The organism is Microbulbifer pacificus (genome assembly GCF_002959965.1).
Lineage (GTDB): Bacteria > Pseudomonadota > Gammaproteobacteria > Pseudomonadales > Cellvibrionaceae > Microbulbifer > Microbulbifer pacificus_A.
On the sequence record NZ_PREV01000026.1, the window covers coordinates 1,982,844 to 2,213,529 of the forward strand.

164 protein-coding genes and 3 tRNA genes (2 of these 167 only partly in view) are annotated in these 230,686 nt (G+C 58.5%); 103 read left to right on the forward strand and 64 right to left on the reverse strand.

All coding sequences use genetic code 11. The features are described 5' to 3' along the window. Positions 1-470 carry the end of a uroporphyrinogen decarboxylase gene (gene hemE / locus C3938_RS08870; RefSeq protein WP_105102785.1) on the forward strand. Its footprint begins 610 nt before the window's first position, so 470 of the gene's 1,080 nt are visible here — the last part of the coding sequence; its start codon lies off the left edge, out of view; its stop codon occupies positions 468-470. Between the two features lie 206 nt (positions 471-676). Continuing rightward, on the forward strand, positions 677-2,059 hold the full coding sequence (locus C3938_RS08875) for an HD-GYP domain-containing protein (protein WP_105102786.1): 1,383 nt from the start codon (positions 677-679) through the stop codon (positions 2,057-2,059). An 89-nt stretch (positions 2,060-2,148) separates the two neighbouring features. On the opposite strand, the gene asd is transcribed toward C3938_RS08875, so the two are convergent. From asd to rsgA, 3 genes are all read right to left on the reverse strand, one after another. After that, the gene (asd, locus tag C3938_RS08880; RefSeq protein ID WP_105102787.1) at positions 2,149-3,000 is read right to left on the reverse strand and encodes an archaetidylserine decarboxylase; all 852 of its coding nucleotides are present in this window, start codon (positions 2,998-3,000) and stop codon (positions 2,149-2,151) included. Positions 3,001-3,282: 282 nt separating this feature from the next. Then, complete coding sequence (locus C3938_RS08885) at positions 3,283-4,089, reverse strand: sulfurtransferase (RefSeq protein WP_105102788.1); 807 nt, start codon at positions 4,087-4,089, stop codon at positions 3,283-3,285. 39 nt (positions 4,090-4,128) lie between these two features. Further along, positions 4,129-5,160, reverse strand: coding sequence for a small ribosomal subunit biogenesis GTPase RsgA (gene rsgA, locus C3938_RS08890; RefSeq protein ID WP_105102789.1), 1,032 nt, complete (start codon positions 5,158-5,160; stop codon positions 4,129-4,131). A 187-nt stretch (positions 5,161-5,347) separates the two neighbouring features. Between rsgA and orn the strand changes: the two genes are divergently transcribed. Further along, a complete protein-coding gene (orn, locus tag C3938_RS08895) occupies positions 5,348-5,890 on the forward strand; it encodes an oligoribonuclease (protein WP_267893029.1) in 543 nt (180 codons plus the stop codon). Between the two features lie 418 nt (positions 5,891-6,308). Here the strand turns inward: orn and queG are convergent, their stop codons facing one another. After that, a complete protein-coding gene (gene queG, locus C3938_RS08900) occupies positions 6,309-7,427 on the reverse strand; it encodes a tRNA epoxyqueuosine(34) reductase QueG (protein ID WP_105102790.1) in 1,119 nt (372 codons plus the stop codon). Positions 7,428-7,549: 122 nt separating this feature from the next. Here queG and C3938_RS08905 point away from each other — a divergent pair, with 122 nt between their 5' ends. The 13 genes from C3938_RS08905 to C3938_RS08965 all read left to right on the forward strand — a co-directional run bounded on the left by C3938_RS08905 (position 7,550) and on the right by C3938_RS08965 (position 23,222). Then, a complete protein-coding gene (locus C3938_RS08905; RefSeq protein WP_105102791.1) occupies positions 7,550-9,052 on the forward strand; it encodes an NAD(P)H-hydrate dehydratase in 1,503 nt (500 codons plus the stop codon). Between the two features lie 19 nt (positions 9,053-9,071). Next, positions 9,072-9,569: a tRNA (adenosine(37)-N6)-threonylcarbamoyltransferase complex ATPase subunit type 1 TsaE gene (gene tsaE, locus C3938_RS08910; RefSeq protein ID WP_105102792.1), complete on the forward strand. Its 498-nt coding sequence runs from the start codon at positions 9,072-9,074 to the stop codon at positions 9,567-9,569. 52 nt (positions 9,570-9,621) lie between these two features. Next, positions 9,622-10,944, forward strand: a complete 1,323-nt coding sequence (locus C3938_RS08915) for an N-acetylmuramoyl-L-alanine amidase (protein ID WP_105102793.1) — start codon at positions 9,622-9,624, stop codon at positions 10,942-10,944. Between the two features lie 128 nt (positions 10,945-11,072). Then, positions 11,073-12,965, forward strand: a complete 1,893-nt coding sequence (mutL, locus tag C3938_RS08920) for a DNA mismatch repair endonuclease MutL (RefSeq protein WP_105102794.1) — start codon at positions 11,073-11,075, stop codon at positions 12,963-12,965. Positions 12,966-13,114: 149 nt separating this feature from the next. Beyond that, on the forward strand, positions 13,115-14,077 hold the full coding sequence (gene miaA, locus C3938_RS08925; RefSeq protein ID WP_105102795.1) for a tRNA (adenosine(37)-N6)-dimethylallyltransferase MiaA: 963 nt from the start codon (positions 13,115-13,117) through the stop codon (positions 14,075-14,077). Positions 14,078-14,256: 179 nt separating this feature from the next. After that, positions 14,257-14,538 carry an RNA chaperone Hfq gene (gene hfq, locus C3938_RS08930; protein WP_105102796.1) on the forward strand — a complete coding sequence of 94 codons (282 nt, stop codon included), beginning with the start codon at positions 14,257-14,259 and terminating at the stop codon, positions 14,536-14,538. Between the two features lie 180 nt (positions 14,539-14,718). Next, positions 14,719-16,056, forward strand: a complete 1,338-nt coding sequence (gene hflX, locus C3938_RS08935) for a ribosome rescue GTPase HflX (RefSeq protein ID WP_105102797.1) — start codon at positions 14,719-14,721, stop codon at positions 16,054-16,056. 96 nt (positions 16,057-16,152) lie between these two features. Further along, entirely contained in the window at positions 16,153-17,307 is a 1,155-nt protein-coding gene (gene hflK, locus C3938_RS08940) for an FtsH protease activity modulator HflK (protein ID WP_105102798.1), read from the forward strand. Between the two features lie 12 nt (positions 17,308-17,319). Next, entirely contained in the window at positions 17,320-18,195 is an 876-nt protein-coding gene (gene hflC, locus C3938_RS08945) for a protease modulator HflC (protein ID WP_105102799.1), read from the forward strand. A 215-nt stretch (positions 18,196-18,410) separates the two neighbouring features. Beyond that, positions 18,411-19,601 carry an ATP phosphoribosyltransferase regulatory subunit gene (locus C3938_RS08950; protein WP_105102800.1) on the forward strand — a complete coding sequence of 397 codons (1,191 nt, stop codon included), beginning with the start codon at positions 18,411-18,413 and terminating at the stop codon, positions 19,599-19,601. Positions 19,602-19,707: 106 nt separating this feature from the next. Next, on the forward strand, positions 19,708-21,030 hold the full coding sequence (locus C3938_RS08955) for an adenylosuccinate synthase (protein ID WP_105102801.1): 1,323 nt from the start codon (positions 19,708-19,710) through the stop codon (positions 21,028-21,030). Between the two features lie 163 nt (positions 21,031-21,193). Then, entirely contained in the window at positions 21,194-21,862 is a 669-nt protein-coding gene (gene trhA / locus C3938_RS08960) for a PAQR family membrane homeostasis protein TrhA (RefSeq protein ID WP_105102802.1), read from the forward strand. 133 nt (positions 21,863-21,995) lie between these two features. Next, the gene (locus C3938_RS08965) at positions 21,996-23,222 is read left to right on the forward strand and encodes a lytic murein transglycosylase (RefSeq protein ID WP_105102803.1); all 1,227 of its coding nucleotides are present in this window, start codon (positions 21,996-21,998) and stop codon (positions 23,220-23,222) included. Positions 23,223-23,404: 182 nt separating this feature from the next. Here the strand turns inward: C3938_RS08965 and C3938_RS08970 are convergent, their stop codons facing one another. After that, positions 23,405-24,457 (reverse strand): succinylglutamate desuccinylase/aspartoacylase family protein, encoded by a 1,053-nt coding sequence (locus C3938_RS08970; RefSeq protein WP_418903577.1) that lies wholly within the window; start codon positions 24,455-24,457, stop codon positions 23,405-23,407. Between the two features lie 156 nt (positions 24,458-24,613). Between C3938_RS08970 and C3938_RS08975 the strand changes: the two genes are divergently transcribed. After that, a complete protein-coding gene (locus C3938_RS08975) occupies positions 24,614-25,810 on the forward strand; it encodes a multidrug effflux MFS transporter (RefSeq protein WP_105102804.1) in 1,197 nt (398 codons plus the stop codon). An 80-nt stretch (positions 25,811-25,890) separates the two neighbouring features. Here the strand turns inward: C3938_RS08975 and C3938_RS08980 are convergent, their stop codons facing one another. From C3938_RS08980 to C3938_RS08990, 4 genes are all read right to left on the reverse strand, one after another. Beyond that, a complete protein-coding gene (locus C3938_RS08980) occupies positions 25,891-27,369 on the reverse strand; it encodes a lytic polysaccharide monooxygenase (RefSeq protein ID WP_105102805.1) in 1,479 nt (492 codons plus the stop codon). 155 nt (positions 27,370-27,524) lie between these two features. Continuing rightward, on the reverse strand, positions 27,525-29,393 hold the full coding sequence (locus C3938_RS08985) for a hypothetical protein (RefSeq protein ID WP_158681617.1): 1,869 nt from the start codon (positions 29,391-29,393) through the stop codon (positions 27,525-27,527). Then, entirely contained in the window at positions 29,381-30,796 is a 1,416-nt protein-coding gene (locus C3938_RS17830; RefSeq protein ID WP_158681618.1) for a DUF6531 domain-containing protein, read from the reverse strand. Before C3938_RS17830 ends, C3938_RS08985 begins: the two co-directional genes overlap by 13 nt. Before the next feature lie 193 nt (positions 30,797-30,989). After that, the gene (locus C3938_RS08990) at positions 30,990-31,856 is read right to left on the reverse strand and encodes a Stp1/IreP family PP2C-type Ser/Thr phosphatase (protein WP_105102807.1); all 867 of its coding nucleotides are present in this window, start codon (positions 31,854-31,856) and stop codon (positions 30,990-30,992) included. Positions 31,857-32,062: 206 nt separating this feature from the next. Between C3938_RS08990 and C3938_RS08995 the strand changes: the two genes are divergently transcribed. The 17 genes from C3938_RS08995 (at position 32,063) to tssH (ending at position 55,479) form a co-directional block, all read left to right on the forward strand. Next, positions 32,063-32,887, forward strand: a complete 825-nt coding sequence (locus C3938_RS08995; protein ID WP_233998729.1) for a transposase — start codon at positions 32,063-32,065, stop codon at positions 32,885-32,887. 59 nt (positions 32,888-32,946) lie between these two features. Next, positions 32,947-34,413 carry a type VI secretion system contractile sheath domain-containing protein gene (locus C3938_RS09000; RefSeq protein ID WP_158681619.1) on the forward strand — a complete coding sequence of 489 codons (1,467 nt, stop codon included), beginning with the start codon at positions 32,947-32,949 and terminating at the stop codon, positions 34,411-34,413. Positions 34,414-34,418: 5 nt separating this feature from the next. Continuing rightward, positions 34,419-36,059 (forward strand): type VI secretion system-associated FHA domain protein TagH, encoded by a 1,641-nt coding sequence (gene tagH, locus C3938_RS09005; RefSeq protein ID WP_105102809.1) that lies wholly within the window; start codon positions 34,419-34,421, stop codon positions 36,057-36,059. 51 nt (positions 36,060-36,110) lie between these two features. Beyond that, positions 36,111-36,689 carry a type VI secretion system lipoprotein TssJ gene (gene tssJ / locus C3938_RS09010; protein WP_105103305.1) on the forward strand — a complete coding sequence of 193 codons (579 nt, stop codon included), beginning with the start codon at positions 36,111-36,113 and terminating at the stop codon, positions 36,687-36,689. Between the two features lie 83 nt (positions 36,690-36,772). Then, a complete protein-coding gene (tssK, locus tag C3938_RS09015; protein WP_105102810.1) occupies positions 36,773-38,110 on the forward strand; it encodes a type VI secretion system baseplate subunit TssK in 1,338 nt (445 codons plus the stop codon). A 2-nt stretch (positions 38,111-38,112) separates the two neighbouring features. Further along, the gene (gene icmH, locus C3938_RS09020; RefSeq protein WP_105102811.1) at positions 38,113-38,961 is read left to right on the forward strand and encodes a type IVB secretion system protein IcmH/DotU; all 849 of its coding nucleotides are present in this window, start codon (positions 38,113-38,115) and stop codon (positions 38,959-38,961) included. A 52-nt stretch (positions 38,962-39,013) separates the two neighbouring features. Then, positions 39,014-42,562 (forward strand): type VI secretion system membrane subunit TssM, encoded by a 3,549-nt coding sequence (gene tssM, locus C3938_RS09025; RefSeq protein ID WP_105102812.1) that lies wholly within the window; start codon positions 39,014-39,016, stop codon positions 42,560-42,562. Positions 42,563-42,573: 11 nt separating this feature from the next. Continuing rightward, positions 42,574-43,239, forward strand: a complete 666-nt coding sequence (tagF, locus tag C3938_RS09030) for a type VI secretion system-associated protein TagF (protein WP_105102813.1) — start codon at positions 42,574-42,576, stop codon at positions 43,237-43,239. 302 nt (positions 43,240-43,541) lie between these two features. Next, positions 43,542-44,354 carry a hypothetical protein gene (locus C3938_RS09035; protein ID WP_105102814.1) on the forward strand — a complete coding sequence of 271 codons (813 nt, stop codon included), beginning with the start codon at positions 43,542-43,544 and terminating at the stop codon, positions 44,352-44,354. Positions 44,355-44,415: 61 nt separating this feature from the next. Beyond that, positions 44,416-45,696 carry a type VI secretion system protein TssA gene (gene tssA, locus C3938_RS09040; RefSeq protein WP_105102815.1) on the forward strand — a complete coding sequence of 427 codons (1,281 nt, stop codon included), beginning with the start codon at positions 44,416-44,418 and terminating at the stop codon, positions 45,694-45,696. 47 nt (positions 45,697-45,743) lie between these two features. Next, a complete protein-coding gene (gene tssB, locus C3938_RS09045) occupies positions 45,744-46,262 on the forward strand; it encodes a type VI secretion system contractile sheath small subunit (RefSeq protein WP_105102816.1) in 519 nt (172 codons plus the stop codon). Further along, entirely contained in the window at positions 46,262-47,749 is a 1,488-nt protein-coding gene (tssC, locus tag C3938_RS09050) for a type VI secretion system contractile sheath large subunit (RefSeq protein WP_105102817.1), read from the forward strand. The genes tssB and tssC (C3938_RS09050) overlap by 1 nt, the downstream gene beginning before the upstream one ends. 85 nt (positions 47,750-47,834) lie before the next feature. Further along, positions 47,835-49,352 (forward strand): type VI secretion system contractile sheath large subunit, encoded by a 1,518-nt coding sequence (gene tssC / locus C3938_RS09055; protein ID WP_233998731.1) that lies wholly within the window; start codon positions 47,835-47,837, stop codon positions 49,350-49,352. After that, positions 49,352-49,828 carry a type VI secretion system baseplate subunit TssE gene (tssE, locus tag C3938_RS09060; protein ID WP_105102819.1) on the forward strand — a complete coding sequence of 159 codons (477 nt, stop codon included), beginning with the start codon at positions 49,352-49,354 and terminating at the stop codon, positions 49,826-49,828. The genes tssC (C3938_RS09055) and tssE overlap by 1 nt, the downstream gene beginning before the upstream one ends. Beyond that, positions 49,828-51,657 carry a type VI secretion system baseplate subunit TssF gene (gene tssF / locus C3938_RS09065; protein ID WP_105102820.1) on the forward strand — a complete coding sequence of 610 codons (1,830 nt, stop codon included), beginning with the start codon at positions 49,828-49,830 and terminating at the stop codon, positions 51,655-51,657. Before tssE ends, tssF begins: the two co-directional genes overlap by 1 nt. Continuing rightward, on the forward strand, positions 51,621-52,757 hold the full coding sequence (gene tssG / locus C3938_RS09070; RefSeq protein WP_105102821.1) for a type VI secretion system baseplate subunit TssG: 1,137 nt from the start codon (positions 51,621-51,623) through the stop codon (positions 52,755-52,757). The genes tssF and tssG overlap by 37 nt, the downstream gene beginning before the upstream one ends. 52 nt (positions 52,758-52,809) lie before the next feature. Next, positions 52,810-55,479: a type VI secretion system ATPase TssH gene (gene tssH / locus C3938_RS09075; RefSeq protein ID WP_105102822.1), complete on the forward strand. Its 2,670-nt coding sequence runs from the start codon at positions 52,810-52,812 to the stop codon at positions 55,477-55,479. Positions 55,480-55,519: 40 nt separating this feature from the next. On the opposite strand, the gene C3938_RS09080 is transcribed toward tssH, so the two are convergent. The 4 genes from C3938_RS09080 to C3938_RS09095 form a co-directional block, all read right to left on the reverse strand. Further along, positions 55,520-55,813, reverse strand: a complete 294-nt coding sequence (locus tag C3938_RS09080) for a PAAR domain-containing protein (RefSeq protein WP_105102823.1) — start codon at positions 55,811-55,813, stop codon at positions 55,520-55,522. Positions 55,814-55,815: 2 nt separating this feature from the next. Beyond that, the gene (locus C3938_RS09085; protein ID WP_105102824.1) at positions 55,816-56,424 is read right to left on the reverse strand and encodes a DUF6931 family protein; all 609 of its coding nucleotides are present in this window, start codon (positions 56,422-56,424) and stop codon (positions 55,816-55,818) included. Between the two features lie 12 nt (positions 56,425-56,436). Continuing rightward, positions 56,437-58,314: a type VI secretion system Vgr family protein gene (locus tag C3938_RS09090; protein WP_105102825.1), complete on the reverse strand. Its 1,878-nt coding sequence runs from the start codon at positions 58,312-58,314 to the stop codon at positions 56,437-56,439. 147 nt (positions 58,315-58,461) lie between these two features. After that, complete coding sequence (locus C3938_RS09095) at positions 58,462-58,950, reverse strand: Hcp family type VI secretion system effector (protein ID WP_105102826.1); 489 nt, start codon at positions 58,948-58,950, stop codon at positions 58,462-58,464. 627 nt (positions 58,951-59,577) lie between these two features. On the opposite strand from C3938_RS09095, the gene C3938_RS09100 reads away from it, so the two are divergent. The 3 genes from C3938_RS09100 (at position 59,578) to C3938_RS09110 (ending at position 72,896) form a co-directional block, all read left to right on the forward strand. Continuing rightward, complete coding sequence (locus tag C3938_RS09100) at positions 59,578-62,160, forward strand: protein kinase domain-containing protein (RefSeq protein WP_158681620.1); 2,583 nt, start codon at positions 59,578-59,580, stop codon at positions 62,158-62,160. Positions 62,161-62,256: 96 nt separating this feature from the next. Continuing rightward, entirely contained in the window at positions 62,257-64,236 is a 1,980-nt protein-coding gene (locus tag C3938_RS09105) for a ShlB/FhaC/HecB family hemolysin secretion/activation protein (RefSeq protein ID WP_105102828.1), read from the forward strand. A 71-nt stretch (positions 64,237-64,307) separates the two neighbouring features. Continuing rightward, on the forward strand, positions 64,308-72,896 hold the full coding sequence (locus C3938_RS09110) for a beta strand repeat-containing protein (RefSeq protein ID WP_158681621.1): 8,589 nt from the start codon (positions 64,308-64,310) through the stop codon (positions 72,894-72,896). Between the two features lie 139 nt (positions 72,897-73,035). Here C3938_RS09110 and C3938_RS09115 read toward each other — a convergent pair. Further along, positions 73,036-73,122 (reverse strand) — tRNA-Leu (locus C3938_RS09115). 254 nt (positions 73,123-73,376) lie between these two features. On the opposite strand from C3938_RS09115, the gene ppc reads away from it, so the two are divergent. Beyond that, positions 73,377-76,034 carry a phosphoenolpyruvate carboxylase gene (gene ppc, locus C3938_RS09120; RefSeq protein ID WP_105102830.1) on the forward strand — a complete coding sequence of 886 codons (2,658 nt, stop codon included), beginning with the start codon at positions 73,377-73,379 and terminating at the stop codon, positions 76,032-76,034. Positions 76,035-76,163: 129 nt separating this feature from the next. On the opposite strand, the gene C3938_RS09125 is transcribed toward ppc, so the two are convergent. Further along, positions 76,164-76,250 (reverse strand) — tRNA-Leu (locus tag C3938_RS09125). A gap of 338 nt (positions 76,251-76,588) precedes the next feature. Here C3938_RS09125 and rnr point away from each other — a divergent pair. After that, complete coding sequence (rnr, locus tag C3938_RS09130; RefSeq protein ID WP_105102831.1) at positions 76,589-79,537, forward strand: ribonuclease R; 2,949 nt, start codon at positions 76,589-76,591, stop codon at positions 79,535-79,537. Between the two features lie 3 nt (positions 79,538-79,540). Continuing rightward, the gene (gene rlmB / locus C3938_RS09135; RefSeq protein WP_105102832.1) at positions 79,541-80,296 is read left to right on the forward strand and encodes a 23S rRNA (guanosine(2251)-2'-O)-methyltransferase RlmB; all 756 of its coding nucleotides are present in this window, start codon (positions 79,541-79,543) and stop codon (positions 80,294-80,296) included. Between the two features lie 220 nt (positions 80,297-80,516). On the opposite strand, the gene C3938_RS09140 is transcribed toward rlmB, so the two are convergent. Together C3938_RS09140 and C3938_RS09145 are read right to left on the reverse strand one after the other, a co-directional pair. Beyond that, positions 80,517-81,227 carry a 2OG-Fe(II) oxygenase gene (locus tag C3938_RS09140; protein ID WP_105102833.1) on the reverse strand — a complete coding sequence of 237 codons (711 nt, stop codon included), beginning with the start codon at positions 81,225-81,227 and terminating at the stop codon, positions 80,517-80,519. An 87-nt stretch (positions 81,228-81,314) separates the two neighbouring features. Next, positions 81,315-82,166 (reverse strand): alpha/beta fold hydrolase, encoded by an 852-nt coding sequence (locus C3938_RS09145; RefSeq protein ID WP_158681622.1) that lies wholly within the window; start codon positions 82,164-82,166, stop codon positions 81,315-81,317. Between the two features lie 285 nt (positions 82,167-82,451). On the opposite strand from C3938_RS09145, the gene rpsF reads away from it, so the two are divergent. The 5 genes from rpsF to dnaB all read left to right on the forward strand — a co-directional run bounded on the left by rpsF (position 82,452) and on the right by dnaB (position 86,118). Further along, positions 82,452-82,904 carry a 30S ribosomal protein S6 gene (gene rpsF, locus C3938_RS09150; RefSeq protein WP_105102835.1) on the forward strand — a complete coding sequence of 151 codons (453 nt, stop codon included), beginning with the start codon at positions 82,452-82,454 and terminating at the stop codon, positions 82,902-82,904. 12 nt (positions 82,905-82,916) lie between these two features. After that, complete coding sequence (rpsR, locus tag C3938_RS09155) at positions 82,917-83,147, forward strand: 30S ribosomal protein S18 (protein WP_105102836.1); 231 nt, start codon at positions 82,917-82,919, stop codon at positions 83,145-83,147. A 62-nt stretch (positions 83,148-83,209) separates the two neighbouring features. Further along, positions 83,210-84,034, forward strand: coding sequence for a hypothetical protein (locus C3938_RS09160; RefSeq protein WP_233998733.1), 825 nt, complete (start codon positions 83,210-83,212; stop codon positions 84,032-84,034). 34 nt (positions 84,035-84,068) lie between these two features. Continuing rightward, on the forward strand, positions 84,069-84,515 hold the full coding sequence (rplI, locus tag C3938_RS09165) for a 50S ribosomal protein L9 (RefSeq protein WP_105102838.1): 447 nt from the start codon (positions 84,069-84,071) through the stop codon (positions 84,513-84,515). Between the two features lie 160 nt (positions 84,516-84,675). Next, positions 84,676-86,118, forward strand: coding sequence for a replicative DNA helicase (gene dnaB / locus C3938_RS09170; protein WP_105102839.1), 1,443 nt, complete (start codon positions 84,676-84,678; stop codon positions 86,116-86,118). Positions 86,119-86,333: 215 nt separating this feature from the next. On the opposite strand, the gene C3938_RS09175 is transcribed toward dnaB, so the two are convergent. Beyond that, the gene (locus tag C3938_RS09175) at positions 86,334-86,825 is read right to left on the reverse strand and encodes a L,D-transpeptidase family protein (protein WP_105102840.1); all 492 of its coding nucleotides are present in this window, start codon (positions 86,823-86,825) and stop codon (positions 86,334-86,336) included. Between the two features lie 364 nt (positions 86,826-87,189). Here C3938_RS09175 and bioD point away from each other — a divergent pair, with 364 nt between their 5' ends. The 3 genes from bioD (at position 87,190) to C3938_RS09190 (ending at position 90,189) form a co-directional block, all read left to right on the forward strand. Beyond that, positions 87,190-87,891: a dethiobiotin synthase gene (gene bioD, locus C3938_RS09180; protein ID WP_105102841.1), complete on the forward strand. Its 702-nt coding sequence runs from the start codon at positions 87,190-87,192 to the stop codon at positions 87,889-87,891. Positions 87,892-88,033: 142 nt separating this feature from the next. After that, positions 88,034-89,809 (forward strand): acyl-CoA dehydrogenase C-terminal domain-containing protein, encoded by a 1,776-nt coding sequence (locus tag C3938_RS09185; RefSeq protein WP_105102842.1) that lies wholly within the window; start codon positions 88,034-88,036, stop codon positions 89,807-89,809. 176 nt (positions 89,810-89,985) lie between these two features. Then, positions 89,986-90,189: a DUF3094 family protein gene (locus tag C3938_RS09190; RefSeq protein ID WP_105102843.1), complete on the forward strand. Its 204-nt coding sequence runs from the start codon at positions 89,986-89,988 to the stop codon at positions 90,187-90,189. 20 nt (positions 90,190-90,209) lie between these two features. Here the strand turns inward: C3938_RS09190 and C3938_RS09195 are convergent, their stop codons facing one another. Next, positions 90,210-90,674, reverse strand: coding sequence for an EVE domain-containing protein (locus C3938_RS09195; RefSeq protein WP_105102844.1), 465 nt, complete (start codon positions 90,672-90,674; stop codon positions 90,210-90,212). 145 nt (positions 90,675-90,819) lie between these two features. Here C3938_RS09195 and C3938_RS09200 point away from each other — a divergent pair, with 145 nt between their 5' ends. The 4 genes from C3938_RS09200 to C3938_RS09215 all read left to right on the forward strand — a co-directional run bounded on the left by C3938_RS09200 (position 90,820) and on the right by C3938_RS09215 (position 95,355). Then, positions 90,820-91,908: a sensor histidine kinase gene (locus C3938_RS09200; protein WP_105102845.1), complete on the forward strand. Its 1,089-nt coding sequence runs from the start codon at positions 90,820-90,822 to the stop codon at positions 91,906-91,908. Between the two features lie 80 nt (positions 91,909-91,988). Continuing rightward, a complete protein-coding gene (locus C3938_RS09205) occupies positions 91,989-92,804 on the forward strand; it encodes a LytR/AlgR family response regulator transcription factor (RefSeq protein ID WP_105102846.1) in 816 nt (271 codons plus the stop codon). Positions 92,805-92,870: 66 nt separating this feature from the next. After that, positions 92,871-93,458 carry an HdeD family acid-resistance protein gene (locus tag C3938_RS09210; protein WP_105102847.1) on the forward strand — a complete coding sequence of 196 codons (588 nt, stop codon included), beginning with the start codon at positions 92,871-92,873 and terminating at the stop codon, positions 93,456-93,458. A gap of 97 nt (positions 93,459-93,555) precedes the next feature. Then, entirely contained in the window at positions 93,556-95,355 is a 1,800-nt protein-coding gene (locus C3938_RS09215) for a PLP-dependent aminotransferase family protein (RefSeq protein ID WP_105102848.1), read from the forward strand. 81 nt (positions 95,356-95,436) lie between these two features. On the opposite strand, the gene C3938_RS09220 is transcribed toward C3938_RS09215, so the two are convergent. Then, positions 95,437-96,690: an MFS transporter gene (locus C3938_RS09220; protein WP_105102849.1), complete on the reverse strand. Its 1,254-nt coding sequence runs from the start codon at positions 96,688-96,690 to the stop codon at positions 95,437-95,439. A 242-nt stretch (positions 96,691-96,932) separates the two neighbouring features. Here C3938_RS09220 and C3938_RS09225 point away from each other — a divergent pair, with 242 nt between their 5' ends. The 4 genes from C3938_RS09225 to C3938_RS09240 all read left to right on the forward strand — a co-directional run bounded on the left by C3938_RS09225 (position 96,933) and on the right by C3938_RS09240 (position 104,560). Continuing rightward, on the forward strand, positions 96,933-97,787 hold the full coding sequence (locus tag C3938_RS09225; protein ID WP_105102850.1) for a carbon-nitrogen hydrolase family protein: 855 nt from the start codon (positions 96,933-96,935) through the stop codon (positions 97,785-97,787). A 156-nt stretch (positions 97,788-97,943) separates the two neighbouring features. Beyond that, positions 97,944-100,385 carry a TonB-dependent receptor gene (locus C3938_RS09230; RefSeq protein ID WP_105102851.1) on the forward strand — a complete coding sequence of 814 codons (2,442 nt, stop codon included), beginning with the start codon at positions 97,944-97,946 and terminating at the stop codon, positions 100,383-100,385. A gap of 153 nt (positions 100,386-100,538) precedes the next feature. Then, positions 100,539-102,170 (forward strand): sulfotransferase, encoded by a 1,632-nt coding sequence (locus C3938_RS09235; protein ID WP_105102852.1) that lies wholly within the window; start codon positions 100,539-100,541, stop codon positions 102,168-102,170. 161 nt (positions 102,171-102,331) lie between these two features. Then, positions 102,332-104,560: a hypothetical protein gene (locus tag C3938_RS09240; RefSeq protein WP_105102853.1), complete on the forward strand. Its 2,229-nt coding sequence runs from the start codon at positions 102,332-102,334 to the stop codon at positions 104,558-104,560. A gap of 70 nt (positions 104,561-104,630) precedes the next feature. Here C3938_RS09240 and C3938_RS09245 read toward each other — a convergent pair whose 3' ends face one another. Both C3938_RS09245 and C3938_RS09250 read right to left on the reverse strand, forming a co-directional pair. Further along, complete coding sequence (locus C3938_RS09245) at positions 104,631-107,414, reverse strand: M1 family metallopeptidase (protein ID WP_233998735.1); 2,784 nt, start codon at positions 107,412-107,414, stop codon at positions 104,631-104,633. 284 nt (positions 107,415-107,698) lie between these two features. Continuing rightward, positions 107,699-109,258 carry a CocE/NonD family hydrolase gene (locus C3938_RS09250; RefSeq protein ID WP_105102855.1) on the reverse strand — a complete coding sequence of 520 codons (1,560 nt, stop codon included), beginning with the start codon at positions 109,256-109,258 and terminating at the stop codon, positions 107,699-107,701. A 356-nt stretch (positions 109,259-109,614) separates the two neighbouring features. Between C3938_RS09250 and C3938_RS09255 the strand changes: the two genes are divergently transcribed. Further along, complete coding sequence (locus tag C3938_RS09255) at positions 109,615-111,219, forward strand: hypothetical protein (RefSeq protein ID WP_233998737.1); 1,605 nt, start codon at positions 109,615-109,617, stop codon at positions 111,217-111,219. A 218-nt stretch (positions 111,220-111,437) separates the two neighbouring features. Here C3938_RS09255 and C3938_RS09260 read toward each other — a convergent pair whose 3' ends face one another. Genes C3938_RS09260 through C3938_RS09290 form a run of 7 tightly spaced genes read right to left on the reverse strand, consistent with a single transcriptional unit; the run spans position 111,438 to position 115,911 of the window. Continuing rightward, a complete protein-coding gene (locus tag C3938_RS09260) occupies positions 111,438-111,821 on the reverse strand; it encodes a VOC family protein (RefSeq protein WP_105102856.1) in 384 nt (127 codons plus the stop codon). Then, positions 111,815-112,450 carry a DJ-1/PfpI family protein gene (locus C3938_RS09265; RefSeq protein WP_233998738.1) on the reverse strand — a complete coding sequence of 212 codons (636 nt, stop codon included), beginning with the start codon at positions 112,448-112,450 and terminating at the stop codon, positions 111,815-111,817. Before C3938_RS09265 ends, C3938_RS09260 begins: the two co-directional genes overlap by 7 nt. 42 nt (positions 112,451-112,492) lie before the next feature. Next, positions 112,493-113,056, reverse strand: coding sequence for a sugar O-acetyltransferase (locus tag C3938_RS09270; RefSeq protein WP_105102858.1), 564 nt, complete (start codon positions 113,054-113,056; stop codon positions 112,493-112,495). Positions 113,057-113,059: 3 nt separating this feature from the next. Next, positions 113,060-113,587, reverse strand: coding sequence for a GNAT family N-acetyltransferase (locus tag C3938_RS09275; RefSeq protein WP_233998740.1), 528 nt, complete (start codon positions 113,585-113,587; stop codon positions 113,060-113,062). After that, the gene (locus C3938_RS09280) at positions 113,575-114,159 is read right to left on the reverse strand and encodes an FMN-binding negative transcriptional regulator (RefSeq protein WP_105102859.1); all 585 of its coding nucleotides are present in this window, start codon (positions 114,157-114,159) and stop codon (positions 113,575-113,577) included. The genes C3938_RS09275 and C3938_RS09280 overlap by 13 nt, the downstream gene beginning before the upstream one ends. 3 nt (positions 114,160-114,162) lie before the next feature. Further along, positions 114,163-114,954, reverse strand: coding sequence for a class I SAM-dependent methyltransferase (locus C3938_RS09285; protein ID WP_105102860.1), 792 nt, complete (start codon positions 114,952-114,954; stop codon positions 114,163-114,165). 3 nt (positions 114,955-114,957) lie between these two features. Then, positions 114,958-115,911, reverse strand: a complete 954-nt coding sequence (locus C3938_RS09290) for a LysR family transcriptional regulator (RefSeq protein ID WP_105102861.1) — start codon at positions 115,909-115,911, stop codon at positions 114,958-114,960. A 164-nt stretch (positions 115,912-116,075) separates the two neighbouring features. Between C3938_RS09290 and C3938_RS09295 the strand changes: the two genes are divergently transcribed. From C3938_RS09295 to C3938_RS09315, 5 genes are all read left to right on the forward strand, one after another. Then, positions 116,076-117,521, forward strand: a complete 1,446-nt coding sequence (locus C3938_RS09295; RefSeq protein ID WP_105102862.1) for an NAD-dependent succinate-semialdehyde dehydrogenase — start codon at positions 116,076-116,078, stop codon at positions 117,519-117,521. 234 nt (positions 117,522-117,755) lie between these two features. Further along, positions 117,756-119,069 carry an aspartate aminotransferase family protein gene (locus tag C3938_RS09300; RefSeq protein ID WP_105102863.1) on the forward strand — a complete coding sequence of 438 codons (1,314 nt, stop codon included), beginning with the start codon at positions 117,756-117,758 and terminating at the stop codon, positions 119,067-119,069. A 420-nt stretch (positions 119,070-119,489) separates the two neighbouring features. Then, a complete protein-coding gene (locus C3938_RS09305; RefSeq protein ID WP_105102864.1) occupies positions 119,490-120,344 on the forward strand; it encodes a DUF6515 family protein in 855 nt (284 codons plus the stop codon). Between the two features lie 97 nt (positions 120,345-120,441). After that, a complete protein-coding gene (locus C3938_RS09310; protein ID WP_105102865.1) occupies positions 120,442-122,754 on the forward strand; it encodes a mechanosensitive ion channel domain-containing protein in 2,313 nt (770 codons plus the stop codon). Positions 122,755-122,890: 136 nt separating this feature from the next. After that, the gene (locus C3938_RS09315) at positions 122,891-124,297 is read left to right on the forward strand and encodes a rhomboid family intramembrane serine protease (protein WP_105102866.1); all 1,407 of its coding nucleotides are present in this window, start codon (positions 122,891-122,893) and stop codon (positions 124,295-124,297) included. A gap of 3 nt (positions 124,298-124,300) precedes the next feature. Here C3938_RS09315 and C3938_RS09320 read toward each other — a convergent pair whose 3' ends face one another. Next, the gene (locus tag C3938_RS09320) at positions 124,301-125,734 is read right to left on the reverse strand and encodes a tetratricopeptide repeat protein (RefSeq protein WP_105102867.1); all 1,434 of its coding nucleotides are present in this window, start codon (positions 125,732-125,734) and stop codon (positions 124,301-124,303) included. Between the two features lie 270 nt (positions 125,735-126,004). On the opposite strand from C3938_RS09320, the gene pepB reads away from it, so the two are divergent. From pepB to C3938_RS09335, 3 genes are all read left to right on the forward strand, one after another. Beyond that, positions 126,005-127,294, forward strand: coding sequence for an aminopeptidase PepB (gene pepB, locus C3938_RS09325; protein WP_105102868.1), 1,290 nt, complete (start codon positions 126,005-126,007; stop codon positions 127,292-127,294). A gap of 102 nt (positions 127,295-127,396) precedes the next feature. Further along, on the forward strand, positions 127,397-127,588 hold the full coding sequence (locus C3938_RS09330; RefSeq protein ID WP_199775516.1) for an antitermination protein NusB: 192 nt from the start codon (positions 127,397-127,399) through the stop codon (positions 127,586-127,588). Positions 127,589-127,874: 286 nt separating this feature from the next. Beyond that, on the forward strand, positions 127,875-129,605 hold the full coding sequence (locus tag C3938_RS09335; protein ID WP_105102869.1) for an enoyl-CoA hydratase-related protein: 1,731 nt from the start codon (positions 127,875-127,877) through the stop codon (positions 129,603-129,605). 30 nt (positions 129,606-129,635) lie between these two features. Here C3938_RS09335 and C3938_RS09340 read toward each other — a convergent pair whose 3' ends face one another. Then, positions 129,636-131,159, reverse strand: coding sequence for a UxaA family hydrolase (locus tag C3938_RS09340; protein WP_105102870.1), 1,524 nt, complete (start codon positions 131,157-131,159; stop codon positions 129,636-129,638). A 354-nt stretch (positions 131,160-131,513) separates the two neighbouring features. Between C3938_RS09340 and C3938_RS09345 the strand changes: the two genes are divergently transcribed. From C3938_RS09345 to C3938_RS09380, 8 genes are all read left to right on the forward strand, one after another. Further along, the gene (locus C3938_RS09345; protein WP_233998742.1) at positions 131,514-132,281 is read left to right on the forward strand and encodes a FadR/GntR family transcriptional regulator; all 768 of its coding nucleotides are present in this window, start codon (positions 131,514-131,516) and stop codon (positions 132,279-132,281) included. 256 nt (positions 132,282-132,537) lie between these two features. Continuing rightward, the gene (locus C3938_RS09350) at positions 132,538-133,977 is read left to right on the forward strand and encodes a glycoside hydrolase family 28 protein (RefSeq protein WP_105102871.1); all 1,440 of its coding nucleotides are present in this window, start codon (positions 132,538-132,540) and stop codon (positions 133,975-133,977) included. A gap of 247 nt (positions 133,978-134,224) precedes the next feature. Further along, on the forward strand, positions 134,225-136,876 hold the full coding sequence (locus tag C3938_RS09355; protein WP_105102872.1) for a TonB-dependent receptor: 2,652 nt from the start codon (positions 134,225-134,227) through the stop codon (positions 136,874-136,876). Positions 136,877-137,075: 199 nt separating this feature from the next. Continuing rightward, positions 137,076-139,586 carry a glycoside hydrolase family 88 protein gene (locus C3938_RS09360; RefSeq protein WP_233998744.1) on the forward strand — a complete coding sequence of 837 codons (2,511 nt, stop codon included), beginning with the start codon at positions 137,076-137,078 and terminating at the stop codon, positions 139,584-139,586. Between the two features lie 31 nt (positions 139,587-139,617). Continuing rightward, positions 139,618-140,460 (forward strand): 5-dehydro-4-deoxy-D-glucuronate isomerase, encoded by an 843-nt coding sequence (gene kduI, locus C3938_RS09365; protein WP_105102873.1) that lies wholly within the window; start codon positions 139,618-139,620, stop codon positions 140,458-140,460. Between the two features lie 196 nt (positions 140,461-140,656). Further along, entirely contained in the window at positions 140,657-141,448 is a 792-nt protein-coding gene (locus C3938_RS09370) for a gluconate 5-dehydrogenase (RefSeq protein WP_105103311.1), read from the forward strand. A gap of 232 nt (positions 141,449-141,680) precedes the next feature. Beyond that, positions 141,681-143,063, forward strand: a complete 1,383-nt coding sequence (locus tag C3938_RS09375) for a glycoside hydrolase family 28 protein (RefSeq protein ID WP_233998746.1) — start codon at positions 141,681-141,683, stop codon at positions 143,061-143,063. A gap of 27 nt (positions 143,064-143,090) precedes the next feature. Then, complete coding sequence (locus C3938_RS09380; RefSeq protein WP_105102874.1) at positions 143,091-145,841, forward strand: TonB-dependent receptor; 2,751 nt, start codon at positions 143,091-143,093, stop codon at positions 145,839-145,841. Between the two features lie 294 nt (positions 145,842-146,135). On the opposite strand, the gene C3938_RS09385 is transcribed toward C3938_RS09380, so the two are convergent. Both C3938_RS09385 and uxaC read right to left on the reverse strand, forming a co-directional pair. After that, positions 146,136-147,629, reverse strand: coding sequence for a mannitol dehydrogenase family protein (locus tag C3938_RS09385; RefSeq protein WP_105102875.1), 1,494 nt, complete (start codon positions 147,627-147,629; stop codon positions 146,136-146,138). A gap of 216 nt (positions 147,630-147,845) precedes the next feature. After that, on the reverse strand, positions 147,846-149,261 hold the full coding sequence (uxaC, locus tag C3938_RS09390; RefSeq protein WP_105102876.1) for a glucuronate isomerase: 1,416 nt from the start codon (positions 149,259-149,261) through the stop codon (positions 147,846-147,848). Between the two features lie 486 nt (positions 149,262-149,747). Here uxaC and C3938_RS09395 point away from each other — a divergent pair, with 486 nt between their 5' ends. The 9 genes from C3938_RS09395 to pelA all read left to right on the forward strand — a co-directional run bounded on the left by C3938_RS09395 (position 149,748) and on the right by pelA (position 168,554). Further along, complete coding sequence (locus C3938_RS09395; RefSeq protein WP_105102877.1) at positions 149,748-150,710, forward strand: sugar kinase; 963 nt, start codon at positions 149,748-149,750, stop codon at positions 150,708-150,710. A gap of 408 nt (positions 150,711-151,118) precedes the next feature. After that, positions 151,119-152,111 carry a TRAP transporter substrate-binding protein gene (locus tag C3938_RS09400; RefSeq protein ID WP_105103313.1) on the forward strand — a complete coding sequence of 331 codons (993 nt, stop codon included), beginning with the start codon at positions 151,119-151,121 and terminating at the stop codon, positions 152,109-152,111. Between the two features lie 123 nt (positions 152,112-152,234). Beyond that, the gene (locus tag C3938_RS09405) at positions 152,235-152,801 is read left to right on the forward strand and encodes a TRAP transporter small permease (protein WP_418903581.1); all 567 of its coding nucleotides are present in this window, start codon (positions 152,235-152,237) and stop codon (positions 152,799-152,801) included. A gap of 15 nt (positions 152,802-152,816) precedes the next feature. Continuing rightward, positions 152,817-154,118: a TRAP transporter large permease gene (locus tag C3938_RS09410; protein WP_105102879.1), complete on the forward strand. Its 1,302-nt coding sequence runs from the start codon at positions 152,817-152,819 to the stop codon at positions 154,116-154,118. A 573-nt stretch (positions 154,119-154,691) separates the two neighbouring features. Next, on the forward strand, positions 154,692-158,390 hold the full coding sequence (locus C3938_RS09415) for a carbohydrate-binding protein (protein ID WP_105102880.1): 3,699 nt from the start codon (positions 154,692-154,694) through the stop codon (positions 158,388-158,390). Between the two features lie 466 nt (positions 158,391-158,856). After that, positions 158,857-160,932, forward strand: coding sequence for a CBM35 domain-containing protein (locus C3938_RS09420; protein WP_105102881.1), 2,076 nt, complete (start codon positions 158,857-158,859; stop codon positions 160,930-160,932). Positions 160,933-161,488: 556 nt separating this feature from the next. Then, on the forward strand, positions 161,489-164,014 hold the full coding sequence (locus tag C3938_RS09425) for a fibronectin type III domain-containing protein (RefSeq protein WP_158681623.1): 2,526 nt from the start codon (positions 161,489-161,491) through the stop codon (positions 164,012-164,014). Positions 164,015-164,118: 104 nt separating this feature from the next. Then, entirely contained in the window at positions 164,119-167,112 is a 2,994-nt protein-coding gene (locus C3938_RS09430; RefSeq protein ID WP_105102883.1) for a TonB-dependent receptor, read from the forward strand. 170 nt (positions 167,113-167,282) lie between these two features. Further along, positions 167,283-168,554: a pectate lyase gene (pelA, locus tag C3938_RS09435; protein WP_105102884.1), complete on the forward strand. Its 1,272-nt coding sequence runs from the start codon at positions 167,283-167,285 to the stop codon at positions 168,552-168,554. Between the two features lie 41 nt (positions 168,555-168,595). Here the strand turns inward: pelA and C3938_RS09440 are convergent, their stop codons facing one another. The 8 genes from C3938_RS09440 to tal all read right to left on the reverse strand — a co-directional run bounded on the left by C3938_RS09440 (position 168,596) and on the right by tal (position 177,702). Next, entirely contained in the window at positions 168,596-169,513 is a 918-nt protein-coding gene (locus tag C3938_RS09440) for a pirin family protein (protein WP_105102885.1), read from the reverse strand. Positions 169,514-169,548: 35 nt separating this feature from the next. Continuing rightward, the gene (locus tag C3938_RS09445) at positions 169,549-170,109 is read right to left on the reverse strand and encodes an NADPH-dependent FMN reductase (RefSeq protein WP_105102886.1); all 561 of its coding nucleotides are present in this window, start codon (positions 170,107-170,109) and stop codon (positions 169,549-169,551) included. 67 nt (positions 170,110-170,176) lie between these two features. Further along, positions 170,177-172,000 (reverse strand): IlvD/Edd family dehydratase, encoded by a 1,824-nt coding sequence (locus C3938_RS09450; RefSeq protein ID WP_105102887.1) that lies wholly within the window; start codon positions 171,998-172,000, stop codon positions 170,177-170,179. Between the two features lie 185 nt (positions 172,001-172,185). After that, the gene (locus C3938_RS09455; protein WP_105102888.1) at positions 172,186-172,365 is read right to left on the reverse strand and encodes a hypothetical protein; all 180 of its coding nucleotides are present in this window, start codon (positions 172,363-172,365) and stop codon (positions 172,186-172,188) included. A gap of 257 nt (positions 172,366-172,622) precedes the next feature. Continuing rightward, on the reverse strand, positions 172,623-173,639 hold the full coding sequence (locus tag C3938_RS09460) for a LacI family DNA-binding transcriptional regulator (protein WP_158681624.1): 1,017 nt from the start codon (positions 173,637-173,639) through the stop codon (positions 172,623-172,625). A gap of 245 nt (positions 173,640-173,884) precedes the next feature. After that, positions 173,885-175,219 carry a xylose isomerase gene (gene xylA / locus C3938_RS09465; RefSeq protein ID WP_105102890.1) on the reverse strand — a complete coding sequence of 445 codons (1,335 nt, stop codon included), beginning with the start codon at positions 175,217-175,219 and terminating at the stop codon, positions 173,885-173,887. Positions 175,220-175,233: 14 nt separating this feature from the next. Continuing rightward, complete coding sequence (gene xylB / locus C3938_RS09470; RefSeq protein ID WP_105102891.1) at positions 175,234-176,733, reverse strand: xylulokinase; 1,500 nt, start codon at positions 176,731-176,733, stop codon at positions 175,234-175,236. Further along, on the reverse strand, positions 176,734-177,702 hold the full coding sequence (gene tal, locus C3938_RS09475; protein ID WP_105102892.1) for a transaldolase: 969 nt from the start codon (positions 177,700-177,702) through the stop codon (positions 176,734-176,736). 605 nt (positions 177,703-178,307) lie between these two features. On the opposite strand from tal, the gene C3938_RS09480 reads away from it, so the two are divergent. Both C3938_RS09480 and C3938_RS09485 read left to right on the forward strand, forming a co-directional pair. Continuing rightward, the gene (locus C3938_RS09480) at positions 178,308-180,284 is read left to right on the forward strand and encodes an alkyl/aryl-sulfatase (RefSeq protein WP_105102893.1); all 1,977 of its coding nucleotides are present in this window, start codon (positions 178,308-178,310) and stop codon (positions 180,282-180,284) included. Positions 180,285-180,481: 197 nt separating this feature from the next. Continuing rightward, the gene (locus C3938_RS09485; RefSeq protein ID WP_105102894.1) at positions 180,482-181,435 is read left to right on the forward strand and encodes a lipid A deacylase LpxR family protein; all 954 of its coding nucleotides are present in this window, start codon (positions 180,482-180,484) and stop codon (positions 181,433-181,435) included. 87 nt (positions 181,436-181,522) lie between these two features. Here the strand turns inward: C3938_RS09485 and C3938_RS09490 are convergent, their stop codons facing one another. Continuing rightward, on the reverse strand, positions 181,523-182,533 hold the full coding sequence (locus C3938_RS09490; RefSeq protein WP_105102895.1) for an AraC family transcriptional regulator: 1,011 nt from the start codon (positions 182,531-182,533) through the stop codon (positions 181,523-181,525). Between the two features lie 167 nt (positions 182,534-182,700). Here C3938_RS09490 and C3938_RS09495 point away from each other — a divergent pair, with 167 nt between their 5' ends. The 7 genes from C3938_RS09495 to C3938_RS09525 all read left to right on the forward strand — a co-directional run bounded on the left by C3938_RS09495 (position 182,701) and on the right by C3938_RS09525 (position 188,972). Beyond that, positions 182,701-183,681, forward strand: coding sequence for a quinone oxidoreductase family protein (locus tag C3938_RS09495; RefSeq protein ID WP_105102896.1), 981 nt, complete (start codon positions 182,701-182,703; stop codon positions 183,679-183,681). A 10-nt stretch (positions 183,682-183,691) separates the two neighbouring features. Continuing rightward, a complete protein-coding gene (locus tag C3938_RS09500; RefSeq protein ID WP_105103314.1) occupies positions 183,692-184,540 on the forward strand; it encodes a TauD/TfdA dioxygenase family protein in 849 nt (282 codons plus the stop codon). 41 nt (positions 184,541-184,581) lie between these two features. Then, entirely contained in the window at positions 184,582-185,637 is a 1,056-nt protein-coding gene (locus tag C3938_RS09505; RefSeq protein WP_105102897.1) for a 3-keto-5-aminohexanoate cleavage protein, read from the forward strand. An 80-nt stretch (positions 185,638-185,717) separates the two neighbouring features. Then, entirely contained in the window at positions 185,718-187,001 is a 1,284-nt protein-coding gene (locus tag C3938_RS09510; RefSeq protein WP_105102898.1) for an MFS transporter, read from the forward strand. After that, positions 186,998-187,639, forward strand: coding sequence for a DsbA family oxidoreductase (locus C3938_RS09515; RefSeq protein ID WP_105102899.1), 642 nt, complete (start codon positions 186,998-187,000; stop codon positions 187,637-187,639). Before C3938_RS09510 ends, C3938_RS09515 begins: the two co-directional genes overlap by 4 nt. After that, a complete protein-coding gene (locus C3938_RS09520; protein WP_105102900.1) occupies positions 187,636-187,968 on the forward strand; it encodes a Rieske (2Fe-2S) protein in 333 nt (110 codons plus the stop codon). Before C3938_RS09515 ends, C3938_RS09520 begins: the two co-directional genes overlap by 4 nt. Then, complete coding sequence (locus C3938_RS09525) at positions 187,965-188,972, forward strand: YeiH family protein (RefSeq protein ID WP_105102901.1); 1,008 nt, start codon at positions 187,965-187,967, stop codon at positions 188,970-188,972. The genes C3938_RS09520 and C3938_RS09525 overlap by 4 nt, the downstream gene beginning before the upstream one ends. A gap of 50 nt (positions 188,973-189,022) precedes the next feature. Here C3938_RS09525 and C3938_RS17835 read toward each other — a convergent pair whose 3' ends face one another. Further along, complete coding sequence (locus C3938_RS17835; protein ID WP_158681625.1) at positions 189,023-189,163, reverse strand: hypothetical protein; 141 nt, start codon at positions 189,161-189,163, stop codon at positions 189,023-189,025. Positions 189,164-189,223: 60 nt separating this feature from the next. Here C3938_RS17835 and C3938_RS09530 point away from each other — a divergent pair, with 60 nt between their 5' ends. From C3938_RS09530 to C3938_RS09540, 3 genes are all read left to right on the forward strand, one after another. Further along, complete coding sequence (locus C3938_RS09530; protein ID WP_105102902.1) at positions 189,224-191,587, forward strand: TonB-dependent receptor; 2,364 nt, start codon at positions 189,224-189,226, stop codon at positions 191,585-191,587. 111 nt (positions 191,588-191,698) lie between these two features. Beyond that, a complete protein-coding gene (locus C3938_RS09535; protein ID WP_105102903.1) occupies positions 191,699-192,277 on the forward strand; it encodes an RBBP9/YdeN family alpha/beta hydrolase in 579 nt (192 codons plus the stop codon). Between the two features lie 74 nt (positions 192,278-192,351). Further along, the gene (locus tag C3938_RS09540) at positions 192,352-193,992 is read left to right on the forward strand and encodes a long-chain-fatty-acid--CoA ligase (RefSeq protein ID WP_105102904.1); all 1,641 of its coding nucleotides are present in this window, start codon (positions 192,352-192,354) and stop codon (positions 193,990-193,992) included. A 7-nt stretch (positions 193,993-193,999) separates the two neighbouring features. Here the strand turns inward: C3938_RS09540 and C3938_RS09545 are convergent, their stop codons facing one another. Next, entirely contained in the window at positions 194,000-197,209 is a 3,210-nt protein-coding gene (locus C3938_RS09545) for a DEAD/DEAH box helicase (RefSeq protein WP_158681626.1), read from the reverse strand. A gap of 211 nt (positions 197,210-197,420) precedes the next feature. Here C3938_RS09545 and C3938_RS09550 point away from each other — a divergent pair, with 211 nt between their 5' ends. Both C3938_RS09550 and C3938_RS09555 read left to right on the forward strand, forming a co-directional pair. Next, positions 197,421-198,218: a DUF3298 and DUF4163 domain-containing protein gene (locus C3938_RS09550; RefSeq protein WP_158681627.1), complete on the forward strand. Its 798-nt coding sequence runs from the start codon at positions 197,421-197,423 to the stop codon at positions 198,216-198,218. Between the two features lies 1 nt (position 198,219). Then, positions 198,220-199,437, forward strand: coding sequence for an MFS transporter (locus C3938_RS09555; RefSeq protein WP_105102907.1), 1,218 nt, complete (start codon positions 198,220-198,222; stop codon positions 199,435-199,437). Between the two features lie 14 nt (positions 199,438-199,451). On the opposite strand, the gene C3938_RS09560 is transcribed toward C3938_RS09555, so the two are convergent. The 8 genes from C3938_RS09560 to rpsU form a co-directional block, all read right to left on the reverse strand. Further along, on the reverse strand, positions 199,452-199,805 hold the full coding sequence (locus C3938_RS09560) for a DUF2200 domain-containing protein (RefSeq protein WP_105102908.1): 354 nt from the start codon (positions 199,803-199,805) through the stop codon (positions 199,452-199,454). Positions 199,806-200,383: 578 nt separating this feature from the next. Further along, positions 200,384-200,460, reverse strand: a tRNA-Ile gene (locus tag C3938_RS09565). Between the two features lie 102 nt (positions 200,461-200,562). Next, complete coding sequence (locus C3938_RS09570) at positions 200,563-202,461, reverse strand: autotransporter outer membrane beta-barrel domain-containing protein (RefSeq protein ID WP_105102909.1); 1,899 nt, start codon at positions 202,459-202,461, stop codon at positions 200,563-200,565. 194 nt (positions 202,462-202,655) lie between these two features. Beyond that, complete coding sequence (locus C3938_RS09575) at positions 202,656-203,045, reverse strand: diacylglycerol kinase (RefSeq protein WP_199775518.1); 390 nt, start codon at positions 203,043-203,045, stop codon at positions 202,656-202,658. Between the two features lie 93 nt (positions 203,046-203,138). Beyond that, positions 203,139-205,016, reverse strand: coding sequence for an RNA polymerase sigma factor RpoD (rpoD, locus tag C3938_RS09580; RefSeq protein ID WP_105102911.1), 1,878 nt, complete (start codon positions 205,014-205,016; stop codon positions 203,139-203,141). 212 nt (positions 205,017-205,228) lie between these two features. Further along, entirely contained in the window at positions 205,229-207,229 is a 2,001-nt protein-coding gene (gene dnaG, locus C3938_RS09585; protein ID WP_105102912.1) for a DNA primase, read from the reverse strand. A gap of 21 nt (positions 207,230-207,250) precedes the next feature. Continuing rightward, a complete protein-coding gene (locus C3938_RS09590) occupies positions 207,251-207,694 on the reverse strand; it encodes a GatB/YqeY domain-containing protein (RefSeq protein WP_105102913.1) in 444 nt (147 codons plus the stop codon). Between the two features lie 200 nt (positions 207,695-207,894). Beyond that, positions 207,895-208,110, reverse strand: a complete 216-nt coding sequence (rpsU, locus tag C3938_RS09595; RefSeq protein WP_010133379.1) for a 30S ribosomal protein S21 — start codon at positions 208,108-208,110, stop codon at positions 207,895-207,897. A gap of 442 nt (positions 208,111-208,552) precedes the next feature. On the opposite strand from rpsU, the gene tsaD reads away from it, so the two are divergent. Genes tsaD through folK form a run of 3 tightly spaced genes read left to right on the forward strand, consistent with a single transcriptional unit; the run spans position 208,553 to position 210,472 of the window. After that, positions 208,553-209,593: a tRNA (adenosine(37)-N6)-threonylcarbamoyltransferase complex transferase subunit TsaD gene (gene tsaD / locus C3938_RS09600; RefSeq protein ID WP_105102914.1), complete on the forward strand. Its 1,041-nt coding sequence runs from the start codon at positions 208,553-208,555 to the stop codon at positions 209,591-209,593. An 11-nt stretch (positions 209,594-209,604) separates the two neighbouring features. Then, positions 209,605-209,973 carry a dihydroneopterin aldolase gene (folB, locus tag C3938_RS09605; RefSeq protein WP_105102915.1) on the forward strand — a complete coding sequence of 123 codons (369 nt, stop codon included), beginning with the start codon at positions 209,605-209,607 and terminating at the stop codon, positions 209,971-209,973. Between the two features lies 1 nt (position 209,974). Further along, complete coding sequence (gene folK / locus C3938_RS09610; protein ID WP_105102916.1) at positions 209,975-210,472, forward strand: 2-amino-4-hydroxy-6-hydroxymethyldihydropteridine diphosphokinase; 498 nt, start codon at positions 209,975-209,977, stop codon at positions 210,470-210,472. 162 nt (positions 210,473-210,634) lie between these two features. Here folK and C3938_RS09615 read toward each other — a convergent pair whose 3' ends face one another. After that, positions 210,635-211,744 carry an NADH:flavin oxidoreductase gene (locus C3938_RS09615; RefSeq protein WP_105102917.1) on the reverse strand — a complete coding sequence of 370 codons (1,110 nt, stop codon included), beginning with the start codon at positions 211,742-211,744 and terminating at the stop codon, positions 210,635-210,637. A gap of 126 nt (positions 211,745-211,870) precedes the next feature. Between C3938_RS09615 and C3938_RS09620 the strand changes: the two genes are divergently transcribed. Further along, positions 211,871-212,326 (forward strand): winged helix-turn-helix transcriptional regulator, encoded by a 456-nt coding sequence (locus tag C3938_RS09620; protein ID WP_105103315.1) that lies wholly within the window; start codon positions 211,871-211,873, stop codon positions 212,324-212,326. Positions 212,327-212,344: 18 nt separating this feature from the next. Here C3938_RS09620 and C3938_RS09625 read toward each other — a convergent pair whose 3' ends face one another. From C3938_RS09625 to C3938_RS09635, 3 genes are all read right to left on the reverse strand, one after another. Continuing rightward, on the reverse strand, positions 212,345-212,920 hold the full coding sequence (locus C3938_RS09625) for a phosphoribosyltransferase (RefSeq protein WP_105102918.1): 576 nt from the start codon (positions 212,918-212,920) through the stop codon (positions 212,345-212,347). 23 nt (positions 212,921-212,943) lie between these two features. Further along, positions 212,944-213,669, reverse strand: a complete 726-nt coding sequence (locus tag C3938_RS09630) for a pteridine reductase (protein ID WP_105102919.1) — start codon at positions 213,667-213,669, stop codon at positions 212,944-212,946. Positions 213,670-213,731: 62 nt separating this feature from the next. Then, a complete protein-coding gene (locus C3938_RS09635; protein ID WP_105102920.1) occupies positions 213,732-214,964 on the reverse strand; it encodes a multifunctional CCA addition/repair protein in 1,233 nt (410 codons plus the stop codon). 489 nt (positions 214,965-215,453) lie between these two features. Here C3938_RS09635 and C3938_RS09640 point away from each other — a divergent pair, with 489 nt between their 5' ends. After that, complete coding sequence (locus tag C3938_RS09640) at positions 215,454-216,017, forward strand: response regulator (RefSeq protein ID WP_105102921.1); 564 nt, start codon at positions 215,454-215,456, stop codon at positions 216,015-216,017. Positions 216,018-216,076: 59 nt separating this feature from the next. Here the strand turns inward: C3938_RS09640 and C3938_RS09645 are convergent, their stop codons facing one another. From C3938_RS09645 to C3938_RS09655, 3 genes are all read right to left on the reverse strand, one after another. After that, positions 216,077-217,639 (reverse strand): SpoVR family protein, encoded by a 1,563-nt coding sequence (locus C3938_RS09645; RefSeq protein ID WP_105102922.1) that lies wholly within the window; start codon positions 217,637-217,639, stop codon positions 216,077-216,079. Beyond that, positions 217,639-218,919 (reverse strand): YeaH/YhbH family protein, encoded by a 1,281-nt coding sequence (locus C3938_RS09650; RefSeq protein WP_105102923.1) that lies wholly within the window; start codon positions 218,917-218,919, stop codon positions 217,639-217,641. Before C3938_RS09650 ends, C3938_RS09645 begins: the two co-directional genes overlap by 1 nt. Positions 218,920-219,308: 389 nt before the next feature. Further along, positions 219,309-221,231: a PrkA family serine protein kinase gene (locus tag C3938_RS09655; protein WP_105102924.1), complete on the reverse strand. Its 1,923-nt coding sequence runs from the start codon at positions 221,229-221,231 to the stop codon at positions 219,309-219,311. Between the two features lie 379 nt (positions 221,232-221,610). On the opposite strand from C3938_RS09655, the gene galE reads away from it, so the two are divergent. Further along, on the forward strand, positions 221,611-222,642 hold the full coding sequence (galE, locus tag C3938_RS09660) for a UDP-glucose 4-epimerase GalE (protein ID WP_105102925.1): 1,032 nt from the start codon (positions 221,611-221,613) through the stop codon (positions 222,640-222,642). A 293-nt stretch (positions 222,643-222,935) separates the two neighbouring features. Here galE and C3938_RS09665 read toward each other — a convergent pair whose 3' ends face one another. From C3938_RS09665 to C3938_RS09685, 5 genes are read right to left on the reverse strand one after another with little or no spacing between them, the layout of a single operon-like run. Next, entirely contained in the window at positions 222,936-223,760 is an 825-nt protein-coding gene (locus tag C3938_RS09665; protein WP_105102926.1) for a symmetrical bis(5'-nucleosyl)-tetraphosphatase, read from the reverse strand. A 12-nt stretch (positions 223,761-223,772) separates the two neighbouring features. After that, entirely contained in the window at positions 223,773-224,594 is an 822-nt protein-coding gene (gene rsmA, locus C3938_RS09670; protein WP_105102927.1) for a 16S rRNA (adenine(1518)-N(6)/adenine(1519)-N(6))-dimethyltransferase RsmA, read from the reverse strand. A 36-nt stretch (positions 224,595-224,630) separates the two neighbouring features. Further along, the gene (pdxA, locus tag C3938_RS09675) at positions 224,631-225,632 is read right to left on the reverse strand and encodes a 4-hydroxythreonine-4-phosphate dehydrogenase PdxA (protein ID WP_105102928.1); all 1,002 of its coding nucleotides are present in this window, start codon (positions 225,630-225,632) and stop codon (positions 224,631-224,633) included. Between the two features lie 34 nt (positions 225,633-225,666). Continuing rightward, positions 225,667-227,043, reverse strand: coding sequence for a peptidylprolyl isomerase (locus C3938_RS09680; RefSeq protein ID WP_105102929.1), 1,377 nt, complete (start codon positions 227,041-227,043; stop codon positions 225,667-225,669). After that, complete coding sequence (locus C3938_RS09685; RefSeq protein WP_105102930.1) at positions 227,043-229,670, reverse strand: LPS-assembly protein LptD; 2,628 nt, start codon at positions 229,668-229,670, stop codon at positions 227,043-227,045. The genes C3938_RS09680 and C3938_RS09685 overlap by 1 nt, the downstream gene beginning before the upstream one ends. A gap of 322 nt (positions 229,671-229,992) precedes the next feature. On the opposite strand from C3938_RS09685, the gene C3938_RS09690 reads away from it, so the two are divergent. Further along, positions 229,993-230,686, forward strand: the 5' portion of a protein-coding gene (locus C3938_RS09690; protein ID WP_105102931.1) for an aminoglycoside phosphotransferase family protein. 416 nt of this gene lie beyond the right edge of the window; only the first 694 of its 1,110 coding nucleotides appear in the window; its start codon is at positions 229,993-229,995; the stop codon falls past the right edge of the window.

A 230,686-nucleotide genomic window follows, 5' to 3' on the forward strand; every position in this document is an offset into this window, starting at 1 on the left:
CCGGCGCCCAGGCAGTGCAGATTTTTGATTCCTGGGGTGGGGCACTCAGCCACTCGGCTTACCAGGAGTTTTCCCTGCAATATATGGCCCGCATTCTGCAGGGACTGGTGCGAGAGCACGATGGACGCCGGGTGCCGGTGATTCTGTTCACCAAGGGCGGAGGCCAGTGGCTGGAGCTGATGGCGGACACCGGCGCCGATGCCCTTGGCCTGGACTGGACCACCGATATTGGCCGCGCCCGTGCCCGGGTCGGCGACCGGGTGGCGCTGCAGGGTAACCTGGACCCGGCCATTTTGCTGGCGAACCCGGCACGTATCCGCGAGGAAGTGGCGCAGGTGCTGGCGGGGTTCGGCCGGGGCAGCGGGCATATTTTCAACCTGGGGCACGGCGTCACCCCCCAGGTTGACCCGGCCCATGCCGGCGCCATGTTCGACGCCGTGGCGGAACTTTCTCCCCAGTATCACCGGTAATGGGGTGAAAAGTTGGTGCGTAAGTGCTTGCTGACAGATTTTCCGTGATGTCTGTCACGAATAAACTGTCAACCGGCGAGTAGACTTGTGTGAAAATTCAGCCCCGCTCCGGTTTCGCCGGTGCGGGGTCTTTGGTGTGCCGGTTGCGCCGTTATCGCCGGCGCCCGAGAGCGCAAAACAGAAAACAAAAACGCGGCAGCTGACTAGTGGCAATAGAACAGGCGAAGGTATTCGTTGAAGACCTGCAGCGGGGCATGTTTGTGTCCCGCCTCGATCGCCCGTGGACGCGTACTCCCTTCGCCCTGCAGGGCTTCTATATTCGCGACCTGGAGGAAATCCGCCAGCTGCAGAAATACTGCCGTTATGTCTATGTGGATGTGATCAAAAGCGTAGGTGATGTGGGCGTCAAGCTGCGCAAGATCACCCGCGCTGCTGGTGAGTCGAGCGGCAATCAGCAGGCCGCGTCTGCCAAGGGCGGTTACCACCGGATTCCCGTCGCCATCCATTGCAAGCCTGTGCAGGTGCGCCACAACAGCTATGCGGCGCCCGAGCCCGTGCGCAAAGAGGCCGCCAGGGCCAGGCAGCTGCATGACCGTATCATTCGCGGTATGCACGAGGTTATGGTGCAGTTGAAAGCGGACAGGCCGCTGCCTACCACCCAGGTGAGCCAGACCGTAGGCCTGATGGTAGACAGCGTCTTGCGCAGTCCCGATGCATTTTCGTGGCTGGCACGGGTGCGGGATAAGGACGAGCACACTTACAGTCACTCTGTGCGCGCCTGTGTCTGGGCGGTGGTATTCGGGCGCCACATTGGCCTGCGCCGCGTGGAGCTGGTTCAACTCGGGGTGGCGACCCTGCTGAAAGATGTCGGCAAACTGTTCCTGCCTGACGAAGTGTTGAAAGCGGAAAAACGCAATCCTCGAGCGGAGCTCGAATATCGCAAGTTCGTGGATTACAGCGTGAAGCTGTTGTCCAGTGACCCGAGCATCGATCAGCAGATTCTTAATACCGTGCAGGCCCATAAAGAGCAGTACGATGGCAGCGGTTACCCACGCGGCCTGCGCGGTGGTCAGATCCCGGTGTTGGCACGTCTGTGCGGTATCGTCACCTTCTACGATGAAGCCACCAACCCGCGTGGCGCAGAGTTCCCGGTGCCGCCGTCAAAAGCGGTGTCGCAGCTGTATGAGCTGCGCAACTGTGCCTTTCAGGAGCAGCTGGTGGTGGAATTTATCCAGTCCATTGGTCTGTATCCGACCGGTACCCAGGTAGAGCTTTCTACCGGTGAACTTGCCGTAGTGGTTGAACAGAGTCACCAGCGACGATTAAAGCCGAAGGTGATGGTGGTGACCGACCGCGAGAAAAAACTGCTGGAGAAACCGCGCCTGTTTGATATGGCTGCGGACGATGACCGCAAACAGGCATTGGTGAGCAAGGGTAAAAAGTCTCTGGCGGAGGTGGGGTTGATTACCATCACCCAGGATCTCGATCCCAGCCGGTTTCCGCAGATCGATGTGGCCAAGGTGCGCGATCAGTACCTGTGCGAGCAACGTCTGCCATCGTTTATCGCGCGCTTCCTGCCCGGTCGTTAAGGCCGCCTATCCTGCTTCACTGATCTGCGGCATCTGTCCATGGGGCTGCAGGCGTGTGCCCCGCGCGGATTATGCGGGGCTTGCTGGTATCAGTTCAGATTTCCAAAATGCTCGCCCATTTTCACCGGCGTTTCCGCGGTGAGTTCTTCCAGCCAGTTCACTTTGTCGGCGCCAAACAGCAGTACTACGGTGGAGCCGAGTTTGAAGCGTCCCATTTCTTCACCTTTTTTCAGCGCGATGGGTTTCTGCTCGTCATAGCGGGTGGTGCGGATCTGGCGTTTGAGTGGTGCGACCTGTCCCGCCCATACGGTTTCGATGGCGGCGACGATCATGGCGCCGACGAGGATCATGGCCATGGGGCCGGCGGCGGTATCAAAAATACACACTAGGCGTTCGTTGCGGGCGAACAGGCGAGGGACGTTTTCGGCGGTGGTGGTATTTACTGAGAAGAGTTCGCCGGGGACGTAGATCATGCGTTGCAGTACACCGTCCAGCGGCATGTGGACGCGGTGGTAGTCTTTGGGTGACAGGTAGATGGTTGCGAATTTGCCGCCGGTGAATTGCGCGGCCACTTCGGGGTCGCCACCGACGAGTTCGAGCAGGCTGTAGTCCTGGCCTTTGGCCTGGAAGATGCGGCCGTTGTGGATTTCTCCCAACTGGCTGATGGCGCCGTCGGCGCAGCCTGCGATGGTGTTTTCACCCGCGACAATGGGGCGGGCACCTTCTTTCAATGCGCGGGTGAAGAAGTCGTTGAAGCAGGTGTATGCGGTGTAGTCCTCTTCCAGCGCTTCGCTCATGTCGACTTTATATTTTTCCACAAACCATTTGGTGAACGGGTTTTTGATGCCGCCGATGCGGGTTTCGGCGAGCCAGCCCGCAGCGCGTGAGAGCAGGTGCTGGGGAGTGATGTATTGCAGGAAGATAAACAGTTTCGGGTTCATTGGGTTTGTGTAATCCCGTTGGTTTTTGGTTTGGTGCCAGAGTCTTTTGGTGCTCTGTTGATGTTTGTGTGGCGGTCAGGCACCGGGTACGGGTTTTCAGGACCGAGCTAGGCGCCCCCCTTCAACCCATCCCTGGGCGCTGCGGCGCAAACTTCCTGTTTGCGACGCTCCTGAAAACCCGTACCCGCCACCTGTCCTTCAATTCGAAGGAGTTTACTTCGTTAGCAAGTACGCATCGTCATTCCCGCGCAGGCGGGAATCCAGTAGTCGACGGCACTGAGTCTAGTTTTCGATCGGCGTATCCGGCAAATTGCCCCATTCACTCCACGAACCCGGATAAGCCACGATGGGAAATCCGAGGGATTTCCCCACCAGCCAGGTAAACGCAGAGCGGTGGTGGCTCTGGCAATGGGTAGCGATTTCTGTTTCGCCGTCGATGCCAAGCGCCGCGAGGAATTCTTTTGCATCGGTGCGGATGCGCAGGTCGCGCTGCGGGTCCATCAAGCGGGTCCACTCGCAGTTGATTGCGCCGGGAATGTGGCCGCCGCGCATGGCGACAAGGCGTTCGCCGGTGTACTCACTGGGGGAGCGGGCGTCCCAGATTTGCAGGCTGTTCTGACCGAGGCGCTGCTGGATCTGGTCGGCGTCGATCATCGGGGCGTCGTCGGCGATGCGGATGTCGATTTCGCTGGGGGCCGCAACGGTGTCTTCCGTGGTGAGCGGCAGGTCGGCGTTTTTCCAGGCGATCATGCCGCCGTTCAGGTAGCTGTATTTTTTGTGGCCGATAACTTCGAGGGTCCACAGCAAGCGCCCGGCCCAGCCGCCGCCTTCGTCGTCGCAGGCGACAATGTGGGTGTCGGGGGTGAGGCCAATGGCGCGCATGACTTCGGTGAGGCGCTCGATCGAGGGCAGTTTTCCTGGGGCCGGTGGGGTGCCGGCGAGGAGAGCCTGGAAGGGCAGGCCGGTGGCACCGGGAATGTGGCCTGCGAAATAGTTGGCTGGGGAGCTTAAGTCAACCACGCGGATTTCTTCGTGTTCCAGCAGTGGGATCAGTTGTTCCGGTTCCAGGATCAGGGGTACTTCACTCACGACGTGTTCCTTAATGGGTTTTGCCCTTTCGAGAGGCCCTTATTCGTTTTCCAGGCTGTTGCGCAGGTGCAGATAGCTGTCCATGCGCCGCTGGCTGATGTCGCCGCGTTCCAGTGCTTCCTTGATGGCACAGCCGGGTTCGCCCTGGTGGTTGCAGTCGCGGAAGCGGCAGTAGCCGATAAACGGGCGGAACTCCACGAAGCCTTCCAGCAGTTCCTGTTCGCTCATGTGCCAGATACCGAATTCGCGGATGCCGGGGGAGTCTATCAGATCGCCGCCGCTCGGCAGATGAAACAGTTCCGCGGCGGTGGTGGTGTGGGTGCCTTTGCCGGTGGCTTCCGACAGAGCGCCGGTACGCGCATCGGCGCCCGGCAGCAGACCGTTAATCAGGGACGATTTGCCGACACCGGACTGGCCTACAAACACGCTGGTGCCCTGGGCCAGGGTGGCGAGCAGGCCGTCGAGTCCTTCGCCGGTTTTGGTGGACAGCTTCAGCACTTCATAGCCGAGCCCGGGATAGGGGGCGAGCAGTTGTTCGAGGCTGTCGCGGTTGTTGTCGTCGATCAGGTCGATCTTGTTCAGCAGCAATATCGGGTGAATGCCGGTGGTTTCCGCAGCGACCAGATAGCGGTCGATGGCATTCGCGAAGGGCTCGGGGTAGGGCGCGATGACGATAAGAATCCGGTCGATATTGGCGGCGACGGTTTTCATGTCGCCGTAGCGGTCCGGGCGCTGCAGCTCGGAGTGGCGCGGCAGTCGCGCACCTACTACGCCCAGTCCGCCGGTGGATTCGCCGGTGGCGGGGTTCCAGGCGACTTTGTCGCCGGTGACCAGGGTTTCGATGTTGGCGCGCACATGGCAGCGTTGTCGCAGCTCGGAGTCGGACTCGCTTTCCACCAGCACCTGGCTGCCATAGTTGGCGATCACCAGGCCGGTCTGCTCCGGCCCCAGGTCGCCATCTTCTTCGGCGTGTTCAAAACTCTCATCGCGCCGGCGCGCGCGGGCCTCCCGCTCTTCCTGGATCTTGGCGATGCGCCACTGCTGGCGGCGGTTGAGTTTGCGTTTGCTCATAGATCCAGGTTCAGGGGCCGCGATGGCGGCGCTCGGTTTGTGGAGGGCGGCGGATTATAACTTGCAACACGGGAGGATTGCGGTACCTTGCCTCTTTTGTGCTTGCCACCTTTGTATACTCCGACCCATCCTTCTTCCATCCCATAGATATTCGCCGCCGGGCCCGGCGGCCAGACAGGAGACTATTGTGGATCAGAATAATCTGATCTGGATCGATCTGGAAATGACCGGTCTCGATCCCGAGAAAGAGCGCATCATCGAGATTGCGACGGTGGTGACGGATTCGCGTCTGAATGTGCTGGCGGAGGGGCCGGTGATGGCAATCCACCAGAGCGATGCGCTGTTGGATGCGATGGATGACTGGAATACGGAGCAGCACGGCGGTTCGGGACTGGTGGCGCGGGTAAAGGAATCGCCGTTCAGTGAGCGGGAGGCGGAGCGGGAGACTATCGAGTTTCTGCAGCACTGGGTGCCAGAAGGGGCCTCCCCCATGTGCGGCAATTCTATCGGCCAGGATCGACGCTTTCTGGTGAAGTACATGCCGCTACTGGAGCGGTACTTCCACTACCGGAATCTGGATGTGAGTTCGGTGAAGGAACTTGCTCGGCGCTGGCGGCCCGATGTGTTGGCGGGTGTTAAGAAAACTTCTTCGCACCTGGCGCTGGATGACATTCACGATTCGATCAATGAACTGAAGCACTATCGCGAGCATTTTTTTCGCATGAGCTGAGGTTTTGACCTCTGTTTGTGTTGGTGGCTTGGAAGCTGGGGTGGTGGCGGCCGGGCACCGGGTAAGGGTTTTCAGGACCGCTGCGAGTACATCCATGTACGCTGCGTCGCAAACGTCCCTGTTTGCGACGCTCCTGAAAACCCTTACCCGGCACCCGGCCTTCGCATTGGAGTGCAATACTCTGTAAGCAAAAATCGAAGCACTGAATAGCGACCTAAGCTTACGACGTACAGAGACAAGAATTTAAGGTGGAGTGATGGGGATCTGTTTCCAAAAGCGTCGGCGACAGGGATGTCGCCGACGCAGCGTACAGGGATGTATTGAAGGGGGGCGCCTAGCTCGGTTTTGGAAACAGATACCCGGCGCTTCACCGCCACCGAACCTAAATCAGAGCTCGGAGTGCCCCGGGCTTGGAAGCTTACGATGAAACCCTTTTAATCTTCCGTTTCCTACGCCGCCCACTGCGCAACCGCTCCAAGGCCCACTCAATATGCTCCGCCACCAATGGCGTAGTGGTACCAAGAGAGTCTTCCAAAACCGCAACAATTTCCGGGGAAAAATCAGCATTCCCCAGAGCCACCGCCAGATTCCGTTGCCACCGCTCAAACCCGATCCGCCGAATCGCCGAGCCCTCGGTTTTCCGCAGAAATTCCTCTTCCGTCCAGCGGAACAGATCCACCAGTGCGCCACTGTCCAACCCGTGGCGCGGGTGGAAAGCGGACTCGCCGGTGGGTTTGGCGAACTTGTTCCACGGGCAGATGATCTGACAGTCGTCGCAGCCGAACACCCGGTTGCCCATGGGCTCGCGGAACTCCTCCGGGATCGAACCCTTGTTCTCGATGGTCAGGTAGGAAATGCAGCGGCGCGCGTCCAGGGTGTAGGCGTCCACGAACGCATCCGTCGGGCACACCTTCAGGCACGCCGTGCACTCGCCGCACTGATTGGGTTCTTCGCTCACGTCTACCGGCAGCGGCAGGTTGGTGTAGATCTCGCCGAGAAAAAACCAGCTGCCCGCCTGGCTGTTGATCAGCATGCAGTTCTTGCCGATCCACCCGAGCCCGGCCTTTTCCGCCAGCGCCCGTTCCATCACCGGCGCACTGTCGGTGAAAGCGCGGCCACTCGCGGCGATGTCGCGCTCCTCGCAATAGCGATCGATCTGCTGCGCCAGCTGCGCCAGTCGCTTGCGGATCAGTTTGTGATAATCGCGGCCGTTGGCGTAGCGGGAGACATAAGCCTTGTCCGGGTCCTTCAGAATCTGCACCGGCTGCGTGTCCGGTGGCAGGTAGTCCAGGCGCACGCTGATGACTCTCAGAGTGCCTTCCTCCAGCAGCTCCGGCCGCCAACGCTTGTTACCGTGTGCGCCCATCCACTCCATGTCGCCGTTGTAGCCGGCATCCAGCCACGCCTGCAACCGCTCGCCGTGCTGCTCCAGCCTGCAGTCGGTAATTCCCACCTGCTGGAAACCCAGCTCGCGGCCCCGCAGGCGAATCTGTTCAGCGAGGGCGGCCATGGTCTGTGGGTCTGGTATAGCGCTCATGAAGGGATGGTCACGAAATTGGCAGTGGCCGTGTGCGGCGGTTTGGGGGTGGAGACGGTATAATCGCCGGTATTTTGCCACAGTTTAAAAATTGACCACAGCTGGAATGCAGTAGCCTCTCTATGGACAGTCAGAATCCCTCCCCCTCAACGCCGCAACCACTCTACAGCGCCGAGGCCGTACGGCAGCTGGACAGGCTTGTGATCGGTCAGCAGCAGATCCCCGCTATTGTACTGATGAAGCGTGCCGGCCGCGCGGCGCTTGATTTTCTGCGCAGCCGCTGGCCGGAGGTCGACGCAATTCAGGTGTTCTGCGGTGGTGGCAACAACGGTGGCGATGGCTATGTGATGGCCGGGCTCGCCGCTCAGCGCCAGATTCCTGTGACTGTGTTTGTGGGCATGCCGGCAAACAAACTGAAGGGCGAGGCGCTGGAGGCCTATGGCTTTGCCGAGCGCGAGGGCGCAACGCTGGTGACCCGTCTCGAGGAGCTGCCGGCGGTGGGGAAAAACACCGTATTGGTGGATGCGCTGCTGGGCACCGGCTTTAGTGGTGAGCTGCGCGCGCCGATGGGTGCGGCGATTGCACATATCAACCGTGCGTCGGCACCGGTGCTGGCGGTGGACCTGCCGTCGGGCTTGAATGCCGATAGTGGTTTTGCGGTTGACGCTGTAAACGCGGATGCGACAGTAACGTTTATCGGCCGCAAGGCCGGCCTGTTTCTGGGGCGTGGCCCCGCACTTGCCGGCGAGGTGATTTTCGAGGATCTGGGCGCAGCTTCAGAGGTCTATGCACAGATGCCCGCGCTGCTGACCCGTCAGACCGGCGACAGCCTTGAGCGGCTGCCCGCGCGCGCGGCGGACAGCTACAAGAACCAGTTCGGCCATGTGATGGTGGTCGGTGGCGACCACGGTTTCGGCGGCGCCGCGCTGATGGCTGCCGAAGCGGCCGCGCGTGCCGGCAGTGGCCTGATTTCGCTCGCCACCCGCCCTGAGCACGTAATGGCATCCCTCACCCGTCGCCCGGAGGTGATGGCGCACCCGGTGGTATCCGGGCAGGAACTCGAACCCTTGCTGGAAACCCCGGATGTGATTGCCGTCGGCCCCGGCCTCGGCCGTTCCCCCTGGAGCGAGCAGCTGCTGGCCCGCGCCGGGCGGGCGAACGCGGCGCTGGTGCTGGATGCGGATGCGCTGAATATCCTTGCCGGCGGCCGTGTGCTCGCCGGGATCAGGCGTGACGACTGGGTGCTGACGCCGCATATCGGTGAGGCGGCCCGCCTGTTGGGTGTGAGCAATGCGGAAGTCACCGCAGACCCGATTGCCGCCGCGAAGTTGATTCAGGAAAAATTCAGTGGAGTGGTGGTATTAAAGGGCGCGGGTACGGTGATTGTGCACGCCGACGGTGTGGACGTGATCAACACCGGCAACCCGGGCATGGCCTCCGGCGGTATGGGCGACCTGCTCACCGGCGTGATCGCCGCGCTGATCGGCCAGGGTATGGCCCTGCCGGCAGCGGCCCGTCTCGGGGTGTGGTTGCACGGCGAGGCCGGCAACCGCGCGGCGGCTGACGGCCAGCGTGGGCTTCTCGCCACGGACCTGCTGCCGCATATCCGCGCCCTTGTGGATTGAAAGGGGGCGGATGGAGGTCATGAGTAAGCAGTCTGCGGAAAAAGTGCAGTTCCTCGCCGACGAGTCAGCCACCGTGGCCGCCGGCGAATCTCTCGGTCGCGCCTGTATCGACACCGGTATGGCCGCGGGTCTGGTGATTTTTCTCGGTGGTCAGCTGGGTGCGGGCAAGACCACCCTCAGCCGTGGTGTACTGCGTGCCTTTGGTCACCGCGGTGCGGTAAAGAGCCCCACCTACACGCTGGTGGAGCCCTACGAGTTTGCCGACTTTCGTGTGTATCACTTTGACCTTTATCGTCTGGGGGACGCAGAAGAGCTGGAATATATGGGGGTACGGGATTACTTCGGCCCCGGCAGCCTGAGTCTGGTGGAATGGTCTGAACGCGGAGTGGGGGTGTTGCCCACACCGGACCTGCGGCTCGAGCTGCGGCTGCAGGGCGAGGGTCGCGAACTAAACTTGATTGCAATGAGTGACGCTGGAGCGGCGGTATTGGCCGGCGCGCACTTCGCGAAACACTGAACCGCGCGCTTCATGGAGCGAGGCCGCGCAAGCGAATCGACAGGGCATAATAATGATTGGAGCAGGGTTGCCGGTGCGACTTCCAGGTATTTTATTGGTGTGGGCGCTACTCGTCGCGCTGCCGTCTATTGCCGCAGAGGTGGAGGGGGTGCGTCTGTGGCGTGCGCCAGACCACACCCGGCTGGTTTTTGACCTGGACGGACCCGCCGAGCACAAGCTGTTTACCCTGCAGAACCCCGACCGTGTGGTAATTGATGTGAGCAGCGCAAAACTCGCCGCCACCATCGACAACCTGCCACTGGACGATACGCCCATTTCCGCAGTCCGCTACGCCACCAAGGACAAGCGCGACCTGCGTGTGGTGCTGGATCTGAAACAGCCGGTTAACCCCCGCAGCTTTGCCCTGCGCCGCCACGAAACGCTCCCCGACCGCCTCGTGATCGACCTGCACGACCGCGACAAAGTGGAAGAAAAAACCATCGAGCAGGTGACGGATCAACGGAAGATCCTGATTGCTATCGACGCGGGCCACGGTGGTGAAGACCCCGGCGCGCTCGGCCCCGGCGGTGTGCGGGAAAAAGATGTGGTACTGGCGATATCCCGTGAGCTGCACAAACTCATCGACCGCGAGCCCGGGTTCTCCGCAAAGCTGGTGCGTACCGGTGACTATTACATCCCCCTGCGCGACCGTGTGAAAAAGGGGCGTCAACTGAAAGCGGATCTGTTTGTCTCCATCCACGCCGACGCATTTACCCGCAAGGAAGCCCGCGGTGCCGGGGTTTACGTGGTTTCCTCCCGCGGTGCTACCAGTGAGACGGCGCGTTTTCTTGCCCAGCGGGAAAATGAATCGGATCTGATTGGTGGCGCTGGCAGCCTGAGTCTCAGTGACAAGGACGATACCCTGGCGGGGGTGCTGTTGGATCTGGCGATGACGGCGACCATGAATTCCAGTCTGGATATAGGCAGCAGTGTATTGAATTCCATAGGGAGCTTTACCCATCTGCACAAGAAGAAGGTGGAGCAGGCGAACTTCTCGGTGCTGCGCAACCCGGATGTGCCGTCGATCCTGGTGGAAACCGGATTCATCACCAATCCGGATGAGGCGCGGCGGCTGCGAGATCCGTCGTTCCAAAGACGCATGGCGGAAAAGCTCGGCGAAGGCATCGTCGCCCACTTCAAGTCGCGCCCGCCGGCTGGCAGCTGGCTCGCGTCCAATGGCAGTCGCAATGACCGCAAGCACACGATTGCCCGCGGTGATACCCTGTCGGGCATCGCGGCCCGCTACAACGTTTCCGTGGCGGACCTGAAGAAGGCCAACGGCATGCAGACTTCCATGATTCAGGTGGGGCAGACGTTGACGATTCCTTCTGGCTAGCGTGGAACCGTGCGGGCACTCCGTGGCCTTAAAAGAGCCCGGTGCTCCGGTGCCACAGTATTAAATAGGACCCCGAAAGCTTGGCCTGATTGTGGCTCCGGGGTTAATCGCCAAGTACCAAGACCCCAATGCCCGACAATATCCAGCTTCTTTCTCCAAGACTCGCCAACCAGATCGCCGCCGGTGAAGTGGTCGAGCGCCCCGCATCCGTGATCAAAGAGCTGCTGGAAAACAGCCTCGATGCCGGCGCCTCAAGACTGGAAGTGGATCTGGACGGTGGTGGGATCAAGCGCATCATGGTGCGTGACAACGGCAAGGGCATTGAGAAAGACGATCTGCATCTCGCGCTCGCCCGTCATGCCACGTCGAAAATCCACGCGCTTGAAGACCTCGAGGCGGTCGCTACCCTGGGCTTCCGCGGCGAAGCCCTCGCCAGTATTTCGTCCGTCGCCCGGCTCTCGCTCACCAGCAGCCGGGAAGATACCGGCAAAGGCTGGGTGGTGACTGCGGAAGGGCGGGAGATGGAAACCCAGCTGGCACCGGCGGCGCACCCGCGCGGCACCACCGTGGAAGTGCGGGACCTGTTCTTCAATACCCCCGCGCGCCGGAAATTCCTGCGCACCGAAAAAACCGAGTTCAGCCGCGTCGACGAAACCATCAAGCGCCTCGCGCTCTCCCGTTTCGACGTTTCCATCAGTCTGCGCCACAACGGCAAGGGCGTGCACAATCTGCGCGGCGGTACGACAAGAGCGGAAATGGAGCGAAGGGTCGCCCAGCTTTGCGGACCCGCGTTCATGCAGAATGCCCTGCACATCGATATGGAACGCAGCGGCCTGCGTTTGTGGGGTTGGGTGGCGGAGCCGGCGTTTTCCCGCTCCCAGGCCGACCTGCAGTTTTTCTACGTCAACGGTCGCGCCATCCGCGACCGGGTGGTGAGCCACGCGGTGCGTCGGGCGTTTGCCGACGTGCTGTATCACGGCCGCCATCCCGCGTTTGTGCTGTATCTGGAGCTGGACCCGGCGGCGGTGGACGTAAACGTGCACCCCACCAAGCACGAAGTGCGCTTCCGCGACAGCCGCCTGGTGCACGACTTTCTGTTCGGTTCCCTGCACCGCGCGCTGGCGGATGTCCGCCCCGGAGACAAAGAATCGCAGCGGGAGCAACAGGATACACGGGTGGAACTTTCCGGGATTGCCGCCGGCGAATTTTCCGGTCAGGAGCGGATGGCGCTGACACAGGCGCCCGGTGGCTCGCAGCAAGAGGGATTTGGCCGTTATCCACAGGCGGGGTTTGCCGGGCGCAGTTCACCCGAGCGTATCCAGCAGCAGATGCAGGGCTACGGTGAGCTGCACAAGCCGTACGGTGATGGCGTGCGCGAGGCGCCGGTGTCCGCCAGTTCCTGGTCGCAGCCGCTGCCTGCGGAGTCCGAAAGCGAAACGCCGCCGCTGGGTTTCGCCATCGCCCAATTGCACGGTATCTATATTCTTTCCCAGAACGAACACGGCATGGTGGTGGTGGACATGCACGCGGCCCACGAGCGCATCGTCTACGAAAAGATGAAAACCGCCCACGCCGCCGGCGGCATCCAGGCGCAACCGCTGCTGGTGCCGGTGAGCCTTGCCGTAAGCGAGCGCGAGGCCGACTGTTTTGAGGAGCGCGAGGAAGTGTTTACCTCACTCGGGTTTATGTTGCAGCGCGCCGGCCCGGAAACGCTGATGGTGCGTCAGGTGCCCATCATGTTGCACGGCGCACCGGTGGAACAGCTGGTGCGGGATGTGCTGAGCGATCTGCTGGCGGAGGGGAGTAGCGATCGTATCGGCAACCAGATCAATGAAATTCTCTCCACCATGGCTTGTCACGGCTCCGTGCGCGCGAACCGTAAACTGACCATCCCGGAAATGAACGCTCTGCTGCGGGATATGGAGCGCACCGAGCGCAGTGGCCAGTGCAACCACGGTCGCCCCACCTGGACGCAGGTTAAACTGGCGGACATGGATAAATGGTTTATGCGTGGTCAGTAAAAATCTACTGCGCGGGCTCCTGGCGGCGTCCGGCGGTGCTGGTGCGCCAGCCCGGTAGGCATACACATGTATGACCTATACGCTCCGCCGCCTCTGCCCCGGCGGCCACCACCAGCAACCCGCTCGCTACGATTTTTAGAGGAGTCAGAATGAGTTTGGGTGACACTCGTCCCCGGGCAATCTTTTTGATGGGCCCCACCGCCTCCGGCAAGACCGATCTCGCCATGGCCATCAGTGAGCATCTGCCGGTGGAACTGATCAGCGTGGACTCGGCGCTGGTGTACCGCGGGCTGGATATCGGTTCTGCCAAGCCTGCCCCGGAAGAGCTGGCCCGCTATCCCCATCGTCTGATCGATATCTGCGATCCGGCCGAGAGTTATTCCGCCGGGCGCTTTCGCGAGGATGCGTTGGCGGCGATGGAGGAGATCACCGCGGTGGGAAAAATTCCGCTACTGGTGGGCGGAACCATGCTCTACTTCAAGACTCTATTGCAGGGCATGGCGGAGATGCCAGAGGCTGACCCGGAATTTCGCGCTCAGGTCGAAGCGCGCGCAGCGGCAGAGGGTTGGCCAGCGCTGCACCGGGAACTGGAAAAGGTGGATCCGGCACTCGCGGCCGAGCTGCACCCGAACCATTCAGTGCGCATCGAGCGTGCGTTGGAGGTATACCATCTCACCGGCAAGACCATGACACAGCTGCGTGCCGAGCAGGAGCGCACATCACCTCTCGCGCACTACCGTGTTCAGCAACTGGCGATCCTGCCGCGGGATCGCGCGATGTTGCACCAGCGCATCGCGCTGCGTTTTGAGCGCATGCTGGAAAATGGATTTATCGATGAGGTGAAAGCCCTGCGCGCGCGCGGCGACCTGCACAAGGACCTGCCGGCGATCCGCGCCGTGGGTTACCGCCAGGTGTGGGAATATCTCGACGGCGATACCGATTACGCGCAGATGCGGGAGGCTGGAATCGCCGCTACCCGGCAGCTGGCCAAGCGCCAGCTGACCTGGTTGCGGGGGTGGCCGGATGTGGATTACCTCTATGCACAGGACCCTGGCGGCAAAGTGCGCAAAATCGATGAAATGTTGACAGAGGCCTTGAAATTTCTTGGTTGAGCAGCCATAACGTGAGTGTGTCGGGATATCCGGCCCACATCAGTCAGTTATTCACAGAGCCCTGTTTAGTTATGGCTCTTTTTTATACGCCTCATCACCATGGCCGTCCTTAGTCCGCGGGATTCGCGGGCGCGATCGTGCGTCATCTGGCGATTTATCTTTTGGCAAGGAGAAAAACGATGTCAAAAGGGCACAGCTTACAAGACCCTTACCTGAATGTTTTGCGTAAAGAGCGTATCCCGGTTTCCATCTATCTGGTCAATGGCATCAAGCTGCAGGGCCAGATTGAATCTTTCGACCAGTTTGTAGTACTGCTGAAAAATACCGTAAGCCAGATGGTTTACAAACATGCCATTTCCACCGTAGTACCCTCCCGCGCTGTGCGTGTTCCGCTGATGAATCCGGCGGGCCCGGGCGGTGAAGGCGCTGGCCCGGAAGGTGGCAGCGAGACCTTCGGCTGAAGTTGAACACCGCGGCACACCCGCGCCGGTTACCTTTTCTGATGACGAGAGGTGCCCGGGTCGTGGGCGGCGTGGTGTCTGGCGGAGCAGAGCAATTACCGACAGCGCCCCGGCATGCCCGGGGCGTCTGTTGTTCGGTGCCAGTGACCTGGTGCTTTTTTGAACCCAAGAGAATAATCCTTGTTTTTTGATCGCCCGGAATCCGGTGAACTTGCGGTGCTGGTCCACCTGGAACTTTCCGCCATCGACAGCCCCGATGACCCCCGTGAATTTGAAGAGTTGGCGCTATCCGCCGGTGCCGACCCGGTGGCCTTCATCTTCGGCACCCGCGCCACCCCAGACCCAAAAACCTTCGTCGGCAAAGGCAAGCTGGAAGAAATCAACGAGACGGTGAAAAAGCACGGTGCGGAGCTGGTGCTGTTTGATCACACCCTGTCACCGAGCCAGGAGCGCAATATTGAGCGCGAGCTCCAGTGCAGGGTTCTCGATCGTACCGGGCTGATTCTCGACATCTTTGCCCAGCGTGCCCGTACCCACGAGGGCAAGTTGCAGGTGGAGCTGGCGCAATTGCGCCATATGTCGACCCGCCTGGTGCGGGGCTGGACCCACCTTGAGCGACAGAAGGGTGGTATCGGTCTGCGCGGCCCAGGTGAAACCCAGCTGGAAACCGACCGCCGTCTGTTGCGCGCACGCATCGACGCGATCGAAAAGCGCCTGGACAAGGTGCGCCGCCAGCGTGAGCAGGGGCGCCGTGCGCGCTCTCGCGCAGAGGTCGCCACTGTATCTCTGGTGGGCTACACCAATGCCGGCAAGTCCACCCTGTTCAACCGCGTCAGCGATGCCGACGTGTATGTACGCGACCAGCTGTTTGCCACTCTGGATCCGACCATGCGTCGGGTGGAGCTGCCAAATGTGGGTGCGATGATCCTCGCCGACACCGTGGGGTTCGTCTCTCATCTGCCGCACCGTCTCGTCGAGGCCTTCCGTGCCACGCTGGAAGAAGCCGCGAGTTCCTCACTGTTGCTGCACGTGGTGGATGCCGCGGCGGAAAACCGTCTGCACCTGATCGAGGAAGTGCAGCTGGTGCTGGAGGAAATCGGTGCATCGGAACTGCCGCATCTGATGGTGTACAACAAGATCGATCTGCTGGCGGACATGACACCGCGCATCGATCGCGACGATCAGGGCGTGCCGCGTGCGGTGTGGTTGTCCGCGGCTACCGGTGCCGGATGTGATTTGCTCGTAGAAGCCATTGCCGAACGCCTGGGTAACCAGATGGTGAATGGTGCGCTGGTAATTCCGCCGCAGCATTCCCGTCTGCGCGCACAGCTGTTTGCCAGTAACGCCGTTCAGCGTGAGAGTTACCGCGACAACGGTGACGCCGAGCTGCACGTCATGTTGCCGCGCTCTGAGTTGCAGCGGCTGCTCGCACCCTTCCGCGAGGCGGGCAATCCACCCCAGTGGCTGCCGGAAAATCCCGATGCAGAGCCGAAACCGGAAGACTGGGAAGCCGAATAAATACAGCCGTCGCGCAGAGACACAGTGTCGCGGGGGAAAATGCTAGAATTTCGCGACAGCTAACGATTAATAAATTGATTGAATTGGAGTTGACCAATGGCCTGGAACGAACCGGGTGGTAATAACAAGGACCCCTGGGGTGGTGGCAATCGCAATAATGATGGCCCGCCAGACCTGGATGAGCTGCTGCGCAAGATGCAGCAGAAACTGAACGGCCTGTTTGGGGGCAAACCCACCACCGCCGACGACGGTCGCCCCGGTGGCAGTGGCAGCTTCCCCTGGTCGCTGGTGCTTATCGTGCTCGCTGTGGTTTACGGCCTGTGGGGCTTTTATCAGGTGGATGCGAGCCAGTCCGCAGTGGTGTTGCGTCTCGGCAAGTATCACGAAACGGTAGGCTCAGGTCTGCACTGGAACCCGCCACTGATCGATAACGTCACCAAGGTGAACATGACCGAGGTGCGAACCGAGCGCACCACCGGCCAGATGCTGACGGAAGACGCCAGTATTGTGGACGTGGTACTGCAGGTGCAGTGGCACATCGACGACGCGGAGTCCTTTGTACTGCGTGTGGCCGACCCGCTGAAAAGCCTGCAGGAGGCTACCGACAGCGCGCTGCGCCATGTGGTGGGTTCCCAGACTCTGAACGGTGTCATCTCCCAGAACCGTACCCAGGTTGCCGCCGACACCCAGGTGCGGTTACAGCAGTATCTGGATCTGTACAAAACCGGTATTCGCGTCGACGTGGTGAACCTCACCGACGCCAAGGCGCCGCGTGAAGTGCAGGATGCGTTTGATGACGTCGTGCGTGCGCGCGAAGACGAAGTACGTCTGCAGAACGAGGCTCAGGCCTACGCCAATCAGGTGATCCCGGTGGCCCGCGGTCAGGCCCAACGCATGATCGAAGAGGCGGAGGCCTACAAGTCCCGCGTCGTCGAGAGCGCCCGTGGTGAAGCCGCGCGCTTCGAAAAACTGCTGACGGAATACCAGCGCGCCCCGGATGTGACTCGCGAGCGTATGTACCTGGATACGGTGCAGGATGTAATGAGCAATACCTCCAAGGTGATGGTGGACGTCGAAGGTGGCAATAACATGATGTACCTGCCGCTGGACAAACTGGCTGAAAACAGCGGCAGCGGCGCGAGCACGCGCACTCAGGTTTCCTCCCAGGTGATCGATGAGATTACCCAGAGAGTCATGAATCAGGTGCGTACGGAAGTAAACAGCAATCGCCGCGCCCGTGAAGTCCGCTAAGGGAGAAGTGCCATGAACAACAACAAGTCTCTTTTTGTCATCGCACTGATACTGGTTGGCCTGCTGGTGCTCTCCAGCAGCGCCTTCGTGGTCAAGGAAACCGAAAAAGCGGTACTGCTGCGCTTCGGTGAACTGGTGCGCACCGACTACACCCCCGGCCTGTATTTCAAGGTTCCACTGGTGCACGAGCTGCGCAAGTTCGACGCGCGTATTCAAACCGTCGATTCGCAGCCGGTGCGGATGCTGAACAGTGAAAACAAGTTCATGATGGTGGATTCCTACGCCAAGTTCCGTATCGTCGACGTGGGGCGTTTCTACAAGGCGACCCGCGGTGACGAGCGCAACGCCGTGCGCCTGCTGGCGGAGCAGATCAACAACCGTCTGCGTAACCAGTTTGGTGTGCGTGACCTGCACGAAGTGGTGAGTGGTCAGCGCGACCAGTTGATGGCGGATATCACCAAGAACCTGAATGAGACCGCACAGAAAGATCTGGGGGTGGAAGTGGTTGATGTGCGTGTGAAGCGTATCGATTTGCCGCCGGAGGTCTCCGAGTCCGTGTTCCAGCGGATGCGCACCGGCCGTGAACTGGAAGCTCGCGATCACCGCGCCAAGGGCCAGGAGGCGAGCGAGCGCATCCGCGCCAACGCCGACCGCCAGAAAGTGGTGATCGAATCTGAAGCTTATCGCCAGGCGGAAGAGCTGCGTGGTGCCGGTGATGCCGAGGCTGCGCGGATCTATGCCGACGCCTACAGCAAGAATCCCGAGTTCTATCGCTTCTCCCGCAGCCTGACCGCGTACCGGGAGTCCTTCAAGGACAAGGGTGATATGCTGTTGGTGGAGCCGGACAGCGCGTTTTTCCGCTACCTGAAAGACCCCGCGGGCAAATAAGCACTCCGCCAATCCAGCCGGGACTGGCCACAGGCCCGGCAAATAGTGGTAAAATCCCCAAAACCGGGCCGGCGCCCGGTTTTTTTGTGTCGGCGTGGTGCGCGTCAATCCGCGGACTGCCCGACCACAGAAGCCGCCCGCCGGAATTGAGGTTGTCGCGGTCGCCGAGACCGTACCGTTCCGTTAATTGCCGAATACTGTCGAACGCCCACACCATGACCCAAGCTGAACGCTGGATGCTACCGGATGGCATCGCCGAGATTTTGCCCGCGGATGCCAAGCGGGTGGAAACCCTGCGCAGAAACCTGCTGGATCTCTACCACCGTTGGGGCTATGAGATGATCATTCCGCCGATGGTGGAATTCACCGACTCCCTGCTGATTGGCATGGGGCGGGATGTGGATCTGCGTACCTTCCGCGTCACCGACCAGCTCTCCGGGCGCAGCCTGGGCATTCGCGCGGATATCACGCCGCAGGCGGCGCGTATCGATTCCCACAGTTTTCCCCGCAGCGGCGCGAACCGCCTCTGCTACGCCGGCCAGGTACTCTACACCCGCCCGCGTACCCCCATGGGGCCGCGTGCGCCGATCCAGATCGGCGCTGAGCTCTACGGTGTTGAGAGCCTGCAGGGCGATATCGAAGTCATCAGTCTGATGCTCGAAACCCTCGCGACCGCCGGCATCCGCGAGATCCATCTCGATCTGGGGCACGTGGCGATTTTCCGCAGCCTGGCCGAGGTGGCGAGGCTCGACAGCGACCAGCAGGCTGCACTTATTGCCCTGCTGCAGAGCAAGGCAGTGGCGGATATCGAGCGCTGGGTGGAAGAACATGTGGCCGACGCTCAGGCCGCCACCTGGCTGCGCAGCCTGCCGCGCCTTGCCGGTGGTAGCGAATGTCTGGCGCGTGCGCGCGAACTGTTCGCCGGCGGCCCCGGCGCCCTGGTGAGCGCGCTGGAAGAGTTGCAGCAGGTGGCGGATGCCGTGGCGCGCCGCTACCCGCAGGTAACCCTGTTTTTTGATCTGGGTGAAATGCGTGGCTACGACTACGAGACCGGACTGGTCTTTGCCGCCTACTCCCCGGGCCACGGCCAGGCCCTGGCCAACGGTGGCCGCTACAATGGTATCGGTGCCGTGTTCGGGCGCGACCGCGCGGCCACCGGTTTCAGTACCGATCTGGCGGCCATCAATGCCCTGGGGCACAACGGCGCTGCCGAGGCGGGTGCTATTCTCGCGCCCGCGAGCGACTGTGCGGCGCTGTGGCAGGCGGTAGGTGCCCTGCGCGCCAGTGGCGAGGTTGTGATCAGTGCCATGCCCGGGGAGGGCAGCGATGATACCGAAACCCTCGCGCGCTGTGACCGCGAGCTGGTGCGAGACGGTGACACCTGGGTGGTGAAGCCGCGCTCCTGAACCCTAGACTACCCAGTTGATTCAAGAATTTAGGCCGCACGACGGGCGCGGCCGCTCTTTTCATCCGCCCGTCCATTGTTGAACTGACGACACGAGATTTACGCACATGGGCAAGAATGTAGTGGTGCTGGGCACCCAGTGGGGCGACGAAGGCAAGGGCAAGATTGTTGATCTGCTCACCGAGAAAGTCGCACTGGTAGTCCGCTTTCAGGGCGGTCACAACGCCGGCCACACCCTGGTGATTAACGGTGAAAAGACCGTGCTGCACCTGATTCCCTCCGGCGTACTGCGCCCGGACGTGAGCTGCCTGATCGGCAACGGCGTGGTGCTGTCCCCGGAAGCCCTGCTGAAGGAAATGGGGGACCTGGAAGCCGCCGGCGTGCCGGTGCGCAAGCGCCTGCGCCTGTCTCCCGCCTGCCCGCTGATCCTGCCGGTGCACTCGGCCCTGGACCAGGCGCGCGAGAAAGCCCGCGGTGCCAAAGCCATCGGCACCACCGGTCGCGGCATCGGCCCGGCCTACGAAGACAAGGTGGCACGCCGCGGCCTGCGTCTCGGCGACCTGTGCAACTGGGACAACTTCTGCGCCCAGCTGAAAGAACTGATGGAATACCACAACTTCGCCCTGACCCAGTATTACAAGGTCGATCCGGTCAGCTACGAGGACACCCTCAAGCTGGCGGAAACCTGGCGCGAAGAGCTGGTGCCGATGATCATCGACGTGGCGGATACCCTGCACAAGGCCCGCGAGAACGGCGAGCACATCCTGTTCGAGGGTGCCCAGGGCTCACTGCTGGATATCGACCACGGCACCTACCCCTACGTGACTTCTTCCAATACCACTGCCGGCGGCACTGCCACCGGTTCCGGTTTCGGCCCGCTGTACCTGGACTACGTGCTGGGTATCACCAAGGCCTACACCACCCGCGTAGGCGGCGGTCCGTTCCCCACCGAGCTGGGCTGTGAAGTCGGCAAGCACCTGGGCGAGAAGGGCCACGAGTTTGGCGCCACCACCGGCCGCGCACGCCGTACTGGCTGGTTCGACGCCGTGGCCGTACGCCACGCGATCCGCATCAACAGTATTTCCGGTCTGTGCCTGACCAAGCTGGACGTGTTGGATGGCCTCGAGGAAGTAAAAATCTGTGTCGGCTACCGCAATGCCGCCGGTGAGGAAATCCCGGTACCGTTCGACGCCGCCGGCTGGGAAGGTGTGGAGCCCGTGTACGAAACCATGCCGGGCTGGAGCGAGACCACCTTCGGCGTGCGCCGCGAAGCGGAGCTGCCGCAGACCGCGCGCGATTACATTGCCCGCATCGAGGAGCTGGTAGGTGCGCCCATCGACATCATCTCCACCGGTCCGGACCGTGTGCAGACCATCGTGCGCGAATCCTCCGCCCTGTGTGAAATGGGCATCCACAGTCCCAGCGTCTGATCGATCTCTCTCCAGATCCGGGACCGGCGAAACCCGCCGGTCCCAATCTTTCCTTGCCTGGGCCAGGCGTCTGGCGGTTAAATTCCGATCATGAGACTGCAATTAAACTTGCGGTCACAAAAATCTGCCATACTGGCACTCGTGTCCAGATCGGGAATTCACTATGTCCGCCAGCCTGTCTACCGGTGTCGGCAGCCGTTACAGCTTTGCCGAAGAAATCGCCAACAGTATTACCCACGGTATCGGAGCCCTGCTGGCCATTGCCGGCCTGGGTGTTCTGTGCGGGTTCGCGGCGCTGCGCGGCGACGCCTGGCATATCGTCAGCAGCAGCATCTACGCAGCGACGCTGATCCTGTGTTTCTCCGCCTCGACGCTGTATCACAGCATCACGCATGAAGGTGCCAAGCAGATACTGCGCACCCTCGACCACTCCGCCATCTTCCTGCTGATTGCCGGCACCTACACCCCATTTACCCTGGTGACCCTGCGCGGTCCCTGGGGATGGTCGTTGTTCGGGGTGATCTGGGGGCTGGCGTTACTGGGGCTGATTATTCAGTTCACGCCGCTGAAAAAGCTCCGCGCGCTGTCGATTACCCTGAGTGCGCTGATGGGGTGGGTGGTGATCGCGGCGATCAAACCGCTGATGGATAATCTCGCGCCCGGCGGCCTGTGGCTGCTGGTGCTGGGCGGCCTCTGTTACACCGGTGGAATCGGTTTTTACCTGTGGCGTGGGCTGCGCTTTCACCATGCCATCTGGCACTTGTTTGTGCTGGCGGGCGGTGCGTTGCATTTCTTTGCGGTGCTGTTTTATGTGATTCCGCCGGCGGCGTGATACCCCCGTAAAAATTCTCCGTTGAATAGAGTGTCGGGCCGGTCACAACCAGGGTTACTGGCGTTTATCTTCCCTTTCCGTTGACGGGCTTCCGTTCTACCCTTGTGCGAGCTGTTTTTGCCAAGGAGTTGTCATGCTTCATTCCACCACGGCGTCACCGCGCCGCTTCGGTTTTATTTCATTCCTGATTTCTTTGCTGCTGGTGCTGCCGCTGTTTGCGAGCGCGGCGGCGGACCCGGGGTTTGAAAAGTGGAAACAGGAATTCCGCAAACAGGCGCTGAGTGAGGGAATTTCCGCGGAGACCTTCGATCGCGCCTTCAAGGGTGTCGACTCTCCCGATCAATGGGTGTTGGACAAGGCGGGTTTTCAACCCGAATTCAAAGCGCCGGCGTGGCAGTACTTCGACAACCGTATTACGAAATTTGCGGTAAAGCGCGGACGCGAGAAAAAACAGGAACTGCAGCCCTGGCTGGACAAGATCGAGAAGCAGTTCGGGGTGAACCCGAATATTCTGCTGGCCATCTGGTCGATGGAGTCGAGCTTTGGCGCGATCCTGGACAATAAGAATGTGATGCGCAGTGTGGTGCGCTCACTGGCGACTCTGGCCTACGCGGACCCCAAGCGCAAAAAGTTCGGTACCAGCCAGCTGTTGGCGGCGCTGAAAATTCTGCAGAGCGGTGATATCGACGAGAGTCATCTGACCGGTTCCTGGGCGGGTGCCATGGGGCACACGCAGTTTATTCCCACCAGCTATCAGGCCTATGCGGTGGATATGGATGGCGACGGCAAGCGCGATATCTGGAATTCGGTACCGGACGCACTTGCGACGGCAGCGAGCCTGTTGAGCAAAAATGGCTGGCGCAGCGGGGAAACCTGGGGCTACGAGGTGACCATTCCGGCGAACAAGCTGCCGGCGGGCAAGCTGAAGATTTCGGAGTGGGAGAAGCTCGGGGTGAAACGGGTGCGTGGGCAGGCGTTTCCGCGTGCGGATGATGAGGCGGAGCTGAAGGTGCCGGCGGGGAGGGGGGGGCCTGCGTTTCTGGTGCTGAAGAATTTCTTTGTGATCAAGCGTTACAACAATTCCGATCGCTATGCGTTGGCGGTGGGGATTCTGGCGGATCAGATTGGTGGGGCGGAGCCTCTGACGAAGGATTGGAAACGTCCGTTCACCAAGCTGGATCACGATGAGATCGTTGAGTTGCAGACCAAGCTGAAGGAGAAGGGGTTCTACGACGGCGAGGTCGATGGCAAGGCCGGGGGCGAGACCCGCAAGGCGATTCTCAAGTTTGAGGAGAGCGCCGGGGTTGAGCTTCAGGGTTTCCCCAGCAAGGAAGTGCTGGAGCTTTTGCGCAAGAAATAACGAAGAGCTTTTCTCTGGCCCGCTGGCGGCTAGGCAGCGGGTGAAGCATTTCGAAACCGCTGTGAATACATCCATGTACGCTGCGTCGGCAACATCCCTGTTGCCGACGCTTTCGAAATGCTTCCCCCGCTACCTGTCCTTCACCTCAGGTTTAATCACTTCGTAAGCGAGGTTGCTGGGAGTTAGTAGTTCTCTTCCGGTAACAACGTATCCTGCAGCAATTCCAGATTTTCCAATACCTCGTTCGGCTCATGGAAATACGCCACGTGGTACATCGCCTCGCCTTCCTGCACCAGCGGGATGTTCTGCTTGCCGATGATGATGCCGTCGGCGTCTGCCACTACCTTGTCGAGTTCGTTGCCGTAGAGATCGGCGATGGTGGCGAGGGTTTCTCCTTTGCGCACGTGATCGCCGAGCTGGCGTTTGTGGTTGACGATGCCGCTGTCGCCGGCGCGCAGCCAGCCGCTGCGGCGGGCGACGAAGGGTTCGATGCCGTGTGGGGATTTTCTCGGGGGAAGCATCTGCAGGTGGCGCAGGACGTTGAGCACGCCTTTGACACCGGCGCGGATGCAGAGCTCGTCGAAGCGCAGGGCTTCACCGGCCTCGTACAGCAGGATACGCACGCCGAGGTCGGCGGCGGCCTGGCGCAGGGAGCCGTCGCGCAGGGTGGCGTTGAGGAGTACGGGGACGCCGAAGGCGGCAGCCATGGCGCGGGTCTGCTGGTCGTCGAGATTGGCGCGGATCTGCGGGAGGTTGCTGCGGTGTACGGCGCCGGTATGCAGGTCGATGCCGTAGTCGCATTTGGAGACGATCTGGTCGAGGAATACGTGGGCCATGCGCGCGGCGAGGGAGCCGCGGGCGGAGCCGGGGAAGGAGCGGTTGAGGTCGCGGCGATCGGGGAGATAGCGGGATTGCTGCAGTACGCCGTAGACATTGACTACCGGTACGGCAATAAGGGTGCCGCGCAGGGATTTGAGCGCTTTGCTGTTGATCAGGCGGCTGATGATTTCCACTCCGTTGAGTTCGTCGCCGTGGAGGGCGGCGCACACGAAGATGGTGGGTCCGGATTTTTTTCCGCGCTGTATGTACACCGGGATGGCCATTTCGGTGTCCGTGTATAGACGCACGATGGGCAGTTCGATTTTGCGGGTTTCGCCGCGGGCGACGGGCACGCCGGCGATGGTGATGACGTCGTCCATGGATTTCTTGACGTTGTTCGGGGGCTGTTGGGTCATTGTATAAGTGACTTTCTGTTCGATAGGCGTCGGAATAGTGTAATCGCGGTGAATGCACTGCGCCCGCGTTGCGGACCTGTCATCGGCTGCTGTTACAATCGGGCGACGTTCGGGCGCTGTCAGTCCGGCACCTGTTAACTGGATGATTGGATAGTGATGAAGCCCGAATTATTGAAAATGGCCCTGATTCTCGGGCTGTTGAGTTGCGTTGGTCCCTTTGCCATCGATATGTACCTGCCGGCGATGCCGGCCATGGCGGAGGATTACGGGGTGCCGGCGGCCATGTCCCAGTACACCCTGGTGGCGTTCTTTGTCGCCTTCGGGATCTGCCAGCTGTTCTACGGTCCGGCGGCGGATATGTTCGGGCGCAAACCGCCACTGTATTTCGGGCTGGTGCTGTTTCTGTTCGCCTCCGTAGGGTGTGCACTGGCACCCACGATCGAGTGGTTGATCGCGCTGCGTTTTGTGCAGGGCGTGGGGGCCGCCTCGGTGATGTCGATTCCGCGCGCGATCATCCGCGACCGCTACACCGGCACCGAGGCCACGCGCCTGATGACGACAATTATGCTGGTGGTCTCTGTTTCCCCGATGCTGGCGCCGCTGGTGGGCAGCCTGTTGATGGAGCCCTTCGGTTGGCCTGCGGTGTTTTACGGTGTGGCTCTGGCCACCTTGGCGAGTCTGCTGTTGATCCGTTTTGCACTGCCGGAAACACTGCCGATTGCCGCGCGTACCCCATTGGAAATCGGCGCCATGTTCGATGCTTTCCGGGTGTTGTTGCGGGATGCCTATTTCATGGGAATGACGCTGATCGGCGGCATGGGGATGGCGAGCTTCTTTGCGTTTCTGTCGGTCTCCACCTTCCTGTACACGGATTACTACGGCCTGACGCCCACTCAGTTCAGTCTGGCGTTTGCGTTGAATGCGTTGGGATTCTTCATTGCCAGCCAGTTCGCGGCGAACCTGTGTGAGCGTTTCGGCGGCGTAGCGGTAGTGAAGTGGGCGGTGACGGGCTTCGCCCTCAGCGCGGCGCTGAACCTGCTGTTGAACCTGCTGGGGGTGGACGACTTTGCGATGCTGGTGGGGCTTTTGTTACTGGGCAATGCCTTTCTCGGTCTGGTGGTGCCCACCAGTATGGTGCTGTCCCTGGACGACCACGGTCCCATCGCCGGCACCGCTGCGGCCCTTGGCGGCACTCTGCAGATGATGCTGGGTGCGGCGGCCATCGGCATAGTGAGTGCAGTGTTCGACGGTACACCGCTGATACTGGTGGCGGCGGTCGCTACCTGCGGGGTGGCGGCGGTGTTACTGTTTTTGCTGACACTGCGGCAGTCCCCGGCGCCGGCGATGAGCTGATTTCAGGAACCTGGACCAACAAAAAACCCGGCGCTGCAAAGTGCCGGGTTTTTTCTTTTCGTTTGCTTTCTGTTGGCGAATCAGAGCTTGATCCAGGCATCTCCCCAATTGGCGCCGGTTCCGGGTGCGTAGTGGTAGGGGCTGTTGATGTTGCACCACTGGCCCTCGGGGAAGGGGCGGCACTGGTAGCGGTTGCCGTCACTGCCGAGTACCACGGTTTCGCCCGGCACGTAGCTGCCGATACCCGCCGGGTACACATAGTCGTAATCCCCATTACCGGTGGATTCCGGCGTGTGCGTGATACCTGCGGTAGCGGTAGCGCTGACCTGCCCGTCGTTCACTGCGAGCTCGACGGTGACCGTCTGCGCCTGTGCCGGGGCATCGAGGTTCAGTACCACGTTCGCACCAGTGGTGCCGCTGAGGCTCGCACCGGCACCGCTCAGGATCTGCCAGCTGTAGCTCAGGGGGTCGCCGTCGGGATCGCTGGACTGGCTGGCGGACAGGTTGACCGCGCCGGCACCGGTGACGCTGGTGGGGGAGGCGCTGATAACTGCGCTGGGTGCCTGGTTACCATCGGCGGGCTGGATGTCCACCTCATGACTCAGGTTCAGATTTGCCTGAGTGTACACACGGTTGCCCGAGGCGCTCTGCACCGGTGTGATGGTGTCGCTGGCGGGGTCGAGTACACCGATGCGGGCATACTGGGACTGGGCGTTGACGGCGTTGGCAAACCCGAAGGCCCAGTCCGCGGCGGAGGCGTCCTGATTTACGCTGTAAACGATGCTTTCCAGGTCATTGCCACTGCTGTTAAACAGGCGCAGGGTCACCTGGCTGCCCGCGGATAGGCCGGACTGCGCCTGCAGCGCGCCCTCGTCTGCCCACACGCTGGTGCTGCCGCCACCAAGAACGACATCGGTACAGGTGTAGAAAGCTTCGGTACTGTCGTTGCGCTGCCAGGTGGTGTAGATCACATGCTTGCCGGTGAGTTGGGGCAGCGGGCAGGTGAGGGTATAGCGTTTGTCTGCGCCCACCGGCACATTGCCGAGACGACAGAATTCAAACAGGTCGCCCCACTTCAGCGGTTCGCTGCCGGTGTAGCCCTGCCGGGTGATGTAGAAAATCCAGTCGCGGGTGCTGTGGGGGGCGGTGGCGTAGAAGCGGAAATCGAACGTGCCGTCCGCCTTGGGGGTGATGGGAGTTGCCTGCCAGTCGCTGCGTGCCAGGTTCATGCCGGCGTACTTGCTGCGTCCACCCGCACAGAGCTGACCATCGGGCACCAGGGCCTGGTGGTTACCATCCGCGTTGGCCTGGTTGATCTCGTTCCAGTCGTAAAACGGCTGGGTGCCACCCACCGCCTTGGCCGCGGCGCAGGCAGGGTCTGACGGATTTTCCGGGTTGTTCAGGAAGCAGTTGTAAATGCGGCTCTCCGGCACTTCCATGGTGCCGTGTGCCTGGCTGGTTTGACTGAACGCACTGAGGAACAACAGCGGTGCGACGATGCCAGCGGCGGCCAGTGCGGAGGTCGGCCTGCTTTCCGGATCGGAGGAGGTGAATGTCATGGCGATTTCCTGCTTATTGTTGTTTGTCTTGTCGGTGTGCGCTCGGGCAGCGGCTCATGAAACCGAAAAATGACAACGCTGTCCTGCCCCTGTCATGCTAATGGAAGCCGCGCCCCCGCCAAGGGGAGCGTGCGCCAAAAAGAGGTACGTAAGTGCTAGTTCGTGACGTGTGGTGATGGATTTGTGATGCTTTCGTCGTCGACGGCCGCGGCGCTTTGCGCGCGGTTGCTCGGGGCGTCCCACCCGGGGTCCACGGTACCGGGGTGCGGGTGATGGCTGGCCAGCAATCGGCACTGGCCCGCATCCAGCGGTGCCGATGTGGTCCTGTGATCGGTGTGCCAGTAACTGAAGTCCCGGTAGTACAGCTGTGTCTCGCCGTCGAGGGTGCCGTCGCCGCCGCGAAAGGCGCCGGGGCCGGTATTGCCCTGTGATGGCTTCTGGTTGCGGTTCCAGCGGGGAGGCAGCCCCACAGGGCAGTTATCCAGCAGGGCCAGCAGGCAACCGCGGTCGTCGGCGACATAGAAGTGTCGCTCCTCGCGGATACTTCTGCCTTCTTCCCCACCGGAGTCGTCGGTGCGTGTCAAACGCGCCAGCGGGGTGTTGTCCAGTGGGTGGTACAGGAAGTGGGTCGCGGTTCTGCTCTCGCCGACTCGGGACACTTCACGCCAGAGACCGAGACTGGTCCAGTAGCTGGAAACGCGCCGCTGACGGCGGGAGCGGCGGTGGCTGCTGATTTTCGCCAGTCGGCGCCCGAAAGGATCGTAGCGGAAATAGGTGCTGAAATCGCCGCACTCGGCACTGTGCATTAATCCCCAGCCATCGAACTGGTAGCTGTAATGCCGTGGCCCGTTGGCGCTCGCACGCACCTCGCTCACCAGATTGCCGCGTCGGTCGCAGGCGGTTTCGGTTGACGGCGCCTCGCTGTCACTGCGTGTGAAGATAAGCGCTGGCTGCGTGCCGATGGTGCTGGCGGCGTCCGTTTTCCACCGGCAGTGATCACCGAGCGCAACCTGCTGCAGCAGGCCGCGGACAAAATGTCGCACCAGCTTGTGCTCGCCGAGACTCCATTTCTCGCTGCCGATACTTTCGGTATTTCTTTCGCCAGTCGGGTCATCCGCGTTTTCGGTGGATATGTGTTCCCGCTCGGTGCGCAGTAGCATTTCACCATTCACGTCCACGCCGTAGAGGGCGCCGCCAGCGGCGAAGATGTAGTTGATACTGACTTCGTCGGAACCGGCTCCCCTGAGCCAGCCGCGCGCGTCGTATTCGTAGTGAATGCTGAGACTTTCGCGGCGGTTGTCGATGTTGACGTCGTGGTGCTCGGCTGCAAGGCGGTTGCAGCGGTCGTACTGGAAACGCAGGTGGCAGCCATTGTTGGAAGCCTGCGACAGTCGACCGGCGTCGTCGAAATGAAAGCGGCAGTATTGACCGCTGTTGTTGCGGATTTTTTCCAGCGCACCGTCCGCGCGGTACTCGAGATACCAGTGGTTGTCGCTGTCGCGATATTCGCTCACGCGCCCGTTCGCGTCATACTGCCACTCCCGTTGCCGACAGGCATTGTCGGAAAATTCCCGCAATCGCCCGCAGCGGTCGTAGCGCCAGAGGAAACGGCCACCATCGGTTTCCAGCGCCGACAGGCGCCCGCGAAGATCGTAATTGAGGTACCAGGAACTTCCCCCGGCAAAGCGCAGGTGGCGCACAAGGTTGTGCCCATCGTTCTGCCACTGCAGCAATGGCGCTGCGCCGGCACTTTCACCGATGGCGCAGGCGCGCCCCTGATCGTCGTAGGTTACGAAAAATATGGCACCGGCAATTTCTGCGCGCTTCAGCAGACCTTTTTCATCATAGTGCCAGTGCCTGTCTGGCAGATCCGGCCGGTGGCCGCCGCTACAACCAGTGAACCGGCCCGCGCTGTCGTAGGTGAAGCGGTGGTGGCAATCACCCTGCTGCAGTGCGACAAGCTGGGATTGCGCATCCCACTGCAGTGATGTGATTCCGGACTCGGGGTCCGTCAGTTGCTGCAACTGTCCGCGTTCGTTGTATTCGCACAGCCATTTCTGGCCCGAGGGATCTGTGATGCCTGTGGGTTGCGACTGCTCGCCATAATTGAACGTCCAGCGCGTGGCTTCCGAGGTCTCTCCGCTCGTAACGACAGTGCGCAGGCGCCCTGGCTGTCATAGGCGAAGCGCCGGTGATGACCGTTGCGGGTCTGCCGCAGCAAACGACCGAATTCGTCGTGACGGAACAGGGTGCGCTGGCCGTCCAGATCCTGTCGCAGGCACAGGTTGCGATAGTGGTCGTAGAGAAAACGGGTTTCGTGTTGCGCCTGCTGCTCCTGTATGAGGTTGCCGCGTTCGTCGAACTGCCAGTGAATGTCGTGCTGGTCGGCGCTGCTCAGCGTGCACCGTCGCCGCGATGCCTGCCAGTGAAGTTTCAGTTCGAGGGCATTCTGATGTAGCTGATGGCAGCGACCGATCCGGTCGAAGGAAAAGCGAATCGTGCCTGCAGGCGATGAGAGCGATGTGAGTTGCGCACGTTCATAGTGATAACGTTCGCGCTGGTTGCGGGCCTCTGCGCTGATCAGCTGCCGCTCTTCATCGAAGTCATAATGACAGAGCGGTATATCCTCACCAGCTTGGGTATTGATGATTTTCGTCAACTGCCCGCCGTCAAAAATACATTCCAGTGTGCGGCCCCAGGAGGTAATGATCCGGTGTGGCTGGCCGTTACGGTAATCCACGCTGAGTGTATTGCCGTACGCATCGCGGATTTCACACAGGGGAGCGCTGTGTCCGGTGCCGTCGGCACGAAATATCTTGTCGGTGGTACCGAACCCGCCAATACGAAAGCTGTGCAGGCTCTGGCGCAGCAGGTAAAGGCGTTCGCAGCGGTTGTAGGTGGCGTGTCCGATCGCCGGCAGATCGAACGCGATAATGCGCCCCTCGGCGGTGTGCAGTACGACTTTGCGCTCCGTTTCGCTGGCCGCATCCGGCAACTGCAGCGACTCGCTCAGTGTGTGCCGCCAACCGTTGCCGAGTCCCTGCGGTGTTTCCGAACTCTGGCGATAAAAACGTTGCCAGCGAAACGGGAAAGGGCCGGGCAGTTGAAAGTCGGTCCTGGAAAACGCCAGCTCGCCATTAGCAGCGATAACGTGGTCCGCAACGCGCTGGCACTGGGCAAGCGTCGGCAGCGTATCACCGCGAAAATTGTGCCCGGGATAATTGCAGAACCTGATCGGTATTCCCGGTGGCAAATGCAATTGCGATACCTGTGGTGCCAGCGCCAGTGTGTAGCGCATGGGGGTGATTTGCGGTGGTCGCGGCCACAGTGGATTGAGTATTCCGGCGGGCGCGCCTGTGTGGGGCTTGCGCGCGAGGTTGTCGAGCCAGCGACAGAGGCCGACCGCATCTCCGGGGTTCTCAGGCAAACCTGGTGGAAAAAGCTCTGTGAGAAGCGATGGAATAAAATCGACCAGACGATCCGGTGTCATGTCGTTTACTCATAAAGTTCATAAATGCCGCGTAGCATTCTGTGTTAACACCCCATGTCAACATCCTGGGTCACAGTGCTGTTCATGGCGTGCCGTTGATATCCGTGGTCCTGAAATTTGGAAGTGGCCATCAGCGCTGCATCTTGCGCACGGTAATGTCTTCTTTGTGTTTCGGTTTCAGTGTGATCGGATCTCCGGAAAATTCGGCCGCCGCATCGCTGCGGCTGCAGAATTCAATGATGCCGGCACTGATGTTGTCGCGCCCGCCGCACTGGTTGGCATCTTCGATGAAGTGGTACACACATTCGAGTGCTGGACGATAGGTGGCCAGTACACGTTCGATGACCGGATCATCCAGATATTCCGTAAGGCCGTCGCTGCACAGGAACAAAAGCGCACTTTCTGTCAGCGTCCAGCTGTTCACGGTCGCCTCCACCTGTTCGGCGACACCCAGTGCGCGGGTAATGTGGTTTCTTACCTGGGACGATTGTGCCTGTTCCGGCGTCAGCTGACCCAAGTCGATCATCTCCTGTACCACACTGTGGTCGCGGGTGAGCCGTTGCAGTCCGTATTTGTTCCACAGATATGCGCGGGAATCGCCGATGTGCGCGACGATCAGAAAATCCTGCCAGATGACAACGGTAACCAGCGTTGTACCCATCTGCGAGAACTGGGGACGCGTTTGCTTGGTATCGAGAATTTTTCGGTTGGCGATGCCGATGGCTTCCACCAGTGCCGCGCGCAACATCAATTGTTGCTGATGCGGGGGGCAGGCAAGAAAAGTGGTATTGAGCAATGCGTTCAGTTGGCTTTGCAGTGTGTCGGCGGCAATCGCACTGGCGGTGGCGCCACCACTGTAGCCGCCCATACCGTCGGCAATAACGACGTAGGCAAAGGGGTGATGCGGGTCGCTGTGGCAGCGAATACTGTCTTCATTTTCCTCGCGCACCTGACCGATATCCGTGCGCCCGTTGACAGCCAGCCTGATGGGCTCCATGTCTGTCGCTGCTCCATGCCATGTTCTGAAAAACGAGAGTCCGTTCCGCTCTCGATCGAAATTCCGGTGATTGAATGCGGCAATGTTAACTTGCCAGCGCGGAAGGTTTGAATTTTTTTTGAATCATTTGCAATAATGCCGATCCTTTCCGGTAATGGACTCGCAGTTGGTACAGCTGTACAAATAAAAAAGGATTTTTTGGCAAAATGCCTCGTCTCCCGAGACTGAACCTGATTGATGTTCCCCAGCATATTGTGCAAGTCGGTCACAACAATCTGCCGTGCTTCTTCGACGATGAGGATTATCTTTTTTATCTGGCCAGCCTGCGCAGTGCGGCGGACCAGTATCGGGTTGAAGTTCACGCCTACGTACTGCTGCCAAATATGATTCAGATCATCGCCACCCCCCGGGTTCCCGAGGGTATTCCGTCGATGATGCAATCACTCGGGCGCCGCTATGTGCAGTTTGTCAATCATCGATATCGGCGCTCCGGTACCTTGTGGGCGGGACGTTATAAATCAAGCCTGATCGACTCGGACGCCTACCTGCTTACCTGTTATCGCTATGTGGAGTTGCGCCCACTCTATCTCGGCCTGGCGGATTCGCTCGGCGCCTATGCCTGGTCCAGTTTCAATCATCACGCCAGCAGTGAAGACAGCGATGTAATTACCGATCACAGGCTTTATCTCGAACTTGGCGACACCCCGCGCACGCGCGCCGAGGCCTATCGCAAACTGTTTCGCTATCGCTTTGATCGCCGGTTGCTCGAATATATTGCGGAGACCATCAAGCTGGGTCAGGTGCTGGGGGGCGATGTGTTCAAGGATAAAATTGAACAGATCGCGAATCAGCGCGTGCGTCCGCTGAAGCGCGGCCGGCCTAGAAAAAACGCTCCAGGAAAAAGCACGTCAGAAAACAACACAAAGCAAACGGCGGAAAAGCCGGCGGTCCACCAGCCGGAAAACGAAAAATCCGGCGTCGATCGAAAAGGTGAAAAGGTGTTCGCCAGGGAAATGGAATCAGGAATATGAGTCGGGCAACGATAAATACTGCAGGTTCCATTTTTGGAGCGGGCTCTACGAGTGAAAAGTTGCAAAGTTTGCACGATGGTTCCATTTCGGGTGGCGCCCGTTTGAAGGTCGCCGTCGTCGGTGATTTCAGCGGTCGCACCAGCCGTCAGCAATGCGAGCCGGAAACGATTGCCACCCGGACCGCGTATCGCCTGCGCAAAGACAATTTTGAAGCACTGTTCGAGCGGTTGCAGGTCGGTGTGCAGTTGCCGTTGATGGAAGAGCCTCTCTGGCTTCTGGAATTCGATGACCTGCATCCGGACTACCTGTACCAGCGCGTACCGTTGTTCCGGCAATTTATCGAGCTGGAAAAGCAGTTGCTGACGCCGGCCGAATTCGACCGTGCCGCGGAGGAAATCCGCCAGTGGAGCCCCGAACTTCGCGCACTGGACAGCGCGAGTGGCGCGCCCGCCGGCGACGGCCTCGGCGCGCGCTCGATGCTGGATGCCATTCTCGCCGGCGATGGTTATCGCCACCGGTATCAGGTCAGTGCTCAGGGGCAGATCGATCAGCTGATCAAGGACATCGTCGCGCCCTATGTGCAGGCGAAGCCGGATGCGAATCAGGGTGTTTATCTCGACGCCGTTACCCAGGCCGCATCGGAAGCCATGCGCAAGATCATGCACCACAGCGATTTCCGTCAGCTGGAGGCCAGTTGGCGCAGTCTGCGCCTGCTGCTGCGCAGGCTTGAGGATCACCCCGGGCTGGAACTGCACCTGATCGATATCAGCAAGGCCGAAATCCTGGCGGATCTTGCGCAGGCGGAAAGTGACCTGGAGCAGTCGCAACTGTTCCAGCGTCTGGTGACGCGTGAGGCGGTGGCGGGCAGCGGACCTTACAACCTCATTCTCGGCGATTTTTTTGTGACCGACGAAGAGCGCGACCTGCATATGCTGATCGATCTCGCCACCCTGGCCGAGGCCGCCGGCAGCGCCGTGGTGCTGGGTGGCGACAGTCGACTGGCGGGCTGCACCAGTCTCGCCGGTTCCATGGACCCGGACGACTGGCACTACCCGTTTGCGGAGGATTTTGCCGATAGCTGGCAGGCGCTGCGGGCCTATCCGTCCTGCGAACATATCGCCCTGGCCGCGCCCCGCTTCATGCTGCGGCTGCCCTACGGCGCCGATACCGCCAGTACGGAAACCTTCGCCTTTGAGGAGCTGACCCCGGAGCTGGGCCACCAGTATTACCTGTGGGGCAATGGCGCCTATCTGCTGGCGCTGTCCCTGTGCGCAGAGTTTGTTGCCGCGGGCCGCCCCTGCGGAGTGAATGCCGCGCGTTATGGAGACCTGCCGCTGCACCTGCGTACTCTGCCGCAGGGAAAATGGATGACGCCCTGTGCCGAGGCGCTGATGACCGACCGCGGCGCCGCGCGTTTTCAATCGGCTGGGCTCAGTACCCTGCGCTCGGTACAGGGGCGCGATGAAATCCTGTTGCCGAAACTGCAATCCCTGTGCGGAACCCCGCTCAAAGGGCCCTGGAGCTGAGTGATATGGACCTGCTGCTCTCTGTGGTTGCCGACCCCGACGGCGCCAACATGCTCAAACACACCCGGTTGTTCAAAACGGAGGGCGGCAGTTTTGGCCGCGCCGATAGCAACGACTGGGTATTGCCCGATCCGCAGCGGGTGGTGTCGTCGCGCCACGGCGAGATCATCTTCGCCGACAATCAATATTTTCTGGTGGACCAGAGCACCAATGGCACCTATCTCAATCAGTCCGGCGAGCCGCTGGGCAAGGGAAACCGCAGGCCGCTGAAAGACGGCGACATCATCGCCGCCGGCGACTACCAGCTGAAAGTGAGCATCCGCCAGCCGAAACCGGAGGGGGGGCTGCCCTCGGGGCTCGGCAGCGCGGATTTCCTGGACGCGGCCGACCGCACAACCTTCAGCTCCGCCGCCGCTGCCAAAATGCAGAGCGCGCAGGAGGCGAAGCAACTGGACAGCTGGTTGGAGCCCGCCAGTGGCGAGGACAAAAACCAGACCGGTGAATGGGGATATCTGGTTTCCGGTCAGTCCGCAGACTCCTTTGACAATTTTCTCGGGCAGGAATCCTCCACCGACCCGCTGCAGGCGCTGAACGCGCCATCGGGTACCACCGGCAATGATTTTGACCCCCTGGGTGGCTTTGGTGGCGGACACAAGCCCGCTACGGTCAACTCCTGGGGTGACGATGACGCCTGGTGGAAGGACGGCAGCGTCGACGATCACGCGCCCGCTCACAACCATGCGATGCAGTTCAGCGCGAAGCCCACAGTGTCCGCGCGGCAGCAATCGCCGGCGCCGCAGTCCGAAGTTGCCACCGCATCCGTGTCGCACGCCGAACACAATCCCTTTGCGGAATCCTTTTCCGCCATCGCCGGCGAGCAGGTGCAGGGCGCGCCGGGATTTGATATGCCCGCAGCTACTGCACCGTCATCAGCTCCCGCGGCAACGCCAGCGTCCGCTGGATTTGCCGGGGCGTCCCAGCAATTTGCACCGCTACCCGGCACCTTGCAGGCTCCGCAACCGCAACCGCAACCGCAACCGCAATCTCAATCCGCGGCCCAGTCCTCCGTGCTGACCGCGGTGCTGGCAGAAAAGCTCGGGCTCAAACTGAGCGCGGAACAGTGCCGGCAACTGGAGCAGCAGAGTGCGGAAATCGTCGAGGAAACGGTCTCGCGATTGATCCACCTGCTGCGCGCGCGTACCAGTATCAAGAACGAGCTGCGCGTACAGCGCACCATGATCCAGACCGAGGCCAACAACCCGCTGAAATTCAGCGCCAGCGCGCGCGATGCGCTGAGTGTGATGTTTTCCGGCAACGGCGCCTTCATGGCACCGGTCGAGGCGGTGCGCGACAGCTTCGATGATCTGTCCGATCACCAGGTGGCGGTGCTCGCGGGAATGCGCGCGGGCTACGACGCCATGCTGCGCTTTTTCAATCCCGAACAGGTGGTGCGCCGCAGCGGCAATCAGGGCGGTGTCTTTGCCAGCAAGAGCGCGCGCAACTGGGAAAACTTTGTGGAGATGTACAAGGATCTGGTGAGCGATCCCGACGCCTGCTATCGCAAGCTGTTCGGGGATGAATTTGCATCCACCTATGAAAGCCAGCTTTCGGAGCTGAAAAACGCGCGCCATTTCAGCAAAAGCTGAGTGTGCTGTGAGCCGCCGCCCACTGCGGCGAAAAAAAAACAGGAGAACACTGTGAAATTTCAAAAACTGCTGCAACTGCTGTTGGTATCGGTGCTTGCGATCGCGCTCAGCGCCTGTCAGACCACCCGCCGTACCCTGAATCTTGATACCAGCCTGGCGCTGGATGTAAACATCGCCAGCGATGTAAACCCGGACAGTGACGGGAGGGCGTCACCAGTGGTACTCCGTGTATTCATGCTCGCGGACGACCGCCAGTTTTCCCGCGAGGAGTTTCTCAATCTCTACGAAAACGCCCCGTCGCGCCTCGGCAAGGACCTGATCGACACCGTCATCCTCAAAGAATTTGCCCCCGGCGAGCAGCGGGTGGAACAGTTGGCGCTGACGCCGGAAGTGAAATATATCGGCCTGCTGGCGGAGTTTGTGCAGTACCAGGAGGCCGATGCGCTGATGCTGCTGCCGATTACCGATCACAAAAGAAATGCCTATGCCATCTCACTCGTGGGCACGCGCATGGCGTCGGCGGAGGCGCTGGACATGCGCGGTCGGGCGACGGCCGGGAGCAAGAAAAAAGACGAGGGAACGGTCACGATTTCCAGCGCCGAGTATGAGCGCCTGCGCAAAGCGCAGTAGCCAACTTCACGACTGGCCGGGTTCCACCATTTCTCACACTAAATTCGCAAGGCAATTGCCTGGCGCCGCAACAAGGACAGCGTATGTCGGCGAACAACAAGGTTATCTGGAGTGAGGGCATGTTCCTGCGACCCCAGCACTTCCAGCAGCAGGACCGCTATCTGGAACAGCTGGTGGAGGCGAGGGTTGGCGGTCTCGGTCCCTATACCTGGGGACTTCTGGAGCTCGCGATCGACAGCGAACCACTGGCGATGGGCAAAATTTCACTGTCGCGTGTGAGTGGGATTTTTCCGGATGGAACACCGATGCTGGCGCCGGAACACGAGCAGCTGCCCAACGTGCTGGATGTACCGGTCAATACCCGCGATGAAGTGGTTTACCTGTGCATACCCATGAAACGCCCGGGCAATCAGGAGTCGGTACGGGATCAGGAGGATTTTCCTCAGGCGCGCTACCAGGCCAGTAACTTTGATGCGCGCAACAGCGCGTCCACCTCCGGTGAGGCGGCGAGAATCCAGATTGGAAAATTGCGCACCTGCCTCAAGCTCGGCAGCGATGATCGAAGTGGCTACGCTGCTATTGGCATTGCGCGTATTCGCGAGCGTCAACCGGAAAAACCGGTGGAACTGGATGCAGAATTTATCCCGCCACTGCTGAATGCCGAAGCCTCCTCGGTCCTCAGGGCCTACATCGAAGAAGTCAGGGGGTTGCTGGATCATCGCGGCAGCGCACTCGGCCACCGTCTCAGCGACAGCGGCCGCAGCGGTTCGGCGGAAATTGCCGATTATCTGTTGCTGCAGGTCATCAACCGTTTTGAGCCGCTGCTGAAACAGATTACCGCGCAGCCACGCCTGCACCCGCACAGCCTGTTCCTGGAGTTGCTGCAGCTTGCCGGCGAACTGTCGACGTTTACCTCGGCCAACAAGCGGCCGCCGGAAATTCCCCGCTACGCACACGAAAATCTGCAACAGAGTTACGCCGGGCTTTTCTCTGCGCTGCGCCAGTCGCTGTCCACGGTGCTCGAGCAGACTGCGATACCGATGGAACTGGTTCAGCGCAAGTTTGGAATTTATGTCGCCCCGATTACCGATCCGTCGCTGGTGAAAACCGCAAGTTTTATCATGGCGGCCAAGGCGGATATGCCCGGCGACCTGCTGCGCAGCCGCTTCCCCGGCCAGGCCAAGGTAGCGCCCGTGGAAGCGATCCGCGAACTCATTTCCGCACAGTTGCCGGGGCTGTCCATCCGTGCGCTGCCGGTGGCACCGCGGCAGATTCCCTACCACGCCGGCTTTACCTATTTTGAAATCGAGCGCACCGGGGAGCTGTGGCAGGCGATGCAGCGCTCCGGTGGTTTCGCGGTGCATCTCGGCGCGGAGTTTCCCGGGCTGAACATGGAACTCTGGGCAATCAGGAATAACTGACGATGAGCAACGATGCCTATACGCCACTGAATGCCGGCGACCGCACCATCATGATCCCGACACCGGGCGCCGCCGCGCGCACGCCGCAACCACCGCCCCAGGGTATGCCCGCCGGCGACGGCGCCGCCGACCTGCGTATCCGCAACAGCCTGAACCCGCTGATCTCGGCGGCATCGAAACTGCTGGGTGCAATCGTCAAACTGCGGACCACCATGAACCACAGCAATGTGCCGGACCTGCACAAACGTCTCACGCGGGAAATCCAGAATTTCGAGCGCGAGGCCAAGCAGTTATCACTGGCACCGGAAACCGTGCTCACCGCGCGCTATCTGCTGTGCAGTGTGGTGGATGAAATTGTGCTTTCCACCCCCTGGGGTGCCGCCAGTGGGTGGAGCCAGCATTCGCTGCTGAGCCTGTTTCACAAGGAGACGTTCGGCGGCGAAAAATGCTTCCTGATACTGCAGCGTACTCTGGAGACACCCGGCTCCCACCTGCAGTTGCTGGAATTGTTTTATCTGTGTCTGAGCCTCGGTTTCCAGGGCAAGTACCGGCTGGTGCAGCGCGGTCATGAACAGCTGGAACAGATCCGCGAAAATCTCTATCGCACCATCGAGAGTCATCGCCCGGCGATGGAGCGGGATCTGTCCCCGCGCTGGAAAGGCTGTGTGGAACGCAAAACACGCCTGATCCAGTACATCCCCCTGTGGGTGATCGCGAGCGTGGTGCTCGGGGTACTCGCGGCCACCTTCAGCGGCTACCGCTGGTGGCTGTATCAGAGTGCGACACCGGTGGCGACGGAGATCCGCGCGCTGACGGAAAAAGACCAGGGAATTCTCGCCGCGCCGCGCTGAGCGCGGACATTGATTGCCCCGGCCGCAACCGCGTCGGGATCTGGAGCATTACATGAAACGCTTGGCCAATTTTTTTGCCAGTAAATGGGTACTCGGGCTGATCGGTATTACCGCCCTGTCACTGCTGATTTGGTTCGGTGCCGACTACATCAAATTCGGCAGCGACAACGCCACATTATCCAGTGGTGTGCGGACTACCATCATCGTCTTCCTGTTTGCCATCTGGCTGGTATGGAACCTGAGCCAGTGGCTGGTGGAGCGGCGCCAGAACCAGGCGCTGATCGGAAGTATCGAGAGTATCGAAGCCTCAAAGGAAGAGGAGCAGGACCCGGACCAGGAGCGCAGTCAGGAAGAACTCGCGGCCCTGTCTGAACGCTTTCGCGATGCCATGCAGGTGCTGCGCAAGGCACGCTTCAAGTCCCACAGAGGCAAAGTCTCCCTGTACCAGTTGCCCTGGTACATCATCATCGGCCCGCCCGGTTCCGGGAAAACCACCGCACTGGTCAATTCCGGTCTGGAATTTCCGCTCGCCCAGAGCCACGGCAAGGAAGCGCTCGGCGGCGTCGGCGGCACCCGCAACTGCGACTGGTGGTTTACCAATGACGCGGTGCTGATTGATACCGCCGGCCGCTATACCACCCAGGACAGTCACCGCGTCTACGACAACAGCGCCTGGAGGGCCTTCCTGAACCTGCTGCAACGCTATCGTCGCCGCCGCCCGATTAACGGGGTGCTGGTGGCCATCAGCCTGCAGGACCTGATGGTACAGACCGCGGAGCAGCGGGTGCACCAGGCCAAGACCATTCGCGCACGCATCAATGAACTGCAACAGCAGCTGGGTATCCGCTTCCCGATTTATCTCACCTTTACCAAATGCGATCTGGTAGCGGGTTTCAGCGAGTTCTTCGACAACCTGTCACAGGCGGAGCGCGAACAGGTGTGGGGGGTGAGTTTTCCCGAAGAAGCCAGTGCCGCCGCCGGTGCGCCGATTGACGACTTCGCGCGGGAGTTCCGCGGTCTGATCGAGCGTCTCAACCAGCGTGTGTTGTGGCGGGTGCATCAGGAACGTCATGTGGAGAAACGCGCGCTGCTGCAGGGATTCCCGGCGCGCATGGATGGATTGCTGGCGGTACTGTGTGATTTCGTCAAACAGACCTTCAGCCCCAATCGCTACGACACGGTGCCCATGGTGCGCGGTGTGTATTTCACCAGCGGCACCCAGGAAGGCAGTCCCATCGACCGCATGATGGCCACGGTGAGCGCTGACTTCGGGCTCGAGCGAGACGTGGCACCGAAATTCCAGGGTGTGGGAAAAAGCTATTTCCTGCACCGCCTGCTGAAAGACGTCATTTTTCCCGAGGCGGATCTGGTAGGGGTCAACCGCAAGCTGGAAAATGCCACGCGCTGGCTTCGCGGTGCGATCTATACCACCTCCGCCGTGGTGGTTGTCGGTGCGCTGTTCCTGTGGACCGGCAGCCTTGCGCAGAACAAATTGTATATGGGGGAGGTGCGCGACAATGTCGCGGAATTCGAGCGCGTGCGCACGGAGATCGGCACGCGCAGGCTGACACCGCAGGACAGCCTGCGCATGCTGGATCCGCTGTTTGCCGCATCCCGGGTTTATCAGAAAGAAGAACACCCATGGCTCAATAATCTTGGGCTTTACGATGACCGTGTGGATGCAGCGGCGGATGCACTTTATCGCGAGCAATTGCGGCAGACGTTCCTGCCGGCCCTGTTGCACATGGTGGAAGCCGATCTGTCCCGGCTCGACAGCAATGATCCCGCGCTGACCCACACTCTCAAGACTTACCTGATGTTCTTTACGCCGGACAAGCGCGATCTTGCGGTTCTCTCGGAGTACTTCAGTGCTGGCTGGTCGCGCCAGCTGTCCGGTGAAGCGGCGAAGCAGGCGCAGCTGCTTGCACACATGCAGCGACTGTTTGATGAACCGCTGCCGGAAAATCTGCAGCCGAATGAGCGCGTGGTGGCAAGTGCGCGCCAGCAGTTGCGCCGTATTCCGGTGCCGCAGCGCCTGTATGCACAGATGCAGCGCAGCGAGTTTGGCTCCACTCAAATCGACCTTTACGGTGAAGTGGGTGGTGACACCGCACAGCTGTTTGGTGTCGATCCCGCGGACAGCCGCTTTCATATTCCCTACCTGTACACCAAGGCCGGCTACAAGGACATGGAATTCGGCGCGGACTCGCCAATGCTGGATCAGTTGGCGGAGGAGCGCTGGATTTACGGTGGTGAACTGAGTGGAGAAGACTTCAGCCGCGAGGATCGCGAGAAGCTCGGCGAGGAGGTAAAACGGATTTATCTCAGTGAATACCAGCAGCGCTGGCAGCAGTTCCTGGGTGGATTTTCCATTCGCGGCTTCCAGTCCACGGCACAGGCCCTGGATGTGTTGGCGAAACTTTCCGACCCGGTGTATTCGCCGCTACTGGCCATCACGGAAATTACCGCGGACAACACGGCGCTTACCGCACGGCCGGAACTGCCGGCGGACGCAAGTGGTGTCGCCCTGCCGGTGTCGAGCAACACCCGCCGACTGGGCGCGGCCGCCGTCAGCAGCGCGGCGGGTGCACTGGCGGAACAATTCCAGCCCACCGTGGTGGATCTGCGCTTTGAAGAACTGCAACGCCTGACCCGCAGTGAAAAAGGTCGTCCTGCACGTATTCAGGAGTACCTGACCAGCATCAATCAGGTTCAGGAATATCTCGCGGAAATCGACAGTGGCGTCAATCCGGATGAAGCGGCGTTCGGCAAAGCCAAAGCGCGATTCAATGGTGCCAGTGACGCGATCAAGCAATTGCGGATAAAGGCCGCTAACGCGCCCGCGCCCTTCGACCAATGGTTGGAAGAAGTTGCCGATGGCACCTGGTCACTGGTGATGGCAAAAGCCAAGCGCCACGTGGACAAGGCCTGGCGCGAACAGGTGTACAGCGTATACAGCCGCAGTCTTGCCGATCGCTTCCCGCTGCGTACCGGTGTCGACCTCGATGCCCCGGTGCTGGAGTTCAACAGCTTTTTCAAACCCGGTGGCGTAGAGCAGCAGTTCGTTCAGCAGTACCTGCAACCATTCGTGGATACCCGCAGCTGGAAAGTGAAATCGCTGGAAGGCCAGAGCATCGGAATTTCCTCCGGCGCCCTCACGCAAATGCAGCGGGCCGAACGCATTCGCAAAACCCTGTTCAGTGCAGGGGAGCAAGCGGGTTACCAGTTCCGTATCGAACCGACAAAACTGGATTCCGGTGTGCGCCTGTTTGCATTGGAACTGGGTGGGCAGCGTGTGCCTTACTCTCACGGTCCGCGCACCAGCAGCAAACTGGACTGGAAAGGCGGCGAGTCCAATCGTGTGCGCATCATTTTTGAAGACCTTAACGAAACGGTACACCGCCAGCACTTCGAGGGCGACTGGGCCTGGTATCGTCTGTTGCTCAATTCCGACGTCGAGCGTGGGCGCAGCAGCAATGAGTATCTGGTGACCTTCCGCGAGTCCGGGCGCGAGGCGCAGTTCCGTCTGTCGGCAAGCGGGGTCAACAATCCGTTCGATCAGACCCTGCTGGCAGGCTACCGTTGTCCCCAGGTACTTTGAGCGCAGTGGCCATGATGCAGAAAGGATTATTCGGGAAATTGCCGGGTCACGGTGATTTTGTTCAGAGGGATTTGCCGGGAAGTTTTGTCACCCCCTGGGACGAATGGCTGCAGCGCGCGGTGTACGGTTCGAGAGAATTGGTGGGAGAGCGCTGGCTGGAGTATTACCTGACCAGCCCTATCTGGCGGTTTGCTCTGTCTGCCGGTGTGCTGAATCAGCAGGCTTGGGCGGGAGTGCTGGTGCCGAGTGTCGACAGTGTAGGGCGTTATTTCCCGGTGACCATGGCGGTGCCGCTGCCTGCGGGAAGTAATCTGTTTGATGTGCAGGTGAGGGCCGAGGCGTGGTACAGCGAGCTCTCCGAGCTCGCGATCAATGCATTGCAGAACGCGCTGCTGGCGGACCAGTTGCTGGAACTGTTTCCGCCGTTTCCCGCGCTGGCACAAAAAAACACAGAAGTAGAAAACGATGATTCGCTTGTGAAGGTGTGCGGCGAGCCCAGCATCGCCGGCAGCTATCCGGCACTGCTGGAATATCTGTACCGAGAGCGACACCCTAGCTTCAGTTTGTGGTGGTGTTCAGGTTCTCAGTTTCTTGCACCAAAAACCATGTTGAGCGCAGGCCTTCCCGATCCATCGGAATATGGCTGCATGCTGGGCGCACCGAAATTTCATTGGTGAACGATATCTCGAATTGCCGTTTGCGTTAGTTGGTATTTTTGTACCAATAAAAAACCGGATTTACCTGTAGAGAATTTCAAATCGGTGTTCAATGAGAAATGGATTTCGATAAAATGATGCAGTGATTTTTGCATAACAGGTACGGTCGTGCCGGTTATGTATTGCAGATTGTTGTCGTTGGTTTTTTTGATTTCAGTGATTGCCACAGGTTTGGCGAATATCGGAAGTGATAGAAAACAATCGGCAATTTCAGGGAGGAGGCTTGCGGCGATTATCCGCTGTAAGACATGCGGGGGAATGGAATGTCTGCCAGTACTTATCAGGTGATTTTTACCGGTTCGCTTCGCGATGGCTTCAGCCGCCGTGAAGGAATCAGCCAGTTGGCAAAACGCCTGAGTCTTGATTTTGATCAGATAAAAAAGCTGCTGACGTACTCGCGTCCGGTGGTGAAATGCTGCAAACAGATGATAGAGGGGGAGCGTCTGGTCCAGGCGTTCTGGCAGGCGGGCTGGCGCAGCGAACTGATCTGTGACGGCCATTTGCTGTTTGATGGTGAACAGCATTTTCCCGGTGTGGGTGGACCTGCGGCGGATGAGACGGAGAAGCAGCGGTTGTTTTGTGAAGAGGCGCGCTGCTCAATCGAGGTGCCCGCAGGATGGCAAGCACTTACCGATCTCAACGGTAGTGCCGTGATGCAGTCGGGTAACCTGCGCGAGAATCAGTTTCTGGTGGTGCTTTCCCAGAATCTGCTGGATCTGCCTGCGGCATCCACCATCGGCGCCTACTGTGGCGCACAACTCAAACAGTGTGCGGCGAAGTTGCAAGACAGTGAAATTCTGATACCGGCCACACCGCTGGAAGAGGGTGATTTTCCCGCCTGTTTCGGTGAGATCAGCGCGTATATTGACGGCCTGCCGGTGCAGTACCTCGTGGTGTGTATTGAATGTGATGAGCGGATCTACACGCTGTTTTTGTGGTGTGAAGCCAGAGACTTCGGGCGCTGCAGAAAGGATTTTGATCGCATCGTACTGAGCTTTCGCTCAGAGTTTTTGGCCGCGCCAGCCAATGAAGCAGGACATCGGGTCGCGCGACACGGAACTTTGTCCATGGCCTGACCGGCCGTGTCCAAGAAAAATGAGAGCAGCGTGTGGCTGCCAAACTTGAAAGGGAATTCTCATGGCACTGGCCAATGTCACTGATCTGGGTGCGCTTTTGCAGGATATCGCCGGGGACCTTCCTCAGGGTGAAGATATCCGTTCCGATCGCTCCCCGACGTCCGACTATTACACCATCAAGGATGCCCGCAACAGCGCGCGCGCCGCGGAACGCTCCGCGAGGTTTGACGACAGCGATATCGATCTGCTGGCGCCCTGGCGGGACGTTGCAAAGACCGCCGAAAAAATTCTTAAAGGGAAAAGCAAGGATCTTGAGGTTGCCAGCTGGTATACCGAGGCGCTTATCCGCCTGCATGGCTTTGCCGGCCTGCGCGATGGTTTCCAGCTGATCGAAGGCATGATCGATGGCTACTGGGAAAACCTGTATCCCGAGCCCGATGAAGACGGTCTTGAAACCAAAGTCGCGCCGCTTACCGGGCTCAATGGCGACGGCGTCGACGGCACATTGCTGCTGCCAATCCGCAACGCGGATATAACCCCGGAAGGCGATTTCGGCGGTTTTGCCTTTGTTCACTACCAGCAGGCCCGCGATGCCGACAAACTCTCTGATCCGGATGCAAAGGCCGCGCGCATCGAAACCCTCGGCTACAGCCTGGATGACATCGAGCAATGCGTACAATCCGCAAGTGCGCAGTGGGCGATGGATCTGGTGGAAACCATCGAACAGGCGCTCACCAGCTACAAAGCCATCAATGAGCGTCTGCGCGCAAGCTGCGGCCAGGATGCGCCACCCTATTCGAGCATCACCGGGCTTCTCGATGAAGTGCTTCGCACCACCCGGTTTGTCTACCAATCTCATCTGGAAGCGCTGAGCGCCATTGAAACGGCGGCGGCACAGAGCGATGAATCCGCTTCCGCCCAGGCCGTTGCCAATGGCGCGACGGCAGTGGCCTCCCAGGTCGTCAGTGTTCCCAACGGCGCGATCAACAGCCGTGAAGACGCACTGATATTGCTGGAGAAGGTGGCCAAGTATTTCCGCACTTATGAGCCACACACCCCGCTTGCTCCGGGTCTGGAGCGTCTTGTCGGCTGGGGGCGCATGACCGTCGCCGAGCTGATGACGGAGCTTCTGCCCGATGACACCTCGCGGGCTATCTATTCACAGTTGACCGGTGTGCGCCTCGATGGCTCGGACAGTCAACGTTATGTCGCGCCTCCGGCAACGCAAAGCAGTGCTGCGCCCGCCGGCAATCCTGAAGCGGTAAGCACCGGTGAGGCGCCCGCCTCCGACAGCGGCTGGGGCGCGCAGCCACAATCGGAAACCACAGAATCCGGTTGGTAAAACCAGAGTAATCACCACGATTCCTGAATTGAGGAAAGGAGACCCTGATGTCCGAGAGTATTCACAACAAACTGAAGCGTGTACGCAAACCGCGCGTACACATCACCTACGACGTTGAAACCAACGGTGCCGAAGTCAAGAAGGAGCTGCCGTTTGTCACCGGGGTAATGGGCGATTACTCCGGTGATAACACCGAGAACCGCAAGGCATTAAAAGAGCGCAAGTTCGTACAGATTGATCGCGACAATTTCAACGATGTGATGGCGAAGGTAAATCCGAAACTGGGGCTTCAGGTGGAAAATACCCTGGCCGGTGACGGCAGCAAAATGGCGGTCAATCTCGACTTCAACCACATGGACGATTTCTCGCCCGAGCAGATCGTCGAGCAGGTGGAACCTCTCAAGCAGTTGCTTGAAGCGCGCAGCAAACTGCGCGACCTCCTGAGCAAAGCCGACCGCTCCGAGGAGCTGGAAAAAGTACTGGAAGACATTCTGAAGAGCACGGAAAACGTCAGCGCCATTTCCGAGCAGCTGGGCCTTGGGGAAGACAAGGGAGAGGACGCGTAATGAGCACCGAAGTTGAGAACGTCGCGGAACAGGTCACGGAAGAGCAATCTGTCAGCCTGCTTGAGCAGGCGATTTCCGCGACCAAGCAGACCCAGCGCGAAGAGGCGCAGGACCTGATTGCCAACCTGACGCAGCAGGTACTGAAAGGCACGGTAACCTGGGATCGCAACCTGACCCAGACCATCAGCAAAGCCGTCAAGGCCATCGATCAGGCTATGTCCAGACAACTGGCGGCCATCATGCACGATGAAAAATTCCAGAAGCTGGAAGGCTCCTGGCGTGGCCTCAACCACCTGGTGATGAACAGTGAAACCAGCGCCACCCTGAAAATCCGCATGATGAACATCAGCAAGCGGGAACTCTTCCGGGATCTGGACAAGGCGGTGGAATTCGATCAGAGCCAGACCTTCAAGAAAATCTACGAAGAGGAATTCGGCAGTGCCGGTGGTGAGCCTTTCGGCTGCATGATCGGTGACTTCGAATTTACCAGCCACCCGGAAGACATCGAGCTGCTGAGCAAAATGTCCAACGTCGCGGCGGCGGGTTTCTGCCCGTTTGTCTCCGCCGCCGGCGCCGGCATGTTCGGTTTCAGTGACTTTACCGAGCTTTCCAAGCCGCGTGATCTCGGTGGGATTTTTGAATCCGGTGAGTACATCAAGTGGCGCAGTTTCCGCGACAGCGAAGATTCCCGCTTCGTGACTCTGGTCATGCCGCGCACCCTAGCGCGCACACCGTACGGCGCAAACACCAAGCCGGTGGAGTCTTTCAACTACGAAGAGTTTGACGTGGATGAGTCCGGCATTTCCAAACCCGCCGAGCACGACCAGTACTGCTGGATGAATGCGGCCTATGTCATGGGGACTACCATGACCCGCGCTTTTGCCGAAAACTCCTGGTGCACCGCCATTCGCGGCGCCGAGGGTGGCGGTAAGGTGGAGGGGCTGCCGACTCACCTGTTCAAGAGCGACGACGGCGATCTGGACCAGAAGTGTCCGACGGAAATCGGTATTACCGACCGCCGCGAAGCGGAGCTGAGCGCCCAGGGATTCCTGCCGCTGTGCCACTACAAAAACACGGATTACTCTGTCTTCTTCGGTTCCCAGAGCGCCCAGAAAGCGAAGGTATTTGACAACCCGGATGCGACCGCAAACGCAGCGATTTCCGCGCGCCTGCCCTACCTGATGGCCACATCCCGCATCGCCCATTACCTGAAAGTCATGGCGCGCGACAAGGTGGGGTCGTTTATGGAAGCCGGTGACTGCGAACGCTGGCTGAACAGCTGGATTTCCCAGTACACCAACTCCAACCCCGACGCCAGCCCGGAAATGAAAGCGAAATACCCGCTGGCGGAAGCCAAGGTGGAAGTGAAGGAAATCCCGGGACAACCCGGTTGTTACAGCGCCGTGGCCTATCTGAAGCCGTGGTTGCAAATGGAAGAACTCACTACTTCCATGCGCATGGTTGCCAATATCCCGACCGCGGGATAACGCGTGTGGGGCCGCTCATCGTGGCGGCCCCACGGACTTTTTAACAATAACCATGACCTCTTCCATCGCTCCGGGAGCACCCGTCTTGCCTTCCACATCGCACGCCATATATTCCGGTAAAGTGGAATCGCTGCTGGCTGCCGCATTGTTGCAGGGCAACAGGGATCCGTTGCGCAAGTTTCTCGACGAGCCGGACGATCTGTTTGCGTTCGAATACTGGTTGCGCGAACTGTGTGCCTGCAGGCAACCGGAGCAGTTCAGTGTGCGTCAGTGGCTCAACCGGGTTGTTGCGGAACTCGATGAACTGATCTCGGGGCAGTTGAACAGTATTCTGCACCACCCGCGCTTCCAGCGGCTGGAGGCGAGTTGGCGTGGACTCTCTCTGCTGGTCCACCAGACACCCAGTGCAGACAACATCAAGATCAAATTGTTGGATGTCAGCTGGAAAGACCTGTCCCGTGATATAGAGCGGGCACCGGACTTCGACCAGTCGGGCTTCTTTCATCTTGTGTACAACGAGGAGTTTGGTACCCCGGGCGGCGAACCATTTGGTTTGTTGATTGGTGACTATTACGTTGCGCACCAACCGTTTGAAGGGCATCCCCACGACGACGTCTTCACCCTCCAGGGTATCGCGCACACTGCGGCGGCAGCATTTGCCCCGTTTCTGTGCGCCGCCACGCCGCAGCTGTTCGGCGTGGACAGCTTCGATGATCTCGCCAAACCCATCGATTTTGCCGAAGTCTTCCGCCAGAAACAGTACATCCGCTGGAACAGTCTGCGAGATCTGGAAGACAGCCGCTTTCTCGCCATCACCCTGCCGCAAGTGCTGTTGCGTGAACCGTATGTCACGGGCTTTTCCGCCTTTCGCGGCCTGCGATTCTGTGAAGATGTCAGCGCGACCCACAGCCGCAAGTATCTGTGGGGAAATGCGGTTTTTGCCATGGGCAGTGTGCTGATCCGGGAATTTGACGAGGTGGGCTGGTTTTCACACATTCGCGGCGTCGCGCGTGACCACCTCGGTGGCGGTCTGGTAACCCGCTTGCCCACCGTCGGCTACGGTGTCGACAGTGACGTTGGGCTGATCAAGATGTCCACTTCCATTCTGGTCACCGATTTCGCCGAGCGGGAGCTCAGTGAACTCGGGTTCACCTGCCTGTGCCACTGTTACGATGCACCGTACAGTGCCTTCAACAGTGCGCCCTCGCTGCAGCGGCCAAAGGTCTACTCGTCCAAATCCGCCACCGCCAACGCGCGTATCAGCAGCATGTTGCAACAGATTCTCTGCGCTTCGCGTTTTGCGCATTACATCAAGGTCATGATCCGCGACAAGGTGGGTGCCTATATGAACGCCGCGGACTGTGAACGCCAGCTGCAGCAGTGGATGGATGCCTACACCACCGGGCGCGAGGATCTCTCCTGGGAAATGCTCGCGCGTTATCCGCTGCGCGAGGCGCGCGTGCGGGTGATGAATGAGCCCGGCAAACCCGGGAGCTACCAGAGTGTCATCCATCTGAAAACCCACTACACGGTGGATCACCTGGTGTCTGAGCTGAAACTCACCACCGCGCTGTCGCAGATCGGCGTGGGGACAGTGAGTTAATGAAGGGCGGGGAAAAGCGCCTGCTGGCGCCACTACTGGACAGGCTGCTGGCGTCTTCCGCAGACATGGACCTGCACCGCCCCCATCAGGTCTTGCGTCAGCTGCGCGAGGGGGTGCGGCGGGACCTCGAATATCTGTTCAATACCCGCTATTGCTGCGTGTCGCCACCGGAAGAGCATCACCACCTCGAGAGTTCCAATATCAATTTCGGCTTGCCGGACCTGTCGACCATCAATCTCACTTCCGGAGAGAGTCGCAGGAAGTTTTGCCGGGAAATCGAGCGAACCATCATGAATTTCGAGCCACGCATACGCTCGGTGAAAGTCACTACTCAGCAGAATGTCGATGTGGAATATCCCAGCATCCGCTTTCGGGTGGAAGCCGTACTGCACGTCAATCCCGCCGCGGAGGTCATTGTGTTTGACTCGGCACTCAATCCGGTTACCCAACTGGTCAATGTATCGGAGGTCAGGTAGTGAGTGAAAAGCTGATTGATCTGTATGAGCGGGAACTTGCGTTCGTTCAGCAGACGGCGGGAGAGTTTGCCCGCATGCACCCCGCGGCGGCGTCGCGCCTGCAGCTGGATACCGATACGGTGGACGATCCATTGGTCGGCCGCCTGCTGTCCGGATTCGCCTACATGAACGCGCGGGTCCAGCAGAAGCTGAACGATGACTTTCCGGAACTCACCGACGCGATGCTGGAAACCCTGTACCCGCACTATCTGCGTCCAATTCCGTCCTGTGCCGTCGTGCAATTTGAGCCGGAGCAGGACCTGGACAGCATCGTCAATATTCCGGCAGACACGTTGCTGGAAAGTGAAAGTTTTCAGGGGCAGACCTGCCGCTTTACCAGCCGCTACCCTGTGGACATCTGTCCATTCGCGGTCGAGACCGCAAGTCTCATGCCGCGCCCCTTCATCGCACCCGCCTGCAATGAAGTACAAGGTGCGAATGCAGTGCTCAAGTTATCGCTGAAAGCGTTTAGCGGTGATGTGCGCTTCTCGGATCTGAATCTCTCCACGTTGCGGTTTTTTCTGCGTGGGCAGCCGGGTCATATTTATGATCTCTACGACCTGTTGCTCACGCGCTGCGTCAAAGTGGTTGTCGCCACCGGTGAAGGCGACCCGCACCCGGTGAAACTCGAAGCGGATATACTGCGCCAGGTCGGATTGGCGCCGGACGAGGGATTGCTTCCATACCCGGATACCGCATTCATGGGCTACCGTCTGTTGACGGAATACTTTGCTTTTCCCGAAAAGTTTCACTTTATCGACATCACCGCGCTGAACGATGCGATCAATGAGCATTACGCGGATACCCTGAACCTTTATTTCTACCTTTCAGAATCCCACGACGAACTGGAAAAGCAGTTGGTGCCGGGTATGTTTGCTCTCGGTTGCGCACCGGTGGTGAACCTGTTCTCCCAGAGTGCCGATCCCATACCGCTCACCCATACCCAGTACAGCTACCATGTGGTGCCCGATGTCAGGCGCGCCGACGGCCTTGAGGTGTATTCCGTCGACGACGTCAATGCCACCGCGGCAAGCGGTGAAACGACACGCTACCGGCCCTTCTATGGCATTCAGCACAGCCAGCACAACATGCGCAAAAATGCGTTCTGGTATGTGCGCCGCCGTGATGTCGTGGAGGGAGAGCATCGCAACGAACCGGCGTCGGAAGTGGATATCAGCCTGGTGGATCTGGAGTTCAATCCGCACCGGGTAAATGATCAGACGCTTGATCTGAAAATCACCTGCACCAATCGCAACCTGCCCAAAAAACTGCCCACGGGAAATGCACAGCCGTACCTCACCGTCGTCGACGGAGACGCGCCGGCGAAGCGGATCAGCTGCGTGGTGCCGCCTGGCGCGACACTGCGTCCCCCACGGCGCGAGCGGGGTTACTGGCGACTGATCTCTCATCTCAATCTCAATCATCTGTCCCTCACCGGGAGTGGCGGGTGCGACGTATTGAAGGAAATTTTTCGGCTGTACGACTTCCGTAATTCCGGCAGCACCAGAAACCTGATCGAATCGCTGCTGAAACTGGATGCGCGCCCGATCACCGCGCCAATCCAGGTCGATAGCAGCGTCGTGCTGTGCCGTGGTACCGAAGTCACGATCGAACTGGATTCGATGATGCTCGCAGGTACCAGCCCGCTACTGTACGCCAGTGTGATCGAGCGCTTTCTCGGACTTTATTGCTCGATAAATTCCTTTACCCGATTGATCGCCCGCTTGAGCGGTCGCGATGGAGAGTTGAAGCGATGGCCGCCCCGCGCCGGCGACAAAGCCTTAGTGTAATCCAGCAGCTGCAGGAGGCTCCGTACCGCTTCGAATTTTTTCAGGCGGTGCGCACGCTTGAGCGCTCGGTCCTGTTGAGAGCACCGAGCAGTCACGATGTTGCCGACAAGGTGCAATTCGCGACGGAACCTCTGGCTTGTGGTGCGCCACCGGGCCGTGAGCTGTTGCGATTTCATGCGCAATCTTCGCTGTCATTTGTGGCCGCGGATGTACTCGGGCTGACATCGCGAAATCACGCCACGAAAAATCAGTGGAGCATGGAAATCGGCTTTGGCGGCCTGATCGGTAGCCAGGGTGTGATGCCTTACTACCTGACGGAAGTGGTGCATCGCGAACTGAAAGAAAAGAACGCGGCCCTCAAGGATTTTCTCGATATTTTCCACCATCGGAATATATCCCTGTTCTATCGCGCCTGGCATAAGTACCAGTTGCCGGTAAATTACGAAAGTGCGCGTCTGCGCAATACGCGTGATCTGGACGCATTCAGCCAGGCGCTGGCCTCGATCGCGGGGCTCGGCACCAGCGAAATGCGCTACCGCCTGCCGGTGCCGGACGACGCATTGTATGGCATGGCCGGTCACCTGGGGCGCCAGCAGTGCTCCGCCGCGGCACTCGCCAGTATGATCCGGCAGTATTTCGGCCTACAGGTTTCCATCGAGCAGTTCCAGGGCCGTTGGGACGAGCTGCCGCAGGATGTACTTACGCGACTGCCCGGGCCGGATGCGCCGCTTGGGGTAAACAATCATCTCGGTGTGGATACGATTCTGGGTACCCACTGCTTTCAAGCCCAGAACAAATTTCGCGTGGTTATCGAGCCGATGGCCTACGACGACCACATGACCATCGCGCCGGGCAGTGAAAAGCTGGAAGCGCTCAAATCCTTTGTGCAGCTCTCTGCCGGTATTGAAATGGATTTTGAGATTTCCGTATCGCTGTTTACCGGTCAGGTCGCGCCGGTGCAGCTGGCTGCGGACAATGAATGCGAGCCACTGCTCGGCTGGAATACCCATATGTCCAGTGACCAGCAATACGACGAGCGGGTGGAAATCAACCTGAGCGCGGATCGTGTATCGCCGGATGAAGCACTACCCGTGGCGTGAACCATCGCCGCTTTCCTCTAACGACAGGGAATTCAATAAGGGAACGAATGCCATGATCAATATCGATCTCAAACGACTCGTAGATACCATGACGCCATACATGCGCGACGCGCTGGAAGGCGCGGCGGGTTTGTGCCTGGCCCAGAGTCAGTACAACGTTGAGCTGGAGCACTGGCTGCTTAAACTGCTCGATCAGTCGGATACCGATTTTTACCATCTGCTGGAAAAGCACGATGTGAATCCGTCCAATGTCGCCAGACAACTGGCAACCGCGATCGCACGCTTCAAATCCGGCAGCAGCCGTCCCGCTGCCCTGTCGCCCACGATTGTGGACGCCGCCAAGAACGGCTGGATGCTCGCCTCCATCGACTATGGCCATCGCGCTGTCAGTTCCGGACATCTGCTCGCTGCGCTGCTGCTGGATGAATCATCGCGTCGCCAGCTGCTGGAATCCTGCCCGGAGCTCAAGGGCATCGCACCGGAATCCATTCGCGAAACCGCCCGCGCGATGTTCGGTCACAGTGGCGAGTCTTCCGCATTGAGCGGTGCGGCGGCGAGCGGTTCAGGAAGCGAAAGTGGCGCGGTAGCGGCGGTCGCAAGCAAGGCGCCAGCGCTGGACAAATACACCGTCAACCTCACGGAAAGGGCGGCCAGAGGCGAGATTGATCCGGTACTCGGGCGCGATGAAGAAATTCGCCAATGCATTGATATCCTCACCCGTCGCCGCCAGAACAATCCGATCCTCACCGGCGAGGCCGGCGTCGGCAAAACCGCGGTGGTGGAAGGTTTTGCCCTGCGTATCGTCAGCGGCGATGTGCCGGCACCGTTGCGGGATGTCAGTGTCAGAACTCTGGACCTCGGGCTGTTGCAGGCGGGCGCCAGCGTCAAAGGCGAGTTTGAAAATCGTCTCAAATCCGTGATTGAAGAAGTGCGCGCATCCGCGAAGCCGATCATCCTGTTTATCGACGAAGCGCACACCATGATCGGTGCCGGCGGTAAAGAGGGGCAGGGAGATGCCGCCAACCTGCTCAAGCCCGCGCTGGCGCGGGGAGAACTCCGCACCATCGCGGCTACTACCTGGGCCGAGTACAAAAAATACTTCGAGCGCGACCCGGCACTGACCCGTCGCTTCCAGGTAGTGAAAGTGGAAGAGCCGGATGAACAGAAAGCCATCGACATGATGCGCGGTATTGCGGGCAATCTTGAATCCCACCACCGTGTCCGAATTCTCGATGAAGCGGTGGTGGCATCGGTGAAGCTGTCCCATCGTTATATTCCCGGTCGTCAGCTGCCGGACAAATCCGTAAGCCTGTTGGATACCGCGTGCGCACGCGTGGCGCTGAGCCAGTCTGCCACCCCGGGGGCCATCGAGGACGCCCAGCGAATCATCGACAGCGCCACCAGAACCGTGGAAAAACTGCAGCGGGAAAATGCGGCCAGTGGTGTTCATGAGGAGTATCTGCAGGAACTGCAGGCGCAGAGACTGGAAGCACAGCAGCGCCTGGAACAGCTACAGGAGCAGCAGCGGCAGGAACTGGAACTGATTACCCAGATCCAGGTACTGCGCGAGCAGATCGACGAGGTCTTCACTCGCCAGCAGGGCGATAATGCCGCGGATTCCTCCGAGCTGGGCGATCTGAAACAGCAGTTGCAGCGTCTGGGGAGCGAGCTGCGTGAAATTCAAGGCGACACACCGCTGATGCAGCCCGCGGTGGACGAGCAGTCCATCGCCGCTGTGATTGCCAACTGGACAGGTATTCCTGTCGGCAAAATGGTCAGTGACGAAATCGTCGCGGTGCAGAGTCTGGCCGAACGCCTGAACAAACGGGTGATCGGACAGCCCCATGCACTGGAAGCCGTGGCTCAGGCCATCCGCACGTCGCGCGCGGGACTGACGGATCCGCGCAAACCCGTGGGGGTCTTCCTGTTCTGCGGCACCAGCGGTGTGGGCAAGACCGAAACCGCACTGGCGCTGGCTGATGCACTGTTTGGTGGTGAGCAGAGCATCACGACCATCAACATGTCGGAGTTCAAAGAGGAGCACAAGGTCTCCATGCTGCTCGGCTCCCCTCCCGGCTATTTAGGATACGGTGAGGGCGGTGTACTGACCGAGGCGGCACGCAGGAAACCCTATTCGGTCATCCTGCTGGACGAGATGGAAAAGGCGCATCCGGGCGTACAGGATATTTTCTACAACCTGTTTGACAAGGGCACCATCAAGGACGGCGAAGGTCGGGATATCGACTTCAAGAATACCGTAATCATCATGACGTCCAATGCGGGCGAAGAGGCGATCCGCGCGATCTTCAATCAGGTGGAAGAAAAGCCGGAGCCGGAAGTCCTGCTCGACAACATCCGCCCACACCTGCTACAGAAATTCAAACCGGCATTCCTCGGGCGCGCCAATGTGATTGCCTACTACCCGCTGGACGATGAAAATCTGGTGGAAATCTGCCGGATCAATATGTGCAGAATTGAAAAGCGGGTCAAAGAGCACTACGGGGCAGCGTTCAGCTACGATGAAGACGTGCTGATCAACATTGTCGCCCGCTGCCAGGAGGCCGACACCGGTGCGCGCAATATCGAAGTTATTCTGAACCGTACCCTGCTGCCATCACTGGCCAGTGAATGCCTGGATCGAATGGCCAGGGGAGAGGAAATTGTCAGTGTGCATATTGGCGCGTCGGACGAGGGGGATTTCAGCTATCGGCTGAATGGATGATCACTAGGTACGAATAAATAGCCCTGCATTGCGGGGCTTTTTATCCACCGATCAAAACAGTGGGGCACCCCACAACGATCTTGCCACCGTGTGCGGTGGTATCTCCCATGCGCGCGGCCGGTTTATTGCTGATGAGAACGGTTGTACTACCCATTGCGATGGAATCCGGCGGCCCGACGCAGGTACAGGTGCTGCCAACGGTGGCCGCGGGTAAATTGCCAATCAGAACGGTGGGTCCACCGGGGCTTACAATAGGCCCCCCGACATGGGGTACGGTACCGGTCACCATTGGGCACACATGCAGGTCGGTAATACGGGATGCAGGTTTTCCCATGCTCAACTCCCTACCAATTGACTGTCCGCGGCACGCGGCGTCAATTTGCCATTGCCACCACGGGCCAGGTCCAGACCCTGTTGCAGAAAGCGCAGAAAGGGTTTTTCCGCATTAACGGGATTGGCCAGTACCGCCGCCAGGGTGACACTGCCGGCCACGGCGTGCGCATAGAGGTGGGCGGGCGGCTCGATATTGGGTTCGCCGGGTGCCGCCAGGCTTCCGTGACTCCAGGCTGCGGCCGTAGCGGCCCAGCTGGCGGGTGTTTTGTAGCGGGTTTTTTCACCGTACATTTTGCAGTTCAGACGGCGTTCCTCATTGGGACTTTTCACCCAGCTTTCCGCCGCTAACAGTGCGCCGGTATTATCATCGTCTGCCTGCGGCCCGTGAATATCTCTGGCGCAAAGGCAGGCCCACCACACCGATTCCCTTTTCGGCAGGCCAAGAGCCAGCAATTTGATAGCGTCGGCGAAGAAACCCGCTTCCATCAGCCGGTTTATGCTGATTTCCGGCGCCGTCTCCGGGACCACAAAGCTGCTGGCTTCTTCACTGATGTCTATATACTGCAGCAACTCCGCCGCCGTTGCCGCCTGAACTTTTACCAGATCCGTCATTGCGTACTCTCATCAATTGATTTTGGTCAGTCCGCCTTTCAGCGTCAGTATGCCGCTGGCAGCGACCTCCGCCGTAGCGTCTCCCTTGCAGGAGAGTGTGGTGCCCTTGATGGTAATACCCGACGGCGACAATTTAATACTGTTGCCTGCGACCTTGAGTTCAATGGAAGCATTGGAGCTGATCTTGATGGCATTGGTCACACTGATGGTCTGGCTGCCGCCAATATCCACTTTTTGATTGCCGCTGCCGAGTTTTATTGTCTGATTACCTTTGTTCAGCGTAACGGATTCATCGCCTTCCGCGATGGTAAGTATGCGATTTTTCTTGATTTCCAGCGTCTGGTTGTTGTCAATTTTTCCGGACTGATCGTTGTGGATCAGGAAATTGTGGTCTTTCCCTGCTTCCATATAGACTTCTTCTTCTCCCGCCTTGTCGTCAAACCGGAACTCATTGATTTTGCTTTTTCCGAACTGGGTCTTCCAGCCGCTCTGGGTGGCGGTGTAATTAGGGCCGTTATTATCGCCGTTGTACACCGCACCGGTTACCACCGGTCTTTCCGGGTCACCATTGATATAGCTGATGATGACTTCCTGGCCAACCCGAGGAACAAAGTTTGCGCCCCAATTTTTTCCCGAGAAAGATTGCATCACCCGTACCCAGCAGCTGTTCTGTGATGAGTTCCAGGGGAACTTGACTTTGACCTGGGTGAAAGGATCGTTCGATCCCGAAGATTCGGTGGCTTTGACACTGACGACTTCCGCAACCTGGGGGTACAGTATTTTAATGCTGCCTACAAAAGGATCTGGTCGCGGTGTGATTTTTTCGGGAATGCAGCTAAATGTGTTGCGGAACTCTGAGTCGTCGCTGTTGCTGTCTGTGGCGGTGATGCGTACGGAAGTCAGCAGGTATTTGCCTTTCTCAGACTTGATCGTGTGCTCCAGCTGAAAGCAACCGCCTGCAGCCAGTTGTGGACAGTCACTGCTGCCGTGACCAACATCAAAGCGGCTTTCCTGCGCCTCGGTGGCGCGTTTGGCGAGAGCGCCGTGGTAACTATCACTGAATTTGTGCTGGTGCTCCCCGTCTGCTTCGAAGTGGTTCAACCCATACAGGCCCTGTATATAGCCGTCTACACCGTTGAGCTTGCTGGCGGTTTTTACACTCTTGAGGTTGTCTTTGCCAACGGTATATTCGTTGTAGTCGCGAAACTCGAAGCCGCCGCCGTGATAGTGAAAGTCCCGATGCCAGCTGGACACGGAATTTTTCCTTGGGTTGCTGCCACCTCCGTCGTACTCGATTTTTTCTGAAGCGCAGTCATAAAAATCCTTGTGCTCATCACACAGGACCAATTCGTGGCCGTTGTCGGAGTGCTTGAAGTAATAGGAAATGCCTTCCTGAGCCATCAGACGGGTAACAAACTGGAAGTCGGATTCGTTAAACTGCACGCAGTATTCACGGCTAATATATTCGGCCGTCAGTTTCTGGCTGAACTGGATTTCCTTGCTGTATTTTGCGAACACAGCCGTGATGATGTCCTTGGCGGACTTCTTTTCAAAAATGCGGTTTTCGCCGGAAAGATTTGTGAACCACAATCCAGGCTGGATGACGGCGATATACCGCCGCATGCCTTCCGGGTTGATATCGTGCATGGAGAAGTGTGTTACAAACCCGTCGATGTAGCGCTCCGATTCCGCATAGTGGATGCTTACATTGAATGGCTTGCCGACAATATCGGACTGAGCGATATCGTGATTGTCTGAAAGCAGAGTGATCTGATACCGATACGGTTTGGATATATGTTCTTCGCCGGTTAACGCGGTAGCTATGAAGGCGTCGCTGCCCAGCGGACATTTCACCCGGATCAAGCGCTTTTCTTGATTGATAGAAGACATATCAGACCCATTTCCCTATAGGTGCCGGCTTCCTGAAAGTACGCACCGGTAGTGTACTCCCGACTGCATTTTCAACGTTGGTTTAACGCCAAAGGCCGGAGGCGCAGTGCAAGACTGCGCGCCCGGCCCGATACGGCAATACGGCTGTTAGAGCGGAGTAGCCGTGGTGAGATCGTACCCAACACGCATGTTTTTCGGATTCTTGTTGGTTTTGTCGGCGTGGTTCAGCTCGGCTTCGATTTTCGCAAAGCTCAGGGACAGCGACTCGGAAGGGGCGCCACCGGCGGAAGCGGTCATGCTGTAGGAGGAAACCAGAACGTCCTCCAGTTTGTAGACCGCATATTTTTCAACGGATTTGGCGCCGGTCTGAACTACATGGATTTCAACTTTCACGCCTTCGTCACCGGTAACGGAAGCCTTGAAAAGGCCGCCGGAAGCGGCATCGATACGCTTGGTTACGGTCACTTCGCTGATGCTCGGGCGGGTGGCTTCACGGTTGGCAACAGCGCCGGCTTCCATGGAAACGCCGCGGCCTACACCGAAGTTAAAGCTGTCAACTTCGATCCAGTCTTCGTAGCCTTTCGCGGTGACGTTTCCTGCGGGGGCCTTGTTGTTGAAGTTCATGTAAATAGCCATGTTTAATCCCTCAATATGGTGTGGACTTGATGGTGGTTAATCCCTTACCGCCGCAATCGCAGTAGTTCAGGTGATGCCGTTCTGGCAAGCGAATCGAATTTAAGCAGACGAAGATTGAAAAAAAAACCGGCTAATTTAATTATTTAATCGACTCTGGCACCATTTAAACGGTAGAGGGGATGTTCACAGTTGCATTTTCTGTGTTTCCGCTTGCTCACTCCGACACCAATTAACGGAAATTTTTTTCTGCTGCTAATAGCCATGGAAATTCGACTCTGACACTAATTTTTAACGGCAAATTGGTACTTTTGTTTCAGGTTGCCGTGAAATAATTTTCTAAATGGTACGCGTGTACTTTTGCTGTGTGCAGGTTTTATCGAGTGTAAGAGTGTGTAATGGATTTTGATACTTTTCAGTGTGCACTTTAATTGTTGAGCCAATGTGCGTTGGTTATAATTCGCCGCCTCCAGACTCTGGCGATGGCATTGCCGATGATGATGGATGCACATCCGATTACACATCTGCGGATGTGGACGTGTGGTTTGAAATGCTAGCTGTGGTGTCTTAACGATGCCCTAATCTTGGCGGCGACCGGAAGCGCTGCGTATTTACACCAGGGAGATGGTTGTGAATGACAAAACCCTTATAGTCAAGAAGGCCGGCGAGGCTCTGTCGGCATGTGACGACTCCGATGTAACGGTTTTTGTCGGACACGATCGCACGGGCGCCAATGATCATCCGCCGGTAGGTGCGAACCCGGGGCTGATTCCCCGTGTACCCGGCCTTGAGGCTGATGTATCCGCCGGCCCTGATGCCACCGTAATTGTCGATTCCGTCAGCCCTTCGGGGCAGATGCCCCGGCCCCGCGAGGCCGTCCATTTTGAACCCTCCACGTCTCGCGAAGGTGCCGTAACCAAAACGATCATCAAGGGGCGCTTTGAGCTTGATAAACTCCTCGGTGTTGGCGGCATGGGTGCCGTGTACAAAGCACTGGATCGCCGCAAGCTCGAAGCCAGTGACAGTGATCCGTATGTTGCCATCAAGCTTCTGAACGAAGATTTTCAGAAGCATCCCGACGCGTTTATTTCCCTGCAGCGCGAAGCGCGCAAGTCTCAGACTCTCGCCCACCCCAATATCGTGACCGTATTCGACTTCGACCGTGAAGGCGATCGCGTGTTCATGACCATGGAGTTCCTTGAGGGCGCACCACTCGACAAGCTGTTGCGAGAGCATGCGGACGTGGGTCTGGAGAAGGAGCGCGCAGCGTCCGTATTACGGGATGTATCCCAGGCTCTTATCTACGCACATTCCCATAAGATCGTTCACTCCGATTTCAAACCGGGAAATATATTCGTCACCGGAAAAAAAGGTGCGAAGGTCATTGATTTCGGTATTGCGCGCGCAGTTTCCGAGGGCGGTGTTGCCAGCAAGGCGGGGGAAAAAACCATTTTCGATGCCGGCACCCTGGGAGCCCTGACGCCCGCCTACGCCAGCTTCGAAATGCTGAAGGGTAGTGAGCCCCAACCCTGCGATGATGTCTATGCGCTGGGTTGCGTTGCGTATGAACTGTTCAGCGGGCGTCATCCATTTGGCAAGGTTCCCGCAGATAAGGCGTTTGAGCAGAAGCTCAAACCCAAGCGCATTCGCGCTCTAAGCCGGCGGCAATGGCGGGCACTGGAAGCGGCGCTCGCATTTCAACGGTCACAGAGAACGGCAACCGTAGAACGCTTTGTACAACAATTTTTCGGGAAGACCGGCTGGAAGTGGGCATTTGGCGGTCTGATTGTGGCGATGCTGGTGGCCGGTGGTGTCGGTTACACCCATCTCGAGCAGGAAAATGCCGCGGAACAGCAGCGCGTCAAAGTGGAGTTGGAGAAAAAACTGCAGCGTGAGCTTCTCGAGCGCCGTATAGCGGACAAGCGGGAAGCGATCAATCGCCTGTTGGGCTTGAGTGTACTGACACCCTCGTGGGAGCGTGACCTGCGTGTCGAACTGAAAGAGTACACCGCACTGAACCCGCAGGACACCCGGTTTCCCGCTTCCGTACATCGCCAGGTATCGGAGCTGTTTATTGCTGCGTCTACGGGCCAGTTGACGCTGGGAAATCTTGAACCGGCGGAGGAAATGCTCGGTCGCGCGGCCAGTTGGAACGAAAACGTGGATGGCGCGGACACAATTCGAGCGCAACTGGCACAGGAGCGGGAGGAGCTGCGGCAGCGCCTGGAAGATGAGCGTATCGCCGCGGAGCGCGAAGCCGAGCGTCAACGCCAGGAAGAGATCCGGGCCCAGCAGCGCCTGGCGGCACAGGAAAAGCAACGGCAGATCAATCTGGTACTGGATGATATGGAAGGAGCACTGCGGTGTGACTTTGGTATGCAGATATCCGCCATTGGCGGTGCTCTCCGTCGCCTCGCCAGCGTCGACGGCGCGAAAGCACAGGTTTTGCGACCGGTGATTGCGGAGGAGCTGACATCCTGTTTTGCGGGGCTGGCACAGAAAAATCCCGAGCGTACGGAAGTGTTGGTGAAGGAAGCGCGAACTCTGCTGCCGTCACAATCACAGCTTGCCCAATTTGATATTGATTACTGTGCCCACTTGCGCCCGGGTAGCGGTGCGCGCGGGGATCGCTATACCTGTGCCGATCCGATGGCGTCCGGTGGCAATGGGCCGGAGATGGTTGTCGTCAACGGTGCCGCCGGGCGTCCACTGGCGGTGGGGAAATACGAAATTTCCAATGCTGAATTCACACGTTTCTGCCAGGCAAAAGGCTCGTGTGGGAATGGTGATCTTGAAATCGGCACTCTGCCGGTACACAGCATCAGTCGTACCCAGGCGGAACAGTATATTCAGTGGCTGAGTACCGAGACTGGACGCCACTATCGCCTGCCATCGGAAACCGAATGGTTCGCGGCCGCGAGTGCCAACGGCCAGGAGGAAGTTTCCGATCGAAACTGCTACCTGCGCTACGGCGGTATCGAAAAAGGTCTGGAATTGGTGCCGGTAAACTCAGGAACAGCCAATCCATTCGGAATCGTCAATGCCGTTGGCAATGTACAGGAATGGGTTGTGGGGATAGATCAACAACTGATTGCCGCGGGCGGAAGCCGACAGGATGCGATGAGCCGCTGTCTCGCCACCTCAAAAACACTGCACAGCGGTGATCCGGACGAGGTTACCGGATTCCGGGTCGTGAGAGACCTGATGCGCTGACCGTCGGCGAAACTCTTAATCAGTTTCTGATACGCAAGCGATTTTGACTTTGTGTCGGCGCTCGCGATCGAGCATGGAATATTCCAAGGGGGGAATGTGGTTTTCAAGAACAAGGGATTGTTATGGATCTCGGCATGCAGCGTTTTGCTTGCGCCGGCGCTGGCGAATGCGGATGACGGTGATGGCGGCTTCAGAAGTCGTGTAAAGCAGGCGTTTGAACAGGATGTACCCCATGTAGACGATGCCGATGTGGCCGAGGAGTTCGAGCGGCGCGCAAAAGAGGCTCGGGACCCCAATCTGGATACCGATATCCCGGAAGTGTCGGGGCGCGAAATCGGTCCGCGAATCTCCGTGCGGGGATTCCGCTTCCATCGGTTGGTGGAGTATCCGGAATTTGGTATCGAGCGGGAGGTCATCGAAAAAAAGGCCGAGGAATTGCGTGTTAAATACATGCAGGAAGACAAGGTTGTCGCCGCGGGCTACACCGTTGATAACCTTAAGGAAATCGCGCTGTTGCTGGATGGTATGGGTGCCCGCTATTCACCGGAAAGCCTTGGTCCCAGAGAACTGCGCAAGCTGGTCAATGTGCTCGAGCGTCAGAACGCGCAGCGCGGCTTGAGTTATGTAGACCTTGAAGATATTGCGGCGGAACTTACCCGATTTTACCGCCAGCAGGGGCTGTTTCTCGCCCAGGTGCAGATTCCTGCCCAGGAGGTGAAAGACGGTATCGTTACCTTTTCAGTCCAGGAGGGGATCCTCGGCCAGATATCCGTTCACGACAACAAAGAATATAAAGAAAAGCAGCTGGCCAGCGCCTTCTCCAGCCAACAGGGAAAGCTGGTTAATCACAAGAATATCGAGGAGTCCCTCTACCTTCTGAATGATCTTCCCGCGCTGAATGTGACCGGTTATTTCAGCCCGGGTGACAATCCCGGGGAGACCCGTCTCAACCTGAAGGTACGGGATGAGAACTCCTGGCGACTGGTCACGCGCATGGATAATCACGGGTCTACCTTTACCGGCGACAATCGGATATTCACGTCCGTGGACTGGTTTAACCCACTGGGTATCGGCGATGAGTTGACCGTCGGCTATTTGAAATCGGCGGGTATTGACAGTTTTGATTCCGGGTTTGGTTCCAATCTCGGTCAGTTCAAGTACAGTTTGCCGGTATTTAGCCCTCGGACAAGAATCCAGGTCTCGGCGGATTACAATCGGTTCAAAATCCAGGATGTTGAAGATAAAAAAAATTTCATCAACCTTCTGGATCTGGAAGGCCAAAATGAAAGCTATGCCTTGAGCGTTGACCACAAATTCAAGCGCTCCCGTGATTTCAATATTTCCGGTTCATTCAGTCTTACCGATAAAAAATCGGAACTCACTTCAATTACTCCCATCCTCGATCAATCCAATCATGCATTGGGTGGCGAGTTTGGCGTGTACCTTGATCATCTTTCTGGTGGTGTCGTTCCCATGCTGAATGTGGTCAATGCCAAGGTGCAATATGGCGAACTCGAAAGCTACTCCGGGCAAACGGAGTTAGATACAACGTCCGAGTTTGAAAAATTTGCGGCGGAAACGAGTTCGCTGTTGTTCTTGCCAATGCCATTTGTGGAATCAAAATCCAGGCTTATCGTCAAAAGTCGCTGGCAGTACAGTGAGGATGGTTTGCCGGCGTTTGAACAGTTCTCCCTCGGCGGTGCGAATGGTGTGCGCGCATTTGACGTCCGTGATTTTTCCGCTGACCAGGCTGGTTTGCTCTCTGCGGAATGGTACCCATCCTTCCCCGACGCCATTAATCCGAGAGTTTTTGGGAATCGCCTGAATGATATGTTGCAGGTGGCGCTGATTGCGGACCTTGGTTACGGCGTAGTCAATAACTTTGAGGCCGATCTTGCCAACGACTGGGCGGCATTTTCCGGAGCGGGGTTCCTGTTCAAGTTCAGTTGGAGCGAAAACTGGGCCAGCCAGCTTTCTGTAGCCTGGCCGACCATGTCCCGGTCTTCCATTGATGGCGCCGGGGATGATGCGGATGATCCTACGGTGTATGCGGATTTTTCCTATTTCTTGCAGTAAACACTTTTTTCGCAAACGAATATGGCGGTGCCCAGGGTGCCGTTTCGCAGAAATCGGCAATGAATATGAACATGAAAAAAAGTACTCTGTCCGTTGCGGTCAAGGCAGCCCAGTTGGCATTTGCAGGTCTTTTTACCGTCCACTCTGCCGTGGCAAGCCCGGGAACGTATGATCCAGAAACGGTGATCGGCGAAGTCGCTTTTGATGGCGATTCGACCTTTGAAATAGGTGTTGGTTTTGCAAAGATTGATTGGGATACATTCAATATCGGGCAAGATGAGTATGTGACGTTTCAGTTCGGGAGCGACTACAGCGTGTCGCAGGCCTCCTCGGTGATCGTCAACCGGGTCGTTCAGTCTGGTGGGGTATCCAGGATACTGGGGGATATTAATTCTAACGGCCACGTCGTTCTGATAAATCCCAATGGAATTCTGTTCGGTGAAAATGCTTCGATAAATGTCGAAGCGCTGACCCTTTCCGCGCTCGATGGAGGTATAACCGGTGTCGGCGAAGGGTTTGAATTTTCAGTGCTGGATGGGGCCGCTGGCGATATTGGTGTAATTGATGCTGTCGGCGAGATTAATGCGCCGCGAGGCGTAACCTTTATTGGCAAGAGCGTTAAGAATCACGCCAGTATCAATAGTGGTATTGATAGCAGTCTGGTGGTTGGAAATGTAAATTTTTACTCTGCCGACAAGGCCGTGTTGTCATTGGATGCGAATGGTCTTATCGGTGTGCAGATTGACCAGAATGATTTCATTGAAGAGTTCAATAGCGATTATGCATCTCACGCCATCGAGAATGCAGGAACAATCGTCGCTGCCAATGTGGTGATGGAGGCCAGGGTTGCCGATGGCTTTGCACAGGCGGCGATCAATAATACCGGTACGGTTACTGCAAAAGGTATCAGTACTGACGGTGGAACAATCCGTCTTTCTGCTTCTTCCTATAATGGCGAATCCGTTGCAGCGATAAATCTTGGGGCGGGCAGTAGCCTCATTGCTGAAGTAGCGCCCGATACAAGTGGCGGAGCCGGCACTGTTACCCTGTCTGCCGCGGATGATGTGATAAACGCGGGATCAATCAGTGCCGATCGGGCGGATAGCATTTCTGGTGGTGCAGTCAGTGTTTCTGCGGCCAAGGGATTTTTGAATACCGGGGATGTGCAGGCTGGAAGTTTCAGTCTGGCGGTTGGCAGTTCTGTAACAGACACCGACTCGAGCAGTGTACTCGGTGATATCACCTCGACCGATACGATGGAGGTCACCAACAATGGTGGTATCGCCGTCGTCGACGCCAGTGCGCAGACGTCACGCAGCACCGCTACCCGTATCGACGATGAAATCGTGGTCTATGCCAGGGGCGCGGATGAAGATGCGGATCCTTTGGCAAGTTTCCAGAATGTGAGCAGGCTTGAGCTTGGCGACGATAGTGTTCTGGAAGGTACGGATGGCGAAGATCGCTTCACCCTGACGACGGATGGTGTCAGTTACCTGGCGACAGAAATTGTGGGTGTGGGCCGGATTGATGGACTCAATGGTGAGGATACTCTGGTTGGCAGGGCTCAGGCCAATTGGGAGCTGAGTCGAAATAAGGCGGCGGGCAAGCTGAGTTCAGACGAGTTTGACGGTATAGCACTGGCGTCCCTTGAAGTGCTTGAGGCCAATAACGCCGGTGTTGTTGCATTGTCGGCAAATGAAAACATCGTGCTGATCGATGAAAATACGGTGACCGTGGACGGGTGGAATTACAGATTCTCGGGGCTGACTCATGTCACCGGAGGCGGCGGCACAGACAGCCTGGATGCCAGCGCACTGGTGGATACCTATGTATTCCTGAAAGACGCGGCCGGCAATAGCCAGATCGGCGATACGGGCATGTTGCTCAACGGCTTTTCCAGCATTGCGGCGAGCGAGATTGACGCAACCGCGCTGAAAGACATCGCGCAGGCGGACCTGGACATCAGTGCCGCCAATACCCTGTCGCTGGCCGACGGTGCCTTTGTCCTGAGTGGCGTGAACCGGGTGCGAGGGGACGTGGGCAACCGGATCAGCGGCAGCGGTGGCTGGCGGCTGGAAAATGATGGGGTCAGCAATCGGGGCGTGATGTTTGAAGGCGAGTGGCATGTCGATGCCCTGAACAGTGCGCTTACCGGATCTGCGGCGGTGGAAACCTATACCCTGCAGAGCGATGGCTCACTGGCCGTCAACAGTCTCACCTTCGAGAATTTCAGCAGCGTCGCCGCCGGTGGTGGTGACACCCTGCTGGCCTCCGCGTTTGCCGGTCCGGTAACCCTACGGGGCGTGGACAACAGTGTCTCGGTCAACAGCGTTGTCTACACCGGCCTCGGGAACATTACCGCACATACCCTGAATGCCGCAGCGGCAGGCAGCAGCTTCGCGGTCAGTGGTGCCGGCATCAGCAGCGATCTGATCAGTTTTAGCGGGCTGTCCACCGTCTTTGGTGGCGCGGGCACGGACACCGTGTCCGGAGGCAGTGCCTGGGCGCTGGGATGGGATGCCGGAGAGGCCAAGGCCTACGCCCAGCTCGATGATGGTATCCGCTTCTTTACCATCGACCAGTTCAACACCACCAGCGGTGTGCTGACCGGTGGTATCGGCAACAGTGAGTTCACCCTTAACGGTGGCGCCGTTGCCGGCGATGAAGCCGTGTCGATATACGGTATGACCTTCAACAATCTGGAATCCGTGGCCGCGGGTGCTGGCGGGAAGCTCGACGCGAGCAGTTACGCCAAGGCCATCAGCCTGAATGGCAGCGCGGGGGAGGCCAGTGCCGACAGCCTGGATTTCAGCGGGCTCGCGGAAATCACCGCATCGACGATCAACGGTGCCGATGACGTCGCCGAGGTGTTTGCTATCCAGGCGGATGGCGTACTGGAAGAAACATCCGGCCTGCGGCTCAAAGGCGTGAGCAGTATTGCCGCCGGCAACTCTACCGACACGAGCATTCTGGACATCGTGCGTGAGCGAGAGGGTGAAGACCTTTCGGTGCAGACAACTGCGACCGCCAATCTGAGCGGTATCAACTTCACTGAGGTAGAGATCCTTGAGGCCAACAATGCCGGTCTGCAGGGAACCTCCGCCGGAGAAGCGTACACCCTGATGGCGGTTGGAAGCGTGAGGGTCAGCACCTCGACCTATCAGTATGCCAACCTGAGTCACATCACCGGCGGTGGTGGCACAGACAGCCTGGATGCCAGCGCACTGGTGGATACCTATGTATTCCTGAAAGACGCGGCCGGCAATAGCCAGATCGGCGATACGGGCATGCTGCTTAACGGCTTCTCCAGCATTGCGGCGAGCCAGATCGACGCAACCGCACTGAAAGACATCGCGCAGGCGAACCTGGATATCAGTGCCGCCAATACCCTGTCGCTGGCTGACGGTGCCTTTGTCCTGAGCGGCGTGAGCCGGGTGCGCGGGGACCTGGGCAACCGGATCAGCGGCAGTGGTGGCTGGCGGCTGGAAAATGATGGGGTCAGCAATCGGGGCGTGTTGTTTGAAGGCGACTGGCATGTCGATGCCCTGAACAGTGCGCTTACCGGATCTGCGGCGGTGGAAACCTATACCCTGCAGAGCGATGGCTCACTGGCCGTCAACAGTCTCACCTTCGAGAATTTCAGCAGCGTCGCCGCCGGTGGTGGTGACACCCTGCTGGCCTCCGCGTTTGCCGGTCCGGTATCGCTGTTGGGCGCGAACAACAGTGTCTCGGTCAACAGCGTTGTCTACACCGGCCTCGGGAACGTCACCGCACATACCCTGAATGCCGCAGCGGCAGGCAGCAGCTTCGCGGTCAGTGGTGCCGGTATCAGCAGCGACCTGATCAGTTTTAGCGGGCTGTCCACCGTCATTGGTGGCGCGGGCACGGACACCGTGTCCGGAGGCAGTGCCTGGGCGCTGGGATGGGATGCCGGAGAGGCCAAGGCCTACGCCCAGCTCGATGATGGTATCCGCTTCTTTACCATCGACCAGTTCAACACCACCAGCGGTGTGCTGACCGGTGGTATCGGCAACAGTGAGTTCACCCTTAACGGTGGCGCCGTTGCCGGCGATGAAGCCGTGTCGATATACGGTATGACCTTCAACAATCTGGAATCCGTGGCCGCGGGTGCTGGCGGGAAGCTCGACGCGAGCAGTTACGCCAAGGCCATCAGCCTGAATGGCAGCGCGGGAGAGGCCAGTGCCGACAGCCTGGATTTCAGCGGGCTTTCCGAGATAACGGCCTCCCGGATCCGCGGAAGTTCCCTCGGCGAAGAGTTCACCGTGTTTGCCGACAGGACGATCAGCACCCTGTCGATGATATTGCACGAAGTGTCCGAGGTGTTCGCCATTGAAGGCAGCGACAGCAGGGTGGTTGGTGCAGATGGTGCAAACTGGATACTCGTAGACGTTGATACCGCGACAAATAACGATATCAAATTCCATCAGTTTGGCGATCTGACGGCGACATCTGCCGGTCTCGTCGGCACCGCCGGCAAAGATGAATTTGAATTGCTCGATGTTGACGGCAGCGGCGCCGTTGTTCGCTATGGAGATATCATTTTTGAGGGTCTGACGGGCGTTGAAGGTGGCAATCTCATCGGCACTGAAAGTGATGACCTGGATGCGACCGCCTACAGCGGCTCGCTGAAACTGACAGGAATCGATAATCAACTTTCGATCGCGGACACCGTTGTATTCTCCGGTATTCGCACGGCCAGCTTTGCGAATCTCGTTGGTTCGGTAAATAACGAAGTATTTTTATTGGATGCCGCAGGTAATGTCGATATCGCCAATATCACGATGTCCGGGCTGGTAAATGTGGCCGGCGGTGGCGGTACCGATACTCTGGATGCAGAAAGCGCTGTCTCCTTATTAGAGCCAGGGCATTTTTCCTTCAATGGAGGTCAAATTCTTTTCAGCGGTTTTGCTGATGCATCCGGGGACACGCTGTTTACGGGCAATGGGGACGATGATGTCGAATTCGATGCTGAGGGCAATATCGTCGTAAACGGTAACACCGTGGGTAAGTTCGTCGCTGTCGATACCCAAGCTGGCTCCAATACGATTACCGGTTTTGGCAATCTGGACTGGTTTATTGGTAGTGATGGCAGTGCCGTCAACAATGGCGTCATTTTCTGGGGTGATGCCACATTGTTCACAGCTGGTGGCGCACTTCACGGCACGGATATTGCGGACAGCTTCGTGCTCTATGGAGATGGAGGTGTCGGAATTGGAGCCTTTACTGCTTACGGCATGTCACAGGTCATTGGCGGATTGGGCGATGATTCTCTCGACGCCCTCGCCTATGCAAATGGTCTGATGCTCGCGGATAGTGAAGAAGCGCTTTATGCGGATGGCCTCATTTTCTCCGATTTCGCATCGGCCAGCGCGCGAGTGCTGACCGGGACAGGGAATGCCGATCAGTTTGAAATGAGTGGCGATGGAGTGATCACCGAACTGTCCAACAAGGTCAGGATTAGCGGAGTTACGACGCTCAATGGCGGTGGCGGTGTCGACAGCCTCGCGAGTCTTTTCGCGGGTAATTGGGCACTCGTCGCCGGTGCGAGCGGTGTCGTTCACAGCGGAGTGAACATTTCCGGTATCGCGAATCTGTCCGGAGGAAATGGCGAGCTCAGAGGCCACGATGGCGGACACCAGTTCACGGTCACCGGGACAAACAGCATCGGTGTGGGCGGGTTCGAATTTGACGGAATCACCGCTGTGGCCGGTGGTGCCGGGCTGGATGGCGTTACGCTCGCCGGCCCGGTGACGCTCGCCGGCGTCGATGGCGCCTTTACTGGCGGAAATATCCGGTTTACGGGAGTGGATAGTGCTTTCGCCTCGAGCCTTATCGGCACCAGTGCTTCCGAGCAGTATGTGATTACCGGAGACGGTGCGCTGTCCGTCTACGGCGTTGCGTTCAGTGGCCTCAGCTCGGTATCTGCTGGCGCGGGCTCCGAGGATACGGTGATCTCCCGTGAGGGTCGGGGCTATGTGCTCGCCGCAGACAATCGCGTCGAGCATGAAGGTATCCAGTTCAGCGAGGTAGAGAATTTTGTCGGGCAGGGCGCCAGTCTTGTGGCCAATGGTCAGTCGCTCGCGACGATAACGGGGAGCGGCAGCGTCGCAACTGGCGGCGCTGATTTCAGTGGTATCAGCTTCCTCGCACTACAGGGCGCAGCCACACATTTGCAGGCCCTGAACAGCGTATCCCTGAACGACAGCGGGACGATTGTCACTGGCGGTATCCAGGTCAGCGGGGTCAGTTCCGTTTCCAACACTGGTGCACTGACAGGCAGCGCCGCGGATGAAGAGTTTGAGATCAGTGGAGAGAATGCTCTGAGCGTTACCGGCATGACCTTCACCGATGTGGCTTCTGTGGCTGGTGGTAGCGGTGCCGACAGGGTGAGGGGACTTTCCGGTGAAGAGTGGCAGCTTGGGCGGGTGTCTGGCAGCGTAGCGCAAGCGGGTATTGCGTTTACCGCCGTAGAGCAGGCGCTGGGTGGCAGCGGCGTCCTCCAGGGTGCGGATGTCGATACCCAGTTCGAGCTGGCGGCCGATGGCAGTGTGCAGGCCGGGGGCATCAATTTTGATACGGTAAATACCGTGAATGCCGGTACCGGTATCGATCGCGTGGTGACGTCAACGGGTGCTCGCTGGGTGTTGGGGAGTGCCGATGGTTCGGCAGACGTGGGTGGCGTGAGCTTTGCGGGAATTGACCAGGTTTCCACCCAGTCCGCCATCCTGGATGCCAGCGCCAATGGCGTTGCCGAGCGTTTCGCTCTCGCGGCCGACGCTGCGGAGATTTCCGTACTTGGACTGCAGTTTGACAGTGTTGCTGAAGTCTTTGCTGGCACTGGCGGTGGTGAAGTCGCCAGCGCTACCGACAGCTGGCAACTGGCGAGCGGCGGTCGACTGCTGGCCAACGGTGTGACCTTCAGTGGCATCAATCGCGTGACTGCACAGAATGCACAGTTGGCTGGCACTGCAGATAGTGAGCAATTTGTCCTCGGTGGTACCCCTGGTGAGTTGAGTGTTGCCGGAGTTACCTTCAGCGGCATTGCCGATGTTAGCGGTAATGGCGGCAGTGACTCGCTGTTGGGTACGGCGGCAGATGATGAATTTGTGCTGGTCGGGTCTGGCAGTATCGCTGCCGCCGGTATCGATTTTGTCGGCATCGCCAGTGTCAATGCTGGGGGCGGCGCGGATTCCGTAAGCGGAAATGCACAGCAATGGACGTCGGTTACCCAGGGCGAGGCACTGGTGGATGGTGCTGCACTGGCGGCGATGGACAGTGTTACGGTGTTGTTCGAAAACATCGAGCAGGTCCGGAACACGGGCGTCTATTCAGGGCCTGTATTGGCCAGTGACTATTTCCTGTCCTCACCGACCAGCATGAATGTCGGCGGGGTGAATTTCTCGGGTCTTCAGTCGATCGTTGCCGGCAGTGATGGCGACACTCTTCACGGTGTGGATGCGGAACTGAGCTGGACCCTGGGCAGAACGTCCGGGACCCTGACCGACGGGCAGTCCTCCCTGCTGTTCAGCGGGTTCAAGCAGATCGTTGCCGGTGGCGGTGCCGATACATTCAACCTGAATGGTGGTGCGCTGACCGCGATCGACACCGGTGCTGGCAATGACATTGTCTACATGAGCGGTACTCTGATCGATACGCTGTTGTTGGGCGATGGGGATGACCAGGTGCAGATTCTGGCCAGCAGCCAGCCAGCCCTGCTTTCCGCCGGCGCGGGCAACGACCAGTTGATGATGCAGCTGGCCGGCCAGCAGTGGCGCATCAGCGGTAACGGCGCTGCGCAGAATACCGTGGGCGAGTTTGCCTTTACCGGGTTTGAACAGTTGCATGACACTGCCGGTGGCCTGAATCTGGTCGCCAATCAGCAACTGGGCTTCACCGCGTCGGGCGACAGTGCGGGCGTGGACTTTGGCGCTGCGGGCATGGCACTTGCGTACAATGCCGACGGCGACCTTGTCTTGCTGAGCAGCACCAGCGCCACTATTGGTGGTTCGCTGCGGGCGCTGGGAGCGGATCTCACTCTGGCGGGTGACCTGGATATCGAGTCCGAAATCCAGTCGCTGTCACTGCGTTCGAGTGCCGGCGATATCAATGTGGCAGTACTTGAGAAAGACGATCTTGAGATCGGCCAGATCAATGTGGGGCGGGGCAATGTCTCGCTTGCGAGTACATCGTTTGGCCTGCTGACGGCGGCAAATTTCCGCGATACCCATATTACCGCCGGCAACATCGTGCTGGGCTATGAGCCGCGGGTGTGGGGCAATGTGGGTGAGGTGATCAACCCGCTGCGGATGGATGCAACAGGTACCGTGAATCTCGTGGCGCTCAGCTACTTTGAGCCGGCTTTCCTGGGGCAGCAGCCGGAGTTCATCGCGTCCGGCAGCAAGAATGCTTCCATTGCCAGTGCGCAGACCTCGCAGGGGCTCAAATCCGTGATCCAGAGCCCGGTGGACGATATTGCCCAGCTGGACCCGGGCATTTTCAGTGAGGTGACACCATACAGCCTGGGGATCGACGTTCTGAACCTGCCGGAAGTTCGCTTGCACGGTGGTGAGCTGGTGCCGATGGACGAGAGCGAGGATGAGCGTCGCCGCAAGCAGCCGATGGCCGTGGGCGGCAACTGACCGACAGTGGCCATCGGGTGGTATCCCGGTGGCCATACCGCCTTCAGGCGCAAGTCCTCCGGCAGTAGTGCTGGCTGGTGTTCCACATACTGCGGGCAATAAAAAAGCCGACTCTTTCGAGTCGGCTTTTTTGCGGATATGGTGCCCAGGAGAAGACTTGAACTTCCACGACCGTAAGGCCACTAGCACCTGAAGCTAGCGCGTCTACCAATTCCGCCACCTGGGCAAACCGGCGGTGTCTGCCGCCGAGGCTGCGCACTATAGCCGTTTTCAGCGGCGTGTCAATTATCCGTTGTGACCTGTTTGCGACCCGCTGGACATAGGCCGGTGTCTCTCGAATCGAACAGGGCGGGCCCGGGTGGGTGCGGGAATCACAGTGTTCTGTAGTTTTTTTACAAAAAAGGCTCGTGGAGCATCAATCTCTCCCGTGAAATATGTAAAAATGTCGCGCAAACAAGTTCAGCTGAAGGGAGGTATTTCGTGGATCAGGACCAAAATGCTCCATTGAGAGAGGACGTTCGCCTGCTCGGCGAGGAGCTGGGTAGTGTGTTGCGCACTCAGGCGGGCAGCGCGCTGTATGACACCGTAGAGACCATTCGCCAGGTGGCTGTAGAGAGTCGCGGCCATGGGGAAATGCCTGTAGGAAAACTACGGGAGCTGCTGGATCCGCTGGATGACGAGACGCTGCTGGAGGTGGCGCGCGCTTTCAGCCAGTTTCTCAACCTCGCGAATATTGCCGAACAACGCCACCGCGAGCGCCTGCGCCGCCGTCACGAGCGCTTTCCCGGTGATCCGGATACCGACCGGGGCCTGCGCCAGGTACTGGCGGAATTGAAAAATGCCGATGTGAGCCAGGACCGAATCCGCCAGGTGCTTTCCGAGCTCTCCGTGGAGCTGGTGCTCACCGCGCATCCGACGGAGGTAACCCGTCGCACCCTGATCCGCAAGTACGACCAGATTGCCAACCTGCTCACCGAAATGGATCGTCCGGACACCACTCCGGAAGAGCAGGAGCATCTGCGCCGCCTGCTGCGCGAGCAGATCCTCTCCGCCTGGAGCACCGACGAAATCCGCCGTGAACGCCCGACCCCGGTGGATGAAGCCAAGTGGGGTTTCGCTACCATCGAGCAGTCCCTGTGGCAGGCGGTGCCGCAGGGTATGCGCGATATCGAGGAGGAGCTGGCGCTAGCCGGCATTGAGCCCTTGCCGGCGGACTGGGTGCCGGTGCGCTTTGCTTCCTGGATGGGTGGGGATCGCGATGGCAACCCCAATGTCACTTCAAAAGTGACCCGCCAGGTGTTGACCCTGGCGCGCTGGATGGCCGCGGACCTCTATCTGCGGGATGTGGAGAATCTGCTCGCCGACCTGTCCATGCATCGTGCCAGCGATGAGCTGCTGGCGCACACGGGCCCCAGCCAGGAACCCTACCGGCTGTTACTGCGCGAAGTGCGTGACCGCCTGCGCAACACCCGCGCGCTGATGGAAGCCCGGGTCAACGGCGGACTGGAGCCCGAGGGCGAGATCTACGCCAGCGGTCGCGAACTGTACGGCGAGCTGAGTCTGATCGACCGCTCCCTGCGCGAGGTGGGTCTCGGCGCCATTGCCGACGGCCAGTTGAAAGATACCCTGCGACGCCTCAACTGCTTCGGTATCACCCTGCTGAAGCTGGATGTGCGCCAGGAATCCACCCGCCACGCCAATGTGATCGACGCCATCACCCGTTATCTGGATCTCGGCAGTTACGCGAGCTGGGGCGAGAAGGTAAAGCAGAAGTTTTTGCTGGCGGAACTGGAAAGTCGCCGCCCGCTGGTCAATGGCGCCTTTTACCAAAGCGAATTCTGTACCGACGACGTGCGCGAGGTGCTCGACACCTGCAAGGTGATTGCCGAGCAGGGCCCCGAGGGGCTCGGCGCCTACGTCATTTCCATGGCGAGAACCTCGTCAGACGTGCTCGCGGTGATGCTGCTGCAGAAAATCGCCGGCGTGCGCGAGCCCATGCGTGTGGTGCCGCTGTTTGAGACCCTGGACGATCTCAATAGCGCCTTCGACACCATGAGTGCACTGCTGGAGATTCCGTTCTATCGCGAGCGCGTGAAGGCTGGCCAGGAAGTGATGATTGGCTATTCGGATTCCGCCAAGGACGCGGGGTTCCTCGGTGCGGCGTGGGCGCAGTTCCGTGCGCAGGAAGCGCTTACCGGCATTTTCCGTGAACACGGCATTCCCCTGACCCTGTTCCACGGCCGCGGCGGCTCCATTTCCCGCGGCGGATCGCCCACAAGGATGGCGCTGATGTCCCAGCCCCCTGGTTCGGTGGCCGGACGCATCCGCGTCACCGAGCAGGGCGAGATGATCCGCTTCAAATACGGTCGCCCGTCGGTCGCCGCCTACAATCTTGAACAGTATATGGCCGCAACCCTGGAGGCGACCCTGTTGCCGCCGGCGGAGCCGCGCCCGGAGTGGCGGGCGGAAATGGACCGCCTCACCCAGGCGTCTGTGCGCGCGTACCGCGAAGTGGTGCGCGACGACCCCGCGCTGGTGTCCTACCTGCGCACCGTTACCCCGGAAACCGAACTGAGCCGCCTGGCCCTCGGCAGCCGCCCGGCGCGGCGCAAACCCGGTGGCGGCGTGGAAACCCTGCGCGCCATTCCCTGGGTGTTTGCCTGGACGCAGATGCGCCTGATGCTGCCGGCCTGGCTCGGCACTGGTGCCGCCCTGGAAACCGGCCTGGAAAATGCGCCGGACACCCTGCGCGCCATGAGTGAGCAGTGGCCGTTCTTCCAGACCGTGGTGGACATGCTGGAGATGGTGCTGGCCAAGTCCGACACCCGCGTGGCCCTTTGGTACGAAGAGCGCCTGACGGATGACCCGGAATTGCAGCGTCTCGGTGTGGAGCTGCGCAGCCGCCTAGCGCGCACCGTCGCGGCCCTGAGCCAGCTGACCGGGCGCAGGGATTTGCTGGACAACAATCCGGTGATGCGCTGGTCCATCCGCGTGCGCGACCCCTACACCGATCCTCTACACCTGCTGCAGGCGGAGCTGATGGCGCGCCTGCGCACCCGCGAAGACGATCCCGTGCTGGAAAGTGCGTTGATGGTGACCATTGCGGGGATTGCCGCGGGAATGCGCAATACGGGCTAAGTTTCGTGTTACTGGATAGCCCGGTGGCGGTGTCGCTACCGGGTGCAGCCTTCTCGGAGATGGCGGACGTATCTGGAATTCGGACAATAAAAAAGGCCGACTCTTTCGAGTCGGCCTTTTTTGCGGATATGGTGCCCAGGAGAAGACTTGAACTTCCACGACCGTAAGGCCACTAGCACCTGAAGCTAGCGCGTCTACCAATTCCGCCACCTGGGCAAGTCAACGGTGTGCCCCGTTGAGGACGCGCACTATATTGATTTGCCCCCGGGGTGTCAACGCTTTTTGCGGCATGTTTTGCGACCGATTTTGTGACATTGGAATCCGCATTTCCACGCCACCGCGCCCGGGCAATAAATCCGGTCGGGAATTGGCCGCTAAATCGCTTATACTCGCGGCAATGTGCAACACATCATCGGTGGCCAGAGGCCGCTACTGGCATTCGCCACTCCAAAACCCCATCCAGCAGATGGCTGGATCGGACCGTTGCACCCACTCACACAACTGCGCTGGGCGCCTCCCGGGGCCGTGCAGACCGCGCGGTCAATCGCAGAACAATGGAAGCTGTTTTGAACCAAGACAAACCCGATCCCTCTGTTATCGCTGAAGATCCTCACGCGGATCGCGAGGCAGAAAAGTACGAAAAACCCATTCCCAGCCGCGAATTCCTGCTGGATCTGCTGGAGCAGCAACCCGGTCCGGTATCGTGGGAAGCGGTGGCAGACCTGCTCAGTCTCGACGACGAAGACCGCCGCGAAGGCGTGCGCCGCCGCCTCATCGCCATGAGCCGCGACGGCCAGATTGCCAGCAACCGCTCCGGTGACTTCGGCGTGCTCGACAAAATGAGCCTGGTGCGCGGCCGTGTCATCGGCCACCGCGATGGTTTCGGCTTCGTCTCTCCCGGTGACGGCAGCGATGACCTCTACCTCTCGCACCGCCAGATGCGCAAGGTGTTTGATGGCGACGAAGTGCTGGTGCGCGAGACCCCCGGCGGTTTCCGCGGCAAGCGCGAAGGCGCGGTGGTGCGTGTCATCAAGCACAACACGAAGCAGCTTGCCGGTCGCCTGTACCGGGAGGACGGCGTGTGCTTCGTGCGTCCGGATAACCCGCGCATCAACCTCGACATCATGGTCGCGGAAGGCAAGTGTGGCGAGGCCAAGAGCGGCCAGTACGTGGTGGTGGACATCACCCAGCAACCCGGGCGTGACCACCTGCCCCAGGGGGAGGTGAGTGAGGTGCTCGGCGACCATCTGGCGCCGGGTATGGAGATCGACGTCGCCATCCGCAATTACGGTATCCCCCACACGTGGCCCGCCGCGGTGCTGGCGCAGGTGGAGGGCATCGCCGACGAGGTGCTGGAAGAAGACAAGACGGCGCGCATCGACCTGCGCCAGCTGCCGCTTGTCACCATCGATGGCGAAGACGCGCGCGATTTCGACGACGCGGTGTTCTGCGAAGTACTGCCGGATGGCAACTGGAAGCTGCTGGTGGCCATCGCCGATGTCTCTCACTATGTAGAAGTTGGAACACCGCTGGATGTGGAAGCGCACCAGCGCGGCAATTCGGTGTATTTCCCGGATTTCGTGGTGCCGATGCTGCCGGAGAAACTCTCCAATGGCCTGTGTTCACTGAACCCGGAAGTGGATCGCCTGTGCATGGTGTGCGAGATGCGCATCGACGAGTCCGGCAATATCCTCGGCTACCAGTTCCTTGAAGGTGTGATGCGCAGTCACGCCCGCTTCACCTATACCCAGGTGGGCGAGCTGGTGGCGGAACGGGGTAACCGCGACAGTGGGCTGCGCAAGCAGTTTGCCGCACTCACCCCGCATATCGACAACCTGCACGACCTGTACAAGGCGCTGCGCAGTGCGCGCGATCGGCGCGGCGCCATCGACTTTGAAACTACCGAGACGCGGATCATTTTCGATGCCGCGCGCAAGATCGAGCGGATCGTGCCGGTTACCCGTAACGACGCGCACAAGATGATCGAGGAGTGCATGCTCGCCGCCAACGTGTGTGCGGCGGAGCTGATGGAGCTGGCGGAACTGCCGGCACTGTACCGCGTGCACGACATCCCCAAGCAGGAGCGTTTGGAGAATGTGCGGGAATATCTCGGTGAGCTGGGGCTGCGACTCGAAGGTGGCAGCGAGCCACAACCCAGCGACTATCAAACGCTGCTGCAGGAAGTGGAGGGCCGTCCGGATTTTCACATCATTCAGACCATGTTGCTGCGCTCCATGAACCAGGCGGTGTATCAGCCGGAAAATCGCGGCCACTTCGGTCTCGATTACCGCGCCTATGCCCACTTCACCTCGCCCATCCGCCGTTATCCCGACTTGCTTCTGCATCGGGGTTTGCGCTGGCTGATTCGCAATGGCAGCGCCAATCCTGCCGCAGTGGCGAAAAAGGTACGCCCGGCACCCGGCGCCCACGCGCTCACCCGCGAAGAAATCCTGCCCTACGGCCCGCCCGCCATGGCGGAGCTGGGTGAACACTGCTCGATGACCGAACGCCGCGCCGACGACGCCACCCGTGATGTGGTCAGCTGGCTCAAGTGCGAATACCTGCAGGACCATGTGGGCGAAGTGTTCCGCGGTGTGATCAGCGCGGTGACCGGCTTCGGACTGTTTGTGGAAATTGATGACCTGTATGTTGAGGGCCTGATCCACGTCACCGCCCTGCCCAAGGATTACTACCAGTTCGAGCAGGCGCAGCAGCGTCTTGTGGGTGAGCGCAGTGGTGTGCGTTTCCACCTCGGCGACGGCGTCACCGTGCAGGTGGCGAGGGTGGACCTGGAAGAGCGCAAAGTAGATTTCACCTTCGTTGAGCTGCATCCACGACCCAGTTATCAAAACCCCAAATACCGCAAGCCGAAGGCGGCGAAGAAAGATGTGAAAAAAGGCATGGAGAGTAAAGGCGCAGAAGTGTCGTCCGAAATACCCAGTGGCAAGCCGCATCCCACACCTAAGGCAAAAAAGTCCCACGGTGATGCGGGTGCCGAGTCCACCAGAGTTAGTGGCCGCGCGATGGAAATGGCGGTGGAGTTCCAGCAGGAGCGCAAGCGCAAGGGTAAATCCGATTTCAGTTCCGGTGCTGAAAAAAGCAGCCCCTGGGGTGCCGGTCTGAAGAAGAAAGCCGCCGTTGACGATACCGCGCGCCCGGTGCGCAAGCGCAAGGTGGGTAGTGACGAGGCGGAAGCCATTGCGCCAGCGCGGGAGAAGTCCGTTTGGAAATCATCCACAACGGAGCGGCCCGTGGAGAAAGAAAACGTGTGGGGTGCGTCATCTGAGGGCGCATATACAGCTGGTGATGCTGAGCCCGGCATCGATCAGGCGCATGAGGTCCCGAGAAAGAAACGTGGCCCCAGTAAAACGCCGACGCGCAAGGGCGGCAAGCGGCCCGCGGTCGCTGCTCGCAAGGCGGCACATAAGGCCGCCAAATCCGCGGTAGCGAAAAAGGCCGCGCAGAAAAAATCGGCAAAAAAGAAATCCGGCAAGAAGAAGTAATCAGTGGCACAGCAATTCGTCTACGGCCTGCACGCGGTGCAGGCCCTGTTGAAAAGCGCTCCCCAGCAGGTGCAGGAACTGCTGCTGTTGCGCGGGCGCAAAGATCAGAAACTGCAGAAAATCATCCGCCAGGCGGAACAGAACGAAATCGTTATCCGCTATGTGGATCGCCGCGCGCTGGATGAAAAGGTCGGCGACGATGGCAACCACCAGGGCGCCGTGGCCATCTGTGCCGGCGAAACCAAAGTCTATGACGAGCAGTTTCTGAAAACGCTGTTGCAACAGCTGGCGGACAAGGAGGAAACGCCGTTTCTGTTGATCCTTGATGGCGTCACCGATCCGCACAACCTGGGAGCCTGTCTGCGCTCTGCGGAGGCCGCCGGTGTGCATGCGGTTATCGCGCCCAAAGACAATGCCGCCGGTCTCACTCCTGTGGCAAGGAAGGTGGCCTGTGGTGCTGCGGAGGTACTGCCTTTCGTTCCTGTTACCAATCTTGCGCGCACCATGCAGATGCTGCAGCAGGCGGGTATCTGGATTTTTGGTACCGCCGGTGAGGCGCAACAGGATGTCTATCAGTCAGAACTCACCGGCCCCATCGCCATTGTCATGGGAGCCGAGGGGCCGGGAATGCGCCGCCTTACGCGGGAACACTGCGATCACCTGATCAAGATTCCTATGGCGGGTGAGGTCAGCAGTTTGAATGTATCGGTGGCGACAGGGGTGTGCCTGTTCGAGGCCGTGCGTCAGCGTTCGCGCTGAGGTTTTGATCGGTCAAAGGAAGAAAATGGAGGGGGCGTACCCGCCCCCCCTGCAGAGATATCCCGTTTGTTGTTCTTGGGTCCCTGTTGTTTATTGTTATTGTTTCTGGGTTATTTTCGCGACACTTCTATATGACGCCGGGCGTGACGAACCCCTCAATATAAAATTTCAGAAATCGGTGACTCCGGGTTCGGAGCCGGTCTTGTACAGGGCTGTGGTCTCAACCCGGTAGCTGGCCATAGAGCTGGTGCGCCGGGCGGTACATAACCCAGGACGTGAGGATGTATTTGTCTCCGGATACGGGCACGTTGCCGCGGTGGGTGTGGGTAAAACTGCAGGGCGACAGCAGCAGCCTTCCTGCGCGTGGCTGGATCCTGGTCTTTTGGTAGAAAAATTCGGTCTCCCCTCCCTCCTCGACATCGTTCAGAAACAGCAGCCAGAACAGCACCCTGTGCAGTGATTTCTGTTCCGGGTCGGTGGGGTGGGGAAAGTGTTCGGAATGCCAGTGGTGGTAGCCGCCGCTGTTCTGGCGGTAGTGCTGCATATTGATGCCGTCGAAACGGTAGAAGCTCGCCACCAGCTGTTTCAGCAGGGGCTCGTCGAGACCTTCGATATCCGTGGCCGCCAGCGTGCGCATGCCGGTCCCCGATGCATCGCGAACACTCGCTGATACAGCGCCGGTCAGCATATGTGGGTAACGGCGGCAGTAGCCGGTGAGGGCCTGGTACACCACGCTGTTGATATTGTGGCAGACGTCGCGCCATGCCTCGTGGCCGGACAGATACAGGTCGGAGCTCTCTTTTTTGGCGACATCCACCCCGGAACCCGTGCGGCCAGCGGACTTGTCGGGAGACTGCTGAAAGCGCTGGATGACCTGCGCGCAGTAATCCGCCGGTACGGCGTTGTCGAATTGGACAATCATCGGGTCCATGGTTCTCTCCCCTTACCTCAGGGCCCCTCAGTGAGTTTCTGAGTGCGTTGCTGCTGAAGGTGTGGGACGGACGGGAGCGCCGATGCCTCAATCGGGCCTGGGGGCTCCGGCGGCGTCCATCCAGGACTGCACTATATCCAATACCGGCTCCGGGTTCTTGATCCAGCTGAGGTGCGGGTTGCCGCTGGAGTAGGTGGCGGGAATCTGGCGTACCGCGCCGTCCACCAGTTCCGCGAGACGCCGGGTGGCGTTCAGCGGCGCGAAGGGATCGCGTTCAATACACAGATGCAGCGGTTTGTGTAACAGCTCCACGGTTTTGGGAAGCCGTCCCTCCGGCGTGAAGCGACCGCGGAGAATACCGCTGCCCCAGTCGCGCATCAGGGTCGCGGCTTCGCGCCCGCCAAACTGCAGCTGCTTGCCTGGAAAATAACCGAAAATTCGGGTGCTGGCGTGGGCGATGACCGCGGCGCCCACGACCGATATACGTTTCACGCCCCGCCAGCTGCGGCTGTCCAGGTGCCCGGCGGCCACGCTGACCACCTGGGCGTCACCGGTGAGCCCCGCGCGGGCGGCGAGGGTGAGGGTCTGGCCGCCGATACTGTGGCCGAGAAGGAGTGCCGGTTCCCGCCCGAACGCTTCCCGCACCGCCGCCAGAGCCTGGGGAATCCACGTAAATACCAGGTCGTTATAGCCGTAATCGGCGGTGCGACTCGGCTGCGGCTGGCTCTCCCCGGTGCCGGGCAGCTCGCAGATGGCCGTGTGGTAGCCGCGCGCCGCCAGGCTGTCCAGCAAGCGGGTGTATTTGATGGCGGGAACACCGAGTGCGGGCAGCACCAGCGCGAGAGGATGCTCTCCTCCCAAGCGGCGCATGGTCAGGGGAACGCGGAATTTCCCGAGCTGGAGGTGGTGTACGGTGGTGCTGGGCGTCTCGTTGGTCATGAACTGCGGTACCGGATGCATCTGCTGCCGGGACTATAAGAGGTGGGCCGGCGGTCGCCCATGACCAGAACGCTCCTCGCGGTGATCGGTTCGCACCAGGTGCCGCAGGCTGCGGGTTGCAGGCGCGGATCGCTCAACTTGCAACCAGTTGGGGAGGCGCATAGAATACGCCGCCCGCAACAGGCCCATCGCCGGTCTGGTTGCGTACTCCTTGCCTCACCGGGCAGCCGCTGCAATGAAGGTAGCGGCAAGCCAGGAGGCTGTTTTAACCCGTAAGGAGCAAAAATGCGTCATTACGAAATTGTATTCCTGGTTCACCCGGACCAGAGCGAGCAGGTTGCCGGTATGGTTGAGCGTTACACCGCGACCATCAAGGAAAGCGGTGGCAGCGTTCACCGTCTGGAAGACTGGGGCCGTCGCCGTCTGGCTTACCCGATCAACAAAATCCACAAGGCTCACTACATTCTGATGAATGTCGAGTGTACTGAAGAAGCGCTGGCGGAACTGACCACCAACTTCAAGTACAACGATGCGGTGCTGCGTAACCTGGTGATCCGTGAAGACGAAGCCATCACCGAAGAAAGCCCGATCCTGAAGGCTGAGAAAGAGTCCCGCGAGCGTAAAGCGGCTCGTGCCGAGCGTTCTGAGCGCCGCGAGCGCGCTGAGCGTGACGAAGACGATTCCTCCGACGGCGCTGATGATGATGCGTCCTCCGATGAATCCGAAGACGAAGAGTAAGGGGATAATCTGATGGCACGTTTTTTCCGTCGTCGTAAGTTCTGCCGTTTCACCGCTGAAGGCGTAAAGCGTATCGACTACAAAGATCTCGATACTCTGAAAGCCTACATCTCTGAAACCGGCAAAATCGTACCGAGCCGTATCACTGGCACCAAAGCCAAGTATCAGCGTCAGCTGGCCTCCGCGGTCAAGCGTGCGCGTTACATTGCGCTGCTGCCGTACACGGACAGCCACGAGGCTTAATTGCTTCGTACGTACTGTATTAACAGAGAAGCTATCTAGTGCGCGCCATCGCTGAATTTGCCATGCGATCGCGCGTGCGCGCGGTGATTCTTACCATGGTGGGAATCCCGTTGATCAGTCCCGCGGTGCTCGCGCTGGTGGGATTGCGCCGCGGCAGTGGTGACGGCCTGTTTGTTCTGGCCTGGGCTCTGCTGCCGCTGGTTGCCGCTGCTGGTGCCGGTTACATGACCCCGCTGATGGCGGGGCTGGCCATTACCCACTTTGTGGGCGTATTGGCCGGGGCGCTGGCGCTGCGCGCCACTCGCTCCTGGAGCTGGGCGCTGGTGGCGCTCACCGCTGCTTCGGCGCTCGGCATACTGGTGACCTCACAGGTGGCCGGTGGTGTTGTGGAGAGCCTGTCTCAGGCGATCATCGAGGCCGCGGGCGGGGCGCAGAACTCTGAGGCCCAGCAGCTCAGCAAGGCATTCGCCAGCGAGAGCCAGGCTACCGGGTACCTGAGTTGGGTATCTGTGATCAGCGCCGCACTGGCGCTGATTCTGGGGCGCTGGTGGCAGGCCATGCTGTACAACCCTGGCGGTCTGCGGGAGGAGTTGCACGCACTGCGCATGCCAGTCCCTGTTGCGGGTGCCGGTATGCTGTTGTGGATCTACTGCCTCGTGAATGAACACCTGGTGTTCTGGGGTGCGGTAGCGGCCTTCCCGATGATGGTGGCGGGCATCTGCCTGATCCACTGGCTGGTGGCCCGCAAGGGCTGGGGGCGCGGACCATTGATCGCCATGTACATCACACTGGTGATTGCCGCACTGCCATTGGCCGGGTTCCTGTGTGGACTGGCACTGATCGATAGCTGGATTGATATTCGCGCACGCTCTGGCAATAACCGCTGAGCGGCGCACAAGAACTGAAACTGAGGGTTCCGAGATGGAAGTTATTCTGCTCGACAAAGTAGGCAAACTGGGCAAAGTGGGCGACCGCGTTGAAGTCAAAGCCGGTTTTGGCCGTAACTACCTGCTGCCTACCGGCAAAGCCATTCTGGCCAACGCAGCGAATATCGCTGAGTTCGAAGCCAAGCGCGCTGAGCTGGAAGCTGCGGCCGCGGCCAAACTGGGCTCCGCGGAAGAGCGCGCTGCCAAGCTGGCTGAACTGACCGTTACCATCGCCGCCAACGCTGGCGACGAAGGCAAACTGTTCGGCTCCATCGGCACGCGCGACATCGCCGAAGCGATCACCGCTGCCGGCGTTGAAGTCAGCAAGGCCGAAGTGAAGCTGCCGGAAGGTGCGCTGCGCGAAGTGGGCGAGTTCGATGTTGACGTACAGCTGCACTCCGACGTGATTGCCACCGTCAAGGTTGTTGTAGTCGCCGAATAAGCGATTGCCATGATCCTGTGCGTTCGCCGCTGATGGCAGTGTCCGTTGGCGGTCGAGCCGCGCTACAATCGGGCGCTGGATTCTCTCTGCTGGTTTTAACCGGCCGTGAGGATGCAGCGCCCGATTTGTTTTGTGCTTGGAATAATTGTCTATACCGCCGATGAACGAATACGCCCCGCCCACAGAGGCAACCCAGGATTCCCAGGCCAGTTCCCCGCTACCGCACTCGGTGGAAGCAGAGCAGTCGGTACTCGGCGGCCTGATGCTGGATGCCAGCCGCCTGGATGCGGTGGCGGAGCAGCTGAGTGAGTCGGACTTCTTTGTCGCCAGTCATCGCACTATTTTTGCGGTGATGCTGCAGCTCGCCGGCGGCGAGCAGCCTCTGGATATCGTCACCCTTGCAGAGGGCCTCGCCAGCCGCGACCTGCTGGCGAGCGTGGGCGGCCCGGCCTACCTCGCCGAACTCGCGGAAAACACCCCATCCACGGCCAACATCGTTGCTTACGCCAAGATTGTGCGCGAGCGCTCGATGCTGCGCCAGTTGATCGCCGCCGCGGGTGAGATCAGTCGCACCAGTTTCAATCCCGGTGGCCTGAGTTCTATCGACCTGCTGCAGATGGCAGAGCGCCGGGTCACGGAAATCGCTGAGGGGCGTGCCAAAGAGGGCGGGTTCGTCGGTGTCGATGCGCTGCTGAAAAAGACCGTCGAACGCATCGACGAGCTGTTCAAGTCCGAGGGTGATCTCACCGGCCTCAGTACCGGGCTCACCGAACTGGACCAGCGCACTTCCGGCTGGCAGCCGGGCGAGCTGATCATCCTCGCGGCGCGTCCCTCCATGGGCAAGACCGCGCTGGCGCTGAACTTCGTCGAGGCGGCCATGCTGAGCCAGGAAAAGCCGACGATGGTGTTCAGTATGGAGATGCCGTCGGACAGCCTGGTAATGCGGATGTTGTCTTCCATCGGCAAGATCGATCAGGGCCGTATCCGCAACGGCAAGTTGCAGGAGGAGGACTGGCCGAAGCTGTCGAGCGCGGTGCAGAAGATGAAGGGCAAGGGGCTGTACATCGACGACACACCGGGTCTGTCTCCCAGTGAGGTGCGGGCTCGGGTGAAACGTACGGTGCGGGATCACACCAACAAGCTGATGCAGGCGGACCCGAAGCTGTCGCGTGAGGAGGCGGAGCGCCGGGCGATGCCGGCGATGATTATGGTGGATTACCTGCAGTTGATGCAGGTGAAGGGCAGTACCGAGGGCCGTACCCAGGAGATTTCCGAGATTTCGCGCTCGTTGAAGGGGCTGGCGAAGGAGTACGAGTGCCCGGTGATCGCGCTGTCGCAGCTGAACCGGGGGGTGGAGCAGCGCCCGAACAAGCGGCCGATGAACTCGGATTTGCGGGAATCGGGGGCGATCGAGCAGGATGCGGATGTGATCCTGTTTATCTACCGGGATGAGTATTACAACGAGGACAGCCCGGACAAGGGCATTGCCGAGTTGATTATCGGCAAGCAGCGTAACGGTGAGATCGGTACCTGTCGTGCGGCGTTTGTGGGCAAGTACACGCGGTTTGATGATCTGGCGCCTGAGTACTATCAGGGCGAGTAATTTTAGAGTTCAGTGATTGCTGGTCCTTGAGAGCTCGTGGCGGCACTGCACCGGGTGGGGCTTTTCAGGACCGAGCTAGGCGCCCCCCTGTGAATACATCCCTGTACGCTTCGTCGGCAACGTCCCTGTTGCCGACGATCCTGAAAATCCCCACCCGGCACATTGCCTTCAATTCGGGCCTCCGTGCTCCGTAAGCGACTTAGTTGGCCGCTTACTCAGGGAAAAATCTCAATCGGCGTGCCGGTATCCACCATCGCCCAGATCTCGTCCATTTCCGGATTGGTCACCGCGATACAGCCGTCGGTCCAGTTCATCTTGGTCAGGTATTTTTCGATTCCTTTCCAGTGCGGCTTTTGGCCGTGGATCATAATGGAGCCGCCAGGGTTCTTGCCGAGTTTGGCCGCGCGCGCGCGGTCGGCAGCATTCGGGTAAGAGACCTGAATGGCGCGGTAGTAGGTGCTGTTTTTCTTTTTCCAGTTGAGGGTATAGCGCCCCTCAGGGGTGCGTGAGTCACCCGCGTACTGTTTGTGGCCCACTGGGTTTTTGCCGAAAACCACCTTGTAGCTCTTCACTACCTTGCCGTTGCGCTTAAGTTGCATCAGATGCTTGGACTTGTAGACCACAACTTCGTCAACAGGCTTTATCTTGGCAAGTGCCAGGGTTGGCAACAGCAGCAGGGTAATCAGGCTCAGTTTCAGGTATCGCATGGCTCTCATCGGTAGTGGTGACATTCCGGGGCGTAACAATCAGCATCCGTGCTCTCGCACTTCCACATCCCTGACCAGGCGGGGAGTTCTGGGCGAAATACATCGCCATGGTGGAAAGCAATGTGGTTGCGCGGTGCGACTTGGTGACGCAAAAGCATCATGACAGCGCTGTCCTTGACTGCCAGCCCGGACTAGGTCCGGGAAGTTTATTAGGCAATTATCCTAACCCGGGCCGTATAAAGGCGAAGTGGGTTGTATGAATATCGCTCCGAGTGGTCAATTTATCAGCAAGTAGACGACGTTTAAAGAGGCGTCAAACAAAAAGGCCAACAATTTCAAGACTGAATCGAATGAGGACGTTTCCGTGACCAGTACTTTTTTCGTGACCGGTACCAATACCGAGGTGGGTAAGACCTACGCGACCGCGGCACTGCTGGCGGCCGCGGCGGCGCGAGGGCTCACTACTGCCGCCATCAAGCCGGTGGCCTCCGGCTGTGAGCAGACGGCAGAGGGGTTACGCAACGGCGATGCGCTGACGCTGATGGAGGCGATGACCCAGGATCTGGACTATCAGCAGGTAAATCCGGTGGCGCTGGAGCCCGCGATCGCGCCGCATATCGCCGCCATGGAGGCCGGCAAACGTCTGGATGCATCGCGCCTTGTGGGAGTCTGTCGTGGGGTGATCAGCGGCAAGCCGGATCTGGTTCTGGTTGAGGGGGCTGGTGGCTGGCGGGTGCCGCTGACGCCGGGGACATTCCTCTCCGATCTGCCCAAAGAAATGGAGCTGCCGGTGATTCTCGTGGTCGGGATGGAGCTGGGTTGCATCAACCACGCGCTACTTACGGCGGAAGCGATTCGCCGTGATGGCCTTTCGCTCGCGGGCTGGATCGCGAACTTCGTGCGTGGGCCCGAGTCGCAGATGTCCCGCGCGGACGCGAACCTGATGACGCTGAAAACATTGCTGCCTGCCCCCTGTCTCGGGGTGCTGCCCTTTGACGAATCCGGCGACTACCGCCAGGGCGCGGCCCACCTGAATCTCGACCTGCTGCTATCTTCTCCCAACTGAATCCCGAAATGTGACTGACTTGCAAGCTGGATACCCCGTATCTGGCTTGACTTGTCGGGTACTTGAGCCTAGATTTCAAACAAATGTTTGAAACAAACGATTGATTCAACTCTTCCAATAATTCAACAGGCGAGGCGAGACCATGGCCGAGTACAAGGCGCCACTGCGCGAGATGAATTTCCTGCTGCACGAAGTATTTGAGGCGGACAAACTGTGGGCGCGGTTGCCGGCGTTGGCGGAAACCGCCGACCGCGACACCGCCGATGCAATTCTGGAAGAGATGGCCAAACTGGCCGCCAACACCCTGGACCCGATCAACCGCTCCGGTGATGAAGAGGGGTGCCACTGGAACAACGGGGTGGTAACGACGCCGAAGGGCTTCCCGGAGGCCTACGCCACCTATTGCGAAGGCGGTTGGGGTGCACTGGTGGGCAACCCGGAATTTGGCGGAATGGGCATGCCCAAAACCCTGGGGGCGCAGGTGGAAGAGATGATCTGCGCGGCGAATATCTCCTTCGCCCTGTACCCGGTGCTGACCAACGGCGCCTGCCTCGCGATCGACGCCCACGGCAGCGAGGAACTGAAACAGAAATACCTGCCGAACATGTACGCGGGCATCTGGGCCGGCGCCATGGACCTGACCGAGCCCCACGCCGGTACCGACCTGGGCATCATCCGCACCAAGGCGGAACCGCAGGACGACGGCAGCTACAGCATTACCGGTTCCAAGATCTTCATCACCGGCGGCGACCACGACCTGTCCGAGAACATCATCCACCTGGTGCTGGCAAAACTGCCGGACGCACCGCAGGGCCCGAAAGGCATTTCCCTGTTCCTGGTGCCGAAAATCCTGGTGAATGAAGACGGCAGCCTGGGCGAGCGTAATGCGGTCAACTGTGGTTCTATCGAACACAAGATGGGGATCAAGGCCTCCGCCACCTGCGCGATGAACTTCGACGGCGCCAAGGGTTGGCTGGTGGGGGAAGTGAACAAGGGCCTCGCCGCCATGTTCACCATGATGAACTACGAGCGTTTGGGGGTGGGTATCCAGGGGTTGGGTGCGTCCGAGCGCTCCTACCAAAGTGCCCTAGAATACGCCCGCGACCGCGTGCAGAGCCGCGCGCCGTCCGGTGCAGTACAGCCTGAGAAGGCCGCGGACCCAATTATCGTGCATCCGGACGTGCGCCGTATGCTGCTGACCCAGAAAGCCTATATTGGCGGCGGTCGCGCGCTTTCCACCTACGTGGCCAAGTGGCTGGACATCTCCAAATACGGCGAGGGTGAAGAAAAGCAGCACGCGGAAGCGATGGTGGCACTGCTCACCCCGGTGGCGAAAGCCTTCTTCACCGACAAGGGCCTGGAGTGCACGGTGCTCGGCCAGCAGGTATTCGGCGGCCACGGCTACATCCGCGAGTGGGGCCAGGAGCAGCTGGTGCGGGATGTGCGTATCACCCAGATCTACGAGGGCACCAATGGCATCCAGGCGCTGGACCTGATCGGCCGCAAAACGGTCGCCAACGGTGGTGCCTTCTTCGAGCTGTTCGCTGCTGACGTGCAGGCGTTCATCGATGCCAACAATGACCGTGAAGCACTGGCGGAATTCATTCAGCCTCTCGTCGCTGAGTTGCAGCGCCTGAAGGACGTGACAGCAGCGGTGATCGAGGCGAGCAAGACGGATCCGAATGCCCCGGGTGCGGCATCGGTAGAGTATTTGCACCTGTTCGGCTATGTCGCTTACGCCTATATGTGGGCTCTGGTCGCGAGTGTGGCCATTGGCAAGAGCGACGACTTCTACCGCGGTCAGGTGAAAACGGCGCGCTTCTATTTTGCCCGTCTGCTGCCGCAGACCCAGGCACTGGCCGCCAGTGTGCTGGCCGGCAGCACTACGCTCATGGATATGGACGATACGCTGTTCTGATTCCGCTCATTCAGAATACGAAGAAGCCCCGCACTGCGGGGCTTCTTCGTTTCAGGGGATCGCAAAAATGCGTCGTCTGGGCAGCTTCGCCCATGCGCCTGTCGCAAGGCACTGGCCTCCCGCGACGCACGCCCCTACACTCGGGCCATTCAAGCAGACACTTTTCCGGGGACGCAATGTCAGAACAAGAGCCCGAAATCGCACCGAAAAAACTGTCAGAGGAAGATCAGGCGCGGGTGGATCGTTATCTGCGCAGCGGGTACAACGATGTGGAACGCAAACCTTTCCGCCCCATTCTACTGCTGGTCATCATCGTCGGCGTACTGACGCTACTGTCGCTGCTGAGCCTGTTGATCGCGCAGACCAAAGGGGTGGTGTAAGCGTTATTCAAACGGAACCGTCAGTTTGCACCGCCGAGCTTTGACAAGAGGTTCCACTCCTTGTCCGTCACCGGCTGTATCGACAGCCGTCCCTGCTTTACCAGCACCATCTCCGCCAATGCCGGGTTCTGCTTGATTTCCGCGAGTGGCACCGGCCGTGGAAATTCGCTCTGCCACTGGATATCCACGCAGAACCAGCGCGGGCTTTCGGCGCTCGCTCTGGGGTCGAAATACTTGCTCTCCGGGTTGAACTGGGCCGGGTCCGGATAGGCGGTGCGCGCGATGCGCGCGGTGCCGACTACCGCCGGTACCTTGCAGGCGCTGTGGTAGAACAGGACTCCGTCCCCCTTTTGCACCGCATCCCGCAGGAAGTTGCGCGCCTGATAGTTGCGAATGCCATCCCAGCGACCAATCTGACCGGGCTCCCGTTTCAGGTCAGAAAGGCTGTACTCGTCTGGTTCCGACTTGAATAGCCAGTAGTTCATCTCCGCCTCACTTATGGCCGCTTTCTGCGGCAGTCCGTCCGATTGCTGCGTTTGGAGGTATTTCGTCCACGCTCCGTGTCATTTAGGCTATTTTCCCAGATTGGCGCACTCTCTGCGCGTGTTGGGAGGATTATGGGCGTGGTTTATGGGTGTTAGCGTTTTCAATTGGCTGTCGGCAAAACTGGCCTCTGCGCGCTACCAGTACTGGGCGCTGCAGTGCAGCGGTTGGGGCGGCTATACGCTGTTGACCTTTGTGGGCAGCTTTTTCTGGGTAAAAAACCACTGGCTGCATACCGGTTATATCGCCGTTGCAACCGCGTCTGGTGTATTGCTGACCGAGTTGATGCGCCGGGGCTTCCAGCGTCTGTGGGACAAGCCCCCGGCCACCCGCCTTCTCGGTTCGCTCGGCGTGGTGGCGCTCTCGGCGCTGCTGTGGGCGGCGATCAAATTTGGCGGCTCCCTGTGGCTGTATGGCAAGGAGAGCGATGAGCATCCGGCGGTAGTTGCCATCTACTGGTTTTCCTATTCGTTCCTGATCTATATGACCTGGGCGGCGCTCTACTACGGCATCAAGTACTACCAGGCTTCTCTGCTCCAGCAGGAGAAGGCGTTGAAGGCGGAGTCCATCGCGCACCAGTCGCAATTGAAGATGCTGCGCTACCAGCTGAACCCCCATTTCCTGTTCAATACCCTGAATGCCATTTCCACCCTGATCCTGGACCAGGACGGCAGAACCGCCAACAGTATGGTCACCCGCCTGTCGCAGTTCCTGCGCCACTCGCTGGACAATGATCCGATGCAGCGGGTGACTCTGGCGAAGGAGGTCGAGGCGCTGATGCTGTATCTCGATATTGAAAAGGTGCGCTTCGCCGACCGCCTGCAGGTGAATGTGGATCTCGACGGCGAGGCGCCAAAGGCGCTGGTGCCGAGCCTGCTGCTGCAACCCCTGGTGGAAAATGCCATCAAATACGGTATCTCCCAGCGGGAGTGGGGTGGCGAGATCACCATCAAGGCGCGGGTATTCGCCGGCGAGTTGCTGTTGGAAGTAAGCGACAATGGCCCCGGCGTTCCCGAAGCCGAGCTGGCGAAGCTCGGCACCGGCAGCGGTGTGGGGATCCGCAATACCTGCGAGCGCCTGCGCGCACTGTACGGCGTGGAGCAGAAGACCCGCTTCTGCAATCGCCCGGAGGGCGGCCTCGCGGTACATTTACGTATTCCCTTCGAGCAGGAATAGCGAGAACGGAAACAGGGGGTAGGGAATAATTTCCGGTCCTTGAGCGACAGGGACGTGACAGTTGAGTGGAGTGTGGATCAGTGAGTAGCGACAGTCTGAAAGTTATCATCGTCGACGACGAGCCGTTGGCCCGTCGGGGTCTGCGCCTGCGGCTGGAAAACCTCGGTGGAGTGGACATCGTTGCCGAGTGCGGCAATGGCCGCGAGGCGCGGGAGCAGATCCAGGCGCTGCACCCGGATGTGGCTTTTCTGGATATCCAGATGCCCGGCGTGACCGGTCTCGAACTCGTGCAGCTGCTGCCGAAAGAAGATATGCCGCAGATCGTGTTCGTTACCGCCTACGACCAGTACGCGGTGGAGGCCTTTGAGGTCAGTGCGGTGGACTATGTGCTGAAGCCCATCGAAGAAGACCGCCTGGCGCTCGCCTTGCAGCGGGTACGCGACAAGCTTGGCAGCGAGCACCTGGCCGCCCAGCGCGAAAAATTACTGGAAGCGGTGGCCGATCTCACTCAGGAGACGCCCGAGGCACTGGAACTGAAGCTGGCCGCCGGGGATTTCGGTAACAGCAGCCGCTATCCCGAAAAAATCGCCATCAAGGACTCCGGCAAAATCACCCTGGTTCCCGCGCGGGAGATCGACTGGATCGATGCCGCCGGCGACTATATGTGTGTGCACGCCAATGGCGAAACCCACGTGATGCGTATCACCATGAAGGAACTGGAGCAGCAACTGGACCCAAAAGTGTTCCAGCGTATCCACCGCTCCACCATCGTCAATTTGAAACGCGTGCGGGAAATCTGTGCGCATATTAATGGTGAATACCACCTGGTGTTGAACAATGGCGAGCGCCTGAAGATGAGCCGCAGCTACAAAAACAAGGTACAGCATTTCATCTGATTCGCTATTTGCGCAACTTCACCCTATAACTCCCGATGGTATGGTCTTTATGTATCGGGAGTTATCATGACCAGAGATTCTGTTTCTCTTTCCCATCGCCCGTTGCTGCACGCCCTGGCCGATAACTGGTGGGTCGCATTGGTACGTGGCCTGTTCGCCATACTGTTCGGTGTACTCACCTTTGTCTGGCCCGGTATTTCCCTGTTGAGTCTGGTGATCCTGTTCGGGGTCTATTCATTGATGGATGGTGTCGTCGCCATTTACGGGGCGATTAAGGGGCGCGGTGAGGTGAGTCGCTCGTCGCTGTGGTGGCTGTTGTTCGTGGGCATCACCGGTATTGCCGCGGGGATCGTCACCTTTTTCTACCCGCAGGTGACTGCGCTGGTGCTGGTGATCTTTATCGGTGCCTGGGCGCTGGTGCGGGGCGTTTTTGAAATCATCGGTGCGATTCGTCTGCGCAAGGAAATCGACCATGAATGGCTGCTGATATTTGCCGGCCTGCTGTCGGTGATATTTGGTCTGGTTCTTTTGCTCAAGCCGGGTGCCGGCGCGCTGGCGCTGCTGTGGTTGATCGGCAGCTATGCGATCATTTTTGGCGTGATTCTGGTATGGCTTGCGTTCCGGCTGCGCAAATTGGCACGTAAAACGCATTGATCTGCATGGGCCCCCGGGTCGGAGACCCACGCTTGAATGCCCGGCTTATGCCGGGCAAACTTCATCAGCGCACGATAAAAACGATAAATAAACAATCATGAGCGAAGCACTGATCGTCCTGGATCCCGCTGCGGAAAAGAGCCTGCAGCAACAGATCCGCGAAAAACTTATCCAGGGGATACTGTCTGGCAGTATTCCCGCAGGTCACAAGATGCCCTCGTCGCGCCGCATGGCGGAGCAGCTGGGGGTGGCCCGCAATACCGTAGTCATTGCCTATCAGCAGCTGGTGGATGATGGCTTCCTCGTGACCCGCGAGCGCAGCGGTTTTTATGTGAATGAAACCGTATCCCAGCAGGGCGTGATCAGCCACAGCAGCGGGCTTCCTCACAGCGAGGAGGGCGATCGCCATTTCTGGCGCGACCACTGTAACCCGGTGTCGGTGAACCGGCGCGCGCTGCAGAGTCGTCCGGCCAACTGGCTGCAGTATCCCTACCCCTTTGTCAGCAATGAGTACGACCCACGGCTCTACCCCGGTGCCGAGTGGCGCGAGTGTACCCGCGACATTTTTACCGGTCGCGAAGTGGCCCAGTGGGCCACTCTGGGTAACAACGAAGATGATCGCCACCTGGTGGAACAGATCTGCACCCGCCTGCTTCCGCGGCGCGGTATTTATGTGGACCCGGGGCAGGTGCTGCTGACCAGCGGTATCGAACAGGCCTGCTATCTGCTGGGGGAACTCTTGCTTGGAAATCAGCGTGCAGTCGCACTGGTGAGGCCTGCGGGGGGAGAGGTGGGCGAGATTTTCCGGCGTACCGGGGCCCGGATTCTGCCGCTGAGTCAGGATGCCGATGGACCGTTGCTGGACGATAACCTCAAGCAGGCGGACTGTCTGTATCTGCAACCCAATGTGCACAACCCCACTGCGGTTACCAGCAGCCTGGAGCGCCGGCGGCTTTTACTGAAGCAGGCGCGGGAGCAGGGCGCGGTCATTGTGGAGAACGACTGCGACCACGATTTCTCCTATCACGGTAACCCGTTGCCGCCGCTGAAAAGTATGCAGGGCGGCAGCTCCGTGATTTATCTGTATCAGTTTCCCAGAGTGATTGATCCCGGCATGCAGCTTGCCTTTGTGGTGGCACCGAAGCCGGTGATCCAGCGCCTGCGCGCGCTGCGCTATACCCTGCGGGAACGCGTGCCCGCTCTAAACCAGCGCTTACTAGCCAAATTCGTCGCGGCCGGGCACCTGGATGCGGCGCTGTTCAAGATTACCCAGCAACTGAAAGAGCGTTGGACGGCACTGGGGGAAGCGCTGATGTATCACCTGCCGAAACTCAAGGTGCGACGCGCCAGCTGCGGCACAGCCTGCTGGTTGGAATTGCCGGAGCATATCGACTCGCTGCAGTTACTGGTCAGTGCTGAGCAAAATGGATTGTTGCTGGAAACCGTGAGCGACGGCAGCGCCGTAAGGCTCGGTTTTTCCGCGATTGAGGCGGACAGGATCGAGAGCGGCGTGAAGGTACTGGCGAAACTGATCAACGGTGAATTGCAGGCGGAGGAGGAGACGTTGGCGTCGGCAGCCGGAAGGCGTCTGTCTGCCCCCGAGCTGCAGCAGGAAATGCCCGGAGCGGTATTTCTGGGGACCAACACTCTCGGTGAGTCCTACCGTATTGAGCTCAAGCCCGACGGCACCATGCTGGGCTATTCCCGCAACGATGTGGAGATGGACGAGACGGATATGGGGCGTTGGTGGCTCGATGGCGACCAGTGGGTGCGCCAGTGGCGCAACTGGTCCTACGGGCGCAAGGCGAGTTTCTTCGTGGTGGCCGACGGGCATCGCATCAAGTGGTTCAATGAAGCCGGCAAGCTGATTGATACCGCGATTATTGCCAATGAGTAGAAATCTGCTTCGATAGCTGAGGGGTTCCTGGTTACGGAGTCAATGACTTGGATTCACCGCGAAATACTTGGAATAAAAGCGTTACTGTTGTGCCGTGGCGCGATCCAGGCGCGCCGCGGCGGGAACGGAAATCAAACAGATACACAGCACCAGCGCAGCCAGTACAGTCAACTGCGTGTAACTCCCGCCTCCGGTAATAAAATAACCCGCAAATAGCGGCCCGCAGGCCAGACCCAGCTTGGAAGCAAACCCGCCAAACGCCCCCATCTGTCCCGCACGGTCAAAGCGCGAAGCCATGGTCAGGAAATAGGGTACACAGAAGGCCCAGGTAATACCCGTCAGGATATTGGCGATGATAAAGATTTCATGCACGCCGCTGCAAACAAACATCAGTAGCCCGGCCACCGTCACCGCAAGCGCCAGTGCCAGAGGTTTCGCCAGTGGAAGTTTCTGGCCGGTTACCGCAGCCAGCGCGGCACCACTGATGGCAATCAGATTGGCCCAGAACAGGGTCTGGCTGATAAAGCCGAGGGGCAGCTCGAAGGACTTGCCGAGATCGAAGATAAATGCGAACAGAGCCATGTTGGCGAACTGAAAACAGAACAGCGCAACCAGCGTAACAAGTATCGGGCCCAGCGGCAGTTTGATGTCTGCGTGTTTCTCTGATGCCGCGCGCTCCGATTTATCCGGTAGCGGGTAATCCGCTATCAGCGGCAGCATCAACAGCGTGATCACGCTGAACGTGATCAGTGCATAGAAAGGTACATAGGGACCGTTCTCGACAACCAGGTTTGGCAGGAATCCCATACCGATGGCGCCGCCGGTGTACTGCACCAGCAACACCATGCTGTAGCTGCGCCCGGCAATGCCGCTGCGGGCGATCACCGCAAATCCCAGCCCCACCAGTGCACCGCCGAGCATGCCGTGCACCAGGCGCAGCGGAATCAGCAGATCGAGATTCGCCAATTGTATTGTCAGTACATCCATGCCGATGGAGCAGCACAGAAGTATGGTGGCGGCCAGTTTCCAGCGGGGAATGTGGCGGATCAGCCAGGAGACGGTGAAAGCACCAATCACCGCGCCGATAGTATTGGCAAAGGTGATCTGCCCGGCCTGTTCCGCGCTCAACCCGGCGCCGACCATCAGAGCGTCCACGATCACCGGAAAAATATTGACGTAATACAGGCCCGCAGAAGAAAGGAAGGCGAGAAAGATACTCGCGAGCCAGCCGTTATCCGCGAGAACGACAGCGCGATTGACGGTTTCGGGAATGTTTTCTCCGGATGGCGAAAGTTCTGGGAACTCTATGGCTTCGCTGCTGGAAGGGTTCTGCATAAGTACTCCGGAGTTAGGTACACTGTTGTTATCTCTCTGAACCGGACCAAAGCTAACCTATTACAGCACCGGCGATAGTGCCAGTTCTGCGGTACTTGTGGAGCCACCTCACCCAATCCCCAATAAAATCTTGCCAATCCCTCGGTGGACTCATCGCCAGCGCCAAACTGGACCTATAGCCGCGCCTGGGGCTGGGCCAGTATAGCGCCAGCCGAGAATAAACAAGTAGGACACGGTGAGAGATGAGTACCAAACCCCGCCGCTTTGGAATTGCCGCGCTGCAGTTAAAACTGGACGAGACCGACAACCTGGAGCTTTTGCTGCAGAGGATTCAGCGCACCAAGCTTCGCTATCCCTGGGTCAGGATGGTAGTACTCAGCGAGCTGGCATTGCGCGGGGTCGGCGCCCAGCATGCGCGTGAGCTGCCATCGGCGGAGGAAGACGCCTTTCGCCGTACCGCGCGCGAACTGGGCATCTGGCTGGTGCCGGGCTCCATGTACGAAAAGTGCGGCAGTACCGTGTTCAATACGACACCCGTCATCAATCCCGCCGGCGAAGTGATCGCACGCTACCGCAAAATGTATCCGTTCCTACCCTACGAAAAAGGTGTAACCGGCGGCGATCAGTTTGTGGTGTTCGATGTGGCGGATGTGGGGCGCTTCGGTGTTTCCATCTGCTATGACATGTGGTTTCCCGAGACCACCCGCGCCCTGGTGTGGCTGGGGGCGGAAGTGATCATTCACCCCACCAAGACCGACACCATCGACCGCCGGGATGAACTTTCCATTGTGCGCGCCAGCGCCACCATGAATCAGTGCTATGTCGTCGACGTGAACTCTGCCGGTGCCCAGGGCGTGGGCCGCTCCATCATCGTTGGACCGGAAGGGGAGACGATTCACGAGGCATCTGTGGAGGAAGAAATTATCGTTTTTGAGGTGGATCTGGGAAAAGTTACTCAGGTTCGAGAGCGCGGCATGAAAGGCCTGGGGCAGACGCTGAAGAGTTTCCGCGACGGGCGTGTGCGCTATCCCCAGTACGAAAATGGCGCCATCTCGCCGGCGCTCGAAAGCCTCGGCGAACTCAAAGTGCCCGATTGAACACCAGAGAATTAAATCTGGACCAGTCGTTGTAGACTAACTGGCACTAGGTTGAGGCCAGTGACTGGTTATTAAATTTTACGCAAACACATGCCGGCGCTGTTTGGCCAGCGAATGTCACTGACAATAAGAGAACCAGACCTAGCAGAGGGCATCATGAAGCAACCGATCAAACAGGGGTTTTATAAAACAACACTCGCTACCGCGGTAGCGGCGGTATCCGCAGGCAGCATTATGGTGGTGCCGCAGGTGTATGCGCAGGAGGCGGAGGCGGTAGAAGAAATCATCGTTACTGCGACTCGTCGCGACACTACGGTTCAGGATGTTCCCTACAATATCACCGCGGTATCCGGCGATGCCCTGGAGAAGGCCAATATCAAGGAGGTGTCCGAGTTGATGCGTTCCTTGCCCGGTGTTCAATATATCGACCGCGACTGGCGCTCCGGTGGTGTGGTCAACGGTATCCTGATGCGCGGTGTAAACATTGATGCGGGAACACAGGGGGACGTTCAGTTGAGTGCGGCTCCGTCTGTGGCTACTTATGTGAATAACACACCACTGTTTGTGGGGTTGTCTCTGCGGGATATCGAGCGCGTAGAAGTACTGCGCGGTCCTCAGGGCACTCTGTATGGTTCGGGTGCACTCGGTGGCGCGGTACGCTATATCCAGCGTGCGCCCAAAATGGGTGAGTTCGAAGCCAGTGTATCCGGTTACTACAGCCAAACTGAAGGGTCTGAAGGCTGGAATCATGGGGTGGATGGGATTGTGAATATTCCCATGGGTGAGAAGCTGGCTGCGCGCATGTCTTACGGTACTCTGAACCGCGCGGGCATTATTGATTATGCCAACGCCTATGTGTTGGACGGTAATGGCGTTCCTGCGCTCGCGGATCCGGCGGATGTGGCCAACAGCCCGGCGCTGTATCAGAACATCGAAGACGCGGATGAGGTCAATGTTGATTACGCCCGTGCCAGCCTGCGCTTTGAGCCCAATGATAAATTCTCCGCGCAACTGGATTACTTTACGCAAGCGGGGGATGCCGGAGGTCGTCGTCAGCAGACTGAGAGCATGGACGACTATGAGTTCGGCGGTCTGATTCTGGAGCCGTCCGAACGCGAGCTGGATCTGGTCAGTCTGGAGCTCGAAGTGGACCTCGGTTTTGCCACGCTTACCTCCAGTACATCCGAGTATGACAATGAAACCATTGGGGTAACCGACAATACCGGTTTCTATGCCAATGCCGGATTCGGATTTTACTATGCGGGATCGCCGCGTCCCCTGAGCCGTGCAACCCGTACGTTTGACGACAGCTCATTCGTGCAGGAAGTTCGCCTGGTTTCCAATACCGAAGGCAAGGTGGATTGGATACTCGGTGCCTATTATCAGGATCAGGATCTGGGGATGACTCAGTTATCCGAAACTCCCGGACTGAATGACTGGGTTGAAGCTTCGCTAGCAGAGGGAATCCCCACATATATAGATGAACCTTGGCTCTACGATGTCGGTGCTAATTGGTATTCCTACTGGTGGGGCATGGATACCTCCAGTGATGTCGACTGGCGCTACAGCCGCCAGATGAACTATGTGGAAAAAGCCTTCTTCGGCGAGGTGACCTATCACCTCAGTGATACTTGGCAGGTAACGGCGGGTGCGCGTAAATTCGACGTGGAATCCGATATTGATAGCCGAGCGGAGCTGCCTTTCTGGGGAATGCTCGATGAATTTGATCAGTCCTTCAGTGACTCAGATACGATCTTCAAGCTGAATACTTCGGTGGATATCACCGAAACCGATATGGCCTACGCTACCTGGTCGCAAGGGTATCGCCGTGGCGGTGCCAATGCGGTCTCAACTTCTGGGCCATTCCCGGAAGATCCGGGCCTGCTGAGTTATGGTGCAGATACCGTGGATAACTTTGAGGTCGGTGTGAAAGGTACACTTAACCGTCGTCTGCAGTACAACGCGGCGTTGTTTCGGGTGAACTGGGATAACGTACAGTTGAATACCGCAGGTCCGATCTCCGGTTACTTTGTGGTGGTAAATGGCGAGGAGGCAGTTAGCCAAGGGGTTGAATTGTCTCTCAACGGACAGTTCACTGATACCCTTGATGGTGGCGTGAGCTACACCTACGTGGATGCGGAGCTGACCGAGGACATTCTGTTCCCGGGGCAGGCCACCAGTAGCCGTGAAGCCGGGTCGCGCTTGCCGGGTATTCCGGAACATGCTGTCACCGCGCGCCTCGGTTATCTGCAGGGATTGAACAACGGGCTCTCCTTGTACTATCAGGTCAATGGCTACTACCAGTCTGAAACCGAAAACAGTGCTTCCAGCAACCCCAGAGAGGCTGCTACCTTCGACGGATTTGCACTGCTGAATGCGTCCGTCTCCCTGTCATCGGACGCGTGGAATATGGACCTGTTTGTGAAGAACCTGACCAATGACGAGGGTATTACCGGTGCGCGCACCGGAGCGACCTGGGGGCCGAATCACGCTGGCAGCCAATCCCAGTGGTTTAACTACAACTATGCCAACGATGCTTCCAGCAGTTTTATCACCATGCCGAGAACCCTGGGAATGTCGGCATCATACCGTTTCTAAATTGCGATACTCCTGACTGTTATCGCTTTCCCTTGGCCGGTCAAACTGACCGGCTTTTTTGTTTCTTCTCGCGGATGCAATAGTGGGGAAGACGGGTTCTATCTGGTATGGTCGAAAATAAATATTTGCGAGTGCATTGAACGGAGTGATTCTTTGAACCCGAAACTCGAACATCAGAAGAATTCCTACCAGCTTGCCGCAGATTTATTCCGAGCAAAGAAGTACGACGCCGCATTGGAGTGCCTCGCTGTAGCCAATGACGACCGGAGGTTATCTGTTGCGGAAGAGGTAAAGGTGAGCCGCCTGCGGGCAGACATTTTGGTGGCCAAAGGCGAACTTTCCTCAGCTGTGCAGGCCATTGATATTGCCTTTAATGCCATTCAGCCAGATGATTCGATCTACCTTCCGATCGCGATGCACCGCGCGGCAATACATTTGCGCGCGGGTGATATTGCGGGTGCGGCCGAAATAGACGGCGAGCTGTTCCTGCGTTGTAACGATATACAACTGTTGGCGCAGGCAGGATATATCTTTACGTTGTGCGAGCGACATGAAGAGGCACTGAAACTCTACAAGGCTGCACTTCTTCTGCAGCCAGACGATCCACAGCTTCTATTCAATGCGGCTACGTCCTGCCGCGCGATGGGCTACTTTACGGAAGCTGAATCACTCTACGATCAGGTGGTTGCCCGGAATCCCGCCGATTGGGAGGCGTACAAAAACCGTAGTGACTTGCGTAAGCAAACCACCGAAAGTAACCATATATCTCAACTCAAGAAGCTGGTGTCGATCGATATGTTGCCTCCGCAGGCGAGAGTGCAGCTTAATTTCGCTCTCGCCAAAGAACTGGAGGATTTGAACCGCTTTGATGAGAGTTTTGAATACCTTGAAAAGGGCTGTGCCGCGCGCCGCTCGGGGTTGCACTATGATGTCGAAAAAGATCTCGCGACCATTGACGCCATCATAGGAATATTCAGCAAGCGATACTTTGACCGCACCCCGCGGACGGAGGAGACGTCTCAGAGAATAGGAGACGGTCTGATTTTTGTACTCGGTATGCCCAGAACCGGAACGACACTGGTAGATCGTATGCTGACTTCAGCTCCCGGTGTGATGTCTGTAGGCGAACCGGATACCTTTGCCCGATTTTTGACTGAAGCCGTTTCCCGTTCACATCAAAGTGGGTTCGACAGCAAGTCGACGTTTGTGCGCGCTTCATCCGAAGTTGATTTCCATCAACTTGGGCTACGTTATCAGGGGCAAATGGCGGCGCGAGCCAGAAACATACAAGCGGAGATTGTTGTCGACAAAAACCCCATGAATTTTCTTTATGCAGGTTTGATTCACAAGGCGCTTCCCGGTGCCAAGATTGTGCATCTTTGCAGAAATCCTATGGATACCTGCTATGCAATCTATAAAACACTGTTTAAAACCGCATATCCTTTTTCTTACAGCCAACGGGAGATGGCGCGCTACTATTTGGCCTATCGACAGCTGATGCGGCACTGGCATGACGTGTTGCCGGGAAGTATCTTTGATCTGGAATACGAGGCTCTCGTGGAGAACCCGGAGGAAGAGGCGCAACGACTATTTGCATTCTGCAACCTGCCATGGGAAAGCTCCGTGCTTGAGTTTTACCGCCGTACGGACCGAGGTACCGCTACCGCCAGCGCGGTACAAGTACGTCAACCGGTATATCGCTCATCTATCGAAAAATGGAAAAATTTTAAAATGCAGCTGGAACCGATGAGCGAAATTTTCCGAAATGCCGGAATCTCCTGTTAAGCGTGTCTAAGTGTATGTGTAAGGCCAGGTCGGCGAAGGAACGGTGGGCTGGACCTATTCGAAGTCATAAGCTGGCGCTATGGCGTTTTCAGAAATTGCGCGAACTTATTGAGGTAGCTTTCAAGGATTCATCCCTTCATTACCTCAAGAGCGCGATAATCATGAAAATAATTGCCAGTTTGACGCTGGCAGTGCTGGTGAGTGCCTGTGCGTCCACCGGCCTGCACGCGGAAAACCTCTTTTCGGACAATTTTCAAGACGGTGCCATCGATGGCTGGAGTACCACTGGCAACGTGTATGCCAACGTCTACTACGGGAATTATTCCATCGGTATGCGCGGTCCGGGTGCAAGTGCCAGTTACGGTATTTCTACGGTTGGATATGTAAACGTCAATATATCCCTGGATATCTCCGCATACTCGCTGGAAAGTGGTGACAGCTGTATCGCGGAAGTTTCCAATAACGGCGGTGCCAGTTGGGTAAACGCTATCACCCTGGTTAATGGTCAGGATAACAGCGCGCTGTACACCGCGAACAGCGTGGCCATCGATGCGGATAATAAGAGCAGTCTGATTATTCGCTACCGCAACTCGGTCAACCTCAATAACGACTACTGTTACGGGGACAACATACTGGTGACCGGTGACGTGGATTCCGGCGGTGGCAGTAGTAGTGGGGGCGGTAACGACGATTACTACGATGAGCTCAGTGGCAATGGTAACGTCTCACGCAGTCTGCTCACCTACAACACCCTGATGAATGGTAGTGATCCTGGCTCTCGGATCAATCTCTCCGGTTATGCACTGCCGGCGCAGGCGGCGCATCCGCAGCATGCCTTTGCCGGCACCCTGACGTTGAATGGCGAGGCGAGCGGCGGCAGCTTTGCGGAGGTCAAGGACACCTACAATTACACCGGGGCTGGTGACAACACCCGCAAACATCTGCCGGAATTCGCATTCCAGTTTGTGCAGACTGGCAGCCATATTTTCCCGCTGGAGCGTGGCTCCATCGCCAGCAGTCATCCGAACTGGGAATATGTATTGACCCCAGGGCGCGTGTGGCAGGAAAACGGCGATAACGGTTACAGTCGTGCGGCGATCCCGTTTGCGCTGCAGCAGCGAAACGCCAACTGCATGCACAATGGTGTACTCAGTTTCCTGTTCAAGGACGATGGCTCCATCTCAAAAGTCGCCTACCAGATCAGCAGTGAAACCTGTCTCTATTTCAAGGCGGACTGGTGGGGACTGCTCGGCGCCAGCTACACGCCGCAGACCATTGCCAACCAGAGCCAGTTGATTGCGGACTATCAGGCGGAAGTGGCGGCGCGCATCCCCATCAAGGCGCTGTCGGCATTGAATACGGATTATCCCGGTACGGATTACACTGCCTTCGCCAGCCCCAACAGCACCGATGCCAGTCATGTTACCACCGCGGGCTTCCTGATCGATGGCACCCACTACCGCGGCGACTGTGTTACCCGTTACGGCAATTATCCCTACTGCGAATCTCTGGTAGTTCCGTCGTACTCCAGCGCGAAATCCTTTTTCGCCGGCGTGGCGATGATGCGCCTGGAACAGCAGTATCCCGGAGTGCGCAATAGTATTGTCAGCGGCCATGTGCCCAGCTGCAGCAGCAACGGCAACTGGAGTGATGTGACTCTGAACAATCTGCTGGATATGGCTACGGGCAATTATGGCAGTGCCACCTACATGTCAGATGAGGGGGCTGCGCATACCGATGGACTGTTCCTGGCAGAGAGCCACAGCAGCAAGATCAGTTACAGCTGTGGCCAGTACACGCGCAAGGCATCGCCGGGCAGTCAGTGGGTTTACCACACTTCGGATACCTATATTGCCGGTACGCACATGACCGATTACCTGCGGGGCCAGCAGGGCGGTAGTGCAGACCTGTTTAACGATACCATCGTTGCGGATCTTTGGGCGCCGATCGGGGTGAGCCCCACAGGGCGCTACACCCGCCGGACCTATGATGCGGTGGCGCAGCCATTTGCCGGTTGGGGGCTGATGTGGTTGCCGGACGATGTGGCCAAGATCGCACGCTTCGTCGGTATCGACGACGGCAAAATTGGCGGGCAGCAAATGCTCAATACCACGCAGCTGAACGCCGCGTTGCAACGCAATGCTGCGGATACCGGTACGGTGCCGCTGGCAGATTATCGCTACAACAACGGCTTCTGGGCACACAATGTGGCGGGGAATCTGAGCGGTTGCAGTGGCGCACAGTGGATTCCGTTCCTGTCAGGCTTTGGTGGTATCACCGTGGTGCTGCTGCCGAACGACAGTGTCTATTACTACTTTAGCGACAACGACACCTATTACTGGTTGGAAGCGGTGCAGGAGGCTCATGGTATACGCAGCCTGTGCCAGTAATTCGGCAGGCGAGAAACAAAAAACGGCAACCAATTGGTTGCCGTTTTTGTCTGAGGGCGGAAACCTTGGCTTATTTCAATTCAGAGACGAGTGCCTGCCCCTTCTCTTTCAGCGCCATACACAGGTTGATCCCCTCTTCGGTCTGCGCCAGGGCGCGCTCGTAGCCGGGTACCAGTTTCTGTTGCTGGGTGAACAACAGCTGTACCTGCTGCAGTGAGTTTTTATCGCAGAAACTGGCGGCGAAGCGCGGGGTATCGCGGCGCCACTGCTCGGGAATTTTTTTCACCACACTGCTGAAATTGTCCCTCAGCCACTGCCAGTTGCGATCTCGCAGTGCGGGTTCCGCCAGCGCATTCTGGATCAAGCCGAACGCTTCGCGTGTGCCGAGACCATCACTGAGTGCGAGGTTGTGGATGATGTCCAGTTGTGCGGGATCGGTGACGCGGCCAATGGCGTTGGCACTGGCGCTTTCAAATAGCGGGTCATCCAGTTCGCCGCGCACCTTGATCAGGTGATTGAGAAACTCCTTGCCGGAATCCTGCACCGCGACGGTCAGTGCGGCTTCGTACAGATCGGAGTCCAGGGCGTCGGCGTTACGCATCTGACGGAAGCCGGTAAATTGCTCGGCTTTTTCACGCAGGGCTTTACGCGCGTTTTCATCCTTGCCTTCCAGAGCCATGAATCCGATCAGGCGGCTGTACAACAGTTGGCTGTCGGCATCGCTCCGCTGTTGCAGCGCGGCGAGCTTGTCACTGTAAAGCGCGCTGAGGAAGGCCTGCCAGCTACCCGCGCGGCCGTCGTCCACATAGTGCGTGGCGTACTTGGACAGATTGCCGAGCGGAGCTTCCACTACCTGGCGCTTGTCGGCGTTGGCCGAGCGACGGATAACGTCAGCGAGTACCGCGGGTTTGAGGTTGCCCGCTTCAAACGCGGCGAAGGCGCTGTCGATCAGACTGAGGCGCTCGGTGGGGCTGAGTTGATCGAACTGCGCGAGCAACGCCTGCCAGTACTTTTCTTCCATATTGAAACGGTAGTAGCCGCTGCCATCCACATTGGGCATGACCCATTGCGGGCACCCGCCACCGGAGACGTCAATGGTCTGCTCTCTTTCGGTGAGGAACTCACACTGGCTGACCCCGGTACTGGAGCGCAGACAGAATGGAATGCTCCACTGCTGGCCGACGTCCTGGATCGGCGAGCCCAGCGGCTTGTAGCGCCGTTGTTTAACGTGGATTTTCGCATCGCCTTTGGTGTTGCAGTCAATGGTCAGGTCGAGCTGTGGCACGCCCTTCTGTTCCACAAAAGTGCGGAAGGTATCGGTGAGCTGCGGACTATTGGTTTCCTCGCCGATGACTTTATAGAAGTCCGGTGAGTCGGCCACACCGTCGGCAAAGGTTTCAATGTAGCGGCCGAGCGCGGGGCGGAAGGTGTCTGCACCGAAGTATTCGTCCACCATGTGGATAACGCCGAGGCTCTTCGAGTAGGTGATGGCATCGTAGGCGTTGCGGATGTCGTTGTTGTCGGTAATCGGTTCGCGGATGGCGCGGGTGCTGGCGAGTGAATCCAGTTTCATCGCGCGGATGGCACTCACCGCGGCGTTCAGGTCGTGACCGCCGTCCGGTTCCATGATGGTGAGGGCGAGCGGGGTACCCCAGGTGGCGAAGCCTTCCTTGAGCCACAGGTCATCCCACCAGGGCGGGGTGACCAGGTTGCCGAACCACATGTGGGCGATTTCGTGGGCGTGCACGCCGAGCAGGGCCAGGCGCAGTCCCGGTGCCGGTTCCTCACCCTCTACCAGAATGCGCTCTTCGCGGTAGGTGATGGCGGCGGAGAGTTCGGTGGCGCCGCTCGGCCATTGGGGGGCGGCGACGATGTCGAGTTTTTTGAAGGGATAGGGGCGCTGCAGCTGCTCTTCGAAGATGCGCAGCATCTGCGGGGTGACGTCGAGAATGTACTTCAGGTCGTCGCCGCGGCCTTTGCGCGCGAAGCCGCGCAGGGGCAGTTCCTGTTTGCGGTATTTGTTGGCGGGGATCGCCGGGCGCTCGACCACGTCGAACGGGCCCACCGCCAGTGACAGCAGGTAGGTGGACATGGGGCGGGTCTGGGCGAAGGTGACTTTTTCCAGGCCGCCTTTTACGTCGCTGCGACCGACTTCCGGGGCGTTGCCGATGGCCACATAACCTTTGGGAATGGTGAGGCTGATGTCGTAGGTGGCTTTGAGGCCGGGCTCGTCGAAGCCTGGCAGGAAGCGGCGCGCCTGAATGGATTCGGATTTGGCGAGCGCGTAGGCCTCACCCTGTTCTTCCACCTTGAACAGGCCGGCGAGGTTTTTGTCGAATGGGGCGTTGTACTGGATGCGCAGGGTGAGTTCGCCTGCGGGGACGCCACCGGCGAAGTCGACGCGCACGACACCGCTGTCGAGCATCTGGCGGTAGTGAGCGGCGACGGTCTTGTCTTCGGCTTTCTGTTTGTCGGTATTGCCGGGCAGCAGGGCTTCGATGTGGGTGACGTCGATGTTGTTGCCGTGCATCCAGATGTGGTCGGTGGGGTTGTCGATGTCGATGTCGATTTCCACCTGGCCGTGGAAGCGGTCCTGGCGCGGGTCGAGGGTGAGGTCGAGGCGGTAGGCTTTGGGACGCACGCCTTCGGGGAGTTTGCCGGCGGGGGGCTGTTCTTCACCTTTGGCGGCGGGTTCCAGGTTGGCTTTGGTGGAGTCTTGCAGGGCGCTGTTGCCGGGTTCGTCCGCGGAGGTCTGGTCCTGGGTATTTTTGTTGGCGGTGTCGCAGCCGCCGAGGAGCAGGAATCCGGCCAGCAGGCTGGGCAGAGCCAAGCCGGGCAAAAGTGTGTGTCGCATGTGTGTTCTTTGGGTTGGTTTTCTGGGGAGTCGGAAATTTTCCCTATTGTAGCGGGTTGGGTGGGTTGATCTGGAGCCACGATGGGACGGGTGGGCTCTGGACTGCGGTGGGTTGAACTGCGTGCCACTGGATGGTCCGGTGGCGGCGAAGGGCTGGGGGCGAGTTTTCAGGACCGCTGTGAATACATCCCTGTACGCTCCGTCGGCAACATCCCTGTTGCCGACGGTCCTGAAAACTCGCCCCAGCCCTTGGCCTTCGCATCAAGTGATTCACTTCGTAGCGGTTACAAATGCGGAATCGTCAGCACCGACTGTCGGTTGCTGCGGTACGGCACTTCAATTTCATAGCGTGTGTCTTCTGGCTTCTGGTAGATCGCGCCCTCGGTGTCGATGGCCAGTGTCACCACGTGGCCCGGTGGCACGTCGTAGGAGGTGGTGAAGAGTTCGAGGGAGATCTTCTGGGCCTGGCCGACCTGTGCGTTGTGCAGGGTGATGGGAGCGTGGGTGATGAGGCGGCCCCAGCCGAAGGGATCGGTGTCGTAGAGGTGGATATGCAACTGTACTTCGGGCTTGCTGGGTTTTATCCACATGTCCAGGCGGGGGGTGCCGCGGATTTTGAAGGTGCTCCAGTGCACTGGCGAGTTGTATTCGATGGCGTGGTAGCCGTTGATACCTTTCATGTCGGTGTACACGGGGATACCGAAGCCTTCGAGGGCGTCGGAGATGAGCGGGATGCCGGTGCCGGCCAAAGTGTCGGCGCCGCCGTGGAAGTCGTTGCTCCAGTTCCAGCTGCTATAGGGGCTGGTTTTCATACTGGCGTTGTTGAAGTAGCTGAGCCTCGGGTGCAGGTGGTAGCGGGTGGTTTTGTCGGTTACCGGGAAGTCGGCGAACTGTTCGCGCTGGTTGCTGATGCGCACGGTCATGTCGACCTTGGGTTCGGTGTCGATACCGTTGGCCTCGCCTTTCAGGTAGTGGTCGAACCAGCGGAAGCTGGTGGCCCAGATGTGGCCGTCGTTGCCGCCGAGGGTTTCGCCGACGGCGTGGGTGCCGGGGTTCAGCAGGAGTTTTTTGGGGCCGTCCAGCAGGCTGTAGAGCCGGGTCATGCTGTTGGGTTTGAAGAGGTAGTCGGCAAAGTTGTTGGACATGAGTACGGCAGTGCCGTTGCTGTTCAACTGCTCGACGTAGGCGAGGGCGGAGCGCGGGGCGGCGAAGTCGTAGACGCTGTCGATGTCGGTGCCGTTTCGAAGGTTGTTCCAGATGACGTCTACGGACGGGTCGAGATTGAACGCGGTGACGGTGAGCAGGGTGCCCCACACCAGGTTGACGGTTTCGTTGGGATAGAGCCCCTCGACGATGTCGGACCAGCCGGAGAGTGCGGCAACAGCGTCGATGCGCGGGTCCTGGGCCGCCAGGACCAGGGAGGTGCCGGCGCCGTAGGAAATGCCGGCGGCACCGAGCCTGCCCACAGGGTAGTTGGCCTTTAGCCAATCGATCAGCACTTTGCCGTCGGCAATGGTGGCGGGACCGGTGACGTCGACGGTCCCGCCGGATGCACCGAAGCCGCGGGTGGAGTAACTCATTACCAGATAGCCGTTTTGTGCCAGCTCCTTTGCCTGCAGCAGGTACTGATGCTTGTCCAGTCCCCAGCTGTTGGTGAACAACACGGTGGGATAGCCGCCAGCGGGGGCGGGGGTGTCGGGGATAAACAGGTTGGTATCGATTTCGGTTCCATCAAAGCTGACGATATCGAGATCGGCAACAAAGGTGGGGGCGGCCTGGCTGGTGAAGGGAAATACGGCGCACAGGGCACCGGCCAGCAGTGCCGGCAGGGCGAGTGTCTTCATGGTTTTCTCTCTGTATTTATTTCTTTTATGACATCTTCATCGCGCCGGCCGGGCCTTGGGGCTGGCCGGAGCATCGAGTCTATGAAGATCGGGTGTAGAGAGAACCCGCGACTTCATGTGACTGTGAGGTGGTTATCGGTCAGTGGCGTGCGGCTATACGTAGAACTTTCCGGTCAGTTTGTGACTGTGCGTGACCCGTCAGTTCGTGACCGGCTTATGCTCAGGATGAATTACAGGTTCCCGTTTAAGATTGTTCTTTTTTTAACCAGTAAAAACAGGTATTGTGGCTTTTCGCGCAACACTGATCGAAAAATGCTCAGTTTGCACCAGTGGCGAAAAATCCGGGTGGTCAGAATATGTTTTCACGAATACTCGCATACGTAGTCGTTCTTTCCGGTTCATGGCTGTTCACCAGTAATGCCATGGCGGACAGTCTGGCGAAAGACACCTGGTACGAAATTGACAGCGCTAACTTTCACATCATCACCAACGGTGATCCCGGCTCCGTGCGCCGTCTGGCGGAGGATCTGGAGCGCTACCGCTCAGTGGCCCTGAATCTGCTCGGTGCCACTGATGACGGTGCCAAGCTGACCATCTATGCCGCCGCCGACCGCGAGAGTTACGCGGGGCTTGTGGGCGAGGACCTGTCGGAACTCACCAACGGCCTGTTTGATACCACCGCCGAGGGCAGCTATGCGCTGGTGAATCTGGACGGCCGCACAGGCGAGCGCCAATTGGAGGCGCGGGAGTTCCTGTTTCACGAGTACACCCACTTCCTCAGCTACAACGGCACCACCACGCATTACCCCTACTGGTACAGTGAGGGCTTTGCCGAGTTCATGTCTACCATGACGTTCGGCCCCGGCAATACCTACGAGATCGGCGCGATTCCCGGCGAGCGTGCCATGACCCTGCTGTATACCGCACCCGTGCCGTTGCAGGAGCTGCTGCGCGCGACCGTGTACAACACGCCGGATGAAGAGAAGGGACGTATCTACGCCAGTGGCTGGATGCTGGCGCACTGGATTGTCATGGAGAGTGGCAAGACCGAGGAATTCAAACAGTTCGTCAAGGACTACAACAACGGCGCCGACCCGGTGAAAGCGCTCACCAAGAATCTCGGTATGTCGATTCGACAAATTGAAAAGGCCTACAACGATCAGTTCCAGAGTGGGCGCTTTGACCTCGCCCGCGGCAAGGTTCCGGCCAGCTTCAAGTCGGTGCGCCCGAAACTGAAAGTAATGAGCCCCAAGGAAACGGTCGTCGAGCTGGCGCGCTTCCTGGTCAAGTCGGGTTACAACGCGGAAGGCCTCGAGCAACTGGTGAAATACGCCGAGCGCGAGAACATCTACTCCGCGGAATTGACTGCGGCGCGTGCCGATGCGGCAACCCGCCAGGGTGACTTCAGGCAGGCCGCGCACCTGTTGGCGCAAGTGGCACCGTCGGATCGCAACACCTTCTGGTACCAGAAGGCGCAGGCCTGGTTGTGGCTCAATCGTGAAATCGGCAACCTGGGGGGCGACCGCAACAAGGCCGCACTGAAAAAGGCCCGCGACCAGTTCGTGCACCTGGTAAACAACCAGTCCAGCGAGGCGATGAACTGGTATGGCCTGGCCATCACTATGGAAATGCTCGGCTACCCGAAGAAGCAATACGTGGATATGCTCGAACAGGCGTACCTGCGTGCACCGCGCGAACTGCACATCGCTCAGTGGATGGCGAGAGAGCTGTACGATCGCAAAGACGCCGCCTATTTCGCCCAGGTGGCACAGCCGTTAATGCTGGAGCTCACCAGTGAGGTTGAATACAACGAGATGAAAAACATGCTCGCGGAACTGAAGCCCGAAGCCAGCGGACAGGCGATCGAAAGTGCGAAGAGCCAGAGCCGCGCGCTGGTGAAAGACAAGACAAAGGACAGCAAGAGCGTAATCGGAGGCAGCGCCGCCAAGGCGACGCCCTGACAATGTGTTTCTTCCGCTGAATTGCCGGATCACCTTTAGGGGAGCGTCGCTCCCCTTTTTTATTTGGTACAGAACATCCGGCGAAGCTAGTGGTCTATGGGGAACCTTGTGGAACAGTTCGCCTCGCTAAAGTCTCCAGGTCCGCGTTGAGAAAGCTTGACCTGAATACTTTGGCGGCGCTCCTTTGTTACCGGGCTTTCCACATGGACCACCAGGAATCAGTACTCATACAGTTCCAGTGGCAGCCCATCCGGGTCGCTGAAAAAAGTAAACCGCCTGCCCGTGTATTCATCCTCGCGCACCGGCTCTACCTCCACACCGTGCGCCTCCAGGTATGCCTTCACATCCGCCACGGAATCTACCGCAAACGCCAGGTGCCGCAAGCCCTGTGCCTCCGGATAACTGGGGCGCGCCGGCGCATCGGGGAAGGAAAATAATTCCACCTGACCACCCTCCGGCAATCGCAGATCCAGCTTCCAGGAATTCCGCGGGGCACGGTAGTTTTCCGCGATGATCTCAAGCCCGAGCAGTTCGGTATAGAAGACTTTCGAGCGCTGGTAATCGGAGCAGATGATTGCCGCGTGATGAATGGACTTCAGCATGTGTGTTGATTCTGTGCCGGCGAGGGTTCCTCGTTGGAGTGCCATTCATACTCCATCTGGCGAGCGGTCATTTTTGCCAGTGCGGGTGAGGCAAGTCGGGAAACCAGGTGCAGGCTCATGTCGATACCGGCGGAGATGCCACCGGACGTCACGAACTTGCCCTGATCTACCCAGCGATGATTGCGAATCACCCGGACGTCGGGAAACATGGATGACAATGCCTGTTGATCTTCCCAGTGGGTGGTTGCGTCGAGTCCGGTGAGAACACCGGCCTGGGCCAGGATGAACGCACCGGTACACACCGACGCAACCAGATCGGTGCTCTCGGCGGTGCGGGCAACCCAGTCGATAACGTCAGGTTTGTCGAGCTCGGCGGTGTGTACCCCTCCGACGACGATCAACACATCCAGCTCGGGATGGTCATCAATACCGTAGTGGGGCTCGACCAGGTAGCCCGCTCTGGCGGAAACGGTGCGCTTCTCCTCGGCAAGCAGAAACACATTGAATAACCCGGTGGGATTGCTCAGGCGGCTGGCCGTTGCAAAAACTTCATAGGGACCGGAAAAATCCAGTACCTCAGCATCATCGTAAATATAAATACCGATATTCAACGGTGTACTCCATTGCACAACACTACATTTTCCCGTCGCCGGATGAACGCCACGGCGCTGTCAGGTCTCCACCTCGAGTGTGCGGATAACCCTGGCCGGATTACCCGCCAGCACCACATTGTCCCCATAACTCCTGGTCACCACGGCACCGGAGGCGACCACCACATTATCGCCCAGAGTGACTCCCGGGTTGATCACCGCCATGCCGCCGATCCAGCAGTCGTTACCGATGGTAACCGGCTTTGCGTATTCCCGTCCGCTGCGCCGCTCCTCCGGATCGAGCGGATGTGTCGCGGTATAGATGCCGACCTGGGGCGCCAGCATACAGTTATCCCCGAATCGCACCTCCGCGACATCGAGAATCACACAGCCGAAGTTGGCAAAGAAATTCTCGCCCACATGGATATTTTCGCCGTAGTCACAGTGAAACGGCGATTCAATCTGAATCTGTTGGCCGGCACTGCCGAACAATGCCCGTATCAATCGGTCCCGGCGGGGCCGATCCTGCTGGCTGATGCTGTTCAGTTCCTCGAACAACAGGCGCGCACGCAGGCGCCTCTCAGCAAGCTCCGGATCTGCAGGGTTGTACATTTCACCGGAAAGCATTTTCCGCAGTTCACTCATGGCTCAGTGTTCCGTTTCTGTACGGTAAATCTGCATGCCGCGCGCCAGATAATTAGCCAGCGCGCCCTCGTGATCCAGTGTGCAGGTGTGCACCCAGACACACTTGCAGGGTGACCAGTTCCAGGCTTCTTCCAGCGCGCGGCTCAGTAGGTGACCGCCAAAGCCGCGGCCGATAAAGCGCGGCGCCAGGCCGAAGTACGCGACCTGTATTTCATCGTTGTCGCGCTTGTTCAATTCAAAATAGCCCGCAATGGCGCCGCGGTAATAGGCTGCCCAGGTACGCAGTGAGTCGCGCTCAGCATATTCCCGCCACTCTGCATCGGATAGTTTGAGCATGTCAGTCCACTGCCAGGGCTCGCCGATCAGCTGGTAGAGGTAGCGGTTAAAGCGGAATTCCTTTTCCTCAGCTTCCACCACGGAGAATCCCTCGGGACAGGGTTTGGCATTCAACTGCGCGGGATCCGTCATTTCCAGATAGTAGGTGGTAATGCTCAAGACGTATTCCTCCGCCGGGTCTACTACGGGTTCCACTGCTGGATGGCTTCCGCCATCGCCGTTTCGCCCTCTGCATGCAGGGCATCCACTACCTGCTGGCGATCCTGGGCCGGACGATTCTGGCTCAGCTTGTATTTTCCCTGAATCTCGGTGATTTCAATGTCCACTCCGACGATGGCCCGCAGGAGCTTGGGGGAATACTCCGGTTGCCAGGGTTTGTCAGCGTTGGCTTCGTATTTTTCCGATAACTTGTTTACCAGCGACATCAGGCGTTGCTCATCGGTAAAGGTGCGCGCAATGCCATAGATGTGCACCGCCTGGTAGTTCCAGGTAGGGACGCCGGGAGAGGTGTACCAGCGGGGTGAGATATAGGCGTGCGGACCATTGAAGATCACCAGAACCTGTTCGCCATCAAGGGAGTCCAGTTGTGGATTCTGACGCGCCAGGTGACCTACAAGGACTTCACTGTTTTCGGAGAGCAGGAACGGCAGGTGGCTGGCCTCGGGACGATTGTCAGCCCTCGAAATCAGCTGGCCGAATGCATTTTTTTGAACAAATCGGAGCAGCTCTTGTCGGTCGTTGACAGAAAAGTGTTTTGGAATATACATAATTCAGGATTTTTTCCAGCTTGCGATAAATGCCATCGGTGGGTTGTGGGGTGCGCTGGCCAAGTCTCCGCAATAATTGCCTATATTGGAGCTCAACTCTTCGAAGGTTTGTAGCTCAAGGCCATTGGCAATGGCGGCGTTGAAAATGTCACTCAGTGTATGCTGGAAAAAATAATTGGCGGTGGCATCGTAGTGGGTACCTGAAAAATAATCCAGGCCGCCAGTGTCCATTTGTGCTTCCCGATCAAAGTAAGAGTGGGCTATATAGGAAGGTGTTCCCTCTTCGTACATGTTGAGTACTGGGTGTATTTCTTCCATTAACAACGTACCGCCGGATTTCAAAAAACTGCAGCAGATATTGAAGAATGCAGGTAAGTCTGGCATCCAATTCAATACGCCCACCGTAATGACGGCAAAATCAAAACGGAGGTAATGCCGTTCTGGAGCGTCGTAAATATTACAGTGTTCAAATTCCACGTCGTGATAGTGAGGTGACTTTGCGAGCGTTTTTGCCTGTTCAATAAACTTTCGCGAGCCATCAATGCCCAGACAATAGCCTGCTCCCTTATTCTTGATCGAGAGCAGGTCTTTACCGTTGTTGCAGCAAACCTGAATTACCGATGCTCCTGTCAGCTCCTGTGTGTCTACTAATCGATTAAAGTCGGTTTCGAGCGCGTTGAAACCGGGGTTGGCAGCGCGGTGATGTAAATCCGGATTTCTGTCTCGGTGAATATCTGCAACCTGATCCCAGGATGCGAGGGTTTGTTCGGTATAGCCCCTGGTTTTTTTGTCCATATTTCAATCTCCTTGTGGTTGATCCTGCAGGACCAGCGCAGTAGTGAACAATTGTACGGCTGGCTGCCCAGCGTCACTGCTTTTACAGGTAATTGCATTCTGGATCTGATAACTGAACCGCTCGGGATAGAGGGGGTTCAGCATCCCTTTTTTAACATACTCGTCCGCCAGGTAGGCGGGCAGGAAGCCAATGAATTTCCCCGACAGGATCATCGCGAGTCGCGCCGCCATATGGTTGGCGATGCTCTTGCGGGGGAACAGCCGATACAAATGCGCGGCGCCGGAGAGTACGGCGTGGTCCGGGGCGGCGAGCTCCTGCTGGGTGATGTGTTCTTCATCGGTACCCTGGGTACAGGGGTGTCCGGCGGCGCCATACAGCAGGGATTGGTGGCTGAACAGCGGCTGGTAACTGAGACCCGGGCGGCGGGAGTGCAGCGGGTTGATCCCCACGTCGGCGCGCCCGGCGAGGATTTCCAGCTCCAGTTCGTGAGGCGCGGCCAGCCGGATGTCCAGTTGCAGCTGCGGTGCGCGCTCGCGCAGGCGGGCGATGGTGGCGGGCAGGTCCAGCTGTGGCATGGCGAGCACGTCGTCCGGCAGGATGACCCGCAGCTTGCCGGTGAGCTGCGACTGGATGGCGTTCACCTGGCTTTTGAAGGTGGCCAGGTGGCCGTCCAGTTCCAGAATGGCCTGATACAGCGCCTCTCCCTCCGTGGTCAGTTTGAAGTCGGCGCGGCCGCGGGAGCGCAGGCATAGCTGCATGCCGAGGCGCGTTTCCAGATCCGACAGGTGCACGCTGATGGTGGAGCGGTTGATGTTTAATGCGACCTCCGCGGCCGCCAGACCACCGGCGCGTACAACCTCGCGAAATACCCGCAGCAGGCGCAGGTCCATGTCGCTGAGACGGCCGCTCAGGGGTTGCTTGGGGAGGTTGGCTTTGGGTTTTGAGGGGGGTGGCATGGGGTTCGTTTCCCGAGGAGATTCCCGTTTCAGGTACGTGGGGTCCGTGTGGGTTCAAAGTTTGATAGATCTGAATTTTAGTTGCAAAGGTTTTGCTATTCGCCAGCGGACCGGCAATCCAGAATCCTCAATATATTGATACGACTGTGTTCGGGGGGTATTCGATGGATTTGAACATTAAGCGTTTATTGAAGGCGCAAAACTATATCGATGGGCAGTGGTGCGACGGTGTGGGTAAGTTGGCGGTTACTGACCCGGCCACGGGTGCGCTGTTGGCGGAGGTGGCCGATGGCGCGGCGGCGGACGCGGAACGGGCGGTCGCCGCGGCCCATGCGGCATTCCCGGGGTGGAGCCGCAAGACTGCCGCCGAGCGTGCGGCGGTGTTGAAGCGCTGGTACCGCTTGATCGTGGACAACCGCGAGGATTTGGCGCAGCTGCTGACTCTGGAGCAGGGCAAGCCGCTGGCGGAGGCGCTGGGGGAAATCGACTACGGCGCCTCCTACATAGAGTGGTATGCGGAAGAGTGCCGCCGCGCCTACGGTCAGACGATCCCCACTCACAATCCGGCCATGCGCCTGCACACTATCCGCCAGCCGGTGGGGGTGGTGACCTGTATCACGCCGTGGAACTTCCCCAACGCCATGATCACCCGCAAGGCGGCCCCGGCGCTGGCCGCGGGCTGCACGGTGGTGATCAAGCCGGCGGCGGAGACGCCGCTGTCGGCGCTGGCGTTGTGTGCGTTGGCGGAAGAAGCCGGGCTGCCGGCGGGTACCCTGAACGTGGTGGTGGGTTCTGATTCTGCCGCCATTGGTAAGGTGCTGACCCAGGATTCCAGGGTGGCGAAGTTCACATTCACCGGTTCCACCCAGGTGGGCAAGCTGCTGATGGCGCAGTGTGCGAGTACGGTGAAAAAAATGTCCATGGAGCTCGGCGGCAATGCGCCGTTCATTGTCTTCGACGATGCGGATATCGACGTGGCGGTGGCCGCCTGTATGGCGACAAAAATGCGCAATGCGGGCCAGACTTGTGTGTCGACAAACCGGATTTATGTGCATGAATCGGTGCACGATGAGTTTGTGGATAAGTTGCGTGAGCAGATGGCGGCGCTGCGGCCGGGGCACGGGCTGGAAGAGGGCACTACGTTGGGGCCGCTGATTTTCCGGCGTGCGGTGGACCGGGTGCACGGGTTGGTGGAGGAGGCGGTGGCCAATGGGGCGCGCCTGCTGTTGGGCGGAGATTTTCTGCCACACGGAGAAAATTATTACGCGCCGACGCTGCTTACGGATGTGCACGATGATATGCGTATTGCACGCGAGGAGATTTTCGGGCCGCTGGCGGTGGTGCAGCGGTTCCGCGAGGAAGAGGATGTGATCCGGCGCGCCAATGATACGCTGTTCGGGTTGGCGGCGTATGTGATGAGTGAAAATATTCGCCGGGCGAATCGGGTGGTAGAGGCGCTGGAGTATGGAATGGTAGCCTGTAACGCGGGCGTCTTCTCCACCACTGTGGCCCCGTTTGGCGGCTGCAAGGAATCCGGTATTGGTCGCGAGGGCGGTGTCGAGGGTATGGCGGAATTTTACGAAACCAAATACTGCTGTTATGGCGTTTGATCTGTAGGAGCCTGCTTGCAGGCGAGCCTCCGCGGCTCATTTTTACAAAAGTCCAGTGGCGGCAAAGCACTGCGCTTCCCTTTTCGAAACCGCTGTGAATACATCCCTGTACGCTGCGTCGGCAACTTCCCTGTTGCCGACGCTTTCGAAAAGGGAATCCCAGCACTTTGCCTTCGCAGCAAGCTTTTTACTACGTTAGTTAGAAAGTATTGAATTTTTGCTTTGGAGAAAACCATGTCCGAACTGAAAACCGACGCCTTCTGGATGCCCTTTACCCCAAACCGCACCTACAAGGCGGCGCCGCGTATCGTCGAGCGTGCGGAGGGGATTTACCTGTTTGAGAAATCCGGTCGCAAAATCATCGATGCCACCGCGGGCCTGTGGTGTTCCAATGCCGGCCACTGCCGCCGTGAAATCGCCGAGGCCATTCATCAGCAGGCGTTGAAGCTGGATTACAGCTCGATCTTCAATTTTGGCCACGAGCTGAGTTTTGAGTATTCAGAGCGTCTGGTGCAATACACACCGGATGGATTGAATCGGGTGTTCTTCGGCAACTCCGGTTCGGAGGCGGTGGAGTCGGCGCTGAAGATTGCACTGCAATATCAGCGCGCCCGCGGCAAGGGTACGCGCACGATGTTTATCGGCCGTGAAAAAGGCTATCACGGGGTGAACTTTGGCGGGATTTCCGTGGGTGGTTTGCCGCCGAATTACCAGGCGTTTGGTCAGCCGGTTAAGGCGAATCATATGCGCCACACTCTGGATATCGCGCGCAATGCCTTTTCCAAAGGTCTGCCGGAGCACGGTATCGAGCTGGCGGAGGACCTGGAGCGACTTGTTGCCTTCCACGGCGCGGACCAGATTGCGGCGGTGATCGTGGAGCCATTTTCCGGTGCCGGCGGTGTGGTGCTGCCGCCCAAAGGTTATCTGCAGCGCTTGCGGGAGATTTGCGACAAGCACGATCTGCTGCTGATTTTTGATGAGGTGATTTCCGGTTGGGGGCGCACTGGTTCGCCGTTTGCGTCCCAGGAGTTCGGTGTCATCCCGGACATGATCACTTCCGCCAAGGGCATCACCAATGCGACGGTGCCGCTGGGCGCGGTGTTTGTGAGCGACAGGATTTACAACACGGTGATGGATGCGGCGGCCGAGGGGATGGTGGAGTTTTTCCACGGTTATACCTACTCCGCGCACCCGGTCGCCTGCGCGGCGGGGATGGCGACGCTGGATATCTACGAGCGTGAGGGGCTGCTGACCCGCGCGGCGGGAGATATCGGCAAGTACTGGGAAAATGCGCTGCACAGCCTGGCGGATCTCGACAATGTGGTCGATGTGCGCAATTACGGTCTGGTGGGCGCCATTGAGCTGCGCGCGCCGGACAATCTCAAGGGCAAGTACGGGGCCAAGGCGTCGGCGCTGGCCTGGGATGCGGGAGTGATGGCGCGGGGTATCGGCGATGCGCTGTGCATGTCGCCGCCGCTGATCATCGAGAGCCATGAAATCGACGATATCGTTGGCAAACTGCGCGATGTGATCGCCGGGCTGGGGTAAACGGAACCGGACTCCGTTATCCGTTCACGCCGATGGGAGGTGCTGGAAGGCAGGCGGTGAGTGGATGGGGAGTCTTCCACTTCGAGGCTAGACTTCAGGGGTAGTCGGCTGATTCAGCAGAGTGCGCGGGGCCGTTGCGGTTCGGGCGCCATGCTGTGTTCGCCACTCAGTATGGGAGGGTGGCGCCTCCGGCTACCGTGGCGCGTGCGGCTCCCGCCGCGTCGCTTTGTTGCGGTGGCGGGGGCCGTACGTAGCTGTATTTTCGGCTGCGTTATTTTTGGCTGGCTGTTCCCGGCTTTTTTGGGGGCACGTGATCAGGCCAGTCATGCCGATCGCTGTTTTACAGGTTCAGCAGATTGTGGACCGTCGCTATGGGGGAGGTGCTTTGTGCCGCAGGGCGCGGAATACTGAGGTTCCCCTATGTCCGGACTGTCAGAATTGTTCCCGGGAGCGCGCGCGAGACGTATCCGTGCGCTTCTCTTTTCCTTTTCACTCGTTCCGCTCACATATATCGCCGCTTCCTGTGCGGCCGCCCAGACCGGTACTCAGAACGCTTCTCCGCCGGACCAATCCAGTGGCGCCGCGCGGGAGGATTACTGGCGCGACCCGGATCGCCGGCGCGAACTCCCGGCGGATGCTACGCAGCTGATTCTGAGCGGCAATATCTACTACTATCAGGGCGGTTACTTCTACCGCCGGGAAGACGATGGCTTTCTGCGCGTGGAGCCGCCGCTGGGGGCCGAGTTGTCGTTCCTTCCCCACGGCAGTAATGGATTCGAGATAGACGGCGAGCGCTTCTTTCTGAGTGGCACCGGTACTTTCTACCGCTTCGAACCCCGCCGTCGCACCTATATCGTTACCACGCCGCCTTATGAGTGGCGCCGCTACTACAACGGCGACATCGTGGGTGCCTACGAGGACCGCCTTTACGGTGACCCGGACCTGGATCTGGAGCTGCTGCGGGAGCGCTCGGGTATTCCCCGTGCCTATCCTCCCGGCGCGCTGGACCCGGAAGCGCGCGAGGGCATTCCCGACGTCGAAGCCGATGGCTATCGCGACCCGCGTCGCCGGTCGCCGAGACCTTACGCCAATGTGCGTCCGCCCTACGACTGGAGCAGTGGTGAGCGCTACGACAACCGGGCGCTCGCGGAGGCTGCCTGTCGCCAGAATGCGTCAGATGCGGCGCGCCGCGGCAGTACCCTGGATGACCAGCAATTGAGGATTTACCAGCGGGCGTATCGCGATTGCATTCAGCGTTACGACCTCCGTCGCTGAGATCCGGTATACCTCATCTACACTGAATCCACGGCGGCGCGCCGCTGGTATTCACCCGATTTGAATGGATTACCGATGAACAGGGACTGTTTCGGGCATGGCCGAAGTTAGCGCCTGCCCACTTCACTACCCCCGCCAATCTCGTTCGGCCCCCGCTGCCCGGCAGTGGCCGCTGCGTTTTGCTGTCGCGTTGCTACTGCTGCTGCCGGCAATCGCTTTTGCGCAATTGCCATCCACCAAGCCGAAAGAGTTCTCTCCCGTAGTTCCGGATTTCAATCAACTGGCCGCCGACTGGTGGACCCAGTGGCCCGATGTCACCCAGGAGCAACGCTCACTGTGGTTGAACGACGTAGAAAAGGCCTGGCTGGACTGGAGTAAAGCGATTCCGGAAGACGCGGAACTCGGCGACAAGGTGTCGGCGGTGAAGTTGCGTTTCGCCGGCATCCGCAAAACCTGGGCGAAACGGGACGAACTGAAGAAAGTCGGGGTATTGCCGGAGGTCAAATTTCCGGAAAAGCCCAATGTGCTGCAGTGGGCACAGTCGGATGCCGGCGTGGCGCGGGGCCAGCAGCGGCTCGATGGGCTGCGTCTGGAAAAATCCCAGATGGATGAAAGTGTCGCCCAGTCGCTCAGCCGATTGCGGGAACGGGTTCTGGCCCTGCGCGACAAACACCGCTCCGATACCAAGTACCTCGAAGCGACCGTGGATGTATTTTTTGCGCAGTTGAGTCATCTGCAGACGCTGGAGGAACAGCGGTTATTGCAGGAGCAGCTGACGGCCTGGCAGGAAGAATTGACCATCGCCCGCGCAGAGCTCGAGCGCATGCTCAAGGATTTGCAGTTCAGTGCCGAGGCGGCAAAGAAACTCTCCGCGGCGCGCACTCAGGAAAAATCCAATCTGGAGGATCTGGCGCGGGAGCGCAGTGACTCCCAGAACCTGATTTTTGAAAGTTCCGATGCGGCTGTCACCATGGAACAGCAGCTCCGGATGATGAATTACAGTGTCGAAGCACTGGAAAATCGTCTGCAGGTGCGCAAGCAGGAATTGCTGCTGGCGATGAACAGCGTACTGGATGCAAATGAGGCAGAAGAGCAGAAGCTCTCTCTCAGCAAGGATCTGGTGGGCAACGCGGAAACCATCCGGACCAACCTGATTCGTCAGCTCACGGTGCGCCAGCGCCAGATCGTCGCCTGGGTGGGAGAGGACGCCAAAGCGATGGCGAAGTGGTGGCGGGAGTTCGAGAAGGTCGCCAGCGGCCTCGGCCGCGCCGGTGATCTGATCGACGATGTGAAGCGTTACGAAACCGCTCAGCTGTTTGTCTATCGCCGCCAGCAGGGTTGGTGGAAGACTTTGGGTGAGCGCTTCCTGCACCAGTTTGAGGACCTGCGCACCAGCTGGCGCAATCTTGCCAACTACAAACTGTTCGCCATCAGTGAGCAGCCCATCACCCTGAAGGACATCGCGCAGATGATTCTGGTGATTCTGGCGGCCTGGGGGTGTTCGCGTCTGCTCAACTGGTTCCTGCGGCGCATGGTGCGAAAAAATCGCACCAGCGAGCAGAGTTCCTACACCCTGTGGCGGATTCTGAATTACTGCATTGTCCTTATTACCATCATCATTCTCCTCACCATGGTGGGATTGGACACGTCCAAGCTCACCCTGATTGCCGGTGCCCTGTCGGTGGGGATCGGTTTCGGTATGCAGGCAATATTTTCCAATTTTATTTCCGGCATCATTCTGCTGTTTGAACAGCCGCTCCGGGTGGGGGATCTGGTGGAGCTGGAGTCCGGGGTCTTCGGGCGCATTCGCGACATCAACGTGCGCTCTACCCGCATTACCACCCGCGACAATGTGGATATCCTCGTGCCCAATTCCGAGTTTGTCACCGGGCGCGTCACCAACCACACGCTGGATGACCCGGTGCGGAGGATTCATGTGGCATTTGGTGTGGCCTACGGGACCGACCCGGAGGAGGTGCGTGAGGCGGCCATGGAGGCGGCGGAACGGGTGCCCGTCACATTTACCAACTGGCAGCGCAAAACCGAGGTATGGCTCACCGGTTTCGGTGACAGCTCTCTGGACTTCAAGCTGGTGGTGTGGGTGAACAGCAATGCCGTGTCTTCTCTCGGGGACCTCACTGCCATCTATAACATCGAGCTGCTGCGCGAGTTCAACCAACGCGGTATTGAGATTCCTTTCCCGCAGCGGGACCTGCATGTGCGCAGTTGGGGGCCGGCGCAGACGGCGAATGATACATCGCCAACGGTCTTCAAAACGGAAGATGCGCCGGTGGCCCGACGCGGATCGGCCGGTGCGGAAGACTGGCCGGGAGACGCCGCGGATCACGGCGATGACGCCGGTGCGGGCGACGGCGGTGGCGAGGGGGGAGATGGGCCCGCCGGTCACTGACCGGTCAATGGTCTGTCTATGGCGTTTTTTTCTTTGTTCCCGCCCGGGTTACGGCGTGCGGGGCTAGCCTTCTTGCCCAGTCCCTGTATTCTGAACGGCCAGATTCCTCTCTCCCTATCAAGCCACAGGACCGCCCTTGCTCATTATCCCTATCCAGAACAAACCCGACTGGCGCCGACCGCCGCTGGTGTGTCTGGCGCTGGTGCTCGTCAACCTGCTGGTCTTCGTGCTCTACCAGAGTGGCGACGAATCCCGCTGGCAGGCAGCCGAGGAGTTCTATTTTGCCAGCGACTTGCCCGTACTCGAGGAGGCGCGCTTTTACGAGTATGTGGATGCGGAGCAGCCCGAGTGGCGCACCCAGGCCCAGGGGGCGGGTGAGGAATTTATCTATGAGCAGCTGCTGTGGAGCCGGGAATTCCACAACTGGCTGATGTTGCAGCTGGCTGAGGAAGAGCAGCCGCAATGGCTGCGACAGCGGCAGCAGTTCGCCGAGTTGCGCGACAGCCTGTCGAACTTCGCTTATGGACTGACGCCGGCCAATCCGACCGTGAAAGGCCTGTTTGGGCATATGTTCCTGCACGGTGGCTGGGATCACCTGTTGGGGAATATGGTGTTTCTGCTGTTATTTGGTCTGTCGGTAGAGATCGCCCTCGGCGCCGCCTGGTTTATCGGGCTTTATCTGCTCGGCGGACTTGCCGCCGCCGCCCTGCACATGGGGGTCGAAGCCGGCAGCCTGATGCCGGTGATCGGTGCCTCCGGCGCAGTATCCGCGGTGATGGGTATGTTTGTGGCGGTCTATGGTATCCGCCGGCTGCGTTTCTTCTACACCCTGGGATTCGTCTTCGGTGAGTTCACCGCACCGGCGCTGCTGGTACTGCCATTGTGGTTGGGCAAGGAAGTGTTCGGTTATTTCTTTGGTAGCGACAATATTGCCTACTGGGCCCATTTCGGTGGGCTGGTGGCGGGCTTCGCCTGCACCCTGCTGTTGATCCGCCTGCGCCCGACGCGCGAGATTCAGGTGGAAGAAGATTTGCCGCCCACGCCGGCGCAACTGGCTCTCGCGCGTATCGAATCCCTGCAGAACAGCGGCAAACTGCTGGAGGCCACCCAGGCGGCTACCAGCGCCCAACGTCAACACCCGGGCTCTCTGCCGCTGATCTACAAGGCGATCGAACTCTCCGCGCTGGCACCGGAAAGCGAGGCACACCACCGCGCCTGGCTCGCGCTGTTCGCGCTTGCCAAACAACCGGAGCAGGATTTTGCTCTGGTGGCGCAGGGGGTTGAGGATTATTTGCGGAGAGTAAAGGTTCCGCGGGCGCTGAACGCGGGCGTGTGTCTGCTCATAGCGCAGCGGGCGGCCTCGGAAAAGCGCTGGGACCTGGTGGAAATCCTGTTGCTGCGTCTGCAGCAGAAAGAACATCGCCACCCGCTGATGGCACGTCTCGCCAACGGACTTGTTGAACACTATCGCCGTTGCGGTGACGAGGAGCGGGCGCGGCGCGCGCTGGATTTCGCCCGCAACCTGCAGCCCGCGGCGGTGTGATCGCTACGCCGGCTGCGGGCTTTGCTCCGCAGCCAGGATCGCGGCCAGCTGCCGCACTTCACTCATCACCGCGCTTTTCGGGAATTTTTTCTGCACATACGCCAACAGCTTCAGACTGTTATCGGTACGGTTGAAACCATCCATGTAGATCTTCGCCAATAACAGCAGGGCGCTGTCCAGACGCGTGTAGTCGGGATCTTCCTTGTGCAGATTGTTGATCAGGGCCAGTGCGGGCTTGAACTGGCGCTGGCGGTAGAGCGCCTCGGCGATCTGGTGCCGCAGCAGTGATTTGTCGATCACCGGTGGCTTGCCCTGGGCGCTGGTGGTTGCAAGAAACAATTCCGCCGCCTTGTGGGGCTGGTTCAGGTGAACGAATCGTTCCAGCAAGTGCGGCCCCAATTCCCGCAGCGCCTTTTGGTCATTCATGGCCAGCAGCAGGCGGAAGTAACGTTCATTCAGGGGAATGTCGTCCGGTTGCTGGCGCAGCGCGGAGACCAGTGTCTTGCGCGCCTCTTCACCGCGGCCCTCGCGCAGCAGAATACTCGCATCCGCCAGTGCCTTGAGACGCTCGAACTCGCGTTCCTCCAGAAATTCGGCATCGTCCACCTGGGAAGCAACCCCCAGCTTCTGCTGTCGGGTCAGGCAGATATAGCCCATCATGGCACTGGTGACGATGGAGAAATAACTGGTGACAAAGGCGATCAGCGGCAGCAGCATCCAGGGCGGCAGCTTTTCGGCGACGAATGGCAGCAGGTACGTCGGTGCCGCGGACACCGCGGTGGTAGACAGCCACAACAGCCAGTAGGGCCAGCCGATGATCAGCGTGAACTGCAATAGCTTCAGTGGATTCACCGCCGCGCGCATGCTCTGCTCCAGCGCCAGCACGATCATTGCCGCCGGAGCCAGCAGAGACAGGGCAATGGAATACACCTGCAGCGCACCTTCCCCCAGTCCCGCCAGGAGCATGCCACCACCACCGGCGACCAGGATCATACCGATGACCTTGGCGAATATGGCGGCACTGCGTCCGTCCTGAGCGTCACCGAAGGAGGGGGCCTGCAGCTGGCCGCTGGCGAGCGTTTCGATTACCAGCAGGTTGTAGCGGATGACTACCGCAAGCATCGCCACCAGTACAAAAATGGACAGCCAGCCCAGCCCGGTCATGGCGATCGCCGCTACCGCGCAGATGGCGGAAAATGTCAGCGGGCCTGCAGAGAGCGCATAGCGGAAATAAAACGGGGCCATCTGCCAGAAAGGGCGAGCCTTGTTGCTCGCACCCACGTTGTCCAGGCGCTGGTTACACAGCACACATTTGGGGGTGGACTTGTAATAGTTGTCTACCGATCCCGGTACACAGTCGCCGCAGTATTCCCTGCTGCAGCCGGCGCATTGCCAGATAGCATCCGCGCTGGAGTGGTAGTGACAGGCGTTGCCCATGATACTTTCCCTAGTATTGGCGGGCCCTGGTGTTAACTGGCCCCGGTGTCTGATCTTGTCGTTATTTTCAGCCTTTGAAGTGTATCGGTACACCGGCGCTGCGCGCAAATACACACTTGCAGGCTGCTAGACTGACCCAATATCGTGTTGCTCTCGCGGGAACTCCTGAAAAGCGGCTACGCGTACGCCTGGCGGCGTCCGCTTGCTACATCAGCCAGCGGTTCCCCGATGTTGATGAGCGTAAACAAAATTGATTCAAAAGGTGTATAGATGACAGCAGCGATGCAGGTAAGGCTGGAAACCACGGCAGCGGCGGACCACTGGGGCAAGAATGCCCTGTTGAGCTTCAGCGACAGCGAGGCCCGGATACACGCCACCGAGGCCACCGGCGGAATCCTCGTCGCGACACAGCGCGGCGCCCGCCGCCTCGATGGCATGGGGGTGACGGCGGTGGTCCTCGCCGGCGATCACTGGGATCTGGAGAGTCGCTGGGCGTTCTGGGCCGGCTACTACAACCCGAACCGCAAGAGCACGCTGGATTGGGGTGTCGGCGAAGGTGAAGAACTGAGGGAGCTGGAGGCGCGCAAGGCGGCGAGTCTGTGGGTGCGGGAAATCACCAACGGAACCCCGGAAAATGTTTTCCCCCGCGCGTTGGCCGAGAGTGCCGCGGACATGCTGCAGAAACTGGCTCCCGACGCCGTGAGCTACCGCATTGTCTCCGGCGATGAACTGCTGGAAGAAGGATTCATGGGTATCCACAACGTCGGTCGCGGCAGCGTGCGCGGTGGCGCCATGTTGCAGTTGGACTACAACCCGACGGGAATGGACGATGCCGCGGTGGATATCTGTCTGGTTGGCAAGGGGATCACCTTCGATTCCGGTGGCTACAGCATCAAACCCTCCGCCGGCATGGCACATATGAAATCCGACATGGGGGGGGCGGCGATGGTTTCCGGTGGGCTGGCGCTCGCCATTGCGCGTGGTCTAAAAAAGCGTGTGAAGCTCTATCTGTGCTGCGCGGAAAATCTGATCTCCGGCCACGCCTTCAAGCTCGGTGACATTATTCGCTACAAGAATGGCGTGACCGCAGAAATCCTCAATACGGACGCCGAGGGCCGACTGGTACTCGCGGATGGTCTTATTGCCGCGAGCGAGCAGAACCCGCGCTACATTCTCGATGCAGCGACCCTGACCGGTGCGGCAAAAATGGCGGTTGGGCGGGATTACAATTCCGTGCTGAGTCTGGAAGACGAGATGGCGGAGAAGGTACTGTCTGCGGCCAGATCGGAAAATGAAAAAGCCTGGCGTCTGCCACTGGAGTCGTTCCATTTGGAGCAGATTCCATCCGGTTTTGCGGAAATTGCCAATGTGGGGGTGGATGGCAGTCCCGGTGCTTCCACGGCTGCGGCGTTCCTCGCCCGGTTTGTGCGTGACAACGGGCGCGGCTGGGTGCATATCGATCTCTCCGGCTCTTACCTTCCCGCACCAAATGATCAGTGGGCACAGGGAGCCAAGGGGCACGGTGTTCGCACGATTGCCCGCTTCCTTTTAGAGAGTTAAATGATACTCACCAAGGTGGAGTAGAGGCAGCGGAGTGCCGGCCACTGGTACTCCGCCTGCAGTTCGTATTTTTGAGCGCTATTGGGCTGTGGAGCGTGTTACGTGGAAGAATATCAGGTGATGATTCAGTCGCGGGAATGGTTGGTGGGATGGGGAACGCTCTCTCTGATCAATGCCGGGCTTGCGCAGGGAAAGAATCGCAGCGGGCTTCTCTGGTGGTTGCTGAGTCTGATCCTCGGTCCGCTGGCAACGTTGATCATTGTGTTGCTCAGTAAGGCACCGCATAAAGTGTAAAGCGGAATTATTCGCTTGCGCTGTTCTGTTGCTCAAAGACTCCTCCAGCAGATGCCCCAAATGGGGGCCCGGGTTGCGCCGATAACGTGCATTGCCGGGATGCAGCTTTCTCCGAGAAATTTTGCCGGATTAATTTGGGTAATAGTTCTTGTTGTTGGAAAGTGAACCTTCCAATCGGCGATGAATCTTGCATAGTTAATTTTCCCAAAAATTTGCTTTCGCTCAGAATTGGTTGGTACGAATGTGCTAATTAGTTCTGTGCGGAATCCATTCTCAAGGAAGACCTATGCGAGTTTTATTGCTTTGTAGTGCGTTCAATGGGTTGAGCCAGCGTTTACACAGAGAGCTTGCGCAAATGCGCTGCGAGCTTACGGTGCAGCTGGCAACCGATGAAGCGAGTATCGAGAGAGCCGTCGGCGAGTTTTGTCCGGATCTGATTATCTGTCCTTTCCTCAAGCACCGGGTACCCGAGAGCGTCTGGCGGCGTATACCTTGCCTGATTGTTCACCCGGGTATCGAAGGGGATCGGGGGCCATCTTCTCTCGACTGGGCCATTCAAAACGGGCTGCAGGAGTGGGGGGTTACTCTGCTCCAGGCAAACGAGGAGATGGATGCGGGTGACATCTGGGGAACCCGCACCTTCAAAATTCGCCCTGGGGCCAGCAAGTCCAGCCTTTATCGTCGCGAGGTCAGTGATGACGCGGTTGAGCTGGTGAAATATGCGATTGCGGCAAAAGGTGATCCTCTATTTTCGCCGCGCCCACTCGTTCCCGCATCCGCGCCGGGGAGGTTGCTTCCCGGTATGACCCAGGCGGACCGGCAAATTGACTGGGAGAATGACTCAACGGAAGTGGTGTTGCGAAAAATGCGCGCGGCAGACAGCCTGCCGGGCATCCGGGAAACCATTTCCGGAAAAACGGTGTATCTTTTTGGCGCCGTGGAAGAGCACACATGGCGGGGTTCTCCGGGGCAATTCTTCCTGCAGGCGGATCGCCGCCTGTGCCGTGCCACGGCGGATGGTGCGGTGTGGATATCCCACGCCAAGTTACAGGATGGTTTCAAACTGCCCGCCGGTGATGTCATTCTGCCGTTGCTCGATTATCCCGTTGATACCGTTGACACCACGCCGGAGTACATTCGAGATATTCGGGTAGAGATTATAAATCGCGTCGGCTATCTGTATTTCTCATTCCATGGCGGCGCGATGAGTACCCGGCAATGCCAGGAATTATTATCCGCATATCGACAGCTGCAGGATTCCGACATCGATGTGATTTGCCTGATGGGTGGGGAGGAGTTCTGGAGTAACGGTATTCACCTCAATATCATCGAGGCAGCAGAAGACCCCGCGGAAGAGTCCTGGGCAAATATCAATGCCATTGACGATCTGGTAGAAAGCATTATCACTACAGAGGGGAAACTCACGGTCGCGGCATTGCGTTCCAATGCGGGTGCGGGTGGCGCCATGATGGCCTTGGCCTGTGACGTGGTGGCGATACGCCGTGGTGTCGTAATCAATCCTCACTACAAAACCATGGGCTTGTTTGGTTCCGAGTATTGGACATATCTGCTGCCTGCGCGGGTGGGGGCGCGTAAAGCGAGAGAATACACGGAGAACTGCCTGCCGGTCTTGGCGGAGGAGGCCCTGAGTGACGGCTACGCGGACTATCTGTTAAGCGAAGATCGAGAGGTCTATCGGCGAGAACTGATTGCTCTGTGTGAAGAACTCCGGGTGGAAGGGGGATTCACCCGTAAACTGGCAATGAAATCCGCGCGTCGCGCGCAGGATGAACAGAACAGACCACTTTCCGAGTACCGCAAGGACGAGCTGCAAAAAATGCAGCAGATATTTTTTGACCCCGGTGCGGAATATCACCGCGCGCGAAAAGCGTTTGTTTACAAACAGTGCGCGAAATGTACCCCCGCTTACCTGCAAAAAAAGGTCACGAGCACGACCATTCCGCACGAAGAAAGCGCGGATTTAACTGTCCTGGCTGAAGAGTTGTTGCCCGCATGAAAAAAGGCCGGCGAGTAATGCCGGCCTTTTTTAAACCACCGCCCCGATGTGCCAGGGTAAAAACTCGTTATCACCGTAATCCAGTTTTTCACTGGCACTCTTCTCTCCGGAAGCGATTGCCAGAATATGCTGAAAAACCATTTCGCCGCACTCGGCTACGCTGTAGCGCTTGTCCAGGATGCCGCCGCAGTCGACATCCATATCCTCGCGCATGCGCTCAAATAAATTAGAGTTGCTCGCCAGCTTGATGCTCGGTACTGGTTTGCCACCGAATGCTGAGCCGCGGCCGGTGGTAAAACACACCACATTGGCACCGCTCGCTACCTGTCCGGTAACGGACACCGGGTCGAAGCCGGGACTATCCATGAACACCAAGCCTTTCTTGCGCACCTGCTCAGCGTAAAGGTAAACATCCTGCAGCGCCGTGGTACCGCCCTTTGCCTGAGCACCAAGGGATTTCTCTGCAATCGTGGTCAGACCGCCGGCCTTGTTACCGGGGGAGGGGTTATTGTTCAGCTCCACACCATTCATCGTGGTGTAATGCTCCCACCACTGGATACGGTCAACCAGTTTTTGTGCAACTTCCGGAGATACCGCGCGGCGGGTCAGCAAATGCTCTGCGCCATAAATTTCCGGAGTTTCTGAGTAAATAACAGTACCACCCTGACCCACCAGAATATCCGCAGCAGCACCCAGGCCCGCGTTGGCGGTAATACCCGAGTAGGCATCGCTGCCGCCGCACTGCACAGCCAGGGTCAGTTCGGAAGCGGAGATAGGCTCGCGCTCGCACGCATTGGCCGCGGGTAGCATTGCAGTGAGGCGCTCGATACCCGCCTCAATTGCCGCGCGGGTGCCGCCCATGCCCTGGATGGTCATGACCTGAAAATACTCACCTTCCTGCAGGCCGGTCTCGCGCATCAGGCTGCTAATCTGCATCGCTTCACAGCCGAGACCGATCAACAGAACACCAGCGAAATTGGGATGCACGATATGGCCGTGCAAGGTACGCAAGAGAGTCTGGTAACCCTCGCCGGACGTGGACATGCCGCAACCGCTGTCATGGCCCAGTGCCACAATGCCATCGATATTGGGGAAGTCGCGCAGCTTGCCGCTGTCACGGAAGTGCGCGGCGATTGCACGGGATACCGTAACGGAGCAGTTCACCGTGGAGACAACTGCGAGGTAATTGCGAGTGCCGGCCTTGCCACTGGCGCGGCGGTAACCCATAAAGGTTGCGCGCTCATTTTCCGGTACAAGCCGGGTGGGTACATAGTCTTTGCAGAACTCGTGTACCACCTGATAGTTACCCGCTTCCATGTTGTGCTCGTGCACATGGGTGCCGGGAGCAATGTCCTCCCGCGCAAAGCCGATAACCTGACCGTACTTGATCACCGCTGCGCCCGCGCGAATGGCGCGCACGCAGACCTTGTGCATGGCGGGCACGTCGGTGAGGAGAGGCATCATACTGCCGCTCCAGTTCACCAGGGTGCCAGCGGGCAGCGGGACCCTGCTGATGGCGACGTTATCGTCTGTATGTATATGAATGAGATCCATCTTGTCCTGACTCCGCTATCGGACTCGCGGTCAGTTGTCGTTATGCTTGGTTGCAATCTAACACTATATTGGTAAGGCCGCAATCTGAAGGGTAGTACAATTTGGTAAGACTGTGGAGCCGATTCCCGTGTTGTGGTGGCTAAACCCCTTCTGCTAAACTGCGCCGAAACAATTCCGCAATCTATATATAAGCAGTAAGACCATCGGGTCTGGTCTGCAGGCGGGAAATCCGGATGGGTCAGGCAGGTTTCTGTCAGAGGCGCCAGCTGGGTACCATTGACGTGATATTGATGTGATGAGGGGCTAACTGGAGACCGCCAGTGCCCTTCACGGCAGTACGCAAACGCAAAACAGATGCAGCTACAAGTGCAGGAGATTGGTCTGATGCAGGGTGCCAGACTTTACCAACAAGTGGCCGAAAAGCTGGCCGCCGCCATCGCCGCCGGTGACTACCCGGCCGGTACCCGCTTGCCCGCCGAGCGCAAGCTGGCGGAGCGCTTTGAGGTCAGCCGCCCTACCGTGCGTGAGGCCATCATCGCTCTTGAGCTTGCCGGTTGTGTGGAAGTAAAAGGCGGTTCCGGTGTCTATGTGATCGATTCCGAGGCCAGTGCCTTCTCCGCCGGTGAAAGCGATATCGGCGCATTTGAGATTCTGCAGGCCCGTATGATGTTCGAAGGGGAGGCCGCCGGCCTCGCCGCGCGCGAAATGTCCGAGGCAGAAATCAAAGAACTGGAAGTAATTCTGGAAGAGATGGTGGAGGAGAATGCCTCCGACTCCAACGCCGAAGTGGCCGACGAAAAATTCCACCTCCATATCGCCCGTTGTACCCACAACGATGCAGTGGTGTCTGTATGTGAACACCTGTGGAAGCTGCGCAACAACTCCTCCGTATCCGCCCGCATCCTGGAAAAGGTGCGTCAGGTCGGCTCCAAGCCCCGCATCGAAGAACACCGCCGCATTCTTGACGCGATCAGGAAGCGTGACCCGGAAGGTGCGCGCAATGCCATGCGCGACCACCTGCAGCGTGTGGTGCAGCAGCTGCTGGATGCCACCGAAGCGGAAGCGCTGGAGCAGGCGCGCCGCGAAATGAGTGCCGCCCGCCAGCGCTTTGCGCTGCCCTGATCGTTCTTGCGCTACTCAAGCCTTTAAAGCCGGCCACTGTGCCGGCTTTTTTGTGTCCATTCTCCCCTTTCCCCGGAGGGTCGCGGGTCCGCCTGGTTGTTGCCTATAAAAAATTGGTATGACAGTATTGCCGAAATTTCCACACTGGTCTTGCCAGATTTGCGGGCAGGGCGGTGCGTGCGGGTCATTGCCGCCGGAATCCAGTGCGGCAAAACCCAAGACAATAACCAGTAAACGATAAGCCCGGGAGGTATTTATGACTGGACTCAACCGGCGGGTATTCCTGCAATCCGTACTGGCTGCGGCGATCGTGCCCGCAGCGGTCGGTCTGCCGATGCAGGCGTTGGCCATGAGCCGCCCGCCCCGTGCCCAGTACCACGGCCCCTGGGCACAGGTCCCGAAAATTCTGTCCTCCATCAAGCTCCCGGTTATTCCCGCTCGCGATTTCAACCTCAAGGTTCTTGGTGCGCGTGGGGAAGGTGAGGATGCCAGTGCAATCTTCGCAATGGCGGTCGAAGCCAGTCGCAAAGCCGGCGGGGGCCGTATCGTGGTGCCTGCGGGCATATACCGCACCGGGCCAATCCACATGGTTTCCAACACCGAGCTGCACCTGGAGGAGGGGGCTGAGATCCATTTTATCCCCGAGCCCGAACGCTATTTGCCGGCGGTGAAAACGCGCTGGGAGGGCATGGAGATGATGGGCTATTCCCCTCTGATTTATGCCTATAAGGCCGAAAACATAGCGCTGACAGGAAAAGGCTTGATCGACGGTGGTGCCAATTGCGACACCTGGTGGCCGTGGAAGGGCGAGAACACCAAGTGCGATAACAGCTCCAATGACGGCGAAACCCAGCACATTGCGCGCAGTCGCCTGATGGATGAGGTGGAAGCGGGGGTTCCCGTGATTGAGCGTCAGTACGCCGCGGGCTCCAACCTGCGCCCGCCTCTGGTGCAGTTCTATGAATGTCGCAATGTGCTCATAGAAGGTGTAACGCTGGAAAATTCCCCGTTCTGGGTGATCCATCCGGTGCTGTGCGAGAGTCTCACGGTCCGCAATGTCACCACGCGCAGTCATGGCCCCAATTCCGATGGCTGTGATCCGGAATCCTGCCGCAATGTACTGATCGAGGGGTGCCTGTTTGACAATGGAGACGACTGCATCGCCATTAAGTCCGGGCGCAATGCGGATGGCCGCCGCCTGAACGCGCCCACAGAAAATGTGGTGGTGCGGAACTGCCAGATGCGCGACGGCCATGGCGGCCTGGTGCTCGGCAGTGAGATCTCCGGAGGGGTGCGTAATGTTTTCATGGAGGACTGCGTAATGAGCAGTCCCCACCTGGAGCGTGGGCTTCGCATCAAGACCAATGCCATGCGCGGCGGTGAGATTCACGATATTTACATACGCAATCTCACCATTGGTCAGGTCAAAGATGTCATTGTGATCAACTTCTTCTATGAGGAGGGTGACAAGGGACGCTTTGACCCGAATGTCTACAACATCCAGGTGGAAAATCTGGTGTGTGAGGAGGCCGATCGCGCCTTCCATATCCGCGGTTTCGAGCGCGCCCCCATCCGTGGTCTGCAAATTTCCAACAGCCGCATTGACCAGGCCGCTTCCCTGGGTGTCATCGAGCAGGTTTCCGGCCTGACCGTAAATAATGTCACCATCAATGGTCAGGCCTTCAAACCGAGCTGATCAAGCCTCCCCCGGCGAACTCCCTGTGTACCTGGAAGGTATCCGGTGCGGCGCAAGCCGCACTGGCTCTGAGCCTTTTGGCGCGGTAATCTTCAATTCGACGAGAAAAGACAAAATTACACGGTAAATTGGTCTGCCAAAAGTTGATACTTGGTAGTCCATGTGCGAATATCGGCCTGCACTGATAATAAGCGGTATTACCAAAACAGGTTTTACCAAAATAACGATGAAAGCGGAGATGAGAGTCATGAAGACTTTTGAGCTGAAACCACTCACTCTTGCGATGGCCATGATTGCGGTACCGGCCTTTGCCCAAGAAGCCAATCAATCCTCTGTCGGCGATGCCAGTCTGGAAGAAATCACCGTAACGGCGAGTTACCGTGACAGCCTTGCCAAAGCGCTGGACCAAAAGCGCAATGCGGTGGGTAGTAAAGATGCGATCCTCGCGGAGGATATTGCCGACTTCCCCGACCTCAATCTGGCCGAATCCCTCCAGCGTATTCCCGGTGTAGCCATTACCCGTGACGCCGGTGAGGGCCGCAATATTTCCGTACGTGGTCTCGGCCCTCAGTTCACCCGTGTGCGGATCAACGGTATGGAAGCCATTTCCACGACTGGTGGTGCAGACTCCTCCGGCGGTGCCAATCGCGATCGGCAATTCGACTTCAATACCTTTGCTTCCGAGCTGTTCTCTAACCTGACTGTTCACAAGACCACCTCCGCCGATCTGGATGAGGGCTCCCTGGGGGCAACCGTTGATCTGAATACCGGCAAGCCGCTGGATATGGAACAGAATTTCACCTTTGCCGCCAACGGGCAGCTGGGTTTCAACGACCAGTCTGAAGAATATGATCCGCGGACATCGTTCCTGGTAGCAGGTAAAAATGATGCAGAAACTTTCGGCTGGATGGCGACCTATTCCTACTCTACGCGCAATATTCTGGAGCAGGGCTTCTCTGCCGTACGCTGGACGGACGCAGCAGGTAACGGCGGTAAAGCGCTGCAAAATTGTTCTGCTTGTGCGGATGACGCCGAACTGGCTGCGTTGAATGAAGGCTTTTACCCGCGTATTCCGCGTTACGGAAAATTCACTCACGAGCAGGATCGCCAGGGCTTCACCGGTACCCTGCAATTCCGTCCGACCGATGCCACTGAAATCATGGTGGATTACCTGACCTCGCGTTTCGAAGCCACGCGTCAGGAAGAATATGTGTCCGTCAGCCTCAAGGAGAACGGAAACTGGGACGAAGTTGACGTTATCGACTACACCATGGATGGCAACGGCACCATCAACTCCATGACGGTGAATAATTTTGACGTTCGTGTAGAAAACCGTTTTGACGAACTCAATACCAAGTTTGATCAGTTCTCTATTCGTGCCTCTCACGAGATCAATGACCGTCTGCGTGTAGATGGCATTATCGGTGCGTCCGAATCCAACTACACCAACCCGATGCAGACCACTGCGATCATTGATGCCTACAATGTTCAGGGCGAATTCAGTTACACCGATGCCGGGACCATCGACTTCGGCGGGTTCGACACCACTAACCCGAATAATTACGAACTGGTTCAGCTGCGTCACCGCCCCAATACTGTGGATAACACATTCGAAACGTTTGCGTTCAACGTTGAGTACGATATCAACGATGTATGGAGCGCAAAGGCTGGTGTTTCCCAGAAAAATTTCGAGTTCGCCACCACCGAAGGTCGCGGCGAACCGAAATACAGCGGAATTTCCGCTGCGGACTTTGCCGGTAGTTTGACCACAGTGAATGGTCTCACCTGGTTCTCTCCCGACGTTGCTGACGTCTATGCATTTGCCAAAGACGACGCCTACGCAATCCTAGGTGACAATCCGGCGGCTACCCGTCCTGCAGATAACCGCTCTGTGGCGGAAGACAACCTGGGCTTCTACGTTCAGCTGGGCTGGGATACCGAAATTGCCGGCATGCCGCTGCGCGGTAACGTCGGTGTTCGTCAGGTGACTACCGAAGTTGAATCTACCGGTCTGACCAAGGTCGGGGATAATCTGCTCGAAGTGACCGTAGACAATGAGTACACCAACACTCTGCCGTCCCTCAATCTTGCGATGGATGTGCACGAAGATATGGTGGTGCGTTTTTCTGTGGCTGACGTGATCGCACGCCCGGCACTGGGCGATCTGACCCCGGGTGGTTCCATCGGTGAGTACAACGGTGAAATCAGCTTCGGAAACCCTGGGCTCGAACCAACTCGTGCCCGCGCCTACGATCTTTCCTACGAATGGTACTTCGCGGATGACGCAGTTGTTGCCGCAGCTTACTTCCGCAAAGACATCAAATCGCGGGTAGAACCGGTGACCCTGGAGAACCAGACCTGGGCTTCCACTGGTCTGCCCGCATCCGCACTGAGCGGTGCCGGTACCTACGGTGTTGATGATCTCTGGATCGTGAAAAGTAAAATCAACGGGGAAGGCGGTGAGCTGGATGGCTTTGAGCTTCAGTACCAGCAGGCCTTCCTGGAAAACTTCGGCTTACTGCTCAACTACACCTACGTAGATGCTGAAGTGGTTTACGGCGACGTGGTAAACACCCTGACCGGTTTATCGAAAAACACTTACAACGGTACTGTTTACTACGAAAACGACGCATTCAGCGCACGTGTTTCCCTGTCCAAGCGCGATGACTATCTGACTCGTGTACCCGGTCAGCAAAACAATGACGTGGAAGGAACCGGCGGTACCACCAACGTCGACTTCGTAATGAGCTACAACCTGAACGACAACACCACTCTGAGCCTGGAAGGTATCAACCTGACAGATGAGTCCAACTTCCAGTTTGTTGACTCCGTACAGCGTGTATCTGTCGATCACACCACAGGTCGCCAGTTCTACCTTGGTGCGCAGTACAAGTTCTGATAAAGACCTGACTGTATGATCGGAAAGCCCGGCAAGTTATTTCCGGGCCTTTCGATAACACATTTAGCGTAGTACCCAAACGGCCGAGTGCAGGAATCCACCACGTCTTGTGGACAAGGAAGATTCGAAGTCGCACGCGGCCGTTTTTCGATTGAAAAATCGATTGAACAGAATAAAACCCGAATTCGTGGAGACATCTGTGAACCTGTTTGATATGTCCAAGCGCACCTCGAGTCTCGGCGCGCTCGCCTTTACGCTGACAGCGGCCACGCTTACCGCCTGCGGTGAAAAATCCGCTGAATCCGCTGTGGAAAAGAGTTCTGTGGCTGTCGCTGCAAAGCCCGGTGTTATTGCCACCCTGGAACTTTCCAATCCCTCGGATTTCCCGCGCTTGGACGAAGCGGTTTACCTCAGCTTTTACGAACTGGGACTGAAACAGGGCTTTGCATCGCCGATTGCGGTGTGGAGCCAGACTCAGCAGATTCCCGTGCAAGCCATCGACAAAGATGCGGATGGCAAGAAAGACGGCATCCTGTTCACAGTGGATGTGGCAGTCGATGAAACGATATCGCTGCGTATCGCTGAAGCCGACGCGGCGGGCGAAACCGTGACCAAGCGCACCCAGGCGGAAATATCCCGCAAGGTGGGGGGAGCGTGGAAAGAGCGCGAATATCTTGGTGGACGTTTCGAAAACGTCAGTACCCTTGAGGTACCGAAGGAGCACACTGACCACTCCTGGTATATCCGCTATGAAGGCCCGGGTATCGAGTCCGATCTGGTGGGCTACCGTGTGTATCTCGACTGGCGCAACGGTTTTGACATTTTCGGTAAATCCACCCGGCAACCGGTGCTGCAGCATGTAGGCCAGGATGGATTTGATTCGTACCACCAGCCCGCTGACTGGGGCATGGACATCCTGAAAGTGGGTAGTGCTGTTGGTGTCGGGGGCTACGGCTACTGGGATGGTGAAAAAGTCATTCGTGTGAGTGATGTACAAGACTGGCGCGCCGAGATCACCGAGAACGGTGATCTCTATTCCGCATTCAAAATCGACTACCTCGGCTGGAAACCGGTCGACGGTGTTGAAACCGACCTCGCCGCGCAGTTATCCATGCACGCAGGTAGTCGCCTGGTGGAAGTGAACGCGAAAACCACCAGTGAACTGGACAATATGATCGCCGGTATCGTCAGTCATCCGGGCACAGAGCTGATTGTCGGTGATATGGAGATTACCGGCCACGCCTATACCTACATCGGCACTTACGGCGCTCAGAGCCTTGACGGTGCCAACCTTGGCATGGCGGTCCTTGCCAAACGCAGCGCCATCAAGGACGTCACCAAAGATGAGCACAACCAGGTTGCCATCCTGAAGCCCGCCGACAAGGAAATTCAGTACTACTTTGTCGCCGCCTGGGCGAACGAAGTGGAGAGCCGCCATGGCCCGATTACCAGCAAGGCCAAGTTTGAAACCTACCTCAAGCAGGAGGCGGAAAAACTCACCATGCCGCTACGCCAGCGTCTGACCACGGCGGCGAGTCTTGCAGAAACCCAACAGCCGCTGACCGCGGATGTCGCGCTGGCGTGGAGCAAACGCCTGGCGGACTCCGAGCTCAAGCGCAAAACCCTGGATTATCGCTTTGGCGGTTTCGACCACATCCGCAAGCGCCCTTCCTACTTCGAATACACCACCGGGATGGTGATGCAGGCCTACGACGAGCTGAACCTGGTTGCACCGGAAGCGCGTTATGCCGATGCCATACAGACCGTAATGGGTTCCTTCGTCAATGAAGACGGCAGCATCAACGGCTATGAACAGTCGAAGTACAACATCGACAGTATTCGCGCCGGCACCATGCTGTTGCGCCTGTACGAGCGCAATCGTGATGAGCGCTACAAGAAAGCGGTTGACACCCTGTACGAGCAGTTGGAACACCACCCGCGTACCGGTGCCGGTGCGTTCTGGCACAAGAAAATTTATCCGCATCAGGTGTGGCTCGATGGCGTTTACATGGGTATTCCGTTCCTCGCCCAGTACGAGCAGCTGATGCACGAGAAACCCAACGTGGATGAAGTGCTGGCTGAATTCAAAGTCGTACGTGACAAGCTGCGCGACCCGGATACTGGCCTCTACTACCACGCCTGGGACGAGAAGCGCGAGCAGGTGTGGGCGGACAAGGAAACCGGTCTTTCAGCGTACCACTGGGGGCGCGGTATGGGCTGGCTGGCCATGGCGCTGGTGGATGTGCTGGACTACATCCCGCAGGAATATACTGAACAGCGGCAGTACCTGCTCGACATGATTACTGAAATTGCACCGGTCATTAAAAAGTACCAGGACCCGGCAAGCGGCACCTGGTGGCAGATCATGGACAAGCCCGGAGAGCGCGGCAATTACCTCGAGTCTTCCGCCAGCACCATGTACACCTACTTCTTCGCCAAGGCGCTGAACCAGGGTTACCTGCCAGAGGAACAATATCTGGAAACCGCGAAGCGAGCCTATCAGGGCCTGCTGGATGAATTCGTTCAGGTGCACGCTGACGGCAGCGTCACAATCACCGACATGTGCCAGGTGGCTGGTCTCGGTTATGGTCGTGACGGCAGCTACAAGTACTACATGAGTGAGCCTATCTACGACGACGACCCCAAGGGTACCGCGCCGTTCATTACCTCCGGCGTAGAAATGTACAAGCTGCTGAAGTCCAAATCGTAAGCGGATTTAAAAAGATTTACCGGAAAGAATTATGAACACCGTATTCGACGAACGTTACTCCAGCCATCCGGCAGACTATGTGAACTACGACACCGAGCGCCTGAGAAAAGAATATCTGGTGCCGAACCTGTTTACCGCGGACACCGTTAACCTGACCTATACCCACGTGGATCGCGTGATTGTGGGCGGTGTGATGCCGGTAGCTGGAGAAGTGAAGCTCGAAACCGTGGACGCACTGAAAGCGGATTATTTTCTCGAGCGTCGCGAACTCGGCATCATCAATATTGGTGCGCCGGGCTGTGTAGAAGTTGACGGCACTCTTTATGAAATAGGTACCAAGGAAGCGCTGTACGTGAGCCGCGGCTCCCGCGAGGTGAAATTCAGCAGCAATGTGCAGACCACACCGGCGAAATTCTACATTTTGTCCACCCCTGCACACAGAGAGTTTCCCACCCGCAAAGTGGGGCAGGGCGACGCGCAGGTGATCGAGCTGGGTGCGGCAGAAACCTGCAATAAGCGCACTCTGCGCAAGCTGCTGGTGAATGATGTGCTGGAAACCTGCCAGCTGCAGATGGGTATGACCGAGCTTGCCGAAGGCAGCTGCTGGAACACGATGCCATGCCACACCCACAGCCGTCGTATGGAAGTGTATATGTACTTCAATGTGCCGGAAGGCCAGGCGGTTTGCCACTTCATGGGTCCACCTCAACAGACCCGCACTATCTGGATGGCGAACGAGCAGGCGGTCATCTCGCCGACCTGGTCGCTGCACTCCGGAGTGGGCACCAGCAACTATACCTTTATCTGGGGTATGGCCGGGGAAAACCACGATTACGACGATATGGACAAAGTGCAGCCGAATGAGCTGCGCTGATCCACGGAAGTTATTTATTTACTGTAGGCGCCTGCTTGCAGGGCTAATTTGAGCGGTTAGCGAGCACTGCTCGCTGCTCGGACTAGCGCCAGGCCACGGATGGCCTGGCTGGCGATTGCCCCATGGATGGCTGCTTGGTTTGCACTATGACAGTCGCCTGCAAGCAGGCGCCTACAGAATGAGCTTGGAGTTTGTTATGTCCACTTCCCTGTTTGACCTGAGCGGAAAAGTCGCCCTGGTAACCGGTGCCACCCACGGCCTCGGTATGGCCATGGCCGAAGGCCTGGGAAATGCCGGTGCCAAATTGGTGATTACCGGTCACTCCTCCCAGGAAAAACTCGACAGTGCAGTGGCGACGCTGCGCGAGAAGGGGCTTGATGCCCACGGCTATCTGTTCAATGTCACCGATGAAGCGGTGGTACATGAAATGGTAGAGGTGATCGAACGGGAGCAGGGTCCTATCGGTGTACTGGTAAACAACGCTGGAATCATCCGCCGTGTTCCGCTGTTGGAAATGGATCTGGCCGAGTGGAACCTGGTGCTGCAGACCAACCTGACCGGGGTGATGGTCATGACCCGCCCGGTAGTGAAGCGCATGATCGCGCGCGGTGCCGGCAAGATCATCAATATCTGTTCCATGATGAGCGAACTGGGTCGAGACAGTGTCTCTGCATACGCCGCAGCCAAGGGCGGTCTGAAAATGCTGACCCGCAACATGGCCACTGAATGGGCGCGGCACAATATCCAGGTAAATGGCATTGGCCCGGGTTATTTTGCCACCAGTCAGACCGCGCCGATTCGCGTGGACGGCCACCCGTTCAACGACTTTATCATCGGTCGTACTCCGGCTGGCCGCTGGGGTAACCCGGAAGATCTCCAGGGGGCGGCGGTATTCCTGTCCAGCGACGCGAGTAATTTCGTCAACGGTCAGATTGTCTATGTGGATGGCGGTATCCTCGCCACCATTGGCAAGCCCGGCAACGAATAAACGGCGATAAACAACGCCATGAATGGGTAATGCTTTTGTCAGTGTCCTGCTGACTGCGGTAACTCCTGTTGCCGCTGGAAAACCGACGTGTCCTGCGTCGGTTTTCCAGACTCGATAGATATTCGAAATCTGAAAACTGTTTGATGGGTTTCTTTCCTCTCACATAAGCCGATAAGAGGAAAGGCGCGCGAGTGTGCGTCTGAAAAACAAAATAATTCCCTTCGGAGCAACAATGAACGCGATGATCTATCTGTCCCGAAATCTGCGGGATGTTCTCCTGTGCGCCCTGATTATCAGTGTGTCGGCCGTCGCCAGCGCAAAAAATGCAGATACTGCTGACGATTGGGCGCTTGCGGCTGAAATTATCGCGGATATCCAGTTGCCTGTTATTCCCGCGCGGGATTTTCCTGTTTCCGACTTTAATGTAAACGCCGATAACGTGCGTCCGGCCGTGCTTGCGGCGATTGATGCAGCGGTAAAGGCGGGTGGTGGTCGCGTGGTGATTCCTCGCGGTCAATGGATAAGTAGGGGGCCGATAGAGCTGCGGAGCCGTATTGAGCTACACCTGGAAAAAGACGCGGTATTACAATTTTCTGCGAATGCAGAAGATTATCTTCCCGTGGTGAAAAGCCGCTGGGAGGGGACTGAACTCTACACCTATTCACCGTTGATCTATGCCAGCAATGTAGAAGATGTAGCCATTACCGGAGAGGGCATCATCGACGGCAACGCTGAGAGTAATTTCAAACGCTGGCACCCGAAGCAGGATACTGACATGCAGCGCTTGCGCCGCATGGGTGCTGACGGGGTGCCGGTAGAGCAGAGAATTTTTGGCGAAGGTACGTTCCTGCGGCCGCCACTGGTGCAATTCTTCCACGCCCGGCGTGTGCTGTTACAGGGTTTTACCGCAATCAATTCACCGTTTTGGGTAAATCATCTGGTATACGCCGAACACGCCACCGTTCGCGGCATCCGTGTGGACAGCCACTTTCCCAATAACGATGGTGTGGATATCGAATCCAGCAGCAACGTACTGGTAGAAAACAGCTGGTTTCGCACCGGTGATGATTCTGTCGTGGTGAAGTCCGGTCGCGATCTCGATGGTCGCAGCATCGGCGTCCCCAGTCGGCGTATTGTTGTGCGCAACAATGATATGGGTGGTGAAGATGGCGTTGCACTTGGTAGTGAAATGTCAGGTGGAATTCGCGATGTATTTTTTACCGATAATATCCTGCGTAAAGGCATCTCGGCATTTCGCTTCAAGGCCAACCTGGACCGCGGTGGACTGGTAGAAAATGTTCGCTTGCGCAATCTTACGGTTGAGTCCTTCGACAACCTGTTCTGGTTCCAGCTCAATTATCCCGGTGAACTCGGTGGATTTTTTCCGTCCACTTATCGGGACATCGTGTTCGAAAATATTCAGGTGCAGGAAGTGGGTACTTTCCTTGAGGTACACGCGCCCGAAGCCGCTCCCCTGCGCGACGTATTGTTCAGGGATATTCATGTCGAGAAGGTGGCGACACCACTCGTAATCGAAAATGCGGTCAATCTGAAGTTTGAAGAGGTAAAACTTGGTAGCCAGCGCATAGATGGTGTATTGAGCTGGCGAAAATAATTGACGAGAGAGTAAGGAGCGTTAGTAATGAGCAACTACAAAATAAAACCGCTTGTTCTGGCCATGGCGCTGGCAGCCCCCGCGTTTGCACAGGAAGCCATACAGGATAACGAATCGCAGGATGGTCAGGTTCTGGAAGAGATTGCGGTAACCGGTTTCCGGCAGTCCCTGGAACAGGCACTGGATACCAAGCGTACCAGCGCCAACAACACCGACAGCATTATCGCCGAAGACATCGGAAAAATGCCTGATTTAAACTTGGCCGAATCTCTACAGCGCGTGCCTGGGGTGGCGATTACCCGTGAGGGCGGCGAGGGGCGCAATATCACCGTACGCGGGCTTGGCCCCGGTTTCTCCCGTACCACACTGAATGGTATGGAAGTACCCGCGAGTACCGGGGGACTGGATACCTCTGGTGGAGTAAACCGCAGCCGAGATTTCGACTTCAACGTATTTGCGTCGGAGTTGTTCAACCGCATTACCATTCATAAATCACCGATTGCCTCAGTAGAAGAGGGGGGGCTGGCGTCAACCGTTGAGCTGTCCACCGCGCGTCCATTTGACAAGCCCGGCCAGCACTTCTCCTTCGGTGGCCAGATGATGGTCGACAGTTTCGCCGAGGAAGAGAGCCCGCGTTTTGTCGGTCTTTACAGCAATACCTTCATGGATGACAAACTCGGGGTACTGGTAAGTGCTGCGTACTCCGAGCGCGCCGTGCGTCAGGAGGGTTTCGGCACCGTACGCTGGACCAGTCCATTCGACAACGGCAATCGCAGCTGGGTGGGCACCGATGCCGACGTAGTCATTCATGGCACACCGAACCCTCAGGCGAACTACCCCGATACGGATATCAAGGCGGATGAAAAACTGGACTACATGTGGGCTCCGCGTCTGCCGCGTATGGACTCCTTTAATCGCGACCAGGAACGCCTGGGTCTGACCGGTTCATTCCAGTTCCGCCCCTCGGAAACCATGGAATTCACCCTGGATGTGTTGAACTCCAACCTCAAGGCCGATGTAACTTCCTATAACTATTTCGCGCAGTTCCGCAATAGCTTCAACAGCATCACCCCGTTGGAAGTGACGCTGGATGAAAGCGGTCGCAATATCGTGGCAGGTACGTTCGCCGGTGTGAAACCGCGCTCTGAGAGCCGCGGTCAGTTCAGCGAGACCGACTTCACCCAGGTGGTGTTGTCCGGCAAGTTCGATCTCACCGACAATATCGTTCTGGATGTTATGTACGGCAACGCGGTTTCCAAGCATACCGAAGATCAGCTGCGCTTCAATATCGACGCCAAGGATGCCTCTACGTTCTCCTACTCCTTCCTGGAGAATGGCGACATTGCGGAAATGTCCTATGGCTTCGACATTCTGAACCCAGACAACTACGTATTCTCCGGTCCGACTCTGCGCCGCGATGTGGTTGAGCGTACCAACGATACCTTCCGCGCGGATCTGACCTTCAACGGCGACAGTTCCGTACTGAAAACCGGCTTGATCTGGAACAGTCGTGAGATTGATTCCGAACGCTGGGACCCCACCAAAGGTTCTCTTGCCGATCCGGTTTTGACTGCCGCACTGACCACCCAGCTGGCAAATGAAATCAGTAGCTTTGGCAGTGGCGTGGACTCCCCCTCAGGATTCCCGACCAACTGGCTTGTTAATGACTTCAATGCAACCAAGGAAGCCTACGGCGTAGGCCAGTGGACCCTGAACGACAACGACTCCAGCACTTATAACGTGGTTGAGGAAACCCTTGGGGGGTACGCGGAAGCAACGGTGGATACTCAATTGCTGGGACTGCCACTGACCGTCAACAGCGGCCTGCGTATTGTGGAAACCACTACGGATGTAGATAACCTGCCGGAAGACAGTTACACCGAAATCCTGCCCTCCACCAACCTGGTACTGGAGCTGCAGGAGGATCTGCTGTTGCGTGTGGGACTCGCCCGCAACTTTGCGCGTCCGGGTCTGGGCAGTCTGGCGGCGACCACCGTGACTCCGGTGCGCGGTACCGTAAGTGCCGCCAACCCGGAAGTCGAGCCGATGCGTGCCGACTCCGCGGATTTGAGTATCGAGTGGTACTTCGACGCGGAATCCGTGCTGGCGCTGACCCTGTTCCACAAGCAAATTGACAGTTTCCTCACCAGTGTCACCGTGAACGACCAGAAACTGCCGGCGGAACTTGCTGCGATCGTTGCCGCGCGTCCGGAATACGATCCTTCCAGCCCGTTGTACGACGCGAACGTGGAAGATCCATACAGCAGTGGCTGGGATATCACCACCACAGTGAACGGTGAAGGTGCGACGGTTGATGGCTACGAAATTTCCTATCAGCAACCGCTGAGTTTCCTCCCCGGCTGGGGCAGTAACTTCGGTGTGCTGGCCAACTTTACGCATGTGAAGTCCAATGCGGAGTACGGCAATGGTGTGCGGGGGCCACTGGAAGGGCTGTCTGAAAACAGCTACAACTTCGGCGTCTACTACGAGGTGGATCGCTTTGGCGCTCGCGTAGTGGTTAACGATCGTGACGATTACGTAACCTCTGGTACCGGCGGCGAGGGCAACGCCTCTTTCGCGACCACTGGCCCGACCCGAGTGGATATGTCGGCTTTCTATGACATCAATGACAATATCAAGGTCAGCCTGGAGGCCATCAACCTGACCAATGAGGTCGAGCGCCTGTATACCACCGGTCCGCTGGGTGACCAGGATCTGGTGCGCGAGTACAACAGCACCGGTCGTGAAGTATTGCTGGGTCTGCGGGTTAACTTCTAACCGGCTGTCGTCATCCGAGAATACGGCGACACCGAATACCGTTGTTGGTTATTCTCATATCCGCAATTTTTTGCCGGGCCCTGGCCCGGCTTTTTTATGTGGCTATGTATATATCTCACGCAAAAAAATCCCGCGGTGTTGGCCGCGGGATTGAAGGGGCGTTTCCGCAAAACATCTTCAAATCGAAGAGCGGGAAACGAAACTGGAAAAGACAAACAAAGTTAAAAACTGACAAACTCAAACGGTGCCCAAAAATACAAGGGGCGCATCAAATAAAAAGTCTAGCTAACAACATCAACCGGCAGAGCCGAAATACGCCTGCACGCACACCAGGGTGCCTTTCGCATCCAGTTTGTCCAGCCAGCCGGCCACTGCACTGTGCAGGCGCTCACTGCTGCGCAGGTCGTCACCGAATACCGGAGTGAACGCCAGGAAAGCCGCGGCCAGCTCGGCATTGCCTTGGGGTTTGTACTGGTGGCACAGAGCCTTCAGATCAGCCGCCATCGGGTCGGAAACTTCGATGGCATTGCCGTTTTCATCCACCGCAGACACATAGCGAATCCAGTTCGCCAGCGCGAAGCTCAGTACCTCGACGGGGCCGTCGTTGGCCAATTGGTGGCGCAGGGTGCCCAGCCAGCGCTGCGGAATCTTTTGCGAACCATCCATGGCAATCTGCCATGTGCGGTGGCGCAGCGCGCGGTTTTCAAAGCGCTCAATCAGCTCTGCCTGATAGGCTGCGATATCGAAGTCCGCCGGCACATCGATGGATGTGGCAGCCTCGCTCCTCATGAAGTGCAGTGCCAGCCTGTTGAACGCGGGCTCCGCCATCACATCCGCCACGGTTTCAAAACCGGACAGATAACCGCTGTAGGCCAGCATGGAGTGCGAGCCATTCAGCAGTCGCAGCTTGATCAGTTCGTAGACTTCCACATCGTCCACAAAGGTCGCACCGGCCTTGTCCCATTCGGGGCGACCGCGCAGGAAATTGTCCTCTACCACCCACTGCGAGAAAGGTTCCGCCATCACCGCCGCTTCATCGCGACAGCCGAGAATCGCTTCCAGCTCAGTGCGGTCGTTGTCGGTGGTCGCTGGCACAATGCGGTCCACCATGGTGGCCGGCGTGGTAGTGTTCTCGGAAATCCACGTCGCCAGTTCCTCACTGACCTTTTGCGCATACTGCACCAGCACCTTGCCCAGCAGCTTACCGTTGGACGGCAGGTTGTCGCAGGACAGCACGGTAAAGCCGGCAAGACCGCGCTCCTTGCGCAGCGCCAGCGCACCGACGATATAACCCAGTGCGGACTTCGGCGCTTGCGGGTTCGCCAGATCGTGCACCACATCCGGATGCTGCGGGTTCAGATTGCCGCTCGCCGGATCGTGGCAGTAACCCTTCTCGGTAATGGTCAGGGAAACAATGCGCACGCTTTCCTGGGCCAGCAGCTCCAGCAATTGCTGTGGGTTTTCCGGTCCCACAAGCACATCGCTTACCGCACCCACGATCTGCACCCTGGTGCCGGCGTTGGATTTTTCCACCACAGAATAGAGGCCATTCTGCGGCACCAGCTGATCGCGCACACCCGGTGAACGCAGGCTCGCGCCCACAATGCCCCAACTCTTTTCACCGGCGGCAATACGGCTTTCGGTGTACCAGGCCTGGTGCGCGCGGTGGAAGGCGCCGATGCCCAGATGCACGATGCCGGTGGTGACTTCACTGCGGTCATAGGCCGGCTTGATCACCTCTGCGGGGAGGTTTTCAAGAATGCTGTTGTTGAGTCTTTCTTGGCTCATATTTTTCTACTCTTTTTGAGTAAATTTTTGCTGGTTTACGAAGCAACGAAGGTCAACGTAAAGCCGGAGTGCTGGGTGGGAATTTTTTAAAGCGTCAGCAACATGGATGTTGCTGACGCAGTGTACAGGGATGTATTCACAGCGGTTTCAAAAATCCCCACCCAGTGATCCGGCGCCACTGAAACCAATTCAGAGCGCCAAGCCACCGAGCATGAATCAAAGTTTGTAAGCTTTCTTCGCCAGGTTGTAAGCGAGGTCGGCGGCCAGTTCGAAGGCTTCGTCTTCCTGCAGGCGGTGGTCGCTGACCAGCTGCGCCAGCCACACACAATCCATACGGCGCGCCACGTCGTGACGGGCAGGGATGGACAGGAAGGCACGGGTGTCGTCGTTGAAGCCAACGGTATTGTAGAAACCGGCGGTCTCTGTCACCTGTTCGCGGAAACGGCGCATACCTTCGGGGCTGTCGTGGAACCACCAGCTCGGACCCAGTTTCAGCGCCGGGTAGTGACCCGCCAGCGGTGCCAGTTCGCGGCTGTAACTGGTCTCGTCCAGAGTGAACAGAATGATGGTCAGATCCGGCTCGTTACCCACCGCTTCCAGCAGCGGACGCAGTGCGCGCACGTATTCCGTCGGCGATGGAATATCACAACCTTTGTCGCGACCGAAACGCTCGAACACCACTTGGTTGTGGTTGCGGAAAGAGCCCGGGTGAATCTGCATCACCAGGCCGTCCTCGATGCTCATGCGCGCCATCTCGGTCAGCATCTGGCCGCGGAACAGTTCCGCATCTTCTGCACTGCCGTTGCCCGTACTCACTTTCAGGAACAGTGCCTCGGCTTCTGCCGCAGGCAGGTTCGCGGTGGTTGCCGTGGGGTGACCGTGGTCGGTGGAGGTCGCGCCCATCTTCTTGAAGAATTCGCGACGGTTGCGCAGGGCTGCCAGGTAACCGGACCAGGTGGAAGTGTCTTCTCCGGTGATCTCCGCCAGCTGTGCCAGGTTATCGGTAAAGCCCTCGAAATCCGGATCCAGTACCGGGTCCGGGCGGAAGGCGGTGATCACACGGCCTTTCCAGCCGCTGTCCAGAATCTTCTGGTGGTGACGCAGATCCTCCAGCGGGGACTCGGTGGTGGCGATCACTTCAATATTGAAACGCTCGAACAACGCGCGCGGCAGGAACTCCGGCTTTTTCAATTCGCTGTCGATACGCTCGTAGTACAGCTCGGCAGTCTCGCTGCTCAGTTGCACATCCAGACCGAATACATCGTGGAACACCGTATCCAGCCAGGTGCGCGACGGAGTGCCGCGGAACAGATGGTAGTTGTCCGCCAGCAGTTGCCAGATCTTGCGCGGATCTTGCTCGACTTCGGTGCCGTCCTGAGTGCGGATACCCAGGCGCTCCAGGGCAATACCCTGAGAGTAGAGCATACGGAATACATAGTGATCCGGGCGAATCAACAGGTTGGCGGGGTTGCCGAAGGGCTTGTTTTCCGCGAACCAGGACGGGTCGGTGTGACCGTGGGGGCTGATAATCGGCAGATTTTTGACGCTCTCGTAAAGATTGCGGGCGATATCCCGGCTTGTTTTATCGGCCGGAAACAGACGGTCGGGATGCAGGATTAGAGGGCGTGTCATGTGGATACTTCCAGATTTCGGGTTTGCCATCTAAGGTCGAGCGCTCGGGCTCCGGCCTCATTTATTCTTGTAAGGTTTCATCATCATCGCGAGTATCGGTATCTGCTAGAGCCTGTTAATAACAGGTCCCAAATCCGCTTCACAAAAGAAAGGCCCGGCTCGCCACCCGGCGGGGCCGGAGAGGGAGCGGGCAGTTTGCGCTAAACAAGGGCGGAGGGGGTCCAAACCAGCCCCCGAGCCCGGTGCGCCAGGCGATGGAGAAATCCCCGATACCGGCTCACGGTGTGAATCGGCATCAGTTGTTGCCATGTTGCCAAAAATTGGTTATACCAGTCAACCATTCTGGTAAGGCATTTGTGCGCAATTAATCGATCTCAGACCGTGAGTAGCGTTCCGATGTGGGGTGGACGAATTCGCTTGAGGCGAATCTTACCAAATAGTAATAAAGACTATTAGATAACATTTTCTGTATATTTGGAGCACTGAGTGAAGCTGGCAGCACTGGGAGAAGTCATGGTGGAACTGGCACCGCAAGCGGTGGACCAGGGGAATGGGCAGAAGGCACCGTCCTGTTTTTCACAATCATATGCCGGAGATACCTACAACACCGCCGTGTATATCGCCCGCGGTGGCGTCGACGTCAGTTACGTCACCCTGCTGGGAGAAGATCCCTATAGTGAGGAAGTGCTCACCCGCCTCGCTGCCGAGGGCATCGATACCAGTGCCATCGTGCGTCTGCCGGCCCGTTGTCCGGGGTTGTATATGATCCAGAACACCGCTGACGGCGAGCGCTACTTTACCTACTGGCGCGGAGAGGCGCCGGCGCGCGAACTGTTCGCCGACCCGGCGAGACGCGAGGTGCTGAAGGCGCATCTGAACCAGATGGATTGCCTGTACCTGTCCGGCATCACGCTCGCCATCATGAATCCGGAAGCCCGTCGTGAACTGCTGGCCTTTCTGAGAGAGTACCGTGCCAATGGTGGCCGCGTAGCCTTCGACAGCAACTACCGCCCGCGTCTGTGGGCATCGGCGCAGGCCGCACGGGCAGCGGTGGAGGAGTTCCTGCGGCAAACCGATATGGCGCTGCTGACGTTTGAGGATGAACAGGCTCTGTGGGGCGATGAGCGTCCAGGCAGCTGCCTCAAGCGCAACAGCGAATTCGGTGTGGCGGAACTGGTGATCAAGCGCGGTGCCGAGCCGGTACTGCTGCAGGTCGACGGGACTTTGACTGTTGTCGATGTACCACGGGTATCCTCGATCGTCGACACCACTGGCGCCGGCGACTCATTTAATGCCGGTTATCTGGCCGCGCGCCTGCGGGGAGCCAGCCCGCAGCAGTCTATTGCTGCCGGCAACCGCTGCGCGGCGCGTGTAATCGGCCATCGCGGCGCGATCATTCCGCGTGCGGATTATTTCGCGGCCGCCGCCGTGGCTGAGGCAAGCTGCTGATGACAGGTCCCCGGGGATTTCTGTGGGTGGGTTGCGACTGGTCAGGCGCCGCTGGCCGGACCAGAAGGGAAATAAAGATCAAAAAAGCGCCATTTTGGCGTAAAATACAACGCGGCCTGTAAGGCTGTGGGTGTGTGCTGTTGTGGCGGTGAGCTTCGCTGCCGTTTTGGCGCTCGTATAAATGCAGGGCCGAAGCTGGTTGACCCCGGTCGCGTTGCCCGAGAGATAGTGGTAGGACCGGACCGGTGTTGAAAACCGAAATCACGGATTGCACGCGCTGACCGGTTATTGGTAGCATGGTATGACCAATTTGGTCTGCCAGAAGGGCTGCTATACCTCCCGCTGCGATAACAGCACGGCACACCGAAAAACCTGTACCCGATAAGAAATAAATCGCAGGTCACGATGATGATAACCAGAACAATCTTGCGGCAGTTGAGCGCCGCGGCACTGGCGAGTGCCACCCTGCTGATGGCCAGCTGCGGATTCAAAGAAGAGCAGGTGGCCCTGAAGCTCGCCCACACCCTGGATCAGCAGCACTCAGTGCACCGCGCCATGGTGTTTATGGACAAGCGCCTGCGTGAACTCTCCGGCGATAGCATGCGTATCGATATCTATTCCGGTGGTCAGCTGGGCAGCGAGCGCGAACTGATTGAGCTGCTGCAGATCGGCAGCCTCGCCATGACCAAAGTCTCCGCCAGTCCCATGGAGGGCTTCGTGCCGGAGATGAAAATTTTCAACCTGCCTTACGTGTTCCGCGATTCGAATCATTTCTGGGATGTATTGCAGAGCGATATCGGCAAAAACCTGTTGCTCGCGTGTGAGCGCGCACGTCTGCGCGGCCTGGGTTATCTGGATGCCGGCAGTCGCAGCTTCTACATGAACGACATCGCCGTACAGACACCAAAAGATCTCAACGGTCAGAAAATCCGTGTCCAGAACAGCCAGACGGCCATCAAGATGGTCAACACGCTCGGCGGTGCCGCCACCCCGGTAAGCTGGGGCGAACTCTACACCGCCCTGCAGCAGGGCGTGGTCAACGGAGCCGAGAACAACCCGCCGAGCTTCTACCTCTCCAAACACTACGAAGTGTCCAAGTTCTATACCCTGGACGAGCACACCTATGTACCCGACCTGCTGCTGATCAGCACCGAGGTGTGGAACAAACTCGAACCGCAGCAACAAGCCTGGTTGAACCAGGCGGTGGCAGAGGCCGTGACCTACCAGCGCCAGTTGTGGCAGGAGTCCACGGAAGAATCCCTGGCCGCGGTGAAGGCCGCGGGGGTAGAGGTGATCTATCCGGACAAGCAGCCCTTTATCGATGCGGTGAAGCCGCTGCACGACAGTTACAAAGGCACCGAAGTGGGTGACCTGCTGGAGCAGATCCAGGCGATTAATTAATACGAGTGCGTGCAAGCAGGCTCCTACAGCACAGCATTACAGAACGCAGGTTGGGCAAAGCGCAGCGTGCCCGACAAAAAACATAAAAAGCCCACTGATAAACAAAAGTGGAAGGCAAAGATGATGCAGAAAATTGAACAGGCACTGGCCTTCGTGCTCGGTGCGCTGCTGGCACTGATGGTAGTGGACGTCACCTGGCAGATCCTCACCCGCTTCCTGCCGATGCAGCCGAGTTCCTACACCGAAGAGGTGGCGCGCTATCTGCTGGTGTGGATAGGTATTCTCGGCGGTGCCTACGCGTTCCGCAAAAAATCCCACCTTGGCATCGACCTGCTCACCAATGCATTGCACGGTGCGATGCGCAAAACCGTGCAGATTTTCGTGGTGCTGGTGTGCTTCGCTTTTTCCGCTTCCGCCATGGTCTATGGTGGTGCCAAGCTGATGTTGCTCACCTTCGAGCTGAAGCAGTATTCCGCCGCGCTGAATATCCCCATGGGGTATGTCTACAGTGTGCTGCCGCTGTCCGGCCTGCTGATTTGTCTGTTCTCCCTCGATCAGCTGGTGGAGCTGGTGGCCGCGAAGCAGGAGCTGCCCGCGGAATTCGACTCCGGTGTACACCCCTATACCGAAGATTCGGAAGTCGTGGAAAAACAACAACAAAAGCAGCCTGAAGCTGCCGTTGAAGCCTAAGCGAGGAGAGCCACTGTGGAAGTCGCCGTTATCGTACTGCTGGTCAGTTTCCTGATCCTTCTCGCACTGAACGTACCTATTTCCATCAGTATTGGTGCGGCCACCGTGCTTACCATGCTGTGCACCATCGACTTTGATCCGGCCATGATCACCATGGCCCAGCGTATGGCCAGTGGTATCGACAGCTTCGCGCTGCTCGCCATTCCGTTCTTCATTTTTTCCGGCATGCTGATGGGCAGCGGCGGTATCGCCCGGCGCATCATCGACTTTGCGCGCGTACTGGTGGGTATGTTGCCCGGCGGTCTGGCGTTCGTGAATATCATCAGCTGCACCCTGTTCGGTTCCATCTCCGGTTCTGCGGTGGCGGCCACCTCGGCCATCGGCGGTTTCATGATTCCGTCGATGACCAAAGAGGGTTATGACAAGAACTTCAACACCGCGGTGACCGTGGCTTCCTCCACCACCGGTCTGCTGATTCCGCCGAGCAACATCCTGATCGTGTTCTCGCTGGCGTCCGGCGGTGTGTCCATCGCCGCGCTGTTTATCGCCGGTTACCTGCCGGGCCTGCTGCTGGCGCTGGGGCTGATGATCGTGTGCGGCATCTGGGCCAAGGCCAAGGGTTACCCGGTGGGTGAGAAACCGTCTCTGAAATTCGCTCTGCAGAAAACCCTGGATGCAGTGCCGAGTCTGTTCCTGATCTTTATTGTGATCGGCGGCATCATCAGCGGCTTCTTCACCGCCACCGAGGCCAGTGCGGTGGCGGTGCTCTACTCGCTGCTGCTGTCCTGCGTGGTCTACAAGGAAGTGAAGTGGGGTGAGTTGCCGGCGCTGCTGACCAGGTCTGTGGAAACCACCGCGATCGTGATGTTCCTGATCGCCGCGTCCTCCGCCATGTCCTGGATCATGTCCTACCAGAATATTCCGCAGACCATCAGCCAGGCACTGATCACCATCAGCGACAATCCGCTGCTGATCCTGCTCACCATCAACCTGATTCTGCTGGCTGTGGGTGCGTTTATGGATATGACCCCGGCGGTACTGATCTTTACCCCCATCTTCCTGCCGGTGGTTACCGAGCTCGGAATGTCGCCGCTGCAGTTCGGTATCGTGATGATCCTGAACCTGTGTATCGGCCTGTGTACGCCGCCGGTGGGCAGCGTGCTGTTCGTGGGGGCGAGTATTTCCAAAACATCCATCACAGCGTTGATTCGTCCGCTGATGCCCATGTACCTCATGATGTTTGTGGTACTGGCGCTGGTCACCCTGGTGCCGGCGATCAGCGAGTTTCTGCCGCGGGCGCTGGGATTGATCGAGTAACCCTGCCGGGATACTCACCCGGGGCGGAGGCCCCGAATTGACTGCGGTGTTTCATTGATTTCCTCGCATCATCATCAGGATGGCATTGCCGGGCTGTTTAGCCCGGCTTTTTTTATCCGAAGTTTGAGATTCTGGCGAGATGGCTTGGATATCTATCAATCAGTGGTCATGCAAGATTGGTAAATCCACTTTGCAGATCTCCGCTGCTCGACTTCTTAATTTTTGCGCCTCCTGATATTTTTGGCGCAAAAAACATCGAAAAATGGAGATATTTTTCGTAAAAAGTCACAAAACGGAATGTTGTGCCGGTGTGCCGCGTTTACAAGCCTTCTCTATTTGCCTAACCTCTCTCTGTTCTTTGGTATTGCCAATCATTTAAGTGGTAAAATAATAATGGCAAGCCGAACTCACGGGACGTGTCGCGGTATCCACCTCCCCAAGCGATGATGATTGGTCCTGCTATCCCTCAAGTTGTATCCGGGCATTAGCTTTCAGGTGTCTCCCCCGTGGAGTGCACGCCTGTGGCCTTTCGTCTGAAAAATCTTCTCGATAAAAAAATAAACGGAAGGTCACATGCAATTTGAGCTGAAGAAAACAGTGGTGCTGGGTGCACTGCTGGGTAGCGTGATGGCAGCGGGTGCAGCGGCACAGCCTGTCGGTTACGCGACACTGAACGGAGGTACCACCGGCGGCGCCGGCGGCGATGTGGTGTATGCCTCCACGGGTACCGAAATCCACGCGGCCCTGTGCAATCGCCCATCGAGCGATACCCCGGTCATCATTCACGTGGAAGGTACCATCAACCACGGTAATACCAGCAAAGTCTCTGGTGACAGCTGTAACACCGCCGACGGTGTAATCGAAATCAAGGACGTGAGTAACGTCTCAATCATCGGTGTGGGCAATGGTGCGCTGTTTGATGAACTGGGTATCCACCTGCGCAATTCCTCCAACATCATTCTGCAGAACCTGCACGTACGGAATGTAAAAAAATCCGGCTCTCCGACCTCCAACGGTGGTGATGCCATCGGTATGGAATCCAACGTGTACAACGTGTGGGGCGATCACCTGACCCTGGAGGCGTCCGGTGGTGAGAGTGAAGGTTACGATGCGCTGTTCGATATGAAGGCCACCACCAAGTACGTGACCCTGTCTTACAGTATTCTGCGCAATTCCGGCCGCGGCGGTCTCGTCGGCTCCAGCGACAGCGACGACAACAACGGACCGGTCACCTTCCACCACAATCTGTACGAGAACATCGACTCGCGCACACCACTGCTGCGCCACGCCACAGCGCACGCCTACAACAATCATTACGTGAGCCTGAACAAATCCGGCATGAACCCGCGTATTGGCGGAGTCATGAAGGCGGAAAACAACTACTTCGAAGATTCCAAAGACCCGCTCGGCACGTTCTACACCGACGATATGGGTTACTGGGATGTGAGCGGTAATATTTTCTCCAACGTCACCTGGACCGCGGAGGATTCCGACAACCATCCGGCGGGGCCGAATCCGGTGTCCACCACCACCCTGAATGTGCCCTACAGTTACACGCTGGATGATGCGGGATGTGTGCCGCAGATCATTCTCGCCACCGCTGGCGCCAACAAGGGCCTGCTGACGTCCGATGGCAATTGTCAGTCCTCGTCCAGCTCTTCCAGCAGTTCATCCTCTGGCGGTTCCAGTTCTTCCAGCAGCTCCTCGAGTTCTGGCGGCGCCAGCTCCAGCAGCTCTTCCAGCTCCGGCGGCACGTCGTCCGGTGGTTCCGCGCCCGGCGAACTGGGGGCAAACCTGTCCATCGGTGCCGGCTCCGACGGGTCCAGCAAGGGCAGCGGAAGCTACGGTGATGTACGGGACGGCGACCTGAGCTCTGCCTGGCAACCCTCGTCTGCAAGCGGTGAACGTGTTTCCATCAAGTGGAGCAGTGCCACCAGCTTCAACACCGTCATCATTCGCGAGAGTGGCGATGCGGTGCAGGACTGGCGTCTGGTGAATAACGATACCGGTGCTGAGCTGGCATCCGGCACCGGAATCGGCAGCGCGTTGCAGGTGTATCTGGGTGATGTATCCATGTCCAAGATCAACCTGCAGATCGACAGCGCCAGCAGTGCGCCGTACATCGCTGAATTCGAGGTGTACAACGCGACCGGTGATGTGGGCTCTTCTTCCAGTTCCTCGTCCAGCTCCGGCGGTTCTTCTTCTGGTTCCTCGTCCAGTAGCAGTTCTTCCTCCGGTGGTAATGGCGGTACCGTGTCCACCCTGGTACTGCAGGAAGCGGAAGCCGGTTTCTGTGCCGTGGATGGCGCACTGGAAACCGAGCACGCGGGCTACACCGGTTTCGGCTATGCCAATACCGAAAACACGAGCGGTGCCGGCATCGACTGGTCCGTGGTGGTTCCGGCCGCGGGCACATACACCCTGGAATACCGCTATGCCAACGGCTCCGGTGATCGCCCGGCGAATGTGATGGTGAATGGCGCGAGCGCGGCAGCCGTGGCGATGGGCGTGAGCGGTGGCTGGACCAGCTACACCACCGAATCCGTGACCGTGACCCTGGCGGTGGGCTACAACGAGATCCGACTGCAGGCAACCAGCGGTAACGGTCTCGCCAACATCGACAGCCTCGCGGTGACCGGTTTAGATCCGGCGGCCGGTGACTGTGCCGGTGGCAGCGATGGCGGTTCCTCTTCTGGTGGCAGCAGCTCCTCCAGCAGTTCTTCCTCCAGTGGCGCGGGCAGTTCCAGTTCTTCCAGCAGTTCGTCCTCCGGCGGCTCATCTTCGGGCAGCTCGTCCTCCAGCAGTTCGTCCGGCAGCGGCTCTTCTTCCGGCGGAGCCTTCCCGTCACCGGATGTCAGCAACGCCTGTTACATTCTCGCGACCGATCCTAACGTCAACTGGCGTGACTCCAGCGAGCTGGATACGGACCAGGAAATTGTCGAGTGCCTGTTTAAAACCCTCGGGCGCGCTGTGGGCTACGGTGAAAATGCGCTGGGTGGTTACGATCCCGATGGCAACAGCACGCTGACCGTGATTACCAAAAACGACAGCCAGGGCCGCTCTGTGGAGCAGCAGATTCTGGATGCGGTTACCGGAGACGAGCCCAACTGGATCGTGTTCGATAAGTTCGAGTTTGCGAATGAAACCGAAGTGGCCATGTACCGGAATTTCTGTGGTGACACATCCGTGCAGGCGGCGATCGGTGGCACAGCGGCGCAGTGCGTCGACTATCGCCAGTGGTGCGCCGACAACGGTTACAACGATCACGAGTCCTGCATGGCGGAGTTCTTCAATGATCGCCTGAATGACCAGGATCTGCCGATCCGCAATACCAAGATCGGTTCCCGTAAAACTCTCGACGGTCGCCAGGCCAATGCCTACTTCCGCTTCAACGGTTTTGCCATCGGCGCGGACAGTGCCGGTCAGCCGACCCAGACTTCCGAGCACGTGATCCTGACCCATCTGGACTTCCGCGGCGCAGGCCACACCGAAGATCACGGTCTTGATCCGGACATGATCCGCAACACCGGCGCCTCCCATGAAATCTGGATTCATAAAAACACCTTCGACACTACCGGTGACTCGGCATTTGATGTGAAAGTGGGTGCTTACAACATCACCATGTCGTTCAACAAACTGGTGAATGTGAAGCGCGCAGCGCTGCACGGTTCCAGCGACAGCCGGACCATTAACGCGCAGATCCGTACCACCATGCACCACAATGCGTTTATCACCACCGATGATCACTACAGCAGCCTGGGCAACACTCTGCGCCGGGTGCCGCTGATCCGTCGCGGCACCACACACATGTTCGACAACTTCTTTATGAACTATCGCAAAGACACTCTGAGTGTGCGTGTCGGTGCGAGCGTATTGTGGGAAGACAACATGTTCCTGATGAACAGCATCCATCAGGAAAAAGACGATGTGGTACAGGCGCTGAACGAGCGCGGTGAGGAGCTTGCGCGGGATGTTGACGATGGCAACTTCCGCAGCGAGGGCAGCAAGGTTTGGTTCTCGGACGCGGCGTGCAACCTCGACCCATCGCTGGTGTATGAGATAGCCGACGCATCGGGTTCCGTGGCAGATCTGAAGCAGGACTACTCGCAGTACTCCCGCGACCTGATCGCCGCCGAGCGCCGCCCGGCTGGTCAGGCACTGGCGGATTATGTGGCTGCGACAGCGGGCAAAAGCGGTGAGATTCCGTTCAATTCTCCATTGGGCTACAGCCAGAATTATGTAATTGGACTGGGCGAAGTGGACTGCCAGTAAGATCTGTTACTAACCTGACTTAAGTCATGCGGAAGCCCGTGTATCGGTCGGTACACGGGCTTTTTTATACTCTGGCGAATTAAGCCGGTGACCAAGAACGCCTGTGCGGGAAGCCTGTGGTATGTCGGCACAACGATGTTGTTGTAAATGGTGTCGGAAATCGCGCCTCTCAGATGACGATAACTCGTAAAAGGCTTTACACAAAAAAAGTTTCTGACTAACCTCTTTTTAATATTGGTATTGCCAATTGTGGCTTTCAAAAAGTTGCGCAAAACAATAATGGCAAACCAATATTCAGGCCGCCTGTCCCCTGGCGGCAAACAGCGATGATGATTAGTCCCTATGTTGTTCCCGTTAGCCCTGCATGCCTGCATGAGGGGGCGTATTAGGGCGTTGTTTCCGGGTGTGGTGCCTGTGACTGGTCGTCTGACTTCATCTTCTAATAAACATAAATACGGAAGGTCACATGGAATTCAGACTGAAGAAAACAGCGATGCTGGGTGCATTGCTGGGCACCCTGGTGGGAGGCCTCACGGCCGCAGATGTGTCTGCGCAGGCCACAGGGTTCGCCACGCAGAACGGTGGAACCACCGGCGGTGCTGGCGGCGATGTGGTGTATGCCACCACCGGAACGCAGATTCACCAGGCGCTGTGTAATCGCGCTTCCAGCAGCACGCCGATTATTATTCACGTCGAGGGCACCATCAATCACGGCAATACCAGCAAGGTCTCCGGTAGCAGCTGCAATACCGCCGATGGTGTGATTGAAATAAAAGAAGTGAGCAATGTTTCGCTGATCGGGGTCGGCAACGGCGCGCTGTTCGATCAGGTGGGTATTCACCTGCGCAGCTCTTCCAACATCATTCTGCAGAACCTGCATGTACGGAATGTAAAGAAATCCGGCTCTCCCACATCCAATGGCGGTGATGCCATCGGTATGGAAAGCAATGTCAGCAACGTGTGGGCGGATCACCTGACCCTGGAAGCATCTGGTGGTGAGAGTGAGGGGTACGACGCGCTGTTCGATATGAAAGCGAACACTAAATACGTCACTCTCTCATACAGTATTCTGAAAAACTCCGGGCGCGGCGGCCTGGTCGGCTCCAGTGACAGCGATCTGAACAACGGTCCGGTCACCTTTCACAACAACCTCTATCAGAACATTGATTCGCGCACCCCGCTGCTGCGCGGCGCCACGGCGCATGCATACAACAACCACTACATGAGCCTGAATGAGTCCGGTATGAACCCGCGTATCGGTGGCAAGATACGTGCGGAAAACAACTACTTCGAGGATTCAAAAGACCCGCTCGGCACCTTCTATACCAACGATATGGGGACGTGGCAGGTGAGCGGTAATGTGTGGTCCAACATTCAGTGGACCTCCGAGGGTGACAAAAATCACCCCGCCGGCCCCAATCCGGTCTCCACCACGTCCATCAGCATCCCCTACAGCTACTCTCTGTGTAATGCCAACCTTGTTCCGCAGATTGTTGCCTCTACGGCCGGTGCCAATAAAGGACTGGCGCGGGCAAGCAACTGCTCCACCAGCTCCTCCTCTGGCGGTAGCTCCAGTTCGAGCTCCAGTTCCAGTTCTTCAGGCGGTTCCTCCGGTGGCAGTTCTTCCAGCAGCTCCTCATCCAGCAGTTCGGGCGGCTCCGGCAGTTCCGGCGGTGGCACCCTGGGGCAGAATCTGGCACTCAGCGCCGGTGCAGATGGCAGCAGCAAAGCCAGCGGCTCAAGCTATGGCAATGCCATCGATGGCGACACGTCCAGCTACTGGCAGCCCAGCTCCAGCAGCGGTCAGCGTATTTCCGTCAAGAATCTTACCGGTACCTTCAATACCGTGGTGATTCGCGAAATTGGCAACCGGGTGCAGGCCTGGCGTCTGGTGAACAACGACACCGGAGTGCAACTCGCTTCCGGCACCAGCATCGGCGCGGCGCTGCAGGTGTATCTCGGCAATGTGAGCATGAGCAAAATCAACCTGATGATCGACTCCGCCAGCAGTGCGCCGCAGATTGCCGAGTTCGAGATCTATAACGCGACTGGAGGCAGTGGCAGTTCTTCATCATCCAGCGGGTCCTCCGGTGGATCATCCGGCGGGTCCTCGGGCGGCAGTGCCACCATCACGCTGCAGGAAAATACGGCGGGTTTTTGTGGTGTAGATGGTGCGATTGAGTCCGAGCACAGTGGTTATACCGGTGCGGGATACGCCAACACCGATAACGTCAGTGGTGCGGGCGTGAACTGGTCTGTGGTCGCCCCTGGTGCCGGTAACTACAACCTGCAGTGGCGCTACGCCAATGGTGGCAGTGACCGCCCTGCGGCAGTGCTGGTGAATGGCGGCAACCAGGCCTCCCTCGGTATGGGCGGCACTGGCGCCTGGACCAGTTACAGCAACAGCAGCACCGTCACTGTGTGGCTGAATGCCGGCAGCAACGCCGTCCGGCTGGAAGCAACCGGCAGCAGTGGGCTCGCCAATATCGACAGTGTTGCCATCACCGGATCGTCGCCCGCGGCCGGAAACTGCGGTGGCTGATACCGGGCGAACATGACGAAGCGGCCGGGCTGAGCCAACACCCTTTAGGGTTCGCCCGGTTTTGTTCGCCGGCCCATCCCGTGCCGCTATCCACCCGGCAACACTGAGTTGCCGGGTGGATAAAACGAGCAGTAGTGCAATGGCTCATTTACATCCCGTTGAATGAGTCATTTTCCTCTCCTCACCTCCGCGCCGCTGTTGGTCTGGCCACTTTCCGAGCTTTCGGGCATCGCTCTGGCGCTGGTACCCCCGCAATCTTCATCAGCATCCCTGCAGTTCCATCCCGGAAAACCGCGGATTCGCGCAAAATTTGCGCGATTTTGGCGCCTATTACCCCATGGCCAAGCCAGAGGGAGTCTGTGTGGTAACCAGTTGGTACAAATGGTTGTATATGCCTAACCAATCTGGTTAGATTGCCAAACCAATAAGTATCAAGGCTGAGCCTGGGTGGTAACCGCGCATTCAAAACTGAACAGCGCATCCATCGCGAAGCTATCCGGGCGGAAGACCCGGGCTCATAAGAATAACGATTGAAAATGAGAGAGAAGGGGTGAGTATGAAACCTTTACCTTGGGCGAAATCCGCACTTGCACTGTGCGTCATGGGAACACTGACCGCCTGTGGCGGCGGTGGCAGCAGTTCCTCGGGAGAAGGCGACATCGCAGAACTGCCGGCGCCGCCACCCGTGGTTGTGGTGCCGCCGGAGGAGAGCGGCATCATTAACACCGCGCTGCCGGTTCTGGAAAATTTTGGTGAGTACACCAATTTCGACCAGAGTGATGTGATCGACTTTTTCAGTCCAAATTACAAAGCGTTGGCCACCGCTGACAGTAGCGAATACGTCGACGAACGCCCATCGTTCTACTATCCCACCTGCTGTTTCTTCGATCAGGACAACCCCGACAGCGAAATTACCGTCGACCACGAAACCCGTCTGGGTATCGTCAGTGACAACGGTGATCCGTCCCTGTTGATCAGTAACGCACGTTTTACCATCGGCCAGACCAAGTCCGACATGGCCGACGCATCGAAAAATGACCCGAAAAAAGATTCCACCCCCGGCACCGACGGCGGCAGCGGCTGGGGCGAGCTGGATCTTTCCGAGCCCTACCGCATCTCGTTCTGCGTGTCTTCCGCGAGCGGCTCGGGGTCCATGACCCAGATTTATGTAAACAACAACACGACCGGTGAAGCGAACTCCATTCACGGCGGCGGTGGTGCGGGCTCTCGGATTTTCAACGTGGAAACCGGCAGCCTGGTTCCGGGTAAACGCGTGGAAATTAACGTGCCGGGAGACGTGACCCTGGAGCCGGGTGCAACGCCTGTGGATATCAAATCTCAGGTAGTGGGAACAGAAAATTCCTTTCTGCACTTCCGGGTTTCCAGTGGCGGTACGGCGATTATCGATGATCTGCTGATCGAAAAGCAGTCTGATAATGGTCAGGCGACGTTGCCAGTGTGTACTAAGTTCAAATCCGCCGAGGAACCCGTCGCGCCGAACGCGCCGACAACCTTTGCTACCGACGCGCAGATGGCCGTGAGCTGGAATTCCGTGCTAGGAGCGGCGACTTACGATCTTGCTTATGGCACCAGTGACGATGTGTCCGGGGCCATTATCGTCAATGACCTGACCGACACCAGCACCACACTGACCGAATTGGAAAACGGTACCACCTATTACGTGTGGGTTCGTGGTGTGAATAACATCGGTGCGGGTGCCTGGAGTGAATTTGCAACGGGTACACCGGAAGCCCCGCTAGGCGATAGCTGCAGTCCCACTACTACCGTAAATCCGTCTGTATCCCATGGCATTCTTTGGAGCGTGTACGATGGATGTACACATCCGGGTGAGCTGGGTGCTGTTGTTATCAATGGTAGCGAGCAAACCAACTTCGAATTCTCCGATGAAGAGAAGCCGTGGTTTACCGTCAGTGATGAAGGTGTCATGACCATGGATACCCTCGCCGGAGACTCCAACACCAAACCGGTGGGTGACTTGAGCGGCGTGGTTGCCGATGGGACCTATCCAAAGCATTTCACCTGGATTGCGCGCATCGACAATGCGTATGCGGAAACGCAGGGGGCTCGTGGCTTTGAAGTTGAAACTCATATCGACGAACGCCGTATCAAAGCGATTCTGCGTCCGGACTCCGGCAAGGTTCAACTGGAGAAATTCCTGGCGGCGGAGGAGACCGCGGAAGTTTCCGATGTGGTGTACAGCGATGGCTACCACGTATACCAGTTCAGTTTTACCGTAAATGACCCAACGGCCGAGGCCGATAACATTACTGCGGTGATTTACCGCGACGGTAACGAAATCGGCAGCTTCACTGGCCCTGGTCGCTCCGGTGGTTCCGCCAGTCTGCTGCGTGTGGGTGAAGGCTCCGGAAGTGCATTCCACGCTAACCTCGACTGGCTGGTGTGGAGTGACGACATGGCCGCAGATGTAACAGCTGAAGCGTTGAAGGGAGAGTTGCCTGGCGGCATCGGCGAATTGGGATTCTATGCGGCCGCTGACATTTCCGCGGTCATTGAGGAAAACTTCGAAGGCGCGGGCCTTGTAGAAGACTCTGAATCCGGTGCGGGTAACTTTTTCAGTGCTGACTACAAAGCGCTGAGCGGTGACGCCACCAAACCCATGTACAACGCAACCGGTGGCGGTTCGCGCATATCCGTAGCTGGAGGTCAACTGTCGCTTCACGATGCGCGTTTCACTATCGGTGATGCGATGCACGGTACCGACACCAGCGCAGACGATGCCGCCGGCCGCGGCGACTTCGACTTGAGCAAGCCGTACAAGATCTCGTTCGATGTTGTGGAAAACCCCAACGTTTCGTCCGAGGCCGGAAAATGCCAGGTATATGTGGATAACAACACCTCGGGTTCTGGAAATTCAATCCACGGTGCCAGTTCGAAGATTTTCGAAAGCGTTGCTTCGCAAATGGCCGCTGGTTCTGCGACAGGTACCGTTACCGTTGAGAGTGATGTTGGTACCGCCAGTTCCTTCATACAGCTCCGTTGTGACAGTGGCACGAGAGACAAGCCTGTAGTGATCGATAATTTCTCTATCACCTACCAGTAAGCCTGAGAGAGATCGCCGGTTGAGTAATCAGTCTAGCCGGCGATAAAAATAATCATCGATACGGCTGGATACGATGGCCGAATAAAAACGATGGGAGAGTCACAATGACTTATAAAAAGCAGATTCTCGCCGTGGCGATCGCCATGGCCGCTTCCACGAACCTGATGGCTCAGGAAGCACAGCAGCAGAAAGCAGAAACTACTTCCGACTTCTCCATGGAAGAAGTTACGGTTGAAGGTGTACGCAATGCCGAGCTCAACGCCCGTCAAGCGGAGCGCGACAAAAATATTTTCAGCTCCGTTATTACCCAGGACGATTCCGGTAACTTTGCCGATCAGAACGTCGCGGAATCCTTGCAGCGCCTGCCCGGTATCACCTTGCAAAGCTCTGAAGGTGAAGGCAAGTTCATCAACCTGCGCGGTCTTGGTCCGGGCTTCGTGTCGGTACAGATGAACGGCTCTGAAATGGCCAACAGCGGCGGTGGCCCGGCGGACAGCGAGAGCCGCGGTTTCTCTCTGGACGCATTGCCCGCCGATGTGCTGCAGTCCATCGAGGTACTGAAATCCCTCACTCCGGACATGGACCTGAACTCCATCGGCGGTAGTGTAAACGTCACTACCGTTTCCGCGCTGGATCGCGGTGAGAATACCTTCAAGGTACGCGCCCAGGGGGCGTATCAGGATCAGAGCGGCGAAATGTCGCCCAAACTGACCTTGCAGGGCACCAACATTTTTGCCGATGAAAAGTTGGGCTTCAGTTACTCGCTGTCTTATGAAAACCGCGTGAGCGAAGGGTACGAATCCCGCGCTCACGACAGTTCCCTGCCGCGTTACATTACCCTGGATGGCGCCGACAGCCCGATGCTGATTCCGTTCGAGCTTCAGAACCGGCAGGAAAATGCCGAGCGCGAACGTATCGCCGGCATCTTCGATCTGGAGTATCGCCCCGACGACAACAGTAAGTATTACGCGCGCTACAGCAATACCGTATATACAGATAAAGACACGGCCTTGCGTGAATACTACCGCTGGGGGCAGGCAAGTGATGACGAAGTCGTTTACTACGATGCTGCCAATAACGTATTCGGCTCCGGCGGAATCGACCTTCAGCACCAGTTCTTTATGCAGGAGTCCGAGAGCGACACCAAAGTGTTTGCGCTCGGTGGCGAAAATCTGTTTGGCGATAATTGGACTCTGGACTATGAGCTGACCCACTCCAGTGCCACTCAGGATTCTCCGGACAGCAGCCGTGTGCAGTTCCGCGTGCGCGATATTACCGCGCTCGGTCGCACCGGCGAAGATTTCCTCAACGGTCAGATCGTGCATCCCTCACAGCTGGCCGAACTCGCCGGAATGGAAAGTGTGCCCGGTTCAGGTGGATTCGGACCGTCTGGGTACCAGTACGGCGAGAGCGTTCAACCGTTCATGCTGTACGACAACCTGTTCATGGAAAACAGCTTCCGCGAAGACACGCTCGATCAGGCTATGGCCAATCTGCGTAAAGACTTTGATATTGGCCCGGTCAACTACATCAAGACTGGCTTCAAGATCAAAAATCGCGAGCGCAATCGCGACAAGAACCGTATCAGTGTTCACCCCGGTGACAAGAAAGCGGCGGGTTGTGCAGGCGATCAGGCGTGTATCGACGCGGCAGGGGTTCGTCTCGGCGATGTCGAGACCTTCATGCCGGACAACCCTCTCTTCGACCACGCGTTCATTACTGAGGCCGAGGCCAAGCGCTTGATTGAGCAGACGCGGATCATCGGCGAGAACTACGACCCTGAACAGCGCGAGCTGGACAGTACGCGCAACGACTATCAGTTGTCGGAAGATACCGCCGCGGCCTACATCATGGGTGAATTCCAGGTGACCGATACCGGTACCCTGATTGCCGGTGTGCGCTACGAGAAAACCGATTTCAACTCCACCGGTTACCTCTCTATCCGCAATGATCGCGAAGAGAGTGCCGACCAGCTGGAATCCTTCGACATCGCGGTACCACTGGACGATACCTCGAATTCCTACGATGGCTTTTTCCCCAGCCTCCACTATCGCGATGAGTTACGAGAAGACCTGTTGTTCCGCGCCTCCCTGTGGACCTCCTTCTCCCGTCCGTCTTTCGATGAAGCCCGCGCTTATGCGCAGGTGGTCGACCGGGTGATTTTCTGCAACTACGATCCGGCGGCGAATCTGGCGGTGGAAAATCAATGCAGTGATCAGCCGGCGGATCTGCAGGGTGACATTGCCGAGGCTGACTACACCGATACATACAAGCAGCAGCATCTGACCATGTCCCCGGACAACGTGGTCGAGCTTGGCAACCCGAAACTGGACGCAATGCGTGCGACCAACTTTGATATTTCTCTGGGCTGGTACGCCAGCGATGACCTGTTTATCCAGGGCGCGGCTTTCTATAAGAAGATTGATGACTTCATCGTCAATGTGGCCGGTGCGGATCTGAACCTGGCGGAGCTGCCTTACACCCTGCCAGTGGATCAGGTCACCATGTTCCAGATTCCCGCGGATCTGCAGTTGGCTAACGCCAGTACTTACCTGAATGGTGAAGGCGCGGATGTGTACGGTCTGGAAGTGACGTACAACCAGTATTTCACTCAGGGGTTACTGAACAACTTCTTTATCCAGTCCAACTTCACACTGCTGCATTCCGAAGCCGATGCCGGAGCCAGTGTGCGCGCGGAAAAAATCCGTTTGCCGGAACAGGCGGACGTGACCGTGAACACCACGCTCGGTTGGGAGAACGACTTCTTCTCGGTGCGCTTTATCACCAACTACCGCAGCGAAATCCTGAAGCGCATCGGCTCCTGTACCGAAGCGGATATCGCCGCGGACGCGGCCCTTGGCTACTCGCAAAACTGTGCCGCCTGGTCTGACGTTTATCAGGACGCCGGTGTCACCTACGACATCAAAGCGACCTACGACGTCAGCGATAACGTGAAGCTGTATCTGGATGCGGTGAATATTACCGACGAGAGCAATATCCAGTACTTCGAGGGCAATGAGTTTTCCAGCGGACACATGATGTTCCTGAGAGAGACGTATGGCCCGACATACCAGCTCGGTGTGAACGTTCAGTTCTGAACCTGACTGGATTTCCCCCTTTGCCATTTTTGCCCCGCTCGCGGGGCTTTTTTGGCTTTGGATGCAGAAAAAGACAGCGGTAGGGGTGACCTCGCCGCATAGAACGTACGCCTGTATTTCGGTGCAAGGCCGTTGCGAACAATAAACACAGCCGGTTTAAGAGGTAGACCATGCAGCAGAAATTAATCATTACAGCGGTCGCGGCAGTGCTGTCTGTCATGTTGACCGCCTGCGGCGGCGGAAGCAGTGGTTCCGAAACGAGCCCTCCTGCGTTCAATTCTTCCAGCAGTTCATCCGGTTCATCCTCCGGCGGAAGTTCCAGTTCCTCCAGCAGCTCATCGTCTTCCGGTGGCGGCTCCAGTTCCTCGTCATCCGGTGGCGATGAAGCGGTGGTACTACCGCAGGCCGGCAACCCGATTTACGGTGAGCTGGACAATTACAAGTCGTGGAAAGGTAGCAGCCTGTCCGCTGACCAGAGCCTGGCCGACAATATGATCAGCTGGCAGATGCCGCACGGTGGTTTCTACAAGTTTGGTGTATCCAAGTACGCTACGCCGTGGGATGGCAGCAGTGCCCGCTCCGAGTGGACTGGCGCAGATGGGGTTGAGCTGGGCACCATCGACAACGACGCTACAGTTACCGAGCTGCTGTTTCTCGCCGATGTTTACCAGCGCAGTGGCGACGCCGCGTACCGCGATGCCGCGCGCAAGGCGCTGGAATTTCTGTTGACCATGCAATACGCCAGCGGGGGGTGGCCACAGGTCTATCCCGCGCGCACCGGCACCACCTACTCCAACTATGTGACCTTCAACGACGGCGCCATGGCCCGCGTGCTGATCCTGCTCGACCAGGCCCAGCGGCAGGAAGCGCCGCTGAATGGCGACCTGTTCACCGAGGAGCAGCGCACACGTATGGCGACCGCCATCGACAACGGTGTCGACTTTATTCTCAAGGCGCAAATCGTGCAGGCCGATGCGAAAACCGTCTGGTGCGCCCAGCACGACCCGGAAACCTATGCTCCGCGCCCGGCGCGTTCCTACGAGCTCGAATCCAAGAGCGGCAAGGAGTCCATGCTGGTGGCGGCTTTCCTGATGTCGCGACCGCAGACCCCTGAAGTGGAAGCCGCGGTGCGCGCCGCGCTGGCGTGGTATCGCAGTGAAGCGGTGAAGGTTGCCGACACAGCGTATATCAAGCGATCCAGCGGCAGCAGTGACGACACCTACAATCCCATCCAGACCAAAGCGGGCAGTACCATGTGGTACCGCTTTTATGACCTGGGCCAGGACGTCGGCTTCTTCAGCGGCCGCTCGGTGGCTGAGGGGGGCGCGGGCAAGCAGTACGACATCATGGCGATTGAGCCCGAGCGTCGCTACGGCTATGAATGGGGTGGAAATTACGGCACCCCGCTGATCAACTACGCCGACAGTGTTGGTTATTACTGAGCATCTGGTGGGAAGAGGCCGGTCTCGGAGGCAACCGTGAATCAGCCGCCGGGGTAGGGGATAAATTCCTCGCTATCGCCGGGGACTTTTTCAAAGCGGCCGGCCCGCCAGTCTTCGATTGCCTGGGCGATGCGCTCTTTGCGGCTGGAGACAAAGTTCCAGTCGATAAAGCGCTGGCCCAGGGACTCACCGCCGATAATCGCGATGCGACAGTCTTCGACGGCTTCCACTTCCACCCCTGCTTCCGGGAGGAATACCGCCAGCGCATGTTGTGGGATCCCGGTGTCCCGCGCACGCAGGGCGCCGCTGGCGACGTACACTGCGCGCTCCGGCGAATCCGGTAACGTCAGGCGCTGACCCGCTCGCAGCTGTGCCTCCACATAGATTGTTTCGGCGAAGGTTTTGACCGGTGAGGTACAACCGTAGGCACTGCCCATCATTACCCGCAGCGATACGCCGTCAATTTCCGCGGTGGGAATTTCCGCGGCGGGGTAGTGGTAAAACGCCGGTGGCAGCTCTTCATCGGATGCCGGCAGAGCCAGCCACAGTTGCAGACCGTGCAGGCGGTGGTCTGTGCCGCGTAGCTGCTCCGTCTCCCGCTCCGAGTGCACAATACCGCGCCCGGCCAGCATCAGATTGATGTCGCCGGGGCGGATCGCCTGCAGGCTGCCAAGGGAGTCCCGGTGCAGGATCTCCCCCTCAAACAGGTAGGTGACGGTGGCGATGCCGATATGCGGGTGTGGGCGCACGTCGATGCCTGTGCCCGCGGTAAAATCTGCCGGACCCATATGATCGAAGAATATCCAGGGGCCCACCATTTTCCGCTCGCGGGTGGGCAGCACTCGGCGCACGGAAAAGCCGCCCAGATCTTTGTTTCTGGGTTCAATGATGATGTCGATGGCACCGCAACCGGCGATTACGTCGCATGCCTGTACGGCGTCCTGGGCCAGGTTACTCATGGGTTATTCTCCGGTTGTTGAGAGACTGCGGCAGGTCAGCCCTGCAGCCGCCGGGTCCAATCGCCAAGTGCGGTGACGAGCTTGCCGATAAACAGGCGGGTGTCGTCATCGCCGAGGGTACCATCGTCATCGAATTTTTGGTGGGCGAAGGCGATCATCACCTCAGGCTTATTCACAAAATGCGCATCCAGGTAAATCAGGATGCGGCGCAGATCGTATTGTGCCCGCGCACCGCCGAACGCACTCATACTGGCACTCATTACCGCGACCGGCTTGTCGGCAAAGGGCTGCGGATCAAGACGGGAAAGCCAGTCAATGGCATTTTTCAGAACGCCGGAAACCGAGTAGTTGTATTCCGGCGTGGAGAACAGGATGGCGTCCGCATCCAGTACCTGATTGCCCAGTGTCTGAACCGCTTCCGGCACATGTTTATCGCGCAGGTCCTGATCGTAAAGCGGGATACCGGAGAGGTCGGCGAAGGTAAAGGATGCGCCATCTCCCGCCAGTTCTTCAGCGACACGCAGTGCGGCACTGTTGAACGAGCTTTGACGCAGACTGCCGGAAATGGCGAGGATTTTGATGGGACTGGATGCCATGGCTGCTCCCGCAGAGGATTGAACAAGCAAGCCTCAAAGATAGCAGGTCGACGTCGCGGTGATCGAACTAATGGGAATGACGACCCACCGGGTGTGCATCGAGAACCCGGATGAATTCCTCGTCGGTTTCCATTACCGCGCCGGTACTCAGTGGGCTTACCGTTTTGCGATAAATCTCCTGCCAGGGCGTCTGATTCACCAGCTGGGTGCCCTGCAAGTGTCGGCGGCGCTCTGTCAGCGCTTCGTCGCTCAGCAGCAGATCGACCCGATGGTTGGCGAGGTCCACACGGATGCCGTCGCCCGTCTGCAACAGGGCCAGGCCGCCGCCTGTAACCGATTCCGGGACAATGTGCAGAATCGAGGGGCTGCCGGACGTGCCGCTCTGGCGGCCGTCTCCCATGGTGGGCAGACAGTTGATGCCCCGCTTTACCAGCCGTGCGGGTGGCAGCATGTTCACGACTTCCGCAGAACCCGGGTAGCCCACCGGACCCACGTTGCGGATAACCAGAATACAGTGTTCGTCGATATCCAGCGCCGGATCGTCGATGCGCGCGCGGTAATCCTCCGGTCCCTCGAAGACGATAGCGCGGGCGGTAAAACACAGAGGGTGCCGGGGATCGGACAGATATTTTTCGCGGAACCCGGGGCTGATCACGGATTTTTTCATCAGTGCGGAATCGAAAAAATTACCGCGCATGATGGCGAAACCGGCTTTCTCCATCAGCGGTTTGTCAGTCGGAAAAATCACCTCGCGGTTGCGTACCGGAAACGCCTCGCAATTGTGCGCGAGTGAGTGGCCGGTAACGGTATTCTGGCTACCATCGATCAGGCCATCGCGGATCAGCTGATTTAGCAGAGCCGGTACGCCGCCGGCGCGGTAAAACTCTTCACCGAGATATTTACCGGCAGGCATACAGTTCACCAGCAGCGGAATGTTCTCACCGTACTGCTGCCAGTCGTCCATGGTGAAGTTCACGTCTTTCATGCCCCGTGCCAGCGCTAACAGATGTACCACGGCGTTGGTCGAACCACCGAGCGCGCTGCAGGCTACGACCGCATTGAGGAAAGACCGACGGGTGAGAATATCCGATGGTTTCAGATTCTCAAACGCCATTTCCACGATGCGCCGCCCGGTGTGGTAGCCCATCTGCGCGCGCTCTTTATATGGCGCGGGAATGGCGGCACAGCCGGGCAGGGACATTCCCAGCACTTCTGCAAGGGCATTCATCGAAAGCGCTGTGCCCATGGTGTTGCAATGGCCGACACTGGGGACAGACGCCGCCGAGGCCTCCATAAATCCCGTGTAGTCCAGCTCTCCCTTCGCCAGACGCTCGCGGTTCTGCCAGATGGCAGCACCGGAGCCGACACGTTCCTCCTTGTCCGTGCCACCATCGCAACTTACCGGTCGCCAGCCGTTCAGCATCGGCCCCCCGGAGTAAACAATCGCCGGGATATCCAATTGCAGCGCGGCCATTAATGTAGCCGGTGTGGTTTTGTCACAACCGGTGGTGAGTACCACGGCATCAATCGGATAACCGTGCAAAATTTCGATTAGCCCGAGGGTTGCCAGATTGCGGTCAAGCGCCGCGGTGGGGCGCCGGCCCTGCTCAAAAATGGGGTGCACCGGGAATTCCATCGGAATACCCCCGGCATCGCGGATGCCGTCTTTTACCCGCTGCGCCAGTTCCCGGTGGTGTCGGTTACAGGGGGTTAGATCGCTGCCGGTCTGGGCAATGCCGACGATCGGCCGCCCGGATTGCAGCTCTTCGCGGGTGAGACCGAAATTGAAGTAACGTTCAAGATACAGTGCGGTGTGATCGGCATTCGCCTTGTCGTCGAACCAGTGGGCGCTGCGGAACCGGGGGGTCGATTTTCTGCGGGGATCGGTCATGATGAGTACGGTTTTTTTTTGTTATTGAGGCGATGGCAATTTGTTATTCACACCGGCTATGAGCCAACACCGGTTATACATTTTTGATGTAACGGTACATCTGGTATGTAAGACGGTCGAACAGGGCAAAAACTCCCCATTGCTATGGAGAGTTTTCAGTGGAAAAAACAGATAATGTGAACGACTCAGTTATTTCCGAGTACAAAACAGCGTTCCAGATCCTTTGGGTATCGCAGGCCCAGGTTTGCAGCGCTTTTGCCGGTTTTGGGCTGTAGGTTCTGCTCTTCCTGCTCGTGCTTCTTCTGTGCGGCGAGCAATGCGGGTTTGGAAGAACTGTGGGGCTTTACCGACAAATGCGTATTCATGGTGGCGACCTCGACTACTTATACGCTACTGCTTATATCCTTGCTGCTCTCGGTGCGCGCTGCTCCCGACTGAAATGACCGGGTTCGGCGCGGCTACTAGTTCTAACTGTAGTGTAAAACTCGCTGAATCCGCTGCCGGCGATGATCTTTTAGTGAACTTTTATCGAACTTTGCGCGCAATTCCCGGTCGCCGTAAGATGCTGCGCAATATTTCGTTAGTAAGGTGTTTCTGCGCGGAAAATTTGCCGCGGCGGGGATCAGCCGGGGGCTCTGCCAGTGGACTTGCGTACGATCAGCCTGTGGGGAACGATCTCCGGTGTACTGTCGCCTTCGCCACCGTCGATCACCTGGCAGAGGCGGCGCATACTGCGCTCGCCGATTTCTTCCGCCGGCTGGGCAATGGTGGTCAGCGGGGGATCCGCGATTTCCGCGTAGCGGATATCGTCGAAGCCGATTACGGAAATATCCCGTGGAATTCTCAGGCCGGCACTTTTGATCTCATGCAGGGCACCCAGGGCCATTTCATCGTTGGCACAAAACAGCGCGGTGGGGCGCTGTTCCAGATCCAGCAGGCGCCGGGTGGCGCGACGGGCACCGTCGATGGACTGCTCGCCCTCTACGATCCAGTCATTGGATACCGCCAGTTTCGCTTTGCGCATGGCCTTGCGATAACCCTTCTCGCGATCCCTGGTGAGTAGAGAATCCCGCTTGCCGGTAATAAATCCGATGCGCTGGTGGCCGAGCTGGATCAGGTAGTCGGTACCATCCGCGGCCGCAGCGATGTTGTCTACGCGCACACTGGGGAAGTGACTGAGTTCCGCGCTGACGCTTTCCAGTCCCAGTACCAGTGGTGGGTGCGCGCGCGCGCTGCCGCGGTTGGCAGTGGCTTCTTCAAACGGAGAAATACTGGCTAACAGCAGGATGCCATCCGCCTGTTTGGAGAACACCATGTCGGTGTACTCGTCGAATTCGTGGGAGTTGGACTGGGTATCGCGAATCAGAATACTGTAGCCCTGCTCATCCGCCACCCGCCATACCCCGCGCATGACACCGTCGAGAAACGGGTCGCCAACGGCCGGCAGCACCACCACGATCAGGCTGGTCTTGCCGCGGCGAAAGTTGCGCGCCAGGGCGTTGGGCGCGTAGCCCACGGCGTCGATGGCGGCCTGCACTTTATTGCGGGTTTTTTCCTTCACCTGTTCCGGGCTGTTGAGATAGCGGGAAACTGTGGCGGTAGATACACCGGCGAGCTTGGCGACTTTTTTGATGGACACTGGCGCCCTCTGTTCTGCAATTCTGATGATACCAGTGTGTCCTGGTAGGCGAAGGGCCAGATGGTAGCGCCTGCGTCGCCGGAATGGTATCCGGGGCATAAAAAAGGGCCTGCAATGGCAGGCCCAAACCAGAGTCATCTGACGTTGAGGTGATATCAATCAATCCTGGGTATTGCGGAAAAGCGTAGCGGATGGATGGCAGAAGGTGGCCGCCAGGAACCCGCGCAACCGCTTTATCGCGATACTCAGATGTATTGATTGATCAGGTTCTCATACAGCTCCTGCTTTCCGCTCGCCGGGTGGGGCTCGCCATTTTCGGCAGCCAGGTTGCGCAGGTCTGTAAGGCCAAGTTTACCTTCGGTAAAGGCCTTGCCGTTGCCCTCCGCAAAACTGGCGTAGCGCGCGGCTTTCCAGCTTGCGTAGGGCGATTCGGTGAGAATTCTGTGGGCCACTTCGAGGCCGCGGGCGAAGGTGTCCATACCGCCGATATGGCCGAGGAAGATATCTTCCATATCCACGGATTCACGGCGTACCTTGGCGTCGAAGTTGAGGCCGCCGGCTTTGAAGCCGCCATTTTCCAGAACCACCATCATGCCGTGCACTGCATCGTACAGATCGGTGGGGAACTGATCGGTGTCCCAGCCGTTCTGGTAATCGCCGCGGTTGGCATCGATGGAACCGAGCATGTCGGCATCGGCGCACATCTGCAGTTCATGGGCAAAGGTGTGGCCGGCGAGGGTGGCGTGGTTGGCCTCGATATTAAGTTTGAAATCCTTGTCCAGACCCCAGTGGCGCAGGAAGCCGATCACGGTCTGCGCGTCGAAATCGTACTGGTGTTTGGTGGGTTCCATGGGCTTCGGTTCGATCAGGAAAGTGCCTTTGAAACCGATGGAGCGGCCGTAATCCCGCGCGGCGGTCAGGAAGCGCGCGAGGTTCTCCTGTTCGAGTTTCGTATTGGCGTTCTGCAGGCAGATATAGCCTTCGCGGCCGCCCCAGAATACATAGTTCTCACCACCGAGCGCCACGGTGGCATCCAGTGCGGCCTTCACCTGGGAGGCGGCGTAGCTCAGTACCTTGAAGTCCGGGTTGGTCGCGGCGCCGTTCATATAGCGCGGGTGGGAGAACAGGTTGGCGGTACCCCACAGGAGTTTCATGCCGGACGCATTCTGGCGCTCCGCCGCCAGCTCCACCATTTTTGCCAGGTTGCTCTCATACTCATGGATGCTGCTGCCTTCCGGAGACATATCCACGTCGTGGAAACAGTAGTAGGGCACACCCAGCTTGGTGGTGAATTCAAAGATTGCATCCATACGCTGGCGCGCTGCGCTGAGTTCATCGGCAGCGTCGTCCCAGGCGAACACCTGAGTGTTGCGGCCGAACGGATCGGCACCCTTGCCACAGAAGGTATGCCAGTAGCACACCGCAAAACGCAGGTGTTCTTCCATGGTCTTGCCGCCGATTACTTTATTGGCGTCATAGAATTTAAAGGCCAGCGGGTTGTCGGAACCACGGCCTTCGAAAGGAATCTTGCCGATGCCGGGGAAATATTCTCTATCACCGATAAAAAGATTTCTGCTCATGATCTGCTCCAGAATTATTCGTTGATTTGTACGCTCGGGTACTGCTGGCCGAGCAGTTCGAGGAATTTTTGGTAAAGAGACTGATACGCGGCCGCGGCCGCTGCATCCGGTGTGCAGCCGAGGCGGGTATCCACCGCCAGGTGTTGCCGGGTGAGTTCCAACAGATCAGCGTGTTCATCGCAGGCCCACAGTGCCTGCATGGCGGCGCCGAACGCCGCGCCTTCCTGTTGTATCGGTACTTCCACCGGCAGGTTGAAAATATCTGCAACCATCTGCCGCCAGTGGGCACTCCTGGCGCCGCCTCCGGTCAGGCGAATAGCGCTGAACTGCTGGCCTGCACGGGCGAAGGCATCGAGGCCGCGACGCAGGGTAAACGTCGCCCCTTCCATGGCGGCGCGGTACAGGTTCGCGGGTGTTGTATTGCCGTCGCTCATACCGTGCAGGCTGGCGCGGGCATGGGGCAGGTTGGGGGTGCGCTCTCCGTTGTACAACGGCAGGCTCAGCAGGCCGTCGCTGCCGATCCGTGATTGCGCCAGCAGCGACTCACATTCATCGATGGTTTTTCCCAGCGCCTTGCGGGTGATTTCCGTGGCCACGGTGCAATTCATGGTGCACAAAAGCGGTAGCCAGCCACCGGAGGAAGAGCAGAACGCCGCGAGTTCACCGTCGGGATCCATGGCGGGTGTGTCGCTGTGGGCGAACAGGGTGCCGGAAGTACCGAGGCTAAGTGTCAGCACGCCGGGCGCTATCGAACCGGTACCGAAGGCGGCCATCATGTTGTCGCCGCCACCGGTGGAAACTCTGACCCCCGCCGGCAGCCCGAACTCCCGCGCAGCGTTGGCGCTGAGCGGAATGGTGGCATCGGCTTGCAGCAGCGGTGGCAACAGCGGCAGTAAATCCCGATCCGGATCCAGTGCGCGCAGCATTTCACGGTCGTATTCGCGGCGCAGGATATTCAGATAGCCGGTGCCGGACGCATCGCCGAACTCGGTGAAGATTTTTCCTGTGAGATAAAAGTTCAGATAGTCGTGGGGCAGCAGGATATGTGCGAGTTCCCCGTAGGCCTGTGGGTTGTTTTTCTTCAGCCACAGAACTTTGGAAATGGTATATCCCGGCAGAATCGGGTTGCCCACCGCGTCGATGCAACGTTCAGTGCCGCCGAAGCGAGCGGTAATTTCCTCGCATTCGGCGATGGTGCTGGTATCACACCAGAGCTTCACTGGTGCGATGACGTCGCCATTCTTGTTCAGTGGCACGAATCCGTGCTGCTGGCCGGATACTCCGATGCCGCGTACGCGGCCTTTGATCTCCGTTGGCAGTTCACTCATGCACTGGTGCAGCGCGGCGAGCCACCAGGCTGCCAGCTGTTCGCGGCTGCCGTCGTCACGGCTGATCAGTTCCAGTGGCGCGGCGGAGACGTGCAGAATTTTTTTCTGCTCGGCATCGTAGGCCAGCAGTTTCAGGCTCTGGGTGCCGGCGTCGATGCCCAGGAATACTGTTTGTGACGCGCTCATTTACACCGCCTCGAAATTTCTGGCGCGGGTCTGCAGCTGGCTTTCCAGTGCGCACTGGTCGAGCACGAATTTACGGATACCTTCGCCGAGCTTTTCGTGTGCCATAGCGTCGTCGTTGTGCTGGAAGCGGAAGTCACTTTCTGCCAGGGGGGCGGCGGTATTGCCTGTGTCCGCCGGCGCTGTCAGCGCGCGCGGAAGTTCGCTCTGGTCGGCGGCGAGCTGCGCGAGCAGGTCCGGGCTGATGGTGAGACTGTCGCAGCCGGCGAGCGCCTCGATCTGCCCGGTATTGCGAAAGCTCGCACCCATGACGGTGGTGCGGTAGCCGTGCTCTTTGTAGAAGTGGTAAATACGGCGCACGGATTGCACGCCGGGATCCTGCTCCGGAGTGAAGCCGTTGGCATCGGTATTCTTCAGATGCCAGTCGAGAATGCGACCTACAAACGGAGAAATCAGGGTAACCCCGGCGTCGGCACAGGCGCGGGCCTGGGCGAAGCTGAACAGCAGGGTCAGGTTACAGTGAATTCCCTCGCGCTCAAGAACCTCCGCGGCCTTGATGCCCTCCCAGGTCGAGGCGACCTTGATCAGCACGCGCTCCGGTGCCACGCCTATTTGCGCATACAGCCCCATCAGCCGGCGCGCGCGCTCCAGAGTGGCTGCGGTATCAAAGGACAGCCGTGCATCCACTTCGGTGGAAATACGCCCGGGGACGATCTGCAGGATTTCACGGCCAATGCCAGCGGCCAGGTAGTCACAGCACAGTGCCGTCTGTTCATCGTCGCTGCCACCCTGCGTGGCTGCAAAGGCGATGGCGCGGTCGATCAGCGGCTGGTATTCCGCCTGCTGCGCGGCCTTCAGCAGCAGAGAGGGGTTGGTTGTGGCGTCCAGCGGGGTGAACTGGCGGATCGCGTTGATATCACCGGTGTCTGCCACCACAGCGGTCATCGACCGCAACTGACTGAGCTTGTCCATGAGGTATTGATTTCCCATCTATCGCCTGTTTCCGGGTCGATGCATTCGGCGATGCCCTGCACCCAAAATGTAAACGTTTTCATTTTGGCGTAGTGTGCATGATCCTGGGGAGGAATGCCAGAGTTGGGTTTGAAAGAATTATTCGATGTCTGACGTTTACATCTATTGGGTCACCGCAGCTGATAAAGAATATGTATAGGTAAATTTGATGAGGTCGAAAGGTTTATTTGATTTCAGCTATTGCTGCGTTCTCCTTACCTTTATCCGTGTTTGGAAGCCTCAGTGAAGGAGAAAGCGAATGAAAAGTCTGATTTCAGTTTCCGTTGAGTCCACCGATTTGGAATGTAACTACAGCGACAATTACTACGGAGATCAGGTATGCATTCCGAAGACATAGTGACGACGCTGGTGACCAGGATTCTGCTGTGTGCCCTTGAGTCCCAGTTGCGCAGCCCGCCAGAGAAATCTGCGGGCGGCGATCGGGCTGGCGGGTGACGTGGTCTCGAACCGGCGGGAGATGCTGTGCACTCGCAGCTCCCGCAACTGGCGGCCCACCTGGTATCGGCTAGGCTTTTTGCAGTATTTCGCCATATAAGGTTACCGTCATGCGTTTCATTCCCCGCCCGGAAGTCTTCGCGAGTGTGCTGCTTGGAGCGGCGATCGCTCTGAGTGCTGTTGCTGCAGAAAAACCCAAGCCCGCAAGCGACGCCACAAAGCGTGCGAATGATGCGCTGCTGCAGGAGCTGCCCTTTGCGGATAAAACCGCATTTGAACAGGCACATAAGGGATTCATCGCGCCACTGCCCGGCGCCCTGATCAAAGGTAAACAGGGCAATGTGATATGGAACCCTGACCAATACAGCTTTATCAAGGAAGGTGACGCCGCGCCGGATACGGTTAACCCCAGTCTGTGGCGGCAGTCTCAGCTCATCAATATTTCCGGGCTGTTCGAAGTTACGGATGGCATCTATCAGGTGCGCAACCAGGACCTCTCGAACATGACCATCGTCGAGGGAAAATCCGGTCTCACCATTATGGATCCGCTGATTTCCGCGGAAACTGCCAAGGTCGCATTGGATCTGTACTATCAGCATCGACCGAAAAAGCCGGTGGTAGCGGTGATTTATACCCATAGCCATGTGGACCACTACGGTGGTGTGCGCGGTGTGGTAGACGAAGCGGATGTGAAATCCGGCAAGGTAAAAATATACGCGCCGGTCGGCTTTCTCGATGCCGCGGTTGCCGAGAACGTGATGGCGGGTACGGCCATGAGCCGTCGCGCCAGCTATATGTACGGCAACCTTTTGCCGCCAGATCCCAAGGGCCAGGTTGGTGCCGGCCTCGGTACCACCACCTCCGCCGGTACGGTGACATTGATCCCGCCCACCGACATCATTGAGAAAACAGGCGAAACCCGCACCATTGACGGGTTAACCTACGAATTTCTGTATGCACCCGGCTCTGAAGCGCCCTCGGAAATGCTTTTCTATATAAAAGAGAAAAAGGCATTGAATACCGCCGAGGACTCTACGCATACCTTGCACAACACCTATTCCCTGCGCGGCGCGAAGATTCGCGACCCGCTGGTGTGGTCCAAGTACCTGAACCAGGCATTGGATATGTGGGGCGACGAGGCGCAGGTGATGTTTGCCATACACCACTGGCCGGTATGGGGCAATAAAGAACTGAATACGCATATTGGCCTGCAACGGGATATGTACCGCTATATCAACGATGAGACTCTGCGGCTCGCCAACCAGGGTTACACCATGGTGGAAATCGCGGAGCAGATTCAGTTGCCTGAAGCCATCGACAAACACTTTTCCAACCGCGGCTATTACGGTTCCGTCAATCACGATGTAAAGGCAACCTATGTTCTGTATCTCGGTTGGTTTATCGGCAACCCCGCCACACTGCATGAACTGACGCCGGTCGACGCTTCCAAGCGCTATGTGGAAATGATGGGTGGTGTAGATGCGTTGCTGAAAAAGGCAAAAACCTATTACGACAAGGGAGACTTTCGCTGGGTGGCGCAGGTGGTGAACCACGCGGTATTTGCCGAGCCGGGTAATCAGGCGGCAAAAAACCTGCAGGCGGATGCCCTTGAGCAGCTCGGCTATCAGGCGGAAAGTGGTCCCTGGCGTAACTTCTACCTGACCGGCGCGCAGGAGTTACGCAACGGTGTCGCCAAGCTGCCGACACCCGACACAGCCAGTCCGGACACCGTGCGCGCCATGGATCTGGATCTGTTTTTTGATTACCTGGCCATGCGACTCAATGGCCCCAAAGCCGCGGGAAAACATATCGTCATCAATATGGACTTCACCGACACCGGCGAGAAGTATCTTCTGGAGATGGTTCATGGCGTACTCAACCATACGCCAAAGCGGCAGGCAAAAGGCGCGGATGCGACCTTGCAGTTATCGCGGGATACATTGAACAACATCGTGTTGCAGCAGACCACGATGAAAGATGCTATCGACAGCGGAAAAATAAAGGTGAGTGGCAGCGCGGCAAAGGTAAACGAGTTGATGTCTTATATGGACAATTTTGAATTCTGGTTCAATATCGTTACGCCATAGCTTTTGGGGGGCTGGCATGGGTACATTCCGTGCCAGTGTCTACCGCGTTAGAAGTTTCATCGGATGTAAAGCAGACGTAATTGTCTACGCGAGTTTCTGGAGGAATTCCGGTGCCCACCTAAAATCCATGGGTGAAACAGATAATACGAAATGGAACTTCGTTACTGTGGCCGGGCCGCGCCTGCTGGGTTCGTTGGATGGGCGTATTTGGACTCGCCATCGGTATCACCCCGGCGGTTGCGGGCAGTCTGTCCCTGCAACTGGAAAACGACTCTTTTGATGGCGCCAGCGATGCGGATTACACCCAGGGCCTGCGCTTGTCGTACACGTCGGATTCCGCCCCAGGTTGGATGACCTCGCTCCTTCCCGACCGCTACCGGGAGCGAGAGCTTCGCGCGCAGTATATTCTCGGTCAGGCTATTTTTACCCCCTACGAAATTTTTGAGGCAGAGCTGCTGGAGTACGATCGGCCCTATGCCGGCTGGCTGTACCTGGGGGCGGGGCTACATTCGGTAAACCTGATGCCCGAATCGCGACTGGCGGTCGCCGAACGCTTTGAAGTCACTGTCGGTATAGTCGGCCCATCTTCCGGTGCGGAATCCGCACAGCGTTCATTTCATCGCGTTCTGCAAACCTACGACGTAAACGGTTGGGATAACCAGCTGAAGGACGAAGCGACGCTGATGCTGAGTTATGCGCGCAAGTGGGCGCATATCCAGCCCCTGGGAGAATCCGGGCTGAATGTCGAATTGTCCGGAACCCTCGGTGGCAACCTCGGCAATGTGAATACTCAACTGATGTCGGGAGTTGGCCTGCGTGTTGGCCGCGATCTGTTTTCCAGTGTGGGTGTGAATGCGCTGGCACCTGCCACGGCGGCGCCAGACGGTGGCATGGGAAGTGATGCCGGCTGGTATCTTTTTTCCGATTTCCAGGTGCGTTTTGTAAACCGGGATATCTTCCTCGACGGCAATTCCTTCAAGGAAAGCCACAGTGTGGAGAAAGAACCCTGGGTGGGTGAATGGCGGATGGGTCTGGTATTTTCAACCGGTCCCCTGCACTGGAGTCTCTACCACGCGCGGCGTTCCCAGGAGTTCGTTGACCAGTACGCGGATGTGCAGTTTTCCGGCATTGGGCTCAGTGTATCGTTTTAAGATTTTTTGACTTGGCCGATGCGGACGCACTACTGCATCATAAACCCGTCAGGGGTGAGTCTTCGCCGTGTTCCGCAGTCGATAACTTCAGTTTTTAAAGGCTCCATGCTCAGCGCGCCAGCGTGCGGGTGAGACGCCAAACTGGCTGGAAAACCAGCGAGTAAATGAACTCGCCACGGAATAACCGAGCATATCGGAAATTCGCCCCAGGGAATAATTCGGGTTTTCCATATAGTGAAGCACCAGGTTGCGGCGCACATCGTTGATCAGGTCGGAAAACGAATCACCACTGTCCTCGAGACGGCGCTGCAGTGTGCGCACGTTCATACCTAGAGCCTGGGAAATCTGCTCGATATTGGCATGTCCCATGGGCAGAAAAAGATAAATCGCCTGGCGTACTTCCTGCGCAAACGGTTGCTGTTTGGAGCCGGGCAGCGACGAAATAAAAGTCTCCGCGTATTTCGCCATGGCCGGATCGGCATTGGGGTTGGGGAAATCAAGATCCGCCGCCGGGCACACGATTCCATTGAAATCCGCACCAAATTCAATTTTGCAGTTGAATATGCGCTTGTGCAGTTGAAGGTCGGGCGGTGCACCGTGGGTGAAGTTGACGCTCACCGGGTGCCAGTGGCTGCCGAGCAGCGCGCCGCACAGTCGATACAGCACACCGATGGCAAATTCCGTCGCCTGTCGGGAAGGTCGCGACGCCCCGGTGACCACCTCCTCGCGAATGACCACTACCTTACCGGCATCCTCGATGTGCATGATCAGGGCGTCATTCATCAGATGCCGATACTTCATGGTGGTATGCAGTGCATCGCGCAACGTCTGCAGGTGTGGCAGCAGCAGGCTGATGGCACCAAAATCCGATAACTGGCGCACCTCTGCCAGGCGCAGTCCAAAGCTGGGACAGTGACTTTCGCTGGCTGAAATTTCCAGAAGCTCCACCACCGCGTCCGCGGAAATACGGCTGTCCGTCTGTGCGATCATCGCCGCACTCAAACCCACCTGATGCAGCAGGCGCGCGGGGTTCAGCCCCAGATGCTGAGCCAGTTCTCCATAGTTGTTCAGTACCGCGGCACGAATCTGGCTCGTCATCGGTATTCCCCTATCGCTCTCGTCATTATTCTAGTGTGTCATGAAAAGAAAAGTATATGTCGTTCAGGGTGAAGATGGGGAGGGGGGGAAGGCATACAGTTGGTCTGTGACAGGTAACCGCCGCCTTTTATCGGTGGAACGTGCTGACAGAAACAGGAGAACAAGGCATGGCCAAGGCAGTTCGCTTTTATGAATCCGGAGGCCCGGAAGTGCTGCGACTCGAAGACGTCGAGGTCGGAGAGCCGGGGCCGGGAGAGGTGCGGCTGCGCCATGTGGCCGTGGGCCTGAATTACGCCGATACCTATTTCCGCAACGGCACCTACCCCATTCCGCTGCCCAATGGTATCGGTGTGGAAGCCGCCGGTGTGGTGACGCAGGTGGGCGCAGACGTGACCAATGTGGCGGTGGGTGACCGTGTTACCTACACCGGTTTTATCAATACGCTGGGCGCCTATGCCACCGAGCGTCTGATACCCGCGGCACCACTGATCAAACTGCCGGAAACCATCGGTTTTGAAACCGCTGCGGCGATGACCATGCGAGGGCTTACGTCCGCGTACCTGATGCGCCGCATTCACGACTTCAAGGCCGGCGATACCGTGCTGCTGCACGCCGCCGCGGGTGGTGTGGGCCTGATTGTTTCCCAGTGGGCAAAACTGCTGGGGGTGCGTGTGATCGGCACGGTTTCCTCCGACGCCAAGGCGGAGGTGGCGCTGGCCCACGGATGCGATCATGTGATCAATTACAGCCGTGAGGATGTTGTCAGCAGTGTGCGTGACCTGACTGGAGGTCGTGGTGTCGATGTGGTGTTCGACAGCGTCGGCAAGGACACTTTCATGTCGTCGCTGGATTCGCTCAAACGCCGTGGCCTGATGGTCTGTGTCGGCACGGCGTCCGGCACCATTCCGCCGTTTGATCCGCAATTGCTGGCGATGAAGGGGTCTCTGTATATGACCCGTCCGGCGCTGGCGGATTACATTGCCGATCCCGCGGAAAAGGCGGAACTGGCGGGTGAGTTGTTTGATCACGTGGCCAACGGGCGTATCAAAATTGAAATCCACCAGCACTACGCGTTGCAAGACGCCGTGCAGGCGCACCGTGATCTGGAAGCGCGCAAGACCACCGGCTCTTCGATTTTTGTTATCTGAGGTGCAGACCATGCGAGTAGAACAGCTGACCTGCAGTATCGGCGCCGAGCTATCGGGCGTAAATCTGGCGGATGCCATACACGACGACGCCCTGTTCGACGATATCCGCGCGCTGCTCGTTACGCACAAAGTGCTGTTCCTGCGCGACCAGAATTTTTCCCGTGCGGAGCATGTGGCGTTTGCCGAGCGATTCGGTCCGCTGGAAGACCACCCCGTAGCGGGGTCCGACCCGGAGCACCCGGGGCTGGTGCGTATCTACAAAAGTCCGGAGCAGCCGGCGGACCGCTACGAGAACGCGTGGCACACCGACGCCACCTGGCGTGAAGCGCCGCCGTTTGGTTGCGTGCTGCGGTGTGTCGAATGCCCGCCGGTGGGCGGCGACACCATGTGGGCAAATATGGTGAAAGCCTATGAAATGTTGCCGCACCATGTGAAAGAGCAGATTGCCGATCTGCGTGCGCGCCATTCCATTGAGGCGTCGTTCGGTGCCGCCATGCCGCTGGAAAAGCGCCTTGCGCTGAAAGCACAATTTCCCGATGCGGAGCATCCGGTGGTGCGGACGCATCCGGATACCGGAGAAAAAATTCTGTTCGTCAATGCGTTTACCACGCATTTCACCAACTACCACACACCGCAACGGGTGCGCTTTGGTCAGGATGCCAATCCGGGCGCCGCGGAGCTTCTGCGTTACCTGATCAGCCAGGCATATATCCCGGAATTTCAGGTGCGCTGGCGCTGGCAGCCCAATAGCGTGGCAATCTGGGACAACCGCAGCACCCAGCACTACGCGGTAATGGATTATCCCGCGTGTCATCGCAAGATGGAGCGCGCCGGCATTGTCGGCGACAAGCCCTATTAATTTTTCAATAAAAATAATTCACGACTGATGAGGAAAAGATCATGCAATTTCTAGACGATTCCCTGCACCCGCAAAACCAGGACAAGGTGGTCATCACCGTTGCACCCTATGGTCCCGAGTGGATGCCGGAAGATTTTCCGGAAGATATTCCGGTCACGATGGAAGAGCAGATCCAGAAGGCCGTGGATTGTTATGAAGCTGGTGCAACGGTTCTTCACCTGCACGTGCGCGAACTCGATGGCAAGGGCTCAAAGCGACTGTCCAAATTCAACGAGTTGATCGCCGGTGTCCGCGAAGCGGTGCCGGATATGATCATCCAGGTGGGCGGTTCCATTTCCTTTGCGCCGGAAGATGATGGCCAGCAGGCCAAATGGCTGTCGGACGACACCCGCCATATGCTGGCGGAGCTGACGCCGAAGCCGGATCAGGTAACGGTGGCCATCAACACCGTGCAGATGAACATCACCGAATTGATGGCGGAAGATGAAGTGGCCGGCACCAGTATCTGCGATCCCGCATACTGGGAAGCCTACCGCGAAATGACCGTGCCGGCCGGTCCGGGCTGGGTGGAGGAACACCTGAAGCGCCTGCAGGCGGCGAAAATCCAGCCGCACTTCCAGCTCACCGGCATGCACTCGCTGGAAACCCTGGAGCGCATGGTGCGCCGCGGTGTTTATCGCGGCCCGCTGAACCTGACCTGGGTCGGTATCGGCGGCGGCTTTGACGGCCCCAATCCCTACAATTTCATGGAGTTCATTCGCCGTGCGCCGGATGGTGCCTGCCTGACCCTGGAATCCCTGATGAAGAACGTGTTGCCGATCAACACCGTAGCCATGGCTCTCGGGTTGCACCCGCGCTGTGGTATCGAGGATACCCTGATCGACCAGCACGGCAATCGCATGACGTCGGTGGCGCAAATCCAGCAGCTGGTACGCATCGCCAACGAACTTGGTCGCGAAGTGGCGAATGGCCAGGAAGCCCGTGAAATTTACCGCATCGGTACCTGGTACAAAGACGCCAATGAAACACTGGCCGCGCACGGTATGGCGCCAAACCGTAAACTGGGCCAGAAGAACGTGCCGCTGCGCGCGTTCTGATTCCTGCGCTGGTGGCGCAGGCCACCAGCGATTATTCCGTCCTGGGTAAGTTAATCGCCTGAGTCTGGTGAGGAATCTTTATGGCCCACTATGCGCACGCCGATATTCCGGTGGTGGCGGTTTCCCGCCGCTATGCCTGGATCGTATTCGCGCTCACCTTTGGTCTGCTGATTTCCGACTATATGTCGCGGCAGGTGTTGAACGCGGTGTTTCCCCTGCTCAAAAACGAGTGGCACCTGAGCGATGCACAGCTCGGTTCTCTGTCGGGTATCGTTGCCCTGATGGTGGGGCTGCTGACGGTACCACTGTCGATGCTTGCAGACCGCTGGGGGCGGGTGAAGAGCCTGACCCTGATGGCCCTGTTGTGGAGTGTTGCCACGCTGGCCTGTGGTCTGTCGGAAAGTTTTGAGCAGATGTTCGCCGCACGTTTTTTCGTGGGCATTGGTGAGGCCGCCTATGGCAGTGTCGGCATTGCACTGGTGCTTTCGGTATTTCCTCCGAGTCTGCGCGCCACACTGACCGGTGCGTTTATGGCCGGTGGCATGCTGGGCTCGGTAATGGGAATGGCGCTTGGCGGCGTCCTTGCGGAGCACCTGGGCTGGCGCTGGGCATTTGCCGGGATGGCGATCTTCGGCATTATTCTGGCCTTGATTTATCCGGCACTGATCCGGGAAAAGAAGGTCATGGCACAGACACAGGTGCTGCGAAAACAGCGGCCGTCTCTGCGGGGCGTGATCAACAACAAGTCGGTACTGTGCGCCTACATGGGCAGCGGGCTGCAATTGTTTGTGGCCGCCTCGATGATGGCCTGGATTCCGAGTTTCATGAATCGCTCCTACCACATGGCTGCCGACAAGGCAGGTATCGCCGCTGCAGTCTTCGTACTGATCAGCGGTGCGGGGATGGTGATCTGTGGCATGCTGAGCGACCGATTGTGCCGCCAGCAGCCGGAGCGAAAAATCGTTCTGGCAATAATTTATTGTGTACTGTGCTGCGTATTACTCTGTACCGGCTTCCGGATGACGCCGGGCGTGCCTCAGCTGGTTCTGATTGGTCTGGGCATGTTTCTGGTGGCGGGTACGACCGGTCCCTCCGGCGCTATGGTCGCCAATCTTACCCATGCCGCCATTCACGGTACCGCCTTTGCAACACTCACTCTGGTAAACAACCTGCTGGGACTCGCGCCGGGCCCCTTCGTGACCGGCATACTCGCGGATCGGGTGGAGTTGGCGCAGGCGCTGGCACTGGTACCACTGGTGAGTCTGGCGGCGGCCTTTGTGTTCTATAACGCCAAGCGCCACTATCAGCGGGATATCGCGGGGGTTCACGCGCAAGCGGATGCCCGGGAGGCTATTCCGGCATGAATACGCTGCGTATCGATGTCACCTTCGACTTTATCTGTCCCTGGTGCCTGATCGGAAAGCGGAATCTCGACAAGGCGATCCATGCACTGAAGATTGCTTTGCCGCAGATTGCCGTCGATGTGCGCTGGCATGGTGTGCAGCTGTTGCCGTTCCTGCCGGAGGACGGTGTGCCCTTTGCCGACTTTTATCGCCAGCGCCTCGGCAGTGATGAAGCGGTGCGACGGCGTCAGTCGGAGGTGATGGCCGCGGCCACCCACGCGGGAGTCAATATTGATCTCACGAAAATTCCGCGTATGCCCAACACCAAAAATGCACATCGCCTTTTTGTTTGTGCCCAGCAAGTAGCCTCGAGCCAGGCGCAGATTGAACTCCTGCTTGAGCGTATGTTCGCCGCCTATTTCGTGACGGGCGAAGATCTGGGCGATTGCGCCACACTGCTTGCAATTGCCTCCTCTTGTGGCTTCCCCATCGAATCGCTTGAGGCCGGCTTGCACGACACCGGGGTATTCCGCTCTGTGGCTTCCGTGAACGGTGTACCGCATTTCAGTATCAATCAGTCCCTACAACTGGCAGGTGCACAACCGCCGGAAACCATCTACGCGGTGCTGCTTGAATTTCTCGAGGAAAGCCCGGCGTGAGTGCGGTCCCCGTGGGGCTTGTGGCCCAGTTTCCGCCGGGCAGTCGCTGGCTATTGAATGTGCGTGGACAAGACATCGCGCTGTTCAATGTTGATGGTCAGTTGTATGCCATTGACGATCGCTGTCCCCATGCCGGTTCATCCCTGGTTTCCGGTCGTCTGGATGGGAAAGTCATTCAGTGTCTCGCACACGGTTTACGCTTCGACCTGGCCACCGGTGAATTCCGGCCCGGCAGCAAATTGTGTGTGGCTACCTATCCGGTGTCTGTCGTGCAAGGGCAGATTCTTGTCGACGTTTCAGCGTCCATTCATCGAGAGGCAAAAGAATGATTGCTGCCACCTGGTCCGCGGTTCACACACGCTCGCAGGTGCTCCTGCCCGGTCTTATTGCCAGTGCCATCGTTGCCGCTGCTGCGAGTTTTCTGTCCGAGCACTATGGTGCGCCGGTCATGCTGTTTGCGCTGCTGCTGGGCATGGCCATGAATTTTCTTGCGGCAGAGGGGCCGTGCAAGGCGGGGATTGAATTTACCGCAAGGTCTGTTCTGCGGGTCGGCGTCGCGCTTCTGGGAATGCGTATTACGTTCGATCAGGTAGCCTCGCTCGGCTGGGGGCCTGTGGTGATGGTGATCGCCATTGTCACCATCACCATTTGCGTGTCCATGCTGCTGGCAAAGGCATTTGGCTTTCAGACCTTGTTCGGATTGCTGACGGGAGGGGCCACGGCAATTTGTGGAGCCTCCGCGGCAATGGCACTCTCGGCCGCGCTGCCGGCTCATCCGGCCAAGGAGCGCGCCACCCTGTTTACGGTGGTGGGTGTGTCTGCGCTCTCTACGGTTGCGATGATCGGCTATCCGATGGTGGCCCAGTGGTTAGGCCTGAGTGATGTGGATGCGGGCGTATTCTTTGGTGGCACCATTCACGATGTGGCGCAGGTCGTGGGTGCCGGTTACAGCATTTCTCCGACGGCGGGTGATACCGCGACGATCGTGAAGCTGATGCGAATTGCCATGCTGCTGCCGGTGATTGTGTGCGCGGTGATGATAGCGCGCGCGCGCGGTGCGAAGGAAGGTGGCGAGCGGCCACCGCTGTTGCCGCTGTTTGTAGTCATGTTCGTGGTACTGGCGGCGGTGAACAGCACCGGCTGGATACCGGAGAGCACACAGCAACTGGGCAACGATCTGTCGCGCTGGTGCCTGGTGTTTGCCATCAGCGCACTGGGTATGAAAACCCAGCTGCGCGAACTGGCGAAAGTGGGCTTCAAGCCCATTCTGCTGATGCTTATTGAAACCGTCTTCCTCGCCGCCCTGGTGCTTGCGATTCTCTACTTCTGGTAATACCCGAAGTTAACGTGACGATTTTTTATCTGTCGGTTTTTTATTCATATTTAACCGGCTTTGTCGTGAGATGAAAAATAACTGTCGCTCGATGCGAAGTCGATTTCGCGCTCCTCTTTTAGAGTGACGGTGTGGCCGGATTCCAACCCGGATACCGGCCACCCCAACCGCTGGCGGATTGCTAATACCATTTCCGCATCAGCCAGTCAGGCTTCAGTGAAATAACACTGAGGCAAATTGAGGAGATAATAATGAAATTACACCGCACCAATCCTGATAAAGATAATTCCAACGGACTGGTACAGCCTTCACTTCTGGCGCTTGCCATTAGTCTCGCTGCCTGCCCGGTAGCTGGATGGGCTGAAACGAACGATGAGAGAACGCTGGAAATCGAAGAGGTTATGGTTACCGCGCAGAAGCGTACCGAAAGCCTGCAGGATGTTCCTGTGGCCGTGGACGCGCTGACCGGCGATCAGTTGGCGAAAGCAGGTTTCCGCGATATCGATGATGTAGCCGCACAGATTCCGTCTCTGATCGTCACCAGCAATCTGTCCCCACTCAATGCCACCTTTCGGATTCGCCGTATCGGTAACGAGGGCAATATTCCCACCTTCGAACCTGACACCGCACTGATCATTGACGGCGCGTTCCGTTCGCGCTCCGGCGTTGGTCTGGGTGAATTGGTGGACGTGCAATCCGTAGAAGTTTTGAAAGGCCCACAGAGTACCCTGTACGGAAAAAATGCCAGTGCCGGAGTCATTATCGTCAATACCGAAAGTCCGTCTTCGGAGTTTGAAGGCAAGGCGGAGTATGGTTTTGGCTCAGAGGGATTCAGCCAGATCAAAGGGTATGTGAACGGTGGCATTACCGATACCGTCAATGGCCGTGTAAGTGTATCCAGCACACGTCGCGACCAGATGATCGACAACTTGATCGGCGAGGGCGGCGACAGCCAGGACGGCCAGGCCGTGCGTGTGCAGCTGAATGCGGACCTCACCGATAACCTGTCGTCACGCCTGATTCTCGGTCGCATGGAACGGCACATGAACACCATGCTGGGGGATACCTGGTATAGCCCTACCGTCGTAGCCGTATCCAATGCCATGGCACAGTTTGGCGCGGGTAGTCCGGTAACCAATAACGACCCCGGCGATCGTATTATCGAGCAGGTCGGCACCAATGATTTCGACCAGCAGGTAACCGACGGTGTACTGCATTTCGAGTACACCGGTGACGGATTTGTTTTCAACTCTATTACCGGCTACGAAAATTACACCTCCAGCAACATCATGTACGGCGTTGAACAGCTGCCTGCGGATTTGCTGGTTTTCAACGACATCCAGGACGGCCGCTCCTATTCCCAGGAATTCCGCGTGATGTCAGATAGCAGTGAAAGCTTCGACTGGCTGTTGGGCGCCTTTTACTACAACAACGCATTTACCCGCGGTGATCGCAACGCACCGGAATTTCAACTTCAGTCCGACATCGGCATGCTCGGTAACGTGGTGGGATCCGTGCTTGGCGTTCCCCAACAGTTCCGCCCGGCTCTGTTTGGCAGTGCCGGTGATACCGGTGACGTATTCGCCGAACAGGATACCCAGAGTTACGGCGTTTTTGGAACTCTCGGAAAGTACCTGACGGAAACCGTAAAAGTGGACGCCGGTATACGTTACTCCCTGGACAAAAAAGACGGTGAGGTTGAGCAGCACACCACCACAGCGCTCGGTTGTATCCTCAATAATCTCGCCTGTTCACTGACACCGGATGCCAGCGATTTTTCCGACAGCGACAGCTGGTCGGCGGTAACAGGTAACGTGACCCTGAGCTGGTTTGCCGGTGAAGACACCATGGTGTACAGCACCTATTCGCGGGGCTTCAAGGCCGGTGGTTACAGCCTGCAGTGGGGAAATTTCAGTGAAGAGGCCCGCCCCTTTGAAGAAGAGAATATCGACAACTTCGAACTGGGCTGGAAAACCCAGATGTGGAACAACCGGGCACGGATCAACGGCAGCCTGTTCCATACCGAGTACGACAACTTCCAGAATGCGACGTTTATCGGTCTGGCGTTTGCGGTGAACAATGCCGAGAAAGTGGCGGTGGATGGTATTGAACTCGACACCACCTGGCTGCTCACGGAAAACCTCACCGCGGCGGCCAATGTGGCATACATCGAAGCGCGCTATGACCAGTATACCGGCGGCCAGTGCTACTTTGGCCGCGCGCCGGAAAATGCGCTGGGTCAGTGTGATCTGAGCGGAGAGCTGCTTCCATTTGCCCCCAGGCTGACGGGCAATTTCGGCCTGGAATGGGAGCAGCCGCTTGCCGGTGGTGACCTCTACTCACGCATCGATTATCGCTACACCGACGATGCCAATTACAGCTCGGAGCTGGATCCCCGACACCAGGAACCGGCGTACTGGGTGGGCAACTTCCGCACCGGTTGGCGCAACGACACCTGGGATGTGGCGGCGTGGGTCAAGAATCTGGAAAACGAGACTTACTTCATCCAGAAGACGGCATCACCAATCGCGTCGAAACTCGATGGCGGTGCGTCGTACCAGGCATATACCGGCACGCCGAGAACATTCGGTCTGACGGTAAGTATGAACTTCTGAAGTCGTGTTGAGTAGTCGTTTGTAGTCGGAAATTTACGCTTTGGGGGCTGGATCATTGGTTGTCCACGCCCCTTTTTTTACGCCGTTTTCAAATATTTGATGAGGTAAAAGATGCAGACCGAAGCCACTGTACTGATCATTCCCGGCTTGCGTGATCATGTGGAAGATCACTGGCAGACCATTCTGGCGTCTAAGTTGAATAAAGTTCGCAGCGTACCGCCATTAACGGAAAACAAACTGGATTGCGCGGCGCGTATCGAAAACATACAGCGGGAAATTGACCGCATCGATGGCGACATTATTTTTGTGGCCCACAGTGCCGGTTGCCTGATGGTGGCGCACTGGGCCGCGCGCTATACGCGGGAGATCAAGGGCGCACTGTTGGCGGCGCCACCAGATCTCAGTGCCAGCTGGCCATCCAACTACCCCACGCCGGACTCACTGCGCGCCCATGGTTGGGATCCGTTGCCACGTACCCCGCTACCGTTTCCCAGTATTCTCGCCGCCAGCAGTAACGACTACCTGGCATCTTTCCCGGCGGCTGCGCAGATGGCTGAGGACTGGGGGAGCCGGCTGGTCAATCTTGGGGAGGTCGGTCACCTGAATCCCGCGGCCGGATACGGCCCCTGGGCCATGGCGGAGGTGTATGTCGAAGCACTTGATCGCAGTCTCGTTCCCTGCACGGCATAAATACCTGGAAAGCCTGCGTATAGCACAGAGTAATAACTACAACCAGCAAACAGAAAATGACGAGAGGAATCACTATGCACGGCCAGATGATGAACCTGCCGCTGACCATCACCAACATCATGAAGTTTGCAGACAAGGTGTATGGAAACAGCGAGATTGTTTCCGTCACTGCGGACAATCCCTACCATCGCTATACCTATGCGGACGCCTTCCGCCGCGTGCGCCAGCTCGCCAATGCATTGGCCAGACTCGGAGTAGAGCCGGGCCAATGCGTCGGCACGCTGGCGATGAATGATTATCGCCATCTCGAGTTGTACTACGCGATTTCCTGTTCAGGCATGGTGTGCCACACCATCAATCCGCGCCTGTTTCCCGAGCAGCTGGAATACATCATCAATCACGCGGAAGACCAATATCTGTTTCTGGATGTCATGTTTGTGCCGGTGCTCGAGCGACTGGTGGAGCGTTTGCCCCGGGTAAAGGGCTTTGTGGTGATGACGGATGAAGCGCACATGCCGGCGAGTTCCTGTCTGCCCAACCTGATCTGCTACGAATCTCTGATCGCCGGTGAAGCGGATACATTCGACTGGCCGGAACTGGATGAAAACGAGGCGAGTTCACTGTGTTACACCTCGGGAACCACCGGCAATCCCAAAGGCGTACTGTATTCACATCGCTCCACCGTGCTCCACTGTTACGGATCGGCGCTGGCCGATTCCTTCGGACTTTCCGGGCGCGACGTCGTGATGCCCATTGTGCCGATGTTTCACGTCAATGGCTGGGGACTGGTGTACAGCGGCCCTATGGTCGGCGCCAAGCTGGTCATGCCGGGCGCGAAAATGGGAGATGGTGAAACGCTGTGTACCCTGATCAATGAAGAGAAAGTCACGCTGTCGGCCGGGGTGCCCACCGTATGGCTTGCGCTGCTGGGATATCTGGAAAGATCCGGGCAGCAGGTGCCGAGCCTGCAGCGTATCACCACCGGTGGTGCCGCCTGTCCACAACCCATATTTGACCGGTTTCGCGATCAGTTCGACGTTGAAGTACAGCAGGCCTGGGGCATGACGGAAATGAGCCCGCTGGGAACCTACAACACCTTGAGGCCCCATATGGTTTCATGGAGTGAGCAGGAAAAAACACCGGTGCGGCTGAAGCAGGGGCGGCCGGTTTGCGGGGTGGACATGAAAATTGTCGACGACAACAACCGCGAACTGCCCTGGGATGGCAAAGCGTCCGGTGCGGTGAAAGTGCGGGGGCCGTGGGTGATTCAACGCTACTTCAAGGCCGGTGAGGACGCCTGCGATGCCGAGGGCTGGTTTGAGACTGGTGATGTGGCCACTATTGATGCCGATGGCTACATGCAGATTACCGATCGCACCAAGGATGTCATCAAATCCGGCGGCGAGTGGATTTCTTCCATCGAACTGGAAAATGTCGCCATGACCCACCCGCTGGTGGCTGAGGCCGCTGTCATCGGTGTCTATCACGAAAAATGGACCGAGCGCCCGCTATTGGTGGTGGTGGCGAAAGAAGGGGAATCACCCACCGCTGCGGAACTGCTGGCGCACTTCCAGGGGCGCGTTGCCAGCTGGTGGATTCCCGAAGCGTGCGAGTTTGTAGCGGAAATTCCCCACACGGCCACCGGGAAGGTGAGCAAGAAAGACCTGCGTGTCCGGTTCAGTGATTACGTTTGGCCAAATAAAACGGGCGAATGAAATGCCGCTAGGCTGACAGCAGTGACAGAAGCTCCGCGTGGTCCGCGGGCAGGGCCGCCGAAGACGTTGCATCGAACAGCGCGTCGGCGAGCGCCTGTTTCTGTTGCTGCATCCGTTGAATGCGCTCTTCCACCGTATCCGCCGCCACCAGTTTGTACACAAACACCGGCTTTTCCTGGCCGATGCGGTGGGCGCGATCGGTGGCCTGGTTTTCCACCGCGGGATTCCACCACGGGTCCATGTGGATGACCACATCCGCAGCAGTGAGATTGAGGCCGGCGCCGCCGGCCTTGAGGCTGATCAGGAATACACGCACGTCGCCGTTCTGGAAGCGGTCGATGGCATCCTGGCGTTTGCGGGTCTGCCCGGTGAGTTTTGCGTAGTCGATCCCGAGCGCTGCAAGCTGGTCTTCGATCAGCTTCAGCACTTGGGTGAACTGGGAAAAAATCAGGACACTGCGGCCTTCTTCCAGCAGCAGCGGCAGGCTTTCAGCCAGCCACTCCAGCTTCGCGCTCTCGTTGACATCCGCGGCCTTGTCCAGTTTTACCAGGCGCGGGTCGATGCAGGTCTGACGCAGTTTCAGCAGGGCATCGAGAAATTCGATATGACTCCTGCCCATGCCTTGGCGCGCCACTAAATCGCGAATGCGCTTTTCCAGGCTGATACGCACGCTCTCATACAGAGCGCGCTGTCTGCTGCCGAGCTCCACATACTGGGTGGTTTCAATTTTCGGTGGCAGTTCTGAAACGACTTCTGATTTCGTGCGACGCAGCATAAACGGACGTATCTTGCGCGCCAGTTCCCGTTGTCGATCGTGATCGCCATGATTTTCGATCGGTGTGCGATAGGCCTGTTGAAATGTCTTGCGCCCGCCGAGCAGCCCGGGAAGCGCGAAGTCCATCAGCGACCAGAGTTCCCCGAGATGATTTTCCAGTGGGGTACCGGACAGGCAAAGGCGAGTATCGCTACGGAGTGTGCGCACGCACTCGGCGATTTTGGTGCTGGGGTTTTTGATGGCCTGGGCTTCGTCCAGCACCGTTACACTGAACGGGATATTGCGGTAGTGATCGCTGTCACGCACCAGCAGCGGGTAGGTGGTGATCACGAGGTCGCTGTGTTCGATCTCGTCAAAGTTCGCGGCCCGGTCCGGCCCGTGTATCAGAATGACGTTCAGCTGTGGCGCAAACTGTGCGGCCTCCCGTACCCAGTTACCGGTGAGGCTGGTGGGGGCGACCACCAGCGCGGGTCTGCTCAGCAGCGCGTGCTCCTTCATGTATTGCACCAGTGCGAGTGTCTGCAACGTTTTGCCGAGGCCCATGTCATCGGCGAGAATGCCGCCGAAGCTGTGGCGCTGCAGGAACACCAGCCAACTGAGGCCTTCCCGCTGATAGTGGCGCAGGGTTGCCTTGAGGTGTTTAGGGGTGGGAATGGGCTCCAGTCCGGAAAAATTGTTGAGCTGCTCAACCAGTTTATGGGTGATGGGCGCATGGCGCTCATCGACATTTCCCACGCCGTCAAATTGCGCGGCCTGAAACGCGGGTAGCCGCACTGGGGTGCCGAGCTTTTTCTCCCGCAACAAATCCAGCAACAGGCCGCGAATATTCTGTAAGGGGCCGGTGTCCACACTGACCCAATCGCCATCCACGTTGATGGTCATTTCCCGCGGTGCATTCTGCTCCAGCCAGCGCTCGACCAGATCCACAATAGGCAACTGGCGACCGTTCGCGAGTGCGATATTCAGTCCGAACTCGAACCAGCGATTGTCGCTGTCGGCGAGCTCGATGGTGATGTGGGCACGCTCAACATCAAACTGGTAGCTGGGATCGGTATCGATTATCCAGCCCTGGTCTTCCCACTCGGGAAATTGTTGCGACAGCAACGCATGCCAATGCTCAAAGATTTTTCCCGGCGTGGTGACATCCAGTACCCATATTTCTTCCTGACTTCCCAGAGCTTCGGGAATCAGATACAGCCCCTGGGCGTGAATCCGGTCGCAGCAGTGGTGCTCCGCTTCCAGGTCGCGGACGATGTGGAAGTAGGTGTTGTCCTGCGCGACCGTTTTTTCCGCGCCGTCGAACTGTTTACTGTAGGGCGGGGGCAGGGCGAAGCCGGCGTAATCGAAGTGCAGTTTCAGCGCCGGCAATTTGTAGTGATCGAGATCGCAGCCCACCAGCGTAATGTGCGGGGTAAATTCGCGAATGGTTCGCAGCCTGGGTTCTACGGGTAGTGGCAGGTGCGCCGCGGGAATTATCTGCCGTAACTGTACCGACATCAGTCCGAGATCGGTCTCGGATACCGGTGGCATCTCCAGCAGGTGCGCCAGCTGGCCAGTGGGCAGCGGCGTGACGATATCACCGACCTCGGCCGTATCGGTATTCAGATAAGAGGGTGGGTTGACGGGGATCAGCTTCCACGCCGTGCCGGATTCGATACCCTCCAGCTCCGCGATCAGTTGTCTGCTGTTATTATCGTGCGCCTGCCAGTGCCAGGTGAGTGCCCGCGCGGCGCCGCGTTGAATGGGGGTATCTTCAAAGTAGAAGCGTCCGCTGTAGCACAGGTGGGTGAGTGCCTGCCGTCCCTGCTCACCGATAAGCCCCAACTGCCCGACGGCGTTAATGCGCGGCAGCAGCTGCAGAATGGTAATGTCTTCATCCAGCAGATGACTGGGGCGGCTCCACCCGAGTCGGGTGGTATCCGGTGAAAAATACTTGAGCTGGCTCCAGCTGCCGTCTTTTTTCAGGTAGCCCTTCTTGGTAGCGAGCTGCAGGCGTCCCTGGGTATTGAGTTCCAGTACATACTGCAGATAGTGATGGCCGTGCTCCAGTTGCGCCGGGCGCGAGCGCGGCGCCGGGGGCAGATGTTCCAGCCAGCGCTGCCACTGCGGGGCCCTGGGAGCGGCGGCCGGTACTCGCGGCGGTTTCGCGCTGGGGGCTTCCCGGTGTTCGGTACGCTGCAAGAGTTCCAGCGCCGTGGCCACCGCGTGCTTGCAGTTGAGCGCGACCGGACAGGAGCAGAGACCAACCAGATGTCCCTGTTCGACATCCAGTTCCACCCGGTACACAAAACGTGCTGACCCTTTTACGCGGCCGCGGTAGATCTGTGCCTCTTCGTCCCACAGCGCCTCCTGCACCCGCCCGCGCAGGAAATAGTCCTGGCCGCGATCAAACGTGCGGTCGTCGGTCATGTTGTGAATGCTGTTCAGGGTAAAGGCGATCAACGGCGGCTCCCGGGTATCGTGGTTCGGCCTGTGAATCCTGTGACAGGCACGACGCTCCGAACCGGTCACTCTACCATGGCGGCGTGGGAAGCAAGAGTCGTTGCCGTGGAATGTGCGGACAAGATTAGGGGTGTTAACACTAAATGCGATGGCCACGCGGCACTCTGCGTTATGCTGTGGCATTCCGTCGGCAGATCAGAAAGGAGTAGCGATGACGATTTACAACACCGCAGGAAAGGCACGGTTTCTCGGCTCACTGGCCCTGTTCACGATGCTGCTGAATCTGGCGGCCTGTGAAAAGAGTGTGTCCGTCACTGGACCGCTTGCATCGAAAATGGAAATACAGGAGTGGCGCGCGCCGGATTGCAAGCCGGAGGAGGACTGCACCTCGGTGGTGGTCAAGCGCGAGGTTTTCACCGAGCGTCCCGCCCTGAATGATGCCGTGCTCCGCCAGCTGATCGAGCAACTTCAGGGCAATGGTGAGGCGCCGGCCGCGCCGGGCGATACCAGCCTCGCACAGGTGGCGCAGGCATTTATCGACGATGCGGCAGAGGTATCGGATATCTCCAGTGCCCGCTGGCAATTGACCGGCGATGCCAAAAAACTAGCGCAGCGGGACAACCTGCTCACGATGGCGGTCACCAGCTATATCTACAGTGGGGGCGCCCACGGTATGTCGGTAACCCGCTGGTTGAACTGGGATCTGAATGAGGACCACCCGGTTGCGCTGGCGGATGTAATAAAGCCGGGGGCGGAGGCCGAGTTCTGGGCTCGGGCCCGGACGGCGCACGGGGAGTGGCTGGATACGCAGAGTATGGATGCAGACTTTCGGCAGAACTGGCCGTTTGTTCACAGCGATGACTTCCGCCTCACGGAAGACGGTCTGGTACTGCTCTACGGTGTGTATACCCTTGGTCCTTACTCGATGGGCGAAATTGAACTGACGCTACCGTGGACGCAACTGGCGGACGTGGTTCGGGAACACTATCTGCCAGAGGGTGGACACTGAAATGCATTCACTGAGCGCGCAGCAACAGCGCAGCACGATCTGGCGGCTCGCCATCGCCCAGGCGCTGGCCGGGGCGAACTCAGTGGTGGCCTACGCCACTGGCGCCATCATTGGCAATAAGCTGGCACCGACGCCGCTGCTGGCAACCCTGCCGCTGTCTATTTTTGTGGTGGGTATGGCACTTTGCACACTTCCCGCAGGCGCGATCGCCGGGCGCTACGGTCGCCGCGCCGCATTTCTGAGCGGCGCCAGTGCCGGTGTGCTCGCCGGCCTGCTGGCCATGGTCGCTACCTTCGTGGGTGGGGTGGATGGTTTCTGGCTGTTCTGTCTGTCGACCTTTTTTGGCGGCGCGTATGCCGCCGTCGTGTTGTCGTTCCGCTTTGCCGCGGCGGATGCGGTAGCGCCGGAGCGCAAGGCGCAGGCTCTGTCGATGGTGATGATCGGCGGTGTTGCCGCTGGAGTGGTGGGGCCGCAACTGGTGACCTGGACCATGGACCTGCGGCCAGAGCCGCTGTTCGCTGTCACGTTTTTTGCGCAGGCCGCGGTGGCTGCGGTTTCCGGGCTGATCCTGCTCGGCGTGCGCCTGCCCAAACCTGTTGCCGCCGAGGGCCGTGGCGGGCGACCGCTGGCGGTGATTGTGCGGCAGCCCCGTTTTATCGCCGCCGCGACCTGTGGGGCTATCTCCTATACGCTGATGAATTTCCTGATGACTGCCGCCCCGCTCGCCATGCATATGCATGGGCACTCAACCGCGTCATCCAATCTCGGTCTGCAATGGCATGTGATTGCCATGTTCGGCCCCAGCTTTTTTACCGGCAGATTCATTGCGCGTTTCGGAGCCGAGCGGGTAATGATGCTGGGCCTGCTGTTGATCGGCATCTCCGCCGCGGTGGGGCTTATGGGCCGGGAAGTGATGCATTTCTGGTGGACGTTGACCCTACTGGGACTGGGGTGGAACTTCGGTTTTCTCGGGGCCTCGGCCCTGGTGCTGGAATGCCACAGCGATGCGGAAAAAACCCGAGTGCAGTCGCTCAATGACTTTATCGTATTCGGTCTGATGGCCCTGGGGTCGTTCGTCTCCGGAGGGCTGCTGAGCGTGTTCGGATGGAATACGGTGCTGTGGGTTTCATTCCCGCCGCTCGCGATCACCGTCGTTGCGCTCGCGATACTGCAATTCCGCGGGAAACCCGATCCATCCCCGGCGGAAGCTGTGAAGTGACAGGAAACCTGCGGTTATTCCCGCCGCAGGATTTTTTCCATTGCCTTGCCTTTGGCCAGCTCGTCGATCAGTTTGTCCAGGTAGCGGATTTTTCGCATCAGCGGATCTTCGACCTCTTCAACACGCACGCCGCAAATCACGCCTTTTATCAGGGCGGCCTTCGGATTCATCGCCGGTGCACCCGCGAAAAAGGCTTTAACATCGCTTTCCCGGTCGATCTGCTGTTGGAGTCCAGTGCTGTCATAACCGGTCAGCCAACAGATAATTTCATCGACCTCCGCCTTGGTACGCCCCTTGCGTTCAGCCTTCTGCACATACATGGGATATACCTTGGCAAAGGGCATGGAAAAAATTTTGTGTTCGGGCATGGTGGTTCTCTCGGTCACATGGTTGCAGAAAAGCTACATGATTTCGGTTGAGCTTGCGGGGCAATGATGTTGATCTTGGCGTTGCCGTAATGGATTGGGTGTCAGCAGTAAGATCTCGGTTCTCCAGTCTCAAGCAGCAGAACTATAGCCGTATCCATTTTTTGAGCATCCCTAACCTTCGATCAAGGACCTGGTGATGAAATTGTTTTCATGGATGAGTGTCATCGGCGCATGCGTATTCACGATTTTCGCGCAAGCGCAATAGCAGGCGAACAAGCCAAGTACATCCAGCGTCACCATCGAGTCCCGGCTAATCGGTTACCCGCTCTGGCGTCGAAACCTGGTGGCATAGTCAAGAAAGATGCGCTGAACACGCCAGCTGGCTACCTCATATTGTGCCGCCGAGGCACGCTCGCAGCGTTCTTTTGGTCATGACCGGTGTATTGGCTATGTGGTTGGGAATCGGCATTTATCCATTCCAGATCGAAATGCAACCACACGCTTTGATCCCGACAAGAGAAAAACCGGAGATTTAAATCAGGTCGCTGGATCGAGGGAAATGATGGGGGCGGGAAAAATGGTGGGCCTTCCGGGACTTGAACCCAGGACCTGCCGATTATGAGTCGGATGCTCTAACCAACTGAGCTAAAGGCCCCCAAGAGAAACGCTGGCGACGATGCGCGAGCGGGTTGGCAAAGTACCCGATTTCCCCTTTCAGATCAACGGCTTTGGCCGGTAGTGTGGCCCGCATCTCCGCCTACCAGGCCCAGTTGAAGCCCAGGTTGACGGTGCTGCCGGACCAGTCCAGGTGGTCCAGGGAGCGCTGGAAGCCGACATTGAAAAATGCGCTGCCGAGCTGGTGTTCCAGCAGCACCACTCCGCCACCAAATTCGCCCCAGGTGGCCTGGCGCTCAAGGTTGGTCTGCAGTTTGTTGTCGAACAGCAGCTGATCATTGCCACCGAGGGTATGCCAGACATTGCCGAATACATAGAGGCGCAGCCGGCCGTCAAGCCACGGGGTGTCGGTATTGTAGCTGCGCAGACCAGCGCGGAAGTTGGCTTCCGGGGTCATGTCGATTTCCACCGTGGAGATGCCATCGCTCAGGGTACCGAAGTTGCTGTAGTTGGCGATGACTTGCAGCTGGGGTTCAAGGTTCAGATGCTCTGTGACTGTCCAGGTAAACCCCTTTTCCAGGGACAGGGTGAGCTGTGGACCGGTAACCGTATCGCCGATACCGCGGGAGGATCGGGTCTCCAGCTTCAGATATGCGACCTTGGCGGTGAAGTCGAAGTAGCCCATGTCCGGGCGGTAGTCGTTGAAGTAGTAGCCGATGTGGTGGCTGGTCAGCTGGTTCTGGCCCGCGGCGTAATCGGAAAATCCGCGCGCGAAGCCCGTGACGTCGCCACTGGCGCGGGTGCTGCCGACAAACAGCCCCATCTCGCGGGCACCACCGGTGCAGGTGGGACCGGACCAGAGGTTGGTGCCGAGTTGCACGCCAGTGATACGGCCGTCGAAGTCATTGTCGATATCGCCGGTCCAGTGGTAGTCGGCGTTTAAGTGGTGCACCCGCATCCAGTCATCGTTGATACCATCGAACCAGCTGCGCTGCTCGCCGCGGCGCTTGTGGTAGCTGCCGATCTCCTGCAGCGAGGTAAGGCGCGCTAAGGATTTTGCCTGGGCGTAGAGCGGAATTTCCGGGCGATACAGGCGGATGGGCGTGTCGCCGGCGGCCGGGGGCGGTGCGAGAAGTGACGCGGCGGCACGGCTGTCTGTGACAACGGCGCCATTTGCGGCGAATATCGCGCCAGGGGAGGCGGGGCTGGTAACCGGTTCGTCGCCGGGGTGGAGGGTTGAACGGAGATACCAGTTGTCGGCGTCGGTGGGGTCACCGGTGCCGCGGAACAGGAAATACTCGTAAGGTCCGGCGGATACGGGCTCGGGCATGTAAAAGGCGCCGCTGCCGGTGCTGCCACCGTCCCTGGTTTCCACCACGAGGATGCCATTTGCGGTATCTGCGCCACTGCCCGCGAGGCGGTTGAACAGGAGCCGGGTACTGCCGCCGGCGTGGCCGCCACTGATCACCAGGCGGTCGGCGAGACTGTTGTCATCGCCGGCCACCATATCCATGCGAATGCTGCCGTGACCGTTGTAGTTTCCGTCGATGATCAACAGGTTGGCGCTTTTTCCGCTCATGTCGATAAGACCGTGATTGGTCACGGTGAGCGGTTGGCCGGCGTTCGCCAGGATTCCGCTGCTGTAATACGGAAGCCGGAGTGTGCTGTCGCTGTTGATGGTGAGATGGCCGGGTAACTGGTCGTTGCCACCGAATATCAGGTGGCTGTCGAGCGTGAGGCGTGAGGCGCCCGTCAGTGCAACGGTTTCCCAGTGCTGCAGTCGCGCGGGATTGGCGAGATCCAGATTGTGGATGGTCAGACTGTCATTGCCATTACCGCCGTCGATCAGCAGACCGGTGTCGCTGCCGGCACTGCTGGTGGAGGTGAGGGTGTAGTGATCGTCACCACCACCAAAAATGAGCTGTGTTGTCTGGGCAAGGGCGCTTGCAGAAGCCAGTGGGGTGAGCAGAAGTGGTAGTGCGACTCTGTATAGAGCCTGTGTGCCCGAGCCGGGTACACGGGCCGCGCGGGGATACGACATCGTTCCATCCCTGATTCGTTATTGGTACTGAACGCGCAGATCCGTTGCGCGTGCCAACGTGTCAATTAGTACGGTGGTTTCAGGATTTTAGTCGAGAGGATGGTGCTCGCCGGGCAGGGAGCCCGGCGGTGGGCGAATTCTGTCGGGCTATGCCGCGCAGTCGCCTGGTGGTAATGAAGCGTTCGTGCCTGAAATCAACTGATCCAGCGTGGCAGCAGGATGCATCCCCAGGTGCTGAGCCACATCAGCAGGGAAATGGAGACTGCCGCGGAGCCGGTGTCTTTGGCGATTTTCGACAGCGGGTGTTTTTCCGGGCCGACCCGGTCAACCACCGCTTCCACGGCGCTGTTGAGCAGCTCGACAATCATTACCAGCAGGGTGGCGCCGATCAGCAGGGCGCGCTCTACACCGGTTTCGCCCAGCCACAGGGCGGCGGGGATCAGGAAAATGGCAAGGGTCACTTCCTGGCGGAAGGCGGCTTCGTTGCGCCAGGTGGCAAGTAATCCCTGGCGGGAGTATTCGGTGGCGTCGATCAGGCGGGAAATGCCGGTTTTACCGGGTTTATTCACAAACTGCTCTTCCATTGTTCTCTGAAAATCTCCACAGGTCATCGGATTGCAATAATTCTGACATCCATAAAAAAGCCCGGCGAGCCGGGCTTTTTCATTATGGACGAATTACTCGTCCAGGAAGCTGCGCAGGTGTTCGGAGCGCGAGGGGTGGCGCAGTTTGCGCAACGCCTTGGCTTCGATCTGACGGATACGCTCGCGGGTCACGTCGAACTGCTTGCCCACTTCCTCGAGAGTGTGGTCGGTGTTCATATCGATACCGAAGCGCATGCGCAGTACCTTGGCTTCCCGTGCCGTCAGCCCGGAGAGCACCGCGCGGGTGGCGTCGTGCAGACCGGTTGCGGTAGCGGTATCCACCGGGGAGGCCTGGTTCTGGTCTTCGATGAAGTCGCCCAGATGGGAATCTTCGTCGTCGCCGATGGGCGTCTCCATGGAGATCGGCTCCTTGGCGATTTTCAGTACCTTGCGCACCTTGTCTTCCGGCATGTCCATGCGCTCGCCCAGCTCTTCCGGGGTGGGCTCGCGTCCCATCTCCTGCAGCATCTGGCGGCTGATGCGATTGAGCTTGTTGATGGTCTCAATCATGTGCACCGGAATACGGATGGTGCGCGCCTGATCCGCGATGGAGCGGGTAATGGCCTGGCGAATCCACCAGGTGGCGTAGGTGGAGAACTTGTAGCCGCGACGGTATTCGAACTTGTCCACCGCCTTCATCAGGCCGATGTTGCCCTCCTGGATCAGGTCCAGGAACTGCAGGCCGCGGTTGGTGTACTTCTTGGCGATGGAGATCACCAGACGCAGGTTGGCCTCGACCATTTCCTTCTTGGCGCGACGGGAGCGGGCCTCGCCGATGGACATGCGGCGGTTGATCTCCTTGATCTGGCCGATTTCCAGCTGGGCCTTGTCCTGGGCCTGGGTCAGCTTGCGCTGGGCGCGCTGGATCTCTTCAGCCACCTGGCGCAGAGCGTCGGAGTAGTCGCGCTTCTTCTTGACGATGGACGGAATCCAGTCGTCGTTCACTTCGTTGCCGGGGAATTCCTTGATGAAGGTCTTGCGCGGCATCTTCGCTTTCTTGATACACAGATTCATGACGACGCGCTCCTGTTCGCGCACTTCGTCGAGAATACTGCGGACCTGGTTGTACAGCGGGTCGAACTGACGCGGGGCCAGCTTGAAGAAGCGGAAGATCTCGCCCACCGCTTCCATGGCCTCGCCGGCCTCTTTGGAGTCGCGGCCGTGTTTCTTGATCGCGGCATCGGCTTTCTTCTGCGCGGCGATCAGCGCTGTCATACGCGCCGCCAGCTCTTCCGGATCGATACCGCTGTTGCTCTCTTCCTCTTCATCGGTAGAGGAGTCGTCATCGTCGTCATCACTGTCGGAATCGCTGTCGTCGTCGCTGCTATCGCTGCTGGACGTGTCGTTGTCCTGGCCGGCCTGGGCGCCAGGGGGCACGTCTTCCGCAGGGTCGAGCCAGCCGGCAACCACATCGGGAATGCGGCGCTCTTCCTTCTCGATCAGCGCGTACTCGTCGATGACCTGCTGCACGGCACCGGGCCAATAGGCGAGGGCGGCCATCAGCTCGCGCAGGCCTTCTTCGATACGTTTGGCAATGGCGATCTCACCTTCGCGGGTGAGCAGTTCCACGGTACCCATTTCGCGCATGTACATGCGCACCGGGTCGGTGGTGCGGCCGACGTCGGACTCTACCGCCGCGAGGGCAGCGGCGGCTTCGGCGGCGGCGATTTCATCGGCGGAACTATCGCCTTCGGCCATCAACAGTTCTTCGGCATCCGGTGCACTTTCGAACACCTTGATGCCCATGTCGTTGATCATGCCGATGATGTCTTCCACCTGATCTGGATCGGAGATGTCCTCCGGCAGGTGGTCATTCACCTCGGCATAGGTCAGATAGCCCTGCTCTTTACCGCGGGCGATCAGCTCTCTGATGCGGGAGGTGGTCTTTTGCTGCTGGGTTTTGTCGGTCATGCACAACCCTGAATTCTGGGGATTGGAAAGTCGGGACTTTTGTCTGGACAAAGACGCGGGATTATAGCGTATTTGCGATAGCAATAACCACAGTGACTGTCAAGGCAGGTGGGTGGTTTCGGGGGTTCCGGGCGCGCTTGTTTGACCAGTTTCCGCCGCTTTTGGTGGCGGGGTTGTGGATATGGTGATGGCGCTCTGAAATTCAAGGGGCGTCAGTCGGATTTACGGCGGAATTGCGCCAGCAGCGCCAGCTGTTCGGCGCCGAGGGTGTTGCCACCGCTTTTCAGCTGGTCCACCAGGCTGCGCTTGCGTTGCCGCTCCGCAGCCAGATCCAGGCTCTGCAGGCAGTCGCGAAATTCGGTTGCGGGGTCGTATTCCAGTTTCTGTCCGGCGCCACCGACGATAGGGTGACTCATGGCGAGCCGCGGGATCAGTTCTCGGGCTTCCTTGCTGTCCAGGTTCATCAGGCGGCCGAACAGCTGGTTGCTGTTGAGTGCCGGGTTCTGGTGCATGACTTTAAGAATGTCACCGAACAGTTGCAGATCGGCGTCGTCGCTGCCGGTAAAGCGCGCGCTGTCGTCGATCAGCTGCGCCAGCTGCGGGTGGTGCAGCAGCAGGGCGATGAGCATGCGCTCGGCGGGCAGGCGGTACTGGCCGCCGCGGCGCCTTGCGCTGGTCTGTTGTGAGATCTCTTCATCCGGATAGGGGAGCGGTTCGTCACTGTCGTCGTAGTCCGGCGGTGGGGTGGGGTAATCGCCTGCGCCTGGGTATTCCGGCGCCTGTGCGGGTGCCGGTGTTGTGACGGGTTGGGCGAGGGCCGGTTTCGGTGGTGGCGAGAGCGTGTCCTGAGAGAGCCTGGCGGTGCGGGCTTTCTCCGCGGCGATGATCTCTTCCAGCATGTCCCGCTCAAGGCCGGTGCGGCGGGCGAGTTGCTGGAACATCAGCTGGCGGTACACGCCGGCGGGCAACAGGTCCAGCAGGGGAGCGGCGGCCTTGGACAGGCGCGCACGGCCGTCCATGGTCTGGATGTTGATGCCCTCACCCAGCAGGTCGAACAGGAAATCTTCCAGTGGGCGACCCTGGTCGTCGATCAGCTGGTCGAAGCGCTCGCCGCCGATCTGGCGCACCAGGGTATCCGGATCTTCCCCTTCCGGCAGCAGCAGGAAGCGCAGGCTGCGCCCGTCCTGCATATGGGGCAGTGCGGCCTCCAGTGCGCGACGGGCTGCGGTGCGCCCAGCCTGGTCGCCGTCGAAGCAGAACACCAGTTCCTGGGTGTGGCGGAAGGCGAGCTGGATATGGTCTTCGCCACAGGCAGTACCGAGGGTGGCGACGGCGCAGCGGATGCCGAACTGGGCCAGTGCCACCACGTCCATATAGCCTTCCACCACAATCAGCCGCTTCAGTTCGCGGTTGGCCTGGCGCGCTTCCCACAAGCCGTACAGTTCCTTGCCCTTGTGGAAAATCGGGGTTTCCGGGGAGTTCAGGTACTTCGGCTTTTCGTCCCCGAGTACCCGTCCGCCAAAGGCAATGGAGCGCCCGCGCTGATCGCGGATGGGGAACATAATGCGGTTGCGGAAGCGGTCGTAGTGGTGGCGCTTGCCCGGGTCGCTCTTTCCTGGATTGCCATCGCTGTCGGTGCGGCGAATGGCGAGGCCGGCCAGTTCCAGCTGCTCGGCCTTTTCCGAACTGGTGCCGAGATGGTTGAGCAGGTTGTCCCAGCCCGAGGGCGCGAGACCGATACCGAACTCCTTGGCCACGGCACCGGACAGGCCGCGGTTTTTCAGGTAGGTGATGGCGCGGGCGGCGATCTTGTGATCTTTCAACTGTTCGCGAAAATACTCCGCGGCCTTTTCCGTCAGCTGGTAGAGGCTCTGGCTTTCCTGCTGGCGTTTTATCTGGCCCGGGGCGAGCTGCTCCCGCGGCACGTCGATGCCCATGCTCGCGGCGAGTTTTTCCACTGCCTCCGGGAACGGCAGGCGGTCGTATTCCATCAGGAAGCCGACCGCATTGCCGCTGGCGCCGCAGCCAAAGCAGTAGTAGAACTGCTTGTCCGGGCTTACCGTAAATGACGGGGTTTTTTCATCGTGGAATGGGCAGCAGGCGGAATAGTTTTTTCCGGTCTTGCGCAGCTTCACCCGGCTGTCGACGACCGGGACTATGTCGGCGCGGGCCAACAGGTCGTCGATAAAGTACTGCGGGATCTTGCCTGCCATTTACTGCTGCCGGGTCTCAGACTAGAAGGCGCTTTTAACCAGTTTGCTGACGACGCCCATATCGGCGCGGCCCTGCACCTGCGGCTTCACCAGAGCCATCACCTTGCCCATGTCTGCCATGCTGCTGGCACCGGTCTCTTTGACCGCGGTGGTGACGATTTCCTGAATCTCGGCTTCAGACAGCTGTTCCGGCAGGAACTCCTGGATCACGTCGATTTCCTGCTGCTCCACCTCGGCAAGCTCCGGGCGGCCGGCTTTCTCGAACTGGGTAATGGAGTCGCGGCGCTGCTTGGTCATCTTGTCCAGTACGGCGAGGATGCGGGCGTCATCCAGCTCGATACGCTCGTCCACTTCCACGCGTTTGATCTCCGCATTGATCAGGCGCAGGGTCGCCAGGCGCGCCTTCTCGCGGGCTTTCATGGCGTCTTTGGTGGCGGTGGCCAGGGTTTCCTTGAGTGTGCTCATGATGTTATCCAGGGTTGTGTCGTCCAGTGTTCTGTCCGCTATAAGAGCGAAATAGCGGTCAATATTGGCGGATCGTCGCAGGGAAGCAAAGCCCGCTGCGGGACAAAATAAAAAACGGCGCGCGAGTTGCCTCGGGCGCCGTTTCAGTTCGCGAACCGGGTTCGCGTCATCCTGCTGTGAGCGAGAGATTAAGCTCGAACTCAGTAGAGACGCTGGAACTTGCGGTTTTCGCGCTGCATTTTCTTGGCGTGACGCTTAACAGCAGCGGCAGCCTTGCGCTTGCGAACGGAAGTGGGCTTTTCGTAAAACTCGCGACGACGTACTTCGGAGAGTACACCGGCTTTTTCACAAGAGCGCTTGAAGCGGCGCAGAGCGATGTCAAAGGGCTCGTTGTCTTTGATGCGTACTGAGGGCATTAGATTACCTGTAAAATTCGTTTCTCTCTGCCAGCGCCCAAGCGTGGGCATCTGGCGTGGCCTGTCCGGCAAATTGCTCTTCTCGCAGATGCAATCCGGAGGCCGGTTCACAGCGAGGGCGCAAATTCTATACAGATGATTTGGCCTTCGCAAGCCTTGCGGCGGTATCCCTGTCCGGGCGAATAACTATAGCGCCTGGCCGGACGTCTGCTGGCCGCGAAGGCCGGCCGCTGACGCATCGGTCAGGCATTTTCGCCCGAGGGCGACCTGCACGGGTGCGCGTAAACTGTGGCAGGCGGCGCACCTCGGCATCCATAGAGAGTATGATAGCGCCCCTTCCAGCCGGATCGCAGCGGTCATTTGTCCGCTCTGTCCCGGCGGTGGGCTGATTGACGAACGTGAAAGAACCTTAAAAAAACCTTGAGAGGGCCTTGAAAGCACCGTGCGAGTACTCGGAATAGAAACTTCCTGTGACGAAACCGGCGTCGCCCTGTACGACAGTGAACAGGGGCTATTGGGTCACACCCTTTACAGTCAGGTAAAACTGCACGCGGACTACGGTGGTGTGGTGCCGGAACTTGCCAGTCGCGATCATGTGCGCAAATTGTTGCCGCTGATTCGCGAAGTGATGGCCCGGAGTAACACCCGTCCGGAAGAGATCGATGGCATCGCCTATACCGCGGGGCCCGGCCTTATCGGGGCTTTAATGGTGGGTGCCTGTGCCGGTCGCGCGCTGGCGTTTGGCTGGAATGTGCCGGCCGTCGGCGTGCACCATATGGAGGGGCATCTATTAGCCCCGATGCTGGAGGAGAACCCGCCCGCCTTCCCGTTTGTGGCCCTGCTGGTTTCCGGCGGTCATACCCAGCTGGTGGATGTGCAGGGGCTCGGTCAGTACGAACTGCTGGGCGAGTCTCTGGACGACGCGGCGGGCGAGGCCTTCGACAAGGCCGCCAAAATGCTTGACCTCGACTACCCCGGTGGCCCGCGCCTCGCCGCGCTCGCGGAGAAGGGGGATCCACTGCGTTTCACCTTTCCGCGCCCCATGACCGATCGACCGGGGCTGGATTTCAGCTTCTCCGGTCTCAAGACATTTACCCTCACCACGGTACAGCAGCACGCGCTGGAAGACGGTCTGCCGGATGAGCAGACCTGCGCGGATATCGCCGCCGCGTTTCAGGAGGCGGTAGTGGACACGCTGGTGATCAAATGTCGCCGGGCCCTCAAGCAGGCCGGGCGTCAGACTCTGGTGATTGCCGGTGGTGTTTCCGCCAATAAATTACTGCGCCAGCGCCTTGAGGCGCGTCTCGCCGAAGATGGCTGCAGCGTCTACTACCCGCGCCAGGAATTCTGCACCGACAACGGTGCCATGATCGCCTACGCCGGTTGTCTGCGTCTGCAGGCGGGGCAGCGTACCGGTCTCGATATCGACGTGCGCCCGCGCTGGCCATTGACCGAACTGACCGGCGCCCTCGGCGCGGAATAAGGAGACCAACTTTGGACATCGTCTATATCCGCGACCTCAAAGTGGACACCATCATCGGTATCTACGACTGGGAGCGCGAAGTGCGCCAGACCGTAAGCCTGGATCTGGAAATGGCGTTCGATATTCGCGAAGCCGCGCGCACAGATAACATTGAGCACACGCTCAACTACAAGGCCGTGGCCAAGCGCCTGATCGCGTTTATCGAGGGCAGCGAATTTCTGCTGGTGGAAACCATGGCGGAGCAGGCGGCAGAGATTGTGCGCAAGGAATTCAACGTGAGCTGGCTGCGCCTTCGCCTGTCCAAGCCCGGTGCGGTGCGCGGTGCGCGCGATGTCGGGGTTCTCATTGAGCGAGGGCAAAAGCAGGCGGGGGAGGTCTGAGATGGCAACGGTCTACCTGAGCCTCGGCAGCAATATTAATCGCGAGAAAAACCTGAGCGCGGGGCTGGATGCGCTGGTCGAGGCATTCGGCGATCTGCGCATGTCGCAGGTGTACGAGAGTGAGGCGGTGGGTTTTGATGGGGACAATTTTTACAATCTTGTCGCCGCCATTGAAACCAGTTTGCCTGTGGGCGAGCTTGCTCTGCTGCTGCGCACGATTGAAGACGCAAACGGTCGATTACGCAGCGGCCCCAAGTTCAGCGCGCGGACGCTGGATATCGATATTCTCACCTACGATGACCTCGCCGGTGAGGTGGATGGCATAAAGCTGCCGCGCGGGGAAATTCTCAAAAACGCGTTTGTTTTGTTGCCGCTGTCTGAGCTTGCTCCGGATCTTGTGCATCCGCTTCAGGGAAAGAGCTATCAGCAGTTGTGGGACGAATACGATCAGGCTTCGCAGAAACTGTGGCCGGTGGAGTTTGATTGGCCCTTGGCTTGAGCCAAGAGGGTAATGTGCTGAAGCGTGATATGGCGGCATCGATACCGGGTATTGCTTTGCGGGGCCGTCTGCAGCCTGGATGGTTGCGGACGTTTAAGCTATACCCGGTAGCGGTGTCGCCATTTGGTTGCCTGCAGCGTTTACCGGGGATGGGGTCGAGCCTTAGCTCAAGCTTGCCAGCGCCTCCTTGGTAAACGGCACAATCTCTTCCTCCCGGCCTTCCTTGACTTTCTGCAACCAGTTAGGGTCCTGCAGAAGCGCGCGTCCCACGGCGATCATGTCGAACTCGTTGTTGTCCATGCGGCGGGCCAGCTCGTCGAGGCCGGTGGGGTTGGCGGTGCCACCCATGCCCTGGTTATTGCCGCCGATAAAATCGTCGTCGAGGCCGACACTGCCGACGGAAATGACCGGTTTACCGGTGAGTTCTTTGGTCCAGCCCGCCAGGTTCATATCGGAACCTTCGAATTCCGGCGTCCAGAAGCGTCTTGTAGACGCGTGGAAAACATCCACGCCTGCATTTACAAGCGGGGTGAGAAAGCGCTGCAGTTCCTCCGGGGAGTGGGCCAGGCGTGCGTCGTAGTCCTGCTGCTTCCACTGCGAGTAGCGCAGCACGATCGCAAAGTCCTCGCCCACGGCATCGCGTACGGCCTCAATAATTTCCACGGCAAAACGCGTACGCTTTTCCAGAGAGCCGCCGTACTCATCGCTGCGCTGATTGGTGCCTTCCCAGAAGAATTGGTCGATCAGGTAGCCGTGGGCGCCATGTAGTTCGACACCGTCAAAGCCCACCTCTTTGGCCGCTTTTGCAGCGTTGGCAAAGGCCTGAATGGTGTTCTGGATATCCTCCCTGGTCATGGCCTGGCCGCTGGGCTTGCCGGGCTTGAACAGGCCAGAGGGAGAGAATCCTGGAAGCGATGTATCCGGGCCGGTGCCTTCCTTGCGTACCGAACCCACGTGCCATAACTGCGGAATGATCCGGCCTCCCGCTGCGTGCACGTCGGCAACAACCTTTCTCCAGCCCGCCAGTGCCTCATCGCCATAGATGGCCGGTACATTTTCGTAACCGTTGGCTGCAGGCTCGACAAATGTGCCCTCGGTAATGATCAGACCAACCTCGCCCTCGGCGCGGCGGCGATAGTAGCCGGCAACCTGGTCATTGGGCACGTAGCCCGGGGAGGCGGTACGCGTCATGGGAGCCATGACTACTCGGTTGCGCAGTTTCAGGGATTTGTGTTCAAGCGGACGTAACAGACTGTCCAGGGTGCCACTCATAGCTGTCTCCCGATATCTGGGGTTCGATGGGCCGGTGCAGCGCTGCGCTGGCGGTCCAAAATAAGGTTGCGTAATGAAACTGGATTTGGTTTCTTAATGCAACCTTTTTCCCGTATACTGCGCCCCATGGCACGAAAACGTTTTGATGATATGGCCTGTTCTGTGGCCTGCGCACTGAATGAAGTCGGTGACTGGTGGTCCCTGCTGGTAATCAAGCAGGCGATGCTGGGCACCCGACGTTTCGTGGATTTTCAGGGGGAGCTGGGGATCGCCAGAAACATCCTTTGTGAGCGTCTGTCCCGCCTGGTGGACAATGGCGTGATGGTGCGCGTGGATGTGGGCGAGCACGGTACCCGGTATGAATACCGACTGACCGACAAGGGGCGGGATCTGTTTCCTGTTGTCGTGGCGCTGCGCCAGTGGAGTGAACGCTGGAGTGGCAACAAGGACGATATGCAGCTGGTGGAGCGCGATAGTGGAAAGCCTGTTGCCCCTGTCGTGGTGCAGGGTGCCCAAGGCTCTGCTTTGAGCGTGCGGGATGTATTGTTTGTAGGTGACGCGGGGCCGCCCCTGGAAAAGTAGACCGGCCCCGGCCGGGATTTAATCCCTGTTCTTCAGTTTGCGCAGCCGCTCTTCGTGTTTGCGCAGCTCTTCTTTGTTTTCCAGAATTTCCTCCATGCTCAAACCTTTCAGTTCATGGGGGAAGACCAGCCATTTGTCGGTTTCGTGCAGGTAGTAGTCCGGCTCGAAATCGGTCTGGTTGCGGCTGGGTTTAAAGTAGGGGCAGGCGATACGGATTTCCGGGGTGTTTTTCTTGCACGCCTTGCGCATATCGCTGATGGCCTGCTGGATGCTGAGGCCGGTGTCGTACACGTCGTCTACGATCAGCATTTTTTCATGGGACTCCACCTGTTTGATCAGATAGGTGAGACCGTGCACTTTCACGTCTTTCTGACGCTGGTCCACACCCGCGTAGGACGATGTGCGGATGGCGATGTGGTCGGCGTGGAAGCCGAGGAAGTCGAACATCTCCTGCACCGCGATACCGATGGGGGCGCCGCCACGCCAGACTCCGACGATGTAGTCGGGGCGGAAGCCGCTCTCCACTACTTTCAGTGCCAGGCTGTAGGAATCATCCAGTAGAGACTGGGCGGAAATGTATTGCTTTTCGCTCACTGCATTACCTCGAGCATTAAAAATCAGATATTCAGACTGCGACCGCCATCCACGGCGATCACCTGGCCAGTAATATATGGGGCGTCCGCTGCCAGAAAACGCACTGTGCGGGCGATGTCCGATGGGTCACCACTGCGCTGCATGGGAATGCGCGCCAGTATCTGCTCCTTGTTATAGCCTTCACTCTCCTGTTCCGGCCACAGAATCGCGCCGGGAGCGACGGCATTGACACGCACCGCCGGTGCCAGCTCCCGCGCCAGGCTTTTGGTCAGCATTACCAGCCCGGCCTTGGCGGCGCAGTAAATGGTGTGCGCGGGCATCGGCTTTTCGGCATGGATATCCGCCAGGTTGACGATGCAGCCGCGGGTTTTGGCCAGCGCAGGCGCCAGAGCCTGACTCAAAAAGAACGGCGCTTTCAGGTTGCTGCCCATCAGCTCGTCCCACTGTTGTTCATCCGCGCTGCCGATGGGGGTGGGAAAGAAGGCGGAGGCGTTATTGATCAGTGCCGAAACTTCGCCGAAATGAGCGAGCGCGGCGTCCGCCAGCTGTCGGCAATCCGCAGCGGATTTCAGATCGCTGTGTACCGCGGCGGCGGAATCCGGGCGCCGATCGTTCAACTCGTCAACCAGTGCCCGCGCCGCCTGCGCGGAGTTGCGATAGTGGATGATGACCCGGTGATCCAGATGTAGTTCTTCGGCGATCGCGCGCCCCAGGCGGGCGGCGGCGCCGGTAATCAGGGCTGTGGCCATGGCGATGTCCGTAAAGAAGGTGGTGGCGCTGATCTGGTGGGACTGAACAGGTGCATTGCGCGTCAGGACCGACCGGGCGAACCATAGGTTTTCTTGAACTCAGTGAGGGCGTTCAGACGCGCACGATCCAGGGCCTTGCCCAGTTCGGCACCTTCAAAGCCCTGGGCAATCAGGGATTGCGGATCCACGCCGGCGGCGGCCTCGCGGGCGGTGCGCAGGTAATCTACCTGCGGGTATTCGCGGTCTTCCAGGCCCAGGCGACCGCGGGCATCAGCTTCACAGCTCTGCAGAAACTGTTCAAAACGCTCCGGTCTGCGCAGCGCGTCGAGGGCGCGCAGCAGTTTGAGGATGGTCTGTGGGCGCAGCTCAAATGCTTTATGGCAGTGCAGATGATATTCGCACACCCCGAGCGCGAGTGCGGTGATCGGGTTGGGCACTCGCAGCCGCTGGCACACATCGCTTACCAGCGGCAGGCCAGCGGCCTCGTGGCCGCGATGACTGGGCAGTACGTGTTGCGGGGTAATACCTTTGCCCAAATCGTGGACCAGTACCGCGAAGCGCACCGGCAGATCCGCCGGCGCCTGGCGCAGGGCGCGCAGTATGTGATCGCCGGTGTCGATTTCCGGGTGGTGTAATGCGGGCTGAGGTACGCCGAACAAGCGGTCGACTTCCGGTAGCAACACCTTGAGCGCACCGCAGTCCCGCAGGACCTGAATGAAAATATCCGGTCGCGGTTCGATGAGCGCCCGGCTCACTTCTTTCCATACCCGCTCCGGCACGAGATGTTCGACTTCCCCTGCATCCACCATGCCCTTCATCAGCGTCATAGTTTCATCAGCTACGGAAAAACCCAGCGGGGCATAGCGTGCGGCGAAACGCGCTACCCGCAGAATACGCAGAGGATCTTCGCTGAAAGCGGGGGAAACATGGCGCAGTTTGCGCGCGCGGATATCCGCCCGGCCGTTGTAGGGGTCTATGACCTGGCCGTCCTCGGTTTCCGCCATGGCGTTGACGGTGAGGTCGCGGCGCAGCAGGTCCTGCTCAAGAGTGACTTCCGGGCTGGCGTAGACGGTAAAGCCGCCGTAGCCGTGGCCGCTTTTACGCTCGGTGCGGGCCAGCGCGTACTCCTCTCCACTGTCCGGGTGCAGGAAAACCGGGAAGTCCTTACCCACCGGACGGAAGCCGCGTTCCAGCATTGCAGATTCTGTGGCGCCGACGACGACCCAGTCCCGCTCGCTGACCGGGCGTTGAAGCAGCTTGTCGCGCACGGCGCCACCCACCAGATAGATTTTCACAGCGGCACACTCTGGGCGCTGCTGCCGGTCGTGGAAGAGAGAAGGAGGGGGGCAGGAAATGCCATAAATGCCGTCACTCCCGACAAAACGTCGCGCTTGTCAGGTAAATACTAGGGGATTAGGGGGCGGGAAGATAAAAAAAAGGCCCCGAAAATACAAGGGGGCCCAGGGTCTTAGGGTATTCATGAAGAGAGAGAAACCCAACAAGCTCGTGTGCATCAACTTCACGCTTTTTCCGGTAGATGGTTACAGATATCTACAGGTTCAGGGTAGATAGCACCTGTTGGCGATGGTTGAATGACCTATCACAACATGTTGTCCATTCTAATTAACCTGTCTTAGCTGTCAACCATGGCTATCAAACTTTTATTGAGGGATGTGTCGGTTGGTTCGTTAAATATATATAGGCATAGAATTAACACCTGCTTATTTGGTTTAATTCAGCATAATTAATAAGTAAATGCGCGATTCGTGGGGGATAGTAATAAAATGAGCGAAGTGCATGTTCTAACAACCGGAGAGGCTGCTCGGTACTGCGGAGTGAATTTCCGCACGGTCATCCGCTGGATTGAGCGCGGCCAACTGAAGGCGTACAAGCTTCCGGGGCGTGGCGACCATCGCATCTGCGTGGAAGACTTCGTGGGTTTCCTGCGCGATAACGCCATGCCGGTACCTGCGGAGCTCGGTAGTACCAGGCGCAAGATTCTGCTGGTTGCCAGCTCGCCGGAACTCTCCGCGGGTCGCCAGGTGCTGCAGCAGGCCGGGTGCGAAGTAGATGTTGCTGGCGACAGTTTCAGTGCCGGTGCACTGCTTGCCACCGCCAAGCCCACCATGCTGGTGCTCGACACCAATCTGGACGGGATAAATGGTTTTCAGGTGCTGGACACTATCCGCTCCCGCGCCGAATTCTCTTCCGTGAGTGTGTTGCTGATTGCGCCGCAGGGAGAAACCAACCAGCAGCGTTGGCTTGATGCCGGTGCCGATGCCGTGGTGGCGGCGAGCTGCGATCGCAATGAATTGGTTGGAAGGGTCAACCTCCTGCTGGATGCCTGAGCGGCTTCCTGGGCCGAACGCTGACGATTTGCTGTTCGCTGGGACGCCCAGGTTGATGATCAAATCGGCTTGGGTACCAGCATGGACTCCTCTTCTTCCGATCTGTCTCTGCCCTGTTCCGGGCAGTGGAAGCTCGCGGTAACTTCATCGCCGTTCAGGCTGTGCAGATGCACGTTGAATCCCCACAACCGGTGCAGATGTTTCAAGACCTCGCCGGTTTCCTTGCCCAGTGGCCGGCGCTGGTGTTGCGTGTGATGCAGGGTTATAGAGCGGTCGCCGCGGGTATTGACCGAGTACACCTGGATATTCGGCTCACGGTTGCCCAGATTGTACTGCCCTGCCAGTTTAGCGCGTAGTTCCCGATAGCCGTCTTCGTTGTGGATGGCGTTCACCAGAATCTCTTTTTCCCGGTCGTCATCGGTGATGCAGAACAGTTTCATATCCCGCATTACCTTGGGCGAAAGGAACTGCAGGATAAAACTTTCATCCTTGAAATCCCGCATGGCGAATTGCAGGGTTTCCTTCCAGTTGCTGCCGGCAATGTCCGGGAACCAGGCTCTGTCCTCCTCCGTCGGATTTTCGCAGATTCGGCGTAAATCCGTAAAAATATTGAACCCCAGTGCGTAGGGGTTAATGCCGTTGTAGTAGGGGCTGTCGTAAGGTGGCTGATAAATGACGCTGGTATGGCTTTGCAGGAATTCCAGCATAAACCCATCGGTGACTTTACCGCGCCGATACAGTTCGTTCAGTAAGGTGTAGTGCCAGAAGGTGGCCCACCCTTCGTTCATCACCTGAGTCTGGCGCTGTGGGTAAAAATATTGCGCCATCTTGCGCACGATGCGTACCAGTTCGCGTTGCCAGTTTTCCAGGAGAGGCGCATTTTTTTCAATGAAATACAGCAGGTTTTCCTGCGGCTCTTCCGGGAAGCGGTGTGTGGGAAGCTGCTCCTCCGCACCTCCGAGTTTGGGGATGGTGCGCCAAAGATCATTCAATTGCCGTTGGCGATATTCCTCGCGCTCCTTCTGACGGCGCTCTTCTTCATGAGCGGAAATCGGATAGGGACGTTTGTAGCGATCGACACCATAGTTCATTAATGCGTGGCAGCTGTCCAACAGGGATTCCACTTCATCGACGCCGTAGCGTTCTTCGCAGCGGGCGATATAGTTTTTCGCGAACAGCAGGTAGTCGATGATACTGCTGGCATCGGTCCAGGTGCGGAAAAGATAATTGCCTTTGAAGAAGGAGTTGTGCCCGTAGCAGGCATGGGCAATTACCAGTGCCTGCATCGTCATGGTGTTTTCTTCCATGAGATAGGCAATGCACGGATTGGAATTGATGACAATTTCGTAGGCCAGCCCCATACGTCCGCGCTGGTAATTGTTTTCCACGCTGATGAACTGTTTGCCAAAAGACCAATGGTTGTAACCCACTGGCATGCCTACCGACGAATAGGCATCCATCATCTGCTCGGAACAGATAATCTCTATCTGGTTGGGATAGGTATCGAGGCCAAACTCCTTGGCCAGCAGCGCAATTTCGCGGTCGTACTCCTGCACGAGTTCGAAGGTCCACTCGGAGGTAGTGGAAATGGGCTGCTTGTTCTCGGTTACGGTATCTAGCATCAGGCGGCCACCTTCTGGCTGAACAATTGGCGGAAGACCGGATAGATATCCTTCACGTCGATGATCTGCTCCATTGCAAAGTGTTCGGGGAATGCCTGCGCTACGCTCTGGTACTCATCCCAAAGCGCCTGGTGATCGCGTGGGGTGATTTCTACATAGGAGTAGTACTGCACATGGGGCATGATGTCGTCGATCAGAATCTTATGGCAGGTGCTGGAGTCGTCATTCCAGTTGTCGCCATCGGAAGCCTGGGCACCGTAGATGTTCCACTCACTGGCCGGGTAGCGATCGCGCATGATGTCGCGCATCATTTTCAGCGCGCTGGAAACAATGGTGCCTCCGGTTTCCCGGGAATAGAAAAATTCCTGTTCATCCACTTCCTTCGCGCTGGTGTGATGGCGGATGAACACGACTTCCGTATATTCATAGCTGCGCTGTAAAAACAGATACAGCAGCAGGAAGAACCGTTTGGCCATATCCTTGGTGGCCTGGTTCATGGAGCCGGAAACATCCATCAGGCAGAACATGACGGCTTTCGAGCGCGGCCGAGGCTGCTTTATCAGCAGGTTGTACTTGAGATCGAAGTCGTCGAGGAACGGAATTCGGTTCACGCGGCCGTGCAGTTCTTCGATTTTCAGGCGCAGTTCGTCCAGTTTGCGCTGGTCTTTCAGCGCCGGATCCTTGCCTTCCTCGAGTTCCAGTTCCTGCTCCAAGAGCTTCAGGTTGCGGCGCTTGCCGCCGCTCAGGGCAATACGACGCGCGTTGGCGGCGCGCATGGAGCGCACCACATTCAGGCGGCCGGGTGAACCCTCGTTGCAGATGCCGGCGCGCACCACCTGGAAGGATTCATTGCCGGCAAGTTTGCGCTTGACCATGTTCGGCAGTTCCAGTCCCTCGAACATGAAGTCGAGGAATTCCTCCTGGGAAATCTGGAACACAAATTCGTCGATGCCTTCGCCACTGTCGCTGGCGCCGCCACCCGCGCCGCCCTGACCTGCACCCTGTCCGGGGCGGGGAATGCGGTCACCGGTGATGAATTCCTTGTTGCCGGGCAACACCTGTTCCATGTGGCCGCCGCGGCCATGAGAGAAAATGGGTTCGTTGAGATCGCGGGTGGGAATACTGATCTTTTCGCCTTTATCCATATCGGTAATGGACCGGCTGTTCATGGCTTCGCCGACGGCTTTCTTGATATGGGCTTTATAGCGCCGCAAAAAACGCTGACGGTTTACGGTGCTTTTCTTCTTGCCATTCAGGCGACGGTCGATGATGTAGCTCATAGTACTGCCTTAGACCTGTTTGGTTATAAGGTCGTTATGTGGCGGCCCTGATGCCGGGGGCAGCTTGTGAGGCACGCCGTGAACCCATCCCTGGGGGCTCGGCTGCGGCCATCCAGGCCGCAGACGGTCTCACAAACTGCCCCCGGCATCAGGGCCTTCGCATTTAACTTCTTCTCTTTTTCCTGAATTCGTAGACCAAGAATCAGTTTCCGGAGAAGTTCGGGGCGATGTTGGCGGATGCGAAGGTGGAGGTGCCGATAAGGTTTTGCGAGACTGTCCGTCGGAGGGGCCCGACGGACAAGCCCCCATGGATGGGTTCACGGCGTGTCTCGCAAAACCTTATCGGCACCTGCGCCGCCACTAAATATCGCCGGAACCACCTGATTGAGTTACTGAGACTTGCGTACCCGCAGATACCACTCGGAAAGCAGTCGCACCTGCTTCTCGGTATAGCCGCGCTCCACCATCCGCGCCACAAAGTCCGCGTGTTTCTTCTGGTCGTCTGCGGACGCCTTGGTATTGAAGGAAATTACCGGCAGCAGGTCCTCGGTGTTGGAGAACATCTTCTTCTCGATCACCGCGCGCAGCTTCTCGTAAGAGCGCCAGTCGGGATTCTTGCCTTGATTGCCCGCGCGGGCGCGCAACACGAAATTGACGATCTCGTTGCGGAAATCTTTCGGGTTGGAAATGCCCGCGGGTTTCTCGGTTTTTTCCAGCTCCTCGTTCAGCGCCGCGCGGTCGAGAATCTCGCCAGTTTCCGGATCGCGGTACTCCTGATCCTGAATCCAGAAGTCCGCATAAGTCACATAGCGGTCGAACAGGTTCTGACCGTACTCGGCATAAGACTCCAGATACGCGGTCTGGATTTCCTTGCCGATGAACTCCACATAACGCGGCGCAAGGTATTCCTTGATAAAACCCAGGTAATTTTCCTGCTGCTCCGGTGGGAACTGCTCCTGCTCGATCTGCTGCTCCAGCACATACAGCAGGTGCACCGGGTTGGCCGCCACTTCGGTAGCATCGAAGTTGAATACCTTGGACAGGATTTTGAAGGCGAAGCGGGTCGACAGGCCGTTCATACCTTCATCGACACCGGCGTTGTCGCGGTATTCCTGAATGGTTTTCGCTTTCGGATCCGTGTCTTTCAGATTTTCGCCGTCGTATACGCGCATCTTGGAAAACACGCTGGAATTATCCGGGTTCTTGACCCGGGAAAGCACCGAGAACTGTGCCAGCATGCGCAGGGTGTCTGGCGCGCAGGGGGCTTTCGCCAGTGAGCTGTGTTCCAGCAGTTTGTCGTAAATCTTGATTTCTTCCTTAACCCGCAGGCAATAGGGCACCTTGACGATATAGATTCGGTCGAGGAACGCTTCATTGTTGCGGTTATTGCGGAAGGACTGCCATTCGGATTCGTTGGAGTGGGCGAGGATTACACCGTTAAAGGGGATGGCGCCGAGCCCCTCGGTACTGTTGTAGTTGCCTTCCTGGGTGGCGGTCAGCAGTGGGTGCAATACCTTGATCGGCGCCTTGAACATCTCCACGAATTCCATCAGCCCCTGGTTGGAGCGGCACAGACTGCCGGAGAAACTGTAGGCATCGGGATCATTCTGGGGAAAATCTTCCAGCTTGCGGATATCCACCTTGCCTACCAGGGAGGAAATGTCCTGGTTGTTTTCGTCGCCGGGCTCGGTCTTTGCAATCGCAATCTGGTCGAGAATGGATGGGCGTATTTTCACCACCTTGAACTTGCTGATGTCACCCTTGTATTCGTGCAGGCGCTTCACCGCCCAGGGAGACATGATGGTGCTGACGTAGCGGCGAGGAATACCGTAGTCCTCTTCCAGTATCTGGCCATCTTCATCCGGTGAGAACAGGGCCAGGGGCGATTCAAATACAGGTGAGCCTTTGATCGCGTAAATCGGAATCTGCTCCATCAACGCCTTCAGACGCTCCGCCAGCGAGGACTTGCCGCCACCCACCGGGCCGAGCAAATACAGGATTTGCTTCTTCTCTTCCAGACCCTGGGCCGCATGGCGGAAGAAGGACACGATCTGCTCGATGGCCTCCTCCATTCCGTAGAATTCGCTGAATGCCTTGTAGCGCTTGATGACCTTGTTGGAAAAGATGCGCGACAGCCGTGGATCGCGGGAAGTGTCGACCAGTTCGGCTTCGCCGATGGCCATCAACATACGCTCCGCGGGAGAGGCATAGGCGCTGCGGTCGTTTTTACACAGCTCCAGGTACTCCTGGATGGTGAGTTCTTCCTCCTGGATCGACTCGTAGCGTTCCAGGTAGTGATTGAATATCGACATGGTGTACGACTCCCTGTAGCGTACCGCGTCAGTTGCAGGCCTCCTGCCGTGGAGTGCCGACTGCGCTGCAGCGTGTGATGACCGCGAAAACATCCCGCAACGAATGCTGAAGAGCGCTGACGCGCGAGAACGCTATCTTTATTGCCTATTGAGTGCGCGACGATGCTGCTGTCGCAACAGGGGGACTGCTCCCCGCACTTTCAGGATAGTCAGCGCTGTGGCGTTCAACGGCAGATAGATTAAAGATGGGTAGAAACTGGCGTCAGTTTTGCGAAGGGCGCATACCGCGTAAACTACGTCCCACATCTGCATGGCACACCGCCCGCTAGCGGCACTTGCGGTGCATACGCGACGTATAAATGGATAACTAAGGAAGATCATGAAGGTTCTGGTCACCGGAGGCGCCGGCTATATCGGCAGTCATACCTGCGTGGAACTGCTGGAAGCCGGCATTGAGCCGGTGGTGGTGGACAATCTGTGTAACAGCAGTAAGGAAGCGCTGGCTCGTGTAGAGTCAATCACCGGTAAGTCGATACATTTTCACGAGGTGGATATCCGCGATGCGGAAGGGCTGCGGGAAATTTTCCGCAATCACGCCGTTTCCGCCGTAATCCATTTTGCTGGATTGAAGGCCGTTGGGGAGTCTGTGTCCCAGCCCCTGCGTTATTACCAGAACAATGTTGCCGGTACGCTGACCCTGTGCGAGGTAATGCAGGAGTTTGGTGTAAACCAGTTGATCTTCAGCTCCTCGGCCACGGTCTACGGCGACCCCGCCAGCGTTCCCATCCGCGAGGACTTCCCCACCGGTGCCACCAACCCCTATGGTGCGAGTAAATTGATGGTGGAAGACATCTTGCGAGATCTGTGCAGCGCGCCGGGGAATACCTGGAAAGTCAGTCTGTTGCGCTATTTTAATCCCATTGGTGCCCACAAGAGCGGACGTATCGGAGAGGACCCCGCGGGAATACCCAACAACCTGTTGCCCTATGTGGCCCAAGTGGCGGTAGGCCGCCTGCCGCAGTTACAGGTATTTGGTAACGACTACCCCACCCCGGATGGCACTGGTGTGCGGGATTATATTCACGTGGTGGATCTGGCCCGCGGTCATCTGGCGGCGTTAAACAAGCTGCAGAGCACTGGCACCGACGCGGGCTGTTACACCTACAACCTGGGTACCGGTCGTGGTAGTTCGGTACTGGAAATCGTGCGCGCCTTCGCCGAGGTGTCAGACCGTGAAATCCCTTACCAGATCGTGCCGCGTCGTCCGGGCGACATCGCCGAGTGCTATGCCGACCCCACATACGCCCAGCGGGAGTTGGATTGGAAGGCGGAATACGACCTGAAGCGAATGGTGGAAGATACCTGGCGCTGGCAGTCGCAGAATCCACGGGGATATGTTTCGGACAACTGAAGCCCGAACTCTCGCTGCTAATTAAGAGGCCGCACCTCGAAGTAAGAAGTGCGGCTTTTTATTGCCTGTAATCCGGTGTGGTGCGCCTGCGATTGAATGGCGCAATTATTGAATTCTGTTTTGCGTTGACGCTGGGTTTTTGCCCACGAGAAGAGTGCTGCTGTGTTGCTGCACCTGTGCAATAACCTGACGGCAGCGGTTGTGATGGTTTACCCGGGAATGCTTCGAGTCCTGCGACCCCGCGGGTCTTATGTGGCCCGCCGGAAGTCGGGATACGTGATTGTGCGGCGAATTTAAAAGGCGCAGTCCGCGCAGAAGAATTCCTCATCCTCCAACCGCATCGCGGTGAGATAACCACCCCACACACATCCCGTGTCCAGCGCGTACACGTTCTTGGTATTCGCTTCTCCCTCCAGCGCCGCCCAGTGACCGAAAATGATCCGGTCGTTTTTTGTTTTGCGATCCTTGAAACTGAACCACGGCTTGTAGTCGTGGTGTGCGGCCAGGGGGCCCTGTTTGGTGATGAGGTCCAGAGTGCCGTCGGCTTTGCAAAAACGCATGCGGGTAAAGTAATTGGTGATGGAGCGCAGACGCTCAACGCCGATCAGGTGGTCGCTCCACAGGTGCGGCTCGTTGCCGTACATGCCGTAGAAATAGGCTTTGGTCATCGCCGGGTCGCGCAGGGCGCGATGCACTTCACTCGCCAGTTCCAGCGCCCGGCTCATGCTCCACATGGGCGGGATACCGGCATGCACCATGGAGAAATATTTGTCGGCGACTTTCTTGTGCACCATCAGCGGCTGGTCCTGTAGCCAGCCCAGTAACGTATCCGCGTCTTTTGCGCGCAGCACTTCGGCGAGGTCGTGCTCCTTGTCGGTGAGGCGCTTGGCGCCGTGGGCGATGGCCAGCAGATGCAGGTCGTGATTGCCGAGCACCGCGGTGATCTGGTGGCGGAGCTGGTAAAGAAGACGCAGGGTACCGAGGCTGTCAGGACCGCGGTGGACCATGTCACCGGCGAGCCACAGTCTGTCTCTGTCCGGATTGAAGCGGATTTTCTTCAGTAGTCTTTCGAAGGGCTCCAGGCAGCCCTGGATATCACCGATTGCGTATGTTGCCAAAACCTGCCCCGCTTACTGCGCTTGATCCGGTGATGGAGTGAGCTTGCCGCAGAATTCCGCCAGCTCCACATACTCCTTCACGCTCAGGGTTTCCGGGCGGCGGCTTGCATCCACCGGCAACTGCTCCGGGTCCAGCTCCGGGAACAGGGGCTTCAGCGCGTTGCGCAGGGTTTTGCGGCGCTGCTGAAAGGCGACACTGACGATGCGCTCCAGCAGGGCTTCATCGCTTGCGGGGTGCGGCAGCGTCTGGTGCGGGATGAGGCGCACGATGGCGGAGTCCACCTTGGGGGCCGGGCGGAACGACTGCGGTGGCACCGGGAACAGTCCCTGTACGCGGCAATGGTACTGGGTCATCACGCTCAGGCGACCGTAGGACTTGGCACCGGGTACCGCGCTCAGACGGTCCACCACTTCTTTCTGCAGCATGAAGTGCATGTCCTTCACCTTGCCGCGGAAACTCAGCAAATGGAACAGCAGCGGCGTGGAAATGTTGTAGGGGAGGTTGCCGACAATGCGCAGTTGCTCACTTTCACCCTGGGCGAGGCTGCCGAAATCGAATTTCAGAGCGTCCTTTTCGATGATGGTGAAGTCGGGGAAATCGCGGAACTTGAACTGGAGCATCGGGATCAGGTCGCGGTCCAGTTCCACCGCGGTGAGCGACGGGCACTTGTCCAGCAGCAGCGCGGTGATGGCGCCCTGGCCGGGGCCGATTTCCACCAGCTTGTCGGTGTCCTTGGGGCCGATGGCGCGCACGATGCGCTCGATGATGTTCTCATCGACGAGGAAATTCTGGCCGAAGCGCTTGCGCGCCTTGTGTTGGAAAAAATTGTCCATGAAAAAAATCGTGTGAGTAATAGGTTGGGGCGCCGGTTACAGCTGGCGCAGCTGGACCAGTTCGATGGCCTGGCTCAGGGCGGCGATCAGGCTGCCGGTATCGGCGATGCCCTGACCGGCAATATTGAGTGCGGTGCCGTGATCCACCGAGGTGCGGATAAACGGCAGCCCCAGCGTGATATTGATGGCGCGCCCGAAACCCTTGAATTTTAACACCGGCAGCCCCTGGTCGTGGTACATGGCAAGGACTGCGTCACAGCGCGCCAGTTGCGGTGGGGTGAACAGGGTATCGGCGGGCAGCGGGCCAATGAGATCGAGGCCCAGTGCGCGCAGGGCATTCAGCGCCGGTTCGATGACTTCGATTTCCTCGCGCCCCAGATGCCCGCCTTCGCCGGCATGGGGGTTGAGACCGCACACACCGATGCGCGGACGCTCGATGCGGAACTGCTGTTGCAGGCTGCGGTTGAGGATGGTCAGTACCTGCTGCAGCGCGTCGCCGTTGATGGCGCTGCTTACCTCTTTCAGAGGCAAATGGGTGGTGGCCAGCGCTACCCGCAGGTCGTCGGCGGCGAGCATCATCACCACCTTCTCTACGCCCGCCTGTTCGGCGAAATACTCCGTGTGTCCGCTGAACGGAATACCCGCGTCATTGATGACACCCTTGTGCACCGGGCCGGTAACAATGGCATCGAACGCGCGATGCTTGCAGCCATCGGCGGCAAGTCTCAGAGTCTCCAGCACATAGGGGCCGTTAGCTGGGCAGAGATGTCCAGGACTGGCAGGCTCCGTGAGTGCGACCGGCAAAATGTGCAGGCTGTCGGCGGGTGTGGCCTCGGCGGGCTGGTCGGGCTGAAATGGCAGCAGCCGCAGTGTCTTGCCCTGGCGCGCGGCTTCCTGCCGCAACAGCTCGGGATCGGCGATGGCGATGATCTGTGCGGCGGCGATATCCGGTGCGCGTCTGGAACTCGCCAGTTTGATGGCGAGCTCCGGGCCTATCCCGGCGGGTTCGCCGGGAGTGAGTGCAATTCGGGGAATCATCGCGGTTAGGATGGGCCTTGAATGACTGGGGCGGTTATTGGCCTTCAACGTTTCTCGGCTGGGATTCGCCGGGTTGCGGCTGATCTGTCAGCTCGGGAAGTTTGATTTCCACATAGGCCTGGTCACGGATTTCCTGACGCCAGTTTTGCAGTTCTTCCTCGTAGCGGCGGTTGCGCAGCAGATTGGCGGCCTGGTTGCGGATGTACTGTTCGGTCATATCCTGCTGGCGGCGGCCCTCGACCTGCAATATGTGCCAGCCGAACTGGCTGCGGAAGGGCATGCTGATCTCACCCACCGGGGTGTTGTTCATGGCCTGGGTGAATTCCGGTACAAACTGTCCGGGGTTGGACCAGCCCAGATCACCGCCCTGCAGCATGGTGCCGATGTCCTCGGAGTTTTCCTTGGCGGCGTCTTCAAACTTGAGCTCGCCGGCCTCGATCTTGCTGCGCAGATCTGTCAGCAGGTTATAGGCGGCGTCATCGTCGCGGATCGCGGAGGTCTTCACCAGAATGTGACGTACCTTGGTCTGCTCGACCACCTGTTCGGTAGAACCGCGCTGTTCGTGAATTTTCAGCAGGTGGAAACCCGCGTCGCTGCGGAAGGGCTTGGTGGTCTCACCGACTTTGAGTCCATCGAGAGCATCGGAGAACAGGGTGGGCAGCTCCACGGTTTTACGCCAGCCCAGATCGCCGCCCTGGAGGGCGTTCTGGCCCGCGGAGTTGGAAATGGCCAAAGCGCGGAAGTCTTCGCCTTTGCTGGCTTTGTCATACACCGCATCCGCCTTGGCGCGGGCCGCGGCGACTTCCTCCGCCGGGGCGCTGGAGCCCACAGGAATGAGGATATGCCCCAGCTGATATTGCGGGGACTTCCAGAATTCACCCTCCTTGGAGCGCAGGAAGTTGTTGATGTCCTGATCGGTAATCTGGATACGGCGCGCCACGCTGCCCTGTTCCACACGGCGGATGATCAGCTCCTGGCGGATCTGCTGGCGGAAGGCATTGTTGGATATGCCGTCCGCCTCCAGCTTCCGCTGAAACTCCGCCGGAGACATGTTCATGTTCTGCTGGACCCGGGCAATGGCCTGGTCCAGTTCTTCCTCCGGGATGGTGACACCGGCGCGGGCGCCCATCTGCAACTGCAGGCGCTCGATGATCAACTGCTCCAGTACCTGGCGGCGCAGAATATCAATGGGTGGGGCCTGCACGTTCTGGGCGGCGATCTGCTGGGTAATGGTGTTCATACGCTGCTGCAGCTCACTGGCCATGACCACGTCGTCATCGACGACCGCCACTACTCGATCGAGCTTTTGCACCTGCGCCTGAGCGGGCAGGGCGAGGGCGCAACAGGCGCACAGGGCGGCGACGGCGAGCGCGCCGCGACGGGGGAAGTTGAACATCTGCATTATTGTCATCACTGTTTCAGTACTTCTCTCTGGTCAAAGTTGGCGATGCCCTGGCTGAGCATACGGGTCACCGAGCCGCCGATACCGGCGAGGCCCTTCAGCTGCAGTTCAATATAGATGCCTTCGTCAAACTGCAGCTCTTCCGGTGGCACCACGTCCGCCAGGTCGTTATCCAGCTCGCGGCGCCACAGCAGCCGGGTGCGATAACAGCACGTGTCGTATTCGAGTCCCGCCAGGTATTCCAGTTCCCGGTCGAAGGTGAAATCGTAAGCGGCCGCGGCCAGGATGGACAGCCGATCGTTGATGGGCCAGGCGGTGGATACATCCGCCTGCTTCACCGGTCCCTGCACCAGATAGGAGTCGGTGGAGTCGTAAACTTCTTCCTTGCGCAGGTAGCGATAACCCACATTGAGCAGGCGGAAATCACTGTCCAGGTAGCGCAGGGTCACGTTGCCGCGGTTAATGGTGTGGTCCGTGTCATGGTAGATCACTTCACTACTGATCCGCAGGGCGTCTGTGGGGCGGCTCTCGAGGCGCGCGGCGAACTCGGAGCGCGGTACTTCCTCGATGAACTCCCGCAACTCGATACGGCTGCTTTCCGAGTAGAAAATCTGTCCGGCACTGGCGGAGAACAGATCGCGCCCGCTGCGCGGGTCGATAAAACGGGTGGTGAGGCCGAGAGCCGCGCGATCGGCATCGTCGATACGATCGTGGCCATTGAAGCGGCTGTCGCGGAATAACTGGTCGTAACTGAAGGTGAACAGCGAGGTGTCGTACAGCAGGTCGTTGCCGCCGTCGTCGCCCTTGGTACTCACGTTCAGGAAATCGCTCTGGTCGGCGTTGCTGCTCGCCATCAGGAACAGGCGCGGCTCCAGAGTCTGGATGTACTCACGCTGCAACAGGTTACCGTAGCGCTCGAAAAACAGTCCGCTGTCGATGGTGAGCTGACCCGCGGACGTTTCCGGCGTGTTGTGGGCCGGGTCGGCAAGGAAGGTCTCGGCGAGGTCATAGCCGAGGTAGATACCGGTCACTTTCGGGTTGAGGAAGCCCCACAGCCACTGTTTGTCCCAGCCAAAACTGTATTCCACATAGGTGCGTGTGGCATTGACGAAATTCCGCGTCAACGAGGTTTCACTGTCGGGGTCGTCCACATTGGCAATAAAACGGACGGTCTGGGTGTCCGCATGGTCGAAACTGGTGATCTCGTGATCCATCAGCAACTGCCAGTCATTCCACTTGTAGTTGCCGTTCAGGTTGACCCGGGGCAGCTGGCTGTAGGTATCGAATGCATCCTTGACCAGCTGCTGGTATTCCTGGGCGCGGATACCCGCGAACCAGTGCTCGCTGGTGAGGCTGGCCTCCGCGGACTGGTTGAGCGCGGTGAGCGTACGGGGGTTGGTGATCTGCGGGGTTTCCAGCTCGGCGTTGTCCAGATCGCGGAAATAGTCCGCGTCGCTGACCTTGGTGTAATTGATGCGCGTACGCCACAAGCCGCCATTGCCGCCCTGCTGATCCAGGTTTACAAACCAGCGATCCTCTCCCTTGGCGGGCAGCACCAGATCCTCCGGGAAGCCCTCATTGATCAGACGCTGCGCATCGTCGTCGTTACCCCCCTTGTCATTGGGCAGATCGGCCATGCGCAGTTCGGTATTGAACCACGGGCTCAGGTGGCGGGTTTCAAGTTCCAGCCCGGTGCCGCGGTACTGCACATAGCGGGGGATGATGGTGGCGTCCAGCTGCGGGGCGATGTTCCAGTAGTAGGGCACGGCGATATCCCAGCCATTCTCATCGCTGTTGCTGATGCTGGGAAACAGGAAGCCGGACATGCGCTCGCTGCCCACCGGGAAGCGCAGGTAGGGGAAATAGAACACCGGGACATCGGCGATTTCCAGGCGCACATTGCGCGCGGTTCCCTGGCGCTCCACATTGTCGATAGTGATCTCGCCACCGCTCATGCGCCAGAAAACGTCGTCTGGTTCGCAGCGGGTGTAACTGCCATCGGTGAGAATCAGCTCGCCACTGGCCTCGCGCGAGGCGAAGCGGGCGGAGCCGTGTACGAACTCGTCGTGCACCACATAGGTGGCGTCTTCGATGGATGCCGCTTTGCTGTCGGTGTGTACCTCTGCCGCCTTGCCCCGCACCAGCAGGCTGGGTTCGCGCATTTCGATGGCGCCGCTCAGGTAGGCCGTGCTCTCTTCCCGGTTCACGTCCACCTGATCGGCAAACAGCTGGCGGTAACCCTGGGTAATGTGCACATTACCACGCAGCTGTGCCGTGCCGTCTTCCAGCCAGTTGGAACTGTCCGCGGTAGCGCGCAGGGGGGCCTCTTCCGGCAGCAGATTGGCATTGGGATAGGTGCGCGGAGGCTCGATGAAGGTGCCGCCGCATACCGGGGCCAGCAGACTGCGCTCGACGGGATCCAGCTGGTTCTTTGGAAACCAGTCGAGGTAGAGGTAGGGATTTGCTTCCGGCTGTGCCGCCGGAGGGGTTCCGGGTTGGGCACCGGTGGCCGTGTCCGCAATCGCGGGCAGCGTCCACAGGGGCTGGGCCGCGAGCAGGCCCAATGCGAGAGAGCGCGGGCGTGATAATTGTCCAATGGCCAGCGCAAGGTGGCGCCAGCGGGAAGCTTCCAGCATCGAGTGAATGGTTCCGGCTATCTTTAGAGTCTGTTCCGTTGGCGAGTGCGCGCGATCCGGGGTGGTTGCGGAGCCCGTCCGCCAGGGTTTATTCCGCCAGTGTGGAAGTGCTGAGAGGTCAGCGCTTGTGACAAAGACTGGAAATGGCAGGGGCGCTGGCAGGCTGGCGCGCAAAAATCAGCGGTCGATTCTACTTGAATGGCCGTAACCATGGAAACAATAGCGGGTGATCCGCATCGCCAGCGCCGTTACAATGCGCAGTTTTCAGGCGCTCGCAAAGTGATCTCTCCGAATCAGCAGTATCGACCAGAGCAGGTGGCGGATGAATGAATGTGTAACCCAGGCCCCGGATGAGCGTCGCGAAGCGCTGCGCCAGTGGGCCGCTCGTGCCCTCCAGTCCGGGCATGAAGTACTGGATGTGCCGCCGCTTGAGCACAGCCTGAATCTGAAGTCGCTGTCCGGGGACGCCGGTTTCCGCCGCTATTTCCGCACCGATACCACGCCGGCACTGATTGCGGTGGATTCTCCTCCGAGCAAAACCAACATCAACCGCTTTGTTGCACTCGCTGACTATCTGCGGCGGAACGGTGTTCACACCCCGCTGGTGATCGCCGCGGACGTCGAGCACGGCTTTATGCTGCTGGAGGACCTGGGTGACATTCAGCTCCTGCGAATGCTCAATTCTGACAGCGTCGCCGGCCTCTACGCGGAAGTCATCAATGAGCTGCTTTGCCTGCAGCAGATCCCGCGTGCCGAAGGGCTGTTCCCGCCCTACAACCGTGAACTGCTGCACATGGAGATGTCGTTGCTGCCGGAATGGCTGATCGGCAAACTACTGGGGCGGGAGCTGAGTGCCGACGAGCACCATCTGCTGGAGCGCACCTTCGCCCACCTGCTCGACAGTGCCAGCAGTCAGCCGCAGGTACTGGTGCACCGGGACTATCACAGTCGCAATCTGATGATGCGCAGCGGCGAGCGCCCCGGCGTGGTCGACTTCCAGGACGCTGTGTGGGGAC

Excerpts from the sequence above, each read along its gene's own strand:
- asd (WP_105102787.1), bottom strand. The coding sequence starts at position 3,000 with ATGAACCCGAAACTGTTTATCTTCCTGCAATACATCACTCCCCAGCAC.
- rsgA (WP_105102789.1), bottom strand. The coding sequence starts at position 5,160 with ATGAGCAAACGCAAACTCAACCGCCGCCAGCAGTGGCGCATCGCCAAG.
- queG (WP_105102790.1), bottom strand. The coding sequence starts at position 7,427 with ATGAGCGCTATACCAGACCCACAGACCATGGCCGCCCTCGCTGAACAG.
- C3938_RS08905 (WP_105102791.1), top strand. The coding sequence starts at position 7,550 with ATGGACAGTCAGAATCCCTCCCCCTCAACGCCGCAACCACTCTACAGC.
- tsaE (WP_105102792.1), top strand. The coding sequence starts at position 9,072 with ATGAGTAAGCAGTCTGCGGAAAAAGTGCAGTTCCTCGCCGACGAGTCA.
- C3938_RS08915 (WP_105102793.1), top strand. The coding sequence starts at position 9,622 with ATGATTGGAGCAGGGTTGCCGGTGCGACTTCCAGGTATTTTATTGGTG.
- mutL (WP_105102794.1), top strand. The coding sequence starts at position 11,073 with ATGCCCGACAATATCCAGCTTCTTTCTCCAAGACTCGCCAACCAGATC.
- miaA (WP_105102795.1), top strand. The coding sequence starts at position 13,115 with ATGAGTTTGGGTGACACTCGTCCCCGGGCAATCTTTTTGATGGGCCCC.
- hfq (WP_105102796.1), top strand. The coding sequence starts at position 14,257 with ATGTCAAAAGGGCACAGCTTACAAGACCCTTACCTGAATGTTTTGCGT.
- hflK (WP_105102798.1), top strand. The coding sequence starts at position 16,153 with ATGGCCTGGAACGAACCGGGTGGTAATAACAAGGACCCCTGGGGTGGT.
- hflC (WP_105102799.1), top strand. The coding sequence starts at position 17,320 with ATGAACAACAACAAGTCTCTTTTTGTCATCGCACTGATACTGGTTGGC.
- C3938_RS08950 (WP_105102800.1), top strand. The coding sequence starts at position 18,411 with ATGACCCAAGCTGAACGCTGGATGCTACCGGATGGCATCGCCGAGATT.
- C3938_RS08955 (WP_105102801.1), top strand. The coding sequence starts at position 19,708 with ATGGGCAAGAATGTAGTGGTGCTGGGCACCCAGTGGGGCGACGAAGGC.
- trhA (WP_105102802.1), top strand. The coding sequence starts at position 21,194 with ATGTCCGCCAGCCTGTCTACCGGTGTCGGCAGCCGTTACAGCTTTGCC.
- C3938_RS08965 (WP_105102803.1), top strand. The coding sequence starts at position 21,996 with ATGCTTCATTCCACCACGGCGTCACCGCGCCGCTTCGGTTTTATTTCA.
- C3938_RS08970 (WP_418903577.1), bottom strand. The coding sequence starts at position 24,457 with ATGACCCAACAGCCCCCGAACAACGTCAAGAAATCCATGGACGACGTC.
- C3938_RS08975 (WP_105102804.1), top strand. The coding sequence starts at position 24,614 with ATGAAGCCCGAATTATTGAAAATGGCCCTGATTCTCGGGCTGTTGAGT.
- C3938_RS08980 (WP_105102805.1), bottom strand. The coding sequence starts at position 27,369 with ATGACATTCACCTCCTCCGATCCGGAAAGCAGGCCGACCTCCGCACTG.
- C3938_RS08990 (WP_105102807.1), bottom strand. The coding sequence starts at position 31,856 with ATGGAGCCCATCAGGCTGGCTGTCAACGGGCGCACGGATATCGGTCAG.
- C3938_RS08995 (WP_233998729.1), top strand. The coding sequence starts at position 32,063 with ATGCCTCGTCTCCCGAGACTGAACCTGATTGATGTTCCCCAGCATATT.
- tagH (WP_105102809.1), top strand. The coding sequence starts at position 34,419 with ATGGACCTGCTGCTCTCTGTGGTTGCCGACCCCGACGGCGCCAACATG.
- tssK (WP_105102810.1), top strand. The coding sequence starts at position 36,773 with ATGTCGGCGAACAACAAGGTTATCTGGAGTGAGGGCATGTTCCTGCGA.
- icmH (WP_105102811.1), top strand. The coding sequence starts at position 38,113 with ATGAGCAACGATGCCTATACGCCACTGAATGCCGGCGACCGCACCATC.
- tssM (WP_105102812.1), top strand. The coding sequence starts at position 39,014 with ATGAAACGCTTGGCCAATTTTTTTGCCAGTAAATGGGTACTCGGGCTG.
- tagF (WP_105102813.1), top strand. The coding sequence starts at position 42,574 with ATGATGCAGAAAGGATTATTCGGGAAATTGCCGGGTCACGGTGATTTT.
- C3938_RS09035 (WP_105102814.1), top strand. The coding sequence starts at position 43,542 with ATGTCTGCCAGTACTTATCAGGTGATTTTTACCGGTTCGCTTCGCGAT.
- tssA (WP_105102815.1), top strand. The coding sequence starts at position 44,416 with ATGGCACTGGCCAATGTCACTGATCTGGGTGCGCTTTTGCAGGATATC.
- tssB (WP_105102816.1), top strand. The coding sequence starts at position 45,744 with ATGTCCGAGAGTATTCACAACAAACTGAAGCGTGTACGCAAACCGCGC.
- tssC (WP_105102817.1), top strand. The coding sequence starts at position 46,262 with ATGAGCACCGAAGTTGAGAACGTCGCGGAACAGGTCACGGAAGAGCAA.
- tssE (WP_105102819.1), top strand. The coding sequence starts at position 49,352 with ATGAAGGGCGGGGAAAAGCGCCTGCTGGCGCCACTACTGGACAGGCTG.
- tssG (WP_105102821.1), top strand. The coding sequence starts at position 51,621 with ATGGCCGCCCCGCGCCGGCGACAAAGCCTTAGTGTAATCCAGCAGCTG.
- tssH (WP_105102822.1), top strand. The coding sequence starts at position 52,810 with ATGATCAATATCGATCTCAAACGACTCGTAGATACCATGACGCCATAC.
- C3938_RS09080 (WP_105102823.1), bottom strand. The coding sequence starts at position 55,813 with ATGGGAAAACCTGCATCCCGTATTACCGACCTGCATGTGTGCCCAATG.
- C3938_RS09085 (WP_105102824.1), bottom strand. The coding sequence starts at position 56,424 with ATGACGGATCTGGTAAAAGTTCAGGCGGCAACGGCGGCGGAGTTGCTG.
- C3938_RS09090 (WP_105102825.1), bottom strand. The coding sequence starts at position 58,314 with ATGTCTTCTATCAATCAAGAAAAGCGCTTGATCCGGGTGAAATGTCCG.
- C3938_RS09095 (WP_105102826.1), bottom strand. The coding sequence starts at position 58,950 with ATGGCTATTTACATGAACTTCAACAACAAGGCCCCCGCAGGAAACGTC.
- C3938_RS09110 (WP_158681621.1), top strand. The coding sequence starts at position 64,308 with ATGAAAAAAAGTACTCTGTCCGTTGCGGTCAAGGCAGCCCAGTTGGCA.
- rnr (WP_105102831.1), top strand. The coding sequence starts at position 76,589 with ATGGAAGCTGTTTTGAACCAAGACAAACCCGATCCCTCTGTTATCGCT.
- C3938_RS09140 (WP_105102833.1), bottom strand. The coding sequence starts at position 81,227 with ATGGACCCGATGATTGTCCAATTCGACAACGCCGTACCGGCGGATTAC.
- C3938_RS09145 (WP_158681622.1), bottom strand. The coding sequence starts at position 82,166 with ATGACCAACGAGACGCCCAGCACCACCGTACACCACCTCCAGCTCGGG.
- rpsF (WP_105102835.1), top strand. The coding sequence starts at position 82,452 with ATGCGTCATTACGAAATTGTATTCCTGGTTCACCCGGACCAGAGCGAG.
- rpsR (WP_105102836.1), top strand. The coding sequence starts at position 82,917 with ATGGCACGTTTTTTCCGTCGTCGTAAGTTCTGCCGTTTCACCGCTGAA.
- C3938_RS09160 (WP_233998733.1), top strand. The coding sequence starts at position 83,210 with ATGCGATCGCGCGTGCGCGCGGTGATTCTTACCATGGTGGGAATCCCG.
- rplI (WP_105102838.1), top strand. The coding sequence starts at position 84,069 with ATGGAAGTTATTCTGCTCGACAAAGTAGGCAAACTGGGCAAAGTGGGC.
- dnaB (WP_105102839.1), top strand. The coding sequence starts at position 84,676 with ATGAACGAATACGCCCCGCCCACAGAGGCAACCCAGGATTCCCAGGCC.
- C3938_RS09175 (WP_105102840.1), bottom strand. The coding sequence starts at position 86,825 with ATGCGATACCTGAAACTGAGCCTGATTACCCTGCTGCTGTTGCCAACC.
- C3938_RS09185 (WP_105102842.1), top strand. The coding sequence starts at position 88,034 with ATGGCCGAGTACAAGGCGCCACTGCGCGAGATGAATTTCCTGCTGCAC.
- C3938_RS09190 (WP_105102843.1), top strand. The coding sequence starts at position 89,986 with ATGTCAGAACAAGAGCCCGAAATCGCACCGAAAAAACTGTCAGAGGAA.
- C3938_RS09195 (WP_105102844.1), bottom strand. The coding sequence starts at position 90,674 with ATGAACTACTGGCTATTCAAGTCGGAACCAGACGAGTACAGCCTTTCT.
- C3938_RS09200 (WP_105102845.1), top strand. The coding sequence starts at position 90,820 with ATGGGTGTTAGCGTTTTCAATTGGCTGTCGGCAAAACTGGCCTCTGCG.
- C3938_RS09210 (WP_105102847.1), top strand. The coding sequence starts at position 92,871 with ATGACCAGAGATTCTGTTTCTCTTTCCCATCGCCCGTTGCTGCACGCC.
- C3938_RS09215 (WP_105102848.1), top strand. The coding sequence starts at position 93,556 with ATGAGCGAAGCACTGATCGTCCTGGATCCCGCTGCGGAAAAGAGCCTG.
- C3938_RS09220 (WP_105102849.1), bottom strand. The coding sequence starts at position 96,690 with ATGCAGAACCCTTCCAGCAGCGAAGCCATAGAGTTCCCAGAACTTTCG.
- C3938_RS09225 (WP_105102850.1), top strand. The coding sequence starts at position 96,933 with ATGAGTACCAAACCCCGCCGCTTTGGAATTGCCGCGCTGCAGTTAAAA.
- C3938_RS09230 (WP_105102851.1), top strand. The coding sequence starts at position 97,944 with ATGAAGCAACCGATCAAACAGGGGTTTTATAAAACAACACTCGCTACC.
- C3938_RS09240 (WP_105102853.1), top strand. The coding sequence starts at position 102,332 with ATGAAAATAATTGCCAGTTTGACGCTGGCAGTGCTGGTGAGTGCCTGT.
- C3938_RS09245 (WP_233998735.1), bottom strand. The coding sequence starts at position 107,414 with ATGCGACACACACTTTTGCCCGGCTTGGCTCTGCCCAGCCTGCTGGCC.
- C3938_RS09250 (WP_105102855.1), bottom strand. The coding sequence starts at position 109,258 with ATGAAGACACTCGCCCTGCCGGCACTGCTGGCCGGTGCCCTGTGCGCC.
- C3938_RS09255 (WP_233998737.1), top strand. The coding sequence starts at position 109,615 with ATGTTTTCACGAATACTCGCATACGTAGTCGTTCTTTCCGGTTCATGG.
- C3938_RS09260 (WP_105102856.1), bottom strand. The coding sequence starts at position 111,821 with ATGCTGAAGTCCATTCATCACGCGGCAATCATCTGCTCCGATTACCAG.
- C3938_RS09270 (WP_105102858.1), bottom strand. The coding sequence starts at position 113,056 with ATGAGTGAACTGCGGAAAATGCTTTCCGGTGAAATGTACAACCCTGCA.
- C3938_RS09280 (WP_105102859.1), bottom strand. The coding sequence starts at position 114,159 with ATGTATATTCCAAAACACTTTTCTGTCAACGACCGACAAGAGCTGCTC.
- C3938_RS09285 (WP_105102860.1), bottom strand. The coding sequence starts at position 114,954 with ATGGACAAAAAAACCAGGGGCTATACCGAACAAACCCTCGCATCCTGG.
- C3938_RS09290 (WP_105102861.1), bottom strand. The coding sequence starts at position 115,911 with ATGCCACCCCCCTCAAAACCCAAAGCCAACCTCCCCAAGCAACCCCTG.
- C3938_RS09295 (WP_105102862.1), top strand. The coding sequence starts at position 116,076 with ATGGATTTGAACATTAAGCGTTTATTGAAGGCGCAAAACTATATCGAT.
- C3938_RS09300 (WP_105102863.1), top strand. The coding sequence starts at position 117,756 with ATGTCCGAACTGAAAACCGACGCCTTCTGGATGCCCTTTACCCCAAAC.
- C3938_RS09305 (WP_105102864.1), top strand. The coding sequence starts at position 119,490 with ATGTCCGGACTGTCAGAATTGTTCCCGGGAGCGCGCGCGAGACGTATC.
- C3938_RS09310 (WP_105102865.1), top strand. The coding sequence starts at position 120,442 with ATGGCCGAAGTTAGCGCCTGCCCACTTCACTACCCCCGCCAATCTCGT.
- C3938_RS09320 (WP_105102867.1), bottom strand. The coding sequence starts at position 125,734 with ATGGGCAACGCCTGTCACTACCACTCCAGCGCGGATGCTATCTGGCAA.
- pepB (WP_105102868.1), top strand. The coding sequence starts at position 126,005 with ATGACAGCAGCGATGCAGGTAAGGCTGGAAACCACGGCAGCGGCGGAC.
- C3938_RS09335 (WP_105102869.1), top strand. The coding sequence starts at position 127,875 with ATGCGAGTTTTATTGCTTTGTAGTGCGTTCAATGGGTTGAGCCAGCGT.
- C3938_RS09340 (WP_105102870.1), bottom strand. The coding sequence starts at position 131,159 with ATGGATCTCATTCATATACATACAGACGATAACGTCGCCATCAGCAGG.
- C3938_RS09345 (WP_233998742.1), top strand. The coding sequence starts at position 131,514 with ATGCAGCTACAAGTGCAGGAGATTGGTCTGATGCAGGGTGCCAGACTT.
- C3938_RS09350 (WP_105102871.1), top strand. The coding sequence starts at position 132,538 with ATGACTGGACTCAACCGGCGGGTATTCCTGCAATCCGTACTGGCTGCG.
- C3938_RS09355 (WP_105102872.1), top strand. The coding sequence starts at position 134,225 with ATGAAGACTTTTGAGCTGAAACCACTCACTCTTGCGATGGCCATGATT.
- kduI (WP_105102873.1), top strand. The coding sequence starts at position 139,618 with ATGAACACCGTATTCGACGAACGTTACTCCAGCCATCCGGCAGACTAT.
- C3938_RS09370 (WP_105103311.1), top strand. The coding sequence starts at position 140,657 with ATGTCCACTTCCCTGTTTGACCTGAGCGGAAAAGTCGCCCTGGTAACC.
- C3938_RS09375 (WP_233998746.1), top strand. The coding sequence starts at position 141,681 with ATGAACGCGATGATCTATCTGTCCCGAAATCTGCGGGATGTTCTCCTG.
- C3938_RS09380 (WP_105102874.1), top strand. The coding sequence starts at position 143,091 with ATGAGCAACTACAAAATAAAACCGCTTGTTCTGGCCATGGCGCTGGCA.
- C3938_RS09385 (WP_105102875.1), bottom strand. The coding sequence starts at position 147,629 with ATGAGCCAAGAAAGACTCAACAACAGCATTCTTGAAAACCTCCCCGCA.
- uxaC (WP_105102876.1), bottom strand. The coding sequence starts at position 149,261 with ATGACACGCCCTCTAATCCTGCATCCCGACCGTCTGTTTCCGGCCGAT.
- C3938_RS09400 (WP_105103313.1), top strand. The coding sequence starts at position 151,119 with ATGATAACCAGAACAATCTTGCGGCAGTTGAGCGCCGCGGCACTGGCG.
- C3938_RS09405 (WP_418903581.1), top strand. The coding sequence starts at position 152,235 with ATGCAGAAAATTGAACAGGCACTGGCCTTCGTGCTCGGTGCGCTGCTG.
- C3938_RS09415 (WP_105102880.1), top strand. The coding sequence starts at position 154,692 with ATGCAATTTGAGCTGAAGAAAACAGTGGTGCTGGGTGCACTGCTGGGT.
- C3938_RS09420 (WP_105102881.1), top strand. The coding sequence starts at position 158,857 with ATGGAATTCAGACTGAAGAAAACAGCGATGCTGGGTGCATTGCTGGGC.
- C3938_RS09425 (WP_158681623.1), top strand. The coding sequence starts at position 161,489 with ATGAAACCTTTACCTTGGGCGAAATCCGCACTTGCACTGTGCGTCATG.
- C3938_RS09430 (WP_105102883.1), top strand. The coding sequence starts at position 164,119 with ATGACTTATAAAAAGCAGATTCTCGCCGTGGCGATCGCCATGGCCGCT.
- pelA (WP_105102884.1), top strand. The coding sequence starts at position 167,283 with ATGCAGCAGAAATTAATCATTACAGCGGTCGCGGCAGTGCTGTCTGTC.
- C3938_RS09440 (WP_105102885.1), bottom strand. The coding sequence starts at position 169,513 with ATGAGTAACCTGGCCCAGGACGCCGTACAGGCATGCGACGTAATCGCC.
- C3938_RS09445 (WP_105102886.1), bottom strand. The coding sequence starts at position 170,109 with ATGGCATCCAGTCCCATCAAAATCCTCGCCATTTCCGGCAGTCTGCGT.
- C3938_RS09450 (WP_105102887.1), bottom strand. The coding sequence starts at position 172,000 with ATGACCGATCCCCGCAGAAAATCGACCCCCCGGTTCCGCAGCGCCCAC.
- C3938_RS09455 (WP_105102888.1), bottom strand. The coding sequence starts at position 172,365 with ATGAATACGCATTTGTCGGTAAAGCCCCACAGTTCTTCCAAACCCGCA.
- xylA (WP_105102890.1), bottom strand. The coding sequence starts at position 175,219 with ATGAGCAGAAATCTTTTTATCGGTGATAGAGAATATTTCCCCGGCATC.
- xylB (WP_105102891.1), bottom strand. The coding sequence starts at position 176,733 with ATGAGCGCGTCACAAACAGTATTCCTGGGCATCGACGCCGGCACCCAG.
- tal (WP_105102892.1), bottom strand. The coding sequence starts at position 177,702 with ATGGACAAGCTCAGTCAGTTGCGGTCGATGACCGCTGTGGTGGCAGAC.
- C3938_RS09480 (WP_105102893.1), top strand. The coding sequence starts at position 178,308 with ATGCGTTTCATTCCCCGCCCGGAAGTCTTCGCGAGTGTGCTGCTTGGA.
- C3938_RS09485 (WP_105102894.1), top strand. The coding sequence starts at position 180,482 with ATGGGCGTATTTGGACTCGCCATCGGTATCACCCCGGCGGTTGCGGGC.
- C3938_RS09490 (WP_105102895.1), bottom strand. The coding sequence starts at position 182,533 with ATGACGAGCCAGATTCGTGCCGCGGTACTGAACAACTATGGAGAACTG.
- C3938_RS09495 (WP_105102896.1), top strand. The coding sequence starts at position 182,701 with ATGGCCAAGGCAGTTCGCTTTTATGAATCCGGAGGCCCGGAAGTGCTG.
- C3938_RS09500 (WP_105103314.1), top strand. The coding sequence starts at position 183,692 with ATGCGAGTAGAACAGCTGACCTGCAGTATCGGCGCCGAGCTATCGGGC.
- C3938_RS09505 (WP_105102897.1), top strand. The coding sequence starts at position 184,582 with ATGCAATTTCTAGACGATTCCCTGCACCCGCAAAACCAGGACAAGGTG.
- C3938_RS09510 (WP_105102898.1), top strand. The coding sequence starts at position 185,718 with ATGGCCCACTATGCGCACGCCGATATTCCGGTGGTGGCGGTTTCCCGC.
- C3938_RS09515 (WP_105102899.1), top strand. The coding sequence starts at position 186,998 with ATGAATACGCTGCGTATCGATGTCACCTTCGACTTTATCTGTCCCTGG.
- C3938_RS09525 (WP_105102901.1), top strand. The coding sequence starts at position 187,965 with ATGATTGCTGCCACCTGGTCCGCGGTTCACACACGCTCGCAGGTGCTC.
- C3938_RS17835 (WP_158681625.1), bottom strand. The coding sequence starts at position 189,163 with ATGGTATTAGCAATCCGCCAGCGGTTGGGGTGGCCGGTATCCGGGTTG.
- C3938_RS09530 (WP_105102902.1), top strand. The coding sequence starts at position 189,224 with ATGAAATTACACCGCACCAATCCTGATAAAGATAATTCCAACGGACTG.
- C3938_RS09535 (WP_105102903.1), top strand. The coding sequence starts at position 191,699 with ATGCAGACCGAAGCCACTGTACTGATCATTCCCGGCTTGCGTGATCAT.
- C3938_RS09540 (WP_105102904.1), top strand. The coding sequence starts at position 192,352 with ATGCACGGCCAGATGATGAACCTGCCGCTGACCATCACCAACATCATG.
- C3938_RS09550 (WP_158681627.1), top strand. The coding sequence starts at position 197,421 with ATGACGATTTACAACACCGCAGGAAAGGCACGGTTTCTCGGCTCACTG.
- C3938_RS09555 (WP_105102907.1), top strand. The coding sequence starts at position 198,220 with ATGCATTCACTGAGCGCGCAGCAACAGCGCAGCACGATCTGGCGGCTC.
- C3938_RS09560 (WP_105102908.1), bottom strand. The coding sequence starts at position 199,805 with ATGCCCGAACACAAAATTTTTTCCATGCCCTTTGCCAAGGTATATCCC.
- C3938_RS09570 (WP_105102909.1), bottom strand. The coding sequence starts at position 202,461 with ATGTCGTATCCCCGCGCGGCCCGTGTACCCGGCTCGGGCACACAGGCT.
- C3938_RS09575 (WP_199775518.1), bottom strand. The coding sequence starts at position 203,045 with ATGGAAGAGCAGTTTGTGAATAAACCCGGTAAAACCGGCATTTCCCGC.
- rpoD (WP_105102911.1), bottom strand. The coding sequence starts at position 205,016 with ATGACCGACAAAACCCAGCAGCAAAAGACCACCTCCCGCATCAGAGAG.
- dnaG (WP_105102912.1), bottom strand. The coding sequence starts at position 207,229 with ATGGCAGGCAAGATCCCGCAGTACTTTATCGACGACCTGTTGGCCCGC.
- C3938_RS09590 (WP_105102913.1), bottom strand. The coding sequence starts at position 207,694 with ATGAGCACACTCAAGGAAACCCTGGCCACCGCCACCAAAGACGCCATG.
- rpsU (WP_010133379.1), bottom strand. The coding sequence starts at position 208,110 with ATGCCCTCAGTACGCATCAAAGACAACGAGCCCTTTGACATCGCTCTG.
- folK (WP_105102916.1), top strand. The coding sequence starts at position 209,975 with ATGGCAACGGTCTACCTGAGCCTCGGCAGCAATATTAATCGCGAGAAA.
- C3938_RS09615 (WP_105102917.1), bottom strand. The coding sequence starts at position 211,744 with ATGAGTGGCACCCTGGACAGTCTGTTACGTCCGCTTGAACACAAATCC.
- C3938_RS09620 (WP_105103315.1), top strand. The coding sequence starts at position 211,871 with ATGGCACGAAAACGTTTTGATGATATGGCCTGTTCTGTGGCCTGCGCA.
- C3938_RS09630 (WP_105102919.1), bottom strand. The coding sequence starts at position 213,669 with ATGGCCACAGCCCTGATTACCGGCGCCGCCGCCCGCCTGGGGCGCGCG.
- C3938_RS09640 (WP_105102921.1), top strand. The coding sequence starts at position 215,454 with ATGAGCGAAGTGCATGTTCTAACAACCGGAGAGGCTGCTCGGTACTGC.
- C3938_RS09645 (WP_105102922.1), bottom strand. The coding sequence starts at position 217,639 with ATGCTAGATACCGTAACCGAGAACAAGCAGCCCATTTCCACTACCTCC.
- C3938_RS09650 (WP_105102923.1), bottom strand. The coding sequence starts at position 218,919 with ATGAGCTACATCATCGACCGTCGCCTGAATGGCAAGAAGAAAAGCACC.
- C3938_RS09655 (WP_105102924.1), bottom strand. The coding sequence starts at position 221,231 with ATGTCGATATTCAATCACTACCTGGAACGCTACGAGTCGATCCAGGAG.
- galE (WP_105102925.1), top strand. The coding sequence starts at position 221,611 with ATGAAGGTTCTGGTCACCGGAGGCGCCGGCTATATCGGCAGTCATACC.
- rsmA (WP_105102927.1), bottom strand. The coding sequence starts at position 224,594 with ATGGACAATTTTTTCCAACACAAGGCGCGCAAGCGCTTCGGCCAGAAT.
- pdxA (WP_105102928.1), bottom strand. The coding sequence starts at position 225,632 with ATGATTCCCCGAATTGCACTCACTCCCGGCGAACCCGCCGGGATAGGC.
- C3938_RS09680 (WP_105102929.1), bottom strand. The coding sequence starts at position 227,043 with ATGACAATAATGCAGATGTTCAACTTCCCCCGTCGCGGCGCGCTCGCC.
- C3938_RS09685 (WP_105102930.1), bottom strand. The coding sequence starts at position 229,670 with ATGCTGGAAGCTTCCCGCTGGCGCCACCTTGCGCTGGCCATTGGACAA.